This window comes from Agrobacterium sp. SOY23 (assembly GCF_027212525.1).
Lineage (GTDB): Bacteria > Pseudomonadota > Alphaproteobacteria > Rhizobiales > Rhizobiaceae > Agrobacterium > Agrobacterium tumefaciens_I.
On the sequence record NZ_JAPWDT010000001.1, the window covers coordinates 227,234 to 453,968 of the forward strand.

The following is a 226,735-nucleotide window of genomic DNA, read 5'->3' on the forward strand; positions in this document are numbered from 1 at the left end:
GCGATGGTGATGTTGCCGGCGCGGTAGACATCCATGATGCCGGGAACGCCGAGCGCCGAATCCGGCCGGAAGGTCAGCGGATCGAGGAAATCGTCATCGACGCGGCGGTAAAGCACGTCGATCGCCTCATAACCGCGCGTGGTACGCATCTTGACCTTGCCGTCCATGACGCGCAGGTCGGAACCTTCAACCAGTTCCACGCCCATCATGTCGGCAAGGAACGAATGCTCGTAATAGGCGGAATTATAGATGCCGGGCGTCAAAACCGCCACACGCGGTTTGCCGGAACAGCCGGGCGGGGCGAGCGAGGCGAGCGACTGGCGCAGCAGATAAGGATAATCCTCCACCCGCCGCACGCGGTTTTCGTGGAAGAGTTCCGGGAACATCTGCATCATCGTCTCGCGGTTTTCCAGCATGTAGCTGACACCGGAGGGCGTGCGGGCATTGTCTTCCAGAACATAGAACTGGTCTTCGCCGGTGCGGACGATATCCGTGCCGACGATGTGGGTATAAACGCCGCCGGGTGGGGTAAAGCCGATCATTTCCGGCAGGAAGGCTTCGTTCCTCTCGATGATCTCGCGGGGGATGCGCCCGGCGCGGATGATTTCCTGCTTGTGGTAGATATCGTCGAGGAAGGCATTGAGGGCGAGGACGCGCTGTTCGATGCCCTGGGCCAGTTTGCGCCACTCACGGCCGGAGATGATGCGCGGGATAATATCGAAAGGGATCAGTTTTTCTGAACTGTCGGCGTGACCATAAACTGCGAAAGTAATACCGGTTTTTCGAAAGATGTTTTCCGCGTCTTTTGATTTCTGGATCAGGTGCGCCCTGTCCTGTCGGCTGTACCACTCGTTATAGTTTTCATATGGGCTTCGCGGCGTGTTGTCCGCATTTATCATTTCGTCAAATGCCAACTTCGATGTCCCCTTTTTTGCCATTTGAATACAACGCCAAATGCAATGCAAGAACTATGCGGAGCTGCTCATGAAGATTTTTCAGGGGTTTATAGTTTTAAAAAAGAAGCGTTTTTCTGGTTTCAGCCTATAAATGCGGCATTGGCGAATGGGTTGCGCGCCGTGGCGGGGTGGAAGAGTGCGGCGGACCTGTGTGTAGTGTGGGCGAATGCACAAATTTTATTCGTTCGCTTTCGGCTGATGAATTATGGGGGTCGCATCAGAAAATCTGAAAGATGCGATCACGAAAACGCCTTTGACCTTTTGCGGCGATGGCGATACCGGCTTGCTGACCGGTTCCGGTCATTCGCCGGTTTGCGCCCGGCAGCACAATATCAATTCGCCACATGCCCATGTCCCGGCCACTTCCGGCGACACCGTCATGTGGCACAGGGGATGTTCCCATGTCGCTCGACCGTCTGGCTCCGGCCATCTTCGTCTTTCTCTGGTCGACCGGCTGGGTCACCGCCAAATATGCCGTCTATTATACGGGGCCGCTGACCTTCCTCTGCCTGCGGTATCTGCTGGCTGGCCTGCTGTTGTGGGCGATCTGCCGGTTTTCCGGCATTTCGTGGCCGAAGCAGCGTGCCGATGTCCTGCGGGCGATCCTGTCCGGCGTGTTTTTGCATGGCATTTATCTCGGCATGATCTGGTGGGCGATCGGGCAGGGCGTGCCGGCCGCGATTGGCGGCATCATCGCCGGCCTGCAGCCGCTGATGACGGCAGTGGCCGCCCGTTTCATGATTGGGGAGAGAATTTCGCCGCTGCAGCGCGCAGGTCTCCTGCTCGGTTTTGCGGGCATCGCCATTGCCGTGCTGCCGAAGGTCATGGCCACAGGCACGCTTGGCATGTCAGTGCCGCTTTATGCCGTGGCGGTGAATGTGCTGGGCATGGTTTCGGTGACCTATGGCACGCTCTACCAGAAGAAATATGTCCATGGCGGAAACATCATGGCCGTGGCGACGCTGCAATATGTAGGCGCGTTGCTGGTCACCGTTCCCTTCGCGCTTTTGCTGGAGGATGGGCATGTGGACTGGAGCCTCGGGCTTGCCGCCACGCTTGGCTGGTCCGTGGGCGCGATTTCCATCGGTGCGGTGGCGCTGCTTCTTTATCTCATTCGCCGCGGGCAGGTCTCACGCGCCGCCTCGCTGATCTATCTCGTGCCGCCGCTGGCCGCCGTGGAAGCCGCGCTGCTGTTCGGCGAAACGCTGACGCCCGCCATGATTGCCGGCACGGTTCTGGCGGTGACGGGGGTTTATCTCGCCAATCGCAAACCGGCCGCTCCGGTTGTTGTACATTAATTACTACAACCTCATATTAGGGGTTTGTTAACCATAAAATTATACCTCTCGTTAATCCAAAGATTTGGCGGGGGTTATATGTCTATTTCACGTCGTGGTGTTCTCATCGGATTGCCGCTGCTTCTGGCCGGCTGTGCCAATACCGGCATTGGCCAGCAGAGGCTCAATTATGCGGCAAAGCCGGAGGAGAAGTTCCCGCTTCCCGCCATGCATCTCGACAAGGTCAAGCCGGAGCTGCGCCGGCAGGAAGTCACCTATGACAGCAGCCACCCCGCCGGAACGGTGGTGGTGGATACGCCGGCGCGGCGGCTCTATTACGTTATGGGCGATGGACGCGCCATGCGTTACGGCGTCGGTGTCGGACGGCAGGGTCTTGCTCTGAAGGGTGACGCCTATATCGGCCGCAAGGCGGAATGGCCGTCCTGGACGCCGACCGCAAACATGATGCGCCGCGATCCGCGCAACCTGAAATTCGCAGCCGGCATGCCGGGCGGCCCGAACAACCCGCTCGGCGCGCGTGCGCTTTATCTCTATCGCGGTGGCAATGACACCATGTTCCGCCTGCATGGCACCAACCAGCCGCAATCCATCGGCCATGCCATGTCGAGCGGCTGCATCCGCATGCTGAACCACGACATCATCGATCTTTATAGCCGCGTGCCGGTGGGTTCAAAGGTCGTCGTCTTGCAGGCGTGAGGGAGAGGCGGATTTTTCCGCCTTTGCCCGCCAAGAAAATGCCTGTATCCTTGGGTTGATTTTTTCGGCATGAGCCCAGTTTTGTGGTGAAAAATCAACCATGTGTAGAATGGCTCCCTTTAAGTATTTAAGGGAGTTCTGCTATATCGGAAACGTGATTTCCGGTGTTCGAGACGTGTATCCATAAACGCATAATTGCGCTGTATCGAGCGTCGCACCACTTCAACGGGGACACATGAACATGGCAACTTTCGACTCTCTCTCCCGCTATCGCCCGCAGGCACTCGGGGCGCTGCGCATCATGACGGCGCTGCTTTTCATTTCGCATGGAACGCAGAAGCTGTTCGGTTTCCCGACATCGCAGATGGACGGCTCCTTGCCGACGATGCTCTTGGTGGCGGCGATTCTGGAACTCGTCGGCGGCATTCTCGTGCTGATCGGGCTGTTCACGCGTCCCGTCGCCTTCATCCTGTCCGGCCAGATGGCGGTCGCCTATTTCATGGCGCATGCGCCGAGCAATTTCTTCCCGGCCCTGAACGGTGGCGATGCCGCCATCCTCTTCTGCTTCATCTTCCTTTATCTGTTCGTTGCCGGTCCGGGCGCTTTTTCGGTGGATGAACGCCGGGCCTGATCTGCCCGCTCATTGTCATCGATCTCTTTTGTCGAAGCTCCGCATGGTTATACCGTGCGGGGCTTTTTTTGGAAAAGGATTGAAACTTCGGCCGCTGCCGAAGCATAGATGCTTGTTTTCGGGTTAAGAACGGGTCATCCTCGACACAGTTGGAAAATCGATCCGTGACCCCTCAGAACACCATCGCCCGCGAATTGCTGCTTCTCGCCTTGCTGTCCACGCTGTGGGCCGCGTCTTACACCTTTATCAAGATCGGGGTGGAGACCATCCCGCCCATCACCTTCATCGCATCGAGAACCCTGATCGCCGGCCTGCTGCTCTTCGTGGTGATCCGGCTGCGCGGACTGCGCCTGCCTACGGATTTTGCGACCTGGCGGCTGTTTTTCATTCAGGCCTGCATCAACAGCGTCCTGCCCTTCACGCTGATTGCCTGGGCCGAACAGAGCATCGATGCCGGTCTCGCCGTCATTCTCAATGCCACGACGCCGATCTTCACCTTTCTTCTGACCGCACTCCTCATCCGGCATGAGCCGGTCAGCGGGCGTAAGCTGTTCGGTACCATTGCCGGCATGACGGGCGTTTGCCTCATCATCGGCATGGAAGCGCTGAGCGGTGCGGGGGAAGCGATCTGGAGCCAGCTCGCGGTGCTGACGGCGGCGTTTTCTTACGCCTGCGCGGCGATTTTCGGCAAGAACTTCAAGGGGCTGGATCCGATCATGCCGGCTGCGGGATCGCTGATCTGCGGCGCTGTGCTGCTGTTGCCCGTCAGCCTGATCGCCGACCGGCCCTGGACCTTGTCGCCTTCGGCGGCGTCATTAACGGCACTCCTGTGCCTCAGCGTCTTTTCCACCGCGCTTGCCTTCATGATCTATTTCCGGCTCATGCAGACGCTGGGCTCGGTCGGCACCACGTCGCAGGCCTATCTCAGGGTGCCGGTCGGTGTCGCCATCGGCATGGTGTTTCTGGGGGAAATGCCGACGCCCGCCATGTGGGTCGGCCTCGTCTGCGTGATTGCCGGCGTGCTGGCCATGACCTTGCCGTCAAGGCGCCGGCCGGTTGCGCAGGGCGGTTGAAAACAAAGAAAAGCCCCACTGGCCGTATGGCTGCGGGGCTTGATTGGCGAGTGGGTGCCGCTTGTTTCTTCTCCCCGGCGGGGAGAAGAAACGGGCCGCGACGCCCTCAATCCACTCAGAGCAACTTAGCGGTTACGGCCGCGATGGCCGTTGCCGGAAGCGCGCTTTTCCTGGCCGTTGCCGCCGGCCGGTGCGTGGCGGTTGGCGCCGCTGCCGCCGGGCTTGCGGGCGGGGCGGCGGTGCTTGCGCGGGCCGGCCGGGCGGCCTGCTTCGCCTTCCGCCTGCTTCACGCGCTTGAAGTCGGAGGTGACTTCCAGATCGTTATCCGCTTCGCGCGGTGCATGGTGGCGGGACGGGCGGGATTCGCCATTGTGGCGGCCGCCTTCACGCGGGCCGCGCTGCTGGCCGCCATTATTGTTGCGACCGCGATTGTTGTTGCCGCGCGAGGGGCTCGCCAGACCGGCCGGACGTTCGCCGGAAGCGACCGGGATTTCGATCTTCATCAGCTTTTCGATGTCGTGCAGCAGGCGGGTTTCATCCGGTGCGCAAAACGCGATGGCGATGCCGTCACGGCCGGCGCGGGCGGTACGGCCGATGCGGTGAACATAGGCATCCGGTACTTCCGGCAGGTCGTAGTTGAAGACGTGCGTTACGGCCGGAATGTCGATGCCGCGGGCTGCGACGTCGGTTGCGACCAGAACCTTGATCTCACCATCCTTGAAGCCCTTCAGAGCGCGCTCGCGCTGGCCCTGGCTCTTGTTGCCGTGGATGGAGGCGACCTTGAAGCCGATATGTTCGAGATGCTTGTAGAGCTTCTCGGCGCCGTGCTTGGTGCGCAGGAAAACGATGGCGCGGCCATCCGGGTTCTCGTTCAGCGACTTCTTCAGGAGATCGGTCTTGTCGTTCTTGCCGGCGACGAAATGGACATATTGCTCCACCTTGTCGGCTGCCTTGCCGGGCGGGGTCACTTCCACCTTGAGAGGATCGGTCAGGTAGCTGTGGGCCAGATCGGCAATCGCCTTCGGCATGGTGGCCGAAAAGAGCAGCGTCTGGCGCTTGGCCGGCACCATCTTCGAAATCTTGCGCAGATCGTGGATGAAGCCGAGATCGAGCATCTGATCCGCTTCATCAAGCACCAGATAGGTGACCTTGGAGAGCGAGATGGCGTTGCGGGCGATGAGGTCCAGCAGGCGGCCGGGGGTGGCCACGAGGATATCCGTGCCCTTTTCCAGCTGCAGCTGCTGCTTGTTGATCGACGCGCCGCCGACAACCTGATTGATGCGCAGCGGCGTCTTCTTCACGAAGGAGCGCAGGTTTTCGCCGATCTGGTTCACCAGCTCGCGCGTGGGGGCGAGGATGAGGGTGCGGCAGGTGCGGTTTGCCGGACGGTCCGCCTGCTTCATCAGCATTTCGATGATCGGCAGGCCGAAAGCGGCGGTCTTGCCCGTGCCGGTCTGTGCGAGGCCGATCAGGTCGCGGCCTTCCAGCAGCAGCGGAATGGCCTTTGCCTGAATGGGAGTTGGGGTGGTGTAGCCAAGCTGGGTAACGCTGGCCACAATCTTTTCGGAGAGGCCGAGTTCGCTAAAACTGGTCAATATACATTGCCTTTCGGGGCGCCAAAACAAACTCACCCGGAGCAGGGCTGCTGTCCGGTGGTTTCGGCGTCAAGAACCCCGCGTGAATTGGGAACTTGTGGGTTGGAATAACTTTCTGCGCATCAGTGCGGCAAATGCCGTCTTCTGTATTCTTTGCGCTTTTCCTTCATGCGGGCCAGATTCCTTTTTTAAGGATGTTTTCCGGTCATACGCTGCAGCTCACGCGGCTGCCAAAGGTGAAAGCTTGACGGGGATGTGGGCGTTTTGTGCGTTAAAGTCAAGCGATAGTTTTGTAACGCCACCGCCAGCCGGCGCATGGCAGCCATGCGTACCAGTGACCGGCGGCTGCCGGAGCGGTGCGCGCGCAAGCGAAGAATTGTGGTTAAAAAAGGGTAACGAGACCGTTGGATACATAGCAAAAATAGATTTTCTCACATAACGTTTTTGCGACGGCGTCCGAAAATATTTGATTCGACCGAGGTGGGCTGCAGGGTGTGGAGTATCGATTGACCGAAGGCTGCGGGTTGCTGGAAAAGGCGTGCAGGGCCGTGGCCGCCCTGGACCTGCCCGCGTGCATCAAGGACAGCGAGCTGCATTATATCGTGGTCAATGCCGCTTATGGCCGGGCCATGGGGCGTGCGCCTGCCGCCTTTGAAGGCCACACCAGCCTTTCCCTTTCCGGCGATATTCGCGATGCCGAGCGTGAGGACAGGGAGCGCCGCGCGCTGGTCTTCGCCACCGATGAGATGATTGCCTGCCATGTCACGGGTTCCCAGGTGCCGCACACGCTCCGTTGCGAGCGTTTTACCGGCGATGACGGCAATCTTTTCCTGTTCGAAGTGTTTGAAGAGATGCCATCCGCCGTTCTGGAGCGGGCGCCTCCCGCCGGCGATACGGCGGACCTGCTGTTCAACAGCGGCGTGATCGATTTCATCGACGCCGGCATCGTTATTTACGACCGGGAAAACCGGCTGGTCTACTGCAATGCCCGTTTTGCGGAATTTTACAGCGCTTTCGGCGTCGAGCTGAAGCCCGGCATCCGGCTCGAGGCGCTGATGGAGGCGCTCTATTTTTCGAGCGGTTACCGTGACGCGCAAGAAGACGATCCGGCCTTCGAGGGCTGGATGCAGGAACAGTTACGGGATTTTTCCCTGCCCTATCTGGAAAGGGTGGAGCAATTCGCCGATGGCCGCTGGGTGCGAATGGTCAACAAGCGGCTGGAAAACGGCATGCTCGTGGGGCTGCGTATCGATGTGACCGAGTTCAAGGCGCATGAGACGCTTTTGAGCTCGCAGATCCGCGAAACCTGGTCGCTGCGCGCCGCACTGGAGCAATTGCCGGTTGCGGTGTTCCTGCGTGATCAGGACCGGCGCCTGACCTTTGCCAACGCGGCCTACGAGAAATTTCTGGATGGCAACCTTGCCGATCTTATCGGCAAGACCGAATGCGAGATGTTTCCGGAGGAGGGGCCGCAGTTCCAGCGGGAAAACGAGCATATTCTGCAAACCGGGGAGTCTATTGAAAGGACGGCAAACGTTCAGCTTTCGGATGGCAGTACCGTTCCCATCATCACCCGGCTCGGCCGGGTCGCGACGCCCGACGATGAATATTATCTGGTGGGTTCGGTGACTGATGTCAGCCTGCTGCAGGACCGGGAAAAGGCGCTGATCGCAGCGCAGGCCGAAGCCGAGGCGTTGCACCGGCAGCTCCAGGCGGTTCTCCGCGCCTTGCCGGTGGGCGTGCTTCTGCTCAACGCCGATCTCGTCATCGAATATGTCAATCCGTTCTTCTACCAGGTCTGGGGTGAGATCGGTGGCGAGAAGTCGCTTGTCGGCAAGAGCTATCGCGAATTCATGGAGATGAATTTCGACAGCGGCCTTTACGATTATGGCGGCAGGTCCTTCGAGGAGGTCTATGACGAGCGGGTGCAGCGGCTGGCCGAAGATGCGATCCTCGCCCCCCGCGAGGTGCGCAGCAAAAGCGGCAAGGTCACCGTCATTTCGAAAACCCGCCTCGAAGGCGGGAAGATCCTCAGCACCTATGCCGACGTGACCGACGTGCGCATGCGCGACGATGAGATCAGCAAGGCGAAGGCGGAACTGGAGCGCGTCGGCGAATATATGCAGGGCGCCACGCGCGCCATGGCGCAGGGGCTGGTGCTGGTCGAAGAGGGCACGATCATCATGTCCAACGAGGCGATGGCGCGGATGTTCGAGGTGCCGCCGCATCTGCTGGAACAGGGCCGCAACTGGGCCGGCTTTTTTGCCCATTGCGCCGGGCGTGGTGATTTCGGCTCGGCCGCGGAGGCTGGCGAGACGCTGCGGGTCTGGAGAGAGAATATCGCGGCCAACAGGCCGTTTTCCTGGCTTGTCCATGCTGCCGGAAAAACCTGGCTCAACCTGGAAGCCACCAACAGTTCCGGCAACTACTGGCTCATCATCGTTACGGATGTAACCGAGATGAAGATGCGCGAGGAGGAGTTGCAGCGGCTGCTTTCCCGTGCGGAAGCGGCGGATCGGGCCAAATCGGAATTTCTGGCCAATATGAGCCATGAGATCCGCACGCCGATGAATGGCGTGCTCGGCATGGCGGAGCTTCTGGCCAAGTCCAAGCTCGACACGCGCCAGAAGACCTTTACCGACATCATCGTCAAATCCGGCAATGCGCTTTTGACGATCATCAACGACATTCTCGATTTCTCCAAGATCGAGGCCGGGCAGATGAAGCTGCGCAGCGTGCCTTTTGATCCCGCGGAAGCGGTGGAGGATGTGGTCTCGCTCCTCTCTTCGGCGGCGCTGGAGAAGGACATCGAGCTGATCGTCCGCATCGATGCCTCGGTCTCCGGCAAGGTCATCGGCGATGCCGGCCGTTTCCGCCAGGTCGTCACGAATATCGTCGGAAATGCCGTCAAGTTCACGGAAACGGGGCATGTGCTGGTCGAGCTTTCGGCGCAGTCGGCGGAAGCCTCAGAGACGATTCTGTCGCTGCGCGTGGAAGACAGCGGCATCGGCATCCCGGCCGACAAGCTGGAAACGATTTTCGACAAATTCAGCCAGGTCGATGGCTCGGCAACACGGCGCCATGAGGGAACGGGGCTGGGGCTGGCGATCACGGTCGGCCTCGTTGGCCTGTTTGACGGCAAGATCAATGTCGTCAGCGAAGTCGGCAAGGGCTCCGCCTTCGAGGTCAATATTCCGTTTCAGGTGACGGAACGACGGCGGGACGCGCCGCCGCTTTCCGTGCCGATCGAAGATATCCGGGTGCTCGTCATCGACGATAACGACGTCAACCGCCGTATCCTGACGGAACAGCTGCGAAGCTGGGGCATAGACGGCCATGCGGTGGAGGATGGGCGCTCCGGCATCGCCGTGCTGCAGGAAGCAGTGTCCCTCGGTTTTGCCATCGACGCCATCATCCTCGATTATCATATGCCGGTCATGAACGGGCTGGACGTGGTGGAGCGGATCCGGGCGGATGCGCGCTTTGACGATATCGCCATTGTTTTCCTGACCTCGATGGATGTCGTCGGCGACGAGACGCTGTTCACCGATCTCAACGTGCAGGCGCATCTGATGAAGCCGGCGCGGGCGCGGCTGCTGCGTTCCACCCTGTTCGACGTGGTGCGTGATGTGCGGTTGAAGCGTACGCGGCCGCATTCGTTTGCGGGGGAAGCCAACGGTCGAGGAAACCGGCCTGATAGCCGAACCGCCGAAAGGAAACAACGGGCCGAAGTTCCGGTCACGGCTCCCGACCGCAGCCGGCCGTGCCTTCTCGATGTGCTGGTGGCCGAGGATAACGACGTCAACCAGATTGTCTTCACCCAGATCCTGCAGCAGGCGGGTTTGCGCTTTTTGATCGTCGGCAATGGCAAGAAGGCCGTTCAGGCGTGGGAGGAGTATAATCCCGCCCTCATCCTGATGGATGTCTCCATGCCGGTGATGAACGGCCATCAGGCGACGCTCGCCATTCGCGCCGCCGAACAGGCCGCGGCCGATGGCCGGCATGTGCCGATCGTCGGCGTCACCGCCCATACGCAGGAGGCGGACCGCGAACTCTGCCTGCAGGCGGGCATGGATGATTATCTGTCGAAGCCCATCAGCCCCGAAATTCTCGAGGACAAGATCGCGCAATGGCTGGGGGGCGACATGCCGCGCCGGGACGCGCCGGGCGTGTGACGATGTATGCGGGTCGCGTCGGCGGCTTGTGAAAATGCTTCAGGCGGAGGGCCTGGTGCCGCAGAGCATCTCTCTTTTTCCGGCAAACCCCTTACGTCGTTCGAGGTCAAAACCGGCGGCGATGAGGTTGCGGCGGACGAAACCGGCGGCGGCATAGGTGGCGAATGTGCCCTGCGGTGCCGTTTTCGCGAAAAGCGCCTGCATGATCTCCAGTGACCACATGTCCGGGTTACGCGCCGGTGCGAAGCCGTCGAGAAACCAGGCGTCGAAGCTTTCCCCGCTATTGGAAATACCGGTGAGCGCCTCACCGCAGACCACGGTCAGGCGCGTCGCATCATCCAGTTCGATCTCGACCCGGCCTTGCGGTTCGGCCGGCCAGCGGGCGACGAGCGCCTTGCGTTCGGCGTCCACTTCCGGCCAGCGGGAAAGTGCGCGGTCGATCTCGTCCGCCTTCATCGGGTAGAGTTCGAAGGAGATGAAATGCAGCGTGGAGCGGCCGTTGCGGACCTCTTTCCATTGCCGCCAGGTCTCGCAGAGATTGAGGCCGGTGCCGAAGCCCAGCTCGCCGATGCGGAAGACACCTTCCCGTTCCAGCCAGCGTTGCGGCAGCCCGTTTCCGGACAGGAAGACATGGCCGCATTCCAGCCTGCCATCCGTCTGGCAATAAAAATGATCGTCAAAGGCCAGTGAATAGGGCATATCCCCGTCACGCCAGTCGAGCGACGTCTGGTGTTCCCCGGTCGCTGGACCGGGCTCTGCGCCGGTCTCTCTGATAGTGTCGTTGGAATTTTTCATGGCTAAAGCCGATAATCCCGCTTTCGAACAGGGTCAATCACGAAGAACATCTTTGCCGCCTTCCGTGCCGCTCCTCATCGTCGGTGGCGGCATCATGGGCCTGTGGGCTGCGGTGAAGGCGGAACGGCTCGGCATCGATACGCTCCTGGTGGAGGCTGACCGTCTGGGTGGCGGCGCGAGCGGCGGGCTTCTGGGCGCCTTGATGCCGCATATGCCGGATCGCTGGTCGGACAAGAAGCAGTTCCAGTTCGATGCTCTCATCGCGCTTGAGGAGGAGATTGAGCGGCTGGAGGCGGAAACAGGGCTTTCCGCCGGTTATCGCCGATGCGGCCGGATCATTCCACTGCCCAGGCCACATCTGCGCACCATCGCCGAGCGGCATGAGCGGGATGCGGAGGAAAACTGGCGATCGGGCGAGCGCCGATTCCATTGGCATGTCGGCGACAGGCCGTCGGTTGCAGGCTGGGTGGAGGATGCGGCGGGCGAGGCGGGTTTCGTTTTCGATACGCTGGCGGCGCGTGTGTCACCACGCGCCATGATCGCGCTGCTCTCGGCCTTTCTCCACAAGGCGCGGCATGTGCAGGTGGCGGAAGGTTGCCGCGTCGTTTCCCTTGATGCGGATGCCGGGCGGGCGGTGTTGTCTTCGGGAGACGAGATAAGCTTCGGCCATGTCGTGGTCGCCAACGGCCACACTTCTTTTCCCCTGATCCGTGATGCTCTCGGGCTGGAAGCGGGTGTCGTGCTCGGGCAGGCGGTGAAGGGGCAGGCGGCGCTTCTTGATGCCGCTGTTGACCCGGCCATGCCGGTCGTCTTTCTCAACGGTCTTTATATCGTGCCGCATGAGGATGGCACCGTTGCGATTGGCAGTACCAGCGAAGATTGTTTTTCCGATCCCTTCGATACCGACGAGAAACTCGAAAAACTGCTCGCCGATGCCTGTACCATCGTGCCATCGCTTGGCAACGCGCCGGTGCTCGAACGCTGGGCCGGCCTGCGCCCGAAGGCGGTGGGCAGGGACCCGATGGTGGGGGCGATCACCGGCCATCCGAAGCTCGTTGCGCTGTCGGGTGGTTTCAAGGTGAGCTTCGGTCTTGCCCATTTTCTTGCCGATGCGGCGCTGCAGGCCGTGTGCGGGAAGGAGCCCGCGGTGCCCTCCAGCTTTCGCGTTCAAGAACACGTGAGTATTGCCGTTGCGGACTTTAGAAAGTTCTGATTAGGCCGCTTACGTCGTTAATCTGTCACGCAAATCACTTATTTGCTGGCCTGCAAAGAGGCCGGTTTGTCCGCATTTGCGGCGAGGTGACAGCGCATGCGATACGCCATTCATTTCACGCCTTCCCCCAATGACCCCCTGACGCAGGCTGCCGCCGCGTGGTTGGGGCGCGATGCCTATTCCGGTCATGCGGTGGAGCCGCCGGGCATGATCGATCTCGGCATGCAGGAGATTTCCTACCATACGGCTCTGCCGCGCCGTTACGGTTTCCATGGCACCATCAAGGCCCCCTTCCGCCTTGCCGAGGGCCACTCCGAGGCGGCGTTGCTGCGCGACCTGATGTATTTTTCGGGCAGGCAGGATCCTTTCACGTTGCCGCAACTGGTGGTGGCAAGACACGACAATGTCTTCAGCCTCGTTCCCGAGCGTCCGTGTGAAGTACTGCATTTCTTTGCCGCCCGCGTGGTGCAGGAATTCGACCGTTACCGTGCGCCGCTCTCCGAGGCGGAAATCGAGCGTGCGGATCCGGACCGGCTTTCGGCCTCGCAGCTCACCAATCTGCATCGCTGGGGCAGCCCGCACGTGATGGATGAGTTCCGTTTCCAGATGTCGCTGACGGGCGGTGTGGAACCCTCCAGCAGCCAGCGGATCGAGCGGGCCGTGCGCAAGGTTTTCGAGCCCTTGCTCACCCGGTCACTGCAATTTTCCAGCCTGGCGCTTTTTATCGAGGATGAGCCCGGTGCGCCTTTCCGCGTGCATTCGCTGCATCCCATGGGCCGCGTTTCCGCCCGAAAGATTGCCTGAAGAGCACACCACCGCAATCGTATACAAAAAAGCATCGGAATGTCGGCAAGATTGATCTCGACATTCCGGATGCGGATGCTACCGTTCGGATATCGCATATCTGAAGCGCGTGTCGGCCGTTCCGGGTTGTCGCGCTTCGGAGGTCTGTTTTATGCCTCCCGAAACTGGCTTCTGCCTCGGGAGAGATGGTCTGGGTGGCTGAATGATTTCCGAAAATTACTCCCGCAATCTGGTGGGCTATGGCCGCAACGTTCCCGATCCGAAATGGCCGGGCGGCGCGCGCATCGCCGTGCAATTTGTCATCAACTACGAGGAGGGTGGCGAAAGCTGCATCCTCGACAATGACAAGGCGTCGGAATCGCTGCTGTCGGAAATCGTCGGTGCCCAGCCGTGGCCCGGCCAGCGCAACCTGAACATGGAATCGATCTACGAATATGGCTCGCGCGCCGGTTTCTGGCGGCTGTGGCGCATGTTTACGGGTCTTGGAGTCACCACCACTGTTTATGGCGTGACCGCCGCCATGGCCCGTAACCCCGAGGCTGTCGCCGCCATGAAGGAAGCGGGCTGGGAAATCGCCAGCCACGGTTATCGCTGGCTGGAGTACAAGGATTTCTCCGAAGAGGAAGAGCGAAAGCACATCATCGAGGCGGTGCGCCTGCATGCCGAGCTGACGGGCGAACGTCCCTACGGCATGTATCAGGGCAAGCCATCCGACAATACGCTGCGCCTCGTCATGGAGGAGGGCGGTTTCCTTTATTCCTCGGATTCCTATGCCGACGATCTGCCCTATTGGGTGAAGGGCGTGGGTGATGAGCCGTTCTTGATCATTCCCTATACGCTCGAAACTAACGACATGCGTTTCGCCACGCCGCAGGGTTTCAATTCCGGCGATCAGTTCTTCACCTATCTGAAGGATGCATTCGACGTGCTTTACCAGGAGGGTGTCGAGGGCGCGCCGAAGATGATGAGCGTCGGCCTGCATTGCCGCCTTGTCGGCCGACCGGGCCGGGCCGCGGCGCTGCGCCGTTTCATCGAATATGTGCTTGGTCACGAGAAGGTGTGGATCCCGCAGCGTATCGAAATCGCCCGCCATTGGCATGAACATCACAAGCCGGAGACGCTTTGATGGTGACGCGCGAGGAATTTGTTACCCGTTTCGGTGGTGTGTTTGAACATTCGCCTTTCATTGCCGAACGAGCTTACGATGCTGGCGGAGCAGGCCTGGAACTGACGGCGAAGGCGGTTCACGCGGCTCTTTGCGCGCAGTTCCGTGCGGCTTCCGAGGCGGAAAGGCTCGGCGTCCTGCGGGCGCATCCTGATCTCGCCGGCAAGCTGGCGATTGCGGGCGAACTGACAGCCGACAGCCGTAACGAACAGGCTGGCGCCGGGCTCGATCGGCTTTCGCCGGAGGAACATGCACGGTTCACCCAGCTGAACAGCGCCTATACCGAGAAATTCGGTTTTCCCTTCATCATCGCGGTCAAGGGCCTGAACAGGCACGATATTCTCTCCGCTTTCGAGACCCGCATCGGCAATGACGCGGCAGAAGAATTCGCAACCGCAACGGCGCAGGTGGAAAAGATCGCCTGGCTGCGCCTTTCCTCGATGCTGCCGGAAGGCTGAATTGGCGTGTACGGGCCGTTCTGCTAGAATCGCGCCGTCTGGAGACAAAGATCATGCGACCGTCCGAGGTGCTGGAAAAGAACAGGGAAGCGATCCGCGAAGCGACGAAACGCTTCAACGTGGCAAACCCGCGCGTGTTCGGCTCCGTGGCGCGCGGCGAGGACCGGCCGGACAGCGATCTTGATATTCTGGTGGATGCGCTGCCGGGCACGACATTGTTCGACCTTGGCGGTTTGGTGGAGGAACTTAAGGGGTTGCTCGGGATCGAGGTCGATATCGTTACCGCAGGCGGTTTGCATTCGGATATCCGCGCCCGTGTTTTAAAGGAAGCGAAGGCAGTATGAGTGTGGAACGGCTCCTGCTCTACCTGAAGGAAATGGATGTTGCCGCCACGCGAATCGCTGATTTCATTCGCGGTATGGATGAAGCAACTTTCGCCACCGATATACGTACCCAGATGGCGGTGATGATGGGCCTCGCCCTGATTGGCGAAGCGGTTGCCAAACTCGACAAACATGACCCAGCTTTCTCGCAGCAGCATCCGGAAATCCCGTGGCTGAAAATGAAGGGTATGCGTAATCTGATCGTGCACGACTATTTTCGTGCGGAACTCTCGGTCGTGTGGAAAACCATCACAGAGAGCATTCCCGATTTGCAGATGCGTCTTGCCCTTCTTCGAAACCGGCATGCCCAAGGTGAATGACATTTGACTGATTTTCTCGAGATACGGCCTCTCACCAAAGAGGCATTCGCATCCTTCGGTGATGTGATTGAAACAACCCCCTCTTCCATGCGGCATATCAACGGCGGCCAGACCGAGCGGCATCATGCGCTTGCCACGCCGGAGGCGGCGGGCGAGGGCGCGCGCATCATTCTCAACATCTTTCGGGGGCAGCCACGCGTCTTCCCGCACAAGATCGATATGATGGAGCGGCATCCGCTCGGCAGCCAGAGTTTTTCGCCGCTCTCTGGCCGGCCTTTTCTCGTCGTCGTCGCGGAAGATGAGGGCGGCAGGCCCGCCCGGCCGCAGGTGTTTCTGGCGCGGGGTGACCAGGGCGTGAATTACCGCCGCAATATCTGGCATTATCCGCTGATGCCGTTGCAGGCAGTTTCGGATTTTCTGGTTGCCGACCGCGATGGGCCGGGTAACAATCTCGAAGAGTATTTTTTCGATGAGCCCTTCATGATCGCGGAGCCCAGCCTATGACCGGTTTGACAACCCATGTCCTCGACACCGCCCATGGCACGCCCGCCGAGGGACTGACGATCGAGCTTTACCGGCTCTCCGGCGATCGGCGCGAGAAGCTGAAAACGGTGAAGACAAATAGCGATGGCCGGGTCGATGGCGGGCCGCTGCTTGTCGGCGAGAGTTTCAAGGCCGGTGACTATGAGCTGGTTTTCCATGCCGGCGACTATCTGCGCGGCAGGGGCGTTCAATTGGCGGAACCGGCCTTTCTCGATATCATCCCCATTCGCTTCGGCATTGCCGATGAAGGTGGTCACTATCATGTGCCGCTTCTGCTTTCGCCTTATAGCTATTCCACCTATCGAGGAAGCTGACCGTCATGATCTTTGCCGCCATCGCCGATATTCACGGAAACTGCGCAGCACTGGAAGCCGTGCTGGAGGATATTGCGAAGCAAGGCATCACGGACATCGTCAATCTCGGTGATTGTTTCAGCGGTCCGCTGGAGGCGGGTTTTACCGGCGACGTGCTGGTCGGCAACTGGATACCGAGCATTCGCGGTAATCATGACCGGGAACTGATCGAGCGTGCGCCGGAGGATATGGGCAGCTGGGAACGGCCGGCGCATGCGCAGCTCACCGCCGCGCATCTGGACTGGCTGCAGACGCTGTCCTTCAGCATGGTGTTCAAGGATGTCGCCTATTGCTGCCATGGTTCGCCGCGCGGCGATCTTGACTACTGGCTGGAAACGCTATCGCCGGAAGGCGTGCTGAAACTGCGGCCTCTCGCCGAAATCGAGGAGAGGGCGGAAGGTATCACCCAGCCGCTGATGCTGTGTGGCCATACCCATATTCCCCGCGCGGTGCAGCTTTCCGATGGCCGGCTGATCGTCAATCCCGGCAGTGTCGGTTGCCCCGGCTGGAAGGATGACACACCTTTCGACCATCATGTCGAGGCCGGGCATCCGCTCGCCACCTATGCCGTGCTGGAAGAGACCGGGCGTGGCTGGCAGGTCTATTTCCGGAATATCCGCTACGACAATCTGGCCATGTCCGAAATGGCGCGGGTCAACGGTATTCCCTATCTCGCCGATGCGCTGACGAACGGGTGGCTCAAGCGCTGAATCACCCCTCGCTGGTCATCACCACGCAGGCATAGGATTGCGCCTTCAGCTCCTTGCAGGCCGAAACCGCCGAAGACTGGTCTTCGAAGCCGGTGAAACGGGCGCGGTAAAGCGTTGCCGATCCGCTTTGCACGGCCTCGGTATAGGGGGCGATCCCGGCATAGTTTCCGATGTTGGAGCGGGCGTTGGCAAGCAGCGAGCGGGCGGCGGCTTCGCTGTCGGTGGCGGCAATCTGCACTTCCCAACGGCTTCTCTGGCCGGTCGCAGCGGCGGTGGGAGCAGGTTTCGGAATGGCGGAGACCTGCATCATGTCGGCCATCTGGTTGTTGGCGGTGGCAATCTGCATGGCAACCGGGTCGGCGCGGCGTTCGGCGAACATCGGCAATGGCACGGATGTAGGGGGCACGGATGTAGGGGGCGCGGAAGCGGGCGGCACTGCGGCGGCCACATCGAAGGTGCGGCTGACATTGGCGCTGGCGACGAGCTGTTCGGTATTGCGGCTCCTCGATGCCTGCGGCACGGCCTTGTCGAGCAGGGCCGCCATCTGGGCATCGCGGCTGCGGGCGGTCTTGCCACCCAGCACGACGCCGACGACGCGGCGGCCATTATGGTTGATAGCGCTGACGACGTTGAAGCCGGAGGCATTGGTGTAGCCGGTCTTGATGCCGTCCATGCCCTGATAACGATACATCAGATTGTTATGACCGCGGATGCGTTTTCCCCGGAAACTGAAGGATTCCATGGCGAAGAGGCCGTATTCCTTGGGAAAGTCCCGCTGCAGCGCCAGGCCGAGCTTGGCCATGTCGCGCGCCGTTGTCACCTGCGATTTGCTGGGCAGGCCGGAAGCGTTGCGGAACACCGTCTTCGACATGCCGAGCTGGCGGGCCTTCCGCGTCATCATTTCGGCAAAGCGCGCCTCGGAGCCGCCGAGGTGATCGCCCATGCCTTCGGCCATGTCATTGGCGGATTTGACGATCATGCCATAGACGGCCTCGCGCACGGTGAAGGTCTGGCCCTGCCGCACGTAAAGCTTCGAGGGGATGGTGGAGGCGCCATTCTTCGACATCTTTATCTTCTGGTCCCAGCGAAGCCGGCCGGCGTGCAGCGCCTCGAAGGTCATGTAAAGCGTCATCATCTTGGTGAGTGATGCGGGGTGGTTCAGTACGTCGGCATTGCGGGCGGCCAGAACCTTGCCCGTATTGGCATCCATGATGAAATGGGCGTAACCGGCCTGCGCGGGCGACGCATGCAGCGAAAGGATCGCGCAAAGGAAGGCGAGTGCGAAGACCCATGCGCCCGCCATTCCCCGTTTGAGCGTTCCCGCCATTGTCCACCCCTTTTCGTTCGATTGCCGCAACGGGACAATTGTTACTGACACTTTCCGGCAACAAAACCGCTAAAACTTTAGAGATTGTTTTCATGCTTAATTAAGTATGAATTTCAACCCGCCGGTCGCCTCCACAATTTCCTTGAAAAGAAACCATCCGTCCGGTATGTTTGTAATCATGACAAATGCACATGAACGCAAGAAGCAGCCCGAGGTCGTGCGCCGCAATCTTCTCGATTGCGCGGCGAAACTTGCTGCCGATCAGGGAGTTGCCGCACTTTCGGTGCAGGCGGTGGCGGATGCGGCAGGGGTGACCAAGGGCGGTTTGTTCCATCATTTCGCGTCCAAGCAGGTGCTGCTGGAAGCGGTGATGGCGGACCTTCTTTCGGCGCTGGATGCGGAAATCGACGCGCTTGTCTCACAGGATTGTGAAGCTTACGGGAGCTTCACGCGGGCCTATGTGAACGCGGTCTTTGCCGATCGTGACCGGGAATCGGGCCGGCAATGGGCTGCGCTCTCCGTCTCGATGGTCGGCGAACCATCACTTCGGCGCATGTGGACTGGCTGGTTCGAGGCGCGTCTTGCCCGTCATAAAGAAACGGATGACGGGGTGATACTGGAATTGGTGCGGCTTGCGGCGGATGGCATATGGTTTGCCGATCTTCTGGCCGAAGACGGCAGGGCAGGTGGCGACAGGGCGGCTCTCAAGGCCCGGATGATCGCCCAGACGAAAAGGGAAACGGAACGATGAACGCGGCATTTTTTACCTATGGGGCGCTTGTCGCGGCCATCATCTGCGAGGTCATCGCGACCTCCTTCCTGCAGCAGTCGCAGCAATTCACCCGGCTCTTGCCGACGGTGCTGATGGCGTTGTTTTACGGCGCGGCCTTTTATCTGCTGTCATTCACGCTGCGCGCCATTCCCGTCGGTGTCGCCTATGCGATCTGGAGCGGGCTCGGCATCGTGCTGATTTCCGGGATTGGCTATTTCGTGTTCCGCCAGACGCTGGACCTCGCCGCCGTTGTCGGTCTCGGGTTCATCGTGACGGGGGTGGTGATCGTGAACGTGTTTTCGAAGACGGTGGGGCATTGATAAGGCGGGGTGTATGCGGGATCAGCATCCGCACGCCGTCACCCCGGACCTGATCCGGGGTCCAGTGCGATCAAGTCCTTGATCGCGAAAGACTCTTCCTCACGGCGCAGATACGCCGTGGCTGGATACCGGATCTAGTCCGGCATGACGGCAGAGATGTTTGCAGTCTATGGCGCCTATATCTGAGATTCCGTCTTTCTGACATCAAGCCAGAATGCTGCGATCCACATCCTTAATCAGCCGCTTGCCGCAAAGCGCCATGCTGATATCCATCTCCTTGCGGATGATCTCCAGCGCCGTCGTCACCCCCTGTTTGCCATCCGCACCGAGGCCATAAAGGAAGGGGCGGCCGATATAGGTGCCCTTGGCGCCCAGTGCGACCGCTTTCAGCACATCCTGACCGGAGCGGATGCCGCCATCCAGGTGGACTTCAACCCTGTCGCCCACGGCGTCGACGATTTTCGGCAGCATGGCGATGGAGGAATGGGCGCCATCGAGCTGCCGGCCGCCATGGTTGGAGACGATGATCGCATCGGCGCCGGTATCGAGCGAGGCGCGTGCATCCTCCTCGTCAAGGATGCCCTTGAGGATCAGCTTGCCGCCCCAGCGCTGCTTGATCCATTCGACATCCTTCCACGACAGGCGCGGATCGAACTGCTCCGCCGTCCAGGAGGAAAGTGACGACAGGTCGGAGACATTTTTGGCGTGGCCGACGATGTTGCCGAAGCTGCGGCGCTTGGTGCGCGCCATGTCGAGGCACCATTTGGGCCGTGTCGCCATCTGCCAGATATGTTTCGGGGTGAATTTCGGCGGCGCGGACAGGCCGTTGCGCAGATCCTTGTGGCGCTGGCCGAGGACTTGCAGGTCGAGCGTCAGCACCAGTGCCGAGCACCCGGCGGCCTTGGCGCGGTCGATCAGATTGTTGACGAAATCCCGGTCCTTCATCACGTAAAGCTGGAACCAGAAGGGTCTGGAGGTGACGGAGGCGACATCCTCTATGGAGCAGATGCTCATGGTGGAAAGCGTGAAGGGCACGCCGAATTCCTCAGCCGCTTGTGCCGCCAGCATCTCGCCATCGGCGTGCTGCATGCCGGTCAGCCCGGTGGGGGAGAGCGCCACCGGCATCGAGACTTTCTCGCCGACCATTTCGGTGGCAAGCGACCGGTCGGTCATGTCGACCAGCACGCGCTGGCGCAGCTTTATGTTGGAAAAATCCTCCTCATTGGCGCGGTAAGTGCCTTCCGTCCAAGCGCCGCTATCGGCGTAGTCGAAAAACATTTTTGGCACGCGGCGCTGGGCCTGATTTTTCAGGTCCGCTATGGTCAGGATTTTGCCCATGGATAAAGCCTTCACATTTGAATGATGGCTTCACATAACATGGATGTGGCAATTGCGACACCAAAATCGACGCGATTTCAGCTCCAGAAAGCCCGCAGGAACAGCTCGGTTCCGAGCAGAAGCAGGCAGATGAGGAACCAGCGCCGGAATGTCGCCGGGCTGACGATATGGCGTATCTGCTGCCCGAGCCACATGCCGAGAAGTGCCGGCAGGATGGCGAGCCCGGAAAGCGACAGATGCTCGACGTGAAAAGCATTCTGCAAGGCAAGGCCGGCGGCGAGCGCGATGGTCGAAACGGTGAAGGAAAGGCCGAGCGCCTGCACCAGATCATCACGGCTGAAACCGAGCGACTGGATATAGGGAACGGCGGGCACGACGAAAATTCCGGTGCCGCCGGTCAGAAGGCCGGTCGCCAGCCCTATGGCCGGGGAGAGTTTCGGTTCCAGCTTTGTCGGAACCGAGATCGGTCTCGCAAAAAGGCTATAGGCCGCGTAAGCCGCAAGGCACAGGCCGAGCGCCGAGGTGGTCCAGACGCCGCTGCCTGATGTCATCAGCCGGATGCCGATGAAGGTGCCGGCAGCAATGGCGATCATCATCGGCCACAGCCGCGAGACGATGGCCCTGAAATCCGGCCCGGCCAGCAATTGCCAGATATTGGTGATGAAGGAAGGCAGGATAAGCAGCCCTGCGGCGACGACTGGCGGCATGAAAAGGCCGAGCACACCCATGGCGACCGTGGGCAGACCCATGCCGGTCACGCCCTTGACGATGCCCGCGACGGTGAAGGTGGCAAAAACCATGAGTATGGTGGTTATGTCCAAATCCGGCACGGGGTACTCCAGAGATCATTGGCATTTTGGCCGGGACGGCGTCGGGCATTCATTGAGAATCGAGCGAGCGCAGCTTGTTTCTTCTCCCCACCGGGGAGAAGGTCGCGGTAGCGGAATGAGGGGGCGAGGGTAGAGATATTCGGCAACGTTGCCCCCTCATCCGACCCTTCGGGCCACCTTCTCCCCGGCGGGGAGAAGAAGAAGGCGACATCCGCTCGATCCAATATGTGACGGATGTAAACGAGTTGGCAGCTTTATGTTTCGGCCCGAGCCGAACTATGCCAGCACGCTCTTCATCGCCCGTCCGGCCACATAGGTCTCCACCACAGTGCGGTCGTCGCCCATGGTCAGCATCAGGAACAGCTCTTCCGTCAGGCTTTTCACCACTTCCATCTTCAGCGCCATGGCGGGCGTGGAGGAGGCGTTCAGCACGGTGATGTCGGCATCCGTGCCGGCATCGAGCGTGCCGATGCGGTCGACCATCGAAAGCGCTTCGGCATTGCCGCGCGTCATCAGATACCAGCTTTCCAAGGGGTTGAGGCGTTCGCCCAGCAATTGCTGGATCTTGTAGGCCTCATCCATGGTGCGCAGCATGGAATAGCTCGATCCGCCGCCGATATCGGTCGCAACCGCGATACGAACAGGTTTTTCACGCCGCTGCAGCTTTTTCATCGGGAACAGGCCGGAGCCGATGAAGAGGTTCGAAGTGGGGCAATGCACCGCCACAGCGCCGGTTTCCGACAGCACGTCCGCCTCGCGCTCCGAAAGATGGATGGCGTGGCCGAGCAGGGTCTTGTTGCCCATCAGGCCGTAGCGCACATAGATATCGGTATAGTCGGTCGCTTCGGGGTAAAGCTCGCAGGTATATTTGATCTCGTCCAGATTTTCGGAAAGATGCGTCTGGATGAAGAGATCGGGAAATTCCTGTGCCAGCGCCTGTGCGGCTTCCATCTGCTTCGGCGTGGAGGTGATGGCGAAGCGGGGGGTGATGGCGACGTGGTTGCGGCCCTTGCCGTGCCAGTCGGCGATCACCTGGCGCGTCTCGTCATAGGAGGTTTCCGGTGTGTCCAGCAGGCCCTGCGGGGCGTTGCGGTCCATCATCACCTTGCCGCCCACCATCAGCATGTTGCGCTTCATGGCCTCAGTGAAAAAGGCGTCGGCGGAGGTCTTGTGCACGGTGCAATAGGCGGCGGCCGTGGTGGTGCCGTGGCGCAGCAGCTCGTCGTAAAAATGCGTGGCGATGCGCTGGGCATGCGCGCTTTCAACGAAGCGGCACTCTTCCGGGAAGGTATAGGTGTTCAGCCATTCCAGCAGATTGGCGGCATAGGAGCCTATGACCTGCATCTGCGGGAAATGCAGGTGCAGGTCGATGAGGCCCGGCACGATGAGGTGCGGCCGGTGGTCCTTTTCCTCAATGTTTTCGGGGGCTTGCTTGCGAATATCGGCGTATTCGCCGATGGCGGCAATCCTGCCGTTTTCGAGAAGCAGGCCGCCATCCTCGATATAGAGATAGCTTTGTGTATCGTCGATCGAGAGCGGCGCGCGGCGGAAGCTCAGCAGGCGGCCACGCAGCAGAACCATGCTCATTCAGTCTTTCCTTCGGCTTTTCCTGCCCCGGAAACCGCGCTTTCATACCAGGCGGTCAGCACCTTGCGCTCATCCGGGGTGATGGCGGTGATGTTGCCGGGAGGCATGGCATGGCTGCGGCCGGCTTGCAAATAGATTTCGCGGGCGTGGGCGGCGATCTGTTCGTCGGTTTCGAGCTTCACCGATTTGGGCGTGAAGGGCACGCCCTCCCACACCGGCTCGGCCGCATGGCACATGGAACAGCGGCCCTGAACCACATCGCGCGCCTTGGTAAAATGGGCGTCGCTGACGAATTGCTGCTGCATTGGCGAAAGCGTCGCCGCTTTCTGCTCCTCCTCGCCGGTCAGCATCTTCGGCACGGTGGAAAGCCACATGATGACGATGAAGATCAGCGCGGTGAGAAGCCAGGTCCATGTCGGCTTGCCCTTGCGGGCATGGGTGGTGTTGAACCAGTGGCGAATGGTGACGCCCATCAGGAAGACCAATGCTGCGATGATCCAGTTGAACTGTGTGGCGAAAGCCAGCGGATAATGGTTCGACAGCATGAAGAAGATGACGGGCAGCGTCAGGTAGTTGTTGTGCAGCGAACGCTGCTTGGCGATGCGGCCATATTTCGGGTCCGGCGTGCGCCCGGCAATGAGATCGGCGACAACGATCTTCTGGTTCGGGATGATGATGAAGAATACATTCGCCGACATGATGGTGGCGGTAAACGCACCGAGATGCAGGAAGGCGGCGCGGCCGGTGAAGACCTGCGTATAACCCCACGCCATCGCCACCAGCGCGACATAGAGCACGATCATCAGGCCCCATGTATTGTTGCCGAGCGGCGATTTGCAGAGAAAATCATAAAACAGCCAGCCGATGGCAAGCGATGCCAGCGACAGACAGATGGCCTGGAACTGGGTGAGCGCCAGCACCGAATGGTCGATGAGGAAGAGATCCGCGCCGCCATAATAAACGATGCAGAGCATGGCGAAGCCGGACAGCCAGGTGACGTAGCTTTCCCATTTGAACCATGTCAGGTGCTCGGGCATCTGGGCGGGGGCGACCAGATATTTCTGGATGTGGTAAAAGCCTCCACCATGCACCTGCCATTCCTCGCCATAGGCCCCCGGTGGCATATCCGGGCGTTTGACCAGCCCGAGATCAAGCGCGATGAAATAAAAGGATGAGCCGATCCAGGCAATGGCGGTGATGACGTGGAGCCAGCGGACGGCAAAGGCCATCCATTCCCACGCAATGGCATATTCGTACATGCGGTTCCCCTGATCCTTGTGCAGCGCACCTTGCGAGAAATTTGACCGATAGGAAAGGGAAAAGCAGAGGGGAGGGGATGATTGTTCACAATCCGCTGCGTTTGTGTCCGCAATCTCGTTTCGAGTGGAGGATATGCGGGTGTTGGCGCGGTAAAGTTGCAGTGAACGTTTCCTGTCGCATAGTTTGTGCTTAGCTGGGTAAGGCGACTCAGCTATTATCCTTTGTGCAGCCTGCCGATGTGCTAAAATATAAGGCTGTGGAGCCTTGGAGCGCTCCTTCCATCCGAAAGGACGGCAAAGGACGCTCCAGCCTTTAATGGGCGCATCATTCCTGTTGAAAATCGCTTCTGATTTTCGGGCCGGTGCGCAGGGCTTCCATGACATGTTTCGCTGGCGGTTATTCCGAAAGCGGGCGCTGCGAACCCTGGGGCGGGGGCAGATCAGGGGGCAGGTGTCGCAGTTACCGGTGCCGTTGTGTCCGGGTGCGTGTTGATGTGTGAAGTTTGAATAAAGGGACGCAATGATCTTCCGGCAGCCGCCGTTGTTTTCAACGGAGACCATGCCGATGCGCCTTGTTCTGACGGTCCTCTTCCTGCTCCTGGCGGTCACCGCCACAGCACTTGCCCATGAATCCCACAAGGGGTTCAAATATGAAAGCTATTGCTGCAATGGCGATGCCGAAACCGGTGATTGCCAGATGATCCCCACACGCAGCGTTCGTGTCACGCCCGACGGTTACGAGGTCTCCCTTGCACCCGGCGATCACCGCATGGTCACGCGGCGTCACGTTTTCAGCTGGTCGCAGAGCGAGGCAAGACGGTCCGAGGACGGCGAATATCATCTCTGTCTGTTTCCGGATGAGGATACGCCACGCTGTTTTTATGCGCCGGACATGGGGTTTTGAGGCGGTTGCTGCGGATGGCTTTCTTCGATCCGCTTCAATATCCAGTCGCGAAACAGCTTTATCTTGCGGATGTTCCTGCGGTTTTCGGGATAGACCAGCCAGTAGTTCTTGCCTTCGCTGCTGAGGTGTTCGAAGGGCTGGTAAAGGCGGCCAAGCGCGATCTCGTCGGCATAAAGTTCCGGGGTGAGCATGGCCACCCCCTGATTGGCGATTGCCGCGGCGGCTTCGAAGGCCTGCACATTGAGGCGGCTGCGCGGATACCGGTCAAGCCCCGGATTTTCGACGCCCACCTCACGAAACCACTGGCTCCACCAGACATCGCCGGGATCGATGATGCGCAGGCGCAGCAGATCTTCCGGCTTGTGTAATCCGCCGATGGTCTCGGCGAGGCTTGGATGCAGCATCGGCGTATAAACGCCGCGCAGCAATTGATGATAGGCCAACCCCTTGCCGTCGTCACGGCTCCAGCGAATGGCGACATCGCAGTCGGACTGCGAAAAATCGATCAATGTGCTCGATGTGTCGAGCCGCACCGCGATCGAGGGATGCTCAAGCTGGAAGGCGCCCAGATGCCGCGACAGCCAGCGCGAGGCGAAAGTGGCGGTGGAATGGATGGTCAGTGTGGTGTCTGACGTATCGCGAATAGTATCGACGGCCTCCCGCAGGCTGTTGAAGGCTTCCGCCACTCTCGGCGCCAGTTTGTGTCCGGCCTCGGTCAGCAAGACCTGCCGCGCTTTGCGGATGAAGAGTGGCTCACCGATATTTTCCTCCAGCAGCTTCACCTGATAGCTGACAGCCGTCTGCGTCATGCCCAGCTCTTCACCGGCCTTGGTGAAACTCAGATGCCGGGCTGCGGCATCGAACACACGCAGCGCATTCAGCGGGAACTGGCGAGACATCTTCATGGATAAGTTCTCTTTATGATAACCACCAAAGGTTTCATTGGTTTTTATCCAAAAATCAAGTCATTTTCAGTTTCATAGATCAACTGAGCTTCTGAAAATTCTGAATGGAGACGAACATGCGCACAGCATTATTGCGCGCGTGGTCCCGCCTGCGCGCGGGTCTGCGGACAGCGGAGCAATTTGCCTTTGAAAGCTTTCGGCCGGACAATCTGGCCGATGAAAGCCTGCCTGATACGTTGAAGCGTGATCTCGGCCTCAAGGATGGGCGGGCTGGTGCTTGCGGGGATTCCCAGTTTCGGTGGCAGAAAATGCTTGAAGCAACTCGGCTGCCACAAGGGCCGCTATGACAGCGGGGCGCTTGTCCCTGACGCCGGTGCCGCCGATGGGCAAGATGAGCTTCGCAAGGCGGGAAGGAGGCTCTGCCTGATCCGCCAGCCAATGGGCGAAGGTGGCGCGTTTGGTCTTCGAGCCGATCATGCCGACATAGGCGAGATCGTTGCGGGCAAGCGCCTCCTTTGCAATCAGGAAATCGAGCGCGTGATCATGGGTGACGATGATGGCCGCACCATTGGCCGGGATTTTCGCGACGAGCGCCTCCGGCATGGGGGTGAGCACGGATGCGATGCCCGCGGTAAGATCGCGCAGCTCGCTTTCACGCGTTTCCACCACCGTCAGCGTCAGGGGCAGCAGCGACAGGCTCTGCGCCAGCGCCTTGCCGACATGGCCCGCGCCGAAAATGAAGACGGCGGGTTGCTGTTCGGCTTCGCCCTTCAGTCTTGCTTCGAGAGTGGCCGCGATCTCCACCGTTATCAGCCGGAAGCGGATGAGGGTGCGCCCGCCGCAGCACTGGCCGATTTCAGGCCCAAGCGGAATATCCATGCGGTCTTCGGCAGCACCTGCCCGCAGCATGGCGCGGGCGTGGTCTATCGCCATATATTCGAACTGGCCGCCGCCGATGGTTTCCCACAAGTCATCCTGTGAGACCAGCATGAAGGTGCCCGCCTCGCGTGGTGAGGAGCCTTTGACGGCTTCGATTTCCACGAGGATCGCGGGGGTGGAGCGGGCGAGGAAAGTGGAGAGAGAGGTATCAGGCATTGGCGCTGGCCCCCTCACACCTTCTTCAGTCGTTCCACTGCCATCAGCACCCGCTCCGGCGTTGCCGGTGCATCGAGCCGCGGGCAGACCTTGTAATCGGCGACGGAGGCGACGGCCATGGAAAGCGCTTCGAGAACCGAGATCGCCAGCATGAAGGGCGGTTCGCCCACGGCCTTGGAGCGGCCGATGGTGGGTTCGGCATTTTCCGCCCATTCCGCCAGCCTGACGTTGAAGCTCTTCGGCCGGTCGGAGGCGAGCGGGATCTTGTAGGTGGAAGGCGCGTGGGTGCGCAGCCGCCCCTTGCCGTCCCACCACAATTCCTCCGTGGTCAGCCAGCCCATGCCCTGTACGAAGGCGCCTTCGATCTGGCCGATATCGATGGCCGGGTTCAGCGACTTGCCGACATCGTGGAGGATATCGGTGCGCTCCATCAGGTATTCGCCGGTCAGCGTGTCGATCGACACTTCCGAGCAGGCTGCGCCATAAGCGAAATAATAAAACGGCGTGCCACGGCCGGCGGCGCGGTCCCAGTGGATTTTCGGCGTCTTGTAGAAGCCGGCGGCGGAGAGCTGCACGCGGGCGAAATAGGCCTTCTTGATGAAATCGTTGAAGGCGATTTCCTCAAGCCCAATGCGCACCCGGTTCGGCAGGAAAACGACCTCTTCTTCCGGCACGTTCCAGTTCTCGGCGGCGAATTTGACCAGCCTTTCCCGGATTTGACGGGCGGCGTCATAGGCCGCCATGCCGTTGAGGTCCGAACCGGAAGAGGCGGCGGTGGCCGAGGTGTTCGGCACCTTGCCGGTCGTGGTGGCGGTTATCTTCACCCGGCCGATATCCACCTGGAAGGCATCGGCCACCACCTGCGCCACCTTGGTGTAAAGGCCCTGACCCATTTCGGTGCCGCCATGGTTCAGGTGGATGGAGCCGTCATTGTAGATATGCACCAGCGCGCCCGCCTGGTTGAAGGCGGTCATGGTGAAGGAGATGCCGAATTTGACAGGGGTGAGCGCGATGCCCTTGCGGATGATCGGGCTGGTTTTGTTGAACTCGATGATTGCATCACGTCGTGCGCGGTAGTCGCTGGAGGTTTCCAGCTCCTCGACGATGCGAGCGATGATGTTGTCTTCGACCTCCTGATGATAGGGCGTCGCGGTGCGGCCGGAGCCGGTCTCGCCGTAGAAATTCAGCTTGCGGATATCGAGCGGGTCCTTGCCGACGGCATAGGCGATTTCCTCGATGAAACGTTCTGCCCCCAGCATGCCCTGCGGGCCGCCGAAACCGCGAAAGGCGGTGTTTGAGACGGTGTGGGTTTTCAGCGGCCGCGAGGTGAGATGCACATGCGGGTAGAAATAGCTGGAATCCGCATGGAACAGGGCACGGTCCGTGACCGGGCCCGAGAGATCGGAGGAAAAGCCGCAGCGCGCCGCATAGGTGGCGTCGACGGCGTGGATGCGGCCTTCGTCATCGAAGCCCAGTTCGTAATCGACGCGGAAATCATGGCGCTTGCCGGTGGCCGTCATGTCCTCGTCGCGGTCCGGGCGGATTTTCACGGCCCGGTTCAGCCTCTTGGCGGCGATGGCGCAAAGCGCGGCAAACTGGTTGCCCTGCGTTTCCTTGCCGCCGAAACCGCCGCCCATACGGCGCACCTGTACCGTGACGGCGTTGGACGGCACCTGCAATATATGGCTGACGATATGCTGGATTTCGCTTGGATGCTGGGTAGAACTCCACAACGTCACCTCGTCATCCTCACCCGGCACGGCCATGGCGATGTGGCTTTCAAGATAAAAATGCTCCTGCCCACCGATCCGCATCGTGCCGGTAAGGCGGCGGGGCGAGACATCCATTTCAAGCTTGGCATCGCCGCGTTTCAGCGTCATCGGATCGATGACGAGCGCACCGCCATTTTCGATTGCCGTATCGATATCGGTGAAATGCGGCAGGTCCTTATAGGTGATCTTCGCCTTGCGCGCGGCCTTGCGGGCGATATCGCGGGTTTCGGCAAAAACCGCGAAGATCGGCTGGCCGTGGAACTCGACCTTTGTCTCGGCCAGCAGCGGCTCGTCGTGACGGCCACCGGACGAGACATCGTTTTCGCCGGGCACATCCTTGCCAACCATCACCCACAGCACGCCTGGTGTCGCTTCCACCTCGGAAAGGTCCATCGAGACGATTTCGGCGTGTGCGCGGTCGGCAAGGCCGAGCGCGCCGTGGACGAGGCCGGCAGGTTCGGGAATATCATCGATATATTCGGCGCTGCCGGTCACATGCTTGTGGGCGGAATCGTGCCGCAGCGAAGCGTGCATCGGGCCGTCGATTTCGGTCTTGGTCTTGTCGAAGCTTGTGGTGTCCATGGTTCAAGCCTCCTCCAGCGTGAAGCGCGCAAGTTCCTGCTTTTCGCCCGAAGTCTCGAGGAAGAACCGCGTCAGCAGGTTCTTGGCCGTCAGTTGCCGATATTCGGCAGTCGCGCGCCAGTCCGTCAGCGGCGTGAAATCCTCATCCAGCGCTTCGCGCGCCGCGTCGATCGTTTCCTGCGACCAGGGCTTGCCAAGAAGCGCCGCCTCCAGATGTGCGGCCCGTTTCGGTGTGCCGGCCATGCCGCCAAAGGCGATGCGGATGTCCTCGGCGGTGCCATCGGCATCGAGCGTCAGGCTGAAAGCACCGCAGAGCGCAGAAATATCCTCGTCGCGCCGCTTGGAAATCTTGTAGACGGCGTAGTGGCTTTCCGGCTTCTGGAACGGAATGAACAGCTTTTCGACAAATTCGCCGCTCAGCCGGTCCTGTTTGCCATAATCGATGAAATAGCTTTCCAGCGGCAGGCTGCGATTGCCGGAGGAGGAACGCAGGGTCAGTGTCGCACCGAGCGCGATCAGCGCCGGCGGCGTGTCGCCGATGGGCGAACCGTTGGCGATATTGCCGCCGATGGTGCCCATGTTGCGCACCTGCTCGCCGCCCAGGCGGTCAAACAGCCGGGCAAGCGGCGGGGAATGTTCTGCGATGGTGTTGAAGGCCTGGCTGTAGGTGACGCCGGCACCGAGCGTAACGCCCTCCTCATCCACGGTGATGGTTTGCAGATCGCCGAGATTGTTGATGAAGATCACCGGGTTCAGCGCCCGCATCTGTTTCGTCACCCATAGGCCGACATCGGTGGAACCGGCGACGATGGTCGCCTTCGGTTCGGCGGCGTAAATCTCGGTCAAGTCGGAAAGCGTCGCCGGAATGATGGTGCGATCCTCACCACGGGTGACGGTGATTGTCTCGTTTTCGCGGACCGCCCAAAGCCTTGCCATGATATCGGTACGGTCCCGTTGCAGCGGGTCAAACAGTGCGCTTGGGCGGGCGGCGGCGATTTTTTCGGCGGCCTTCACGATCGGCTCATAACCCGTGCATCGACAGAGATTGCCTTGCAGCGTCTTTTCGATATCGGCGCGGCCGGGGTTTTCGCTGGTGAGCCACAGGCCATAAAGCGACATGATGAAGCCCGGCGTGCAGAAACCGCATTGCGAGCCGTGGAAATCCACCATTGCCTGCTGCACGGGGTGCAGCGTGCCGTCACGGGCGGCCAGATGCTCCACCGTGACGATATGCGTGCCGTGCAGCGAGCCCAGAAAACGGATGCAGGCATTGACGCTTTCATATCGCAGCGAGCCGTCCAGCAGCCGTCCGACCAGCACCGTGCAGGCGCCACAGTCGCCTTCGGCGCAGCCTTCCTTGGTCCCGGTTAACCGCTTGCTGATGCGGAGGTAATCGAGAAGCGTATCTGTCGGTCCGAAATCCTTCAGCGAAACGGTTTCGCTGTTGAGGATGAAGCTGATCGCGTCGTTCATGCAATGCCTTGCTGTGTTGACCGGCTATCGAGCCGGTTTCTTGTCATTGTCCCTGCACATCTATGCACGCCCGAGCCTGCATATCGATTTCCGTTTTGGCAATTCATTGTTTCCATAACGGAAAGAAAGCCCGGCAATTATTGCGCCGTCCAGCCGCCATCCACGGAAATATGGGTGCCGGTGATGTTGCTCGCCGCATCGCTTGCCAGAAACAGGGCGGCGGTGGCGACGTCATCGACGGTGACGAATTGTTTGGTCGCCTGCAACTCCAGCATCACGTCGTTTTTCACCGCCTCTTCGCTGATGCCGCGCACCTTGGCCATTTCCGGTATCTGCTTTTCGACCAGCGGGGTCAGCACGTAACCGGGACAGATGGCGTTGACGGTGACGCCGGTCTGGGCAAGCTCAAGCGCTGCCGTCTTCGTCAGGCCCATGATGCCGTGTTTGGCCGCCACATAGGCCGATTTGAACGGCGAGGCGACAAGGCCGTGGGCCGAGGAAATGTTGATGATGCGGCCTTTGCCAGCCTTTTTCATCAGCGGTATCGCGGCGCGCATGGTATGGAAGGAACTGGTCAGATTGATGGCGATGATCCAGTCCCATTTTTCCGTCGGGAACTCCTCGATGGGCGCGATGTGCTGGATACCGGCATTGTTGATGAGCACATCCACAGAGCCGAGCTTTTCGTGCGAGGATTGAATGAGATCGGCGATCTCGTCCGGTTTCGTCATATCTGCGGGGTGGTAAAGCACGCGTCCGCCGCTTTCGGCTTCCAGCAGAAGGCGCAGTTTTTCGATCTCGTCTTCGTCGCCAAAGCCGTTCAGCACGATATTGGCACCGTCGCGCGCAAATCGCTGCGCAATCGCAAGGCCAATACCGCTTGTGGAGCCTGTCACGATAACTGTCCGATGCATGCTTTCCCCTTTTTGCATTACTTCGCACATATTTAAGCAGGTTATGCCCAAAGGGGGCGGGCTGGCAATCGCCATTTCGGGGGAGGGGGCAGGCGTGGTAAATCCGGCTGCGCCCATCCATTTTTTCGAAGCTAAGCTTCCAGATTTTGCGTTTGTCTGAAAGACCGTCCGTCCCTATCTCTCAGACAAGCAAACAGAGGTATCGTTTATGGAACTCGGTCTTTACACATTCGCGGATGTCAATCCCAATCCCGCCGATGGCCGCGGGCCGGAAGGCGCGCGCCGGCTCAAACATCTTCTTGAGGAAATCGAGCTTGCGGATCAGGTCGGGCTTGATGTGTTCGGGCTAGGTGAGCATCACCGCCCGGATTATGTCGTCTCCTCGCCCTCCACCGTGCTTGCGGCGGCGGCGGTGAAGACGAAGAACATCCGCCTGACGAGCGCCGTCTCGGTGCTCAGCTCGGATGACCCGGTGCGGGTGTTCCAGCAATTCTCGACTGTCGACCTCCTGTCGAACGGCCGTGCCGAGATCATGGCCGGGCGTGGTTCCTTCATCGAATCCTACCCGCTGTTCGGTTATGATCTCGAAGATTACGACGTGCTCTTCGCCGAGAAGCTCGATCTGCTTCTGGCGCTGCGCGAACAGGAAATCGTCACCTGGTCCGGCACCAAACATCCGGCCATCAACGAGCGCGGGGTTTATCCGCGTCCGCTTCAGGAACGTCTGCCGGTGTGGATCGCGGTCGGCGGCACACCGCAATCGGTGGCGCGGGCCGGCGCCATGGGCCTGCCGGTGGCGCTTGCCATCATCGGTGGCGAATATCGACGTTTTGCGCCGCTGTTCGATCTCTACCATGAGGCGGCCCGCCGGGCGGGTCAGGAAAAGACGAAGCTGCGCACCAGCATCAACGTCCATGGTTTCATTGCCGATACGACCGACAAGGCGGCGGACCAGTTTTACGGCCCGCAGGCGGAGGTGATGAACCGCATCGGCCGCGAGCGCGGCTGGGGACCGACGAACCGCGCGCATTTCGATGCGGCGCGTGGGCCGGAGGGCAATCTCTTCCTCGGCGAACCGGAACTGGTGGCGGAAAAGATCATCAAGGCACATGGCGTCTTCAAGAATGATCGTTTCCTGCTGCAGATGGCCATTGGCCTGATGCCGCATGATCAGATCATGCGCGGCATCGAGCTTTATGGTACGAAAGTCGCCCCGATCGTCAGAAAAGAATTGACGGGGAGCGCCGATCCGGTGAAAGCCACGGCCTGATGATTACCAAGGCGGGCGTTTTCAGACCCGCCGGTTAGAACGACGGACAGAGACATGGTCATTTCCACCGAAGAAGAACTGGTTCTGCTGAAGGATATCGGCCGCCTGTGTGCGGTCGCCATGCAGACCATGGCGGACGCGCTGGAACCCGGCATCACCACGGCCGAGCTGGATGCGATCGGCCGCAAGGTGCTGGAAGATAACGATGCGCAATCGGCGCCGGAATTCTGCTACAAATTTCCCGGCGCGACCTGCATCAGCGTTAACGAGGAAGTGGCCCACGGTATTCCGGGGCCACGCATCATCAAGGCGGGCGATCTCGTCAATATCGATGTCTCGGCGGTGAAGAACGGCTTTTTCGGTGATACGGGCTCGTCTTTCGCCGTGCCGCCGGTGAAAAAGGAAATCGAGCGACTGTGCCGCGATGGCAAGCGCGCCATGTGGACCGGTCTGCAACAGGTGAAAACCGGACGGCCCTTCGCCGATATCGGCAACGCCATCGGCGCTTTTGCCAAAAAGAACCGCTATACGCTGATCACCAATCTGGCGAGCCACGGCATTGGCCGGTCGCTGCATGAGGAGCCAAAGGAACTGGCGACCTGGCCGGACAAGGACGAGCGGCGCGTCATGCAGGAAGGCATGGTCTTCACCGTCGAGCCGTTTCTTTCGACGGGCGCCTATTGGGCCGAGGATGGCGACGACGATCCGTGGACGCTCTATAGCGATCCGAGCGCGCCGACGGTGCAATATGAGCATACCGTGGTGGCGACGAAGAACGGGCCGCTGGTGCTGACGCTTGCTGAGTGACAGCTAAACCTCCTCTCCGCCACCCTCGCTCCTAACGTAGGAGCGAGCGGGTGCGGCATATTTCTTCTCCCCGCCTGGGAGAAGTCCGCGGCAGCGGGATGAGGGGGCGAGGGTAGAGATATTCGGCAACGTTTCCCGCTCATCCGACCCTTCGGGCCACCTTCTCCCCGGCGGGGAGAAGAAACAAGCGGCGACACCGGAGCGTATCGACGCTCGCTCCGTGACATAAAGACCGCTTATAACGCCGATCAAAATAACTCGTTTGTCCCTTATCCGCCCGGTTGCGATAAGCCACGCATGAGCATCGACAAGCCACTTTCCGCCACACATCTGACCGCGCTTGGTTTCGCAGGCGCCCTCATGATGGCCTCCGCCATGGGTTTCGGCCGTTTTTCCTTTACCCCCATCCTGCCCGGCATGATGGCCGATGTACCGCTCTCGGCGGGGGATGCCGGAATTGTCGCGGCCGGAAATTTCGCCGGCTATCTGGCAGGTGCGGTTCTCGCCGCCTATTCATGGGGCTCTGGGCGGGAGCGGCTGGTTGCCCTTTGCTGCCTGTTTTCCACGGCTGCGCTGCTGTTGGCCATGGCTGCCGTCAATTCGGTTGCGGCCTTCGTCGTCATCCGGTTTCTGGCCGGCGTTGCCAGTGCAATGACCATGATCTTCACCTCGCAGATCGTCATCGGCCATGCCGCAAAAGCCGGCCGGGATAGTGTGCAGGCGCTGCATTATGGCGGTGTCGGTGCCGGCGTCGCGATTTCATCGCTGGTGGTCTATCTGATCGGTGTGGTTTTTGATGGCGGCGGATCCTCCTGGAGAGAGGAGTGGATCGCCGGTGCCGTCTTTTCCTTCGTCACATTCCTTCTCGTCTTCCGGGTGCTGCCCGCAGGCCCGCCGCGGCATGCATCTTCCGCAGCGGAGCCGCCGCTTAGCTGGACGCGGCCGCTGTTCCTGACGACGCTGGCCTATGGGCTGTTTGGTTTCGGTTATGTCATTACCGCAACCTTCATCGTGGCGATCGCCCGCATGGCGGCAGCTGGCGCTTTCGTGGAGTTTCTCGCCTGGTTCATCACCGGCTGCGCCGCCGCCGTTTCGCTTTTCCTCTGGAAGCCGGTCCTGAAGTCGCAGGGGTTGAAGCGGGCTTTCGTGATCGTTCTCGCCGTCGAGGCCGTGGGTGTCTTCGCTTCCGTGATGCTGCCGCCGGTGGCCGGCGTGCTGGCCGGCGGCCTGCTTCTCGGGCTGACCTTCATGGTCATCACCGCCTATGGCCTGCAGCTCGGGCGGGAATTCGCCGGGCCGAGCCCGCGTCGCGCCTTTGCTCTGATGACGGCCGCCTTCGGCACGGGCCAGATTGTCGGGCCGCTCGCCGCCGGCTGGATTGCCGAGGTGACGGGAAGTTTCACCGCCCCAAGCATTCTCGCTTCCGCCGTACTCGTCGTCAGCATTCTGCTGATGTTGCCGGTGCTTGCCACGGATGGGCGGCGTTAGCGCCAACGGCCGTCTTATCGCACCTTTCCCACTGTTTCATCGCGGTTCGTTTCGTCAACTTCGCCTTACATCTTGTTAAGGTCAGCGCTTCTCCGTTGCTGTGCACAAATTTCTGCCCTAGGTTCGGGCCAATAAGTGCTTCGCCAATAATGGCTGATTTCAAACGCGCGTGAGTTCGAAACGTGTTTCATTCCTTCTTCCCCAAACCGAAAATCTTCTTCACGTCGGCCGCGCTGTGGACAATCGTGTGCATCGTTGTCTGGTACAGTGTCGGCCCGCAGATCGGCGCGGCCATTGGCCTGCCGCCGCTTGCAGCAGGACAGACAGCACCCATCGGGCTTGCCTATTTCTTCTCGCCCGACAATCTGTGGTTCTATCTCTACTTCACCATCTTCGTCGCCATATTCGGCATAACATGGCAGGTGGTCGCCAAGGATCATCCTTGGACCGCATGGTCCATCTGGGGCTCGGCCTTCATCATTTTCATCGCCTATTTCGCGGTGCAGGTCTCCGTGGCGCTGAACAACTGGCGCGGCCCGTTCTTTGATCTCCTGCAGAATGCGCTTTCTAAGCAGGGCGATGTGACGGCCGGTCAGTTCTATGACTATCAGCTCAAGTTCCTCGAGATCGGTGCTGTCGGCGTGGTGATGAATGTGGTGACGGCCTTCTTCACCAACCATTATGTGTTCCGCTGGCGCACGGCCATGAACGACTATTACATGTCGAAATGGGACAAGCTGCGCCATATCGAGGGTGCATCCCAGCGTATCCAGGAGGATACGATGCGGTTTGCCAATATTCTCGAAGGGCTGGGCGTCACGCTCATCAATTCCGTCATGACGCTGGTGGTCTTCCTGCCGCTTCTGTTCCGCATGTCCGAACATGTGGGCGACCTGCCGGTCATTGGCGCCATTCCGCATGCGCTGTTCTGGCTGGCGATCATCTGGTCGATCTTCGGCACCGCGCTTTTGGCGCTCGCCGGCATCAAGCTGCCGGGCCTCAACTTCCGCAACCAGCGTGTCGAGGCCGCCTATCGCAAGGAATTGGTTTATGGCGAAGACCATGCCGATCGGGCCGATCCCGTAACAGTGCGGGAGCTGTTCTCCAATGTACGGAAAAACTATTTCCGCATGTACTGGCACTACCTCTATTTCAACGTTGCGCGTTATTCCTACGGCCAGCTCGACGCGATCTTCCTGAACTTCATCCTCATCCCGACATTTGTTGCCGGGCGCATCACCATGGGTATCTGGCAGCAGATCGCGACGGCATTCGGTGAGGTTAGCAACTCCTTCCAGTATCTGGTGAACTACTGGTCGACGATTATCGAGCTGCTTTCCATCCACAAGCGCCTTGTGGCCTTTGAAGCTGCGATCGATGACAAGCCGCTGCCGGATATTGACATGCGTTATCTGCGCCGCGAAGCGGAAGAAGGTGAGCTGGCGGCCAACCGCCCCTGAACAAACAAAAAGGCGGCCAATTGGCCGCCTTTTTCATAAGCTGAGAAGATTCAGCCCTCGGTCTTCTGCTTCTTGCGCGCCTCGATCATCGGCATCGCCTCGGCATAACTCACACAGGCCACATCCTGCTTCTGGCAGACTTCGCGCAGCAGCCGCTCATAGGCGTTCCAATAGGCGCCGCCATTCATCTTCACAAAGTGAAAGCCCATCTGCAGCGGAATGCGCTCGCCATTATATTGCCTGTCGAAAGCGTTGCGGAAGGCCGTATAGGCACGCTCCTCGAATTCCCCGGCACGATCCGGCGTTTCGACGCCGATGGAGTGGCGGATGAAGAGATTGTAGTCCATGGCGATGATCGGCCGGTTGCCCGGGCCTTCGGGAATGAGCGGCAGGCCGAAATGCTGGATGCCTTCGCGCTCCACCGGCCATTCGGGCCCCTTGGTGATGCTGGTGGCGTCGTAAACGAAATGGTGCTTTTTCTGCGCGGTGGTCAGCGCCGATCCCTGCGAGAGATAGGGTGCACGGAAGCCGTTGATGTTCTTCACCATCTCGCGCCAGCCTTCCGGCTCTTCGCCCTTCTTGCCGATCATCTGCCAGGCGTTTTCCAGCGTGCTGGTGAAGGTGGTGAATTCGCCGTCCCATTGTTCGGCGGTCCATTGCCCGCCATCGAAATGGCCGCAGGTGTGGTTGCCAATCTCGTGACCTTCGCGATAGGCCGCCCAGATGTTTCTAAGCCTCGTCTCCACCTCTTCCGGCGACTGGCCGAAACCGACATTGGAGCGGCCGGCCTTCTGGCCGGGGCCCTGATAGGTCTTGGCGCTGGTCTTCCTGTCCATCACCAGCGTACAGGCGAGAAAATAGGTGAAATGCGCGCCGACCTGCTTTGCCGTCGCCCGGCTTCTTTCCCACAGCGTATTGTCGCCCGCACCGTCGAAGGAGACGATGACGAGCTGCTTCGGCTTCTGCGCCTCTTCGGCAAAAACGGGAAGGGCGGCGAGAAGCGACAGGGAAAAGGCTGTAAAGGGGCGAAACATCAGTTATCCGTCATATGAAACACCGTGGCCTTTTGCGGGTGGAATAAGGCGAAGCTTTGAATAGTCTGGCGTTTTCATGACTTTCAGCCTAATTCCTGTTCATAGCCGCGGTGATAGGACCGCATTCGTTCCATCGGGGGACCGTGTTCCATGATTTTTCTCGCACTCTGTCTTGCCTTGTTCCTGCTGACCCATCTTTTGAAGGTGGTCGCACCGCAATTTCGCACCCGCATGATCGCAACGATGGGGGAGGGGCCCTTCAAGGGCGTTTATTCCCTCGTCAGCCTCATCACGCTCGGCCTCGTCATCTATGCCTTCGGCGAAGCGCGGCAGGAGACGGGCATGCTCTGGTATCCGCCGGTCTGGATGAGCCACATCGCCGTGACCCTGATGCTGCTGGCAATGATCTGTCTGGTCGCCAGCCTCATCCCGGCTGGCCATATCGCAACCAAGACCAAGCATCCGATGGTTCTTTCGGTCAAGATCTGGGCGCTCGCGCATCTTCTGGCCAATGGCGAGACGTCCTCGATCCTGCTCTTCGCATCGTTCCTCGCCTGGGGTGTGGTGATGCGGATTTCGCTGAAGCGGCGGGAAAGGGCAGGCGAAAAGGTGGTCCGCGACTTCGTTTCAGGCCGCTATGATCTTATCGCCATTGTCGGCGGCATCGTTCTCTGGGGCGCTTTCATCCTGAAACTGCACGAATGGTTGATCGGTGTTCAGCCCATCGCGATGTAGGAAATCAACGTTTCCCCCTTACATATCAGGCAAAATAGGCTAGAAGGCCGACCAAGATCCGGTCGGCCGCTTTTTGCTGATCCGGGTAAGCGGCTTGGTATGTCCGCGAACGGATGGATCGGAAACGATCTCCGCGCGGGTAACGGAGAATTTGATGGCAAACGAAAATGATACCTTTATCCGCGAAGTGAACGAGCAGATCCGCTCCGAGCAGCTGTCGCGCTTCTGGGGCCGGTACGGTATCGTGGTCGTGGGTGCGGCCATTCTCGTGGTTGTTGGTGCCGCCGGCGCCGGTATCTACGAATATTGGAACACCAGCCGCGCGTCCAACTCCGGCGACCAGTTCCTGGCGGCGCTGAAGCTTGCTTCGGAAAACAAGACGGATGAGGCACTGAAGGCCTTCGCCGATCTCGAAACCTCCGGTCACGGCAATTATCCGGTTCTGGCGAAATTCCGTTCCGCCACGCTGCTTTCGCAGAAGGGCGATGCGGCTGGCGCGATTGCCGCCTTCACCGCCATCGGCAACGACACTTCCGCGCCGCAGGTCTTCCGCGATACGGCCAAGGTGCGCGCCGCCTGGCTGCTGGTTGACAACGGCACCTATGATCAGGTCGTTGCGCTGGCCGAGCCGCTCAGCGCCGAAGGCCAGACCATGCGCGCTTCCGCGCGTGAGGCTCTCGGTCTTGCCGCCTACAAGGCTGGCGATTTCGCCAAGGCCAAACAATGGTTCGAGCAGATTATCAGCGACACGCAGGCCCCGCGCAACGTGACGAACCGCGCGCAGATCATGCTCGACAATATCACCGCTTCGGGCAAGGCTGCCTAAACGTCGCCTCGCCACGCGAGATCGCCCCGGCATTTCTTCGCATTGCCAAAGCGATCCAACTCTTTATTTTACGCATGTCCTTTGCCCAAAACAGATAACGTTTTGGGCAGACTTGCTTCAAGGAACCGAGATCAATGAGCTTCACCGTCGCCATAGTCGGGCGCCCCAATGTCGGCAAGTCCACGCTTTTCAACCGTCTGGTCGGAAAGAAACTGGCCTTGGTGGATGACACGCCGGGCGTGACCCGCGACCGCCGCCCCGGCGAGGCGAAGCTCGTCGACCTGCGTTTCACCATCATCGATACCGCCGGTCTGGAGCAATCCGGGCCGGAAACGCTTCAGGGCCGCATGTGGGCGCAGACCGAAGCAGCAATCGACGATGCCGATGTGACGCTGTTCGTCGTGGACGCCAAGGCGGGCCTGACGCCGGCCGACGAGACGCTGGCGGAAATGCTGCGCCGTCGCGGCAAGCCGGTGGTGCTGGTGGCCAACAAGTCCGAAGCGCGCGGTTCCGATGCCGGTTTCTACGATGCCTTCACGCTCGGTCTCGGTGATCCCTGCCCGATTTCGGCCGAACACGGCCAGGGCATGATCGACCTGCGCGACGCTATCGTCGAGGCAATCGGCGAAGACGTGGCCTTCCCGCCCGAGGTGGATGAGGCGGAGACGGATATTGTGCTTCCGCGCACTGAGCCTGGCAGCGAGGAAGAGGAAGACGAAGAGCCGGTTTATGACGAGACCAAGCCGCTGCGCGTTGCCATCATCGGCCGGCCGAATGCGGGCAAGTCGACGCTCATCAACCGCTTCCTCGGTGAAGACCGGCTTTTGACCGGCCCGGAAGCCGGCATTACCCGCGACAGTATCTCGGTCGAATGGGACTGGCGTGGCCGCACCATCAAGATGTTCGACACTGCCGGCATGCGCCGCAAGGCCAAGGTGACGGAGAAGCTGGAAAAGCTCTCGGTCGCGGATTCGCTGCGCTCCATCCGTTTTGCGGAAACCGTCGTCATCGTGTTCGACAGCACCATCCCGTTCGAAAAGCAGGACCTGCAACTGGTCGATCTCGTCATCCGCGAAGGCCGCGCCGCCGTGCTCGCCTTCAACAAGTGGGATCTGGTCGAAGACCCGCAGGCCTATCTGGCCGACCTGCGCGAGAAGACCGAGCGTCTCTTGCCGCAGGCACGTGGCATCCGCGCCGTGCCGATCTCCGGCCAGACGGGTTATGGCCTCGACCGGCTGATGCAGAACATCATTGATACGGACAAGGTCTGGAACCGCCGCATCTCCACGGCAAGGCTCAACCGCTGGCTGGATGCGCAGACCACGCAGCATCCGCCGCCGGCCGTTTCCGGCCGCCGCCTGAAGCTGAAATACATGACGCAGGTGAAGGCCCGTCCGCCGGCCTTCATGATCTCCTGCACCCGGCCGGAGGCTATCCCGGAGAGCTATACGCGTTATCTGGTCAATGGCCTGCGCAAGGATTTCGACATGCCGGGCGTGCCGATCCGCGTGCATTATCGTGGCTCGGACAATCCGTTCGAGAGCAAGGCCAAGAAGCGGCGGTGACCGGCCTTCGGTTTTGAGGCACGGCGTTGCGGCGTATTTCTTCTCCCCGGGGGGGGGGAGAAGGTGGCCCGAAGGGCCGGATGAGGGGCAACCCCTCCGTATATCTCAACCGTCGCCCCCCTCATCCCGCTGCCGCGGACTTCTCCCCGGCGGGGATAAGAAACAAGCGGCGGACGCTCGCCCAACGACACGTGTTTGAAGAGTAAAAGACCATGCTGATCAAGCAGACCGACTATCACCGGATTTACCGGGTCATCAACAGCCTGCTCATCAGCCAGAATGCCGATCCCGCCTCGGCCTCCATGTATTTCAGCACCTTCGGTGCCTTCATCCTGCAGCAGCATTACAAGGTGAAGGCGGTGCCGAAGGGTGGGCTTGCCGCCTATAATCTCGGCGGAAAGGTCCTGTTGTTCGCAGATCATCGCGAAGACGGTTATGTGACGGGTGCGGGTGAGAATTTCCATTGCTGGGTCGAGGCCGACGGCTGGGCTATCGATTTCATGGCGCCCGCTTTTTCTGAGGGTGCGGATGCGCTTGCGGTGCCGGCAAAGATGTTCCAGCGGCCGCTCTCGGCCATGGCGGCCTCGATCAACGATCTCGGGCAATCGGGTGATTTCTTCTATCGCTCCGAGCCCGAAGCGACAGCCAGGCGCTTTGCCGACTGGCACAAGCACGCAATGATCGGCGATATGGCGAGCGTTGCCGCCAACTGGTTCCGCAAATCCCCCAAGCAGATGGCCGCATCGCTTTCGGTGACCGACCGGGACGGCAAGGCGCGGACCGTGCCGCTTTCCGGTGAAATGCTGACTGGAGCCTGGTGACGGCAGATTCCGCCGCAGGATGGTGATCGCGACGGTTTTGGCAGCAAAACGCCTTTTGATTAAAAGGGCCAATAGCTGTTACAAAGACCGGGCTGCAACAGGGACGGGATCGACGTGTGCTATGGCCGATGACACCATTTCAATAAGCTTCACACCAGACCCGAAACATGTTCCCGCCTATGTCTACGGCTATCAAAATCAGGCCTATGAAAATTACAGCATGATTTTCGACAGGTCCTGGGCTCGCCATTTTGCCACGGAAAGAGTCAGGCTGTCGATATTTGCGGGACTGGCTGCCGGTTTCATCTATTCCCTGAGTTTACCGTGGTTTCCGGGCGTCTGGCCGGTGGTCGGTTATTGGGTTTTTGCGCCCGCACCGTTTGTGGCTCTCGCCGTCTGGTTCATTATCTGGCGGGGCTCGAGATGGGAGATGAAATCCTATTACGAGACCCTGGCACACTGGAATATCGCCCATGAGCTGATGTATTCACCTCAAATACAGGTCGAGATCGGGCCCCAGGGCTATAAGCAGGTCACACGACTGGACACCGTGCAGCTGAGCTGGGCACGTTATCATCTCGCCATCACGCCGCCGGACAGTCTGGTGCTGGTTTTCCACGGCACGGTGGTCGTCATACCCAGCAGTGCCTTGCCGATGGCGTCAAAGGATGTTGTCGAGAAGATCAACCAATGGTGCACGGCCCAGCAAAAAGAGCTTCTTCCTTTGTCCTGAAGCGGCATCTCTGTGGCTGGCGGTGTATCGTTGAAAAACAGGACGGCCAGCGTGTTCTCGCGGCAGCCGCCTGACGTCAATCAGCAGCCCGACCCCGTTCTAAAGATAACGGCAGTCGCGTCCTGATCGCCTTGTGACACTCCCGCACCGTTTCGTCCACCGTTTCCCGACAAAATATCGGGGATCACCTCACGCAAGCTGCGAGCGCGACAGCAGCGGCAGGGTTTTTCCGGCGGCGTGGATGACATTGTCGAGGAATTGTTTTGAGGCCTTTTCCCAGCTGTAGCTTTTGGAAAGCGCCAGGGCCTCCTGCGGCGAGCAATGCAGCGCCGCCAGACAGGCATCGCGAAGATTGTGATCCAGTGCCCCCGCACCCGGATTGCCGCCGAGAATATCGATCGGCCCGGTGACGGGGAAGGCGGCCACGGGCACGCCGCTTGCCAGCGCTTCGAGAATGGTGTTGCCGAATGTGTCGGTCTTCGAGGGGAAAACGAAGACATCGGCCTGCGCATAGGCGTCGGCCAGGTCCTCGCCGGTCTTGATACCGGTGAACAACACATCCGGATATTTTTCCTGCAATTCCTGACGTGCAGGGCCGTCGCCGATGACGACCTTCGAGCCCGGCAGGTCGAGTTCCAGGAATTCCGGCAGGTTCTTCTCCACCGCCACACGGCCCACCGTCATGAAGATCGGCCGTGGCAGGTCGAAAGGAAGCTTCGCCTTCGGGCGCGGATGGAAAAGCTCGGCGTCAATACCGCGGCTCCAGCGCTTCAGGTTGCGCACGCCGCGGGCTTCCAGTTCGGTCTCAAGGCTCGGGGTCGCCACCATGCAGGTGTTGCCGCCATTGTGGAACCAGCGCACGAAAGCGTAAAGCCAGCTTTCCGGGACAGGGAAACGTGCCGCGACATATTCCGGGAAGCGGGTGTGATAGCTGGTGGAAAACCGCATGTGGTTCTTCACACACCAGCGCCGCGCCATGAAGCCCAGCGGCCCTTCCGTCGCGATATGCACGAAGGAGGGCTGGCTTTTTTCAATCTCCGCCGCGACGCGGCGATATCCGGCGACCGACAGGCGAATTTCCGGATAGGTGGGGCAGGGGATGCTGTAGAAACTCTGCGGCGTGACCATGCGCACATCGACACCGAGCCGCGCCAGTTCGGTATTGGTGTTTTCGATCGAGCGAACCACGCCGTTGACCTGCGGGTGCCAGGCATCTGTGACAATCGTGATTCTCGTCATGAAACACTGATCCTGCTCATCTGCGCACAGGCGAATCCCCATTGCCCGGCTTCTGCCCGTATATGCGGGGTGCGTGTTACAGGATCATGTCAGGGCGTGTGACGGTGGGGAAGTGGGTTTTTTGTACAGTCGAAAGGGTGCCAGATAACGTAATTATCGGCATCAGTGCGGCATATCTGAAACGTGCGGGTGTCCGTGATGCTCTCTTCTGCCCTCATCCTTGTGCTTGTCACAGGAATGAGGGGTAGAGGGGGCTATCCCACCAGCGGGAGCAGCTCGGGGCTGATCAGCGCGCCGTGGTGGCCGATGACGGTTGCGGCGGCCCTTGCGGCGAAGGTGGCGGCCTCTTCGGGAGAACTGCCGGTCACATAACGCGCGAGGAAGGCGCCGTTGAAGCTGTCGCCGGCGCTTGTTGTATCGACCACTTCCACGGCTTTCATCGCCGGGGCATGGCTGCGGTTGCCGCCGAAATCGAGCGTCGCGCCCTTGGCACCGTCCTTCACGACGATATTTTTGACATCGAGCGAACGGTAGCGGTCGATGGTCGCTTCCACGGAAACGTCGCCGAAATGGCTGGCCTCGTCATCGAAACTCGGCATGACCAGCGTTGCGGCGCGGGCACCATTGGAGATCGTTTCCAGCATCACATCCCTGTCGGCCCAGAGGCGCGGGCGGATGTTGGGATCGAAGACCACCAGCTTGCCGGCCGCCTTGGCGCGGCGCAGCTCTGCGAGGAATGTATCGACATCATGCGCGGAGGCGAGAATGGCGAGCGTGATGCCGGAGAAATAGACCACATCGGCGCTTTCCACCGTCCGGCGCAGGTGATCCGCATCCGCGGCCAGCTGTCTTGCGGCGGCGGCATTGCGCCAGTAGCTGAAGGTGCGTTCGCCATCCTTCAGGTTGATGAGGTAAAGGCCGGGCGTGCCGCCCTTGATGCGGCGGATTTTTTCCGTGCCGATGCCGGCTTCCGTGATGAAGGCCAGCATGTCTTCCGACAGCGGATCGTCGCCGAGCGCGGTGAAATAATCGACGGACCAGTCTTCCGGCAGGCAGGCGCGGGCATACCAGGCGGTATTGAACGTATCCCCGGCGAAACCCTTGCGCAGCAGCCCGTTGCCGGCCTGCGACAGTTCCACCATGCATTCGCCAATCGACAGAAACCGTCCGCCCACGCCGTCATCCTCCCGTTTTTTCCAGCCATGCGGCTTACGACGAGTGCGCGCCGCTGACAAGGGCGGTTCTGGCCGTTTGTGCATGTGCGAAGTTCCGGTTTACGCGGACGCAGCGGCTTTATATTCTCCGGCGAGACACCCTCAGGAGATCGCCGATGACGCTGCCCCATGCCCCGGTCCATAAATCTCACGCACAATCGGACTGGTGGAAAGGAGCGGTGATCTATCAGGTCTATCCGCGCTCGTTTCAGGACACGACCGGCGACGGTTACGGCGATCTTGCCGGGGTGACGAAACGGCTGCCCTATATCGCCTCGCTTGGTGTGGATGGCATCTGGCTCTCGCCCTTCTTCACCTCGCCCATGGCCGATATGGGTTATGATGTTTCCGATTATTGCAATGTCGATCCGATGTTCGGCACGCTTGCCGATTTCGACGCCCTGATGGCCGAGGCGCACCGGCTGGGGCTGAAGGTCATCATCGATCAGGTCATTTCGCACACGTCAGACCAGCATCCATGGTTCGTGGACAGCCGTGCCAGCCGCACCAACAGCAAGGCGGACTGGTATGTCTGGGCCAATCCCAAGCCGGATGGCACTGCCCCCACCAACTGGCTTTCCGTGTTCGGCGGCCCGGCATGGGAATGGGACGGCGTGCGCAAGCAATATTACATGCACAGCTTCCTCGCCTCGCAGCCGGACCTCAATTTCCACAATCCCGAGGTTCAGGATGCGCTGCTGGAGACCGTGCGTTTCTGGCTTGATCGCGGTGTGGATGGTTTCCGGCTCGATACCGTCAACCATTATTTCCATGACAAGCTTTTGCGCGACAACCCGCCGCTTTACGATGAGGAAAGCTTTGGTCTCGATGCATCCGACGTCAATCCCTATGGCATGCAGGACCATCTCTACGACAAGACGCGGCCGGAAAACGTGGCTTTCCTGAAGCGCTTCCGCGCGTTGCTCGATGAATATGAGGGCCGGGCCACGGTGGGCGAAGTGGGCGACGGGGCGCGGTCGCTGAAGACGGTGGCGGCCTATACGTCCGGCAATGACAAGCTCAACATGTGTTATACGTTCGATCTGTTGGGGCCGGATTTCAGCGCGAAGCACCTGCGTGCATCGGTCGAGACTTTCGGCAAGATCGTCAAGGACGGCTGGGTGTGCTGGGCCTTTTCCAACCATGATGTGGTGCGCCATCTCAGCCGTTTTTCCGAAAGCGTGGAGGAGCAGACACGGGTGGCGAAACTCGCCATCTGCGTTCTTTCCAGCCTGCGCGGCTCCATATGTCTCTATCAGGGCGAGGAACTGGGGCTGACCGAGGCCGAACTTGCCTTCGAGGATCTGCGCGACCCCTATGGCATCCGCTTCTGGCCCGCCTTCAAGGGCCGCGACGGATGCCGCACACCGATGGTGTGGGAGACCGGCAAACCCAATGCCGGATTCTCAAGCGCCGAAAAGCCGTGGCTGCCGGTGCCCTATGTGCATGCCATGCAGGCCGTGGATGCGCAGGAGCGCAAGCCGGACTCGGCTCTCAACCATTATCGCGCCGTCCTGTCGTTCCGCAAAAGCCATGGCGCGCTGCGCGACGGCGATATGCACTTCATCAAGACCAATCTCGATGTGCTGGCCTTCACGCGCCAGAAGGGCGATGAAAAACTGCTGTTCGTTTTCAACCTGACCCGCGAAGCGGTGGAATTTCCCGTGCCAAAGGCCATGCGTGTTACGGATATCCTGCCTATGCCGGGGTTTTCACCGCTCTATGATGCGGGGATCGTCAAGCTCGACGGGCTGGATGTGTTTTGCGGGATCGTTGCGTGAGCGGGCAATTTCTTGTCAGAAACGCTGCGGATTATCAGGACGACTGGTGCCTTTTGCGGCGCCGGTTGTGGCCGGATACCGTGCCCACCGAACATAGGGTGGAGTTGCAGGCCGTCTCCGAAACCGGGGCTGGATTTATCGTCCATGATCCGGCTGGAGTGGCTATTGGTTTTGCCGAAGTCAGCCTGCGGCGGGATTACGTCAATGGTTGCGATACCTCGCCCGTGGCATTTCTCGAGGGAATCTATGTCGAGGAGGCGTTTCGCAGACAGGGCGTTGCCGCAGCGCTGGTGGAGGAGGTGACCCGCTGGGCCACCGGCCAGGGCGCCAGCGAGCTTGCGTCCGACGCCGATATTGCAAATCTCGATTCCCATCGCATGCATGCGGCGCTGGGGTTTGAGGAGACGGAGCGGGTGGTTTATTTCCGCAAGCGGCTGTCCCTGGATTGAAGGTGGAATATAACGTTTTTTGCCAAACCCTCATTCTTGTGACAAGCATAGGAATGAGGGTTTGGCGTTTCATCCCGCCGAGATATTTCTCGTCGATCAGATCAGCGCAAACCGATCCACATCCACCATGCCCTTATCCGAAATCTTCAGGTGCGGAATGACGGGCAGCGGCAGGAAGGCCACCTGCAGGAAGGGCTCCTCCAGCGTCGTGCCGAGCGCGTAGGCGGCCTTGCGCAGGGTGTGCAGCGTATCGCGCACCGTCTCGTAAGGTTCGAGGCTCATGAGCCCGGCGACGGGGAGCGCGATTTCGCCTGTCACCTTGCCGTCCTCCACCACGACGAAACCGCCCTTGATTTCACCGAGCCGGTTGGCGGCCCGCGCCATGTCGTCTTCGTTGACGCCGACGACGCAGATATTATGGCTGTCATGGCCGACGGTGGAGGCGATGGCGCCCTTTTTCAGGCCGAAGCCCTGCACGAAACCATTGGCGTGGTTGCCGTTCTTGCCATGCCGTTCGATGACGGCGACCTTGATGATGTCATTCTCGAGATCGACGGTCGTCTGGTTGCCGTCCGTCGGCAGCTTGTAGCGGCGGTGCTCGGTGATGATCTTGCCGGGAAGTACGCCCATGACAGGGGTTTCGCCTTCCGTGACCGGCACACCGAAATGGGAGGCGAGCACCGGCCTTGCCTTGACGCTGTCGAGACCGACGGGCGCCACCGGCTTGCGCGTGGCAAACAGTGCGTCATCGACGATGCGGCCGCCGGAAAAGACCATGCTGGCCTTGCAGTTCTGCAGGCTGTCGACGACCACGAGATCGGCGCGCCAGCCCGGCGCGACAAGGCCGCGATCACGCAGGCCAAAGGCTTTCGCGGCGGAAATCGAGGCCGCACGATAGATGGCGAGCGGTTCCACGCCGCTGGCGATCGCAGTGCGGATCATATAGTCGAGATGGCCCTGTTCGGCGATATCGAGCGGGTTGCGATCATCCGTGCAGAGCGCCAGATAGGGTGACAGGCGCTCGGTGATGATCGGCATCAGGGCATGCAGGTCCTTCGAGACGGAGCCTTCACGCACCAGAATATGCATGCCCTTGCGGATTTTTTCGAGCGCTTCGGCAGCGCTCGTGCATTCATGTTCGGTGCGGATGCCGGCCGAGAGATAACCGTTCAGCGCCGTTCCCGAGAGAAGCGGCGCGTGCCCGTCGATATGCTGGCCCTGAAAGGCCTCGAGCTTCGCCATGCAGACCGGGTCCTTGTGGATGACGCCCGGGAAATTCATGAATTCGGCAAGGCCGATGACCTTCGGATGATTGCGAAACGGCAGCAGCTTTTCGATCGGCAGATCGGCGCCTGCGGTCTCCAGATGCGTGGCGGGCACGCAGGAGGACAGCTGCACGCGAATGTCCATGATGGTTTCGAGCGCGCTGTCGAGGAAGAACTGAAGCCCTTCCGTGCCCAGCACATTGGCAATCTCATGCGGGTCGCAGATGGCGGTGGTAACCCCGTAGGGCAGAACGCAGCGGTCGAATTCATGCGGCGTGACGAGCGAGGATTCGATATGGAGATGTGTATCGATGAAACCCGGAACGACGATTTTTCCGGAAATGTCGATTTCCCGGCGGCCTTTGTAATTCGCCGAGGTTCCGACGATGGTGTCGCCGCAAATGGCAATATCCGATGCAACGAGTTCTCCGGTGACGAGGTCGAAGAAACGTCCGCCCTTGAGAACCATATCCGCCGGTTCGCGGCCCGTACCCTGGTCGATGCGCGTTTCGAGTTTTGAGTTCATGCGGGTTTCTTCGGCTCCTGATCTACGTGGTATGCGAGAACTTTTATTATTTACATTCTCAGGTTGTTTCTTGGTCTATTCGGACTGATTCTTCGGGTTTTAAATATATCCGGAGTAAAAAATTTTCATATTTATGCTATCTAATCTTCGAAGGTCCAAGTTTAGGCGCTGCCGGGAAGGCTCAACTTCACCTTTATAGTTCAGCCGGTCCAGCGCCGACGTTTTTTCGAATTGCGGCTTCAGGTTATCATTCCCGGGAAGAAAAATGAAAGCGTCCGATGCTTAAACGAATTTCCACCCAGCAGCTGACGCTCGGCATGTTTATCGAAGCGGTCGAAGGGGCCGTTTCGGACCAGAGATTTTCAAGGCGGCACCGCTTTCTTTTGCGGCATGAGGAATTGATGCGTCAACTGAAAACGAGCGGCGCCGAAAACATCATCATCAATACGGCCAAGGGAAATGATGCCGAAGGCAGCGCGCAATCCGCCGGGGCGGCCCTGACGCGATCCGACGATTGCCCGGAAACCATCGCCGCCATCACCCATGCCGTGCGCTCGGCAGCCGATGCGATTGCCGGGACCTTTGCCGCTGCCGAAGCCGGCGGTTCTGTTTCGCTGAAGGGCATGGCTGCGGCTGCGGGCAGGATTTCCGATGCCGTGCAGACCAACCCGGCAATTTTCATCGGCGTTACCCGCCTGAAATCGAAGGATGAAACGACCTTCGTGCATTCGGTGTCCGTCAGCGGCCTGATGATCCATTTCGGCAATTATCTCGGGCTCGACAGGGGAACGGTCGATCTGCTCGGCATCAGCGGGCTGCTGCACGATATCGGCAAGGTGGAAATTCCCTCGGCGATCCTCAACAAGGCGGAACGGCTGAGCGCCAATGAGCGGGAGATCATCAATCTTCATCCCGTATTCGGCCGGGAGATCCTGTCGCGCAATGCGAACATGCCGGAAATGGTGCTCGATATCTGCTTCAACCATCATGAGCGGATGGATGGCGGCGGTTATCCGAGCGGCCGTGCGGGTGACGAGATCAGCCTCTACACGCGGATCGCGGCGATCTGCGACGTCTATGATGCCGTCACCTCGGTCCGGCCTTACAAGACGCCATGGACGGCGAATGACGCGCTGACCTGGATGCTGCGGCGGGAAGGGCATTTCGACTTGCCGCTTCTGAAGAAATTCGCGCTGTGCATTTCCGCCTCGCTGCCGAGGGGTTAGTTGCCGAAGACGATCGCCATGTTCAGGCTGTCTATGTAACGCCCATCGATCGAAACGGCATCACGGGCCCGGCCCTCATGCACGAAGCCGATCTTTTCATAAAGCGCAATTGCTCTCGCATTGTCCGCATGCACGCTCAGTTCCACACGATGCAGCCCGAATTCGCGCGCGGCATCGAGCGTCTGCCGCATCAGCCGTCCACCCAGCCCCTTGTCGCGATAGGCGGGCAGGATGCCCATGCCGAGCGTGCCGCAATGGGCGCGGGTTGCCCTGTCCTGGCGGCGAATATCGCACCAGCCGGCTACCTCGCCATCCGCAATCGCCACGAATTGCGGATGGTCGTTTTCGATCATGTCGAGAACGAAGGCGCGGACCGAATCGAGCGGCGGCGCCTCCAGAAAGCTCAGATATTTCCGCTCGCGCGACACCGCATCGAGAGCACGGTGAAAACTTTCAACGTGCTCCGCCCGGATCGGCTCGATGCTGATGGTGTCGGCAGAAACCATTACGCCGCTTTCGTCTTCGCCTTGCGGGTCAGATGCACCACGACATTTTCAATCATCCGCATGCCGGCGTCCTGGCCGAGCGTCATGATCGATTCGGGGTGGAACTGAACGGCGGCCACCGGTTCCTTGGCGTGTTCGATGCCCATGATCGTGCCGTCCTCGCTTTCCGCAGTGATGATGAAATCACGCGGCAGGGTGGCTGGGTCGGCGAAGATCGAGTGATAACGGCCAACGGTCACTTCCTTGCCGAGGCCGGAGAAGACGAGGCCGGGTTCCAGCACGCGGATACGCGAGGGCTTGCCGTGCATCGGCACCGCAAGCTGGCGCAACTCGCCGCCATAGGCCTCGGCCAAAGCCTGAAGGCCGAGGCAGACGCCGAAGATCGGCAGTTCGCGGGCGCGGGCGGCCTTGATCGTCGCCTTGCAGTCGAAATCCGTCGGGCTGCCCGGTCCGGGAGACAAGACGACGAGGTCCGGCTGGAAGCGGTCGAACACATCTGCCGCCACCGGCGTTCTGACGGTGGAGACGGTTGCGCCCGTCTGGCGGAAATAATTCGCCAGCGTGTGCACGAAACTGTCTTCGTGGTCGACCAGCAGGATCTTGACGCCGGTGCCCACCTTGGCGGCATCGCGCTTGGTGGCCGCGGCGTTGGTGCCCCTTGCGTCACGAATGGCGGCGATCATGGCGGATGCCTTCAGTTCGGTTTCGGCTTCTTCTTCCTGCGGATTGGAATCGTTGAGCAGCGTCGCGCCGGCGCGCACTTCGGCGATGCCGTCCTTGATGCGGATGGTGCGCAGCGTCAGGCCGGTATTCATGTCGCCATTAAAGCCGACCATGCCGATCGCACCGCCATACCAGGCGCGCGGGCTCTTTTCATGACCTTCGATGAAACGCATGGCCCACAGCTTCGGCGCACCGGTGACGGTGACGGCCCAGGCGTGGCTGAGGAAGCCGTCAAAGGCATCCATGTCGTCGCGCAGGCGGCCTTCGATGTGGTCAACCGTGTGGATGAGGCGCGAATACATCTCGATCTGGCGGCGGCCGATGACCTTCACCGAACCCGGCTCGCAGACGCGGCTCTTGTCGTTGCGGTCTACGTCCGAACACATGGTCAGTTCGGACTCGTCCTTCTTCGAATTGAGCAGCTTCAGGATCTGCTCGCTGTCGGCAATCGGATCGTCGCCGCGCTTGATGGTGCCTGAAATCGGGCAGGTCTCGATGCGGCGGCCGGAGACGCGCACGAACATTTCCGGCGATGCGCCGACCAGATATTCCTGATGGCCGAGATTGATGAAGAAGGAATAGGGCGAGGGGTTGATCGCCTTCAGGCGGCGGGAGATCGCCGACGGATTGCTTTCGCAGCGTTCCATGAACTTCTGGCCGGGAACGACCTCGAACAGATCGCCGCGGCGGAAGCTTTCCTTGGCCTTCACCACCAGCTCGGAATATTCGCCGGGGCGGTGGTCGCCCTTGGGCGGGATGGTATCGGTGGTCTTGAACGGATCGGGGGCGATGTCGGAGGACTTGCCATCCGTCGTCACGCCGCCCTTTTCGAAATCATAGCGGTCGATCCAGGCCTTGGCGGAATAGTGGTCGACGACGAGGATTTCGTCGGGCAGGAACAGCACCATGTCGCGCTGGTCTTCCGGGCGCGCAAGCGACAGCTTGATCGCGTCGAACTGGAAGGCGAGATCGTAACCGAAGGCGCCGAACAGGCCGATGGCTGAATCCGCGCTCGAATAGAAGAGATCGACGATGGCGCGCAGTGCCGTGAAGACGGTCGGGATTTTCGAGCGTTCTTCTTCGGTGAAGACGCGGTCCGGTTCGTTGACGGTGAGATCGAGGCGGCGGACGGAGGAGGCGCCGAGAGTGAGATCGGGTGTCGCCTTCAGCTTTTCGGTGATGAAACCGAGCAGCACTTCGCCGCGACCATTATAGGCCTCGATCCACATCTTGCGACCGAAACAGGAGATGCCGAGCGGCGGGTCAACGATGGCCGTATCCCAGCGGGTGTAACGGCCGGGATATTCATAGTTGGACGAGAAAACCGCGCCGCGATGGGAATCGAGCTTTTCGATGTAATTATCGATGGCGCTGGCGTAATCGGCGGGCCGGCGCTTTCGGCTGACCTTGATGCCGCCTTTCGTCTCGTAGGTTTCCGCTCCGTCATCCTGAATGATCGTTACCATTTCTTTCGCACTTCCCGTTGTTCAGGCCCGATGACAGGCGGCAAAATAACAAAAAAGCCGCCTGAAAATTCGGGCGGCTTGGACTTTGTCTGAAGACATGACTGGTCAAGGCCGCGAAAAGCTGCCCCACCACCAGTTAGCAATGTTCTTAGACACGATGTTCATGGGAAAATTGTTAGCGCGCACGGTCCGCCTTGGCAAGCGGATTTCGGTGAGGGAATGAACCTTACGGGCCGCCGCGGCGTTGCACTCCTGCCGAAACGGTCAGGAGTGCCCCGAAAAATGCTTCATCGCCTGTGTCTTCTGGTAACGAGCCTTGCATTGATTTCCGCTTCCGAACCGCCGGCGCAGGTGCCGGTGCCGCAGCCGAAACCGGGTGAGGGGCAATCCGCCACCCCTTCGGAAAAGCCATCGGATGAGAAGCCGCCAGGCCCGGCGGAAGCACCGAAACCGGCCCCGAAGCCGCAGCTTCCGGAAGGACCGCGCGCGGATGGTGAAAAGACACCCGCTGACAAAGGTTCCGGCGACGCCAAGAAGGAAGGCGAGGGTAAAGACGATGGGGAACAACACAAGCCGGATGGCGAGGCGGCCAAACCCGACGAAAAGCCGCCGGAGCCGGTGAAGCCGGAAGACCCGGCCGCACTTCAGGCCTGCCTTGGTGCATTGAAGGAGATCGGTGCGGAGTTCAAAGAGCTTGAGCCGATCCGCGACGAGGAACAGGGCTGCGGCATCGAAGCGCCCGTCGAGCTTTCCGTGGTTTTACCCGGCATCAAGCTGGAGCCTTCCGGCACCATGCGCTGTGAAACGGCGCTGGCCCTTTCCCGCTGGACGAAGGAGATGATGCTTCCGGCCGCGGCCCTTGCCATGCCAGAGAAGAAGGTGACAGCCATCGCCAATGCCTCGACCTATATCTGCCGTAACCGCAACGGAGCGGCAAACGGCAAGATTTCCGAACATGCCAGGGGCAATGCGGTCGATATTTCCACGATCTCCTTCGATAAGGGCGAGCCGCTGGTGATGAAACCGCGCGGCGAGGACGGTGCGCCGGAGGGCGCTTTCCAGCGCACCATCACCGCCGCGGCCTGCCTGTTCTTCCGCACCGTTCTCTCCCCCGGCAGTGATGCCACCCATCAGGATCACCTGCATCTCGACGTGCTGGAGCGAAAAGGCGGCTATCTCTATTGCCGCTGACAAAAAAAGGGCGACCCGAAGGCCGCCCCGACTGGAGATGATTGTCCTGTCCCGGTTTAGAATTTCTGGGTCAGGGAGATTTTGAAGGTGCGTCCCGCTTCCGAATAGAAGTCGACCGGCTGGTTGACGGTGCTGGCGGCATTGGGGTTGATGTCGCGGACGCCGACGGCATTCCAGTACTTTCTGTCGAACAGGTTATAGATGCCGGCCTGGATGCGCAGGCCCTTGGCCTGTTCCGGCTCCCACCAGCCGGTCAGGTTGAAGATGCCGTAACCGGGCGCATCGTAGGTGTTGGCCACCCTGTCGTCGCGCATGCCGGACGAGAAGACGCCGGTCAGTTCCGTGCCCCAGACGTCCTGCTCATAGCCGATGCCGACGATCGACTTGAAGGGTGCCACCGTGCGAATGAATTCGTTGGTGTCGGTATCCTTGCCATAGGCATAAGCAAGCGAAGCATGGGCGAAGAAGCCGTTTGCGAGCTCCTTGCGGACCTTGGCCTCGACACCGGAGATTTCGACATTGTTACGGTTGCGATAGGTGAACAGGCTGCCCGGTGAACCTCTGAAGGAGAAGAGGCTGGTCGTCGTCGTATATTGCTCGATGAAGTTCTTGTATTTGTTGTGGAACAGCATCAGGCTTCCGGAAAGATCGCCGGAGGCGTAATTCGCGCCGATCTCGAAGCCATTGCTCGTTTCCGGGTTCAGTTCGGAATTGCCGATGACCGCATATCCGCCCGAGCTGATATTCGAGAAGTTCAGATAAAGCTCGTTGATGGTGGGTGCGCGGTACGCCATGGACCATTGCGCGAAAAGCTGCAGTTCCGGCGTGAGGTCATAGGTCGCGAGCAGTTTCGGCGAGAAGCGGGAACCGCTGTTGCCGCTCGGCAGGCCGAAGGTTCTGTAGCCGCTGTTGCTGGATACCGAGCCATCCGGATCGTAATCGTAGGAGTCAAAGCGCAGGCCGGGGGTCAGGCGGAAACCGTTGCCAAAGGCGATTTCATCATCGAGATAAAGCCCGAGGCTCTTGCCGCTTACATCCGGCATGTCCGACTGGGATGAAGACGTCACTCCGGCCGTGTTTGCATAAAGCGCCTGGCTGAAATCGGTTGTCATGGCATTGCCGCCGAAGCGGACCGTGTGCTGCACGCCGCCGAGTTCGAAACCGGATTCAAGGCCGCCGACGATGCCGAACGCGCTGTTGCGCATGCTGTCTTCACGAATATAGATCGAATTGTTGGTCAGGCGGTCGCCCGCACCGGACTCCTTGGAAAGACGTGTCCAGTAGAGCGAGAGATCAGCGGCGTCGATCAGGCCGTCGGTCGAAGGCGCTTCGTATTCGTAATCGAGCGAGACGCGATCGCGCTCCGTATTCTCGTGGCCCCGATAGTCGCCGATCCGATAGGTCGATCCCGTGCCGGTTACGCTGACGCTCTGCAGGGTCTTCATGTCGCTGCGATTTCTCAGCGAATAGCGCTCGGCCGTCAGGCCGATGCGGTGGCCGCCTTCCAGATCCTGGCGGATCTTGAACAGCAGGTTGCTTTCGTAGGTGTCGGCGGGATTGGGCTTGGTACGGCGCATTCCGTAGACATCGTCCGTGCCCTTGTTATCCGTCTCGTTGCCGCGCTTGTACGAACCCTGGAACAGGACCGAGGTGTTCTCGATCTTCTTGGCGACGGCGAGCGACCCGCCAACGCTTCTGTCTTCGCTGTCATAGGTGGTCTTGGCGACGCCACCCCAATCCTTGCCTTCGCCGATCAGGTCTTCCGGCTCAAGCGTGCGCAGCACCAGCGCGCCGCCGAGAGCGCCGGAGCCGATGCGGCTGGAATCAGCGCCGCGTACCACGTCGACAGTTGAAAGCGAGGAAAAATCAAAGCTTGAATTCGTATTGCTCAGGGTGGTGGTGGCCTGACCCTGGCGGGCGAAGTTTTCGAAGAAGGGAACGGGGATATTGTCGATCAGGGTCACGACACGGGCGCCGCCGAGGCCGCGAATGAACAATCCACCCGGCTTGCCGGGTTTGGCATCCACATAATCCACGCCCGGCTCAGTGGTGTTTCCGAGGTCCTTGATGCTGCCGATGTCTTTCTTGCGGATGTCTTCCGCGCTCGTCTGGCTTGCGAGCGGGGTTTCGGCGGCGGCATTGGCGCTTTTGACACGCTTGCCCTTGACCACGATCTTTTCGAGTGTGGTGGCGCCGTTTTCCTGCGAAGCGGCATCCTGCGCCCGTGCTTGGCCGGCAAGGGAAAGAAGAGACATGGCGGTGCACAGAAGCAGCGCGGATTGCGTGCGTGAAATGGACATTAAATACCCCCGGATATGCGCGCAGATAAGCCACGGCGCGCAAAAACGCGCCGCGCTCAGCGCGGCTGGACATGTTCTGATTTGTTACGGGCGAGCCGATACGCGACGACTAAAAAACATGAGGCTAACTGTCAACATATTATATATGACTCTTTGCATCATGTTTTAAAGCAAAAGGATATGTTGCAAAAATATTACGTTTGCCGGGGCCCGGCTAAAATGATCGGCCGAGGTGAAAACACCGTGATGTTGCCAAAGTCCCGACATTGCCGCTTGCTAGGATATTCGCAGCCAGTTTACATGGCGAAAGAAAAACATGCCCCATACAATAAACAGATTATTAATCGGATACGGAAATGAAGTCTCTTGAACTGCTCGTCGAGCGGATCATTCTCTCCAGCCGCTGGCTGCTCGTCGTCTTTTATCTCGGGCTCGTCGCCGCACTCGGTGTTTATGCCTTTTCTTTCGCGCTTAAATTTCTGAAAGTTGCGAAGAATGTTTTCACCTACGACGAAGCGGACATGATCCTCGCCATGCTCGGTCTGATCGACGCGGCGCTGGTCGCCAGCCTGATCGTCATGGTGATGATCTCCGGCTACGAAAACTTCGTCAGCCGCTTCGATGATGCGGATGCCGAGGTTTCATTTCTGGGCAAGCTGGATTCCGGCAGCCTGAAGATCAAGGTCGCGTCGTCGATCGTGGCGATCTCGTCGATCCATCTGCTGCAGATATTCCTCAACGCCAATCAATATTCGGACAGCAAGCTGATGTGGTTCACCATCATTCACCTTGCTTTCGTCGTCTCGGCGGTCATGCTCGGTTTCCTCGAAAAACTGATGGCCAAGCCGAAGGACAAATCCGAAAAACTGGTGCTTTGATCAGGATGGCCCGCCCGATATGAAGGTCGCAAGCCCGTTTAGCCATGCCGCATGTTTCTCGTTCCGGGCATCGCGCCCGGGCGTGACGAGGGTGCGTGAATGGTGAAGACGGAGCGCCAGGCCAGACTTTGCGAGGCACTCTCGGCCGCGACCGACAAGTCCCAATGGCTGGAGGCGCTGCAGGAGGTGATGCGCGCCTTCGGTTATGCCTATGTGACCCTGCTGCGGTTGCCCGGCGGCCAGAACCCCTACGCCTTGCCGACCGTGGCTGAAAGCAGCCTGCCCATCTGGGTCGTGAATGCGATGACCAAGGATGGCGCGCTGGGGGATTGCCCGGTCATCAAGCGCGGCGCGTCATCGATGATGCCGCAATATTGGTCGCTGCAGGATCCGGACATCGCCTGCGGGCCGTTGGTGGAAGCGGCGGCTTCGCTCGGCAGCATGGGCATAACCTCCGGTCTCATGGTGCCGGTCCACGGCATGTACGGCAACCGGCATCTGCTGAATTTCGCGGGTGATCGCGATCTCCTGCCGCAGGCCTCGCTGAACGAACTCGGCATGATCGCGCTGCACGCGCTGGAGGTCTATGACCGCCTTTGTCGCAACGGCGCCAAAGGCCCTTCGCCATTGACCAAACGGGAACTGGACGTGGTGCGCTGGACGGCGCAGGGCAAGACATCGGTGGAAATCGCCGGACTTCTGTCCATCTCGGAACACACCGTCAATACCTATATGAACAACGCCATTCGCAAGCTCGATTGTGTCAATCGAACACAGCTCGTGGCCAAGACCATACGCCTTGGCCTGATAAACTGATTGATCCCGCCGCTCGCAAAGCGCCGCCGGCTTACCGGTCGAGAACCGAGCGAAGCTCAACGAGGTTCGAGCGAACCCGCAGAACGTAAAATCCCATGGTGGCAAGGTGCGAAGGCATGATCCAGCCGCTTTCCTCGCCGTTGGAAATGATTGCCGGCTGGATGCGCAGCGCGGCGCGCGTCTGCATCAGCGTGTCGTTCCAGAGGTTGGTCAGGTTGCGCTCGCGAATGACCTGCGCGAAGTCCGATCCGGCGGCGGAAAGCACGCCGTAATAGCCATAAAGTTGGCCATAGGCGAACCAGAAACGGTCGTCGGCGCGGGTGTCGAACCAGCCGCCATTATAGTTTTCCGAACGCTCGCGCAGGATCGCCGATGTCGAGCCGATATCGCCGGCGATACGGTCGATGAACTGGATCAGGTTGTCGGCGCGGGTATCGAACACGGCCTTGCAGGCGGTCAGTTCGCCGTTGAAGGCCTGGAAGCTGCGGATGGCGGCGCGGTAATAGGCCGGGGTCGGCGTCTTGGGACCAAAGGGATCGAGGCCGAAATACCAGGAATATTCGCTGAACTGCATGTTTCCGCGGGCTTCCTGGAGATTGTTGTTGATGCCGGAGGTTCCGCGCACGCGGCCGAGCGTATCCACCAGTTCCACCGAGGTGCGGCGCACCGCCTGGTTCACGCCACGCTGGAACGAGGCCTTGTTATCGAGAAACGGCGTGCTGTCCCAGTCCATGCCGAAGAGGCCGAGGCGGTAAAGCAGCATGGAGGAAATCCATGCGTTCTGGTTGACGTTGAAATCGGTGAGATCGGCGGCCGCATCGACGATGGCCGAGCGCTGGCAGACGGGCGCGGAGGTATTGGCCGCTGCGCCGGTCGCACCGCCCGTCGGGGCGGCGGCGGGCAATTCCTGTCCGGCGGGCACGGTGCGTTCTTCGAGCTTGTAGCGCGCTACGTAATCCGGATCGAAATTCGTCCAGATCTGCGTTTGCCAGACGAAATATCCGTAAAAACCCGCAAGAAGAATGACGATGACGGCAATCGGACCCTTGATGAGCCAGTTGCGGCCGCTGTACCAGCCATGGGCGGCCATGAAAGGCCACAGGAGCCATGCGACGAGAAGACCGGCGGCCCTGCCGATGGCGCTGAAGGCTGCCTGAATCAAAGCGGTGATCCGGTCTATCATGTCGTCATAGTCTCCTCTGCCCGTGGGGCTGGACGCCGGAAGAAAAATCCGCGGTCCGGCCGGGCGCCCTTCGGCGCTTCGTCAAACCGCGGTCATTTACTGTCTTCCAGATATGTCCCGGTCAACCGGGATACAACATGATTGCGAAACTTTTCTCAACCTGCGGTCCGCGCCGGCGGTGACGGCATTCTTATAATGCCGAGGGAATGTGGGCCGTCGCGGAACCGGAGGGATATGCGCTTAGAGGCCGAGTTTGGTGATTTCGGCGTTCAGCCGGTCGCGTGCCTTTTTCGGTAATTTGCCGTTCTTGACGACGTCCAGATTGGCGGGTGCGGCATCGCCGACGACGACGAGCGCGACCATGCCCATGCCGAGATGCGGCGTGCATTTGATGACATAGGCGCCTTCCTTCTCCACCGTCACCTTCACGGCTTCGTTCATCTTGCCCTTGAAATCGGCGGCACCCTCGGGGATCATTTCCTTGACGGCTGCCGCATCATGGCCCTTGTCGACGGGAACGAAGGTGATGACATCGCCGACGGCTGCCTTGACGGTTGCGGGTTCGAAGACCATCGCCTGACCGTCGCTGCCCTTGTTGAGCATCTTCACTTCGATTTCAGCCGACAGGGCGGGGAAGGCAAAGAGGCCCGCGGCGATGGCGAGGCTGGCGAATTTGGCAGTTTTGTTCTGCATAATTTTGCTCCTGAGAGAAAGCACATCCACGCGAATGTGTCGCTGTCGTCTTAGCGCAGGAGCCGGGGAGCCATCTTTGCGAAAAATCAAATGCGGCAACCGGACGCAGAGGGTCAGCCGCCGTTAAATGTTTCCACCCAGTGGCGGCGGCAGTAGGAAACGTATTTTTCGTTGCCGCCGACATCGATCTGCGCACCTTCCGTCACGACCTTTCCGTCACTGCCGAAGCGCGCCACCATCGTCGCCTTGCGGCCGCAATGGCAGATGGTGCGGATTTCGCGAAGCTCGTCGGCAATGGCGAGCAGTTCCTTCGAGGCCGGGAAAAGCTTGCCCTGGAAATCCGTGCGCAGGCCGTAGGTCATGACCGGAATGTTCAGCTTGTCGGCAATATTGGCAAGCTGCCAGACATGGTGCTCGGAAAGGAAATTGGCCTCGTCGATGAAGACGCAGGCGACGGGTGCTTCGGCATGGAGCGTCGATACCTCGGCGAACAGGTCGGTCTTTTCATCGAAGGTCCGGGCTTCGGAGGACAGGCCGATGCGCGAGGCGACGCGGCCGACGCCAGCCCGGTTGTCGAAGGCGGCCGTGAAGATCAGCGTGCGCATGCCGCGTTCCTGATAATTATAGGACGCCTGCAGCAGCATGGTCGATTTGCCGGCATTCATCGTCGAATAATTGAAATAGAGTTTTGCCATTATCCACTCCCGGAGCGACTTCGTGTCCTGGGACGCCCTGTTCCAGCCTGTTCAATCGGCACACCGCGCCTCACGGAACCGATTCCGTTTTCCGCGCCGGTGCTGCAATTAGCGCCTTTTGGCCGCGAATATGCGGCTTGAAAAGTGCCGGAGTGGGAAAAACACAGATTTTCCGCATGTGGACAGGGCACGCATGCGGCCGCGGAACGGCGTAATTTTTCATTGTTTTGTCGCAAACGGTGCGCGGAAGCACGCAAATGCGCGCGAGTTGATTGTGTTCGGCAGATATTGATAATGGCAAGGGAACAAAAAAGGGAGCAAGCGATGTTTGCAAATAGAAGTCGCTGTCTGGCCTTGGCCACAGCAATCTCCGCTATGACGTTCAGCGCGGCCGGCGCCGCAGAACCTGCCAGTTGCGGCACGGTGCGGTTTTCCGATGTGGGCTGGACCGACATTACCGCGACGACGGCGACGGCCACGGTGCTCCTGAAAAGCATGGGTTATGAAACCGACGTGAAGCTTCTTTCCGTGCCGGTCACCTATACATCGCTGAAAAACAAGGACATCGACGTCTTCCTCGGCAACTGGATGCCGACCATGGAAGGCGATATTGCGCCTTACCGCGCGGACAAGTCGGTCGAGACGCTGCGCGAAAATCTGGCGGGCGCCAAATACACGCTGGCGACCAACGCCAAGGGTGCAGAACTCGGCATCAAGGATTTCAAGGATATTGCCGCCCATAGCGCTGATCTCGGCGGCAAGATCTACGGCATCGAACCGGGCAATGACGGCAACCGTCTGATTCTCGACATGGTGGCCAAGGATACGTTCGGGCTGAAGGCTTTCGAGGTGGTCGAATCCTCCGAGCAGGGCATGCTCTCCCAGGTGGCCCGCGCCGAAAAATCCGGTGAGCCGATCGTCTTCCTCGGCTGGGAACCGCATCCGATGAATGCGAATTTCAAGCTGACCTACCTGACCGGTGGCGACGAGGTCTTCGGCCCCAATCTCGGCGGCGCGACGATCTACACCAATGTCCGCAAGGGCTATGTCGAGGAATGCCCGAATGTCGGCGTCCTTCTCAAGAACCTGCAATTTTCCCTGCCCATGGAAAACGAGATCATGGGCAAGATCCTGAATGACGGCCTTGAAGGCGAAGCGGCCGCAACGGCCTGGCTGAAGGCCAATCCGGCGGCGATCGAGCCCTGGCTCGCCAACGTCAAGACCAAGGATGGCAGCGCCGACGCCCTGCTGACCGTAAAGAAGGCACTGGGCCTTTAAGCCGCAAGACTATGCATGACTGCATCCGGCCTGCGCGGCAGGTCGGACGCAGCGGGAAATAACGATGCCCATGCCTGGCCTTGCCCGCGAATTTTCTCGCATCGAAGGCCATGCACCTGCACCGCGTTCGGCAGTTTCGCTGCCGGCCGTCGTTTCTGCATTGGCGCATTTCCGGTCAAACGGCGGCGGCGCCAATGCTCTATTTCTCTGTTGTCTGCGCAATTCCGGACGCAAACCGCTCTGCATTTTTGCTGGAATTGCTCTCGTTCACGAAAGGTCTCTTCTTACCGTGGAATGGCTCAGCGCTCCTGAAAACCGCCTGCCCGTCGGCCGATATGCCAAGGAGGCCATCGATTGGCTGACCGGCAATCTCGCTTTTTTCTTCGATTGGCTTTCCTTCATTTTCCAAAGCGTCATTAACGCCCTGCTTTACGTGCTGCAGGCGCCGCATCCGCTGATCATCGTTGCGATCGTGACGGCGCTTTCGGCCTGGACGCGCCGCTCGGTCGGCATGCCGGTCTTCACCGCGCTCGGGCTGCTGCTCATCATCAATCTGGGCTACTGGAAAGCGACGACGGAAACGCTGGCGCTGGTCATGGCCGCCAGCGCCGTGTGCATGCTCATCGGCATACCGCTCGGCATATTGGCGGCGCGGCGCAAGTGGATCTATGCCGGCATGCGCCCGGTGCTCGATCTGATGCAGACCATCCCCACTTTCGTCTATCTCATTCCGGCACTGGTGCTGTTCGGCCTCGGCATGGTTCCGGGGTTGATCGCCACCGTCATCTTCGCCATACCGGCGCCGGTGCGGCTCACCCGCCTCGGCATCGTCTCGACGCCGCCGGCGCTGGTGGAGGCGGCCATCGCCTTTGGCGCGACACCGTCGCAGGTGCTGCGCAAGGTGGAGCTTCCCTTCGCCGCGCCGCAGATCATGGCGGGTCTCACCCAGACGATCATGCTGTCGCTGTCGATGGTGGTCATTTCCGCCCTGGTGGGCGCTAATGGTCTCGGCGTGCCGGTGGTACGCGCGTTGAACACCGTCAACATCGCCATGGGCTTCGAGGCGGGTCTGTGCATCGTCATCCTGGCGATCGTTCTCGACCGGCTTTTCCGCCTTCCCGGTACGGAGGATGACCTATGAGTGACGCCATCATTTTCGGAAATGTCGATATCGTCTTCGGCGACCGGCCGGATGCGGCGCTGCCCATGATCGACAAGGGCAGCACGCGTGACGAGATCAATGTCGAGACCGGGCTGGTGCTCGGCGTCGCCAATGCCTCGCTCTCGGTCAGTGAAGGCGAGATCCTCGTACTGATGGGGCTTTCCGGTTCCGGAAAATCGACCCTGCTCAGGGCCGTCAACGGGCTTGCGCCCGTGGTGCGCGGCAATGTGGGCGTGAAGACCAAGTCCGGTTATGTCGACCCCTATCGCTGCCCGGCGAAAGCGCTGCGTGACCTGCGCACGCATACGGTTTCGATGGTGTTTCAGCAATTCGGCCTGCTGCCCTGGCGCAATGTTGCCGATAATGTCGGTTTCGGGCTTGAGCTCTCCGGCGTGCCGGAAGCCGAGCGCAAGCGCATGGTGGCCGAGCAGCTTGAGCTGGTGAATCTTTCCGCTTGGGCCGACCGCAAGGTGGGAGAGCTTTCCGGCGGCATGCAGCAGCGTGTGGGGCTGGCCCGTGCCTTCGCCACCGGAGCGCCTATCCTCCTGATGGACGAGCCGTTCTCGGCGCTTGACCCTCTCATCCGAAGCCGCCTTCAGGACGAGCTTCTGGAATTCCAGAGCCGGCTCAAGAAAACGATTCTTTTCGTCAGCCACGATCTCGACGAGGCCTTCCGCATCGGCAACCGTATCGCCATGATGGAAGGCGGGCGCATCATCCAGTGCGGTACGCCGCAGCAGATCGTCAAGGAGCCAGCCACGCAATATGTCGCGGATTTCGTGCAGAACATGAACCCGATCTCCATGCTGACCGCCGCTGACGTGATGAAGCGGGGCGTGGATGAACGCAATGGCCGGCTGGCCGTTGCCGCCACCGCCCGTCCGTCATCGCCGCTGATCGATATTCTCGATGCGCTGGCGAAACATTCCGGTGCGATCGGTGTCGTCGACAATGGCGCGATTATAGGCACGATTTCGGCGGATGAGGTTGTGGCGGGACTGACCCGTCACCGCAAAAAATAATAATTTTCCTGGCGGGACAAGGGAAAGGCCTTCCGTCACGGAAGGCCTTTTCTCTTTGCAGCAAGGTCTTTGCACTGCAAGTTATACCTTCCCACGGTAGCAAAGAATATTTTTGATATCACAAGTTATGCATGAAAATAATTGCTAATAAAAATCATATTGCAAACTTAGAGAAAATTGCGCAAAGTTAAACTAGATTCTGTAGCCCGCTGCAAAATTTAAGGTGGTAATAGATTGTCGCCAAAAATTCCGGCACTGGGCATCAAGGTTTCGTCGCTTAACTTTTAATCGCTTATTGCTTATAAATACTGCTGCTAATACATGAGTTTAACGTTGAATTAATAAAAAATAGGCAAAAAGCCGATAATTTTGTCACAATGTCTTAAGTAAATAACCGATGAAGAATAGTCTTTGAAAGGGACACGATATAAGCAAGATTTAGGTATATACAACGTATCAACCGAATTATAAAAACGCCTTTTGGAACACCTAATAATAGCCACCATGACCGTCTTTCCGACTGTCATCAGGAGACTTGAGCGTATGGATAACCAATCTCTGTCGGAACATAGCATCGCCGCTGCAGACTTGCTCTCAGCGATGGCGAATCCCAAGCGCCTGATGATCTTGTGCACGCTGGTGGATACGGAAGTGCCGGTCGGTGTTCTCGCCTCTCAGGTTGGTCTCAGCCAATCCGCTCTCTCGCAGCATCTTTCGAAATTGCGTGCCCAGCGGCTGGTGAAGACACGACGGGATGCGCAGACCATCTATTATTCCAGCAACTCCGAATCCGTGAAGAAAATCCTCGCCTCCCTCGAGGAAATATATTGTCAGGCGCAGAAGAGCAGCAAGACTGCAGCCTGATCCCACGGCCCAGTTAAGGCCCGGCAGCACTACTTGATTGAAACCGGCGTACGACGCCGGTTTTTCTTTTTTTCCCGTTTTTCTTCTTCAATTGTCGTCCCGGCCTCGATGTCGGCCGGAGCCTTTCCGTGGAAATTGAGCCGGGGTTTTCAGTGCGGGGCAGCAACCTGCATCTGCGCTTTGAGCCGGCTCGCCGCGGCCGCATATCCGCCGTCCGCGCCATCCACGAAATGCATGTGGTCCCGCGAAAGCGGGGAGGGCACGATGCAGGTCATCAATGCGGCATCCTGCTCGTGCAGGCCGTAATAACAGCTTCCCGAGAGGCGGCCGGCTTCCAGCCGGGCGCGGATTTTTTCGAGCCGTGCGACGTCGATGTCCACCGTCATTTTCAGACCATCGTCGAATTTCCTGAAATCGGTGTTGCTGGCGACTGAACGCCGGTAGCGCACGGCGTTGAAACGTCCAAGCGACAGCCCGGTGACGCCGAGAACAGTGATGAGCAGGCTTTCGCCGAGAATGCGCAGCGAGCGGCGCGCCTTGCCCCAGACATCGTGATAGGCGGCGCCGGCCCGGGCTTCGAAACCGAGACCCTCACCCACGAAACCGAGTTTCGGCCCGTCTGCCGGCACGGGGTGGCCGTGTCTTTCGTCCTGCTCGGCCAGATCGACAAGGTCGATGACGAGCTGGCGGAATGCCGGCATGTCCCGCGAGGGCCCCGGCACGGCGATGATCGACACCACCTTGCCGTGGGTTGCGGGAATGGGGTTCCAGCGGCATGAAAGGCCGGTGAGGTCCGGGCGCTCGCCGGCTTCGGCTGCGGGCAGGGCATAATGCCCCTCCTTCATCCGCGCTTCCGCCCAGCTATTGCCGCCGCCCGAAAACATGGCATAGGAGACATCCTCGCTCGCCTGAAAGCGCGCGACACGAATATCGAAACCATTCTCGCGAATATCCTCGACGGGAACCAGCGCCACGCGCATGGCAAGATCGAGATCGTCCTTCACCCAGCGCTGCACGTTCGAAAGTGCGGTGCGTGCAGCAGGCAGCCCGTGGGGCGGCACGGCGACGGCGGCGCCATCGCCCCCGAAGACGAAGGGCAGGTCGTGGCGCCCGAGGCTGTTCGATACGCCGGAAATAACCGCGGCGCCCGCCATATTGACGGCCTTGTATCGGCCGGAGCCGATCGCCGAGGTCGAATCAACGATATCGGCAATGGCAAGCCCCCATCCCGGCGGCAAAGCGCGATAAAGCGCCGGGTCGGCGACGTCTTCAAAATGCCGGAAGACGGGCAGGCCCGTCAGAAATTCATCATCTGCTGCAATCATGTCGGCATTATCCTCCAGCGACCGTCAAACGCCAAGCCTTTACAGCGGGGCGCAGCCGGCGCAATCATGGCGGGCATGACGATTGATTTACCGCTAATAGACCTTATCCAGCAAAGGTGACTTGCATAAATCATCAAACCTTCCGTATGAGTTGAGAGGAAGGCTCGGAATTCAAATATGGAACGAGTTTTCGCCGGGAGGCGTCCGATAGTTTCATTCGGTCGACGCCCATGGCGCTCACCGGGTCCGCGACCCCTTTTTAAGGAGACACCAGGATGAAACTGAAGACATTGACCAGCGTGACGCTCGCAGCGTCCTTCGCATTCGCACCCCTTGCCCATGCCGAAATCGTCATCGGCCTGATTGCGCCGCTCACCGGCCCCGTTGCCGCCTATGGCGACCAGGTCAAGAACGGCGCCCAGACGGCAGTCAATGAAATCAACAAAAAGGGCGGCATCCTCGGCGAACAGGTCGTGCTGAAGCTGGCCGACGATGGCGGCGAGCCCAAGCAGGGCGTTTCCGCGGCCAACCAGCTCGTTGCCGAAGGCATTCACTTCGTCGTCGGTCCGGTCACCTCGGGCGTTGCCATTCCGGCATCGGATGTTTTTGCCGAAAACGGCGTCCTGATGGTCACGCCGACGGCGACCGCGCCGGGCCTGACCAATCGCGGCCTTTCCAATGTCTTCCGCACCTGCGGTCGTGACGACCAGCAGGCCGAGGTTGCGGCGAAATATGTTCTCGCCAACCTCAAGGACAAGAAGATCGCCATCATTCACGACAAGGGCGCTTACGGTAAGGGCCTTGCGGATTCCTTCAAGGCAACGCTGAATGCCGGCGGTGTCACCGAAGTTCTCTATGATGCGCTGACCCCCGGCGAAAAGGATCTCGGCGCGCTGACAGCCCGCCTGAAGTCCGACAATGCCGACGTCGTCTATTTCGGCGGTTACCATCCGGAAGCCGGTCTTCTGGTTCGCCAGCTGAAGGATATCGGTTCCAAGGCTGCCGTTATCGGCGGTGACGGCCTGTCGAACAGCGAATTCTGGAACATCGGCGCGCAGGCCGGCGAAGGCACGATCTTCACCAACGCTTCCGACGCCCTGAAGAACGATGATTCCAAGGCCGCTGCCGAAGCGCTGAAGGCTGCCAACATTCCGGCTGAAGCCTTCACGCTCAACGCCTATGCCGCCGTCGAAGTCTTGAAGGGCGGTATCGAGAAGGCCGGAAGCGCCAAGGATCCCGAAGCGGTCGCCAAGGTTCTGAAGAGCGGCGAAGCTTTCCCGACTGCGATCGGCAAGGTGACCTACGGCGAGAGCGGCGACCTGAGCTCGCAGGCCTTCTCGCTGTTCAAGTGGCAGGACGGCAAGATCGTCGCAGCCGAATAAGCTGATCTTACCGGCCGCACCTGTTGCGGCCGGTTTCATTTTACGGCCTGAAAAAGGGTAGGGCAGCATGGGCGATGCCGCGACGCAAACCATCGGGGAGATCGGCTTCGAGCGGATATTCCCGATCGTCAGAATCTTCGACGAGGCCAAGGCACGGGAGTTTTATGTCGATTTTCTCGGTTTCGAGATCGACTGGGAACATCGTTTTGGCGAAAACTCCCCGCTTTACATGCAGGTCTCACGGGCCGGATTGGGGCTTCACCTCAGCGGTCATCACGGCGACGCGACGCCGGGTTCGAATATCTTCGTCACGATGCATGGCGTTCACGCCTATCAGAAGGAACTGGTGGGCAAAAAATATCGCTTCCTCAATCCCGGTGTTGAAGAATTGCCCTGGGGTGATGTCATGGAAGTCATCGATCCGTTCGGCAATCGCATCCGTTTCTGCGAGCAAAAAGACGAGGATTGAGGTCCGGGCCGTCACCGGGTGGCTCTTGACCTCGGCGGCGGTTTGAACGATAGAAACGCCAATAGCGAACCGCGCGCACGGAGACCCCGTGCGCGCGGTTCGTGCGTTTTGGCAATCGATCATGCAATTCGTTCGCATCCGCACGGGGGCAAAAATGAACAATGAAGGCAACGCGCTGGTCCGGAAGCTCGCATTCTGGAGCATTCCGCTTTCTTTCGGTGTGCTTGGCCTCAAGCTGGTGGCCTGGTGGGTCACGGGCTCGGTCGCACTTCTGTCCGACGGCCTGGAGTCGACCGTCAACGTGGTCGCGGCCTTCATCGCCTATTTCGTCATTCGTTACGCGCAGAAGCCGGCCGATGACGACCACCAGTTCGGCCACCACAAGGCGGAGTATATTTCCGCGGTCGTGGAAGGTGTGCTGATCGTCGTCGCTGCGCTTTTGATCGTGCAGGAGGCCTGGGGTGCTCTTTTCAATCCGAGGCTGCCGGAAGCACCGGTCCTCGGTCTGATCATTAATGCGTCGGCGGGTGTGATCAATGCCGTCTGGGCGACGATTCTGATCCGTGTTGGCAAAAAATATGCGTCACCCGCGCTCGCGGCCGATGGCCATCACATCATGTCGGATGTCGTCACCTCGGCCGGCGTTCTTGTCGGCCTCGTTCTGGCGCTGATGACGGGTTATGCCATTCTCGATCCGCTGCTTGCCATACTGGTCGCGATCAACATCCTGTTTCAGGGTTCCAAGGTCATCATGCATTCGCTTGGCGGGTTGATGGACCGGGCGGTCGAGCCGGAAGAGGACGAGGCGATCAAGAAGGCGATTGCCGAAAATTCAGGCGGCGTCATCGGTGTGCATGATCTGAGGACACGCCGCGCCGGTTCGGCCGCCTTCATCGATTTCCATGTGGTCGTTCCGGCCAGAATGACGGTGCGTGAGGCGCATGATATTTGCGACCGCCTTGAAGATGCCATAAGGGACGTCATACCGGGCGCCAGCCTTGCCATTCACGTCGAGCCTGAGGGCGAAAAGGCGCATGGCGTCAAAGTCATCGTTTGAACACTCCGGGTCTCAATGATCCGGTTTTGAATAATCAGGAGTTTTCCATGTCCGTGACGGATGTTTCCGGCCTGTCGCAGCTGGGCACGAAGGTCGATACGCCAGAGAGCCCGGAAAAGGCCGTCCTTGAAAAGGTGCCGAACGGCAATGCCGGCACCGACTACGTCGTGCGCTTCACCGCGCCCGAATTCACCTCGCTTTGTCCGATGACCGGCCAGCCGGATTTCGCCCATATCGTCATCGACTATATTCCGGGCGATTTCCTAGTGGAATCGAAGTCGCTGAAGCTGTTCCTGCAATCCTTCCGCAACCACGGCGCATTCCACGAGGATTGCTCGGTCTATATCGCCAAGCGTCTGGTGGAGCTGCTTCAGCCGAAATGGCTCAGGATCGGCGCCTACTGGTATCCGCGCGGCGGTATTCCGATCGACGTCTTCTGGCAGACGGGAGCGGCGCCCGAGGGCGTATGGCTGCCGGATCAGGGCGTTGCACCTTATCGGGGTCGCGGCTGATCCGGCTTTTTACGCGCTTGAAGGTTCAGGCGAACGAACCGTCGTCGCCTGAATCGGAATCCATATCGTCGGCGCTGTCGTCGTAATCGGCCTGCTGGATATCGTCATCGTCATTGTTCTGCGGGCTGGCGCTGTCACCGTAATAGTTGTTGATGACGGTTTCCTCGACGGGCGCATTACCCGCGGCATTGCCGCCGCCGAAGGGCGAACCAAGGCCGAGCGACGACATGTGGCTGCCGAAAATGCCGCTCAGCGAATTGGCAAGCAGCATGCCGCCGGCAACACCTGCGGCGGTGCCGAGCGCACCCTGCAGAAAACCACCACCTGAACGCCCGATGGCGGCCGGCTGCTGGCTCCACGGCCCGCCGGCTTGCTGAGCGGCGGGTGCCCCCCAGGGCCCGGCTGTCGGGCCGGCGGTATCGTTGCGCCATGAGCCTGGCGCGGCCGCTGGGGCTGGCGCCGGTGCGGGCGGCTGCGGCTGGCCGGTACCGAAGATGGAGCTGAGGAAACCGCCCTGCGCCGCCCCCTGCGGGGCGCTGCCAGCGCTTTCCAGCGCATGGATGCGGTCTTCGAGCTGTTTGATATGGGCTGCTGCCGCTTCCAGACCCTTTTCCTGAACGATCACCGCCTGGGCGAGATAATAGGGAGCTGCGGGCTGATCGCGCACGGCGTCTGCGATCAATGTTTCCGCCTCGCGGTCACGCGGGGTGGCGGATGCGGTTTTGGTCCTGTCGAACAGCCCCTTGAGAAGCTGGCTTTCTTCCGGTGACATATGCTGCCTCCTTACCGTGAAGCGTAAATCCACGATAAGGAGGTAGGCCACAATTCTGGCTTTTCAAAGCGGTCCGAATTTTAAATTTCGGTAATGATCTTCAGCCACCAAAGGCAAGCGACAGGCCCGCAATCGCCGTCAGCGCACCGACGGTGCGGCTTGCGGCCGAGCCGAAACGGGCAATGCCGAGGCCGAGCGCGATGCCGGCAAGATGCAGGACCGCGGTGGCAATCATGAAACCGATGCCGAATTGCAGGGCACCGGCGCTGCCGAGCTCACCGCCATGGGCGTGGCCGTGGAAAAGGGCGAAAGCACCAACGACGGCCGCCGCCGCTGCCGTGGGGAGCTTTGCCGCCATGGCGACCAGCAGGCCAAGGCCGATGACGGAGGCGAGAATGGCGGGTTCGACGAAGGGAAGATCGATGCCGTAAACCGCCATCAGGAAGCCTGCAGCCATGGTGCCGACGAAGGCGGCGGGCACGATCCACAACGCCTTCCGGTCGTTGCGGGCAAAGGCGATCTGCGAGGCCCAGATGCCGACGGCGACCATCGCCAGAATATGGTCCGCACCGAAGAAGGGGTGGGAAACGCCGGCCATGAAGGAGCCGTGTTCTTCCGGGTTTAGATGGGCGAAGGCGGGCAGGGCGGTGAGGCCGAGCGCGGTGGCGACGAGGCTTAGTCTTTTCAGCATGGTTCCCTCTTGAAATTATGGCCGTCCGCAACGGAATCTTGGGCTTCCCGCGGCAGGCGGCGCTGCAATGAGGCGCTGACGATATCGCGAAGGCCAAGAGGCTGTCCATGCGTCATCTGCCGGGGGTGGTGTTTATTGTTGGCGGGCAAACCTTGCCTTTTTCTCTCATTGCCTTACGTAACAAGTCGCACTATGTCCGAAGGGCATGCATGAATTACGCTGGAGAGCCGTTGATGAACGAAGACGAAGACGACAAGAGCAAGGAACTGCCGATCGGCAAGGAAACGGAAGCGAATCTTTTCAAGTCGCGTTCGATCTTCATCTATGGCGGCATCACGCAGGAACTGGCGCAGAAGGTCTGCACGCAGCTCGTGGCTCTTGCCGCCGCCAGCGACGACGACATTCGCGTTTACGTCAATTCGCCGGGTGGCCATGTCGAATCGGGTGATTCCATCCATGACATGATCAAGTTCATCAAGCCGAAGGTCACGATCATCGGCACGGGCTGGGTCGCCTCCGCCGGCGCGCTGATCTACGTTTCGGTGCCGAAAGAACGCCGCCTCTGCCTGCCGAACACCCGCTTCCTGCTGCACCAACCCTCCGGCGGTACGCGCGGCATGGCATCCGACATCGAAATCCAGGCTCGCGAAATCATCAAGATGAACCAGCGCCTGATCAAGATCTTCTCCAAGGCCACCGGCCAGAGTGAAGAAAAGATCGCCAAGGATATCGATCGCGATTACTGGCTCGGCGCGGATGAGGCCAAGGATTACGGCCTCGTTGGCAAGATCGTCGAAAGCCAGTCGGAACTCTGAGTTTCCACTTTTCAGTTGAAAAAGCCCGCATCGGTGAAAACCGGCGCGGGCTTTTTTCGTTCAGGCCGGCGGCAATGTTTCGCTTCCGGCCAGCTGAGCCGCCGCCGGGCCAAGCCTCATTTCATCATGTCGCAGGCCTTCATCATGTCGGCTTTTTTCATCTTGTCCATTTCCATGCCGGCCTTGTGCATGCAGTCCTTCTTGCTGGCCATGGACATGCCGTCCTTTTTTATCGTCTCCGTCTTCATGGTGTCGCTGTGCATGCTGTCTTTCTTCATGGTATCGGTCTTCATGCTGTCGGCATGGGCGATGCTGGCGAAGGAAAGGGCGGACAGCAGGGAAGCGGCGGCGATGGCGATAAACATGCGGGTCATGAAGGTCTCCTCTGGAGGTCGTTGATGTCCGCCGGCATTGCGCCGGGGCTCACGATTGTCCATTCGGCACAGAAGCGCTGGCCGTTACATCTTCACGCGCTTGTGACGACAAGTTAAGGCGAGATTTTTTTAAAGCCACTATGTAACAATATCCTGCCGAATGCGAATAACCCGATAGTGACGATGACTGGCAGCCCTTCGGAAGAGACATTGAAAACGCTGATGCTGCGTTCCCTTGATGGGGACGAAAGCGCCTACAGGCATTTGCTCCATGCCTTGAGGCGGTTGCTGATCGCCTATTACGGCCGGCGCATGGCTGCCGCCTCCAGAGGCGATGTGGAAGATCTCGTGCAGGAAACCCTGTTGTCGCTTCACGCCAAGCGGGAGACCTATGATCGTGCGCGACCGTTTACGGCGTGGTTCTTTTCGATAGCGCGCTACAAGCTCATCGATCACTATCGGGGCAGGGGCGCGCGCATGCGTTCGGAAGTCGAGCTCGATGAAACGCTGGAGGCGGAGCCGACCGTTGATGCGGTCATGGCCCGCATGGATGTGGAGCGGCTGCTCGACGATTTGCCCGAGCGGCAGCGTGATCTCATTCGCAGGGTGAAGCTCGAAGGCCAGTCGATCGCCGAAGCGGCGGAAAAATCCGGCCAGACCGAGCTTGCCGCGAGGGTCGGCATTCACAGAACGCTGAAAGTCCTGGCGGCAAAGTTGCGGGGGGATAGGTGAGAAAGACGGAAGACATCATCGAACAACTGGCGGGCGATCTCAAACCCGTACCCGTTTTTTCGCTGGAGCGCAGGCTGGCGCTCGCCGCGCTGCCCGCGCTTGCCGTTTCGCTGTTGCTGATGCTCGTTATTCTGGGGCTGCGCAGCGATATGAACGCTGCCGTGGCCGAACCGGGTTTCTGGGTCAAATCCGCCTATAATGCGCTGCTAGCCCTGGCCGCATTTCTTGCGGTCAGGCGTCTTGCGCGGCCGGAGGGAGACGGAGGTGGCCTGCTTGCCTGGCTTGTGGTGATCTTTATCGCCATGGCGGCGATAGCGCTCATCCAGCTTGGATTTGCCGTGCCGGGCACCTATCGCACTCTCATTCTCGGATCGTCGGCGCTGCACTGCCCGTTTCTGATCGTCGCTTTCGCGCTGCCGCTGTTCCTGGCGAATTTTGCGGTTCTCAGGCGTTCGGCGCCCGCTGATCCCACGCTTGCGGGTTTTGCTGCGGGCCTTGCGGCCGGCGCGGCAGGCGCCTGGGTCTATTCGTGGTTCTGCACCGAAAACGGCATGGCTTTCGTGCTGATCTGGTATTCGCTCGGCATTCTCCTCACCGGCGTGATCGGTGCCTTTGCCGGTTCACGTCTGCTCCGCTGGTGAACATGCGTCTCGTCTTGCCTGCCGATGCCGGCCCGGACATTGTCCAGAGCCGGCATTCTGCCCTGGCGGATGTTACTGACCCAGATTGGCGGGAATGGCGAATGCCACGAACTGGGTGAACTGCTTGCCCGGATTGAAATTATCGTCCGAGGCGATGACGAAAAGCTGCTTGCCATCCACCACCGGGCCGAAGGCCAGGCTTTCGATATTGTCGATATCGAGGCCGAAATCGCCTTCGTTGATTTCGAACCACGGCGTTTTCGATACGGCACGCACATTTGCGGCATCGATCTTGTCCTTGCCGAGGATGTTTTCCGCGCCGGAAAGGTCGACGATGAAAAAGCGGATATGATTGCCGACGCCGGATGCGAAATTGCGCTCCACGGCCACGAAGCGGCCATCCGGCATGGCTGTGAGGGCGGAAAGGCCGTTATCGTTATATTTCGGCTCGGCGGCTGCCGTCGGGGTCTTGGAGATTGCTTCCGTGACGTAGACATGTTCGGCGACCGGCTTCAGCGTCGCCGTGTCGATGATGAGGATGCGGGCCGGGCTGCCGGCCTGCGGCGTGGCCTTCGGGCCATCCTGGGTCAGCGCGTTTTCGGTGGCGGCGATCAGCCGGCCGGGTGTCATCGTCAGGCCTTCGAAGCCGAGATTGTTCTGCACGCCCTTGGTCTTTGCGTCATCGACGAGATAGGCGTCGGGCAGTTCCAGCCGTTTGACATTGTTGCCGTCGAGGTCGGAGACATAAAGTGCCGGCTGGTTCTTCAGGTCGCGTTCGGAAGACCAGTAAAGCTTGCCGCCCTTGCGGTCGAGCGTGATGCCTTCCGCATCGATACCCTTGGGCGCAAAGGCTGCGCCGGTCTCGTCCTTCAATTCGTGCGTGGCGGCGATGTTCAGCGTCGCAACCCCTTCCGTCACGGCCAGTTCCAGCTCGTAATAACGCGCTGGACCCTTTTCCACCCGGTCATCGGAAATGGCGAAATATCGGTTGGTTTCGCTATCAAAGGCGAGATCGGAAATGCCGCCGAAGGTGACGCCATTGATGGAGAGACCCGAAGGCACGACGATCTGGCCGAGAAAGGCCGGTGGCGGCAGGGTCTGGGCGGCGGCTGGAAGGGTCGCAAAACACAAAGTGGCGATGGTGGCGATACGAAGCATGGCGAGGATCCCTCTTGTGGCGGACGCCCTGTTGTGGTGGATGCCGGAGGATTAGCGCCCTGCCGCTAAACTTTGATGACGTTTTCCGTGTCGCCGTACCTGAAATCTGGCGGCTCATCTTGCCAAGCCGTATCTTTTTTGATCCTGACTATAGTCATGCTTCATCTAGGGCGTGTCGCCATCTTCGGATTCGCGCTTCACGCTTCGAGTTTTGTTTCTGCCTGTCGCCAATTCAGACCGTTGTGGTTCTTGCGACAGGCAGCAGGCCGCAGAGTGCTTCATGCTGAAAGATTTTTCCGTCCAGAGCCTGTTCATGGGCTGCCTCACCGCCTTTGTCGGCTTCGCCAGCTCCTTCGCCGTTGTGCTGCAAGGGCTGAAGGCCGTCGGCGCGACGGATTTCGAGGCGGCGTCGGGGCTGATGGCGCTTTCGGTGGCGATGGGGCTTTGCGCCATCGTTCTCTCCGCCACCACCCGGCTTCCCATCAGCATCGCATGGTCGACGCCGGGCGCAGCGCTGCTTGCGACCACCGGCGTCATTGAGGGTGGCTTTCCGGCAGCCGTCGGCGGTTTCATCATCTGCGCCATCCTGATCATCATTGCAGGCCTGTTCAGGCCGCTCGGAAAGGCGGTCGCCTCCATTCCCGCGCCGCTTGCCAATGCCATGCTGTCAGGCGTCATTATTGGCCTGTGTTTCGCCCCCATCAAGGCGATCGGTTTCAATCCGGCACTCGGCCTGCCGATCATCCTTGCCTGGATCGTGGTGGGGGCCTTCAAGCGGCTGTTTGCCGTGCCTGCAGCGCTTGCGGCTTTCGTGCTGGTGATGATCTTCGGTGTGGATATTCCGGCCGGCGCGCTGGACAGCGTGGCGCAATCGCTGACACCGCCGATGGAATGGGTGACCCCCGTTTTCAGCCTGCACGCCGTGGTTTCCATCGCGCTGCCGCTCTTCATCGTCACCATGGCATCGCAGAATATTCCCGGCATCGCGGTCCTGAAGGTCAATCATTACGATCCGCAGCCCGGACCGCTTTTTGCCACGACCGGCTTCTTTTCGCTGTTGTCTGCGCCCTTCGGCGGCCATGCCGTCAATCTCGCAGCGATTACGGCGGCGATGTGCGCCGGCGAAGACGCCCACGCGGACCCCAAACGACGCTACTGGGCGGCGATCATTGGCGGTGTGGGTTACATCATCTTCGGCCTGCTGGCCGGCGTGGTCACGGCCTTCGTGGCGCTGGCGCCACCCATCCTCATCCAGGCGGTGGCGGGGCTTGCGCTGGTCGGCGCTTTCTCCGGCTCCGCCATGGCGGCTTTCAAGGAGCCGGACACCCGCGAGGCGGCGGCCATCACCTTCCTCATCACGGCCTCCGGCCTTTCCTTCGGTGGTGTTTCCGGCGCCTTCTGGGGGTTGATCGGTGGCGGGCTGATGATGGCGTTGCAGCGGATGGTGAAGCGTGGTTAGATAGGATGCTTATTGTTTTAAAGAAATATTATTTATGGATTTCGAATTCGATACTGCCAAAAGTGAAAGTAACAAAGACAAACATGGAATAGATTTCGTCGAGGCAAGAGCGCTTTGGCTGGACGAGAAAAGGCTTGTCGTTCCTCTCGAAACCACTTCGGAAGAGCGGTATATTATGATCGCGCAATTGCGAGGAAAGTGCTGGAGTGCGGTTTACACCTACAGAAATGACCGGTTGCGAATCATTTCTGTCAGGCGTTCCAGAGACAAGGAGAAGCAGCGTTATGAAGACGATCAGCGCTGAAGATTTCGACAAGAAATTCGACGATGGTGAAGATTTGGACGATTATGTCGACTGGTCGAAGGCCGACCGTCCCGGGCTGGAAATGGTGCATGTCGATATCGATCTTCCCGAAAAGGTTTTGCGCGGAGTGGATGCGGAGGCAGCACGGCTTGGCATGACGCGTCAGTCCCTTATGGTTAAATGGATTGCCGAAAGGCTGAAGACCGGCAGAGTCGGAAAATAAAGCCACGCCTCACAAGATCACTTGTCAGACCGCCAGCCGCTGTTTATACACGTCGCCATGAGCAACCGCATCGAAACCATTTCCGGCATGAGCGCGCAGATTTCTGCGAAGGCCTCGCCGTGCGGTGCACTCTCGCTTCTTAGCCTCGACCTTACACGCGGTTGCCGGGTCCAGTGAGGAGCGCCCGGCGGCCGAAAGCCCGCTGGCGCAAACGCTCCTCATCTCGAAATCTCATTTTATACTGGATTTAGGCCCCGAGAGGCCGCGCATTCGCCGATGGCTTGAAGAAGCCCGCGGACTGCGCAAGGAGGAAGCGAAATGGACGGCAAGATCACCAATATTTCCAAGGGTATGACCGACGCGAGCGTGAAGTATCGCCCTTACCCCACCATCAATATCCCTGACCGCACCTGGCCGGGCAAGACCATCGACAAGGCGCCGATCTGGTGTTCGGTGGACCTGCGCGACGGCAACCAGTCGCTGGTCAACCCCATGGGCCACGACCGCAAGGCGCGCATGTTCAAGCTGCTGCTCGAAATGGGTTTCAAGGAAATCGAGATCGGTTTCCCTTCCGCCTCGCAGACGGATTTCGATTTTGCCCGCTGGTGCGTGGAAGAAGGCAATGTGCCGGACGATGTGTCCCTGCAGGTGCTGGTGCAGTGCCGTCCCGAGCTGATCACCCGCACGTTTGAAGCGCTGGAAGGCGCCAACAAACCGATCATCCACTTCTACAACTCCACCTCGGAACTGCAGCGCCGCGTGGTGTTCGGCAAGGATGTGCACGGCATCAAGCAGATCGCCGTTGATGCCGCCAAGATGATCACTGACATGGCGGCCAAGGCTGGCGGCGGTTACCGCTTCGAATATTCGCCCGAGAGCTTTACCGGTACCGAGCTGGAAGTGGCGCTGGAAATCTGCAACGCCGTGGTCGAGGTGGTGAAGCCGACGGCCGACAACAAGCTGATCCTGAACCTGCCTTCCACGGTGGAAATGGCGACGCCGAACATCTATGCCGACCAGATCGAATGGATGTGCCGTAATATCGACAATCGCGAAAACGTCATCATCTCGCTGCATCCTCATAATGACCGCGGCACGGGCATCGCGGCAACCGAACTGGGCCTGATGGCCGGTGCCGACCGCGTCGAAGGCACGCTGTTCGGCAATGGCGAGCGCACCGGCAATGTCGACGTCGTGACGCTGGCGCTGAACATGTATACGCAGGGCGTCGATCCCGAGCTGGATTGCCGCGATATCGAGCGTATCAAGGCGGTCTATGAATATTCCAACGAGATGACGATCCCTGAGCGCCACCCCTATGTCGGCGAACTGGTCTATACGGCGTTTTCCGGTTCGCATCAGGATGCGATCAACAAGGGCATGAAGGCGATCAAGGTCGCCAACCATCCCGTCTGGGAAGTGCCCTATCTGCCGATCGACCCGAAGGATGTCGGCCGTTCCTACGAGGCGATCATCCGTATCAACTCGCAGTCCGGCAAGGGCGGCATCGCCTATATTCTCCAGCAGGATTACGGCATCAACCTGCCGCGCAACCTGCAGGTGGAGTTCCGTGAGGAGATCCAGCGCATCACCGATGAAGAGGGTGTGGAACTGCCGGCCAAGCGCATCTATGAGCGCTTTATCGAGCGTTACGTGACGCAGCCGAATGCGCGCATCAAGTTCGTGGATCACCACACCTATCCGGCCGGTGATTTCAAGGGCGTGCGCATCGTTGCCGCGGAAATCACCGATAATGGCGAGGTGAAGCGCATCGAGGGCAAGGGTACGGGTCCGATCGACGGATTCATCAATGCGCTGTCGGTCTATCTCGGGGTTGATCTGTCGGTGAATGATTATTCCGAGCATTCGCTGCAGCATGGCTCGAATGCGTCTGCCATCGCCTATGTCGAGATGGAGCATCCGGGCGGCAAGCTGTTCGGGGCGGGGATCAACACGAATATCGTGGCGGCGTCGCTGGAGGCGATCGTTTCGGCGGCCAATCGGGTGCTGGAAGAGCGGGCTAGGTAAGCTTGCTTGGAGGGTGTGGTTTACCCCCCTCTGCCCTGCCGGGCATCTCCCCCTCAAGGGGGGAGATCGACTCGTAGTTGGGTCCAGCCCGTCTCAACGTTGCGAATGAAGTGGTGGTAGTGCTTCCTGCCGATCTCCCCCCTTGAGGGGGAGATGCCCGGCAGGGCAGAGGGGGGTAAACCACACCCTCCAACCTTCAATCCTCCGGCTTCTATTCCCCCAATCGCGAAAACCCCAGCGGCCGCCCGTTTTCATAAAACACCCGCACATCCTCCAGCGCGACGCCCGTTCCTGTCTCATCAAGGCTATGGCGCTCACAGGCGACATTCCATGTGCCGGGGCCACCGGAAATATGGAAAAGATTATAGGCTGCGCGCGGTTTTTCACCGCCCGGTCCCTGACTGGCGGAGGAAATGCCAACGACCGGGATGTGATCCTCCCCATGATGCGTATTCAGCCAATAGACCGTGTTCAAATGTGTATGACCATGCAGCACAAGTTCCGCACCGCCGACGCCGAGTGCTGCGGCGAAACGGCGGATGCCGATCATGCGCTTGTGGGTGGCGGCCGCACCCCGGATCGGCGGATGATGGATCATCACCACGCGAAACAGTCCCTGTTCCCCGGCTTTTTTCAGGAGTTCCGCCGTGGCGCGGGCCTGCCGGTTGCCGAAGTAGCCGGTGGCTGAAAAGGGCGGTGTAGCAATCGAGGTGGAGCAGCCGATCAAAGCCACGGGGCCACGCACCCGCATATAGGGAAAAATCTTGCGGTCATCGTCCCATTCCGGCGGGTCGCCGTCACCGCGCACATAGGGGTACCAGGCCTGCATGGCCTTGTCGTGTGCGCCGGAAACATAGGCGTCGTGATTGCCGGGAACCACGGAGGTTTTTTCAGGATCGCCCACTTCCTCCAGCCAGTCGGCGGCGGCGCGGATTTCGATGCCGGTCGCAAGATTGACGAGATCGCCGGTAATAGCCAGATGATCCGGCGATTTTGCTTCCAGATCGTCCAGCAGCTTTTCCAGAGTATCGGTGAAGAGGTGCTTGCGGCGGTTGCGGTGCCAGTTGACGAAACCGGTAATCCGTTTCGATGCAAGTTCCCGGAAAGTGAGTTTTGGCAGTGGCCCTAAATGGACGTCTGAAATATGGGCAAGTTTGAACATGGCGGCAGAGATAACCTATGATATGCCGCGCGTCCAATAAAAGCCGGCAGGCGGGGAGAAACCAGGGTGAATGACGAGACAACCGGGCGGCAGGCCCGTCCGTTCCATATGCGTGTCTTCATCCGCTTTCTGCATTTCGTTTTTCTGTTCACGCGGGGTGCAACGCTTGGCGTGCGTGCGGCCTGTTTCGATGAAAAGGGCAGGATTTTTCTGGTGCGGCACACCTATCTGCCCGGCTGGTATCTGCCGGGCGGCGGGGTGGAACGTGGCGAAACCCTGCTGGCGGCGCTGCACAAGGAAATCCGTGAGGAGGGCAATCTTGAAGCAGCCTCAAAGCCGGAGCTTTTCCACGTCTATCTCAATCTGGAAGGCAGCAATCGCGATCACGTCGCGCTCTACCGGCTGGCCGTCACCCAGACGCAACCGAAAAAGCCGGACCATGAAATTGCCGAGAGCGGCTTTTTCGACCTCACCGCGCTACCGGAAGGGGTGACGGCCGCCACCCGCCGCCGCCTTGCCGAACTTGCCGGCGAAGCGGCGGCTGCCGACCACTGGTAGCGGCGGGAGGTTTTTCGTCAGGCGAGCGCCTCGCGGCCATGGGCCATGGTCAGGTCCAGCTCGGGGCCGACGGGCACGACGCCGGTCGGGTTGATGGTGCGGTGGCTGCGGTAATAATGTTCCTTGATGTGGCGCATATCGACCGTTTCCGGCACGCCCGGCGTCTGGTAAAGATCGCGCAGGTAACCCGTCAGGTGCGGATAGTCGTAGATGCGGCGAATGTTGCATTTGAAATGGCCGACATAAACGGGGTCGAACCGCACCAGCGTGGTGAACAGGCGCCAGTCGGCCTCCGTCTGCTCCGCGCCGAACAGGAAACGCCGGTCCTTCAGGCGGTCCTCCAACATATCCAGCGTTTCGAACACCTTCACCGCATTCTGCTGATAGGCATCCTGCGTGGTGGCGAAACCGGCCTTGTAGACGCCGTTATTGACGGTGTCATAGATGACGTCGTTCAGCGCATCGATCTCGGCGCGCAGCGCTTCGGGGTAATAATCCGCGTCCGATCCGGTGAGGTCGTTGAAGGCCACGTTGAACATGCGGATGATTTCCGCCGATTCATTGGAGACGATGGTGCTGCGTTTTTTATCCCACAGCACCGGCACGGTGACGCGCCCGGAATAATTGGGGTCCGCCTTTGTGTAGACCTGCCAGAGCGTGGAGGAGCCAAAAAGGGGATCTTCGGTTGCACCTGGCGTGCGCTCACCCTCAGGCTTGAACTCCCAGCCGTTTTCCAGCATCAGCGGATCGACGACGGAGACAGAGATCAGGTCTTCCAGCTTTTTCAGCTTGCGGAAAATGAGGGTTCGGTGTGCCCACGGGCAGGCGAAGGAGACATAGAGGTGGTAACGATCCTTCTCCGCCTCGAAACCGCCTTCACCGGAAGGGCCGGGCGCGCCATCCACTGTTACCCAGTTGCGGAACTTCGAGGCGCTGCGCTTGAAATGCCCCTTGGTTTCCTTGGTGTCATACCAGACGTCTTTCCATACGCCTTCCACCAGCATGCCCATGACGATCTCCTTGATTGTTTCCTGGCCGCGATACTACCCGTTTCTCACCATGCCGCGAACCCGCAAGGCATTGAACAATGCGTTTCCGGTCGCGCAGGGGCTGAATGGTACGGCCCCGAGATTTGTTCTGGACGGGGGGTGATTTTCCTGATAATTGCGATTTTCACAAATCTGAGGAAATTGCTGACTATGATCGAACCACGGATGCTCCGACGACGCTGACGCTCCTGAACGCCTTCACCGGCGCAGCCGTCATCTATTGTCGCATCCGCATTCTGGAAGTTTCGGTCTCTTCATGTCCAAGCACGATCTTGTCTACCTCACCGAGGACGCGTCGCACGACGCCATCATCGAAGTCATCAACGAAGAAGCATTTGGCCCCGGCCGGCACACCCGTGCTGCGGCGCGCATCCGCGAGCAGGGCCCGCATGACCGGTCGCTCTCCTTCGTTTGTGCCGATGACGGCGAGACGATCGCTTCGGTGCGCATGACGCCGGTTCTGGCCGGTGGGGTGAAGGGTCATATGCTTGGCCCGCTCGCGGTGCGGCCTTCCCACAAGAATATGGGCATTGGCCGGGAACTCGTCCGGATCGCCATTGCGGCGGCAAGGCGCAAGGGCTCCGAAGCCGTGATCCTGATTGGCGATCCACCCTATTACATGCCGCTCGGTTTCGAAAAGGTCGCTTATGCGGCGCTCGATTTTCCCGGTCCGGTGGACCCCAACCGGGTGCTGGTCGTGCCGCTTGGTGACGACGTGCATCAGCGGCTGAAGGGCAAGATCGGCTGGCGCAAATGCGAGGCCATCATGTCGGCCGCCACGGCGGAAGATGAGGGCTTTGAGGAGCCTCTCAGGGTTTACGGCTGAAGGTTTTTCTTCTCAGCATGATATTGTCCCCATCCGTCATTCCGGCCTTGAGCCGGAATCCAGCCGACGCGCGTCGGCGCGACGGGGAGAATCTCCTTTCAGCCCAAAGACTTGGGCTGGCTTGACCCCGGATCTAGTCCGGGGTGACGGAAGGGATGTTGCGAGCTACGGTAACATCGGGACTGCCGTGGCCAGTCCTCGCGGGGTGAAAACCTTGAACGCCGGGGGCTGCCTCGAAACAACGCGTCGCGCTTCACAGAATTCAATTCCGTTTCCTCCCCCTATGCGATAGCTAGGGGAAGTCGATTTCTGCGAAGGGGCGGGGCATGACGGCAATCACCATGAATGATGCATTGGAGCGCGCCGGCGCCGGCGCCTATCAGCGACGGCTGATGGGCATTTTTGGCCTCGTCTGGGCGGCGGATGCCATGCAGGTTCTGGCCGTCGGCTTCACCGCCGCCTCGATCGCCGCAACCTTCGGCCTGACGGTGCCGCAGGCGTTGCAGACCGGAACGGCGTTCTTTTTCGGCATGCTGCTCGGCGCTGCCGGTTTCGGGCGGCTGGCGGATCGGTATGGCCGCCGCCGCGTGCTGATCGTCACCGTGGCCTGTGATGCCCTGTTCGGCGTGCTTTCGGTCTTCGCACCGGATTTCACCATTCTGCTCGTCCTGCGTTTCCTCACCGGGGCTGCGGTGGGCGGCACGCTGCCGGTGGATTATGCGATGATGGCCGAATTCCTGCCGGCGAAAAATCGCGGGCGCTGGCTGGTCTTTCTCGAGGGCTTCTGGGCTATCGGGACATTGATCGTGGCGCTGGCGGCCTGGGGTGCGAGCCTTGCGGGTGTGGCCGATGCCTGGCGTTATATTTTCGCCGTGACGGCCTTCCCGGCCGTTCTTGGCCTCGGGCTTCGTTTTCTGGTGCCGGAATCGCCACTTTATTTGCTGCGCAGCGGGCGATCGGAAGAGGCCAAGGCCGTCGTCAACCGTATGCTGGTGACGAATGGCCGCGCGCCGCTCGATGCCGGAACCGGGCTTTTCCAGCCTGACGTGGCCAAGGGGCAGGGGATATTTTCACCGGCGCTCCGGCAGCGCAGCATCATGATCCTCGCCATCTGGTTCCTCGTTTCCGTCTCCTATTATGGCGTCTTCACCTGGATGCCGGCAAAACTGGCGGGAGACGGTTTCGGTTTCGTGCGCGGTTATGGTTTTCTGGTGCTGGTGGCGCTGGCGCAAATCCCCGGTTATGCGCTTGCCGCCTATGGCGTCGAAAAATGGGGCCGCAAGCCGACGCTGATCGGTTTCTGTCTGCTCTCGGCGCTCGGTTGCCTGCTCTTCACGCTCGCCTCTGCCGGCGCGATGATTGCCGCCTCGCTGCTTGTCATGAGCTTTGCCCTGCTTGGCACCTGGGGCGCGCTTTATGCCTATACGCCGGAGCTTTACCCGACGGAATCACGGGCGACCGGCATGGGAGCCGCAGGCGCCATGGCAAGGCTCGGCGGGCTGTTGGCGCCGTCTTTGCTGGGTTATGCCATCGCGCAGGGCTTTGGGGTCGCAATCGGCATTTTCGCCGGGCTGCTGGTGCTGGCCGCCATGGCGGCGACCATGATCAATGCGGAAACGCGGCAGGTAGCGCTCACCTGAAATCTCTTGAAGGCCAATGGCCTGACCACGCAGGATCAGGCCATCCGGTTCTTGCCTTATAGTGCCGTATAGTTGACCGGCAGCCAATCGTAATTGGTGCTGTCGGTACGCACATGGCCGATACCGGGGAAGGCGATATGCGCGCCGGCCACCAGATATTTGCCTTCAACCGCCTGCCGGAATGCCAGGTCACGCGCGACGACGGCGGCCTTCTGGTCGACGTCGAATTCGATGGCGACATTCGGCTCGTCGAACTGGAGGATATCGCCATGGGTGATATCGCCCCAGAAGACGATCTTCTGGCCTTCGCTTTCCAGAACGACAGCGCTGTGGCCGGGCGTGTGACCGGCATAAAGGATGGAGCCGAGGCCGGGAACCGGCGCGGCATTGTCGCCGAAGGTCTCGAATTTGCCGGCATCGACATAGGGCTGGATGCTTTCCTTCGCTTCGGCATAACCCTTCTTCAAGGCTTCCGGCGCGGTCTTGGCTTTCGCGTCATCAAGCCAGAAGGCGGCCTCGCGCGCATTGACCCTGAGCGTCGCATTGGTGAAGACGCGCTTGCCATGCGCCGATAGCCCGCCGGAATGGTCCGTATGGATGTGGGTGAGGATGATGTCGTCTATCTCGCTGGCCTTGTAGCCGGAGGCCTCGATATTGGCGACAAGCCGGCCAAGGCTCGGACCGAGATAGGTGCCGGTGCCGGCATCGATCAGCACCAGCCTGTCTTCGGTGTTGACGAGAAAGGCATTGACCGAAGTGGGCGTCTCTTCCGGCAGGAAGGCATCCTGCAGCACCTTCGCCGCGTGGTCCGGCGTGGTGTTGGTGTAGATTTTGGCGAGCGGCAGCGCGATGACGCCGTCCGTAAGGGCGGTGACTTCGACCTTGCCGACCATCAGCCGGTAAAAGCCGGGTGCCTGTGTGGCGGCAAGGGGCGCCCTGGCGAATGCGACGCTGGGCGCAACGAACGGTGCGGCGATGATGGCGCTGGCGGCACCCTTGAGAAGTGAACGGCGTGATGGCATGGGGAGCTCCTGAGTTCGAGGAAAGTCTTGAAAGTTTCCGCACTCCAGCTAAGTGTAGGCGAGCCAGCAATCAAATCGATGTGACTTATGCAAACTATCGATCATTTCAATCTCCGCTCTTTCGACCTTAATCTTCTCATAGCCTTCGACGCGATGATGGAGGAGATGAGCGTCACGCGGGCAGCACGACGGCTGAAAATCCAGCAGCCGGCCATGAGCCACAATATCTCCACCCTGCGCACCCTGTTTCAGGATGAGCTTTTCATTCGCGTAGGGCAGGAGATGAAACCGACGGCGCGGGCGCTCAATCTCGCCGGGCCGGTAAGGCAGGCACTCAGGCAGGCGCAGGCGGCGGTGCTGACGGCGGATGTGTTTGATCCGGCGACGGAGCGCCGCACCTTCCGGCTGGGCATGTCGAGTGAGGTGGAATTGCTGCTATTGCCGGATCTGACGGCGCGGCTGCGCGAGATCGCACCCGGCATCCGTATTCTCGCCCGCAGCGGGCAGGAACAGGAAATCACCGCGATGCTGGATACGGGCGTGATCGACATGGCTGTCGGATGCACCTATTCCAAAGAGCAGCGCCACCATTGCGAGCCGCTCTACTCCTCCAGCGTGCTTTGCTGTTTCAATCCGGCCTTGCTCGATCTGCCCAATCCGGTGGGGCTTGAAACCTACATGGAGGCTAAACATGCCGTCATATCGCAGACGGACAGCCTGCATGGCTGCATCAAGGATGCGCTGGAACTGAGCGGTATCGAGATCGACGTTGTCGCGGCGGCGCCGGATTTCCTCTCGGTTCTGGCAACGGCGCGATCCTCGGCGGTGCTGGCCACCGTGTCCTCCCGCATCGCGCTGCGTTATGCGCCGATGCTGGGCCTGGAAATAAGTCCCGTGCCCGTAACGCTGAAATTCCCGCCCGTCGCCATGGTCTGGTCATTGCAGACCGATGCGGATGCCGGCGCCGTGTGGCTTCGCCAGCAAATCCGCGAGGCCATGGGCCGGACGGTCGATTGCGGGGTGTCAGGTATTGCCGCCTGAGGCGCTTCCGTATTTCCGGCCGGAAAACCGGTCTCCGCCTTTGCCGGAAGTGCACCGGATCTGAATTCTAGAAGCGTTTCTCAAGCCAGGTGATCGACTGGCCGGTGGAAAGCGGCGCGAGCGAGCCGATCTTCGTGAAACCGAAGCGTTCGTAGGTTCTCAGGGCATCCGGGTTCATCGTGTCGATATAGGCGCCCATGCAGCCGCGTTTTCTCGCTTCCTCTTCCGCCATGGCCAGCAGCTTTGGGCCGATGCCCTGGCCGCGCATGGTTTCCGGTATGAAAAGAAGCTGCACGTAAAGCCAGCCGCGGGCGGTATATCCCACCAGACCGCCGGTGACGGTGTTGTCGTCGTCACGGATGGTGATGTTGAGTTCGCGTTTGTCGCTTTCGCCGAAACGGGCGAGATTATAGGCCACCAGCGGATCGCGGATCGCCTTTTCAACTTCCGCATCCGCGACGTCGCTCAAAACGAAATTCATGCTTTTTTCCCCGGCACGCCGAGCGGCGGCCATTTCTCGTTTCCAATCCGAGACGCGGAAAACCCCGTGCCTTCGCCAAGGAAGGCTCCTTACCGTCCCTCACGCCACCAGAGCGCGGAGAAGGCGAGCAGCAGGGCAGCAAGCCCGGCAAAACCGGCAAACAGCGGCAGGGTGTTGACGCCTTTCAGCACCGTCTCGTCGGTCATGCGTATCAGCATGCGATCCTCGTCGGCAACCCTGATGTCACCCCGTACGGGCAATATATCGGGAAGGGCGATCCGGCCGGAATTATCCGCAACCCGGTGCACGCTGCCCTTGGTGGCATCGGCCAGCGGTTTCAGCGTTTCGGTCGTTGAAATCATTGCCTTGAATTCCGGCGCGTCCACCGCGCCGACATGGACGAGGGTGGTGAAATCGCCATTCTTGATTTCGAACAGGCCGGTTTCATCCATGCGGCGTTCGATCCTGTAAAGACCCGGCTCCGTATTGGTGAAAGCCATGTTCTCTGTCTTGCCGGAAGGGAAACGCACGCTCGCCTGACCGGGATCATCGCCGATGGTCTGGCGGGTGATTTGCAATGTGCGGCCGTTGGCCCGCGCCGTCAGCGCCTCTTCCTCAAGCTCGGGCTCCTTCATCAGCCAGTGGGCGATGCGGCGATAAAGCGCCACATGCGGGCCACCGCCTTCAAAACCGCGCGCCCAGAGCCAGCCCTGATCAGACAGCAGCATAGCGACACGGCCTTCGCCCTGGCGGTTCAGCACCAGCAGAGGATCCTGCCCGTCGCCCAGCATCACGGTCTGGCCCTGCGGCGGGTCGACGCTGATGGTGCGGAACCAGCGGCCCCATTGCGGCGGCTCGTTGCCGGAGCCATCGAGACCACGGGTGACGGGGTGTTTCTTGCCCGCTTCCGAAAGGCGCGGATAAAAGGCGGCCTGATGCACCTGGCCGGTCGGCTGCGCCGGCAGCACGGAGGCGAGCGGCGTCATGGCGATCGAATCCTGTCCGGCATGTTCCGGCCCGGCGGCGATCAGGAGCGCGCCGCCCTTTTCGACATATTGGGCGATGTAATCGTAATAAAGGATCGGCAGCACGCCGCGATGCTGGTAGCGGTCGAAGATGATGAGGTCAAAATCGTTGATCTTTTCCACGAACAATTCGCGAGTGGGGAAGGCGATCAGCGAGAGTTCGTTGATCGGCGTGCCATCCTGTTTTTCCGGCGGGCGCAGAATGGTGAAATGCACCAGATCGACCGAGGCGTCGGATTTCAGGAGGTTGCGCCAGGCGCGTTCGCCGGCATGCGGCTCGCCGGAGACGAGCAGCACGCGCAGGTTCTGGCGGATGCCTTCGATCAGGTGAACGGCACGGTTGTTGGCGGCCGTCACTTCGCCCGGAAGCTCTGCGACGGAAAATTCCATGACATTGTTGCCGCCGCGCGGAACCTTGAAGTTGAACGGCGTCGGCTGGCCGGGTGTAGCCTGCAAGGTGGCGATTTCCTCGCCATTCATCTTCACCGTCACTTCCGCCGAACCGCCGCCCGCGGAGCGGCCATCATCGAAGACGCGCAGCGTCAGCTGCTGTTCTTCATTGACGATGCCGAAGCGCGGGGCGCGGACGATCTCGATACGGCGGTCGAATTCATCGGCCTTGCCGGTGATCAGCCCGTGTACGGGGGCGCGGAAACCGAGCGCCTGTTCGGCATTGGGCAGCGCATTCGGGATATCGTGAATCTGGCCATCGCTGAGGAAGATCGCGCCGCCGACGCGCGACGGCGAGACATCCGAAACGGCGGAGGAAAGCGCCGAGAAAAGTTGCGTCGAGGGCGAATCGCTTTCACCATTGTCGCGCACTTCGACGATGCGCGGCTCGATGCGCGGGAAGCGGGACAGCCGGTCCTTCAGGGTTTCCAGCGCCGTATCGGTCATTTGCGGCCGGTCCTGCACGTCCTGGCTCTGCGAGCGGTCGACGATGACGGGCACGATGGTGGAGAGCGGCTCGCGTTCCTCCTGCGTCAGAAGCGGATTGGCGATGGCTGCAAGCAAGGCGGCAAGCGCCAGCCCGCGCAGCCATGCGCCACGCACGCCACGCCACAGGCCGATGAAGGAAAGCGCAAGCGCTGCAACGGCCAGAATGGCGATCACGATCCACGGCAGAAAGGGGGCGAAGGTCAATGTCATGTCACTGCCCCAACCGTTCGAGAAGTGCGGGAACGTGGACCTGATCGGCCTTGTAGTTGCCGGTCAGCATATACATCATGATGTTGACGCCGGAGCGGAAGGCGTGTTCGCGCTGCATTTCGTCCGGCGGCACGGTGGGCAGAACCGGCGCGCCCTGCGCGTCTACCGCCCAGGCGCCGGCAAAGTCATTGCCGGTTATCATGATCGGCGTCACGCCATCGCCGGAGGAGGAGAGGCCCGAGGTGGTTTTGGCCGCGCCCTGGCGCGATTCCACCCAGAGCGGCGAACCGTTGTAACGGCCGGGGAAATTGGTGAGCAGGTAGAAGGATCGCGTCAGAACGTGGTCCTCCGGCACGGGCTCCAAGGGTGGAATGTCGATATTGGCGAGGATCGCCTGCAGGCGTTCGCCATTGGCGCTGGTCGCGCCATTGTCAAGCGAGGAGAACTGGTCGCGCGTATCGAAGAGCACGGTGCCGCCAGCGCGCATATAGGCGTCGATACGCGAGATGGCGGCGCTCGACGGCATGGGGGCAGTCGCCGATACCGGCCAGTAGATGATCGGATAAAACGACAGCTCATCCTTGGAGATGTCGAGGCCGACCGGCTGACCGGGCTCCAGCGTCGTGCGCCAGGTGAGGAACTCGCTCAAACCCTGCAAACCCTGCTCGGAAATGCGGTCGACATCGTCTTCGCCGGTGCGCACATAAGCAAGGTGCGTCGTATCCAGCCGCTCGAAAATCTGCTCGTCGCCGGGCTTCGGATCGTCGGCGCGGGCGTCCGTCGGGGACATGGCGGCGAAAGCGCCGAGCGCCAGCAGCAGGGTGGCGGCTGTCGCGCTGCGGGCTTTCGGCAGGCGCGCGAAGGCGCCGCTCATGAAGAGCACGATCAGGCTGTCGGCGATCAGCATCAGGAAGGCGGCGATGAAGAGGGCCGGGCGCAGCGATTTCGCCGTTTCGCCGATCAGCGCTTCGCTGGTGGTGTTCACGCCTGCAAGCGAGGTATCGAGCGGGCGCAGCGTCGCGCCGGCCGGCAGAAGATTGAGAGCCACGAAACCATCCTCTGTGCCATAAAGGCCGGGGGGATTGTCGAAACCGGTGCGCGGCGGTTGGCCGGCACGCATTTCGAGCGGCCGGGCAGTGCCGACTTCAGCAGACAGCGCGCCCTCGGCCGTCAGCAGCCGGAAGGGTGGCAACGCGGCAGCGGGCGCATTGGCGGAGGCCGACGCGCCGCCGGCCTTCGACAGTTGCACGATACGGCGCAGCATATCGACGAAATGGCCGGAAATCGGCAGGTCGGACCAGCTCGCCTCGGCGCTGACATGGAAGAGCACGATGCGGCCCGCCTCGATCGTACGGGTGGTGACGAGCGGCGTGCCGTCAGCAAGGCTTGCCCAGGTGCGTTCGGCGAGATCCGGTGTCGGCTCGGCCAGAACCTGGCGTTTGACGAGAATGCCATCGGCCTTCGGCATACCGGCAAAGGCGCCGAAGCTTGGGAAATCCGCAAGTGGTTGCGGCTCGGCCCAGGAGAGCGCGCCGCCAAGCGCACGTTCGCCCTGCCTGAGCGTCACCGGCACCAGCGGATCGTCGGCAGGGGCCGCGGCAAGGCGGGGACCAGCAAAGCGGATCAGCGTGCCGCCACCGGCGAGCCAGCGTTGCAGCGGCTGATAGGTTTCTTGCGGCAGACGGCCGATATCGGCCATGACGATGACGGACGGGTTGGATTGCAGGATTTCCGGGATAGCCTGCGCCAGATCGGCCTGCCGCTGCGGGATGAGATCGGCAAAAGGCTGAAGTGCGCGGCTGATGTAATAAAGCGGCTGCAGCAGCGGCTGGAAGTCATTGCCGGTTTCGCCGGCCAGCAGGGCAACCCGGCGGCGGCGGAAACCATCATCGAGAAGGTGTACCGCACCCGCTGTCGAGACGCCTTCGAGGGAGAGGCGGGCGAAATCGTTACGCAGTTCGAAGGGCGCTTCCACGGTGGCCGTGGTTTCTGCCACGCCAGGCGCGAAGCTGGCGGTGCCATTGGCGAGGATGCGGCCCTGGCTATCCTGCGCATTGACGGTCAGCCGCTCGGCTTCCGCCGTATCGAGCCGCGACAGCGTGACGCTCATGGCATCGGCATTGTTGGTGGCGCCGGTAATGGCGGCAATCGCCTTGCCATCGCCCCTGACGATACGGAATTCGGCCGGGGACAGGCTGGCGAAGGTTCTCATCGCGCTTTCATCCTGCGCGGTCGCGATGCCATCGGCGATGTAGGCAAGCGTGCCGGGGGGCGCACCGTTCAGCGCTTCGGTGATGGCTTCCGCCGTGCGCACGCGGTCAGGAACCAGCGGTTTCGGCTTGGCGGCGGCAAGCTTGTCCAGCGCCACCGCCGTTGTTGCCGGCACGGCGTCATGTTCTGCATCGGCGGTGAAGCTGATGGAAACGGGGCGGTCGGCCCGTTCCGCATCGCCGATCAGGGCCTGCGCGGTTGCCACGCGTCTTTCCCAGTCGGGCGCGGAAGCCCAGCCATTGTCCACCACCAGCACCAGCGGGCCGCTACCGGCAATGCTGTTGTTGCGCGGGTTCACCACCGGGTCTGCCAGCGCGAAAATCACCGCGGCGGCGAGCGCGATGCGCAGCAGGGTCAGCCACCACGGGCTTTTCGACGGCGTTTCCTCGCGCTTCAGCACCGTTGCCAATATCTTCAGCGGCGGAAAGACCTCCGCCTTGGGGCGCGGCGGAGTGAGCCGCAGCAGCCACCAGATGACGGGCAGCGCCAAAAGGCCGAAGAGGATGTAGGGGCTGGTGAAGACGAAAGGCAATGCACTCATCGACGGCCACCGCCTTGCGCGGGCGCGCCGGAAAGATACATGTGCATGGCGACGAGCGCCTCGGAAGCGAGATGATCGGTGCGGTGGAACACAAAATTCCAGCCGAGACGGCGCAGCGACGAGGACAGCGCCTCGCGCCTTGCGAGATAGGCGCGGGTATAATCCTCGCGAATGGTTTCGGCGCGGCCGGAAACGAGTTTTTCGCCGGTTTCGGGATCGGTGAATTCGGTACGGCCGGAATAGGGGAAGGTTTCTTCGGCCGGATCGGCGATTTCCACCACATGGCCGCGCAGGCCACGCCGGGCGAGCGGCGAAATCCGCTCCATCACGTTTTTCGCATCATCGAGAAAATCGCCAATCAGGACGATATCGCTCGCGCCGCGGATCATGCCCGTTTCCGGCATGCCTGTCGTCAGCGGCGCATGCATGATGGCGGCGGCCAGCCGTTCGGCGGCGTTTCTGGCCGAGACCGGTTCCATGATGCCGGGGCAGCCGATGCGTTCACCCGAGCGTGCGAGGATTTCCGCCAGCGCCAGCATCAGCACCAGCGCCCGGCTTTCCTTGGAGACGGAGCCGAGGGTGGATTTGAACATCATCGACGGCGACATGTCGGCCCAGAGCCAGATGGTGTGGGCGGCTTCCCATTCCCGGTCGCGCACATAGGTATGGTCGTCGCGGGCCGAGCGCCGCCAGTCGATGCGCGACAGGCTTTCGCCTTCCGCATAGGGGCGGAACTGCCAGAAATTCTCGCCGATGCCGCGCTTGCGGCGGCCGTGCCAGCCCGCGGTGACGGTGTTGGCGATGCGCTTTGCCTCGACCATGCAGTCCGGCACCAGGGCGGCGCGCTGGCGCGCGCGCGCCAGAACTTCGCTACCCGGCGTCTTGTCTACGATCTGGCCGATGGATGCCACAGGCACTCCTTTCGCGAAAGGTTAGGCTCGCGTCTTTTTAATTCTTCGCCTGCTCCACGAGGGCTGCGATGACATCGCGCACCGACATGCCTTCGGCGCGGGCCGCAAAGGTCAGCGCCATGCGGTGTTCCAGCACCGGTTCGGCCAGTGCATGGACATCGTCCAGCGACGGTGCGAGGCGGCCTTCGTAAAGCGCGCGGGCGCGGGCCGTCAGCATCAGCGACTGGCCGGCGCGCGGACCCGGGCCCCAGGCAACGTGCTTGTCGGTCAATTTGTTGCCATGGCCGGGGCGGGCGGAACGGACGAGCGACAGGATCGCATCCACCACCTTGTCGCTGACCGGCATCTGGCGGATGAGCGCCTGGATTTCCATCAGTCGCTCCGCATCGATCACGCCGCGTGCTTCGCCGGAGGCGGTGCCCGTCGTGTCGAGCAGGATCTGGCGTTCGGCGGCAAGCTCGGGATAGCCGACATCGACCTGCAGCAGAAAGCGGTCCAGCTGGGCTTCGGGCAGCGGATAGGTGCCTTCCTGTTCCAGCGGGTTCTGGGTGGCGAGTACGTGGAAGGGTTTCGGCAGCTCATAGGTCTGGCCGGCCACGGTGATGTGGTATTCCTGCATGGCCTGCAGCAGCGCGGACTGCGTACGCGGGCTGGCGCGGTTGATTTCGTCGGCCATCAGCAGCTGGCCGAAAATCGGGCCCTTGATGAAGCGGAAGGAACGGCGGCCGTTTTCATCCTGGTCCATGACTTCGGAACCGAGGATGTCCGAGGGCATCAGGTCCGGCGTGAACTGGATGCGGTTGGCATCAAGGCCGAGCACGGTGCCGAGCGTGGTGACGAGCTTGGTCTTGGCAAGACCGGGAACGCCGACGAGCAAAGCATGGCCGCCGGAGAGGATGGCGAGAAGCGTGTTCTGCACCACTTTTTCCTGGCCGAAAATGACCTTGGAGACTTCCGTGCGGATGGCCGCAATGTCGGAAAGCGCCTTTTCGGCCGAGGCGACGATGGCCTTTTCATCGAGGGTTTCGCCGGTATTCATCACGCCCATGTCGCTCTCCTCATACCTTCGCCGCTGTCACAGTCGCATCCCGGTTTCGCTGGCAGTTGGCCGGGACGGATTTTGCGCTGTATATAGCTTATTGCTCTCTTGGCCGCTGACAAGCGCCATTCGAATGACTATGTCGTGACTTAGTATTTCCTTATCGGCAAAGCGAGACTCGAATATGGCAGCGGAGACGATAAATTCGGCGGGTGACGCGGCCGGGCTGGCGGCGATGATTTCCCGCGCCGCCGAACAGACCGGCGATGCCAAGCGCGGGCCGGCCCCGGTGGAGCGCTGGAATCCGCCCTTTTGCGGCGATCTCGACATGGAAATCCGTGCTGACGGCACCTGGTTCTACCTCGGCACGCCCATCGGCAGGGCACCTCTGGTGAGGCTGTTTTCCACGGTTCTGCGCAAGGATGAGGATGGGAAGACCTACCTCGTAACTCCTGTGGAAAAAGTCGGCATCCGCGTGGTGGATGCGCCTTTCGTGGCGGTGGAGATGAAGGCGACTGCGGGGGAGGAGGACGGCGAGCCTTTGCTCACCTTCCGCACCAATGTCGGCGATGTGGTGGAGGCGGGGCCGGAGCACCCTCTGCGCTTTGAAATTTTCGGTGAGAACCGTGAATTGAAACCCTATATTCTGGTGCGTGGCCGGCTGGAAGCGCTCGTTTCGCGGGCGGTGATGTATGATCTTGTCGCGCTCGGCGAGGTGATCGACGTGGATGGCGTCGATATGTTCGCCCTGCGCTCGGGCGGGGTGATCTTTCCGGTCATGCCCGCCAATGAACTGGAACGGCTTTCGCAATGACGATGACGACAATGGGCCTCAAGGCTTTTACCGCTAGCGATTTCCGCCGCCGGGTGCTGCAGGAAGGCGAGGGCGTGGCCGAGCGGGAGCATGGCGACCATGTGCTCAATCCGGGCGTGGTGCTGTCTGGAAACGGCATCAAGCTGAAGGATGCCGCCGTGCTGGTGCCGGTGATCGACGATGGCGACGATGCGCGGGTGATCTTCACCCAGCGCACCTCCACCCTGCGCAAGCATTCCGGCCAGATTTCCTTTCCGGGCGGCGGCATCGATGCCGAGGATCGCACACCGGAGGAAGCGGCGCTGCGCGAGACGGAAGAGGAAATCGGGCTTTCGCGTTCTTTCGTTGAAACGGTCGGCCGCCTGCCGGATTATATTTCCGGGACGGGTTTTCGCATCAAACCGGTGCTGTCGGTCGTCCGCCCGGGCTTTGACCTGACGCTCAATCCGACGGAAGTGGATGAGGTTTTCGAAGTGCCGCTGTCCTTCCTGATGGACCCGGCCAATCACGGGCGCGGCAGCCGCATCTTTCAGGGGAAGGAGCGGTTTTTCTACGAAATGCCCTATGGCGAACGCTATATATGGGGCATTACGGCGGGCATCGTGCGGACGATTTACGAGAGGTTTTATTCATGAGCAGCCTTGCCGGGCGGGACTGGTTCGAAAAACCGGCGCTGAAGCGCATCTTCGCGCTTTTGAATGCCGATGGCGGCGAGGTGCGGATCGTCGGTGGCGCGGTGCGCAACGCACTGATGGACCTGCCGGTGGTGGATGTCGACATGGCAACGACGCTTACCCCTGATGTGGTGGTGGAGCGGGCGAAGGCGGCGGGTATCAAGGTTGTGCCGACCGGTATCGACCATGGCACGGTGACGCTGGTGATCGACGGCGAGGGTTACGAGGTGACGACGCTGCGGCGCGATGTCGAGACCAATGGCCGCCACGCACAGGTGGCCTTCGGCACCGACTGGCAGACCGATGCGGAACGGCGCGACCTCACCATCAACGCCCTTTATGCCGATGAGACGGGTGAGATCATCGATCTCATCAATGGGTTGCCCGATATCGAAACCGGAACCGTGCGCTTTATCGGTGATGCCGCGACGCGGATTTCGGAAGATTACCTGCGGATTCTCCGCTTTTTCCGCTTCTTCGCCCATTATGGTTCAGGCCGCCCGGATGCCGATGGCCTGAGGGCAAGCGCCCGCGCCAAGGACAAGCTGGCGACGCTTTCCGCCGAGCGGGTGTGGAGTGAATTGAAGAAGCTGCTTTCCGCGCGTGATCCCTCGCGCGCTCTTCTGTGGATGCGGCAATCGGGTGTTCTTGCGGAAATTCTGCCCGAAACGGAGAAATGGGGTATCGACGCCATTCACGGGCTGGTGGCGGCTGAACAGGCGCTCGGCTGGGCGGTAGACCCGATGCTGCGGCTTGCCGCCATCCTGCCGCCGGACCGGGACAGGCTCACGACCCTTGCCGCACGGCTGAGGCTTTCGAAGGCCGAGGCGGGTTATCTGAGCCATTGGGCCTCCGCGCCCGCCGCCGACCCCGACATCAAGGAAACGGCGCTTGACCGGTTGCTTTACCGTCAGGGTGTTGAAGGTGTGAAGGCGCGGCTGAAACTCGCGCTTGCCGCCGCCCGTGCCGACCTTTCGGCTGGTGATATGGCCATGCAGAAGGTTGCGCGTTTTTCGACGCTGCTGGCGAGGGCGGAGAAATTCCAGAAGCCCGGATTCCCGCTGAACGGCGCCGATGTGATGGCCGCAGGTGTCCAGGCCGGCCCGAGAGTCGGCGAGGTGCTGAAAAGCCTCGAGGAAAAGTGGATCGACGTCAATTTCTCGCTCGACCGGGCAGCGCTGACCGCCCGGCTGAAAGATTTGCTCGAGAATTGAGGCCGCACTGTCAGCGGCATTTCGGCCTAAGCCGCATTTGCCTCGTCGCGAATGCGGGCCTTGATGTTTTCGATCATGTTTTCGCGGATGACGGTTTCGCCATGGGCCGAGCGCATATGTTCGACGGTTCGGCGCACGACTTCCGCATCGTCGTCTGCGCGGGTGTGCCAGGCGCAGCCGGGCACAAGCGTTCCACATTCAAACAGTCTCATGGTCTTGCCTCCCTGTTCAAGCGGGGGACAGCATTGATGTGAATGCTGTCCCTCCGACAAGAAACGAAAGTTTGCCGCTTATGTTCCAGAGCGGCGTCCTTCAACCCTATTCGGGCATCGCCCAGCACTGGAAAACAGAGGATGTGCCGGCTGCCGGGATTTTTGTACGAGGCATTTCGTCATTGTCGGCGCGCTTCACCGTCTTGCCGGCCAGCGTGCGTTTTACCTGTTCGACATAAAAGGAATGCGGCAGTTCGCGATCGCCCGTAGCACGCATTTCCGTGGCCAGGCGGTCAATCAATTCCGGTGTATCGATGGATTGCTGCGCTCCCTCGGCGGAAGCAGAAATAGGCATGCTGTTCGAAGTAATCATGACGATAGCTCCTCCAGTACGTCTGCGGGAGGAGACTACCACTGCCTTGATTTTTCCATAAGTCCTAATTTGCGCTATTTGCGACAAATTGGCTGATGAGCGTCAAATTTGCGTGAGGTTTTTAAGGCCAGCGCACCACCGGCGGCAGCGACGACAGGATCGATTCGACATTGCCGCCCGTCTTCAGGCCGAAGATGGTGCCGCGATCGTATAGCAGGTTGAATTCCACATAGCGGCCGCGGCGGATAAGCTGCTCGTCGCGGTCCTCTTCCGTCCAGTTCTGGTTGAAATTGGCGCGGACGATTTTCGGATAGACGAGATTGAAGGCGCGGCCGACATCCTGCACGAAGGTGAAATTGGCGTCCCAGCCGCCTTTCTCCTCGTCAGGGTGCAGCCAGTCGAAAAAGATACCGCCGGTGCCGCGCGGCTCATCGCGGTGCTTCAGGAAAAAGTATTCGTCGCACCACGCCTTGTATCGCGGATAGTCAGCGACGGGGTGGCGGTTGCAGGTGATTTCGAAGGCGCGGTGGAACAGCTGGGTATCCGGGTCCTGCTGCGTCCGCCTGCGGCCCAGCACCGGCGTCAGATCCGCGCCGCCGCCGAACCAGTGGCTGGTGGTGACGACCATGCGGGTGTTCATGTGCACCGCCGGCACATTGGGATTGACGGGATGGGCGATGAGCGAAAGGCCCGACGCCCAGAAGCGTGGGTCTTCTTCCGCGCCCGGTATCTGCTTGCGAAATTCCGGCGAGAACTCTCCATAGACGGTGGAGGTGTGCACACCGACCTTCTCGAAGACGCGGCCTTCCATCATCGACATCTTGCCGCCGCCGCCCTCGCCATTGTCGCGCAGCCAGTCCTTCTGGGTGAAGCGGCCGGGCCCCTGATCTGACAGCGGGCCGGTGAGCTCGTTTTCGAGGGTTTCGAAAGAGGCGACGATGGTGTCGCGCAGATGCTGGAACCAGGCTTGGGCAGTGGCCTTCTTGTCTTCGATGTCCTCGGGCAAGCCCTTCGGCAAGATTGGCCGTTCCATATCTTCTCTCTCCTGCGGTGAAGTCTGTTCCCTGCCGCGTCTAGCAGGTGTTTGCGCCGCACACAAATTCGACTCGCCAAGGCGGCGCGCCGACACTATCTTTATAGGCATAGGTGCCAGAGGTGAATGTCATGACGAAATTTGCCGGACCGCCGCCGCTTGACGGGCTGAAGCGCAGGATCGCCAATCACCGCAGGGAACGCGAAAGCGCCGGCGGCGAACAAAAGCGTGACGGCATGTTCGTGCGCCAGACCTTCTGTCTTGGACGTGAAGAAGCCCGCGCCAAGGCGCGCGAATGGTTCGACAGCTTTCCCAAGGCCGCCTATTGGACGGAAGTGGAAAGCTGGCGGCAGCTGGAAGGCGACCGTATCGAATTCACCATGCGGCGGCTGCCTTCGGCCGATTGAAATAGAATCAGGCGCGCGGTTCGGCGTAACGCAGGCGGCTTTCGATCAGCACGCCGCTTTCATCCAGAATGGGATGTGCCACCGTCACGATATGGGCGTTGATGCGCTTCAGGTCGCGCAGCATGTCGAGATGCAGCGAACTGGTCTGCATGCTTTCCGCCAGCCCGTCACGCAGCCGTTCCAGATGGCGGTTGGAGGACTGTTTTTCGAGGCGGCGTATGTCCACCTTGCTTTCCATCAGTCGGCGGGCAAGCTCGAAATCGCCGGTCACCAGAATGCTCTGGGCGGCGCGCAGGTTCTCGATGGTCATGTCGAACAGGGTCTTCAGCTCCTCATAACCGTCATCGGAAAATTTGAAGCTGTTCAGCACCTTCTTGCGGATCTGCTCGCAGATACCCTTTTCGATGATATCGCCGATATGTTCGAGATTGATCGCATAATCGATGAGGGCGATCGAACGGCGCGCTTCTTCGTCGCTTAGCCCCTTGCGGCCGAGCTGGGAAAGATAGACCTTCACCTCCTGCTGATTGCGGTCGACCTTCTTTTCCAGCAGGGAAACTTCCTGAAGCGGCGCCAGATCATTGTGTTTGAAGGCGTTTTCGGCGCGGATCAGCATCCGTTCGATGCTGTCGCCGACGCTCAGGACCTCGCGGGTCGCGTTGGCAAGCGCCACGACCGGCATGTCCAGCGCCTGCTGGTCGAGGAAATTCGGGCCGTCTTCGGCTTTGGCATCGCCCGGCACCAGCTTCGCCATCAAATCGGATATCAGGCCGGAGAAGGGCCAGGCGAGTGTCGCCAGAATGACATTGAAGATGAGATGCGCATCGACCGGCAGTTTGGCGGGCGAAAGCGGCAATTGCTGCAGATACACGGCACCATAGGAGGCGAGCGGCATGGCAATCAGGCAGCCGATGGTGCGCACGACAAGATTGCCGATGGTGATGCGCCGTGCCGAGGCGGGGCCGGAAAGCGTGGCGATGACGGGCGGAATGGCGCCGCCGAGATTGGCACCGAGAATGAGAACGATGATAAGGCCGGTGGACAAGGTGCCGGTGGCGGCGAGTGACAGGATGAGCACGACGACGGCGAGGCTGGACGATGAAACGAAAGCGAGCACGGCGGAAAAGATCAGCGCGACGGGCCATGCGCCGTCCAGCAGGCCGATGAAGACGCCCAGCGCCGGTGAGGCGCGCATCGGTTCGGTCGCGCCGCTCAAGAGGTGCAGCGACAGAAGCATGAGGCCGATGCCGATCAGCGCCGTTCCGCTCCCCTGCCGGGCGTTGGAACTGCCTTTTTTAAGTATGATGCCCGCAAGGATCAGCAACGGCGACAGCCATTCCACACCTGCGGCCACGATCCATGCGGTGACAGCCGTGCCGACATTGGCGCCGAGCAGCACCACCTGCGCCATGCGCGGCTTGATGAGGTCCCGTTCGGCGAAGGAGGCGACAGTAAGAGCCGTCGCCGTCGAACTTTGCAGGGCGACGGTGGCGAAGAAGCCAGAAAAGAAGGAGCGCGGTCCGTTCTGGGTGCCGGTGGCGAGCACGCTTCGGAGTTTCATGCCGAAGGCGCGGGTAACACCATCCTTCACCTGGGCAAGGCCAAAGAGCAGCAGCGCGACGGCGCCGAGAAGGTTGACGATGACAATTGTGGATTGCATGCAACGTCTCCTCACGCCCGCCGGCGCATGGTCCCGGCGAGAGCGATTTTTATTGTCCGGCTAATCAGTATAGGAGCGTGAACGCCTTCGGTACAGGCCGGGTTGCGACAGTTTCGCGGTAAAAACGGTCAATTTTCATGTTTGCCTGAAAAATTGGCTGCAAAGATGGCATGGTTAAGACCATGCCGTCTGGCGCAAGGCCTCGCCGGTGACCATCGCTGCCGACATTGCGACGTTGATCGAGCGTTGTCCGGCCACCATCGGGATGATGATTCGCTCATCCGTCTTGTCATGCACATGGTCTGGAACGCCGGCACTTTCCCTGCCAAAGAGCAGGATATCATCGGCGCGATAGGCGATGTTCGTATAGGGCAGGGCGGCCTTGGTGGAGGCGAGAACGAGGCGGCGGTCGGTGGTTGCCCGCCATTCCTCGAAACGGTCCCAGCTGACATGGCGCGTCAGCGCCGCCGCCGCGATATAATCCATGCCCGCCCGTTTGAGATTGCGGTCGGAAATATCGAAGCCGGCCGGCTCGATGATGTCGACACCAAGGCCGAGACAGGCGGCCAGCCGCAGGATAGTGCCGGTATTGCCGGGAATATCGGGCTGGTAGAGGGCGATCCGGATGTTGGACCCTGTTTCAGGCAAAATATCGGGCATAGTCTTCTCTTCGCATTCGGCAATGCCGGACCGATTATCACGGGTGAATGACCTGTGACAGATGCGGCTGGGAAAAGTCCCTTTTTAAGACAGTCCTCCGCCGGATATTCATTCGCATGACACATAGGCAGGGTACCCAATAACCAACCTATCGTCAGATAAATCCAAAGGTCCGGAAGGCGCCGACGGGGCGGTTTCGGGCGGGATTTCTGTGTGCAGCAAAACAGGAAGCAAGTCATGTCCGAACGGGTGAATTTCGTCCATCTGACCGATCTGCATATCGGCAATCCGCAGGTGCAGGATGATGATCTTTATTCCGAGACCTCGGCCACGCTGTCCGAAACGCTGGCGCAGATCAAAGCGCTGGTGCCGTCGCCCGAATTCATCGTCGTCAGCGGTGATCTGACCAACCGTGGCGATGCCGGCAGCTATGAAGAACTCAAGCGGCTGATGGCCGAGGCCGAACTGGATGTGCCGGTGCTCTTCGCGCTCGGCAATCATGACCGCCGCGACGGGTTTTACCCTGTGATGCTCGGCCGCCATGAGGATCTGGACGAGCCCTATGACCATGCGGAAGTCGTTGCCGGCGTCCATGTCATCGTCATGGATACCAGCGTTCCGGGCAAGGTCGGCGGCGCTTTCGAACCCGGCCAGATCGAATGGCTCGAGGATGAACTCGAAAACCATGCTGATCTGCCGAAGCTTCTGGTGATGCACCATGCGCCGGCGCTCGATTTCGACCGTCCCGAGGCGGAGTGGGAATCCCTGTCCTTTGACGATACCGAAGCGCTGGACGAGGTGCTGTTCGAACATGATGTCATCGGCATTCTGGCGGGTCATATTCATTATGACCGCATATCGCACTGGCAGGGCATTCCCGTGGTGGTCGGCATCGGCCAGCATTTTGCCACCGATCCGCTGTGGCTGCATGAGGGTGTGCGCATGTTGTCCGGTGCGTCTTTTGCTATCGGTACGATAAGGGATACGGGGCTAACCGTTACCTTCGCGCCGCAGCCCAGCGACCGCCGGGAATTGAAGCGCCACACGCAGGCCGGAATGGCCGAGTTGATCGCGGACTATGAAAGCGGGCAGGCGCAGGACGCAGCCGAATAAGGCTGTGCATCACGACCAGCTGCGGGCGGAAACCTTTGCGGGTAAATCCGCCCATTCTGTGCTACTCACCACAATCTTGAGTTTTCTCGCGCATCCCGTGTCTTTCCGACTGGTCAAGGTTTGATTTTTGCGCTACAAGGCCACATCTTCAACACCAGCTCAGGGAGGTTCTCATGGATAATGACATTCGCTTTCGCCTCCCGGCCCCAGTAGTGCCGCTGCTGGCCTAGGTGTTACTCCGCGGTTCGACCGCGTTTCCCATAGTTCGATTCGTCATGTGGCTGTTGCGGCCATGTTCAAAGACTTTTCCGTTCCGTCGTGAGCCATATTTGTGTCCGCTCACCATGTCACGATGGAGCGATTGATTGCCGGAGCTTGGCCTATGTTTGGCTGGTTTGAAAAACGCCTCGATCCTTTTCCCTCTTCGACGCCTTCCGTGCCACCGAAGACGCTTTTGCCGTTCCTTTGGCATTATGTGAAGCCCGCCTGGCCGTGGCTGCTGCTGCTTGGCCTGATGTCCATGGGCATCGCCATTGCGGAAGCCATGCTCTACAAATTCCTCGGCAATATCGTCGACTGGCTTTCCACGGCCAATCGCGAGACGTTTTTTGCCGATGAGGGCTGGCATCTGATCGTCATGGCGGGGCTGGTGCTGTTCCTGCTGCCGTTGATGGGTGCGATCCACACCATGACGATGCACCAGACGCTTGCCGGCAATTTCGGCATGATCGCGCGCTGGAAAATGCACCGCTTCCTGCTGCGCCATTCCATGAACTTCTTCGCCAACGAGTTTGCCGGCCGGGTTTCCACCAAGGTGATGCAGACGGCGCTGGCGATCCGCGAAGTGGCGCTGAAGGTGATCGACGTATTCGTCTATGCGATCAGCTTTGTCGTTTCGATGCTATTCATGGTCGCGGCGGCGGACTGGCGGCTGGTCATTCCGCTGCTCATCTGGCTCGGTATCTATATGGCGATCCTTGCCTATTTCGTGCCGAAACTCGGCCGGCTGGCGCAGGAGCAGGCCGATGCGCGCTCGATGATGACGGGCCGGATCGTTGACAGCTACACCAACATCTCGACGATCAAGCTGTTTTCCCATGCGGGTCGTGAGGAAAGATATGCGCGTGAGGGCATGAACGTGTTTCTCGGCACGGTTCACCGCCAGATGCGCAAGATTTCGGGCTTCAACATCCTGATCGACCTCAACAATGCCGTGGTGCTGTTTTCCACGGCGGCACTCGGTCTTTATTTCTGGATGCAGGGTTCGGTCACGGCCGGTTCGGTCGCCATCGCCATCAGCCTTGCCATGCGCGTCAACGGCATGTCGCAGTGGATCATGTGGGAAGTCACGTCGCTGTTCGAAAATATCGGCACGGTCTATGACGGTATGTCGATGATGACGAAGCCGCACGATATTGTCGACGTTCCGAAGGCGCCTGAGCTTGCCGCCCCGCAGGGCGCTATCCGTTACGACAACGTCCGCTTCCACTATGGCAAGAACAAGGGCGTAATCGACGGGCTGACGCTCGACATCAAACCGGGCGAGAAGGTCGGCCTTGTTGGCCGTTCCGGCGCGGGCAAGACGACGCTGATGAACCTGCTTCTGCGCTTCTACGATCTGGAAGGCGGCAGGATCACCATCGACGGGCAGGACATTTCCAAGGTGTCGCAGGACAGCCTGCGCGAGCTGATCGGCGTCGTGACGCAGGATACCTCGCTTCTGCACCGTTCGATCCGCGACAACATCGCCTATGGCCACCCCGAGGCCACGGACGAGCAGGTGATCGCGGCGGCGAAGCGGGCAAACGCCTGGGACTTCATCGAAACGCTTGTCGACATGCATGGTCGCCAGGGCCTCGATGCCCAGGTGGGCGAACGTGGCGTGAAACTCTCCGGCGGCCAGCGCCAGCGCATCGCGATTGCCCGTGTCTTCCTCAAGAACGCGCCGATCCTGGTGCTGGACGAGGCGACCTCGGCGCTCGATAGCGAAGTCGAGGCGGCGATCCAGGAGAACCTGTTCTCGCTGATGGAAGGCAAGACGGTGATCGCGATCGCCCACCGCCTTTCGACACTAACCGAAATGGACCGGCTCATCATTCTCGACAAGGGCCGGATCGTGGAAGCGGGCAGCCACGCGGAACTGGTGGCAATGGGCGGCATTTATGCCGACCTGTGGCGGCGCCAGTCCGGTGGCTTCATCGCCGACCACGAGGCGGAAGTGGCTGCGGAATAAGGAAAGCGAGAGGGCGGGAGTGATCCCGCCCTTTTGTCAAAGGTCTCGGGCCTCTCCGCCGTGAGAAACCAGTCCTTGCGATCAAGGACTGATTGGTTGGATTTCGAAACCGGGGTGACGGAGTGCGAATGAGACAAACATCACCGCAAGGATCCATACCTCCCGATTACACGACCGAGTGGCGTGGAGCGTTCGGGAATGCCGAGGTCAATGCCCTTCATGCCGAGTGCTTCGAGCATCGAATCCTGGTTGATGACTGGTGGTCCCAAGTTAATCACTTCAGTCTCGGCTGGGTGTGTAGTCGTCGTCTGGAGAAGCTGGTCGGGTTCGTTAACATCGCGTGGGATGGCGGTGTCCACGCATTTGTTCTGGACACGATGGTGTCGCCTGATTTCCAACGCCAGGGCATTGCAAAGGCCCTGATAGGGGAGGCGGTTAAACGGGCGAAAGACACCGGCTGCGAGTGGCTCCACGTCGATTTTGACCCGCACCTGCGGCGATTTTATTTCGATGCTTGCGGATTCCGCCTCACCGACGCCGGGCTCATCGCTTTGACGTAGCAACATCCCGAACGTTACCGAAATATAATCTCTCCCCGAAGCCGCTGCGGCTGTTCCCGAGGCGGGAATCCGCCTATATCCGGATCATGGTCATTACCCGCATCTTCGAGTATTTCGAGAACTGGATAAAGCCCTTCGCCCGCAAGGACGATTTGCGGCCGCCTGAAAGCACATTCGCTTTCATCTGGTTTTATATCTCGCAGGCCAAGGCGCCGTTTTTCGCCATGCTGGTGCTCGGCGGGCTGACGGCGGCCATCGAGGCGGCGCTGTTCTGGTTCGTCGGACGGCTGGTGGACATTCTCTCGACGGTGAAACCGGAAGAGGGCTGGGCGGGGCTGCTTGCGGCCCATGGCGGCGAACTCGTGGGTATGCTGGTGCTGATCGGCATCGTGCGGTTTATCGTCACCATGGTGACAGCGCTGGTGGATCAGCAGATCATTACGCCGGGTTTCTATAATCTGGTGCGCTGGCAATCCTATATGCATGTGGCGCGGCAATCACTGACCTTCTTCCAGAATGATTTTTCCGGCCGCATCGTCACCAAGGTCTGGTCCGGCGGGCAGGCGGCGGGCGATCTTGTCACCTCGCTGATGGAAAGTGTCTGGTTCGTCGGTATCTACTCGGTTTCCATGCTGTTCCTGATCGGCGGGCTGGACTGGCGGCTTGCGGTTCTCGTCGTCGTCTGGGTGGCGATCTTCTCGCTGCTGGCGCGGTATTTCGTGCCGCGCATCCGTTACCATTCAAAGGAGACGGCGGAGGCCGCCTCGATGCTCTCCGGCCGCATGGTGGATGCCTATAGCAATATCCAGACGCTGCGGCTGTTTGGGCGAGACGATGCCAATGATCGTTACATGCGTCAGGGCTTCGATATTTTTCAGACCGCGACGATGACGTTTACGCGGTTCATCACCGGCGTGCGCGCCTCCATGGCGCTGCTGTCCGGCGTCATGATCACGTCGATGGCGGCGCTCTGCATCGATCTGTGGCTCTCCGGCAAGATCAGTTCCGGCGCGGTCGCTTTCACACTTGCGCTGGTTTTGCGCCTCAACTTCCTGCTCGGGCGGTTGATGACGCAGTTCAACGGCATCATGCGCAATTTCGGCACGGTGCAGAACGCCGCCGAATTGATCTCGCAGCCGATCGGTCTCGTTGATACGCCCGACGCGGCGGTGCTGGAGGTCAAGAGGCCGGGCATCCGTTTCGAGAATGTCAGCTTCCATTACGGGCGGGCGAACGGCGTTATCGACAATCTCAACCTCGAAATCAGGGCGGGCGAGAAGGTCGGCATCGTCGGGCGTTCCGGCGCCGGCAAATCCACGCTCGTCAACCTGCTTTTGCGGTTTTACGATGTCGAGAAGGGCCGCATCCTGATCGATGGGCAGGATATCGCCAAAGTCACGCAGGAATCGCTGCGCGCCCATATCGGCATGGTCACGCAGGATACCTCGCTGCTGCACCGTTCCATTCGAGACAACATCATGTTCGGCCGCACGGATGCCACCGAAGCGCAATTGCAGGAGGCGACGCGCCGCGCCAAGGCGGATGATTTCATCACAAGGCTGGAGGACCAGCGCGGCCGCACGGGTTTTGACGCGCATGTGGGCGAACGCGGTGTTAAACTTTCCGGCGGCCAGCGCCAGCGCATCGCAATCGCCCGCGTGATGCTGAAGGACGCGCCGATCCTCGTGCTCGATGAGGCGACCTCGGCGCTCGATTCGGAGGTGGAGGCGGCGATCCAGAGCAATCTGGATGAACTGATGCAGGGCAAGACGGTGCTGGCCATCGCCCACCGCCTGTCGACCATCGCCGCTCTCGACCGGCTGATCGTGATGGATCAGGGCCGTATCGTCGAACAGGGCAGCCATTCCGAGCTGGTCTTGCGGGGCGGGCTTTATTCGGAGTTGTGGGCGCGGCAATCGGGCGGCTTCCTCGCCGCGGACGAGGCGGCGCAATAAGGCCTTCGATTATTTCCCGATCATGAAATCCGCCATCAGCCCATAATGATTGGAGCCGAGGCTGTCCGGCAGGCGCGTGGTTTTCATCAACGTCGCCGGTTCACGGGCGAAGATGTGGTCGATGGCGATGCCGAAGCGGCCGGCCTCCGTGGGCCATGTGGCGGGTTCCCAGCGTGGTTTCTTCAGGTCGTTGGCGGCGAGAAAGGCGCGCATGTCGGGGGCGATGCTGGCGGAATTGAAGTCTCCGGCCAGAATGAGCGGCCCGGTGACGCGAAAGAGGATTTCGCTGACCTCATCCAGCTCGTCCCGGTGATAATCGTCGAAATAGGGCTTGGTGATGTGGCCGGCGGCCAGTGTCAGCGTCGTTCCGTCGAGATCGATCCTGGCGAGAGCAAACCGGTCCCGGCGCAGATCGCTGAGGCTGTAGAACTGGCCTTCCAGCAATGGCCGTTTCGAAAGCATCAGCAGGTCACATCCCGGCGTTCCGGTAAAACAGCCGAGCCTGTAGGGATAGGTCTCCTGCAGACGCGGCAGAACCGATTGCAGCGCCGCCGCCTCGAAGAGATAGACCGCATCCGCCCCCGATTCGAGAATCTTATCGGCGATCGCATCCGCATTGGCGGCATTGTCCGTCAGCACGTTGAAGGACAATAGCCGGAAGGCTCTGGCGTCCGGCGCGGCGGTTGCGGATGTGGAAAATTCCAGAAGCATAATGACGGCATGGATGGCGAGCGCAAGCGACCAGACCAGGAGGAGGGCCGAAACCGCATCACGTGTCAGCCAGAATATGAGGCATGACAGCAGGATGCAGACAAGGGCGATATGCAGCTGGAAACTGGTGACGAAGGCGAGAAGCCAGAAATCGGCGACATAACGCAGGCTGGCGACGAAAAGAACGGCAGCCACCGCCGTGGAGACCATGCAAGAGAGCTTCGCCGTCATCCGAATCCCTGCTTTCCGAGCTCTCCCTTGATGTCTCCTAACATGGCGCATGAGGGCGCACAATGTTGCCCGCCTGCCAAGGGTGGCGAAAAAATGAGAAGCAAATCGGGCCCTTCCGTCAGAATTACGGCAGCTTTGTGTGCTTTGCTCTTGCCAAGTCAGTCAATATTTTGCGATCAAACAGATGACGCGGTTTCTGAAATGCCGCGAGAATGACCAAGGCGATGGGACGGAGTTTGTCTTGGATCAAATCATAGCGGGAGGACTCATGCGATTTACGGCAAAAACAGCGCAGAGGATGGTGTAGCGGTGAGCGAGCACGTAACCAATCACGACGCTTCGGGTGAACCGACCCGTCGCGATTTTCTTTATCTAGTGACGGGAATGGCGGGCGCCGTCGGTGCCGCCGCAGTTGCATGGCCTTTTATTGACCAGATGCGTCCCGATGCATCGACGCTGGCGCTCGCCTCCATCGAGGTGGATGTCGCGGCCGTCGAGCCGGGCATGTCGCTCACCGTCAAGTGGCGCGGCAAGCCGATTTTCATCCGCAACCGCACGGAAAAGGAAATCGAGGAAGCCAAGGCAGTTGCTCTCGGCGATCTGAAGGATCCGGTGGCGCGCAACGCCAACATCGCCGCCGACGCGCAGGCGACGGATATTGACCGCTCCGCCGGTCAGGGCAAGGAAAACTGGATCGTCATGGTCGGTTCCTGCACCCATCTCGGTTGCATTCCGCTCGGCCAGGCCGGCGATTTCGGCGGCTGGTTCTGTCCCTGCCATGGCTCGCACTACGATACGGCGGGCCGCATACGTAAGGGTCCGGCGCCGCAGAACCTCGCCATCCCGACATTTGCATTCACATCCGATACCGTGATCAAGATCGGATAAGGGGACAGATATTCATGAGTGGCCATTCCAGTTATCAGCCGTCCACCGGCATCGAGAGGTGGATCGATTCGCGGCTTCCCTTGCCGCGCATGATCTATGACAGCTTCGTTGCCTATCCTGTCCCGCGTAACCTGAACTACGCCTACACCTTCGGTGCGATGCTTGCCGTCATGCTGATCGTGCAAATCCTCACCGGTGTTGTGCTGGCCATGCATTATGCGGCCGAAACGACGGTGGCTTTCAATTCCGTCGAAAAGATCATGCGCGACGTCAACCACGGCTGGCTGCTGCGCTACATGCATGCCAACGGTGCGTCGTTCTTCTTCATCGCGGTTTATCTGCACATCGCCCGTGGCCTTTATTACGGCTCCTATAAGGCACCGCGAGAAATCCTCTGGATTCTCGGCTGCGTGATCTTCCTGCTGATGATGGCAACGGGCTTCATGGGTTACGTTCTGCCCTGGGGCCAGATGTCCTTCTGGGGCGCAACCGTCATCACCGGCTTCTTCACGGCGTTCCCCGCCGTTGGTGAATGGATCCAGCAGTTCCTGCTCGGCGGCTTCGCCGTGGATCAGCCGACGCTGAACCGCTTCTTTGCGCTTCACTATCTTCTGCCCTTCATGATCGCGGGTGTCGTCATCCTGCACATCTGGGCGCTGCATGTGACCGGCCAGACCAACCCGACCGGCGTTGAAGTGAAGAGCAAGACTGACACCGTGCCCTTCACGCCCTATGCGACGCTGAAGGATGCGCTTGGCGTTTCGATCTTCCTGATCGGTTATGCCTGGTTCGTCTTCTATATGCCGAACTTCCTCGGCCACCCCGACAACTACATCATGGCCGATCCGCTGAAGACCCCGGCGCATATCGTTCCGGAATGGTACTTCCTGCCGTTCTACGCCATGCTGCGTGCCATCACCTTCAACATCTGGATCATCGATTCCAAGCTCGGTGGCGTTCTCGTGATGTTCGGCGCGATCGTCGTGTTGTTCTTCCTGCCCTGGCTCGATACGTCGAAGGTTCGTTCCGCCGTCTATCGTCCCTGGTACAAGATGTTCTTCTGGCTGTTCGTGGTGAATGCCATCATGCTCGGCTGGCTGGGTTCGCGCCCGGCGGAAGGAACCGGCCTTCTCGGCCTGCTTACCGGCGATCTGAAAGGCAATTATGTCGGCTATTCTCAGCTCGGCACGCTTTATTACTTCGGTTTCTTCCTCGTCATCATGCCGATCCTCGGTCTGGTCGAAACGCCCCGGCGTATTCCGAATTCGATTACCGAGGCCGTTCTCGAAAAGAACGCCGCCAAGACGGGTGCCGCATCTGCTGCGGCCCAAGTGTAAGCGCGAAGGAAGGATGACGACAATGAAGAAGCTTGTAACGAGCATCGCGCTTTTCGCCGCCATCGGCTGCTCCTTCACCGTCGCCTCGGCGGCGGAGGAAAGCCACGATCTCTCCACCAAGACGGAACATGCGATTGCCGGCGGTCACTTCCCGGTCATCAAGCCTGAAGAGCAGAGCTGGTCTTTCGCAGGACCCTTCGGCAAATATGACAAGGGCCAGCTGCAGCGCGGCCTGAAGGTCTACAAGGAAGTCTGCTCCGCCTGCCATTCGATGAGCCTTGTCTCCTTCCGCACGCTGGAGGATCTCGGTTATTCGGAAGAGCAGGTGAAGGCTTTCGCCGCCGAATATGAAGTGCAGGACGGCCCGAATGCCGAAGGCGAAATGTACAATCGCAAGGCCGTGCCTTCCGATCATTTCCCTTCGCCGTTCCCCAACCATGAGGCGGCTGCCGCTGCCAATGGTGGCGCAGCACCGCCCGACATGTCGCTGCTCGCCAAGGCACGCGGTGTGGAGCGCGGTTTCCCGCAATTCATCGTTGACATGATCCCGATCGTTGGCGGTTACCAGGAAGGCGGCCCGGACTATATCCATGCGCTGCTGACCGGATATCAGGACGCGCCGGCTGGTGTTGAAGTGGCGGAAGGCACGCATTTCAACCCGTATTTCGTCAGCGCCGTGGCGCTGAAGATGGCGCCGCCGATCAGCGCCGACCAGGTGACCTACGACGACGGCGCGCCGCAGACCGTGGACCAATATTCCAAGGACGTGGCTGCCTTCCTGATGTGGGCTGCGGAACCGCATCTGGAACAGCGCAAGCGTACCGGCTTCATGGTCATGGTGTTCCTGTTCATCTTCACGGCTCTGATCTATCTCACCAAGAAATCGGTCTACGCCAACAAGGAACATTGATCGGCATCCTGTTGCCGGCAGTCATTGGCCCCCACGGTCTCCGTGGGGGCTTTTTCATGTATTGAGGGGGAAATTGGGCGGCAGCAGCAATCTGCGACGCTGTCGTTCTGCGGCTGCTGCGAACGGTTTGCCGCAGGATAGGAGAGGCACGGGCAGGGTGGCGGTCCTTTTTTGTTGGTCAGCCGCCGTCAAATTGATAGGGTGGCCCGAACCATCTCATCCATTTCCCTTGTCTTAACTGGAAATACCATGACCGTTATCGCTTCGGAGCTTTCCGCTGCCATCCGTTCCATTCCCGACTATCCGAAGCCGGGCATCATCTTCCGGGACATCACGACGCTGCTCGGCAATCCGCGCGCTTTCCGCCGTGCTGTCGATGAACTCGTGCAGCCCTATGCGGGAACGAAGATCGACAAGATCGCCGGCATGGAAGCGCGCGGCTTCATCCTCGGCGGCGCAGTGGCGCATCAGCTATCGGCCGGTTTCGTGCCGATCCGCAAGAAGGGCAAGCTGCCGCACACCACCGTGCGTGTGGCCTACAGCCTGGAATATGGCGTCGATGAAATGGAAATGCATGTGGATGCCGTGCAGCCGGGCGAAAAGGTCATTCTGGTCGACGACCTGATCGCCACCGGCGGCACCGCCGAAGGCGCGGTCAAGCTGTTGCGGCAGATGGGTGCGGAGATCGTTTCCGCCTGCTTCGTTATCGACCTGCCCGATCTCGGCGGTCGCAAGAAGCTCGAAGACCTCGGTGTCGAGGTGCGGACGCTGGTGGAATTCTCCGGCCATTGAGGCGGTAGCCGGGGCAAATCGTGATGGTATGCCCCGGGCTCGCTTTATTCGAATTCCAGAACCCCGCTCTGGAAGGTCAGCACCGTTTCCCCTGACTGGTTGACGCCTTCGTTGAACGTGGTGTTCAGCCAGACGCCGGGTCTCGATTCCAGCGGCCGGGTATCGAGCAGGGTCACGAAATAGGTTACGTCATCCCCGGCAAAAACCGGCTTTTTCCATTTGAGCTCGCGGAAGCCCGGGGATGGGCCGAGTTTCGGCGGTTCGAGGCCCTGTAGCTTCAACCTCTTCACTTCCTTTGCCCAATGGGACAGGAAGGATTTCATCCAGCCCGCGCCCGTATGCCAGCCGGAAGCGCAAAGCGCGCCGAAAACACTGTTCTTGGCTGCCTCGGCGTCGAGATGAAAGGGTTGCGGATCGAAATCGCGGGCAAAGCGAATAATGTCCTCGGCGGAAAAATGCAGCGTATCGAGAGTGACGCGTTCGCCGATCGGAGAAAGTTCTGCCAGTCTCATGCCGCAACGCCTCCATTCGCGCTTATCAGGAACATCACGGTGTTTTCGCCGTGCGACACCAGAACGCCACGCTGGTTATAAAGCTCGTGGCGGAATTTCACGAGGCCGATTCCCGGCCGGGAACCGGATTGCCGTTGTTCCAGCACGATGGATTTTCCCGAAAGCGTATCACCCGCCAGAACCGGCTTTTTCCAGTCGACATAATCGATGCCGGGGCTGCCCTGCGAGGTGGAGTTGGCGATATAGCTATCCGCCATCATCCGCATCAGCAGGCTGCAGGTGTGCCAGCCGGACGCTGCCAGCCCGCCGAGAATGCTCCGGCGGCCGGCCTCTTCGGAAAGATGCATGGGCTGGGGGTCGAACTCGCTGGCGAAGGCGATAATCTGCTCCGCCGAAACCGATTGTGGGCCAAGGGGAAATTCCCGTCCAACGGAAAAATCCTCATAGGTATATATCGCGACCGGCGCCATGGTTTCCTCCCTTCGCACAGTCAGTGTCGGCGTATCTAAGAGGATTTTTCCTTTTACGTAAAGGTCAAATTGAGGGTGCGGCTATATTGCATTGGCAGGGAGTTTTGAGCGCGGGTGCTTTTCGCCTTCTCCCCGAGGGGAGAAGATCGCGGCAGCGGGGCGAGGGTGGAGATGTTCGGAGAGCTTGCCCCCGATCCGACCCTTCAGGCCACCTTCTCCCCGGCGGGGAGAAGAAACAAGCGGCTATGTCTGCGCCCTCAGCGTTTCGAAAGAAACTACCCGGCTGCCCGCGGCCTTCAAACGAGATCAGGTGTTAAAGCGGAAGTGGATGACGTCGCCGTCCTGAACCACATATTCCTTGCCTTCGTCACGGGCCTTGCCGGCTTCCTTGGCGCCCACTTCGCCCTTGAAGGCAACGTAGTCGTTATAGGCGATGGTGTTGGCGCGGATGAAGCCGCGTTCGAAATCCGAATGGATGACGCCGGCGGCCTGCGGGGCCTTGGTGCCGCGCTCGATGGTCCAGGCACGGCATTCCTTCGGGCCGACGGTGAAATAGGTGATGAGATCGAGCAGCTTGTAGCCGGCGCGGATCAGGCGGTCGAGGCCCGCTTCTTCGAGGCCGAGGGCGGAGAGGAATTCCTTCGCCTCTTCATCGGGAAGCTGCGCCACTTCGGATTCGATCGCCGCTGAGATGACGACGGATTCTGCGCCCTGGGCCTTGGCCATTTCGGCAACCGCTTTGGTGTGCTCGTTGCCGTCGACGGCGTCGCCTTCGGCGACATTGCAGACGTAGAGAACCGGATGCGCGGTCAGCAGGTTGAGACCCTGAAGGATGCGCAGCTCCTCGGCATCGAGCGTGGAGAGCAGGGTGCGAACCGGCTTGCCTTCATTAAGAAGCTTCAGCGAGGCTTCCATCAGCGGCAACTGTGCCAGCGATTCCTTGTCCTTGCCGGTGGCGCGCTTACGGGTCTGTTCCGTGCGGCGCTCAAGGCTTTCGAGGTCGGAGAGCATCAACTCGGTCTCGATGGTTTCGGCGTCGGCCACCGGGTTGATGCGGCCTTCGACGTGGGTGATGTCGTCATCCTCGAAGCAGCGCAGAACGTGCACCACGGCGTCGACTTCGCGGATATTGGCGAGAAACTGGTTGCCGAGGCCTTCGCCCTTCGATGCGCCGCGCACCAGGCCGGCGATGTCGACGAAGGAGATGCGGGTGGGGATGATTTCCTTCGAGCCGGCAATGTCGGCGAGGGTTTTCATGCGTGCATCCGGAACCGCCACTTCACCGGTATTCGGCTCGATGGTGCAGAAGGGATAGTTGGCGGCCTGTGCGGCGGCCGTTTTCGTCAGCGCGTTAAAGAGGGTGGACTTGCCGACATTTGGCAATCCAACGATACCGCATTTGAAGCCCATGGCTTGAAACCTGTCCGTTTGAAAGAATTCGTTGAGGAGCCTTTTGCGGAAAGGGCAGGGCAAGGTCAAGCCCGCGAGCCGATTTGGGCAGGCAAAGCCCGGCGAAAGCTGCGGAATTTAGGGCAGGGTTGCCGATAGCGCGGTTGCGGTGCAATATATGCGGGTCAAACGAGTGATCTTTCGTCATCCAGGGGCATTTCCCCATGAGCGAGCATGATGAGCGGCGATGATGAGTGACGGTCCTGTCGATCTCAAGCCGAAACCGAAAGTCAAACCGAAGCTGGAGCGCCCGAAGCTCTACAAGGTCATTCTGCTGAATGACGACTATACGCCGCGTGAGTTCGTGACCGTGGTGCTGAAAGCCGTCTTCCGCATGAGCGAGGAAACCGGCCACCGGGTAATGATGACGGCGCATCGCTTCGGCAGCGCCGTGGTCGTCGTCTGCGCGCGTGATATCGCCGAGACCAAGGCCAAGGAGGCGACCGATCTCGGCAAGGAGGCGGGGTTTCCGCTGATGTTCACGACCGAGCCGGAGGAGTGAGGGCTTTTATGGGAGCAGGGGTTTCCGAGCCCGATACGTTGTCCGTTCACAATACGGAGTTCGATCCTCATTGCTGTGACAAGTACAGGAATGAGGGGCGCGTTACGCCCTAGTCCTGCCGGATCTGAAAGCCGGTCTTGTTCTGCACGAAGCCGCAGCTTTCGTAGAAGGCGTGGACTTCCGGGCGTTCACGGCCGGTAAGCAGCATCACCTTGTAACAGTCCGCGGCAAAGGCGGTCTTGATGGCGTGGCGCACGACCGCGCGACCATATCCTCGACCGCGACGGGCCTCCAGTGTCACCACGTTTTCAACGAGTGCATAGGGGCGGGCGGTGCGGGTCAGGTTCGGAACAATCAGAAGTGTGGCGGTTGCGACGGCTTCCCCGTTGTCCGTGGCGAGAAGCACGGTCAGGCCGGGCTGGGCGAGCATGGCGGCGAAAGCCGTGCTTGCCTCTTGCATCGTCAAATGCGGGTCCGATGGATTGAGCGCCCGGTAAAGTGCGAGCAGACCGGGCAGGTCGCCGGGGCCGGCCTCGCGCAGGGCAATGGTATCGGAAGACATATGTGGTCTAGTCCTTCTTGCTGAACATCCGCTTCAGCATCTCAGCCATGGGCCCGGTTTCCGGCAGTTTTTTCGGCTGGGCGCTGTTGCGCGCCTGATGGATGTGAGACTGCGCTGCCGGCTTGGCGGCCTTTACCGGTTTTTCCGTCTCCGGCTTGCTGCCTGTCGCGAGCGCCAGCTTGTTCATCAGCTGCGAATCCTCGGCCTTCACCAGCATGGCGGCATTGTCGGCAATGGCATCCAGCAGCGGATCGAGCCAGACGTGGTCGGCCTTGGCGAAATCGCCGAGCACATGGCCGTGCACCCGCTCCTTGTCGCCGGGATGGCCGATGCCGAGGCGCAGGCGGCGGTATTCCTTGCCGCAATGGGCGTCCAGCGATTTCAGGCCATTATGGCCGCCATGACCGCCGCCCGTCTTGATGCGCGCGCGGCCGGCCGGCAAATCCAGTTCATCATGAATGGCGATGATATCCGCCGGCGCAAGCTTGAAGAAGCGCATCGCCTCACCGACGGATTCGCCGGACAGGTTCATATAGGTGAGCGGCTTCATCAGCAGAACCTTTTCGCCGCCGATCTCGCCTTCGGAAATCTCCGACTTGAACTTCTTCGACCAGGGCGCAAAGGAGGGAAGGCGCTGCAGCGCATCGACAGCCATGAAGCCGATATTGTGGCGGTTTCCCGCATATTGCGCGCCGGGATTACCAAGTCCTGCGATGATCTTCATGGGGCATGTCCGCATTTTGCCGGTTGATGCTGTTGTCACCACCCCGAAAAGCGCCTGCTGTCAATCTTTTTATGGATCTGCGGGACGTGGGCAGCCTCTCAGGGGCTGACGAGATTGTAGTGGTCGAATATCTTCTGCTGCGTTCCGTCAGCGATCAGCCTGTCCAGCCGGGCCTGCAATTTAGCTATGACTTCGTCGGGAACGCTTTTGTTGCAGGCAAGGCCAAGCTGTTGCCGGGTGAGCGTTATAACCTCCCTGAAGGTATTCTCCGGCAGGCCCTTGAAGGTGCTTTCGGACATGGGCATGAGGTCTATGCGGCCAAGTTGCAGCTTGTTGAGCGTGATCTCGAAGTCGGCGCCCACATCCACCTGCGGGAAACCGAGTTTTTGGAGCAGCGTTTCGGTATAGTCGCCCCGCTGGGTTCCCACCCGGTACTTTCTGGCCTCCTCAAGGCTGGAAGCCTCGATATTCGCCTCGCGGCGTGCCACGAGAATATTGCGGTCGATGTGGATCGGTGCAACCCATTTGAAGAGCTTTTCCCGCTCGGGCGTTCTCGCCGTGGCGAAGACGCAGTGCATGGCCTGTGTCGTGGCCAATGCGATGGCCCGCGCCCAGGGCATGACGGCAACTTCATAACTGGTGCCGGTGTCCTCGAGCACGATCTTGAGCTGGTCGAAATAGACACCGCGCACGCTGCCGTCGCTGGTCTGCAGATTGTAAGGCGGATAGACCTCCGTCGTCAGGAAGAGCTTGGCCGCGCCGGCCGGCGTGGCGAGGGTAAGAAAGATCAGGCAGAGGCGGATCAATCCCATGATGTCATCACCGGTTCATGCTTGTCGTGCCATGGTACGGTTCTGTTCGGGTGCGGCATCGAATGCGGCGATCAGCCTTTGGATCGGTTGCGGGCGTGCGAAGAAATAACCCTGTCCGAAATCCGCGCCTATTTCGCTCAGAAGCTCCTTCTGCTCTTCCGTCTCGACGCCTTCGGCGATGACGACGCAGTTCATCTTGTGCGAGATGGCCGCGATACCTTCGACCAGCATGCGGTTGCGCTGCCTGATTTCCATCCTGTCGTCGCAGATCGAGCGGGTGAAGGATTGATCGATCTTGACGATATCGACCGGAAAGCGGCTGAGATAGCTGAGCGAGGAATAACCCGTGCCGAAATCATCGAGCGCGATGCGGCAACCGAGCTGGTGAATGGCGTTGAGGATCGCCCGGATTTGCGGATCGTCCTTCATGATGACGGCTTCGGTGATCTCGATGACCAGCCGTCCGGGGATAATGCCGTGGCGGTGCAGCACGCCGGCGATACGCGTCGGCAATCCCGGTTCGAATTGCAGTGGCGAAAAATTCACCGCCACATAGGTCTGTTCCATGCCCGGCAGGCGCGACAGCTTCGCGAGATTGGCGATCGACTGATCGAGAATGAGGTTGCCGATGCGTTGAATGGTACCGTTTTCTTCGGCAAGGCTGACGATCGCGGCCGGGGAGAGCAATCCCTTGTCCGGATGGTTGAGACGCAGCAGCGCCTCGAAACCTGCCGTCTGGCCGGTTGAGAGGTCTTGAATGGGTTGGAAATAGGCTTCGAACCAGTCCTCGGAAAGCGCCTGCGCGATATCCCGCTCAAGCTCCGCATGTTCGCGTGCCCGGTCCATGATCGAGCTGTCGAAGACCTGCGAACCGTTCTTGCCCGTTCTTTTGCGGGTATACATGGCCATGTCGGCATTCTGCAAAAGCTCGGAAGCGCTGGAGGCATGCAAAGGATAGACCGCCATGCCGATGCTGGCGCTGAGACGGATGCTGTTGTTCTCGATCTCGAAAGGCGTGTCCAGCATGGCGCAGATGCGCTCGCAGAATTGCAGGGCGCGCTCCTCCACCTTGTCGCCGGCCAGCAGAATGGCAAATTCGTCGCCACCGAGCCGCGACGCGCTGTCGAGCGGCGTCAGCAGAGGTTCGAGTTTCAGCGTGAACTGCTTGAGAACAGCGTCGCCCGCCGCATGGCCGAGATTGTCGTTGATGGCCTTGAAACGGTCGAGGTCGATGAACAGGCAGGCCAGTTCGCTGCCATTGCGGTCCGCATCGCGGATCTGCAGGTCGAGGATCGCCTCGAAACCCTGACGGTTGAAGAGGCCGGTCAGATGGTCGGAAATGGCCTGCTGGCGGTTGCGCTTTTCCGATTGGCGCAGTTCGGTCACATCCGTCATGACGCAAAGGCATGTGCTTTGCTGGGCGGCATCGCCGGAATCGAGAGGTTTTTCGAGGATGAGCGCGTCCATGACGCTGCCTTCCCTGCAATGGAAGCGTACGGTGATGCCGTTATGCGAAACCTCGGGTGAGGCAGGTGTTGCCTTGCGCTGCTGGAACAGCGGGCGGTCATCGGGATGGATGAGATCGGCGAAGTTCAGGCCAAGTATCCTGGTGCGGTCGTAACCGGTCGCCTGTACCCAATAATCGCTGACGGCGGCGATCCGGTCGTGCCTGTCGAGCGAGAACAGCATGGCGGGTGTGCGGTTGTAGATTTCCGTCTTGCGCTCATGGGCATTCTTGATCTCCAGCTCTTCCTTTTCGAGCTGGGTCTGCATTTCGTTGAAGCTTTTCGCCAGCCGGCCGATTTCGTCCTTCGAGCGCCAGTCGACATGGTGACGGGAACCGAGGCGGCGTGTTGCCTCTATTGCCGCGGCCAGCCGCATCAGCGGGCGGATGACCATGAAGCGATTGCCGGCGATGGCGGCAAGAACGATGGTGAGTACCGCGAGAATGAAAATGGTGATGAAGGCCAGTTCTGTGCGGCTGAGAGAGGTCAGAAGGCTGACATTGTCATAATAGACCGTCAGCTGCCCGACGGTGACGGCACCCTTCGTGGTCTTGTAGGTCACCTCGCGCGTCGTTGAGGCTGCATCCTGGATGATGTCGCTGCCGGCGGTCTGGACGATGTCGAGCTGGCCGGACGTATCCTTGACCTCGACCATGCGGATCACGGGGTCGGAGATGAGGGTTCCGGTAATCTGGTTGATGGTGTCGTCATCGAGATCCCACAGGGGCCGGGCAAGCGCCTGTGCATTGGTCGACAGCAGAATCTCAAGATGGTTGCGCTGGCTGCGAATGGCTTCGTGATAGGAAAGCGTCAACAATAGCGTAAAGAGCGGGGCGACCACTGTAAGAAGTGCGCCGGAAACAATCGCGATAAAGCGACTTTCGACGGAATGAGCCATTCGATTGCAGCTACCCTTTGCCCCTGAATTGCTGCGCTCCGCTTCTTCCGCCCGGAGTGGATTTGCGGAATTTTCGGCAAAAGCCATGTTCTCCCGCGCTATTTCTCAATCCGGCCGGTGTTTCCACGACAGCGCAAGGGTATCGTTTCATGGAAGTGTTAATCGAGGCTGAAACAGGTTCCGCATCGTAAGCGGCGGGTGGGCTTTCTGGTTTTAAAGTTCATAAAAACTAAAAGGCCCGTTCCGAAAACGGAACGGGCCCCATTCTTCAAAGCTTTTCAGCCTTGCGGCTGCCGATTATTCCCCGGAAGCTTCTTCAGTCGTTTCTTCTGCAACGCCACCAGCCGGAGCAACGATCGTTGCGATCGTGAAGTCACGGTCGGCGATAACCGGCGTGATGTTCTTCGGCAGCTTCACATTCGAAATGTGCACGTTGTCGCCGATCTTCAGACCAGCGAGATCAACCGTGATGAATTCCGGAATGTCGTTGGCCGGGCAGTGGAACTCGACCGTGTGACGAACGATGTTCAGAACGCCGCCGATCTTGATGTCCGACTTTTCTTCGTTGACGAAGTGAACCGGAACTTCAACGTTGACGAGCGTGTTGCCCGAAACGCGCAGGAAGTCGACGTGCATGGTGAAGTCGCGGACCGGATCAAGCTGGTAGTCCTTCGGCAGAACCTTGATCTTCTGGCCGTCGACGTCGATGATCGCAACCGTCGTCATGAAGCCGCCGCCGTGGATACGCTTGGTGACTTCGTTGGTCGACAGGGCGATGGAAATGGGGGCCTGCTTGTCACCATAGATGACAGCGGGAATCAAACCGTTGCGGCGAAGTTCACGAGAGGACCCCTTACCAACTCGTTCGCGCGCCTCGGCCTTGAGCTCATACGATTCTTTGCTCATGGCAATTCCTTTCGAGGTTATATGGAGAGTTCATGCCCGCGGGCTCTGAACTGGGGAGGCCTTTAAGCCATCCCACCCGCGTTGCCTCCAAGGGTGTCTACACGGGTGCGGGCGCTATAATACAAACGGGACATAAAGACAAGGCCCGGATCTTTTTGCGGCATACCACGCAAAGATTTAATTAGTATTTTCTAATTCGCGCAAATGGTGAAAAATTTAATTTATGCTTATCCATGCATATAAACCGGGTGAAAACTTGGCGAATGATAGGTCTTCGCAAAATTCCAATTGCGTAGATAACAATGCTCAAAGTTCTCCAGTGCCTCACCATCGATCACGATTATCGCTACACCGCCGCAGCGGTCTTCGTCTGCATGCTGGGAAGCTTCGTTTCGATGCGGCTTTTTTCGAAAGCGCGGCTGGCGACGGGGGTGCAGAAGGTCAACTGGCTGTTTCTGGCGGGTGTCAATGGCGGCGCGGCGATATGGACCACCCATTTCGTGGCGATGCTGGGTTACAATGCCGCGGGTGACGTGGGTTACGATCCCTATCTGACCGGGCTGTCGCTTCTCATCGCCATTACCACGACGACTGCCGGTTTTGGCATTTCGGCCTATGGCGGGCGCAGCGTGCTGGTGGAAGCCGGCGGGATGATCCTCGGCCTCGGCATTGCGGCCATGCATTATACCGGCATGGCGGCCTACAATGTCCAGGGCATGATCTTCTGGGATCAGGCCTATGTCATCGCTTCACTGGTGTTCGGGGCGGTACTGGGCGCAATCGCAGTCAATCGCATTGCCCGGCCCCTCAACCGTTTCTGCCAATATAGCGCCGTGGCGTTTCTCATCCTGGCCATTGCCTCGATGCATTACACCGGCATGTCCTCCATGTCCTTCGCCTTCGATCCGCGCATCGTCATTCCGGAAAATCTGCTGCCGCCGGCCATCATGGGCGGAGGCGCTATCGCCGTGACGCTGCTGCTTCTGGCGCTTGGGCTTTCCACCTATGTCATCGACGCCCAGTCCACCCAGCAGGCGGTTGCCCGCTATCGCCATCTTTCGTTGCACGATCCGCTGACGGGCATTCCCAACCGCGCGGCCTTCATCGAACATCTGAACCGCCGCACGCGCCATATCTCCACCGGCGCGCATACCGCGCTTCTGTCGATCGATCTCGACCGTTTCAAGGAAATCAATGACGTGCATGGTCACGCAGCCGGTGACGCCGTACTGCGCGCCATTGCCGACCGGGCGAGTTCCGTGCTGAAGGCCGGGGAATTCCTGGCGCGCATGGGCGGCGATGAATTCGTCGCGATGACCCATTCCTATTACACCCGGGCCGACGGTGCGGAATTCGCGCAGCGGCTGATCGAGCAGATCAGCAGGCCGGTCGAATGGAACGGCCAGACATTTTCGGTTGGCGCAAGCGTCGGCATATCGGTCCGCAACACCGGCTCCATCGATGCCGATACGCTGATGGCGCAGGCCGATGTTGCCATGTACCGGGCAAAAAGCGGCACTTCGGACACGATCTGCTTTTATGACAAATCCATGGACGAGGCCGCACGCGAGCGCAACGCGCTTGCCATCGCCATGCGCAGCGGCCTCGCCAATAACGAGTTCGAGCTTTATTACCAGCAGCAGAACGACACCAAGAGCGGCAGCATTGTCGGTTTCGAGGCGCTTTTGCGCTGGAAACATCCCGAACGCGGCATGGTCTCTCCCGTCGAATTCATTCCGATCGCCGAACAGACCGGCTTCATCGTCGAACTGGGCGAATGGGTTCTGAGAGATGCATGCGCGCAGGCCGCGCGGTGGAAAAAGTCACTCGCCATTGCCGTCAACGTCGCGCCGCAGCAGCTTGCGGATAATGATTTCCCCGACAAGGTCGAGAGAATTCTTGCCGAAACGGGACTTGCGCCGGAAAGGCTCGAGCTGGAAATCACCGAAGGCAGCATCATCGCCGACCATCGCCACGCGCTCGTCACCATCCGCAAACTCAAGGCGCTCGGCGTCAAGATCGCCATGGACGACTACGGCACGGGCTATTCTTCGCTCTCGACCCTGCAGAGCTTCCCTTTCGACAAGATCAAGATCGACCGTGCCTTCATCGATGGCCTGTCGACCAATGTGCAGTCGGAGGCGATCGTTCGCTCGACGCTCATTCTGGCTCACAGCCTCAATATTCCGGTGCTTGCGGAAGGTGTGGAGACGAAGGCCCATATTGAATTCCTGCGGCGTGAAGGTTGCCTGCAGGTGCAGGGCTTCTTTTTCGGCAAGCCCGGTCCGTTGACCTCCATCGCCAATCTCGTGGACGACACGTTTCTCTCGGCGGAGGATGAAACGGAAGAGAGCTCCGGCCGGCGTTATATCAAGGCGGTTCGCTAGTCCGGTGCAGTCGGCGGTTGCTCAGGGCAGGGCGGTCGCGAAATTTTTTGTTGAAACATGAACGCTTCCAGCGCACCATCGCATAAAAGCTTTGGGAGGAGCGTATGCCGACAGACATCGCCCATGCGGAACGCGTGTATGAAACAGCACGTCACCGTTCCGCGGCCGCAAGTTCCCCGATTATCGCCTCGTGGCGGCGCTGCATGGTCAAGCACCGTCTTGCGCCGGAGGAAAACCGCAAGCCGATCTTTCTCAGCGAGATTGAATTTCGCCGCGCCCGCGAAAGTGCCGCCGGTCTGATCGCTGAAAGCACGGATGAGCTGGACCGCATTTTTCACAGTGTCGGCAAATCCGGCTGCTGCCTGCTTCTGACCGACGCGCAGGGTGTTGCGCTGGAGCGGCGTGGTGCTTCCGGTGATGACCGCGACTTCCGGGCGCTTGGCCTCTGGAACGGGGCCGTCTGGAGCGAAGAGAGCGTGGGCACCAACGGTATCGGCACCGCACTGGTGGATGAGCGCTCGGTGGTGGTCTATCGCGACCAGCATTTCTTCACCTCGAACACCGAACTCTGCTGCACCACCGCCCCCATCCGCGACCATACCGGCCGGGTGACGGGCGCGCTCGATATTTCCACTTGCCGTGACGATATCAACGAGATGACTTTCTCCTTCGTCACCCAGGCGGTGAAGGATGCGGCGCAGCGTATCGAAGGCAATCTTTTCCGCCGCGCCTTTCCCGGTGCGCGCATCGTCGTTGTGCCGAGCGGTTTCGGTGCGGCGCTCTCGCTATTGGCTGTGGATCAGGACGATCTTGTGCTGGGTGCCACGCGGGCCGCCCGTCTTGCGCTGAAGCTCGATGATGCCCGGATCGCGCAGGGTCTGCCGGCCGCGGATATTCTGCAGGAACAGCGCCATGACAGCGGCTCCGACCTTGCGGAAGCGGAACGTTCCGCGCTCCGTCGCGTCCTGTCACGCACCAACGGCAATGTCACGCAGGCCGCCTCGTTGCTCGGCATCAGTCGCGCCACGCTTCATCGCAAGATGAAGAAATTCGACGTGCATTAAGGCCCGCAGACGCGCGATCCGGCCGATCACGCCGGATCGAGGCGGCTTTGTCGCAGATGTGAGACAATGTGCGCTGCGGAACCGCGCCGCCCCTCTACCGAACCGCGCTATCTAGGCTCACCTTCCTCCCATGCGGTCCGCTCAGGATCGTTTTCATCAGGGAGGATGAAATCATGAACATTCAGGTTCAGCAGAAAGCGGGCGAAGCGCCCTTCAAGCTGAAATACGGCAATTACATTGGCGGCAAATGGGTGGAGCCGAAATCCGGCCGCTACATGGACAATCTCTCACCGGTGACCGGCCACAAGATCTGCGAAGTGCCGCGTTCGGATGCAGCCGACATCGAGTTCGCGCTGGATGCTGCCCACAAGGCCCGCGAAAAATGGGGCAAAACGAGCGTGACGGAACGCTCCAACATCCTGCTCAGGATCGCCCAGCGTATCGAAGACAATCGCGACCTCATCGCCCGGGCTGAAACCTGGGACAATGGCAAGCCACTGCGCGAAACCACCAATGCGGATATTCCGCTGACGATCGACCATTTCCGTTATTTCGCAGGCTGCATCCGCGCCCAGGAAGGCACGATCGGTGAAATCGACAACGACACGGTTGCCTATCACTTCCATGAACCGCTCGGTGTCGTCGGCCAGATCATTCCGTGGAACTTCCCGATCCTGATGGCTGCGTGGAAGCTGGCGCCTGCGCTTGCCGCCGGCAATTGTGTGGTGCTGAAGCCGGCGGAACAGACCCCGGCCTCCATTCTCATCGTAATGGAGCTGATCGAAGATCTTCTGCCGCCCGGTGTCCTCAACATCGTCAACGGCACGGGCCTTGAAGCCGGCAAGCCGCTGGCACAGAGCAACCGCATCGCCAAGATCGCCTTTACCGGTTCCACATCGGTCGGCAAGGAAATCATGCGTTATGCGGCTGACAACGTCACTAACATCACGCTGGAGCTGGGCGGCAAGTCGCCGAACATCTTCTTTGCCGACGTGATGAACGAGGACGATGCCTTCCTCGACAAGGCGCTCGAAGGTTTTGCCTTCTTTGCGCTGAACCAGGGCGAGGTCTGCACCTGCCCCTCACGTGCTCTGGTGCATGAATCGATCTATGACCGCTTCATGGAGAAAGCCATCAAGCGTGTTCAGGCGATCAGCCAGGACGATCCGCTCAATCCGTCGACCATGCTGGGCGCGCAGGCCTCACAGGAACAGTTCGACAAGATCATGAGCTATCTGGAGATCGGCAAGAAGGAAGGCGCCAGGGTTCTGACCGGCGGCGACCGCAAGACGCTGACGGGCGACCTGAAGGATGGTTATTACATCCAGCCGACCGTCTTTGAAGGCAACAACAAGATGCGGATTTTCCAGGAGGAAATCTTCGGTCCTGTCGTTTCCGTCACCACCTTCAAGACGGTGGAAGAGGCGCTCGAAATCGCCAATGACACGGTTTACGGTCTGGGTGCCGGCGTCTGGAGCCGCGACACCAATATCGCCTACCGGGCCGGCCGTGGCATCGAGGCGGGCCGCGTGTGGACCAATTGCTATCACGTCTATCCGGCGGGTGCGGCCTTTGGTGGTTACAAGCAGTCGGGCATCGGCCGCGAGACCCACAAGATGATGCTCGATCATTACCAGCAGACCAAGAACCTGCTGGTTTCCTACAGCCCGAACAAGGTCGGTTTCTTCTGAGGTCCTCCCCGGAAGCCGGCGAGGGCAACGGTGCCGGGTCGCCGGCGTGTTCCCAGGGGCTTCGGCCCCTGGGAGCCCGGATCGGAGTTTTAAGCAAAATAAAAGGCCGGAGGTTTTGCCTCCGGCCTTTTTTCCTTGCGGCTTATGCCGCGTAACGCTGGTCCCCATGCCGGGTGTCACCCACTGAGAACTGCCCCACCTGTTCGGTCAGGCCATCCGCCTCGCTTGCCAGCGAGAAGGCTGCGGCCGTCGTTTCCTCCACCATCGCCGCGTTCTGCTGCGTGACATGGTCGAGTTCGTTGACCGAGGCGTTGATTTCGCTGAGGCGGCCGGACTGTTCGCGCGAGGCGGTGGCGATTTCGCCGATCTGGTCGTTGACCGACTGGATGCGTTTCTGGATCTGCTCCAGGCTTTCGCCGGTCTTCAGCACCAGTGCCACGCCGCTTTCCACATCGCCCGCGGAGGTGGCGATCAGCGTCGTGATGTCACGGGCGGCGGCTGCCGATTTCTGGGCCAGTTCGCGGACTTCCTGCGCCACAACGGCAAAGCCCTTTCCGGCTTCGCCGGCGCGCGCGGCTTCCACGCCGGCATTCAGCGCCAGAAGGTTGGTCTGGAAGGCGATCTGGTCGATGACGTCGATGATCTGGCGGATCTTGGCCGAAGAGGTTTCGATACGTTCCATGGCGACGATCGCTTCTTTCACGACCGCCGTGGACTTGTGGGCGTCCTGCATCGTGCCCGCCGTCGCCTCGACGGCGACATTACAACGCGACAGTGAGAGATTGACGGCCTGCGTCATGTCTCCGAGCGCCGCCGCCGCTTCCTCAAGCGCAGCCGCCTGGCGTTCGGTGCGACGCGACAGGTCTTCCGATGCGCTCTTCAGTTCGCCGGAGCCGGAGCGGATGGCGTTGGCGCTTTCGCCGATATTGGAAATAGTCGCTTCCAGCCCCGCCATGGAGTTGTTGAAGTCGATACGCAGATGATCGAGCGACGGCACGAAGGATTTTTCGATGCGAAGATCGAGCCTGCCGGCGGCCAGATTGGCAAGACCGGTCGCAAGTGCGTCGACAGCCTCTTCCAGTTCTTTCGCGCTTCTTGCCTTTTCCATTTCGCGCTGGGCGCGTTCCTCGTCCAGCTCCTCGCCCTTGCGATGGGCTTCGGTTTCCATGTGCTGCTTGTCCAGAATGCCTTGACGGAAGGATTCCAGCGCGCGCGCCATGGTGCCGATCTCATCGCCGCGGGAAACCGCCTTGATCTCGATATTGTTCTCACCGCCGTTGAGGCGCTCCATCAATCCGGCAAGGCCGGTCAATGGCTTGGTGAGGCTGGCGGACACGAAAATGCCGATCAGCGTCATGATCGCAAGCACGGCAAGTGTTGCAACGGTTGCCCAGAAGGCGAGATCGTTGGCAGCGGCCAGCACCTTGCTCTCCTGCTGGCCGATGGCAAGCAGATGCTTCTGGCCAAACACGGTGACCGGGCGATAGGCATAAAAGATATTGCCGGCAGGCGTCTGCGCCATCACTGTTCCGGCGTCACTTGTGCCCGAAAGGGCCGCAAGATTTTCGGAAACGGCGGCATCCGGACCGCCCGAAAGCACGCCCGCGCGGCGTTTGCCCTCCGCGCTCAGAAGAACGGCGTCATCGATGGTCTTGCCGGTTTCTTCAGGGGTGACGACCGCGCCGATGCGGTCGGCGGCAATGCGCATGATGACGGCGCCCTTACGCTGCAGCTGGCCCCAGTTGGAGACGGCGAGCGGCATGCCGACCATGGCCGAATCATCGGCGCCGCCGCTGAAGCCGGTGGTGCTGACGACGCCGTCCTTGCCGGCTTCGATGCGCTCGAACAGGTCCTTGATCGCCGCGTTCTGCGGTTCCGTCACATTGGTCAGGAAGTTCTTTCCCTTGGTCACGGAATAGATAATGAGGCCGTTCTTGTCGATGACATAGATGTCGCTGACGCGGGTATTGCGCCAGACGCTGGCGATGGCGGCATTGATGGTCGCGTGGCGGATGGCGTAGAGCAGTCGCAATCCTTCACCGTTGAAGGAGGCGCGCTCCTCCTCGGAAACGCCTTCGCGGCGGAAAGCCTGGATGATCGCATCCTTTTCCGTCGGCACGACGGTGGTCATGGTTTCCAGTGCCTGGGCGATCGCGGCGTTTTGCGACAGCTCGGAAATGCTCTGTTCGACACGCAAAGTATAGGCGTCAAGCTGCTTGGACTGGTTTCCCGCAACCGTTTCGAGCCTTATTTCGCTGGCGTCGATCAGGCCCGATTTGCCCATCTCGTAGGACAGAAGCCCCACGGACAGGCAGGAAATCAGCGTTGCGCCCGTCACGAGCGCTGCAAATTTGGCCTTGATTGACAATGATTTAGCTTTGACAGCAGTCGGATTTCCACCCGGCATCCTGTTTCCCTCCCCCCAAAAAACGTGGCCACACCGTGGCAAAAATTGTTTACGGCCGCGTTAAAGGAGTTGCGAATTGTACGATTATTTCCCGCATGCCGTGAAAAAATGAGCGGCCGCCACTGGCCCATTTTCCGTAATAAAACTGCAATGGAACGGGCGCATATCGGGTGAAGCTCAACGGTTGTTCATGTTCATGCAAGCTTTTCGCCCTTCTTCTCTCGTCAATATCACGGATACCTGCGGAGCCCCTGCGGACGGATATGACGGAGCCAGCGTGAGACCGAACCCGGATTTTGCCGTTGTCGTACCCATGCACAATGAGGAAGCGAGCGTCGAGACGCTTGTGGCGGAAATCGTGGCTGCCTGTCAGCCTGTCGGTCGCTTCGAGATCGTGGTGGTGGACGATGCATCTTCCGACCGCACGGTCGACATGGTGCTTTCGCTCGGCGACCGTTATCCGATGCTGCGGCTCGTCCGGCATGACCGTCAGGGCGGGCAATCGGCGGCGATCCACAGCGGCGTGCAGGCGGCGCGTGCTCCGATCATCTGCATGCTGGATGGAGACGGGCAGAATCCACCGGACAATCTGCCGGTTCTTCTCGCGCCCCTTCTTTCCGCCACTGCACCAAACCGGCTTGGCCTTGTGGCCGGCCAGCGCGTCGGCCGGCGCGATACGCTTGGAAAACGCCTTTCCTCGCGCTTCGCCAATGGGCTGCGGGCGCGGATATTGAAGGACGGCACGCGTGACACCGGCTGCGGCCTCAAGGCCTTCCGCCGCGACGCCTATCTTGCCTTGCCCTATTTCGACCACCACCACCGCTATTTCCCGGCGCTTTTCAATCGCGACGGCTGGCAGGTCGCCCATGTCGACGTCACGCATCGCGCGCGGCTGCACGGCAATTCCCATTACACCAATATCGGCCGCGCGCTTGTCGGCATCCACGATCTGATCGGCGTTGCCTGGCTGCTGCGCCGGCGCAAGCGGGCAAGCTGGGCTGAAACCTTCAAAACGGAGACATTGCCGTGAATGCACCGGCTTTATGGTCCATGCTGCATGTGAACAGCTGGAGAGAATTCGCATGGGTTTGCACTGGCTTCATGGGCCAGATGTTGTTCACCATGCGTTTTCTGGTTCAATGGATTTCCTCGGAACGGGCCAACCGCTCCGTCATTCCGGTGGCCTTCTGGTATTTTTCCATTCTCGGCGGTCTGGTGCTTTTGTCCTATGCCGTCTGGCGGCGCGATCCGGTCTTCATTCTGGGGCAAGCCTCCGGCCTCTTCATCTATGCCCGAAATCTCTGGTTGATCCATGCAGAACGCCGCCAGCATGCATGACCGGGCGGTGCTCGCCCAGGGGCAGACAGGCGAACAGCGCCAATGGATGACGCTGGCGCTTGCGGCGATCGTGCTTGTGACGGTGCTGCGCGTCCTCGGCCTTGCCTTCAACCGTACCGATCTTTTCGTCGACGAGGCGCAATATTGGCTATGGGGCCGGGAGATGGCTCTCGGTGCCTATTCCAAGCCGCCGCTGATCGGCTGGCTCATTCGAGCGGCCACTATTCTGGGCGGCGGCGAGGGCACTTTTCAGGTTCGGCTTGCAGCACCCGTGGTGCATGGCGTCGCGGCAGCGGGCATCCTTGTGCTCGGGCGGATGATTTATGATGCGAAGCTCGCTTCGCTGGCCGCGCTCGTCTATCTGACCCTGCCGGCCGTGACACTCGGCAGCCTGCTGATTTCCACCGACACGCCGATGATGCTGTTCATCGTGTTGTCGATGATCTCGGTGCGTAAACTGGCGCAGGCCCGTGGCGAGGGCAGGGCGGCGACGCTCTGGAGTCTTTTGCTCGGCCTGTGTTTCGGCCTCGGGCTGATGTCGAAATATGCGATGATCTATTTTCTGCCCTGCTTCATCGCGGCAGGCTGGTTTTGCGTGGGCTGGCGCATCCGGCTGCGCGACGCGGCGGTCGCCGCGCTGGTCTGCCTTGTCATCATCGCGCCCAATCTCTGGTGGAACGCTGCGCATGATTTCATGACCGCACGCCACACGGCCGACAATGCGAACTGGCACGGCGTCCAGCTGAAAATCGGTTCTGCGCTGGAGTTCTTCTTCTCGCAGGCGGGTGTCGTCGGCCCGTTCGTTTTTGTAGGCATGATCATCGCGACCTTCCGTGCGAAGACCGCTGAAGCCCGTGCGCTGGTCGCTCTTTCGGTGCCGATCGTGCTGCTGATCACGGCACAGGGGCTGATGTCGCGGGCGCTTGCCAACTGGGCCGTAGGGGCCTATGCGGCAGGCGTGCTTCTGGCGGTGCCGGTGCTGGCCTCCCGACGCTGGCTCACCGTTTCCACCCTCGTGCTCGGCGGTATCGTCGCGATCGCCCTGCCGCTGATGACGATTGCCGGAACGGAATTGCGTCTCCCGAGCGGCGAACTGGCGATGAAGCGATATCTCGGACGTTCCGAACTGGTGTCGACCGGCCTTTCGCGGGCGCGTGAGGCGGGAGCGGATGCCATTGTCGCTTCCGACCGCTCCATTCTGGCCGAGCTTTTTTATCAGCTGTGGGATGAGAAACAGGTGATGACGCGCGCGCTGCCGGAAACCGGTGTGCCCTCCAGCCACTATGCGCTTCTCTATCCGCTGAAAACCGGAGAGGCCAAAAATCCCCTGTTCCTGGCAAGCGCGGATGGCCTGCCGGCCTGCCTTGCCGGCGAAGCGCCGGTTGCGCATTGGACCGCCGGGCCGGGCTTTGTCGAGGGCAGGGAAATCGGGCTCTGGCGTCTGCCGCCGCAGTGCATTCCGGAGGGCGCCAATGGACAATGATCTCTCCCATATGCGGATCACCATCTGGGTGACGCTCGCCGCGCTCGCGCTCGTCATCCTTTTTGCGACCTTCCCTTCCATCGATCTCGGGTTTTCCGCCCTGTTCTTTTCGCCGGTGGGGCAGCCATGGCCCGGTCGGGAGCCCTTTCCCGAATGGCTACGCGACACGCTGCGCGAAGGTACGGAACTCGCCACACTTCTGGCTTTCCTCGTCCTCGTCGGCAATCTGCGGCTCGGTTCGCTGCAGCGAACCGGCTGGCGGGTCTGGGCGTTTCTGTGTGGCCCGGTGATCCTGTGTGCCGGGCTCCTCGTTAATGGCCTGCTGAAGGCGATGATCGGCCGCGCGCGTCCGTTCAGCGTTACCGAATTTGGCGGGCACCAGCTGTTCACGCCGCCTTTCCAGTTCAGCACGCAATGTTATTCGAACTGTTCGTTTTCCTCAGGGGAAACCGCGCTGATCGCGAGCTTCTTCCTGCCGCTCTGCGTGCTGGTCTGGCCTCGCCTGCGCCCCTATGGGCGGTGGGTGGTCGGCGCCATTGCCGCCGGGGCAGTCATTCTCATGTCCGGTCTTCGCATCGCGGCGGGCGGACATTTCCTCAGCGATGTGGTGATGTCCATCCTGTTTTCCGCCCTGACGACGTTGTTTCTGTATCGGGCGCTGGCGATAAGCCGTCACCGTCACCTTTTTACCGGTGATGCCGTGGCAGTCGATACGGTAAGTCTTTGGCGCAACGGGCGCCATGCCGTCCTGACGCGGGTTCGGCGCTGGTGGCCAAAAATCAAGGCCGCCGCCTCCCGCCTGCAACGACCGCCGGATGCGGGCGCGGCGTCTTCCTGAACGGCGCAGAACGAAGTTTTGCAATCTCTGCGCATGCAGGGAGCATTGGTGAGTTGAGGAGCTTTTTTCTCGTCATGCCGGACTGGATCCGGCATCCAGCCACGGCGCGTCTGCGCCGTGAGAAGTCCCTTTCGCGATCAAAGACTTGATCACGCTGGACCCCGGATCAAGTCCGGGGTGACAGGGATGCAACGATCCTGCGCGAAAAACCGTGGGTCAGTCGAACAGGCCGGAAACCGACTGTTCCTGCGCGGTGCGGTTGATCGCCTCGCCGAGCAGGCCTGCGGTGCTGACCACGCGGATATTATGCGCGGACTGGACACCGGTGGTCGGCTGGATGCTGTCGGTGATGACGAGTTCGCGCAGCTTTGACGAAGCCACGCGGGCAACTGCGCCGCCGGAAAGCACACCGTGGGTGATATAGGCGGTAACGCTGGTCGCGCCCTTTTTCAGCAGCGCTTCCGCGGCGTTGCAGAGCGTGCCGCCGGAATCGACGATATCGTCGATCAGGATGCAATCCTTGCCGGAGACATCGCCGATGACGTTCATGACTTCGGATTCGCCCGGACGGTCACGGCGCTTGTCGACGATGGCCAGCAGACAGTCGAGGCGCTTGGCGAGCGCACGGGCGCGGACCACGCCGCCGACGTCGGGCGAGACGACCATGACATTGTTGGTGTCGTAATGGTCCTTCACGTCGCGGGCGAGAATGGGGGCTGCGAAGAGATTGTCGGTGGGGATATCGAAGAAGCCCTGGATCTGGCCGGCGTGAAGATCGAGCGTCAGAACGCGATCAGCACCGGCTTCGGTGATCAGATTGGCGACGAGCTTGGCGGAAATCGGGGTGCGGGGGCCGGCCTTGCGGTCCTGGCGGGCGTAACCGAAATAGGGAAGCACCGCGGTGATACGTTTTGCCGAGGAGCGGCGCATGGCATCGATCATGATGAGCAGTTCCATCAGATGATCATTTGCCGGGAAGGAGGTGGACTGGACGATAAAAACGTCCTCGCCGCGCACGTTCTCGCTGATTTCTACGAATATTTCCTGGTCAGCAAACCGCTTTACAGTGGCATTTCCGAGAGGAACGTTAAGATACTTGCAGATCGCTTCGGCGAGGTGCCGGTTCGAATTGCCTGCGAAAACCTTCATTGCGGCCGCCTGTTTCCATGCCATCGCCTTGCGCCACGGGGCTCAATCCGCCGTAACCAAGCGTCGTTCAAGGGGAGGAACATCCGGCTGAAAAGCCTTTGCCGGATACGCCTTGTTGCCATGCGCGCCTTAATAGCGCTGTTGCTTCCGATTGCAAGAGGACTCCGCGCTTTCGCAATGATTTTCGTGAAATCTCTGTGACTTCTCCCGCCGTTTCACCTCATCCGCGTTGAGTTTGCTTCCATGACGTATAGTCGTTCAGCGTTTTTGCCGCGATATCCTGCATGACCCTGTCGGTCACGGCGGCCCATGGGTCGCTACCTCTTGCCGCCACCGTTTCCTGTCCCTGCAGGCGGTGAAGCCGCACGCCATTGGCGTCGAGAATGTCCCAGACGTAGATGACATTGACCTTGCTGCCATCGGCGAAGGCGGAGAAATAGCCCTTCAGGATGTTTTCGGCCGAATTGTCGTTTGAAGCGCGGATGGTCAGCCCCTTGGCTCGCGCTTCGGCTCCGAGCTGGCGTGAAAGCGGGGTCACCGCCTGAACCGGCGCGCCGATGATCGGCAGGAAGCGGATGGAATTGCCAGCGCCTGCGGGTGCGAGTGAGGCCGTCTGCTGTGAGGGTGCGGGTTGAGCGGCAGCGGGGGGCTGGGCTGCGGTCTGGTTCTCGCGAAGCGGTTCGCCATACTGGTTACCGCTGGAAAGCGCCTGTGCCTGCGCCTGCAACGAATTCTGCGGTGCATAGGCGGGCACGGAGGTCGCGGTTGCCGGGGCGCCTGCGGGCGCGCGGTCGGCGGCGGCGGCCATCTGGTCAAGATCGCCCTGCGTCACCGGTGTCGATTGCGAGGTGTTGTGGCCGACATCCACCTGTGGTGTCAGCGCCTCCGTCGTGTTGCAGCCCGAAAGGGCCAGCACCAGCGCCGGAACAGCGATGGCTGGGAAAAGGGGGGCAAACCCCATTCGGCTCATGCGATTTTCCCTCTCATGTTCCGCTCCTTCTTGCCCAAGGTGGCGGCACTGTAAGGGCGGTTTTCCCGCTCTGTCAAACCCGGCGGCGATTTAAGCTGTGAGAAGATCGAGGCTATGGCGCGAGAGCGGTTCCGGGGCGTTGTCCGTGGTCAGATAGGTCTGGCCGAGTGTCATGGCCGTTCCGGAATCGGAATCCATTACGATCATATGCACAAAGAGCGTCATGTCGGCGGTGATTTCCTGCGGATTGCCGGCGTGGAACATCTGGTGCTCCATCCAGGAGGGAGAGAAACGCGCACCCAGCGAATAACCGCAGGAGTTCAGCCGATGGCGGGTCAATCCGCGTTCGTCCATCACGCGGGCATGCACGTCGAAGACATCGCCAAAGGTCTTGCCCGGCCGCAGCACCTCTTCGATGGCGTTAAGGTTTTGCAGGCAGGCGCTGTAAAGCTCCTTCTGCCGGAAATCCTGTTCGCCGATCACCACCGTGCGCATCATGGCGGCATGGTAATGGGCGCTGACACCTGCCCATTCCAGCGTGAGCTGATCCCTGGTATCGAGCCGGCGGCGGCCGGCCTTGTAACGGCAGAGCAGCGCATCCGCGCCGGAACCGATGATGAATTCATTGGCGGGATAATCGCCGCCGCCCGCCAGCACCGCGCCCTGCATCGCCGCGAGAATTGCGGCTTCGTCGGCGCCGGGCTTGATGAGCGGCAATGCCGCATCCAGAGCCTCATCGGCGAGTTTGCCCGCCTTGCGGGCGTGGGCGATTTCGGCCGGGCTTTTGACGAGCCTGAGTGTACTGACGAGATAGGAGGCGTCGCTCATCTGGCAGAAGCTGGCAAGCTGGTTGTCCAGCAGGCGGGCGACACGGCCGGTCATGCCGTGGGTGTCGTATTCCACCCCGATCCTGGCGCCGAGCAGATCGAGGTCGCTCAGCAGGTTTTTGAGATCAAGTGTCGGGTCGGCATTGGGCCGGTCGACCCAGATGAGGATATTTTCGATAATGGAGGTATTGCGGGCCTGCCGCAGATCGGCCGAGCGGGTGAGAAGCGTCATGGAACCGTCGGATTTGACCACCAGCGTCTGGAAGAAGCAGTAGCCGAATGTGTCATAGCCGGTCAGCCAATACATGCTTTCCTGCGCAAAAAGCAGCAGGGCGTCCAGCTTCTCCTCGGCCATTTTCGCGAGCAGCCGCTCGCGGCGGGCATCGAATTCCGAAAGCTCGAAGTGCAGGGCCATATCAGTCCTCCAGAATTGCGATTGCGGAAATCTGCCGGCCGTAATCGGGTTCGGCGCGGTGGGTGGTGCGGCGGTAGGAATAGAAGCGCTCTTCGTCGGGATAGGTGCAGAGGCCGAGATTTTCCGCCTTCACGCCGGCCTTGGTCAGGCGGTCTATGGTGAATTGCTTGAGGTCGAACAGCGCGTGTCCCTGCTTGTCCGCTTCGGCGAAATAATCCGCATAGGCCGGATCGATATCGGTAAAGCGCGCCACATATTCCGGCCCGACCTCATAATTATCCTGGCTGATCGAAGGACCGAGCGAGGCGGCGATACGTTCACGGCTGGCGCCGAGCCTCGTCATGGCCTCGATGGTGTTTTCGAGCACACCGAACAAAGCGCCCTTCCAGCCGGCATGGGCCGCACCCACGACGCCCGCCTGCGCATCGGCAAACAGGATGGGCCCGCAATCGGCGCTCAGCACGCCAAGCACGAAACCCGGCGTCGCCGTCACCATGGCGTCCGCCTGCGGGCGGTTGCCGTCATAGGTCTCATCGACCACGAGGACATCCGGAGAATGGATCTGGTGCACGGTGGCGAGGCGCTCTGGGGAAAGGCCGAACCATTGCGTCACGCGCCGGCGGTTTTCCTGCACCTTTTCGGGTTCGTCGTGGGAGCCGAGGCCGACATTGAGGCCCTGATAAAGCCCTTCCGAGACGCCGCCCTGCCGGGTGAAGAAACCGTGGCGAACGCGGTTCTCACCGAAGGCGACGAGCAGGGGGGACTGGAGGGGGAGCGGCAGCGTTGCGTTCTGCATGGTGTGGGAATTCCTTGGAGAATATCGCTGTTGGCCAGTTGAGCAGGGTTAAGCGAGATGTTTCCTGTTGCCGCGGCATTGCACGGCGGTGTGATGCAGTGTGCCTGCTTCGTGTGTCGTGGCGATGTTGGCCCAGAGGTGATTGCGCTGTCAATCCACCGCGCGAAACGGCAGAAGATGAAGCGCGGGACTTGAAACGGCGATGACCTTGAAAAGTTCCCCCATCCTGCCGGCGCCTTCGCCGGCGAGGCGGTTCACCGCTTCGGCAATTTCAAGCGTCTGGTCGGGTGTTGCCTTGGCGGCAAGCGCGCCCGCCCTTTCCTTGAGGCCAAGGCCGTAGAGAAAATCGCCCTGTCTCAGGGTGCCGTTGACATGCACGCCGGTCGCTTCGGCCGTCTTCACGAGGCTTTCGAAATCGACATGGCTGGTCAGATCGGCTTCGCCGGGATGGGCGAGCGGCGGGTCGAAGGCGTGGTTGCGCATGGCCTGCAGCGTATCGCCATAACCGGCGACCAGATGGCCGTAATCGATGGCGAGCGCCGTGCCGCCATGGGCCGAGAGGCGCTGGCAGATCGCGGTCATCACGGCTTCGCGGGCAGGGGAAATCTCGAATGTGGTGCCAGGCGCTTGCCGTTCGGGCTGCGGCGGCAAGAGGGCCGGGTCTATGCTGGCAAGGCCCGTCGAGAAGACGAGTTCATCATTGGCATCGAGGCTGACGACCCGCTCGCGGAAACCCTGCGGCGTCCTGACGAATTGCCGGATTGGAATGGCATCGAAAAGCTCATTGGCGACAAGCAGCAGGAAACCTTCCGGCACGTCGTCGAAACTGTCGTGCCAGGTCAGCCGATCCGCATGCGCGGCCAGCGTTTCCTTCTGAATGGCGGAAAGGCGGGGGCTGGTCTCCACCAGATGCACTTGCATCGTCTCGTACAGCGGCGGTGCGATGCGGCGGATGACACGCAGCATGTCCGACATCATGGTGCCGCGGCCGGGGCCGATTTCCACCAGCTGCGTTTGCGCCGGCGCGCCGTGCCGCTGCCAGGCGTGGACGACAAAAACACCGAGCATTTCGCCGAAAAGCTGGCTGACCTCAGGCGCGGTGATGAAATCACCCGAACGGCCGAAGGGCTCGCGGCTCTTGTAATAACCGTGCTCAGGGTCAGCGAGGCACAGCGAGAAAAAGTCGGTGACGCTGAGCGGACCGTTGAGCCGGATAAGGGATTTGATGCGTTGCGCGAGCGGTGTGGTCATGGGCGATCATACCGCTCAAGCGCTTTTTGTCGCGCTGCGTGCCCGCAGGATGGCCCAGAGGCCCAAAAGGAACATCGGCGTTGAAAGCACCATGCCCATGGTCAGCCAGTTGCCGGCGAGATAACCGATCTGGGCGTCCGGCTCGCGGAAGAATTCCACGAAGATACGCGACAGCGCATAACCGCACACGAAGATGCCGGTGACGGTGCCGGGCGTCTTCAATGCCCTGAAGGCATAAATGACGATGGCCAGAAGGATGACGAGCACGAGGCCTTCGAGGCCGGCTTCATAAAGTTGGCTCGGGTGCCGCGCAAAGGGACCACCGGTCGGGAAGACGACGGCCCATGGCACATCGGCGATGCGGCCCCACAATTCGCCGTTGATGAAATTGGCGATACGGCCGAACAGCAGGCCGATGGGCGCGACGGCGGCAACGATGTCGAACATGCTCCAGACGGGAATGCCGTTCCTGCGGGCGAAGAGGATCATGGCGATCGTCGTGCCGATCAGGCCGCCATGGAACGACATGCCGCCATTCCAGATTTCGATCGCCCTGATGGGATTGGCGGCGACGGCTGCCATATCGTAAAACAGGATGTAACCGATGCGCCCGCCAAGCACGATGCCACCGGCTGCCCAGAGGATGAAATCGTCCAGATGCTGCGCCGAGATCGGCGAGGTGTCGTTCGGCCAGAGGCGATCCGTGCGGGCGAGGCGGCGGGCATAAAACCAGCCGAGCATGATGCCCGCGACATAGGCAATGCCGTACCAGTGGATCGCCAGAGGACCGATGGACAGCGCCACCGGATCAATATTGGGGAAAGGCATGATGGCGAGTTGGGTGGGAGCGGCTAACAATCCGTATATTCCGTCATCGTTGCTGGGCGGACAACGGAAGCATCCATTGCCTGAAGGGGGCCGGGCGATGATGCTCACCGGCCTCCTGACGCCAAGGAAAATGGCGATTGCGATGGCGGCGGTCAAGGTGATTCTTCAAGCTGCGACTTTAGATACCGAAGGCCTGCCAAGCTGTTGCGATTTTTCGATTTCGCTTGCAAGGCGGCAGTGGAGTGCCTACCTGAAGGCTAGCAACAGCGGGCCAGACGATGCCCCTGAACCGACGAAGGATGAGCGCCATGAGCACGACAGGCACCAATCGTTTTCTGGATGAATTCGCCAAGCTGATGACCGATGCGGCCGGCGCGGCGCAGGGCGTGCGCAAGGAGGCCGAGGCTGCTTTTCATGCGCAGGCGGATCGCTGGCTGAACAGTCTGGATGTCGTCCGGCGCGAGGAATTCGACGCCGTGCGCGAAATGGCCATTCAGGCGCGGGATGAAAACGACGCGCTGCGCGCCCGCATCGAGGCTCTGGAAGCGAAGCTCTCCGCCGCCAAGGACTGATTCTTTAGCTCTTTTTCTGAGAGGTCCCGGATCGCTTGCGATTCCGGGACCTTTTGTTTTCGGCGCGTTCCGCCCGAAATCACTCCCGGTTGTGAAAAACGGGCCTTCGGCACGAATTTTTCGGGCCTGTGGACACTTCCAAAAAACGCAATCGGCAGAGTCGCTTATGTATCTCGCCTGAGGTGATGGGGGAGAAGATATCCACTGCTCAAAAAGCAAAAATGGCGGGCGAGGGGTGGCAGCAGGACTCGGCCATTATACACTGATTTTAAATGATGATTCGAAAAGACCTGGTAAGCTCCAGACAGGGTGAATGCGTAATTCTGGTGGTGTCGGGCAATCGTCTCAAATGTTTATCCCGGTTTGTATGTGCGTTTTGTGCCCGGCGTTCAAAACAGGACATCCCTACCGGCTGAGAAGGTGCCGCATGAGTCTGATAGAATTTGAAATTGAGCGTCAGTCCAATCCCGTGGACATGATCGAGATTGTCGCCGCCTCCAACGACTGGTCCTTCGAGCGTTCGGGCGAAGACGAGATTGCCATGACGGTGGCTGGTCACTGGGCCGACTATCACGTTTCCTTCTCCTGGATGGAGGAATTCGAGGCACTGCATCTGGCCTGCGCTTTCGATATCAAGGTGCCGGATCAGCGCGTCAATGAAGTCATTCGCCTGCTGTCGCAGGTCAACGGCCAGGTGCTGATGGGTCATTTCGACCTGTGGCGGCAGGAAGACGTGGTGATCTTCCGCCAGTCCCTGCTTCTGGCCGGCGGTGCAGAGCCGAACAACCAGCAGGTGGAAGTGCTGCTTTCCAGCGCGCTGGAGGCCTGCGAACAATATTATCAGGCATTCCAGTTCGTCGTCTGGTCGGGGCTGGATGCGAAAAGTGCAATCGAAGCGGTCATGTTCGAGACCGTCGGGGAAGCGTAACATGGTGTACAAGGCTTCGGGTCCGCTCGTCCTCGTGGGGGCCGGCAATATGGGCGGCGCCCTGCTTTCGGGCTGGCTGAAAAAGGGCGTTGCCGGATCGCAGGTCATCGTCCTCGATCCACGCCCTTCCGATGCCATGCGCACGACGATTGCGGAAGCCGGCGCTACCCATAGCGAAAGCGTGCCGGCTGGCATCAAGGCCGGCATTCTTTTTGTCGCGGTGAAGCCGCAGATGATGGATGCCGTGCTGCCTTCGCTGAAACCGCTGCTGGGCCCGGAAACGGTCGTCGTTTCCATTGCGGCAGGCACCACCATTGCCACCTTCGTTTCGCATTTCGGTGCGGTTGCTGCCGTCCGCGCCATGCCCAATACACCGGCGATGGTCGGGCGGGGCGTGACGGGCGCCTATGCCAACGATCTGGTGACGCCGGAGCTGAAAGCTGTCGTGGACGGGTTGCTGAAGGTCAGCGGACCGGTGGAATGGGTGGAATCCGAAGGCGATATCGACGCCGTGACCGCGGTTTCGGGAAGCGGCCCGGCCTATGTCTTCTATCTGGTGGAATGCATGGCCGAAGCCGGCCGCAAGGCCGGTCTGCCGGCCGATGTCGCCATGCGTCTGGCGCGTGAAACCGTGGCCGGCGCCGGCGAATTGCTGCACCAGTCCTCCGACGAGGCGGCACGCCTGCGCCAGAATGTGACTTCGCCGGGTGGTACCACGGCTGCGGCGCTGTCCGTGCTGATGGCGGAAGACGGCATGCAGCCCCTGTTCGACAGGGCGGTTGCCGCCGCGAAAACACGCGCCGAAGAGCTGGCGGGCTGAAGCCATGAGCGGTGAAATTTCCTATGCCGATTTCGAAAAGGTCGATATCCGCGTCGGCACCATCATTGAGGTCGAGCCCTTTCCCGAAGCGCGCAAGCCGGCCTTCAAGGTGAAGATCGATTTTGGACCCGAGATCGGCGTCAAGAAGTCGTCGGCGCAGATCACGGTGCATTATACGCTGGAAAGCCTTGTCGGCCGGCAGGTTCTGGGCGTGGTGAATTTTCCGTCGCGCCAGATTGGCCCTTTCCGTTCCGAGGTGCTGACGCTCGGTTTTGCCGATGCCAATGGCGATATCGTGCTTGCCGCGGTTGAGCGGCCGGTGCCGAACGGCGAGAAAATGTGCTGATAGAGCACGACAGCACGCAGCATAAAGACTAGCGCAGACGGAACATTTTTATTCCGTCATCCCGGCCTTGAGCCGGTATCCAGCCAGCCCAAGTCCTTGGGCTGAAAAGAGTCCTGTCGCTTCGCAGACGCGAGTCGGCTGAATTCCGGCTCAGGGCCGGAATGGCGGAAACGGCAAGTCCGCGTCACACTTTTCGCTCCGCTGTTCTAAGCCGGAATTTTGACGATTACCCGCAATCCACCCATCGGGCTTTCATCCAGCGATACGTCACCGCCATGGCTGCGGGCGATATCGCGGACGATGGAGAGGCCAAGGCCCGTGCCAGACGCATTGAGGTTACGCGCCTCGTCGAGCCGGAAGAAGGGCTTGAACACATCCTCGCGTGAGATTTCCGGAATGCCCGGGCCGTCATCGTCGAAGGTCATGATGATGGAGCGCGGCGCCTTGCGGATATCGACATGGAGATTGCTGGCGTAGCGCCGCGCATTTTCGGCAAGGTTGGCGACGAGCCGGGAAAGCGCATTCGGCCGCGCGATGATTCTCTCGATATTATAAAGCTCGTAACTGAATTTCTTGCCGTGCAGCTCGAAATCATGGCCGATCTTTTCGAGAAGTGCCGGAAGTTCCAGCGTGCCGACATCCTCCTCGACATCGGTGCGGGCAAAGGTCAGATAGGCCTCCAGCATCGATTGCATGTCCTCGACGTCCTTATCGAGCCCTTCGAGGTCGGGATTGTCGCCAGCGAGCGCCAGTTGCAGCTTGAAGCGGGTGAGAATGGTGCGCAGATCATGGCTGACGCCATTCAGCATGGCGGTGCGCTGCTCCATCTGCCTCTCGATACGCTCGCGCATCAGGATGAAGGCGAGACCGGCACGCCGCACCTCATCCGCACCGCGCGGGGAATAACCGCTGATCTTCTGGCCCTTGCCGAAATTTTCCGCCGCCTTGGCAAGCGCCTCGATGGGTTTGATCTGCCCGCGCAGGAACAGGATGGAAATGGCGATCAGCACCAGCGACGCGCCGACCATCCAGACGAGGAAAATATGAGTATTGGAAGCATAGGCCGAACTGCGGCGGGTGAAGACCCGCAGCGTCTTGTCTTCCAGCTGGATGCGGACTTCCAACAGCGAGCCGTTGCCATAGGTATCGATCCAGAACGGCCTGCCGATCTGCTGCGTCAACTGATCGGCTAGAATCCTGTCGAGGATTGAAAACAGTGGTTCCGGTTTGGGGGCGGGCAGGTTCGTCTTCGGTTCGATATAGATGCTGAGATCGAGCTTGTCGCGGGCGATGCGGATGACGCGCTGATAATCGTCTTCTTCCGGATCCGTCTGCAGAAGCTCGATGATCGCGGCGATATCGCGCGTGACGGCGGCGGAAAGGCGATCCGTCACCAATTGCCAGTGGCGCTCCATGAAGACAGCCGCAACCACGGCCTGAAGCAAAATCATCGGCAGGATGATGATGAGCAGCGAACGGGTGTAAAGCCCGGTTGGCAGCCAGTGGCGTAGCCACCTGCCGGACATGCGCCAGACCTTGGCCACACTGCTTTTTTTGACCGTGCTGAGAAAATCGAGGCTCGCCATGGCCGTGCGTTGCCCTTCCTTGGTGTTCGTCAGTCCACGCTCAGGCGGTAGCCGATGCCGCGCACCGTTTGCAGATAGACAGGATTGGCAGGATCGTCCTCGATTTTGCGGCGAAGACGGTTGATCTGCACGTCTATGGTTCTTTCACCCACTTCCGATTCAGCCTCCACCAGCTCGTGGCGGGGAATGGTGTCGCCGGCGCGCAGTGCGAAAAGCAGCATGATTTCCTGCTCACGATCTGTCAGCCGGATTGTTTCTGGACCGCGCCGCAATTCCTTTTTCGGAATGGAGAAGCTGTAGGGGCCGAACATGATCTGCTCGATCTTGGGTGTATCGGGCGAGGTGTTGCGCCGCAGGATGTTGTTGATGCGCAGGACAAGTTCGCGCGGATCGAAGGGCTTGGCGAGATAGTCGTCAGCGCCGGCTTCCAGCCCCGCAATACGTGAGTCCGCTTCCGACCGGGCGGTCAGGAGGATGACTGGCACGGATTTGTTCTCGTTCAGCGAGCGGGTAAGCGAAAGCCCGTTTTCGCCCGGCATCATCACGTCGAGGATAAGCAGATCAAAACGGATGCCCACCATTTTGCGCCGGGCTTCGGCCGCATCGGCGGCGACGGAGATGCGGTAGCCCTTGTCCCCAAGGAAGCGCTGCAGAAGGTTGCGAATGCGGGCGTCGTCGTCGACGATCAGGAGATGGGCCGCATCGTCATCCGCCGGCGGGCGTTTTGTCGGAGCTGTTGACATCGTTATTCGCCCTCCACGGTCGTCGGGCTGCGCATCTGCGCCAGGAACTTGCGCACGCAGGCGCGTGCATCCGGCCCAAGCCCTTCCAGCGCGCGGTCGATGCGGCGCGATTGCGGTTCGCTTAGCGCCAGCGCCAGTTCGCGACCCGTCAGCGTCGGATAGAGCCGGCGCTGACGGCGGTCTTCGGGACCGGCCATCTGGCGGATGTAGCCGTCGTCGATCAATTGCTTCAACACGCGGGCAAGGCTCTGTTTGGTGATCTGCAGGGTGTCGAGCAGATCCGCCACCGTCATGCCGGGCTGCCGGCTGACGAAATAGACCACCCGGTGGTGCGCCCGCCCGTAATCCAGCTTCGACAGGATGACATCGGGATCGGAGACGAAGTCGCGATAGGCGAAAAACAGCGCCTCGATCGTGTCGAAGTCGATCTTGCCGTCGTCAACCTTCGGGAGTGCCGGTGTCTGCCTGGCGGCGGCGGTTTTGAGCGATTGCGGTGGCACTGCGGTTCCTTCATATCCTGCGGCTGACATGCGTCGATGCGCCAATATTCTGTAAACATAGCCGAAAATGCGTCCGCTCGGGAGGATGCCGCCGATCATTTTCTGTTGCGGTGGATAATATGCTGCGGGTGCGGGTGCAACTGGAATCCTGAGTGGCCTTTACCGGAAACGGAAAGGGCGCGGAAAACCCGCGCCCTTCATTCGTTTCAGGCCACCCCGATCAATGGGCGAACTGCCTGACGTGCCTACTGATAGACATAGACGATCCGTCGTGTCGAAGGCTCGACAAGAACCGGTACGTCGTTGATCCGAACATAACGATACTGATAGTCCGGGATTTCGACGAGACGTGTATCCGCCGGCAATACGCTGCCGATGACGACGTCGCCATCATAGGTGACGGTGTCTGCGGGATGCCCGTCAATATAGGTTATCACCGATTGCGGCGGGTTCACCTCGCCGACCTTGCCCAGGTTTGGATCGCCAGGATTGGGCTCTGCCTGCACGCTTGAGGTCTTTTCATAGGTCACGACCGGCACGCTCATGTCCGAGCGGCGCTGTTCGAGAACGACCGGAGACCCTTCATACATGACATTCAGATAGTCCGCCCGTGCCCAGCCACGCATGCCGTTGACTTCGATACGGCACCAGCTGCTGCCTTCCATGCAGCCATCCAGAACCGCGCTGCTGCCGCGGGTGGCCAATCCCAGTTCGGGATAGTCTTCACCGGGGCCCGAGCGAACGGAAACATCCGATGCGGTGGTGGCGACCATGGCGGCGTTCGCGTAACCGGCCATCAAGGCGAAGGCGCCGCCGGCGATCAGCATTTTAAGCGTCTTGTCCATGTGTCTCACTCCTTTCAAGACTGGAGCTACAACGTCGCAGCCACCCGGGCGTTCCACATTTTTCGCCGGAAATTGCCGCTACAGAGCAGCGGCGCTTTGTTACGTCCTTGTTTTTCATTGAGATTTTCAACGCTCTCGGGCGGCGGAAAGCGGGACCTTTTCCGCCGCCATTGTGCCGCCACCGGTCGCGGGCTATAGGAGGCGGAACCTTTCAGACAGGAGATACGGGATATGGGAAAGTTGCAGGCGGGTATTATTCCGGTCACGCCATTCGAGCAGAATTGCACCATCCTGTTCGATCAGGACACCAAGGAGGGAGTCGTCGTCGATCCCGGCGGGGATGTGGACGTCATTCTCCAGGTCGTCGCTGAAAACGGCATCACGCTGAAGGAAATCTGGCTGACGCACGGGCATCTCGACCATGCCGGCGGCGCTGACGAATTGCGCGAAAAGCTTTCCCTGCAGGTGATCGGGCCGCATGAGGATGACCGGCCCCTGCTGGAGCGGATCGAGGTGCAGGCGGAGAAATACGGTATCAGCGGCTTGAAGAACGTCGTGCCGGATAAATGGCTGGAGGATGGCGACAAAGTCTCATTCGGGGATCACGTCTTCGAGGTCTATCATTGCCCCGGCCACGCGCCCGGCCATGTCATCTATTACAACCGCGACCAGAACTTCGCCCATGTCGGCGACGTGCTGTTTTCAGGCTCGGTGGGGCGCACGGATCTGCCGGGCGGAAACCATGAGCAACTGATGGCCTCCATTCGCGACAAGCTGCTACCGCTCGGCGATGATGTCGGTTTCATCTGCGGCCATGGCCCCGGTGGGCGGCTGGGTGAGGAACGGCTCACCAACCCCTATCTCAAGGGGCTCTGAGTGCCGGCCCTTTGAGGCCTGCGGGAGGCACAAAAAAACCCGGCATTCCTGCCGGGCTTCAACTAGAAAAGAAAGCCGTTATAGGGTCAGCCAGCAATCTGCAGATTGACTGCCTTCGGCCCCTTGCCGCGACGATCCGGTTCCGTGTCGAAGCTCACTTTCTGATTTTCTGAAAGTCCGGACAGGCCAGAAGCCTGTACGGCAGAGATGTGAACAAAGATATCAGCGCCACCATTGTCTGGCTTGATGAAGCCGAAGCCTTTGTCTGTATTGAAGAATTTTACGGTGCCAGTTTCGGCCATGCATCAGGTCCTTTTCGCTCTGCCCGCGTTCAGCTACAGGCAGCATTACAGTTTTGCCCCGCGTGGGCGTTGGCAGGCAGTTTTTGACTATTGAGAAAATGGACCTTCGCAGCGGGAAGTAATGGCGTTCTCATCCAACGTTTTTCGTCCCACCGCCCGAGGTTTATAGCGTCCCCAGTGCGCAAAATTATAGGCCTTCCCATGCTCGCAAATTGCCCGAACCGCAGTAGATTGATGCGTTTATCGAAAATTGGCAAGCAAAAGTTTTTACGGGCTTTTTGTCAGATAAAAAACCTGCGGTAGAATTACCGCCTGCAATCGCATATTTTTTCCGCACAAGCGATTATTGATGAAATAATTACCGGCCCTATCGGGCTTTCCCGGCAAAAATTTGAATGCAGGGCCGGAATTTCCTGCGAAAACAGAAAAATCAGTTCTTTTTGCGTCAGGTCGCTTCAGCCATGGATTTTTGCCGCTTGCGCGTCAATTCCGGCACCAGTTCAACGATCAGTATGGCGACGAAGATGATCAGGCAACCGATGTAGCCCGCGCCGGAAATGGTTTCCTTGAGGAAAATCGAGGCCAGCAAAGCGCCGAAAAGCGCCTCCGAGGACAGGAAAATCGCGGCCTGTGGCGCCGTGGTGTAACGCTGGCCAATCACCTGCAACACGAAGGCAAGGCCGGAGGAGACGAGGCCAACATAGAGAATTTCCGTCAGCGACCCTTCAATGGCAGCCATGCTGATGGGTTCGAATGCGACACCGATCATGCAACTAAGAAGGGAGCAAACCGCGAACTGGGTGCAGGAAAGCGCCAGCGGCCGTCCGCTTTCGGAAACGAAGCGGCCTGCGAGGGTGATCTGGATCGCCCAGAAGAAGGCGCAGACGATGCTGAGGATATCTCCCTTCGTCAGCGTCTCGAAGGCGCCGCCGGAGAGGAGAAATATGCCGCCCAGCATCATCAGCGCGCAGGGCCAGACGACCCAATGGGGATGACGGCGGTAAAGCACGACGGCGATGACGGGCACGAAGATGACGTAAAGCCCGGTCAGGAAGCTGGAATTGGTGACGGTGGTGGTCAGGAGACCGACCTGCTGGGTGGTGGCGCCGCCGAATAGCGCCAAGCCGACGAGGATGAAGCTGCCGATTTCACTGCGGCGCGGCGGCGATTTCAGCGATCGTGTTTCCATGAGCGCGAAGGGCAGCACGGCGATTGCGGCAATGGCGAAACGCAGTCCGACGAACCAGAAGGGGCCGATCGAGGCCATGGCGGAGGATTGCGCGACGAAGCCGCCTCCCCAGATTGCTGCGGCGAGCAGAAGCAGCATATTGGCCTGAACACGCGTCATGATTGGCACCAGCACAACAGGGGCCGGAAATTCATTCAGTCGCGGCCATGGCAATTCGGGGATTTTTTGAAATGTCGGTCTGACGGTTTCCCGGGTGCTTTAGCAGTAACCTGCCGATGTCGCAAGTCAGGGTAGGGGCTGGCGCTGGTGGTGCCGAGGGCGTCTTTATCGCTGCGGCTTATTTGTAGCGGCGAGCCTCGTCCTTCAGGCTGCGCCGGGTCAGCGTCAGGCCGCCTATGCCGAGGCCGATGAAGGCTGCTGCCGACAGGACGATGAGCAGGATGTGAGGACCCGCCTCCGTCGTTGCCGCCACCTGCGGAATGGCGGATGTATGCAGGGTATCGACCGCCTGAGTGGCGGCATTGGCCGACGTTGCGATGCCGGCTGCCATGGTGACAATGACAAGAAAAGCCGCAATGGCCATCCAGAGGGAAAACAGCGTTCTCTGCGCCCTTAACCTTTCAACGGAAGTCCGGTCGTTGGTAAACATGGCTGTCGCCTCTTGTCCCTGTTCTTAAAGGATAAAAGAGGCTTCGAAATGGACGGCTTGGAGACCGAATTCTGGCGTTCCGCGGTATTTATTGCGGCAATATTGTGGCAAGGGCGATTATAGGGCCGGTTTCATCGCAAGCGGCGTCAGAGGCCGCGTTTTCCAAAGGTCCGGGTCTGGCGCAGAGGATGTGTGTCGGCGGGCCGTTCTTCGCGGGGAAATGCCGGTGCAGCGCTTTTTTCAGGCCTTGCGGAAGGGGAGAAATAGGCGTTGCCGAGTTCGGGAAAGCGTGTGTCGAAACTGGTCGGCGCAAGTTCGGGTTTTGCCAGAACATAGCCCTGCATCAGAAAGACGCCGAGTTCCTCGCATTGATCCACCTGCCAGCCGGTTTCCAGCCCTTCGAAGACCGGCTCTATTCCTTCTTCGCGAAACTGACTGACGATGACGCGCAGAAGCGCGGCGCCCGCCGAATTCTGCATGAAATCGCGCACCCAGCCCGCTTCGAATTTCACATAGTCGGGCTTGATGAGCTTGACCCGGTCGATGGCGGAATCGCCGGCGCCATAGTCGTCCAGCGCCACGCGAAAACCGATATCGTGCATATGGTAAGCGAAGTCGGCGACCATCTGGGTGTCGGAGGCTTTTTTCTCCGAGATTTCGCAGACGATGCGGTCCGCCGTCATGCCAGCCTCGTGGGCGGCAAGCCGCATGCGCTCCACCTCCTGCCGCATCTTGGCGGGCGTCTGGAACAGGCCCGGATGGAAGTTGACGAAGATGCGGGCGCGGGAACGGTTGAGCCTGCCGGTGTTGAGAATGTGGATCGTGCGCAGGATGCTGTCGATATTCTCGATGTCTTCAGCCGCGACCAGCGAGAAAAACTCGCCCGGCGTCACCGGCTCGCCATTGCGATGGGGCCGCACCAGACCCTCAAAGGAATCGATGTCGAGCATGCCGCTCGTCGTTCGGCGGAAAATGGGCTGCAGGGCCGATTTCAGGTTGAAGGTTTGATAGGCCGTGGACCATGTGCCATCGACCTCGCGGACAAGACTGGAAAAGATGCTTCTGGGCGCCATTTTTCAACCAGCTTTAGAGACACGACCCCTAGGCTCGCCAATGTAGCGCATCAAGCGTTACTTCCGGGTTAAGGAAGGTTTAAATTCTCCATTGCGGCAGATAAGCCGGCTTTTGACCTTGAAACTATGCCGGTCTTTCGACATAGAAAGTGCCGCAGCAGGCAAGTTTTCCAGCCTCTGCTGATGTCAACCCCAATAGGACCGATTAAAAATGGCCTTCCTTGCCGACATTCTCTCCCGCGTAAAGCCATCCGCCACCATCGCCGTTACCCAGAAGGCCCGCGAGCTGAAAGCGCAGGGCCGCGATGTGATTAGCCTTGGCGCCGGCGAGCCGGATTTCGATACGCCCGAAAATATCAAGGAAGCGGCCATTGACGCGATCAAACGCGGCGAGACCAAATACACGCCCATTTCCGGCATTCCGGAACTGCGCAAGGCGGTTGCCGACAAGTTCAAGCGTGAAAACGGCCTGGAATACAAGCCGGAACAGACCATCGTCGGCACCGGCGGCAAGCAGATCCTCTTCAACGCCTTCATGGCCACCCTCAATCCGGGTGATGAGGTCGTCATTCCCGCACCTTACTGGGTCAGCTACCCGGAAATGGTGGCGATCTGCGGTGGTACGCCGGTTTTTGTCGACACCACGCTCGAAGACAATTTCAAGCTGAAGCCGGAAGCGCTGGAAAAGGCGATCACGCCGAAAACCAAGTGGTTCGTCTTCAACTCGCCCTCCAACCCGTCTGGTGCGGCCTATTCGCATGACGAGCTGAAGGCGCTGACGGATGTGCTGGTCAAGCACCCGCATGTCTGGGTGCTGACGGACGACATGTATGAGCACCTGACCTATGGCGATTTCAAATTCGTCACCCCGGTTGAGGTCGAGCCTTCGCTCTACGACCGCACGCTGACGATGAACGGCGTCTCCAAGGCCTATGCCATGACCGGCTGGCGTATTGGCTATGCCGCCGGCCCGCTGCCGCTGATCAAGGCCATGGACATGATCCAGGGCCAGCAGACCTCGGGCGCAAGCTCGATTGCACAGTGGGCAGCTGTCGAAGCTCTGAACGGCACGCAGGATTTCATTCCGGCCAACAAGAAGATCTTCGAAGGCCGCCGCGATCTCGTCGTTTCCATGCTCAACCAGGCCAAGGGCATCAGCTGCCCGTCGCCGGAAGGCGCGTTCTACGTTTATCCGTCCTGCGCCGGCCTGATCGGCAAGACCGCGCCTTCGGGCAAGGTCATGGAGACGGATGCGGATTTCGTCTCCGAGCTTTTGGAAGCCGAAGGCGTTGCCGTCGTGCAGGGATCGGCTTTCGGCCTCGGCCCGAACTTCCGCATTTCCTACGCCACGTCGGAAGCGCTTCTGGAAGAGGCCTGCAAGCGCATCCAGCGCTTCTGCGCCGCTTGCCGCTGATCGGTTTGCGATCTTAAAAGAAAAAGCCCGGCAGCGATGCCGGGCTTTTTTGTTTCAACTAGAGCATCGCGCGTTCAGTCGGGATGTAAATAATAATAAAGTATTTTTGGAAAATTACGGCAGTTCATTCCTGTATATGATGAGTTGTTTAGGTTTTTGTTTAAGTTGAAATAATATAGTCTATGGGTATGGCGTAAGCCAAAAGGAGTTTCATCGGATGGTTGATGAATTAATTATAGACGGACTGTCGGATAGAGATTTTTGTAAAGAAATTGAGGAGTTACTTAGAAGAGACGAGGCTGATGCGGCTGCCGATCGCCTGAAGTCACTGCTTGGCGCAGTGTGCGGCCCAGATCGTCCGCTTCCGTCACGCTTTCTAACCGTCGACCCAAAAAGCATCGAGTTGATTGGGTGGTTAAATTTGCCAGCGAGCATTACGAACTACGATCGTGGTGACAGTAAGATTAGTGCGATCGGAATCGATCTAAGCTGGCCAGGGCATATAGGGCGGGAGCCAAACGATGACGGATTGCTTGATCCCGTCGTCGAGACGAACTTCTATACGGACGACATGTGGCCTTTCTCTACTTCAGATCGCGCCGGTCTCCTTTCAGGATACGATCAATACTCATGCGCTTGGCAAGGGGGATTTGAGGAGATTGACGGCACAGTTCAGATTAACGGCATTTCCGACCTCTATGGCGCCGTTTATTTATTGAAGGGGATCACCGAACCGGGATCACAAACCGCAAGAGTGTTGGGGGCGTGCTATATCGTCGTTTTGATATACTTGGCATTGCGGGACTCTGCGCCTCGCGATGTACTGCCGCGGCCAATGGCCGTCATTTTGGGGAGCAATGAGGACTATCCGTATTTCAACGCGCCAGTCTTCGCCGCAAGATAAGCGAACACCCATCTTCGCTGGCATAACAGTCCTGTTTGTCGCAGGATATGAGAGAGTATAGACCGAAGATCGGTCGCTAAAGCCCCAGAAACAGCAGCATGATGAAGGTGGCGAAGAGGATGAAATGCGTCATTCCCTCGATCGCATTGGTCTCGCCGTCGTTGAGATTGATGGCGGCGGCGATGAGGGTGATGAAGACCATGACGGTCTGCACCGGGGTCATGGCCATGATGAAGGGCTGGCCGGTATAAAGCGCGATGCCCTCCATCACCGGCACGGTCAGGATCACCGTCGACAGTGATGCGCCCATGGCGATATTGACCACGGCCTGCATGCGGTTGCGCAGGGCGGATCGGAGCGCGGTAAGGATTTCCGGCGATGCCGAGATGGTCGCCACCACCACCGCCATCAGCGCCGGCGGCGCGCTGGTGCCCTCAAGGCTTTCGCCCAGGAAGGCCGCCATGAATTCCGCCAGCACGCCGATCATCACCACCCCGGCAATGATGAGGCCGATGGAGAGCGGCACGCTGCCTTCGTCTTCCTCCTCCGCATGGCCATCCGGTGGCTGACCGGCCGTATGCGGCTTGCGGGGATAGGTATAGCTGAAGAAATAGCTGTGTGGCCCGACCTGCATCTTGAGGAAAAGCGCATAGAGCGCGATCATCGCGACAATGGTGAAGGCGGAATAGACATGCCAGCTCTGTTGCGGAATGAATTCCGGGACGATCATCGAAATGCCCATGGCGGTGAGGATCATCACGCCGTAGGTCTTGCCGGAATCGTCATTATAGGGCTGTTCACCGTGGCGCAGACCGCCGAGCAGGGCGGCCAGGCCCAGAATGCCGTTGATGTCGATCATCACGGCGGAATAGATCGTATCGCGCACCAGCGTGGGCGAACTGGATTCGCTCATGATGATGGCAAGGATCAGCACTTCGACCGCGACTGCCGAGAGCGTCAGGATCATCGTGCCATAGGGATCGCCGACCTTGGTGGCGAGGATTTCGGCGTGATGGGCAACCCGCATCGAGACGAGAACGATAAGCCCGATGAGCATGATCGCGGCAATCAGCGCCGCCGTCTTTCCGGCTTCGAATATCGCATGTTCCGCCATATAGGCGGCAATTGCCGCCGGTATCGCCAGAAGCAACATGCGCTCCTGCTTCAGAATGGTAGCCGCCATCGATTTCCCTTCCCCGTGACAGGCCTAGGCTGTGACGTATCGTCCCTCAGATCAAGCAGGATTTGCGCTTGAGTGCTTTTGGTAGGATAGTGGTGTCGCAGGACATGCTGCTCATGCCGCGGTGTCCCATCGGGTGCAATGCTTGAAACGCGGTTGTGGTTGCCATGTCGCCTACTGAGACAGGAGGACCATGCATGACCAAAGTGGTATATGAAATTGTCGAACATGACGGAGGTTTCGCCTACCGCATGAACGGCGCCTATTCCGAAACATTTCCTACCTATGCCGATGCCGTCGAGGCTGCGCGCATCGTTGCCGCCGAACAGCAGATCGGGGGCGATGACGAGGAAATCAGCTATCAGGACGAGCGCGGCCAGTGGCATGAGGAATATAGCCAGGGTGGCGACCGGCCGGAAGCCGAGGTGGTGGACAAGACGACGCAGCAGGCCAGACCCTTTTGATGAGCGGGGTCGGAATGTCAGGTGAAACCGGCATTGCCCTCCCATTTCCGCCGGCCTGTTCCGCGCAATCGCGTGTGCGGCCGGGTGCCGATGCTTGAGCAGCCCTAGCGCCGTTGTGGCGGGGCGTTCGGATCGGTCTCCTTGAGATGGGCTTTCAGGCCTTCGACCAGGGCGCTGAACACGGCCCGACATCGCGGCGAGGTCTTGAGGTTTTCGTGCATCGCGACCCAGGTGTGCAGCGGAATGTCGATTTTCGGAAGCACATGGACAAGCCGGGGGTCCTTGCGCGCCAGGCCGATCTGGCAGACGCCGATTCCCGCGCTGGCGCGGATCATGGCAAGCTGGGCAAGGTTGCTGTCGGCGCGGATTTCAAAGGAAATGTCTTCAATATCGGGTATTTCCGGATCGAGCGAACGCATCCGCTGGATGGCCGCCCGGATGAAGGGCGTCTTGCGGTCGAAACCGACCATGCGGTGGTTGTCCAGTTCATCCATGCTCTCCGGGATGCCGGCTTTTGCCAGATAATCGCGTGTCGCATGAAATCCCAGACGGAAATTGCCAATATAGCGCATGACGATCGCATCCTGCTGCGGCTCGGTCATGCGGATGGCGATGTCGGCCTCACGCCGCAGCAGGTCTTCCAGCGTATCGGACAGCGAAAGCTCGATTTCCAGCCGGGGGTGAACCTCCTGCATGGCGGTGATGATCGGCGGCAGCATCTCCACGCCGATAATATCCGATGCGCTGATGCGCACGGTGCCTTCGATCTTGCCAACCTCGCCGGAGGCCGCCCGCATGAGGGCCGCGGCCGTCGCCGACAGATTTTCCGCATAGGGCTTGAGCGCAAGCGCGGCCTCCGTCGGCATCAGCCCGTGCGGTGAGCGGATGAACAGCGGAAAGCCGATGGCCTCCTCCAGCGCGCCGATATGGCGCCCCGCCGTCGGCTGGGTGATGCCAAGTTCGCGCGCGGCGGCGGAAAGCGAGCCATCACGCAGCACGCTGAGGAAGGTACGGTAAAAATCCCAGCTGACATTCCGGCTTTTGATCATAAAATTTTGTATGGCCGCTACACCTATTTCGACAATTTCGTATATCGCGCATTGCGCCGATACTCCAGCTCACAAAAAGGAGCGACGGCCATGATATATGAAAACCATGCAAATACAGCAGAGAATAACCGGCCGCTGGCCCTGATCATTGGCGCGAATGGCGGTGTCGGCAGCCACGTCTCGAAGATGCTGCTGCAACGCGGCTGGCGGGTGAGGGCACTGACGCGCCAACCCGTATCGACAGGCGCGTCGGACGGCGTGGAGCGCGTGACGGGCGATGCGATGAACCGGCAGGATGTGGTGGAGACCGCCAGGGGCGCCACGCTCGTCGTCCATGCGGTCAATCCTCCCGGATATCGCGATTGGGAGAGGCAGGTGCTGCCGATGCTCGACAACACCATCGCCGCTGCCGAAGCCTACGGGGCGAGGATCGTGTTTCCGGGCAGCGTCTATAATTTCGGGCCGGATGCCTTTCCGCTGCTGACAGAGGACAGTCCGCAGAAACCCTTCACCCGCAAGGGCGCGCTGCGCGTGGAGATGGAGCGGCGGCTGAAAATGGCGTCGATGCGCGGTGTGCCGGTGCTGATTGTCCGTGCCGGGGATTTTTTCGGGCCGGATGCGAAAAATAACTGGTTTTCGCAAATGCTGGTGCGGCCGGGCAAACCGGTGCGCAGCGTCCAGAACCCCGCCGCACCCCATGCCGGGCATCAATGGGCCTATCTGCCTGACGTGGCGGAGACGATCGGACGGTTGCTGGATCGTTCGGGCGAACTTCCTGCTTTTGCCGTCTATCACATGGAGGGTTTCTGGGATTTCGACGGGCTGCAACTGGTCGCGGCAATCGAGCGTGCTGTAGGCCAACCGGTCAAGATGCGACGACTGTCCTGGCTGGCGATAAGGCTCGCCGCCCCCTTCGTTCCCCTGTTCCGCGAAGTGCTGGAAATGCAATATCTCTGGCAGATGCCGATCCGCATGAGCAACGCCAAGCTTACGGATTTCCTCGGTGTGGAACCGAGGACACCGATCGATGTTGCGGTATCGGCGACATTGGCGAACCTCGGCTGTATCGAACAGGTGCGGGAACCGGCCAGCCTTCACCATCCGGCCGATGCCGGAGGGAGGGTGTGATGGCCACGGCAACAAGTGAACTATCTCGCCAACGCCGCATCTTCGCCGTGGTGTCGGCCGTGGTGCCGGTGCTGATTTTCGCGCAGGTGCTGCTGGCCGGGCTGTCGATCTATTATGACGGGTCGCTGCTTTCGGTGCATAAGGGGCTTGGCATCTTCATCGCCCTTCCCATCCTGTCGCTGGTGGTCCTTGCGCTGCGTTATGACGATCTGCGGCCGAACCTTGGCCGTTCGCTGGTGCTGCTCGCCCTCTACTGTCTGCAGGTGGCACTGATGAGTATCGGCCGGGAAACGGGCAATGGCTTGCTGCAGGCGCTGCATGTGCCCAATGCCTTCATCATGGGCGCATTTTCAGATTTTGCCGCGCGGCAGGCACGAAGCCTGCGCTGAAAGAAAACGCCGCATTGCCATGGTGCAATGCGGCGTTTCGGTTTGTCAGGCGAGCGCCGGATAGTCGGTGTAACCTTCGGCTCCGCCGCCATAGAAGGTCGGCTGGTTCGGCTCGTTCAAGGGCGCGTTGTCCTTGAAGCGGCGCACCAGATCCGGATTGGCGATGAAGGCCTTGCCGAAGGCGACGGCATCGACCTTGCCGCTTTCCACGGCTTCGATGGCGCTTTGACGATCGTAACCATTATTGGCGATCCACAGACCATTGCCGCCGGCATTGCGATAGGCGGCCTTGAAGGCTGCGTAATCGAACGGCTTGTCGCCCTGTTTGAAATCACGCGGGCCACCCGTGGCACCCTCAACGACGTGGATGAAGGCGAGATTGCGCTTGCCGAGTTCTTCCACCACGTAATTGTAAAGCGGCTGGGGATCGGCCTCGAAAATATCGTTGGCCGGGGTGACGGGGGAGAGGCGGATGCCGGTGCGGCCGGCACCGATCTCTTCCGCAACCGCATCGACAACTTCCAGCAGGAAGCGGACGCGATTTTCGATCGAGCCGCCATATTCGTCCGTGCGCTGGTTGGTGCTGGATTTCAGGAACTGCTCGATCAGGTAGCCGTTGGCGGCATGGATTTCGACGCCGTCGAAACCGGCTTCCAGGGCGGCGCGGGCACCGCTGCGGTAATCTTCAAGGATGAGGCCGATATCGTCGATGGTGAGCGCGCGCGGCTCGGAAGTCTCGGCAAAGGCGCCAGTGCCGTCATCATTGATGATATAGGTCTTCGACTTGGCCGGAATGGCGGAAGGAGCGACCGGCTGGCCGCCATGCGGCTGCAGCGAGGTGTGGGAAATGCGGCCCACATGCCAGATCTGCGCAACGATCTTGCCGCCGGCCGAATGTACGCCGTCGGTCACCTGTTTCCAGCCCGCGATCGCTTCCCGCTTGTAGAGGCCCGGAACGTCAGCGTAACCCTGACCCTGCTGGGAGATCGGCGTGCCCTCGGTGACGATCAGCCCGGCCGTGGCGCGCTGCTCGTAATAGGTGGCGTTAAGATTGTTGGGAATTGCCCCCGGCGAACGGTTGCGGGTGAGGGGAGCCATGACGATACGGTTGGCGAGTGCGATATCGCCGGCCTGTGCCGGTTCGAAAAGACTGGTCATGCGACTTCACTTTCTGGTCGGTTGGCAGAGTTGCGCGCCAGGCGCGCTGTCCTTGTTCGGGTGCCGGAGTGAAACCGCGTTGCGGTTTCCTGTCCGGCACCCCGGGGCTCAAAGCTTGGGAGGCTCAGAGATTGGCTTGTAGATAATTGCGGAAGGCGTCGATGGTTTCTTCGTCGCGTTCGAAAAACACCCATTGCCCGACCTTTTTCGACCTGATGAGGCCGGCTGCCTGCAACACCGCCAGATGTGACGAGACGGTGGATTGCGACAGGCCGCTGATCTGAAACTGGTTGGCGCATACGCCCATGCTGAGCGGATGCTCCTGGCAGAAGTGTTTTTCCGGGCACTTCAGCCATTCAAGAAATTTCAGCCTTGCGGGATGCGAAAGGGCCTTGAGGATTTCCTCCGGGTTCATCGATGTTTCTTCAATATCTGACATGTCCGATATTTATATCGGTCATTCTCGATATACAAGTCACGTCTCTGTGAGGATCACGGGGAGCGGGCAGGCAGCTCCAAAAAAGAAGGCCGCTGGATATTTCCGCGGCCTGATAAGTTTGAAGGTTAAAACCTCCAGAGGGGAACAGCTGCCGCGGGCCTTGGGCGAACGTGACAGCTGACTAAAATATGGGAGCGGCAATAATGCAAAACAAGGTTGCATCGTGCGATATTTCGCCAATTCGGAGAAAATTCTTGCGGGTAAAAAAAGAGGGCCGCCGGAAGGATCCAGGGCCCTTTAAGTGTGAAGGTCAAAAACCTCCAGAGGGGAACAGCTGATGCGGTGGAACTGGGAGGAAAAGCCACCGTGTGCATCAGCTGAGAGCGATATGGTGCTTTTTTGTGCACGAAACAACTCTTTTTTGTGCAGGTCAGGCATGCGTGCCGTGCAGCCCTCGATATTTCCGGTATATTTTATGTGCAAAGCTGGAGAAGGGCGCCTGCGCGCCCCTCTCGTTTCTGCCTTTGCAAGGCTTTGAATTTAAAAGATTATCTTTCGACGTCGATTATTTTAACGTCAGAAGTTCCAGTTCCGCGCTTTTGCAACGATGAAGTCGCGGAAGGCTTTCAGCTTTGCAGCGTTTTTCATCTCGTCCGGATAGCAGAAATAGGTATCGAAGGACGGAATGTCTGCGGCGAGCGATAGCTGGATAAGGCCCGGATCGCGGCCGACGATATAATCCGGCAAGCAGGCAATGCCTATCCCCAGCAGGCAGGCGCGCTTGATCGAGGTCTGGCTGTTGATCTGCAGATGCGGCGTGCGCGTATTGTCTGAGGAACGCCCGGCATTTTCCAGCCAGTTGACGTCCAAGAGGTAGTTGGGTGCCGGCTCACCGAAGGAGATGATGCGGTGATTGTCGAGATCCTCGACAGACTGCGGCTCACCATGGCGATTGATGTAGGACGGCGCGGCATAGACGTGCATGTGCACCGTGAACAGCTTGCGCTGGATAAGGTCCGACTGTTGCGGCTGGCGCAAGCGGATGGCGCAATCGGCATGGCGCATGTTCACGTCCAGCTCCTCATTGTCGAGGATGAGCTGGATCGACATTTCCGGATAAAGCTGCAGGAATTCCTGCACCTTGTCCGTCAGCCAGCCCTGGCCGAGACCGACGGTCGTCGTCACGCGCAGCTTGCCGCTCGGCTTTTCCGTTGTTTCGGTGAGCTGCATCTTCACCGTTTCGAGCTTCAGCAGCACGTCATGGGCGGTGCGATACAGCAACTCGCCCTGTTCGGTGAGAATCAGGCCGCGCGCATGGCGATGGAACAGCTTGACGCCGACATCCTGCTCCAGCGCGCTGACCTGACGGCTGATGGCCGACTGGGACAAATGCAGCTTGTCGGCAGCATGGGTGAAAGACCCTGCTTCGGCTGCGGCATGAAAAATGCGCAGTTTATCCCAGTCCAATGGCATTGCCATGCCTATCCTGCCTTTCGGTTATTCCGCTGCGACAGCAAGCGGTTGATGCGCGGTGAGATAACGTTCCGCTTCAAGGGCGGCCATGCAGCCCATGCCGGCGGCGGTGATTGCCTGGCGATAGATATCGTCGGTGACGTCGCCGGCCGCGAAGATGCCTTCCACGTCGGTGGCTGTGGAATCGGGAGCGGTCCACATGTAGCCGTTGTCCTTCAGCTTCACCTTGCCCTTGAACAGTTCGACTGCCGGGGCGTGGCCGATGGCGACAAAGACGCCATCGATCGGCATTTCGCTGACCGCGCCCGTCTTGGTGTCGCGCAGCTTCACGCCGGAGACGGAAGGCGGCATTGGCGGCTTTGCCGGTGCGCCGGTGATCTCGGCGACTTCGGTGTTCCAGAGGATCTTGACGTTTTCCTTCGCGAACAGCCGTTCCTGCAGGATTTTCTCCGAGCGGAAGTTGTCGCGGCGGTGCACGATGGTGACCGACTTGGCGATATGGGCGAGGTACAGCGCTTCTTCCACGGCGGAGTTGCCGCCGCCGACCACGATCACATCCTTGTTGCGATAGAAGAAACCATCGCAGGTGGCGCAGGCGGAGACGCCGAAGCCCTGGAAATGCTGCTCGCTTTCGATGCCGAGCCACTTGGCCTTGGCGCCGGTGGCGATGATCAGCGTGTCGGCAGTCCATACCTGACCGGAATCGGTCCTGACCACGAAAGGCCGGACGTTGGTTTCAACTTCGGTGACGAGGTCGCTGACGATTTCCGCGCCGACATGGGTTGCCTGCTTCAGCATCTGGTCCATCAACCAGGGGCCCTGGATCGGATCGGCGAAGCCCGGATAGTTCTCGACGTCGGTGGTGATCATCAGCTGGCCACCCTGCTCCATGCCGGCAATCAGCACGGGTTTCAGCATTGCGCGGGCCGCGTAGATCGCCGCGGTATAACCGGCGGGACCGGAGCCAATGATCAATACCTTCGTGTGGCGGGCAGACATGGAAACATTCCTTTCAGTAACGGGGTCTTTCGGTCGCAGTGCCTTTCGGCACCCGGGCCCTCCAGCCGCAAGACGGCGAACAGGCCGCAACCCCTTCGTTGCCCGGTATTTAAGGTTGTCTAGTGTCTTTATTCAAGGGCAGCCTTGCGTTACCAACAAGGCAGTTGTGGATGCGCGCGCAATTTTGTGACCGGGCGGTGGCATAATGTTGCGAATCCCGTGCCGAATAGTACAAGGAAGTTCTCCAGCTTAACGAGGTACTTCTCCGTGACCAGCGTCGAACTCGATGCCATCGATCTGAAAATCCTGCGCGAATTGCAGCGCGACGGGCGTATGACCAATGTGGAGCTGGCCGAAAGGGTCGGAATTTCCGCGCCGCCCTGCCTTCGGCGTGTCCGCAAGCTGGAAGAGGCGGGTGTGATCGAGGGTTATCACGCCATGTTGAACGCGCCGAAGCTCGGTTTCGACCTCGTTGCCTTCTGCATGATCGGCCTCAAGCGCCAGTCGGACAGCAATCTCAAGGCCTTTGCGGCGGCAACAGCAGGATGGTCGCTGGTGCGGCAGGCCTGGATGGTGTCGGGTGAAAGCGATTTCCTGCTGCACTGTGTGGCGAAGAACCTGACGGAGTTTCAGGATTTCGTCATCGAAGTTCTGACGGCGGATGAGAATGTCGATACGGTGCGCACCATGCTGACCATCCGTCAGGTCAAACGCGTCGGTCTGGTGGAAATCTAAGCAGCGGACGTCTTGCCGGTTTAGGGGGTATCACCCTCGCCGCAACGCATCATAGACGTCACCGAGACTTGTCGCTTCTTTTTCCAGCGGAAAAGTGCTGCGCACATGCGCCAGCCCGGCACTTGCATGGGCTTTGGCCAGAGCCGGATCGGCCAGATAGATTCCTATCGCATCTCTCAGCGATGTGTAGTCACCCGCATCCACGACGGCCCCGGTCTCGCCCCTGACGATCATTTCCTCATAGGCGCCGGCATTGCTGGCGACGACGGCCGTTTCCGAGGCCATGGCTTCGAGCGGCGTCAGGCCGAAACCTTCGTTGCGGGATGGAGCGACATAAAGCGTCAGCCGCCGGTACCACGGCTTGATGTCATCAACTTCGCCCTGAAACACGATGCGGTCGGCAAGGCCGGCCGCGGCGACGTCAGCCTTGAGCGCATCGCCAAAAGCCTTGTGTTCCGCTGTAACCCGGCCGGAAACCACGGCGGTCCATTGCGGATAGTGGGGCAAAAGCTCGATCATGGCGCGCACGAAGAGGTCGGTGCCCTTCTGGTGGCGCACCCGTCCGAAACAGCCGATCAGATACTGTCCGGGCAGGCCGGTTGCCTCGATCATGTCTTCGGGACCAGTCGCCGGGTGGAACAGCTCGGTATCGACGCCATGCATCACGACGCGATGGGGCACTTCGAGAAACGAACCGGAGCGGGTGCTGGTAGCGACCACCGCATCCATCTTCGAAATCAGAAAGCGTGTATAGCCGGAATGCCGTCTCTGTGCGGCCGAGGTGAAGAGCAGTTTCACCTTCATGCGCAGTACGTCACGCATGAGAATGCCCGGCAGCATTTCCAGATTGCGGCGGGCATGCCAGATACGCGGGCCGCCGAGCGGGCCGTTCTGCCAGAGACGCCACAGATCGCGGAAGCGCACATGCGGCAGATGCGGCGGCAGGCCGGGGCCGATGGTGGCCACCTTCTGCCCAAGCCGGTTCTGCACCGGAATGAGCTGAACGATGGTGGAGGTGACGCCGGAGAGCCTGCGCTTGAAGTTCGGCGCAAGCACCTGCACATCTTTCAGACTGACGTGGGACAAGATGGGCTTCCGTCTTTGCGGCTAAAGAATTGATCAGTCAGAAGACGATGCGCCCGCATGGGGCGCATCGCATCGGGGCAATTAGCCCCACTGCACCGCGAGAATTTCGTAACCCTTGGCACCGCCCGGGGCGTTGACTTCGATGCTGTCGCCGACTTCCTTGCCGATCAGGGCGCGGGCAATGGGCGAGGAGATGGAAATGCGGCCAGCCTTCACATCGGCTTCCTGGTCGCCGACGATCTGATAGGTCTTTTCCTCGTCGCTATCTTCATCCACCAGCTTGACGGTGGCGCCGAACTTGATCTTGGAACCGGACATCTTGGAAAGATCGATGACTTCGGCGCGCGCGGTCAGGTCTTCAAGTTCGGTGATGCGGCCTTCATTGTGGCTCTGGGCTTCCTTGGCAGCATGGTACTCGGCGTTTTCCGAAAGGTCGCCATGGGCGCGCGCTTCCGCAATCGCCTCGATGATACGGGGGCGTTCCTCCTGCTGGCGCCAGCGCAGCTCCTCCTGAAGCTTGACGAATCCACCCTGAGTCATCGGTACTTTTTCTACCATTTTTTTATCCTTCGCATTCCGGTCGCTTTACTTGCAGACACAAAAAGAAACAGGTTCCGGAGGGGAACTCCGGAACCATGCCAAAATCATAACTGAGCCGACTATATCAGAAGACGACAGCGAAATGCCAGTAAATTTGAGGCTCTGATATTTCTCTTTATATTCAATGCCCTGGTCTTATTTCCTGACGATTGTCAATGGAACATAGGGTAAACATAAGTCACGAAGATGTCGACGTCAGGCAGGCTGGCCATTCTCTTCGTCGCGGCAAGGCGCGATGCTTCGCACGCATCTCGACGGGATGGTGGTGGACATCACAAGATCCAGAAAGGATATGTTGTCTACGAAATGCTCGAATAGATTGTTGTATATATTAGAGTTTTATTGTGTATTTAGTGTTTATTTCCAATAATATTTATTTACTGAATATTAATTTGTTATTTTCATTAAAATTTTATACGGAATATTGTAATCCTTCCCGCCGAATTCTATTCAAAAAACGGACATATTATGCTGGGCGAACTCGACCTTGCGACAGTCATACTGATGCAAAAATGTTCTTACATTGTTGGGTTGATGAGTTTTATCTACCTGAGGATGAGTAATCGCTATTTGCCTGGTCCGGTTGCGCTTGCGGCGGGTTTCGCGTCGATGACGATCGGTTCCACGCTTGCAGGTTACGGAGAATGGAACATCGTGTCGCCGGCCCTGTGGCAGCTCGGCAGCGTTGTGTTCGGTATTGCGGGTTATGCGCTCATCTGGCTCGGTCTGAAGGCGTTGAGCGACGGACGCTTCGTCAACCGCAAAACCACAATCCTTGCCTGTCTCGTTGCCGCCCTGGCGGTTGTCGTCGCGGTACAGGTGGCGGACAATAATGCCTTTCGCGCGGCGCTCTTTAATGGTTGTGCAACTCTGGCCTATCTCGGCGGGGCGGTCGTGCTTTTTGCCGGGTGGCGGAAGGAGCCACTTCTCTCCCGTCTGGCGCTGGGCGCGATTACCGGCATCTCCGGCCTGATTTCGCTGTCGGTGATGAAAAGCGTGCTTTTCCCCGACTATGCCACCATCAATCTGGTCAATGCATTTTTCTTCATCATCATGCTGAATTTCGCCATTGCCCTCTTCGTGATGGTGCTGGTGGCCGAGCGGTCCGAACGGAAATTGCTGCTTCTCGCAAATACCGATCCGCTGACGGGCGTCAAGAATCGACGCTTCTTCTTCCAGACCATGCCGGCGACGCCTGATCCCACCGATGCGGCCATGTTGCTGGATATCGATCACTTCAAGTCGATCAATGACCGTTTTGGCCACGCCGTCGGCGATAGTGTCCTGCAGGAGGTGGCAAAGCGCATCGGCGGCAGCATCCGCGGCGGTGATGTGCTGGCGCGTTACGGCGGCGAGGAATTCATCATCTTCCTGCCGGGCGCCGGGGTTCAGAAGGCCCGCATGATCGGCGAACGCATTCGCAGTGCCATCGCGGTGACCGAGGTGGATTGCGGCGGTTTGCGTGTCGGCGTGACGATCAGCATCGGCGTCGCCGCAAGCGGCGATATGAGCTGCGATCTCCTGACGCTTGCCGAAATGGCGGATCGTGCGCTCTACCGGGCAAAGACCGAAGGCCGCAATTGCGTGCGCGAGGCGCTCGCGGCTTAAATATCTGGCAAACCTGAGATCTTCCCGTTTTCCGACGCTAGAGCCCTGGGCTTAGCCCGTTGGCTCTTTCGTCGTATCCGCAGCGGCGCGATGCCGTAAGGCCTCTTTCAGCAGGATTTCGATCTGCGCATTGATGCTGCGCAATTCGCCACTCGCGGTGTGCCGGATTGCGTTCAATATTGCGGGTTCGATTCTAAGCGGAAAAGCCACCCTTTCCGGGCCTGGCGGACGTCCGACCATGACTTAACCCCGCCCGCTCGAGTTCAGGGGAGTGGCGTAGCTGACAGCGGAGGAGGGTTCTTCAGGAATGCAAAAAGACATTATCGGCCTCGGGTGCAAATGACGCCTTTTTGATACGGGGAATGGATTGCAGCGGGATTACGCAAAACAAAACGCCGCGGGCATGGCGACCCGCGGCGTTTTGCTGTCAATCTTGCGGGGGTTTCCCGCAGAAGGCTTAGTTGAAGTAGCTTTGCAGCGGCTTCACTTCCAGATTGCCGGCCTTCAGTGCCTTGATGGCGAGGGCGGCGGCTTCGGCGCCGGCCATCGTCGTGTAGTAGGGCACCTTCTGCATCAGCGTTGCGCGACGCAGCGATTTCGAGTCGGAAATCGCCTTGTTGCTGTCGGTGGTGTTGATGACCAGCTGGACCTGACGGTTGCGAATGGCGTCCTCGATATGCGGGCGGCCTTCCTGCACCTTGTTGATCTTCTCGGCATTGATGCCCTGTTCGGCGAGGAAACGCTGGGTGCCGCCGGTCGCCAGTACCTTGAAGCCGCTTTCCACCAGAATGCGGATGGCGGAAAGAACGCCTTCCTTGTCCTCGTCACGCACCGAAACGAAGACCGTGCCGGAGCGCGGCAGATCGACGCCGGCGCCGAGCTGGCTCTTGGCGAAGGCAAGCGCGAAATCGGTGTCGAGGCCGATGACTTCGCCGGTCGAGCGCATTTCCGGTCCGAGCAGGATGTCGACGCCGGGGAAGCGCGCGAAGGGGAAGACGGCTTCCTTGACAGCAATGTGCTTCAGGTTGCGCGGATCGGGCTTTTCGCCATAGGCGGCGATTGCCGAACCAAGCTTTTCACCGGCCATGACGCGGGCGGCGATCTTTGCGATCGGCGCACCGATGGTCTTGGCGACGAAAGGCACGGTACGCGAGGCGCGCGGATTGACTTCGAGAACGTAGATCGTGCCGTCCTTGATGGCATATTGAACGTTCATCAGGCCACCGACATTCAGCGCCTTGGCAAGAGCCGTCGTCTGACGTTCCAGTTCGTCGAGGGTTTCCTTGCTCAGCGAACGCGACGGCAGCGAGCAGGCCGAGTCACCCGAGTGGATGCCGGCTTCTTCGATATGTTCCATGATGCCGGAAACGAAGACGTTTTCGCCGTCGCACAGCGCATCGACGTCCACTTCGACGGCGTTGGTCAGGTAGCTGTCGAACAGCAGCGGGTTCTTGCCGAGCAGGGTGTTGATCTGACCGGTCTTGTCGTTCGGGTAACGCTGCTTGATGTCCTCAGGCACGAGACCGGGAACGGTGTCGAGCAGATAGGTCTGGAGCTGGCCTTCCGAATGGATGATCTGCATGGCGCGGCCACCCAGAACATAGGACGGGCGCACGACCAGCGGGAAGCCGATTTCCGAGGCGACGAGGCGGGCCTGCTCGACCGAATAGGCGATGCCGTTGTTCGGCTGGGCAAGATCGAGCTTCATCAGCAGCTTCTGGAAGCGATCACGGTCTTCGGCAAGGTCGATCATGTCAGGCGCGGTGCCGAGGATCGGGATACCGTTCTTTTCAAGTGCTTCGGCCAGCTTCAGCGGGGTCTGGCCACCGAACTGCACGATGACGCCGACCAGCTCGCCCTTTTCCTGTTCCGCACGCATGATTTCGATCACGTCTTCGGCCGTCAGCGGCTCGAAATAAAGGCGGTCGGAGGTGTCGTAGTCGGTGGACACGGTTTCCGGGTTGCAGTTGATCATGATGGCTTCGAAGCCGGCATCCTTCAGTGCGAAGGCGGCATGGCAGCAGCAATAATCGAACTCGATGCCCTGGCCGATACGGTTCGGACCGCCGCCGAGGATGACGACCTTCTTGCGGTCGGAAACCTGCGCTTCCGAGCGGGCGGCGCCGACGAAGGGAATTTCATAGGTCGAATACATGTAAGCGGTCGGCGAGGCGAATTCGGCCGCGCAGGTGTCGATACGCTTGAAGACCGGGCGGACATTCAGGCTGTTGCGCAGCTCGGCCACTTCCTTCGGACGCTTGGACGTCAGGCTGGCGAGGCGGGCGTCGGAGAAGCCCATGGCCTTCAGCGTGCGCAGGTTTTCGGCATCCTGCGGCAGGCCGTGCTCGCGGATGCGGGCTTCCATGTCGACGATGGCCTTGAACTGGGCGATGAACCACGGATCGATCTTCGAGTTTTCGTGGACTTCCTCTTCGCTCATGCCCATGCGCAGCGCCTGGGCGACCATGCGCAGGCGATCCGGCGTCGGCGTGCCGATGGCGGCGCGGATGGCGTTCTTGGAGCCTTCGCCTTCCTCGTAACCGGGAATTTCGATTTCATCGAGACCGGTGAGGCCGGTTTCCATGCCGCGTAGCGCCTTCTGCAGCGATTCCGCAAAGGTGCGGCCAATCGCCATGACTTCACCGACCGACTTCATGGCCGTGGTGAGGATCGGAGACGCACCCGGGAATTTTTCGAAGGCGAAACGCGGGATCTTGGTGACGACGTAGTCGATCGACGGTTCGAACGAAGCAGGTGTTGCGCCGCCGGTGATGTCGTTTTCCAGTTCGTCCAGCGTATAACCGATGGCGAGCTTGGCGGCGATCTTGGCGATCGGGAAGCCGGTTGCCTTGGAGGCCAGAGCGGACGAGCGCGATACGCGCGGGTTCATTTCGATGACGACGAGGCGGCCATCCTTCGGGTTGACGGCGAACTGCACGTTCGAGCCGCCGGTTTCCACGCCGATTTCACGCAGCACCGCAATCGAGGCGTTGCGCATGATCTGGTATTCCTTGTCGGTCAAGGTCAGCGCCGGCGCGACAGTGATCGAGTCACCCGTATGGACACCCATCGGATCGATGTTTTCGATGGAGCAGATGATGATGCAGTTATCCGCCTTGTCGCGGACGACTTCCATCTCATATTCCTTCCAGCCGAGGACCGATTCTTCGACCAGAACTTCGGTGGTCGGCGAGGCGTCGAGACCGCCCGAGACGATGTCGAAGAATTCCGAACGGTTATAGGCAATGCCGCCGCCGGTGCCGCCGAGCGTGAAGGACGGACGGATGATGGCGGGCAGGCCGACATGGTCGATGGCCTGGGCGGCAATCGCCATGGCATGGGCCATGTAACGCTGCTTGCGGTCGGTTTCGCCGAGGTTCCACTGGTTTTCGAGGTCGTCCAGCGCCTTGTCGAGTTCCGGGCCGGAAAGCTTGCCCTTCAGTTCGGTGCGGGCGACTTCGTGCTTCTTGCGGTCGGCATCCTTGATTTCGGTGGCGTTGGCCAGCATGGATTTCGGCGTTTCGAGGCCGATGCGTGCCATGGCTTCGCGGAAGAGGGCGCGATCTTCGGCCATGTCGATGGCTTCCGGCTTGGCGCCGATCATTTCCACATTGTAGCGGTCGAGAACGCCCATGCGCTTGAGAGAAAGCGCGGTGTTGAGCGCGGTCTGGCCGCCCATGGTCGGCAGAAGCGCGTCCGGACGCTCCTTGGCGATGATCTTGGCGACGACTTCAGGGGTGATCGGCTCGACATAGGTGGCGTCGGCAAGGCCCGGATCGGTCATGATCGTTGCCGGGTTGGAGTTGACCAGAATGACCCGGTAACCCTCTTCTTTCAGCGCCTTGCAGGCCTGCGTGCCGGAATAGTCGAATTCACATGCCTGACCGATGACGATCGGTCCCGCGCCGATGATGAGGATGGACTTGATATCTTGGCGCTTCGGCATGGGCTCTCTCGTTCCGCTTTTTGGTTGCGCAAAACACCGGCCAGGGTGGAAGATCACCGGCCGGGGAGCGCAATTCAAATGTTTTCAGGCTAGAAGCGGCTTATAGGCAAATGTTTTTGAGAACGGAACCCCATAAATTCCGGAATCGACAGAAACTCTTAACGGGCAGGGACAAGGGCGGCAAAACGAGCCTGTACCACTGCACTATAGGAGCGGCTGACGGGGATTTCCGATCCGTCTCTGGTGATGACATGCAGACGGCCGGCCTGTTTGCGCAGGGAGACGACGTCGGCATCGGCGATCCAGTGCGACCGGTGCACCTGCAAACCCGCCGTCTGGCCGATTTCTTTCAGCGCATCGGAAAAGCGCAGCAGAACGAGTTGCTGCCCGCGCGTGGTGACGATGTGCGTATAATGATCCTGCACCGATAGCCGCAGCAATTCTCCGCGCTTTTGCGGCGGCAGCCGCTCCAGCAAGGGGATGCTGCCTTTCACGTCCCAATCGGCATTTGCATTCGTGCCCGTTTCAGCGTCGGCCACTTTTTCGAAGGACTGGCGGGTCGTGAGGTAACTCAACAGGCAAAAGATCGCGCAGAGGGGCAGGGATGAGAGGCTGCTCTTCAGAAACGGCGTGAAACCCATCTCCCTGCCGTAGAAGATTAGATTGGTGATGGTGAGCAGCAGCCCGATCGGCAGCGCCGCCGTCAGCGAGCCGATCATCATGCGCGTCAGCAGGTGGCTGATGTGGCCTGCAAGGAGTGTATTGGCGATGATTGAAAAGGAAATGGCGAGCATCCAGGCGCCTACCTGCACGATCGTCCAGTAGAGCAGCCGATCGGCGAAGCTCATGGTCTCGCTGGTGCCGAAAGGTCCGGTCAGGATGAAGATCGCCAATATGGCGAGAAATGTCAGCCATAGCCGCCGCGATTGCAGGATGGCGTGCATTTCACGAAGCGTGGATTGCAGATACGGGTGATCCACGAAGTTTTCCTGCGGTTGGCGCCAATCCGTTTTTCTTGTCCGCATGTTTTGCCGAAATTGCCGGTGATTTCAACCGAGCCGAAACAGCGCCCATGTCATTTCAGCCTTTGTTAGATGCACCGCTTGCCGTGCAGTTCCATGTCGCCACCGTCGTGCCCGCCGCCATTCTCGGTGCCTTCATTTTTCTGCGCCCCAAGGGCACCGCCATCCACCGTCTGCTGGGCAAGATCTGGGTGGTGCTGATGGTTGCGACGTCCGTTTCAACCTTCTTCATCCATGAGCTGCGGATGTTTTACGTCTTCAGCCCGATCCATCTTTTGTCGATTTTCAGCATATATGGCTGTCTGCAATCGGTCTATTTCGCGCGCCGCGGCGATATCAGACGTCATATGCGCATCATGCAGAGCGTTTATCTCGGCGGCATCGTGATTGCCGGCGGCTTCACCTTCGTTCCGGGGCGAATCATGCATGCGGTTGCTTTCGGCGACGGCGAAGCCGGTTTTGCGGTCTTTTCCGCCGGTATTCTCCTTTTTGCCTTCCTGTTTCTGACCGTATTGAGACAGAGACGCAGGACCGCGTGAAAGCTTCGGCTCTTCCCCTCTGCTTTCTTCCGGAACAAGATGTATTATAGTGCCGTTATAAGGCAGCTTGTTAAGGCGGTATCGCCGGGAGAAGAGCATGGAATGGAGAGGGCGCCGCCAGTCGGACAATATCGAGGACCGGCGCGGCATGTCGGCGGGATCGGGGCCAGGCGGTAGCGATCCTTTTTCCCGTGGGGGCATGCGGGTGCCGATCGGGCGTCGCGGTGGCGGCATCGGCATTGGCGGCATTGTGGTCATCCTGCTGATAAGCTGGGTGCTTGGCATCAACCCGCTGACGCTGCTTTCGGGCGGCGATATTTCTCTGGATGGCGGCGGCACGACGCAGCAATCCGGTGGCCAGCAGGCGGGCACGCGTCCGCAAGGCCAATCATCGGACGAGACGACGGCTTTCGTACGCACCGTGCTGGCCGAGACGGAAGATACATGGAGCGGCATCTTCCAGTCTGCCGGTGAGACCTATCAGAAACCGACACTGGTTCTGTTCTCCGGTCAGGTGTCTTCGGCTTGCGGTTATGCTTCCGCCGCCAGTGGCCCGTTTTATTGCCCGGGTGACCGCAAGGTCTATCTCGACACCAGTTTCTTCAACGAACTGGACAAGCGTTTCGGCGCCGCCGGCGATTTTGCGCAGGCTTACGTGATTGCGCATGAGGTGGGCCACCATATCCAGAACCTCACCGGCGTCCTGCCGGAGTTCAACCGCCGCCGCCAGTCCATGAGCCAGACGGATGCGAACAAGATGTCGGTGCGCGTCGAGCTTCAGGCCGATTGTTATGCCGGTATCTGGGGCAAGTTCACCGAGCAGAAGGGCATTCTCGAAACCGGCGACCTTGAGGAGGCGCTGAACGCCGCCCATCAGATTGGCGACGACACGCTGCAGAAGCAGACGCAGGGCTATGTGGTGCCGGACAGTTTCAACCACGGCACCTCCGCACAGCGCATGGAATGGTTCAAGCGCGGTTTCCAGAGCGGCCGTGTCGAAGATTGCGACACTTTCTCGGCGAATATCTGAGGATTGGACAGGAGAGGGGGCTTTTCAGCCCCCTTTTCATTTAGCGCATCAAAAGCGCCACGGCATACATGCCGAGGGCGAAAACCGTATGGGCCACAAGGTTGAGAAAGCGGACCTTTGTGGGGTTTGGCGTTTTCGACGCCGCCCAGCCGATGCCCAGCCCCGGCTGTAGCAGGAACCAGCCTGCACCGACCGTGACGATGCCGACGATCCACGGCGCGATGAAGGACGGATTGGCAAACCACGTGGCCGGAACGACCAATGCAAGAATGACGCCGTAAAGAATGCCGACGGCGTAGTGCGAAATCCAGCCGAGCGCCAGTTCGTATTCATAAGGTTCAGCTGTGGCGATGCTGTCGTGGAATATCCGGCCCTTCGGTACATGCCAGAACCAGCGGCCGACCGGCGCCCAGTTCGGTGCGGACTGGCCGAAAAACCGGTGCAGTATGATTGCCCAAATATCCATAAAGACGGTGCCGCCAATGCCCATGGCAATGCCGCGCCAAATCAGTTCCAGCATGAATCCCTCCGCATGATCATGATCGATCAAGCTCTAGCGGATTGGCACGATGGCGGGAACAGGCTTTTTCGATCGCAGGGATTGGACAAGAAAAATGGCCGGATTGCTCCGGCCATGAGGGAGGTTGCAACCTCCCCTCCGTCATGCTCTAGCTTGTCCCGAGCATCTGCAACGTATCCGTTGAATGAGAGGTGGTTGGATCCCCGGGACAAGCCCGAGGATGACGTCGAGAGTAGATGGCGGTTGGCCGTGATCTGGTTGCCATAGCGATCCGGCCAATGTCGTTCTTTCCCTTTAAGCAGCCCGCCCATATTCCGCCTGCCGCCGTGTGGCTGATGCAAGCTGGAACTGTGCGAGCAGCTCATTGAGCGCCGCCGCTTCCGAGGCGAGCCCGTGGCTTGCCGCCGTCTGTTCTTCGACCATGGCGGCATTCTGCTGCGTGCCCTGATCGATGGTGTTGATGGCGGTGTTGATTTCCTGAAGCCCGGTCGACTGTTCGCGCGACGAGGTCACGATGGCGTCGATATGGCGGTTGATCTCCTGCACTTCGCGGACGATGGTTTCCAGCGCCTTGCCGGCATTGCCGACGAGATCGACGCCGGACTGCACCTGCGATGTCGAGGCATTAATCAGTGTCTTGATTTCCTTCGCCGCATTGGCCGAGCGCTGGGCAAGTTCGCGCACTTCCTGGGCGACGACGGCAAAGCCCTTGCCGGCCTCACCGGCGCGGGCGGCTTCCACACCGGCATTCAGCGCCAGCAGGTTGGTCTGGAAGGCGATCTCGTCGATGACGCCGATGATGTTGCTGATCTCCGACGACGATTTTTCGATGCCTTCCATGGCGCGCACGGCGTCCTCGACGATGACGCCGGACTGTTCGGCATTGCTACGGGCGCGATCGACCAGACGACCGACCTCTTCGGCACGGCGGGCGGAATCTTTCACCGTCGTGGTGATTTCCTCGAGCGCCGCCGCGGTCTCTTCCACGGAGGCCGCCTGTTGCTCGGTGCGCCGCGCCAGATCGTCGGCGGACTGGCGGATTTCTCCGGCGCCGGCATCGATGGCGCGTGCATTCTGGCCGACGGTGCTGAGGGCGGCATTCAGCTTGGCGACGGAATTGTTGAAATCGTCGCGCAGGCGGTCGATGCGGGCCACGAAAGGCGTGTCGATGCGATAGTTGAGATCGCCATCCGAGAGATGCGCCAGCCCCCTGGCCAGCGAATCGACAGCGAACTGGATGTCCGCAGCGTCCTTTGCCGCCAGCCTTTCGCGCTGGTTGCGTTCCTGTTCGGAAAGCGTGCGGTTTTCTTCGGCATCGCCTTCAAGCCGCAGGCGCTCCATGGCGTTCGATCGGAACACGGCAACCGCCGCGGCCATCGAGCCGATCTGGTCGGTGCGTTCCTGGCCGGGAATGGCGACATCGAGATTGCCGGACGCAAGCCCTTCCATGGCCGAGGTCATCTGCGTGACCGGGCGGACGATGAAACGGGAGAGCACGGTCGCAAGCAGGCCGATCATGATCGCGGCGGCTAGAACGGTGGCGATGGTTGCCGCCAGCCGGAACTGGCCGATCGCGCTGTAGGCGACGTCGGAATCGACGACGAAACCGAGATACCAGTCGACCGAAGGCAGGCCGGCGACCGGAATGAAGCTGGTGATCTTGCCCTTGCCATCGATTTCGGTCTGCGAAATCGCCGAGGAAATCGCAGGTGTGTTGACCTGGAAGAGATCGGCCAGCGGCTTGTCGACGAATTTCGGATCGGGATGAATGAGGATCTTGCCGTCCTTGCTGACGAGAAAGGCATATCCGTCCGTGCCGGCATCCACCGACTTGATCATCTTCACCAGCGAATCCAGCGAAAAATCGCTGCCCGTCACGCCGGCGAGCTTGCCATCGATGGAGACGGGAATGGCGGCGGTGATGATGAGGCCGCCGGTCGATGCATCATTGTAGGGTTCCGTCAGAACCGTCTTGCCGGCTTTTACCGCATCCAGATACCACGGGCGCTTGCGCGGATCATAGCCTTCCGGCAGCGGCGTTTTCGGGAAGGTGGTGAAAGTGCCGGTTTCGGCATTGCCGAAATAGGTCGACATGAACTGCGCCGTCAGGACATCGTTTTCCAGAAAGTGCAGTTTCGCTTCGTCATCCGGAAGTTTGGCCAGCGTCTTTGCCACCGTTTCGGTCAGCATGATGCGGCCATTCAGCCAGTTGGCGATGCTTTGCGCGGCCTGCTTGCCGGAAGAATCGATGTTTTCCGCCACCGCTTCCGTCGTGACCCGGTGCTGGAGACTGTCAATGTAGAAAGAAAAGCCCGCAAAGGCGGCGACGACAAGTGATGACGCCGCAAACAGGATGCGGGTCATGAGATTGGTTTTCTTGGACAAGCTATAGATCCTTTGAGCCGGATGTACCCTTCAGGTCATCTTTGACAATGGTGGGGAAAACATGCCTCAAAGGCGGGAATATTCTGCATCATGCAGCTTATGATTTAAAAGAACTATTCAATGCTCTAATTAATAAAGAGAAATGGTAAAGTTCGACTAAATCTGTCCTAACGCGATGGGAGATAAGTCGGAATCGGTGTCGTCGCTTGACCGTCATGTTGGGGTCACCATCCAGGCCGTATTGTGTCTTCCGCACGACGCGGGAGATGCTGCATGCTTGAAATACTGGAACCGATCCCCGACTATGTAGCTCAGTGGATTTCACTGGGTATTGCGCGCAGCAATGAGGCCTGCGCCGTTCATCGAGAAAACTTTGCCATTGTCCTCGGCATGGACGATGAAGTCTTTGGTGGCGGTGTCACCGCGTCGGTTTCGTTTGCAGTCCTCTTTATCAACAATCTATGGGTTGCAGAAGCGCACCGCCGGTCCGGCGAGGGGCGAAGGCTAATGTTTGCGGCGGAGGATGAAGGCCGTAGGAGAGGTGCTAAAATTGCCTGTGTCGATACCCTCTCAAGTCAGGCTCCGGACTTCTACGCCAAGCTGGGTTATGAGGAGTTTGCACGGGTGCGTGGCGAAAACGGCGGCCAACCGCTTCATCGCATCTGGCTACAAAAGATTTTATAATGACATGCCGTTTGCATTGAACCGGAGCCCACTATCATCCTGCGTAAATTTTGATCATTTCTCTGCAAAGGTTGCGTGCGGGAGGGGAATATTTTATTCATCACCGTGCTGCCGTTGCGCAATTCGCGGGCAACGGCCAAGGTTCAGGTGAATTACAATGTCTTCGTCGGTTGTTGCAGGAACCGTTCCTTCCGGATCGGGGTCGTGGTTTTCGCATTTCAAGGCTACGCTTGTGCTGGGAATTCCACTTATCGGCGCACAGCTCGCACAGCTTGGCATCCACACCACGGATATGGTCATTGTCGGCCAGTTGGGTGCTGAAAAGCTTGCGGCCATGGTGCTGGCCGGGCAGTTCTTCTTCGTCGTCTTCATTTTCGGCTCGGGATTTTCGGTCGCCGTCGTGCCGATGGTGGCACAGGCCTATGGGCAGGGCGATGCAACATCTGCGCGCCGCTCGCTGCGCATGGGCATGTGGGTGGCGATTGCCTATTGGCTGCTGGCGCTGCCGATCTTCATGAATGCCGAGCGCATTCTGATTGCCCTTGGACAGAATCCCAATGTGGCGGCACTCACCGGCCACTATCTCGCCATCGCCAAGTTCGGCCTTTTGCCGGCGCTGCTGTTTTATGTGCTGCGCGGGCTTGTCAGCGCCATCGGGCGGGCGGGCATCATTCTTTATGTCACCATCATCATGCTGGTGATGAACGGGATACTGGCTTATGCGCTGGTGTTCGGCCATTTCGGCCTGCCGGTTATGGGCATGAACGGTGCTGCCGTCGTTGCCGTCATCGTCAATGCTTTCAGCTTCATCTTCATCGTCGCTTATGTGCAGACGCGCGAGGAAACCAGGAAATACGAGCTGTTCGTGCGTTTCTGGCGACCTGACTGGCATGCGCTCTTCGAGGTGCTGCGTCTCGGCCTGCCGATCAGCATCACCATTCTTGCCGAAGTGACGCTGTTTGCCGCCGCTTCGATCCTGATGGGGCAGATCGGCACGGTGCAGCTTGCCGCCCACGGTATTGCCCTGCAGCTTGCCTCCATCGCCTTCATGATTCCTCTTGGTCTCTCCCAGGCGGCGACGGTTCGCGTGGGCGTGGCACGCGGGCAGGGGGATTTTAAAAATCTCGTCCGCGCCTCGATCATGATTTACGCTATCGCCTGCGGCATCGCCATTTGCGGCGGTATCCTGTTTGCGGCGGTACCGGAATTTCTGGCGAAATGGTTCCTCGATCCGAAGTTGCCTGAAGCTGCGGAAGTGCTTGCCTATGCCAGCAGTCTCGTGGTGATCGCCGGCATTTTCCAGCTGGTGGACGGTATTCAGGCCGTGACGGCGGGCCTGCTGCGCGGATTGAAGGATGCACGCATCCCGGCGATGCTGGCGCTGATCTCCTATTGGCCGATCGGGCTGGCGCTCGCCTGGACCATGGCTTTCCCGCTGGGCTTTGGCGGGCGCGGCGTCTGGTTCGGCTTTGTTATCGGCCTTTCGACGGCCGCCGTTCTTCTCACCATCCGCTTCGTGCTCTTGGTGAAGCGTGAAATGCAAACGGCCCGCTGAGAAGCGGGCCGCATGTAACTTCCGGATTTAAAAGGTATCAGCGCTCGGCGAGCGCTGCCTCACCCTTCTTTTCACGCAGCAGGTTGACGAAGCGGCGGAAGAGATAGTGGCTGTCCTGCGGGCCGGGCGATGCTTCCGGGTGGTGCTGGACGGAGAAGACCGGCTTACCGACGATGCGCAGGCCGCAATTGGTGCCATCGAACAGCGAGATGTGGGTCTCTTCGACGCCTTCGGGCAGCGACTTGGTGTCGACCGCAAAGCCGTGGTTCATCGAGACGATTTCCACCTTGCCGGTCGTGAAGTCCTTGACCGGGTGGTTGGCGCCGTGATGGCCCTGATGCATCTTCTCGGTCTTTGCGCCAACGGCAAGACCGAGCATCTGGTGACCGAGGCAGATGCCGAAGATCGGCAGCTCGCTCTTGATGAGGTTCTGGATGACCGGTACGGCATATTCGCCCGTTGCGGCCGGGTCTCCCGGACCGTTGGAGAGGAAGACGCCATCCGGCTTCAGCGCCAGAATGTCTTCAGCAGAAGTCTGGGCCGGAACCACCGTCACCTTGCAGTCGAGACCGGCAAAGAGGCGCAGAATGTTGCGCTTGACGCCGAAATCGACGCAGACGACGTGGTACTTCGCATCGGCTTCGCCGAGCGTGCCGTAACCCTTGTTCCACACCCACGGTGTTTCCGTCCAGGTGGAGGACTGGCCGGAAGTCGCTTCGATGGCGAGATCGAGGCCGACGAGGCCGCTCCAGGCTTTCGCTTCCGCCTTCAGCGCTTCGATGTCGAAGACGCCGTTCGGATCATGGGCGATGACCGCATTCGGCGCACCGTTTTCGCGGATCCAGGCCGTCAGCGCGCGGGTGTCGATGCCGCAAAGGCCGATGACGCCGCGCGCCTTCAGCCAGGCATCGAGATGCTTGGCGGCGCGGAAGTTCGACGGATCGGTGATGTCAGCCTTGAAGATGACGCCGACGGCGCCGCGGCGGGCGGCGGGTGTCAGGTCTTCAATGTCTTCCTCGTTGGTGCCGACATTGCCGATATGCGGGAAGGTGAAGGTGACGATCTGGCCGAGATAGGAAGGGTCCGTCAGGATTTCCTCGTAACCCGTCAGCGCCGTGTTGAAGCAGACTTCGGCCTGAACCTTGCCGGTTGCGCCGATGCCTGTGCCTTCAATGACGGTGCCATCGGCAAGAACAAGCATTGCGGTCGGTTTGCGGGTAGTCCAGGGCGCTGTCTCGGTCATCTCGTTCCGTTTCTGCCGCTTCGCACCCCGCCTCTTGAAAGGCAGGGGGTAAGGGGCCATTTTTGTCGCAGGCTTCGTGACATAAAGGGGCGCGCGATAAAGCTCGCGTTCCGACCCTTCGTTAAAATCTCGTGCAGGTGCCGGAAAATAACGAAAGCAGCCCAAGCGGTCAACCGCAGGCCCAAGATTTACGCGGATTTAAGCTGTCGTAGATTCAAGGGCTTATGCAATTGATTTGCTTGAGCGTGTTTGCTCGTTTATGTCGTTGCGAAAAATAAGGCGGAAAGTTTGCCGATCAGGAAGCTGCGGAATGGGCTTTCCCAAGGAGAAGAAAAATGCTGCGCGACGTGTTCGCTAATACTTTGAAAGATGCGCTGAAGGCTCGTGATGCACGCCGCACCTCGACCGTGCGTCTCATCCAGACCGCTATCAAGGATCGCGATATCGCCAATCGCGGCGTGGGCAAGGACCCCGTCAGCGATGAGGATATCATGCAGATTCTGACCAAGATGGTGAAGCAGCGGGAAGAGTCCGCCACCATTTATGAAGGTGCCGGCCGTCCCGAGCTTGCCGCTCAGGAGCGCGAGGAAATCGTCATCATCAAGGAATTCATGCCGGAAGAAATCCCGGCCGAAAAAGTGCGCGAACTCTGCCAGGCCGTCATCACCGAGACCGGTGCCTCCGGCCTGCGCGACATGGGCAAGTGCATGAATGCGCTGAAAGAGCGTTATCCCGGCCAGATCGACTTTGCGAAGGCCTCGGGTGTCGTCAAGGATTTGCTGAAGTAAGTTCAAGCATCCGGCAAAAAGTAAAGGCAGGGCAGATGTGGGCTGCCCTGCCTTTTTTCTGCCGACGAAAGCGCATTCCAGCGGATCAGAATGCGGTCCGTCACAGGCTTTTCGGGGGGGACGTGCCTGCGGGTGTCGGCAGATTTAGCGAATATTCATCGCGCTTTCTGTGGTTACATTTTTATATCGCTGACGCGTGCGGCTCAAATTACAAAAACATAATTTTTGGTGATGTTGCACTGCCATAAATTCGCCGGAAGCCGGCGCAATGGCGGCATCGGTTTTCATCTCTGTGACCTGTGAATATCGGGTATTGTCTTTCTTTGGGTTGGTGCTCACGCCTTTCTGCGCTTATATGAAAGACTGGCCTCGAACGGGTAACCCATGCGCTTTTCCAATTCTTTCCTCGATGAGATACGCGACCGCGTGCACATCTCTGATGTGATCGGCCGACGTGTGTCCTGGGACAAGAAGAAGACCAACACGTCGCGGGGAGACTATTGGGCCTGCTGCCCGTTCCACGGTGAAAAAAGCCCGAGCTTCCACTGCGAGGATCGCAAGGGCCGGTATCATTGCTTCGGTTGTGGTGTTTCCGGCGATCATTTCCGGTTTCTGACGGAGCTTGAGGGCCTGAGTTTTCCTGAAGCCGTGCAACAGGTCGCTGATATGGCCGGCATTTCCATGCCGCAGCCCGATCCGCAGGCGGAGAAGCGCGAACGTGAACGCACTTCGCTTCAGGACGTCATGGAAATGGCGACGCTGTTCTTTCAGGATCAGTTGCAGACGGCGCTTGGTGCGCGGGCGCGGGCTTACCTGCGCGATCGCGGGCTGACCGGGCGCACCATCGAGACTTTCCGGCTGGGTTATGCGCCGGATAGCCGCAATGCGCTGAAGGAGCATCTGGCGAGCAAGGGCGTGTCCAAGGAACAGATGGAAGCCTGCGGGCTGGTGGTGCACGAAAACGTGCCGGTCTCCTATGACCGGTTTCGCGATCGCATCATGTTCCCGATCCTGTCCTCGCGGGAAAAGGTGATCGCCTTCGGCGGCCGCGCCATGGCGGCGGATGCCGTGGCGAAATATCTGAATTCCAATGAGACCGAACTCTTCCACAAGGGCAATGTTCTTTATAATTTCGCCCGGGCCCGCCGCGCTTCGCAGGCGGCTGGCGGTTCGGTCATCGCGGTTGAAGGTTATATGGATGTCATCGCGCTTTATCAGGCGGGTGTCGAAAATGCGGTCGCGCCGCTCGGCACGGCACTGACCGAAAGCCAGCTCGATCTCCTCTGGAAAATGTCGCCGCAGCCGATCCTCTGCTTCGATGGTGATGGCGCCGGCATTCGCGCCGCCAACCGTGCGGCTGATCTTGCCCTGCCGCATATCAAACCGGACCGTTCCGTCAGCTTCGCGCTTCTGCCCGATGGCAAGGACCCGGACGATCTCGTGCGGCTGGAAGGGCGTGCGCCTTTCGACCGGGTGCTTTCGGAAGCCAAGCCGCTGGCGGCGATGATCTGGAGCCGCGAGACGGCCGGCGTCACATTCGACACACCGGAAAAGCGCGCGCAGCTTGAAAGCCGGCTGCGGCAGATTGTGGCCGTGATCGGCGACGAGACCGTGCGCCGTTTTTACCAGCAGGATATGCGCGACAGGCTGAACGGATTTTTCCAGCCGCGTTTCCAGTCGGGCGGCTCGCAGGGCGGGAATTTTCGCCGCGAGGGCGGTCAGGGCGCGGGACGCGGTTTCCAGCGTAATGCGCCGGGGCGGGGTGGGGCCATGGCCGCGCCCGCCAGCAGCATTTCCGACCGCCTGGCGCAGTCCGGCCTTGTCCGGGGCTATCAGACCAAGCCTTCGCTGCGTGAAAGCGTTCTTGCCATTACCATCGTCAACCATCCCGAATTGCTGCTCGAGGAATATGACGAGATCGCCGCCATCGATTACGAGAACCGTGATCTGCAACGCTTGTGGTCGACGGTGCTGACCTTTGCCGCGGAAAGTGCGGCGGAGGTATCGCGGGCCGGGCTGATCGAGCGTCTGTCGCAGCAGGGTTTCGAGGCGCTTTTGAAGGTCATGGACCAGCAGGTGCGCAATGCCCGCCTGTGGACCGCGACCGAACAGGCGGCGATGGAGGATGCGCGTGAGGGGTATGTGCAGGCGCTTTCGCTGCATAAGAGGACGAAATCGCTGCTCTGGCAGAAACGTGAACTGGAACGGGAAATAGCCGAGGCGACGGATGATGAGCGCGGCACGCTTCTGGTGCGGGCGCTGGCCGAAGTGCAGCTTGAAATCGGCCGCATGGAAAATCAGGAAGCGATCATCGACGGTTTCGGTGTCATGTCCGGCCGGGTGAAGGGGCCTGCCTTCGGCCATGGCTGAGAGGGCTGGCCAAGAATTGAAAGACGTGTGGGGTTGCCTTTTGCGGCAAGCGTCCTAAATAGGGGATAGTCTGGTGATAACCGCAAAATGCGGCCTTTTTTGAGAATTTCCGTGGCTGTCTCGCTCTCAAAGGCTTGACGGGGCGGGAAATAGCGGGAATCACCATTTCAGGAAAAGTAAGGTGGAATGAGCCTTGGCGGATAGAAATTGCATGAGCAAGCATTTCCGGGTGCACTGTCTTTGCATTCTGCCTGAGGCTGCCGTGGTTAATCGGCAATTAAAGATCACTCCGTTAGGTGTCTGACAGTGATTCGCGGCAAACCGCTGGATGCTCAAGGGGCGGACGGCGATGCGGCGGAACAGGTGTTAGCGTCAGGGAAAGCGACGAGATAGATGGCAACCAAAGTCAAAGAAAACGAAGAAGCAGAAAACGAACGCGACGGTGCGACGGACGGCCCGCTTCTCGACCTTTCGGATGACGCGGTCAAGAAAATGATCAAGGCCGCCAAGAAGCGCGGCTATGTGACAATGGACGAGCTGAATTCCGTCCTGCCGTCCGAAGAGGTGACTTCCGAGCAGATCGAAGACACGATGGCGATGCTGTCCGACATGGGCATCAATGTGATCGAGGACGAGGACGCAGAAGAAGCCGCCAGCAGCGACGACGACAGCGATTCCGACGGTGACGATTCCGAGGGTGGCGAACTCGCCCCTTCCAGCGGCACCGCGCTTGCGACCGCCAAGAAGAAAGAACCGACCGACCGTACCGATGACCCGGTGCGCATGTATCTGCGCGAAATGGGTTCCGTCGAGCTCCTGTCGCGCGAAGGCGAAATCGCCATCGCCAAGCGCATCGAGGCCGGCCGCGAAACGATGATTTCGGGCCTGTGCGAAAGCCCGCTGACGTTCCAGGCGCTGATCATCTGGCGCGACGAACTCAACGAAGGCACGACGCTGCTGCGCGAGATCATCGATCTCGAGACGACCTATTCCGGTCCGGAAGCCAAGGCGGCCCCCCAGTTCCAGAGCCCGGAAAAGATCGAGGCTGACCGCAAGGCCGCCGAAGAGAAGGAAAAGACCCGCAAGCTGCGTGCGCCGACCGGCGACGAAGACGTGACTGACGTTGGTGGTGATGGCCTGCCGCCGGAAGAGGAAGAAGAGGACGACGACGAGTCCAATCTTTCGCTTGCCGCGATGGAAGCCGAACTGCGCCCGCAGGTCATGGAAACGCTCGACACTATTGCTGACACCTACAAGAAGCTGCGCAAGCTTCAGGATCAGCAGGTGGAAGCGCGCCTCGCCTGCACGGGCACACTCTCTTCCGGCCAGGAACGCCGTTACAAGGAACTGAAGGATCAGCTGATCACGGCCGTCAAGTCGCTGTCGCTGAACCAGAACCGTATCGACAGCCTCGTCGAGCAGCTCTACGACATTTCCAAGCGCCTGATGCAGAATGAAGGCCGGCTGCTGCGCCTTGCCGAATCCTATGGCGTCAAGCGCGACAGCTTCCTCGAACAGTATCACGGTGCGGAACTCGATCCGAACTGGATGAAGTCGATCGCCAATCTGGCCGCCCGCGGCTGGAAGGAATTCGCTCGCGAAGAAAGCAACACGATCCGGGAAATCCGTCAGGAAATCCAGAACCTCTCCACGGAAACCGGCATTTCCATCGCCGAATTCCGCCGCATCGTTTCGATGGTGCAGAAGGGCGAGCGCGAAGCGCGTATCGCCAAGAAGGAGATGGTCGAGGCCAACCTGCGTCTCGTGATCTCGATTGCGAAGAAGTATACCAACCGTGGTCTGCAGTTCCTCGATCTCATTCAGGAAGGCAATATCGGCCTGATGAAGGCGGTCGACAAGTTCGAATATCGCCGTGGTTACAAGTTCTCGACCTATGCCACCTGGTGGATCAGGCAGGCGATCACCCGTTCGATCGCCGACCAGGCCCGCACGATCCGTATTCCGGTTCACATGATCGAAACGATCAACAAGATCGTCCGTACATCGCGCCAGATGCTGCACGAGATCGGCCGCGAGCCGACCCCGGAAGAGCTGGCCGAGAAGCTGGCCATGCCGCTTGAAAAGGTGCGCAAGGTTCTGAAGATCGCCAAGGAGCCGATCTCGCTCGAAACCCCCGTGGGTGACGAAGAGGATTCGCATCTCGGTGACTTCATCGAGGACAAGAACGCGCTGCTGCCCATCGACGCCGCCATCCAGGCGAACCTGCGCGAGACGACCACCCGCGTTCTGGCTTCGCTGACGCCGCGTGAAGAACGTGTTCTGCGCATGCGTTTCGGCATCGGCATGAACACGGACCATACGCTGGAAGAAGTCGGCCAGCAGTTCTCGGTCACGCGCGAACGTATTCGTCAGATCGAAGCCAAGGCGTTGCGCAAGCTGAAGCACCCGAGCCGCTCCAGAAAGCTCAGAAGCTTCCTCGACAGCTAAGCTCTCCGCTTCCTTTAAAATTGAACCCGGTCAGTCTGCTCTGGCCGGGTTTTTTGTTTCCCGCACTGGCGAACTCTGCGACAAGCCTTATGTGTGAAAGCAGGCATTCCGTCTTGGTCGGAAATGCTCGGGTTCTATTTGGTTCGATAAGATGCAACAGGCTTCGGCAAGCAAGTGGCGGCGAGGAGGATGGGCTGTGCCCGTCTCCGTGTTGCTGCATCTTGTCGTCGTTGCGCTGTTCTTTTTCGAATTGCCGGAACGGATAGCCGAACCGCAGGAACCGGAAAGCATCAGCGTCGATCTGGTGCCGCCGCCCGAGGAGAAAAAGGCGGAAGAGGCCCCGCCGCCGGGCGAGGAGAAGGCGAAAGAGGAAAAACCGCAACCTCCGCCACCCCCGCCCGCGCCGCCACAGGAAGAGGCGAAACCTTTGCCGCCGCCGCAGGCGACGCTACCGGCCATCGCCATGCGGCCGGAGGAGACGCAGGCGGACCCCGCAGACAAGCCGGGTAAGACGGAAGAAGCGGAAAAGAGCGAGGCTTCCGAGGAACCGGCAAACCAGCCTGAAAAGGCGGCTGAGGAGAAGCCCGTGCCACCTGCCGCCAACAACGATCTTCAGGCTTCCGCGGAGCAGGGGGAGATTGCGGTTTCACCCGTGAAGGAAGAAAAACAGCCGGAACAGCCGCCGGTGCCACAGGCAAAGCCTTCCGAGGAAAAGCCTGCGGAGGTTGCGGAGAAGAAGCCCGCTAAGCTTCCTGCGGCCAAAAACCTGTTGTCTGCCTCCATGCTCTCGCCGGCCCAGAGACGGCAGATGTTCGGCGATCTACCGCCCCGTCGCCGCATCGTGCAGCTTTGCAGCACTGAAGCTCTGGCCCAAATTCAGGGCGCGGGTTTTTCGGCTAGAGGCATGATCCCCTATTCGGACACGGGCGGGAGGATTTCCGGCAATTCGATCGACGCTTCCGGCGGTGCGTTCAACACGGGCAATGGCTGGCACGATGTTTCTTTCCAGTGCGAAGTCGATCTGGAAAATTACACCGTGACGGAGTTCCGCTTTAAAATCGGCAATGAGGTCAGCCCGGAAGAAGCGAAAAAGCGGGGCTTTACGAGATTTCAATGAGGGTGGGTTTCCTCGATTTTGACGATTGGCGGCCGGTCTGACAACCACCGTTCGTCATCCTCGGGACAGGCCCGAGGATGATGTCGAGTATGAGGAGGTCTCCTTGCGGGTAACGCCTCCTATACCCGCTCCGTGTTCCCCACCAGAATCCCGATCCCTGCCATCAGCGCATCCTCGTCATAGGGCTTCCGGATCACCGGCACATTGCCGAATTCATCCGGCACCATGCTGCCATCCGCATAACCGGTGGCGAAGAGGAAGGGGACGCCGCGGCGGTGGAGTTCGCGGGCGACGGGGATTGAGGTATCGGAACCGAGATTGATGTCGAGAATGGCCACATCCGGCACATAGCTCTTCAGCTTTTCGATCGCCATGGCCGACGATGTCGCCGTTTCGATTGCCTTGATGCCGTTGTCCTCCAGCATGTTCTCGACATCCATGGCAATCAGCATCTGGTCTTCGACAAGCAATATTTTCAACGGCTCCTCCCGGTTATAACGTCTGGGCCGCGGTGCGGTCCTGTCCCCGTCTTTTGTGTCGGAGGCTGTTGTGGCGGATGAAACATGGCGGGAGGGTAGGAGTATCTCCGCTTCCAGCCCGTCCGGCAAATAGCGTATCGTGCTGCGCCCGCCGAGATCGTAGGGAATGCTGCGGCTGATGAGCGCCGTGCCGAAACCGGCGCGCGACGGTGTCGGTAGCTTGATGGGCAGGGTTTCACGCCACTGGATTTCGCAATCGCGGTTGTCGTTGATCTGCCAGCGCACATGCAATTGCCCGCCGGTTTGCGACAGCGCGCCATATTTGGCGGCATTCGTCGCCAGCTCGTGCAGAACCAGAGCCATGACGGAGAAAGCGCGCGAATCGAGCGTGATCTGTGGCCCGGTCAGTTCCACCACGGTTTCGGGCGAACGATGCGGCGACAGTTCGGCATCCAGCAGATCGCGCAGCGCGCCGCCGCCTTCGCCGCGAATAATCTGGTCATGGGCAAAGGACAGCGCCTGAATGCGGCCCTTCAGCGCGGTGACATAATCCTGCAGCGTCTTGCCCTCCTGCGAGGGATTGCCGACCAGCGATTTGATGATGGCCAGAACATTCTTGACGCGGTGGTTGAGTTCCTCGTTCAGCATGCGCTGGCGCACTTCGGCGCGCTCCCTTTCGCCCGCCATCAGCTCGCTGTGATGGAAGGCAACCTCGACCAGCGCAATTCTGGCGGCTTCGGCAATTTCCCGGTCGGCTTCAGACCAGGGTTGCGCCTGCAGGCGAACGGTCTCCTTCCAGATCGCAAAACTCTTGCGCGGAGTGAGGCGGTCGCCCATCGGGCCGGTCTCATAGGATTTTTCCGGATTGCCGGCCCAGTTCAGGCTCTGCACGATCTCCTTGCGGAAAAACAGCAGATAGTTGTTTTTCACCTGCGACAGCGGGATGGCGAGCATGCCGGCGGCGGTGCCGGCATAGATCTCCGCTTCCGATATGGCCTGTGAAAGGGCGTGCGTCGCCCAGACCTTGCCTTCCGATGCGGAGGCGACGAAACGCGCCAGTCTTGGAATGGCGTCATGCGGCGGCGTTGCCCCATGGCCATGCCAGTTGTTGCCGACCCAGAGCCCGACGCCATCACACGGCATCAGATCGGCAAAATCCTGAAAACTATCGACCAGCAATTCTTCAATGTTGGCGTGATGGGCGGCAAGCCGCAGAAAACGGTCGAGCGCGGCGTGGGCGTGGTTGACGGTATCGAGCCGCCGCTTCTGCTTCAGAACCTGCAGATGCATGGAGAAAAATTCTCCGAACATTTCAGCTGCGATCCGAACCGGCATGGTCAGCACACGCGGAGAATAATGGTGGCAGGCGATCAGCCCCCAAAGCGCGCCGTCGACAATCACCGAAATCGACATGGAGGCGGCAACCCCCATGTTGCGGAGATATTCGCAATGAATGGGCGAGACGCTGCGCAGATGCGCGTAAGAGAGGTCGAGCGGCTCGCCGGAGGCATCGAGGGCCGGCAGGACGGGAACGCGTGCGCCGCTGGCATCGGAGATGATGCGCAGCGTGTTCCTTAGATAAAGCGCGCGGGCCTGCTGCGGGATATCGCTGGCGGGGAAATATTGCCCGAGAAAGCTTTCCAGCTCTGGCTGCTTGGCTTCCGATACGACCTTGCCGGCGCCGTCTTCCTCAAAACGGTAGATCATCACCCGGTCGTAACCGAGCGTTGCCTTTATCAGCCGCGTCGTTCTGGAAATCAGGCTTTCGACGCTGTCCGCCTCGCGGATGCGGTCCACCATCTTCCGGGCGGTGCCGAGCGGCTGGGTTTCGCTTCGGGAGGGTTCAAATTCGATGATGGTGGTGGATTTGTAGCGATGGAGCGAAATATCGAAACTGCGGCCATCGCTTGTTTCCGTGTTGGGCAGCATGGCCGGACGCGCGGTTCTGCCGGTGACGGTCAGTGCGTTGCGAAGATCGTGGACGAGCTTTTTGCCGAGCACATCCTCTGCGGTCCTGCCGTTGATATCGCCGTCAACGCCGAGCAGTTCGCGGCAGTTTTCAGAGTGCCGCAGCACCATGCGCATGGCATTGTCGCAGGCGATGAGACAGCCATGGGTTTGAATATAGCCCGGAATATGGATGGGTTCGCGGTCGCAATTGGTCAGGTCGACATGATAGTCAGTAGGTGCCATGAATCAGTCTTTCGCACCCTGTCTGTCTGTGCCGAGGATAATCTGTTGGTCGAGGGATGGGAAAGCCTGAATAATTCATTCTGATCGTGCCAACCCTTCCCCGTTTTCTGCAACTGTGACGCCGGTTTCCCGTTGTGTTCATAGAACACCGACGTCACGCGATTGTCGTATCCCTGACGTCATCGGATACAATTTGACATGTTGCAACGTTGTCAAAGTCGATTTTGTTCCAGCTTGTTTGAAGGAAAAATTGTGCCGCAGAAGAAAATAATCATCGCCACCCGGGGACAGGGTCTTTACGAGTTCACATCGGAGGCTCAGGGCTTGGTCAAACAGGCGGGGCTGGAGGAGGGCCTGCTGACGATCTTCGTTCGCCACACATCCTGCTCGCTGCTCATTCAGGAAAATGCCGACCCCGATGTCCGGCGCGATCTCAAGACATTTTTCTCGCGCCTCGTGCCGCCGTCCAGCGATCCTTCCATGCGCTGGGTCGTTCACACACTCGAAGGTCCGGACGATATGCCCGCCCATATCAAATCGGCGCTGACGACGGTTTCCATCGGCGTACCGATCAGCGACGGGCGGCTCGTGCTCGGTACATGGCAGGGACTTTATCTTTTCGAACACCGCGACCAGCCGCACCACCGCGAAATCGTGCTGCATATCTCGCCCTGATAGACGGATCCGATCGCCGTCAACCGTGTTAATATCTCTGAACGCCTGCTGAACATTCGGTTCTGTTCATATTCAGGCAGGCGGCTCTAAGGTCTCGTCAATCGCCGGGGGATGTTCCTCTGTCGGCACAGAAACAAACGGAGTGAGTTCATGTTCAGCACCTTCGCAAAAGCCGGCCTGGCTGCCCTCATCGCCCTCGGTGGAATTTCCTTCACTGCGCCGGCGGCTTCCGCAGGCTCGGATGTTCAGTTCAGGGTTCAGGTTCAGGATGGTTATGGCCATCGTCCCGGCTGGGGTCGCCCGGATCGTCCGCGTCGCGGCTGCTCGCCCTGGCTTGCGGAAGAAAAGGCAAGCCGCATGGGTCTTCGCCGCGCCCGCGTGGTGGATGTCTCGCCGCGCCGTGTCGTGGTGGCAGGCTTCAACCGCTATGGCCGTGACCGCGTCGTTTTCGCCAATGAGCGCGGCTGCCCGGTAATCCGCCGCTAATAGCAGCGCCCTTTATTGATCTGCCAATATCCCCGTATGGCAGGTTGATCAAAAATGCCCCTCGCTTCCGCAATGGCAGCGAGGGGCATTTCTTTTTGCAATATGCCTGTGGTGGAACCGAAGATGGGGCAGGAGCGGCACCAGGGTGCCGCCCGCCGCCAATCTTACTGGTCGAGCGCGAAGGTGACGTTGACCACCACGCTGTAGCTGTTCTCGCCCGAAGCGATCGGCACGCTGTCGGCTTCCTTCATCATCGAAGCACGCATCATGCCCGCCGGTACCGGCATCGGGCGCTGCGAGTTTTCGCTGATCTGAATGACACGGCCAAGCTTCACGCCTGCCGCTTCCGTCAGCGTTTTCGCCTTGGCCAGAGCATCGGCAACGGCTAGCTTGCGGGCTTCGGTCACCGTCGCTTCGGGCTTGTCATTGGTGAAGGTGATATCGCCACCCTGGTTGATGCCGAGCTTGACGGAGGTATCGAGGATTGTGCCGAGCTTTTTCAGATCGCGCACCCGCACTGTCAGGCCGTTGGACACCTGATAGCCGGTGATCTCAGGCGCGACATAAACGCCGTTCTTGGACTCGTTCTGCTTATAAATCGGTTGCAACGAGAAATTACTCGTCTGCAGGTCGCGGTCTTCGATGGCGGCCTCTTTCAGCGCCTTCAGAACATCGGCGAGTGCCTTGGAATTTTCAGTCAGCGCAGCCGCGGCGGTTTCCGCCTGCTTGACGACGCTGAAGGAAAGAATAGCCATATCGGGCGCGATGGCCGCCTGGCCTTCGCCGGAAACACTGATGGTGGCTTCGCGCAGGCTGGTATCCTGCGCAGATACCTGGGCGGCAAGCGGCATCATGGCCGCCGCGGTCAATGCGGTGAGTGCGAAAAGGCGGGCCGTTTTTGTCTTCATGGTGTTTCCTCTTTGATTGAGTCCCTTTGAAGGGTATTGCCTTAGATTGTGTAGCTAATACGGCGGCACTGCTTTGCGAAAGCATCATTGGCTTGTCGGGCTGTAAAAATTACGTTAGAGCGTGACCCCACCGGATTCGAGCCATTGCGAACCGGTATTTCGGATCATCTTTTCCGAAAAGGGCCTGTAGCTCAATGGTTAGAGCCGGCGGCTCATAACCGCTTGGTTGGGGGTTCGAGTCCCTCCGGGCCCACCATTTTCATCTAAGAGTCACAGCGTAGATTATTGAAAATCTCAAGTCAGCATCTGGGACGCTGCTGACGCGTTGCGAGCGGTTCATCCAGCAAAAATCCGACCAGCCGGTTAGACTGATCGGATCATCCTGCGCGAATCTTCGGCGATGCGGTCAGTTGCAGACCCGCATGCTCTCCGTATGCCAGCCGCCGTCATAGGAATTCGGCACGCGGCGGTCTTCGAACCAGCAGCGCGGCGGGGGCGGTGGTGGCGGTTCGTAGTAGCGGGGGCCGTTATTATTGGCGATGGCGCCGCCGATCAGGCCGCCGATCACGCCTGCGGCGAGGCCGCCGGCAATCGCTGCGCCGTCATTGTGGCGGCGGTGTTCGCGGTAAGGTGGCGGGGGTGGGCCGCCGCGGTCGTAACCCCGGTCATAGCGCGGGCGGTAGGGATAGTCCTGCGCGGCAGCGGTGCCGTAGGATGCGAAGACGCTGCCGGTGGAAACCAGCGCGGCAATTGTGGAAAGAATTATCTTTTTCATCGGGGCTACTCCATAAGCCTGCTTCGGGAGATAGAGGCTCATTATGCCCGGATGATGGCACGGCACGGGTGAATGTCCTGTGAATATTCCGTTTTTCCGGGGTTCACATTTTCTCATACTTTTCAGGCGGACGCCCGGTGCCCGGTGCGGTCTTTCTGCCACGAAAAAGCCCGGCGGATGGCCGGGCTTTTGCCGAGATCATCCGGTCAGGATCAGAACTTCACACCGAGACCGACCTTGACGGTGTGCTGGTCGACATCGGTATTGATGCCGAAGATATCCTTGTCGCCATAGTCGTTATAGCGATATTCCAGCCTGCCGAACACATTGTCGGTGAAGGCATAATCCAGACCCGCGCCAACGGTGTAACCGTTGAATGTGGTGCTGTCCTTGCCGGCGCCGGGTGTTTCGATGAAGCCGCGGGTGGCGGTCCAGCCGGCGGTGGCATAGATCAGGGCGTGGTCGAAGGCATAACCGACGCGGCCGCGGACGGAGCCCTGCCAGTCGGTGCCGATTTTGACCCCCGCATAATCATTATCATTCCAGTTGTAGTCGACATCGCCCTCGATGCCGAGGACCATATTATTGTCGAACTGGTAATTGTAACCCGCGAAGGCGCCCAGAATACCGCCATCGAAATTATCGGAGGCCACGGGCCCGCCCGCCGAAAAATCGCCGTTCGCCCAGCCCGCGCCGCCTTGAATACCAAGATAGGGGCCAGACCAGGTGAAGACCGGCAGGGTTTCCTGCGCAACCGGTGGTGCGGGCGTTTCGTAGACGGCATCCGCGGCCATTGCGGTGCTGGCCGACAGGGCCAGGAGTGACGTTACGATCAGCGTTTTCATCGTTTTTCTCCCTGAGCTGACTGACATCCATAGCATAGATTAGCTGCTTTTAATATGGGGCGGGGTTCGGCGGTTCCAAGAGGCGCTGTGTCCCTTGGGCGTTGCAGGCCGTCTTGCCCCGGATCGTGGCGCTTTTTACCGCCCCGCCATGCGGTTCTGATGCTGCGAACGCCTTCGGCGGCATTTGGTTCCCTCTGTCGTTTCATCGCGGGTCGGGCGGGGTGGTGGTGGGTGTCACGCTTGGTTGTCTTGACAGCGGGGGGAGCGACCATAGAGTTGTGGTTGACGGCGGCAATGCCGGTGCTTCGTGCCGCACGCCAAACGGTGCAAACCGCCGTTGAGACGATACCCTCGCGACCCTGCCGCAAGTGTGGTCGTTGCGGGCAGCAAGTGCATGGGAGGATGAGATCGCATGGGGTTTTGTTTTAGCGTGGGAGGAACGACGTGATTGTCGGAGCCGTTCTCAGCGCCATTCTTCTTCTCACCCTCATTGCGTTTCCGCGGCATCTGAAATCCGTTGTCATCTGCCTGCTCCTGATCTGGACGACGACCGCCGCCTTTGTCATCTATGACTGGTGGCGCGGCAGCAAGCGGCTTGAACATATCATCGCGACCGCGGATTTTGATGCCTCGTGCCCGGATGCGGCGCTGCCCATTCGTGTCAGCTTCCGCAACGATAATAATGTCGCCGTGCAGCGGCTGACCTATACGCTGGAAGGCTTCGAGCCCGCCTTCCGCGCCTCTGTCACCTTCGATCCCTATCAGGTGAGCGAAAGGCGGATCGAGGCCGGGGAGACATTCTCGGCCTGCCGCTCCTTCCGCCTGCGCGGCAATGAAAGGGCGGAGCCGCAGCGGCTGGAATGGCGCGTCACCGTCGTTTCCGCGGAATTCGACTGAGGGCTTCGCGCGGCTTCCGGCTATCACGGCATTTTGAAAAATTTCCGCGTCGGCGAGTGGCGGCCGAAAAATCCTTGCATCACAGCGGCTTCACGGCGGCAGGTCAGTTCCCGTTGCCCGCACCGAAAGGTGTTCGGGCGGCGCCTGACTTGTTTTCGTCGGTTTGCGATGCCATCTCCCAGCCATTCGATGAATGTCGCGGGTTGATGTTTTGCGTATTGTTTTGAAGTTTCTGAAAATCACCGCCATCGGCCTTGTCGCCCTGCCGGTTCTGGCGGGCGCGCATATGGGCATCGGTCAGCTGACCGGAAATTTTCACGAAGTCATTCCCGGCGAGCTTTATCGTTCGGCCCAGCCGAGCGGCAAGGACATCACCACTTACGCCAAGACCTACGGCATCAAGACGATCATCAATCTGCGCGATGAAAAGCGCGAAGCCTGGTATGACGCCGAAAATCAGGCAGCAAAAAGCAATGGCATCCGGCTTGTCGATTATCCGCTGAGCTCAAGCGAAAGGGTTTCGGTGGAGGATTCAGAAACGCTGGCGGCTGTGCTGCGCAATGCCGAAAAACCGATCCTCATCCATTGTGAGCATGGCGCAAACCGCACCGGGCTTGCCTCCGCCATTTACGTGGCGGCCGTGGCCGGCAAGAGCGAGGCGGCCGCCGAGTTCCAGCTTTCGCCCTATTACGGGCATGTGCCGATCCCCGGCATCGGGCGGTATGAAATGTACCAGTCCTGGGATGATTTCGAGGAAACCATCGGGTTTTGAGGATTTCGGGACGCCTTTGATTTACCCCGACGGTGTCCTTTCCGCGCGGCGTCATCCTCGGGCTTGTCCCGAGAATCCAGCCACGTTGCATCCAGCAGATAGGTAGCAGATGCTCGGGACAAGCCCGAGCATGACGGCAGAGAAGTCTTCGGCGCCGTCGTCAGCTGGCATTCGTTTCCCGCAATGCTGCTCAATAATCCCCGCCGCTCTCCTTGATCACCTTCGTCAAGCTTCCGCTCGCCGGGAAAAGCGGGATGAGGCAGGCCTGAAGCGCGTGGTAGATATCGCCCTTGCCGGGGAACAGCGTGCGGGCGGGAACCAGATCTTCCGTCAGCTCCTCGTGCCAGCCGCCATTGGCGTGGTCGATGAAGCTGTTGGCTATGGTGCTCCAGATGCGGCGGTAGCTGTCTTCGTAGAACGGGTCCGCCGGCAGGTTTTCATTGAGGAAGTGGGCCGCACCCGCTGCCTCGCACATGGGCCACCAGAGCTTTGCCCGCTTGTCGGGATTGTCGTTCCAGTCAAGCGTATAAAAGAAGCCGCCCTTTTCCCGGTCCCAGCCGAGCGCCATGGATTGCACGAAAAGCGATTTGGCGGCGACCGGCATCCAGTCGTGGCGGCGCTCGCCCAGCACCCATAATTGCAGGATAAGGCGCGCCCATTCCAGCCAGTGGCCTGGGGTGGAGCCAGAGGGGCGGAACATTTCGTTGCCGCGATAATCCTTGTCGAGCGTCCAGTTCTCGTCGAAATGTTCCGGCACGCGGAAATCCAGCTCGCCGGCGCGGCGGCGGATGACGAGATCGGCGATGCGTTCGGCCTTGGTCAGGTAATTGCTGTCGCCCGTCGCCTCATAAGCGGCCATCAGTGCTTCGGTCAGATGCATATTGGAGTTCTGGCCGCGATAGTTCTCGATAGGCGACCAGTCGCGATGGAATTCCTCGGCGATGGCGCCATGCTTTTCTTCCCAGAACCGGGTTTCCAGAACCTCGGTAATGTCGGCCAGCATCTTGTCTGCGAGAGGGTGGCCGACGGTCTTGGCGGATGAGGCGGCCAGAAGCACGAAGGCATGGCCGTAGCCCTGCTTGGTGGCATCCACTGGGCCGGCATCGTTCACCTGCCAGAAATAGCCGCCATGCTCGCCGTCGCGGTGCCTGTTCCAGAGATAGGTCATGCCGTGATCGACGATATCGCCGCAACCCGGGCGGCCGAGCAGGTGGCCGATGGAGAAGCAATGCACCATGCGGGCGGAGGCGTGGATGCCGCGCACGGGATCGTTTTTCTGCAGCGGTGCGCCCTTGGCGTCGAGATCGAAGAAACCGCCGGCGGGGTTGAGGGCGCGGTGCTGGAAGAAATCGAAAAGTCCCTCGGCCTGTTTCACCAGCCACTGGCGGTGCCAGGGCAGGGTGTTCCAGTTGCGGCTGTTGTGATCGTCTTCGGGCATCTCGTCCTCCATGCGGTTTGCTGCTTCGGCTTATATCCTTGCCGTATAAACCTGTCATCTGTCAGCGATATTTCGTAACGTCGTGCAATGGCGCAAAGCCATGTCTGTCCCTTGAAGATATATTGACATAAACATATCTTTATGTGACTTGACTGCTTGCGATCTTGCAAATCGAAATGAGGAGTATGCCCGTGTTTGACGATCTGTTTGGCCCCGAAGGGGCAAAGCGCGACGGCGCGGAAATTTTCAAGGCGTTGCGCGAAGCCGCCAGCGAACGCATCCTCATTCTCGACGGTGCCATGGGCACGCAGATTCAGGGTCTCGGTTTTGACGAGGATCATTTCCGCGGCGACCGTTTCATCGGCTGTGCCTGTCACCAGAAGGGCAACAACGACCTTCTGATCCTCACCCAGCCGGATGCCATCGAAGAGATCCACTATCGCTATGCCATGGCGGGCGCGGATATTCTCGAAACCAACACGTTTTCGTCCACACGCATCGCGCAGGCCGATTACGAGATGGAAAATGCCGTCTACGATCTCAACCGCGAAGGCGCGGCAATCGTCCGCCGCGCTGCCCAGCGTGCCGAGCGGGAAGATGGCCGCCGCCGTTTCGTGGCCGGCGCCATCGGCCCGACCAACCGCACAGCCTCGATTTCACCTGACGTCAACAATCCCGGTTACCGCGCCGTCAGTTTCGACGATCTGCGCATTGCCTATGGCGAGCAGATCGACGGGTTGATCGACGGCGGTGCCGATATCATCCTCATCGAGACGATCTTCGATACGCTGAACGCCAAGGCGGCGATCTTCGCCTGCGAGGAACGTTTCGAGGCCAAGGGCATTCGCCTGCCGGTCATGATTTCAGGCACGATCACCGACCTTTCCGGTCGCACGCTCTCCGGCCAGACGCCGTCTGCGTTCTGGAATTCGGTGCGCCACGCCAACCCCTTCACCATCGGCCTCAACTGCGCGCTGGGTGCGGATGCCATGCGTCCGCATCTGCAGGAACTGTCGGATGTGGCCGATACATTCGTCTGCGCCTATCCGAATGCCGGCCTGCCGAACGAATTCGGCCAATATGACGAAACGCCCGAGATGATGGCACGTCAGGTGGAAGGTTTCGTGCGTGACGGTCTCGTCAACATCGTCGGCGGCTGCTGCGGTTCGACGCCGGAGCACATCCGGGCGATTGCCGAAGCGGTCAAGGACTACAAGCCGCGCCCGATCCCTGAACACAAGCCCTTCATGTCGCTTTCGGGTCTTGAGCCCTTTGTGCTGACCAAGGATATTCCCTTCGTTAATGTCGGCGAGCGCACCAACGTCACCGGCTCTGCCCGCTTCCGCAAGCTCATCACCGCCGGCGATTATACGGCGGCGCTGGCGGTTGCCCGCGATCAGGTGGAAAACGGCGCGCAGATCATCGACATCAACATGGATGAAGGCCTGATCGATTCCGAAAAGGCGATGGTGGAGTTCCTGAACCTCATCGCCGCCGAGCCGGATATCGCCCGCGTACCTGTGATGATCGACTCGTCGAAATTCGAGATCATCGAGGCCGGCCTGAAATGCGTTCAGGGCAAGTCGATCGTCAATTCCATTTCGCTGAAGGAAGGCGAGGAGAAGTTTCTCCAGCAGGCGCGGCTCGTCCACAATTACGGTGCGGCGGTTGTCGTCATGGCCTTTGACGAAGTCGGGCAGGCGGATACCTATCAGCGCAAGGTGGAAATCTGCGCGCGTGCCTACAGGCTGCTGACTGAAAAGGCCGGCCTGTCGCCGGAAGACATCATCTTCGACCCCAACGTGTTTGCGGTGGCCACGGGCATCGAGGAGCACAATAATTACGGCGTGGACTTCATCGAGGCCACCAAAACCATCCGCGAAACCATGCCGCTCACGCATATTTCCGGCGGTGTTTCCAACCTGTCCTTCTCCTTCCGCGGCAATGAGCCGGTGCGTGAGGCGATGCATGCCGTGTTCCTTTACCACGCCATTCAGGTGGGCATGGATATGGGCATCGTTAATGCCGGTCAGCTTGCGGTTTACGATAATATCGATGCGGAACTGCGCGAGGCCTGCGAAGATGTGGTGCTGAACCGCCGCGACGACGCGACCGAACGGCTGCTGGAGGTCGCGGAGCGCTTCCGTGGCACCGGCGCCAAGGATACCAAGGTGCAGGATCTCTCCTGGCGTGAACTTCCGGTCGAGAAGCGGCTGGAACATGCGCTGGTCAACGGCATCACCGAATATATCGAGGCCGATACGGAAGAGGCGCGCCAGAAGGCGGAGCGTCCGCTGCATGTCATTGAAGGGCCGCTGATGGCCGGCATGAACGTGGTGGGTGATCTGTTCGGTTCCGGCAAGATGTTCCTGCCGCAGGTGGTGAAATCCGCCCGCGTGATGAAGCAGGCCGTTGCCGTGCTGCTGCCTTACATGGAAGAAGAAAAGCGCCAGAATGGCGGGGCCGAGCGTAGTGCCGCCGGCAAGGTGCTGATGGCGACCGTGAAGGGCGATGTGCACGATATCGGCAAGAACATTGTCGGTGTCGTTCTCGCCTGCAACAATTACGAGATCATCGATCTCGGCGTCATGGTACCGACGACGAAAATCCTCGAAACGGCGATTGCGGAGAAGGTGGATGTGATCGGCCTCTCTGGCCTCATCACCCCGTCGCTGGACGAAATGGTGCATGTGGCGGCTGAGATGGAGCGGCAGGGTTTCGACATTCCGCTTCTGATCGGCGGCGCGACGACAAGCCGAGTGCATACGGCTGTAAAAATCCATCCGCGTTATGAGCAGGGGCAGGCGATCTATGTCACCGACGCCTCGCGCGCGGTCGGCGTCGTTTCCGCGCTTCTCTCCGAAGAGCAGAAACCTGCTTACATCGATGGCATCCGCGCCGAATATGCCAAGGTGGCCGAAGCCCATGCCCGCAACGAGCGTGAAAAGCAGCGCCTGCCGCTTTCCCGCGCCCGGGAGAATGCGCACAAGATTGACTGGACCGCTTACAGCGCCGTCAAGCCGCAATTCTTCGGCACCAGGGTGTTCGAGACCTACGATCTGGAAGAGCTTTCCCGTTACATCGACTGGACGCCATTCTTCCAGACCTGGGAATTGAAGGGTCGTTTCCCGGCCATCCTCGAGGACGAAAAGCAGGGTGAAGCGGCACGGCAGCTTTATGCCGATGCGCAGGCCATGCTGAAGAAGATTATAGAGGAAAAGTGGTTCCGGCCGCGGGCGGTGATCGGCTTCTGGCCGGCCAATGCCGTTGGTGACGATATCCGTCTGTTCACCGATGAAGGCCGCAGGGAAGAGCTGGCAACCTTCTTCACGCTGCGCCAGCAGCTTTCCAAGCGCGATGGCCGTCCGAACGTGGCGTTGTCCGACTTCGTTGCGCCCGTCGATAGCGGCGTTGCCGATTATGTCGGCGGCTTCGTGGTAACGGCGGGTATCGAGGAAGTGGCGATTGCCGAGCGTTTCGGGCGGGCCAATGACGATTATTCGTCCATCCTCGTCAAGGCGCTGGCCGACCGTTTTGCCGAAGCCTTTGCCGAGTGCATGCATGAGCGGGTTCGCAAGGAGTTCTGGGGTTATGCGCCGGATGAGGCTCTTGGCGGTGACGATCTGATAGGCGAAGCCTATGCCGGTATCCGCCCCGCGCCCGGCTATCCGGCCCAGCCGGATCATACCGAAAAGAAGACACTGTTTGCTCTGCTGGACGCCACCAATGCGGCGGGTGTGGAACTGACGGAAAGTTATGCCATGTGGCCCGGCTCTTCCGTCTCCGGCCTCTATATCGGCCATCCGGAGAGCTATTATTTCGGCGTGGCCAAGGTGGAGCGCGACCAGGTTCTCGATTATGCGCGCCGCAAGGATATGCCGGTGGAAGAGGTGGAGCGCTGGCTCGGGCCGGTGCTGAACTATGTGCCGACCAATGGCGAGGAGAAAATCGACAGCGCGGCGTGATGTTTCACGCGGCGCCGTTTAGACAAGATTGCGCCGAGAGCCGGCGCTCGGCATGCACCCGAAGCTCTCACGGCTCTCATCCGTCATGCTCGGGCTTGTCCCGAGCATCTGCAAAGTATCGATTTTGTTCGACGTGATTGGATCCTCGGCACAAGGCCGAGGATGACGCGGAGCGTAAGGTAGAGGTTGTCACTAAGCCAAAGCGCGGGCGGGTCCCGCGCTTTTTTGTGTTCAGGGTTTGACTTACGACCTTAGCGCCGCCAGTTCCTCGATGCCGACATGGCTCTCGACCTCGCTGCCGCGCAGATAGAGGTAAAGGCCAATGCAGAAGGCAAGCACGGCGATGAAGACCAGATACCAGGCATGGGCCATGGGATTGACGGCGAGCGCGGTCGTCACGCCGATCGGCGTCAGCCCGCCGAAGACGGCATAAGAGACGTTGTAGGCGAAGGAGAGGCCGGAGAAGCGTACCGATGCCGGGAAGGCCCGCACCATGACATAGGGCACCGCACCTGCCATGCCGACCGAAAGGCCCATCACGCCATAAAGCACGAACATGGTCTGAAGCGAGGTGCCGGCATAGCTGTAGAAGGCGAAGGTGGCGATGCCGAAGAAGATGCTGGCGCCCATGAAGAAGATGCCGGAGCCCACCCGGTCGATCAATGCGCCGGCGATGATGACGCCGAAGATCAGGAACAGCGTGCCGAAGCTGGTGCCAGCGAGTGCCTGCGTCGGGGTATAACCATAGAGCTTCTGCAGGAAGGTGGCCGTCATCAGCGTGGTGACGACGATGGCCGCTGACAGAACCCAGGTCAGCAGGGCGGAGATGATGACGCCGCGCATATGGTGCTTCAGCACGAGGCCGAGCGGCAGCTTGTCCGTGAGCGACTTCGACTTCTTCATTTCCATGAAGATCGGCGTCTCTTCCAGCCAGCGGCGCAGATAAACGGCGATCAGGCCGAAAATGCCGCCGAGCAGGAAGGGAATGCGCCAGGCGTAACCGGCAACATCTTCCGGCGAAAAGAGCGAGTTGATGGCAAAGGCGATGAGCGAGCCCAGCATGATGCCGAAGGAAAGGCCGGATGTGAGGAAACCGCAGGCGAGGCCAACGCGGCGGAAGGGCACATGTTCGGCAACGAAGGTCCAGGCGCCCGGCACTTCACCGCCGATGGCGGCACCCTGCAGCATGCGCAGGATGATGAGCAGGATGGGGGCCGCCACGCCGATGCTGGCATAGGTCGGCATCAGCGCCATGCCGAGGGTGGAGAGCGCCATCAGGAGAATGGAGAAGGCGAAGACGCGCTTGCGGCCATACCGGTCGCCATAATGGGCCAGCACGATGCCGCCGAGCGGTCGGACCAGATAACCGGCGGCGAAAATGCCGAAGGTCTGGATCATCACCAGCCAGTCCGGCATTTCCGGCGGAAAGAACAGATGGCCGATGACGCTGGCGAAAAATACGAAAATGATGAAGTCGTAAAATTCGAGCGCGCCGCCCAGGGCCGAAAGTCCGAGCGTTCTGAAATCCTGGCTGTTGAGGGGACGAGCTGCCGCCGGTGTGGTGGTGGGAGACATAAGCCTGCTTCTTTTCTAAATTACGTATTACTTATGGGCATGCGGCAAGCGCGGCGGGATTTCAAGCCATATCGGTGCTCAATCGTTGAGGTATTTCGACGGACGGTCGAGAAAGCGCCGCAGGAAGGTGATGTTTTCCAGCTCGTCATAGAGGCGTTCGGTGATGCCATCCTCATCGAAATAATAAATCGTCGCCTCAGGAATGGCCAAAAGCACGGGTGAGTGGGTGGCGATGATCAATTGCCCGCCGCTATCGGCCGCCTGTCGGATGATTGCCGCCAGTTCCAGCTGCTTTTGCGGCGAGAGCGGGCTTTCCGGTTCGTCGAGAAAATAGAGGCCGGCGCCGTGCAGCCGCCGGTGCATGATATCGAGAAAACCTTCGCCATGCGACCGCCGGTCGAGGCTGTTGTTCCTGACGATCCCGCGAAATGTATCGGGGGTTTCTTCCGGAAAATCCTCGCCTTTTTTCAGGGCCTTTTCCCGCTCCCAGCGAAAATCGTCCAGCGCATCCTCATTCTGCCGGCGGATATAACCAAGCACGTCTTCCGCACGCAGGAACATGCGGATCTTCGGATATTTCTTGCGGGCGAAATAGAAGGCCTTCGCCACGGTTTCGGCATGCTGGAGATAGAGGTCACCTTTAACCTCGCCATGATTGCCGATGGCATAGGCCGTCATTCCCGCCGCCAGCCCTTCCAGCAGCGTCGATTTGCCGGAACCGTTATTGCCGGCGAAAAAGGTGATCGGCGTCTTGAATTCGAGGCGTTCCAGATGGCGCATGGCCGGCACGGAAAAGGGATATTCCTCCTCTGTTCCTTCCGGTTTTTCCTTCATGGCTACGCTGTCGAGAAACAGCATGTCGCAGTCCTTGCCTATCCATCCTGTCCGGAGGTGTTGCGCCTCGGCCTGTCGTTGAGGCCGTGCGCTGAGGTGAGTGAGTGTGCCCCCGGAGATTAACGCGTCGTGTGGCCCGCGCCAATGGCATGAACCCTTGTCATTGCTGACTTTGCCGCAATGAACGCTTCAGTTTTTTATTGTATAATTATATTATAAATAATGTTATCTCTAGTTATATCTCATTACTTACTTATACAACTTTATATATTGTGTAGTTAAAAGAATATATCGAATGTAAACTTGAAATTAATTTTGCAATGTCAATTGTAATTCATTTCAAATTTCTATTTTTGGTGGATGGATGAATTACATTGCGCTGTTTTCGGCTGCGATTTTGTTTTTCGCAATATGCGCGAGCGAGGCGGAGGCGAGGAAGTTTCGGCTATTTTCCATTTCCGGACTGGACGGCGGCGAGACAATCGATCCCGTCTATAATCTGCCAAACACGGCAACTTTCCTTCGGGAAGGAAAAACGTTTGATCTTGGCTATCTGAACAGCGGCGATGGCGGCGGTTATGTTCTCTATCACGGCGACCGCTATGCCAGGCTCAGTGAGGCGGATATTGCGAGGCTGAAGGTAACGCTCGGTTTTGATCCAACGACCAAGCACCGCACGGAGCAGGCAGGCCGTGACAAGCAGAACAGCGGTTGGAGTTTGGCGATCCTGGTCGCCGTGCTGGCGCTCGGCTCTTTTGTCTTCATCCATAAGGGGCTGCAGATCCTCCGTTGGCTCGGGCGAACCTTGACGACGCCGGCTGCTGTCAAAGCCGGCTCGGGGGACGTGGTTTCCGATCCATTGGCCGTCCGCAAGAAGCAATTGGTGAAACGCGAGCGGAGCGAGACTCAGTCGGATCATGCTGCGCGCAGCCCGGCGCCGGCGGCCGTGCAGGTCTCTCCCCGCACAGCCGGCCCGGCCCGGTCTTTCGGGCGCAGGAGCGGCTGAGCCGAAGTGGAATGGCCGCGACCGGCGCTTATTCGAACCGGTCGATGATGCTGATGCCGCTTTCCTTGAAACTGTCCATGGCGGGCAGGGCGGCTGCGGCCTCGGTCAGGGAGATATGGCGGCCGATCAGCTTTTCGGGCGCAAGCCTGCCGCTTTCGATCATGGCCAGCATGTCCTCATAACGCCATGCCTGCATGCCGTGGCTGCCGTAAATCTCCAGTTCATGGGCGATCACCCGGGCCATGGGAATGGCCGGCATGGCGTGGTCTGCCAGCATCAGCCCCACCTGCACATGGCGTCCGCGACGGCGCAGGTTGCTGATGGAATTGCAGCAGGTCTGCGGATGGCCAAGCGCATCGACCGACACATGGGCGCCGCCGCCGGTGACGTCTCGCACCGCTTCGGCAACATCGGCAACCGAGCGACTGTTGATGGTGGCAGTTGCACCGAGCTGCCGGGCAAGTTCCAGCTTGTCTTCGGCGATATCGATGGCGACGACCTGTGCACCGAGGCCCGCGCCGATCATGATTGCGGAGAGGCCGACACCACCACAGCCGTGCACCGCCAGCCATTCGCCACCCTTCAGGCGCCCCTGATCCGTCACGGCCCGGAAGGAGGTGGCGAAACGGCAGCCGAGACCGGCGGCGGTGGCGTAACTCATCGATTCCGGCAGGTGCACGAGGTTCTGATCGGCATAGTCGATGGCGACATATTCGGCGAAGGAACCCCAATGGGTGAAGCCGGGCTGGAACTGCGCCTCGCAGACCTGCTGGTTGCCGGAGCGGCATTCATGGCAATGGCCGCAGCCGGAGACGAAAGGCACGGTAACGCGATCACCGGTCCTGAAGCGGGTGACATTCTTGCCAACTGCGGCGATGACGCCGGCGAATTCGTGGCCGGGAACGTGGGGCAGGCGAATATCCGGGTCATGTCCCATCCAGCCGTGCCAGTCGCTGCGGCAGAGGCCGGTCGCTTTCACCGCGATGACCACGCCGCCATCGGTCGGTTCCGGATCGGGCAGGGATGCGACAATCGGGGTCTCGCCGAATCGTTCGTAATAAAGCGCGCGCATCATGGCCTCACATCATTGGTCCGCAGGTTCAAATCTGAACCTGCTCTAGAGCATTCCAGCAAAAGTGCGAAGCCGTTTTACCTCAGGAGAAGCGCTTCAGTCCTTGATGAGCATCAGGTCGCCGGCTGCGAATTTCAGTGTCACCTGCTCACCGACGGCGGGCGGCGCGGTGCCGGGGTCGTTGAACATGTCGAAGGACAGCGTCGAACCACCGAGATTGAGGCGCGTGCGGATGACCGAACCGAGGAACTGGCTGGAGGTGACGAGGCCGGAAATGGCAACATCGCCTTTTGCGTCGCTGCCGAGGGAACCTGCTTCCGGGCGAAGCGCCAGCGTGATTTTTTCGCCATTCGCCGCATCGACCGGCTTTGGCAGGGTGATCTGCTGGTCGCCGACACGGATGGTGCTGGATGAGGAATCCACGACGGTAGCGTCGATGAGGTTCAGCGTGCCGACGAAGGAGGCGACGAAGCGGGTGGCGGGCTTGTTGTAGATATCGAAGGGCGAACCGATCTGGTCGGCACGGCCGCCATTCATCACGACGATACGGTCGGAAATCGACAGGGCCTCTTCCTGGTCGTGGGTCACGAAAATCGTGGTGATGCCGAGTTTCTGCTGAATCTGGCGAATTTCCTCACGCAGCGAGACGCGGATCTTGGCGTCGAGCGCGGAGAGCGGTTCGTCCAGCAGGAGCACTTCCGGCTTCGGGGCCAATGCGCGGGCGAGCGCCACGCGCTGCTGCTGGCCGCCCGACATCTGATAGGGATAACGGTCGGCCAGATGTTCCAGATGGATGAGCTGGAGCATTTCCTTCACGCGGGCGTCGATCTCGGCTTTTGGCTTGCCGGCGACCTTCAGACCGAAGGCGACGTTCTCATAGACATTCATGTTCGGGAACAGCGCATAGGCCTGGAACACCATGCCGATATTGCGCTGGTTGGGCCGCAGCGCCGTCTGGTCCTTGCCGTTGATGACGATCGACCCGCCGGTCGGGATTTCGAAGCCGGCGATCATGCGCAGCACGGTGGTTTTGCCGCAGCCCGATGGCCCGAGAAAGGAGACGAATTCGCCCTTTTCAATGGCCATGTTGAAATCATGCACGACCTGCACGGAGCCGAAGGATTTCTTGATGTTGCTAAGTGTCAAAAAGCTCATGAAAATCTTGTCCTCAGGCCTTGGGAGGCGCGCCCTTCTGATAGCGGGAAACGAGTTGGATCAGACCGAGGCAACCCCAGGTGATGCCGAAGGAGATCACGGCAAGCGCTGCCGGTTCATAGGCGCGGTTGGCGCCAAGCAGCTGCATATAGGGGCCAAAGGCCGGGCGGTTCAAAAGGGCCGCCATGGTGAATTCACCGATGACGATGGCGAAGGTCAAAAATGCGCCCGAGAGCACGGCGACCAGTACATTGGGCAGGATGATGCGCGACAGGATGGTCGTCCATCCCGCGCCAAGGCTCTGCGCCGCTTCCGTCAGCGTCGAGACGTCGATGGTTCTAAGACCGGTGTCGACGGCGCGGTACATGTAGGGCAGGGCAAGCGTGGCATAACCGAACATCAGAAGCAGATTGGTGCCGAAGGTCGTGCCGGTCAGCGGCAGCCAGCTCGAGGTGTTGTAAAGCCTGATATAACCGAACACGATGACGATGGCGGGAATGACCAGCGGCAGGAGCGTGATGAATTCGATATAGGGGCGCAGGCCCGGCAGTTTCAGACGCACCCAATAGGCGGTGGGCACGACAAGCAGAACACCGAAGACGATGGTGAAGAGCGCCATCACCACCGAATAGCTGAAGGTTTCCTGAAAGCGCGGATCGGTCAGCACCCTTGCATAGGCGTCGAAGGAATATTCGCCGCGCCGCATCTTCAGTGAGAAGTTGGTCATGCCGATCAGCGGCAGGGCGAAATAAAGCAGGCCGAAAATCAGCGCGCCCCAGGCGAAGAAACGCTTCATTTCAGCCACCTTTCGCTGCGGGCGCGCAGCCAGATGTAAAGTGCATTGGCGATGCCGGTGACGACGATCATGCCGAAGGCGAGCGCGTAACCGAGATGCGGATTGCCGAGAACGTCGCCGCGAATCTGTGCGAAGAGCAGGATCGGGACGATGTTGAGCGAGGAGCCGGTGAGCGCGATTGCGGTGGCCACTGCACCGAAGGCATTGGCAAACAGGAGTGACATGGTGCCGAGCAGCGATGGCAGCAGGATGGGGAAGGCCACCATGCGCCAATATTGAAACCCGGTCGCGCCTAGAATTTCCGCCGCTTCGCGCCATTCGCGCTTCAGCCCGTCCAGCGCAGGCGTGATGATGAGGATCATCAGCGGTATCTGGAAGAACAGATAGGTGACGGTGAGGCCCCAGAAGGAGAGGATGTTGAAGCCGAGAAGCCGAAGATCGATGCCGACCTGCGTTTTCAAGAACACGGTGAGCAGGCCGACCGGGCCGAGCGTGGCGATGAAGGCGAAGGCGAGCGGCACGCCGGCAAATTGCGAGGCGACACCGGAAAAGGTGAGAAGCGGGCCGCGGATACGCTGCGGCAGGCCACCCAGCACGACGGCTGCGGCCACGGCAAACCCGATCAGGCAACCCAGCGCCGCGGAGGCGAGGCTGATCTTGATCGATATCCAGTAGGCGGCAAGGATCGACGAGGTGAAAAGCCCGGCAATGTTGTCCAGCGTGAAGCTGCCATCCGTCTGCTGAAACGCGCCGATGACGATCTTCATCGTCGGCAGGATCAGGAACAGCATAACAAAGACGGCAAAAGGTACGACGCCTATCCAGTGCAGCGGCAATCTTCTGCCCGCGTCGGATGGTCCGCCGGTGTTGGTTGATGACATGCCTTGTCCCCAAACGCCGTTTTCAAAACGGTCTGTCTATAAAGGTCTTTCTCGAGCACATCCGGTTAAAACGGAAATGTTGGACGCGCTCTCGATTTTGGTCTTGCGCATTTTCCGGACGTAAAACCGCTGCGCACTTTTACTGGAAATGCTTTTAAAGAAGCACCCCGGCTTTTGATCGGCCGGGGTGCGTTTTCAACAGTTTACTTCACGTTTGCGCCGACGACGCTGTCCCAGCCGCCGGTGACGGCAGCCTTGTTGGCATCAACTTCCTCGAGTGTCGGGAAGATCGCCTTTTCATAGGCTGCTGCCGGCGGCAGGCTGTCGATCAGCGCCTGCGGAACCTTGCCGGCCTTGACCATGGCGTTGAAGCGGATCGGGTGGCAATAGCCCTTCAGCCAGCCGAGCTGACCGTCGTCGGAGTAGAGGTGTTCCATCCACAGCTTCGCGGCGTTCGGATGCGGCGCGTAGGCGGAAATGCCCTGAACGTAAACGCCGGCGAGAACGCCCTTCTCAGGAACGACGACTTCGGTCGGCGGGTTGTCGTTCAGCGTCTTCTTCCAGGAAAGGGCGTTATAGTCCCAGGCGACGATGATCGGGGTTGCGCCCTGTGCCAGCGTGCCGGCCTTGCCGATGACCGGCAGGAAGTTGCCCGCCTTGTTGAGGTCGGCAAAGTACTTCAGGCCAGCTTCGCCGGCTTCCTTGCCGGACTTTGCGCCGGTGGAAAGACCGGCGGCGAGAACGCCGAGGATCGCCTGATTGGAGGCGCGCGGATCGCCGGCGAGCGCTACCTGACCGGAATATTCCGGCTTCAGCAGGTCGGCCCAGTCCTTCGGCGTGTTCTTGACGAGGTCCTTGTTCACGAACATCGACATGACGCCGTAATAGTCGCCATACCAGTAGCCGTCGGCATCCTTGACGTTGTCAGGGATTTCGGCCCAGGTGGAGACCTTGTAGGGCTGCAGCAGGCCTTCGGCCTTCATCTGCGGGCCGAAGGCGAGACCGACGTCAACGACGTCAGGAGCCTGCGGGCCCTTGTTGTCCTTGTTCGCCTTGATGGCTTCGACTTCATCGGCAGAGCCGGCGTCCGGGTTCAGTTCGTTGACGGTGATTTCCGGGTACTTCGCCTTGAAAGCGGCGATGACGTCGCCGTAACCACACCAGTCGTGCGGCAGCGCGACGGTGGTCAGCATGCCTTCCTTCTTGGCGGCAGCGATCAGTTCGGCGCTCGGTTCAGCGGCGGCAATCGCGGTGGAGGCGATGACCAGTGCGGTGGTCGTAGCAAGCAGTCGGCGGCAGTGAGAGATCACTTTTTTCTCCTCTTCGTGTTCTCATATTGCGGACGCTGATACGGAGTCTCGATGAAGCTAATGTGACGGTTGGATTGCAATTTATTTATCCGGATTCCGCCACTTTACACTCGTTTTCCGCCATCATCAGGCTTTTGGGCCTGCAATTGCGGGAGATTCCCCTCGTTATCCGATTGTCCAGATATGTTCCCCAGCTTGGTCTATTATCCTGTTTTATCGTGCTGGTAGCGACTACAGGTATCCAATCAGCGTGTTGCATCCGCGTCAAGTAAGTTGCCGGCTAGATAGTTTCATGTTCTCTCCGGCCGGCGGAACAGCCGTGTCTGTTCGAACAGGCCTTCGAGCGCGTTCATGCGCTCCTTGGTTTCATCCCAGGTGCCGTTCTGCACCGCTTCGATCAGGGCTTCGACCACGAACAGGGTGACGACGGAGGAATCCCACGCCGAGGGAGCCTCGATCCGGACACGGAAGGTGTGCAGCGCATGGCGCGCCACCGGCGATGTCCATTGATCGGTGAAGAGGATGATCTGCACGCCGTTGGCCTTCGCCACTTCGGCCAGCGTCGTCATATCGTGCTCGTAACGGCGGATGTCGAAAATGACCAGCACGTCACCGGCGCTCATGTTCAGCATATATTGCGGCCAGGCGCTGGAATTGGATGACATCAGCGTCGTTTTCGGCCGGATTACCTGCATGTGGGTGAAGAAATATTCGGCAATCGCGCCGGTGATGCGCCCACCGACGAAATAGATGCTGCGCTTGCGGTCCGAAAGCAGCGCTGCGGCATTATCGAAGACGGCGGTGTCGAGATCGCTCAGCGTATCGCGCAGATTGCCGGTGATGGCGTCGGCGAAGCGGTTGAGAATGTGCAGGCCGGGGGCATTGGTCGCCCAGCGGTCATGTTTGGCAACCGGGCCTGATATTGTTGCTTCCAGTTCCTGATGCAGATGGGCCTGGAATTCCGGATAACCCTTGTAGCCGAGCTTCTGCACCATGCGCGCCACCGTCGGCGTCGAAACGCCGGCGTTTTCGGCAATGGTGGTGATGCTGCCGAGACCGGAGACGGGGTAGTTGCCGAGCAGGCTCTCCGCCAGCCGTTTTTCCGAACGGGTCAGCGCATCGTAATGGGCATGAATGACATCCGACACGGTCGCGGTCGTGCTGCGCAAATCTTTCCCCTTCCGGTCTTTCTGCCGGTGCATGGCTAAAATAAACATCTGTGCCAGCTATCGAGTCAATGGGGAAAATGAAGAGAAAATTTCAAAATTCCATTTGACACTCGCCATAATGTGAAGAATTCTTTTCGCTATTACAGGGGATGGCGGGTTTTCCGGGCGGGGTGCGTGCATGACGGTGCGTTCGCGGTTTTTCACAGAAGCGGAAGGGCAGGCCGTTGGCGTCGAAAACGCCATGGCGAAGGGCGACGTCCTTCTCGTCTGTGAACACGCTTCCGCGACCATCCCGCAAAAATATGGCACACTCGGCCTTTCACCGGACGTGCTTTCGAGCCATGCCGCCTGGGATCCCGGTGCTCTCGCCGTCGCCCGGCTGCTTTCGCAGAGCCTTGATGCCACGCTCGTTCACCAGCGGTTTTCGCGGCTCGTCTATGATTGCAACCGCCCGCCGGAATCGCCTTCCGCCATGCCGGTGAAGAGCGAGATTTACGATATTCCCGGCAATTTCGATCTCGGCGAAGCGGAACGTTTCGCCCGCACCTCAGCGCTTTACGTGCCGTTCCATGATCGGGTGAGCGAGATTATAGCGGAACGGCAGGCCGCCGGCCGCAATGTGGTGGTGGTGACCATCCACAGTTTCACGCCGGTCTATCACGGCCGGTTTCGCGAGGTTGAGGTCGGCATCCTGCATGATAGCGACAGCCGCCTGGCCGATGCGATGCTTTCGGGCGCCGAAGGGTCCTCGCTGAAGGTCAGGCGCAACGAGCCCTATGGCCCGGAAGACGGCGTGACGCATACGCTCCGGCTGCATGCGCTGCCGGACGGTCTTTTGAACGTCATGATCGAAATCCGCAACGATCTCATCGCCAATGAAGGAGAACAGGCGGCCATTGCCGGTTTTCTCCACGAGCTTATGGGGAAGGCGCTCTCATCGATTGAAGAGTGAGGGAGCAAGGGCTGGCCGATGGTGAAAGCACCGGGGCTGGCCGTCAAAAGGAGACTGCCGTCATTCAACAAAGCCGGAAAGGCGCGAAGCGGCAAGGGAACAGCAAAGTGCGTGCGGCAGAGCGCGGGAAGCACCCGCGTAACGCTGAAAACTGGGGCACAATCGGCCAATAATGGCTGACTGGCTTGTTTTTTTCTTATCAGGAGAGAAGGGCATGGACAGTTCATCGTCAGGCGTCAGCTATAAGAAGGCTGATGCATCCTATTTCGAAAAACGCGGACTATCCCGTTATGCGGGCGTGTGGTCCTTGTGGTCGCTCGGCGTCGGCGCGGTCATTTCCGGGCATTTTTCCGGCTGGAATTTCGGCTTTTCCACCGGCGGCTGGGGCGGCATGCTGGTGGCGGGCATCATCATCGCCATCATGTATCTCGGGCTGACATTCTCGATCGCGGAAATGAGCCCGGCCTTGCCGCATACCGGTGCGGCCTATTCCTTCGCCCGCACGGCCATGGGGCCATGGGGCGGCTTCATCACCGGGCTTTGCGAGAATGTGGAATATGTGCTGACGCCGGCGGTCGTCGTCACCTTCATCACGGCCTATGTGAACTCCATTCTCGGCCTCGATCCGGCCTATTCACCCTTCGTGTGGATAGCCTTCTATGCGATCTTTCTGGCGCTCAACGTCTTCGGGCTTGAGCTTTCTTTCAAAGTCACGCTGGTTATCACGCTGATTTCGCTTACCGTTCTGGTATTCTTCTGGATCAGCGCCATTCCGAATATCGATTTTTCGCGTTTCGCGCTCAATATCGGTGTCGGGCCGGACGGCAAGGCGGTGGAGTTGCCGGAGGGCGGCGGTTCCTTCTTCCCCTTCGGTTTTTCAGGCGTTCTTGCCACGCTGCCTTTCGCGGTCTGGCTGTTCCTCGCCATCGAGCAGCTGCCGCTGGCGGCGGAGGAATCGGTTGACCCGAAACGCGACATGCCGAAGGGCATCATCCTCGGCATGGTCACGCTGATGGTTTCGGCCTTCATGATCGTGCTGCTCAACCCGTCGCTTCCGGGCGTTGGCGCCTTCCATCTCAGCTCCTCGCTGGAGCCGCTGCTGGATGGCTTCAAGGCGATCTACGGCGATGGCGGCGTGGTGGTGCTCGGCCTCGTGGCGCTCACCGGCCTGATCGCCAGCTTCCATACGATCCTTTATGCCCAGGGTCGGCAGATCTATTCGCTGTCGCGTGCGGGTTATTTCCCGACCGTGCTGTCGATCACCCACTCGAAATATCGCACACCCTATGTGGCCAATATCACCGGCGCGATCGTCGGTCTTGCGGTCATGCTCGTCATCTGGTTCGCGCTGGGTGCGGAACAGGGCGGCAGCATCATCGGTAGCGTGCTTTTGAACATGGCCGTGTTCGGTGCGATGTTCTCCTACATCATGCAGGCGATTTCCTTCATCCTGCTTCGAAAGAACCTGCCGCATATCGAGCGGCCGTTCCGCTCGCCCTTCGGCATTCCGGGCGCGGTGCTGACGATCATCATCGCCATCGTCACGCTGCTTTACCAGATCCAGGATCCGAACTTCACCAAGGGCGTGCTCTGGGTCGCCGTTTGGTTCGCCGTGGCGATCGCCTATTTCGCCTTTGTTGGACGCCATCGCCTCATCCTGTCGCCAGAAGAGGAATTCGCGATGGAGCACAAACAGGCCGCCATGGCCGCGGCGGCCGCAAAGGCCTGATGCACAAACAAACGGGCGGCCGTCTGCCGGCCGCCCGCTCGCCACAATAAAAGGGAACGGACAAAAATGACGAGCTACACATTCGACGCGCTTAAAATGGATGTCGCCGAGGGGCGCATCGACACGGTTCTGGCCTGCCTTGTCGACATGCAGGGGCGTCTGATGGGCAAACGGTTCCAGGCCGAGTTCTTCGTTGAAAGCGCCTTTGAGGAAACCCATAGCTGCAATTACGTGCTTGCCACCGACATGGAGATGGAAACCGTTCCCGGTTACAAATCCTCGAGCTGGGAAAAGGGTTATGGCGACTATGTGCTGAAACCCGACCTCTCGACGCTGCGGCGCGTGCCCTGGCTGGAAGGCACGGCGCTGGTGCTGTGCGACGTGCTCGATCACCACACCCATGAAGAAGTGCCGCATTCGCCACGGGCGCTTTTGAAAAAGCAGGTTGCGCGGCTGGAGGCCATGGGGCTCAAGGCCTATATGGCGACGGAGCTGGAGTTCTTCCTGTTCGACCAGACCTTCGATGCGGCGCGCGCCAGCGGCTACAAGGGGCTGAACCTCGCCAGCGGTTATAATGAGGATTACCACATCTTCCAGACCACGAAGGAAGAGGATGTCATGCGGGCGCTGCGCAAGGGCCTGCAGGGTGCCGGCATTCCGGTCGAGAATTCCAAGGGCGAGGCGTCTCCCGGCCAGGCGGAAATCAACGTGCGTTATGCCGATGCGCTGACCATGGCCGATCGGCACGCCATCATCAAGAACGCCACCAAGGAGATCGCCTGGTCGAAGGGCAAGGCGGTGACGTTCCTTGCCAAGTGGAACTATAATGCCGCCGGCAGTTCCTCGCATATTCACCAGTCGCTGTGGACCGCCGATGGCAAGACGCCGGCCTTCCTCGACAAGGACGCCAAGCACGGCATGTCGGAGCTGATGCGGCATTATGTTGCCGGGCTTCTCGCCCATGCCAGCGGGATCACCTATTTCCTTGCGCCCTACATCAATTCCTACAAACGCTTCATGGCCGGCACGTTTGCGCCCACCAAGGCGATCTGGAGCCTCGACAACCGCACAGCGGGATATCGCCTCTGCGGTGAGGGCACGAAAGGTATTCGCATCGAGTGCCGTGTCGGCGGATCCGATCTCAATCCCTATCTCGCCATGGCGGCTCTTCTTGCGGCGGGCATTGACGGCATCGAAAATAAACTTGAACTTGAGCCCGCTTTTGTCGGCGATGCCTATGGCGGCAAGGACGTGCGCGAGATACCCAAGACCTTGCGTGATGCCACTGCGTTTCTGGATGGATCGACAATGCTGCGCAACGCCTTTGGCGATGATGTGATCGATCATTACGTCCACGCCGGACGGTGGGAACAGGAAGAATACGACCGCCGCGTGACCGACTGGGAAGTGGCGCGCGGTTTCGAACGAGCCTAATCATTACGGGAAAACATCATGACCATGATCCAGAATATCTCGCCCATCGACGGCTCGGTTTACGCCGAGCGGGAGGCGATGTCGCTGGAGGCGGCACGGGCCGCCGTTTCAAAGGCGCGCAAGGCGCAAAAGGACTGGGCGCGGCGTCCGCTTGAGGACCGTGTTCAGCTGGTTCTGAAGGGTGTGGCCCGCCTCAACGAAATGGTAGCGGACGTTGTGCCGGAACTGGCGCATATGATGGGCCGTCCGGTGCGTTACGGCGGCGAGTTCAAGGGCTTCAACGAGCGCTCCAACTATGTTGCCTCCATCGCCGCCGATGCGCTGGCGCCGCTCGTCATCGAGGAAAGCGGCAATTTCGAACGCCGCATCGAGCGTGAAGCGCATGGTGTGGTCTTCGTCATCGCGCCGTGGAACTATCCTTACATGACGGCGATCAACACCGTCGCGCCCGCCTTGATGGCCGGCAATACGGTCGTCATCAAACATGCGGCGCAGACGCTGCTGGTGGGCGAGCGCATGGTGCGGGCTTTCGTCGAGGCCGGCGTGCCTGACGATGTCTTCATCAATGTCTTCCTCGACCATGGCACGACCTCGGCGCTGATTTCCGAAGGCCTGTTCAATTTCGTCAATTTCACCGGTTCGGTGGAAGGTGGCCGGGCCATCGAGCGCGCCGCTGCCGGCACCTTCACCGGTCTCGGGCTCGAGCTTGGCGGCAAGGATCCCGGTTATGTGATGGAAGATGCCGATCTCGACGCCGCTGTCGATACGCTGATGGATGGCGCGACCTATAATTCCGGGCAATGCTGCTGCGGTATCGAGCGTATCTACGTCAACGAAAACCTCTATGACGCCTTTGTCGAGAAGTCCGTGGCATGGGTATCCAATTACAAGCTCGGCAATCCGCTGGAACAGGAAACGACGCTCGGGCCAATGGCCAACAAGCGCTTCGCCAAGGTGGTTCGCGCGCAGATTGCCGATGCCGTCGCCAAGGGCGCCAGGGCGCTGGTCGATCCGAAGCTGTTTCCCGCCGATGACGGCGAGAGCGCTTATGTTGCGCCGCAGGTCCTCGTCAATGTCGATCATTCCATGGAGTTCATGACCGAAGAAACCTTCGGCCCGGCCCTTGGCATCATGAAAGTGAAGAATGACGATGAAGCCATCGCGCTGATGAATGACAGCAAATACGGCCTTACCGCTTCGCTCTGGACGCAGGATGCGGCGCGCGCTGGGCGCATTGGCCGTGAGATCGAAACCGGCACCGTGTTCATGAACCGCGCGGATTATCTCGATCCTGCGCTTTGCTGGACCGGCGTCAAGGAAACCGGCCGTGGCGGCTCGCTCTCCGTCCTCGGTTTCCAGAACCTGACCCGTCCGAAATCCTACCATCTGAAGAAAGTCACGAAATGAATATCGTCGCCAACTGGAGCTATCCCACCGCCGTCAAGCTTGGCCGTGGCCGGATCAAGGAACTGGCGGAAGCCTGCAAGACGCTCGGCATAAAAAAGCCGCTTCTCGTCACGGATCGCGGCCTTGCCAATATGGCGATCACCGCGCATGCGCTCGATGTGCTGGAAGAGGCGGGTCTTGGCCGGGCGATCTTCGCCGAGGTTGATCCGAACCCGAACGAAATCAACATGGAAGCCGGCGTGAAGGTCTATCGCGATGGCGGTCACGACGGTGTCGTGGCCTTCGGCGGCGGCTCGGGCCTCGATCTCGGCAAGACCATCGCCTTCATGGCCGGGCAGACGCGCCCGGTCTGGGATTTCGAGGATATCGGTGACTGGTGGACCCGTGCGGACGCTTCCAAAATCGCGCCCATCGTCGCCGTTCCGACGACGGCAGGTACCGGTTCGGAAGTCGGCCGCGCCAGCGTCATCACCAATTCCAAGACGCATGTGAAGAAGATCATCTTCCATCCGAAATTGCTGCCCGGCGTCGTCATCTGCGATCCGGAACTGACGGTCGGCATGCCGAAGGTCATCACGGCCGGCACCGGCATGGATGCCTTTGCCCATTGCCTCGAAGCCTATTCGTCGCCGTTCTTCCATCCGATGAGCGCCGGCGTGGCGCTGGAGGGGCTGCGGCTCGTCAAGGAATTCCTGCCGCGCGCCTATAAGGACGGCACGGATATCGAAGCCCGCACCAACATGATGGCGGCGGCGGCCATGGGGGCAGTTGCTTTCCAGAAGGGTCTCGGCGCGATTCACTCGCTCTCGCACCCGATCGGCGCGGTTTACAACACCCATCACGGCATGACCAATGCCGTCGTGATGCCGGCGGTGCTGCGCTTCAACCGTCCCGCCATCGAAGACAAGATCGCCCGCGCGGCCGCCTATCTCGGCATTTCCGGCGGGTTCGATGGCTTTTATGACTATGTGCTGGAGCTTCGCAAGGAACTCGGTGTGCCGGAAAACCTGACCGCCATGGGCATCAAGCCGGACCGGATCGACGAGCTGGCAGCGGAAGCGATCAAGGATCCGAGCTGCGGTGGCAATCCGGTGCCGATGACGCTGGAGAATACCAGGAAGTTGTTTGAGGACTGCTTTTAAAGGGCAATTAGAGTGACCATGAGATTTTCAGTTTTTTCGCCATTGCTCGCCGTGGCTCTGCTGAGTTTGCCTGTCGCGGCGCAGGCTGCTTCCTTTAAGGAGCTTTCTGGCCAAGGTTACAAAGTCGGCGCTTTGTCGAGCAATAAGGCAGGAATCCGGGGCTGGAACCTGTCTAAAGGCTCCGACCGCTATTTCTGCGATATGCGCGCGACCATGGCGTATTCCGGAAAGAATGGCATGGTGTCCTTCACCAGCGCCGGGCGCATGATCACGCTCGATCGCGCTACCGTTGAGAAAAGGCTGGGCGGTTCTCTGGATTTGCCGAGATACGAGGATCTCAAGGCTGGTCGCCCGCGTGCGGATGACGTGGGCTCCTGCCGAAAGCTCACATAGTCCAAAAGATGGCAGAAGCCCGCGATACCGATCGCGGGCTTTTTGTTGCGCCGCATAACCGTTCTTAGTCTTTTCTTAACCATGTTCGTTAAGGTTATGGAAAGCACCATGTTTGGTTCGGTGCGCGAATGAGCATGAAACGGCTCTGGTCAATCGGGGATATCATGCCTGTCATTACTTTTGCCAACACCAAGGGCGGCGCCGGAAAAACGACTGCCGTGCTGCTTCTGGCAACCGAACTGGCCCGCAGCGGCCATCGCGTGACGGTTCTGGATGCCGATCCGCAATTGTGGATTTCCCGCTGGCACGAATTGTCCGGCGAGATCGAAAATCTCTCGGTGATTTCGCATGTGACCATGGCTTCGCTCGAAGGCCATATTCGAGAGAACAGAACCAATACCGACTGTTTCATCATCGACCTGCCGGGTGCGAAAACCCCGCTTCTGACCATGGCGCTCGGTATTTCCGATCATGTGCTGATCCCGGTTCAGGGTTCGGCCATGGATGCGCGGGGTGCTGCCGAAGTTCTTGATCACATCGAATTCCTGAACCGCAAGATGGGCAAGGGGATTGCCCATTCCATCGTGCTGACGCGGGTCAACGCCATGGTGGCGACGCGTTCGCTGCTGCTCGTCAAGATGCTGCTGGCAGAGAAGAACGTTTCGGTCTTGAACACGGCGATTGTTGAGCGGGCGGCCTATCGCGACATTTTCGATTATGGCGGCACGCTTCTCTGTCTCGATAAGGACAAGGTCAGCAATATCGACAAGGCGGTGGAGAATGCGAAAGCCTTCGCTGCGGAAGTTGCCGGCCTTCTGCCGAAACGCCTGTTGCGGCTCGGCACGCAGCCCGCACGCCTTTTCACCCGCAAGGCTGCCTGAAAACCGGTCCGGCTGTCACGCAAGGACCGGCTCCGGCCATCTCTTCAGGCTGGAATGTGTTTTCCAGCCCGTTAAGGCGTATATCCGCGCAGCTTGTTGTAACGTGTGATCTGTTCCCTGGTCAGCAGCTTCACCGTTTCGAGGTGGGCGGCAAGGTGGATATATCTCAGCCGGGTGCGGCTTGCTTCGACGCGGGCGAGTTGCGTGCGCAGCTTATCCGCATCGATTGAGCCGTTGCGGAAACCGGCATCCAGTGCTGCTTCGCCCGCAATCATCTGGCTGCCTTCTGTCGCGGCGTCGTTTCGCATCGTCCGGAACAGGGATTGCACGGAGGCAAGCTGTTCCTTTGTCAGCTCCAGTTCCTTCGCCATCTTCTGGACATGTGAGGGGCCCGGCATACCGTTGAGATCGGCGGCTTTCGCAAAGCCCCATCCGCCTCCCTGTTCCAGTTCCGCAATATCCTCCGTCGAGAGGCTTTTGACGGTTCGGCTCTGCTGGCCCGCATAGGGCGACTGATGGAGATGCTGTTCCTCCGCGGCGGCGGAAAGGGGCAGAAAAGCGGTGAGAAATATAAGAACTGTGAATTTCATGGAAGCTGTCCGGCTTGTTGCGTTCGTTTGAGCTTGCCAGCCGGCCGATTTGCCGAACATGATAGAAATCATGTCCATTTCGATTTTTGACCATTTACGCCCGAAGGCCTCCGTTTCCAGATCCTTTGAAAAGGGCGAATATCTTTTCCATCAGAGCGATCCCGTTCACATGCTGGCGCTGGTCGTTGAAGGCTGTGTCCATCTGATGCGGTTTCAGGCGGATGGACATGGTGCGGTGTTGCAGCGGGCGGGACCGATGACGGTTCTCGCCGAAGCCTCGGTGTTTTCGGAGCAATATCACTGCGATGCCATTGCCGTGACGGCCGGGCGTGCCCTGTTTGTGCCAATTGGCACGCTGCGGCAATTGCTGGAGCGTGAACCCGCATTCGCGCTCGAATGGATAAATCATATCTCGGTCGAATTGAAAAAGGTCAGGACAAGGGCGGAAATACTTGCGCTGCGCTCGGTCAGCGCGCGGCTCGACGCATGGATCACCGTCAACGAAAGCGGGCTTCCGCCCAAGGGCTTATGGAAGAACCTCGCCGCCGAAATTGGCGTTTCCCCCGAGGCGCTGTATCGGGAAATAGCGAGACGTCCGGCGTCATCACGGTAGCTGAATGCGGGCGGCAAATTATTCGCTTGATTTGGAAATGATCGTTTCCTATATTGCGGCCATGACCAATACGACCCAAACCCATCCCCAGGAACAGCGCCATCGCGGCCGGCCACGCGAGTTCGATCTCGATCGCGCGCTGGATGGCGCGATCCGTGTGTTTTCCCGGCGCGGTTATCACGCCACCTCGGTCGGTGATCTCACCGATGCGATGGAGCTGGCACAGGGCAGCCTCTACAAGGCCTTCAAGGACAAGAAGGCGATCTTCATCGCCACGATGGAGCGCTACAGGATCGTGCAGACCGAGCGTTTCGAGGCGGCGGTGGCCGGTTGCGAGACCGGTTATGAGCGTCTGAGGGCGGGTCTGATGTTTTACGCGGAACGGTCCCATGGCGGTGTGGGCTCGGACGGATGTCTGGTGGTCGGTGCCGCTGCCGATCTGGCTGCCCTGGATGACGACATTGCCGTCGTGGTCGAGCGGGCGGTTAAGACGCGCGAACGGATCGTCGCCCGCATCATCACCGAAGGACAGAAGGATGGTTCGGTGCATTCGAAGGCCGACCCGGATGATCTCGCCAGGGCGATGCTGTGCATGATGTACGGCATGCGCGTGGTGGGAAAGACGGGGCGCAGCCTCAAGGACATGGTGGCTGTGGTGGATATCGCCATGAAGCTTGCTGCGTAATTTTGTGACTATTTAGGAAACATTCGTTTCCATATTGGAGAAAATGATGACGACGCGTGTAATTGATGGGGATGATGTTGAGGCAACATCCATTTCCCCGGCTCTGACATTTTTGCTGGCGACAGCCTGCGGGCTGATTGCAGCCAATCTTTATTATGGCCAGCCGCTTGCCGGCATCATCGGGGCCGAACTTGGTCTTTCCGCCGGTGCAACCGGCCTGATCGTGACGCTGACGCAGATCGGTTATGGTATCGGCCTGCTGTTCGTCGTGCCGCTCGGTGATCTCATCGAAAACCGCAAGCTGGTGGTCAGTTCGGTCTCGATGGCCGTGTTGTCGCTGGCCGCCGCGGCGTTTGCACCACATGCGGCGCCGTTCCTGATCGCCGCCTTCCTGGTTGGTGTCAGCTCGGTGGCGGTACAGGTCATTGTGCCTTATGCAGCCCATATGGCGCCGCACGCCATTCGCGGGCGTGTGGTCGGCAATGTCATGAGCGGGCTGATGGCCGGTATCATGCTGGCGCGGCCGGTTTCCAGCCTGCTGTCGGAAGTGGTGTCCTGGCGCGGCGTCTTCCTGACGTCGGCAGCCGTCATGGCGCTTCTTGCCGTGGTGCTTTTCCGGCTTCTGCCCGTCCGTATGCCCGAGGCGCGGCTGAGCTATGGCGCATTGATGCACTCCATGGGCAGGCTTGCCCTGCACACGCCGATCCTGCGACGTCGGGCGATCTACCATGCTTTCCTCTTCGCCGCCTTCAGCCTGTTCTGGACCACGACGCCGCTTTATCTGAGCGGGCCGCATTTCAATCTCAGCCAGGGTGAGATCGCGCTCTTCGCACTGGCGGGCGCAGCCGGCACCGTCGCCGCACCGATTGCCGGTCGGATGGCCGATCGTGGCTGGACCCGTGCGGCGACCTTTTTTGCGCTGGTGGCGGTGGCGCTCTCCTTCGCCGTCACACATCTTGCACCCGAAGGTTCACATCTGGCGCTCGCCATTCTGGTCGTCGCGGCAATCGTTCTGGATTTCGGCGTCACCACCAATCTGGTGCTTGGCCAGCGGGCGATCTTCACGCTCGGAGCGGAATTCCGTAGCCGCCTGAACGGCATCTACATGGCGACGTTTTTTATGGGCGGCGCGATCGGCTCTGCGGTCGGCGGCTGGGCCTATGCAGCCGGTGAATGGCAGGCCGCCTCGTGGATCGGTTTTGCCCTGCCAGTAGCGGCGCTGCTCTATTTCCTGACGGAAAAGCGCGGATAAAGCCATCAACGAAAAAGCCCGGCGGGTGACCATCCGCCGGGCTTTTCCTTTTTCTTGCCGTCGATTTATTCGGCGAATTCGACCACGACGCCGGGGCGGACCATCTTTGCCAGTTCCGTCGCGTCCCAGTTGGTCAGGCGGATACAGCCGTGGCTGTTGGTCTTGCCGATCTTGGACGGTTCCGGCGTGCCGTGAATGCCGTAGGTCGGCTTCGACAGGGCGATCCAGACCGTACCGACCGGGCCGTTCGGACCCGGCGGGATCTGCAGGATCTTGTCGTTCTGACCCTGCTTGAAGTTGATCTTCGGATTATAGGTGTAGCCGGGATTAAGCGCGATACGCTCGACCGTATGCGTGCCGCTCGGCGAGGGTGTATCCGTGGAACCGATGGTGGCGGGATAGGCGGCGATCAGATTGCCGTCCTGGCCGTAAGCAAAGACCTGCTTAATGCTCTTATGGGCAACGATGCGGGCGACCTGTCCCTTTTTCGGCTCACCGGGATTAACGACCTTGATGATGGTACCGGGTACGGTGAAGTCGATGCCGGGGTTCAGTTCCTTCAGGTAGTTCTCATCCATATGGAACCGTTCGGCGAGCGCTTCCGAGGTGGACGTGAAGGAGAGGGCCGGCAGCTGCGATTTCGCAGCATAGTCGTCGGGAATGGAGGCGACATAGGGGCCGGCGGCATCGGCGGCGGTGATCGTATAATCCACGATCGGCATGCCGCCGGAAGCGCGCAGCCGCTCCAGAATATCGTCGGAATTGTTCGGATCGAGCTTTTCGCCCGTCATGTCCTGCCAGGCGGCAATCGCCTTGTTGACGTTGTCGCCCATCTTGCCGTCGATGACGCCGGGTGAAATGCCCTCGCGATCGAGGAAGGTCTGCAGCGCGACGATCTCCTGACGCGAACGGTTGACCGGCGTGGTCACCGGCGTGTGGCGCTCGATCAGGTGCTCCGGTTGCGGAACGGCCGCCGTGGTGCTTTCGCCCGGCATCGGCTGTCCGAGCGGCCCGCTTTCGACCGCGCCGGGGGCGGGAACGGAGCCAGTGTAGAAATTGTCGTCGGAACCGTCGCCGCGATATTCGCGGTAATCGCGCACGCTGCCATTGTCCTGATAGCCGTAGTCGCGCTGTGGCTCACGGTACTGGCCGCCGGGGGCGGGCGGATAATAGGTGGTGTCGCGCTGCTGGCGCGCCTGCTGCCGTTGCTGCTGGTAACCGGAGGGCATTTCGGTGGCCAGCAGATTGCCGTACTGGTCGTAAAACACCGTGCGTCCCATGGAATCGCGGCTGATGACGATATCGCCGCGCTCCGGCATGAAGTCGAGCACGCGGCCATCCGGGGTCACCAGCATCGTCTGCTGATCGCCATAACGCTGCTGTGCGCCAGCCTGTAGCGGGGCGAAAACCGACGCCAGCGCGACCGTCAAACCCAGAGCTGCGTTAAGAAACTGTTTCACGATTCTGCTATCCCTTACTTGTTCACCGATAAACACACCGCAATCTTGACCCTATTGTGAAAAAGGTGAATTCGCGGTTAATGCAATCTTAATTTCCGTCACTGTTAGTAGCGTTTCCGTGAACCGTGCGTTTTTACTGTCACAGGGAGGTTGTCTTGCGTTCATTTCAGGCTGGCAGATCGCCACGTATTTTCCTCGACGAAACCTCTGTTTTCGATATCGGCGCCTGCGTCGTTGACGGCGTCGACATCGCACCTGGCCGCGCCATTCCCGACGATGGTGATGCGCGCATCGATCATTCGCTGGAAGGTTTTCTCTTCACCTGCGGTCCCGATCATATTCGCCACCCCGAGCCGATCGAGGGTGACGTTGAGGGGCGCCGATACCCGTTGCATGGCTCCTTCTCCTCACATCCCGCAACCATCATCACCTTCGACGTTCAGGAGACCAATGCGCTGGCGCGCGTCGAGGTTCCCGTGAAGCTTGCCGATGGTGGCGAAGCACTTCTGGAGCGGACATGGCGCATCGATGGTGAAAGCGGCGAAGTCAGCCTCGATGACAGGATCGTCAACATGTCGGGGCGGCCGATCCCGGTGTTCCTGATGTATCACATGAATATCGGTGCCCGCCTGTTTGACGATGCCGTGCGGCTGGAAGGCGCGATGCTGGATGGCGGCGGCCATGGCTGGCGTTTCGGTGAGGAGCCGGGCAATGTTTTCTGCGTTTCCGCAGGCAATGATGAATGGGCGGAACTGAAGCTCGGTCCGATTGCGGCCATCGGCGGAAAGACGCTGACCGTCGGTTTTCGCACCGGGACCTTGCCCTATCTGCAGATGTGGCGGAACCAGCAGGACCCGGCCAATGTGCTCGGCATCGAGCCGGTTTCGCATCGCTGGGTGGGGCGGAGCGAGCTTGAGGCGGCCGGCGAGTTCAATATTCTCCAGCCGGGCGAAAGCCGTTCCTTCGGCCTGCGCTTTTCCATCCTATGAGCCGTACCGAATGAAGATGTCCCGTCATTGACGCAGGGGTTTTGACCGCTTACATCGAATGCGGATTTCAAGGGTGACGGCCAGCGGCGCGGACGCCGGTTTCAGCGGAGGCATGACATGGATATCAGGCGCATAGACGACGAATATTCGGTAACGGGACAGATCAGCGTCGCCGATCTGGATGAGGTGAAGGCACTCGGCTTCAAGTCGATCGTCTGCCACCGCCCTGACGGCGAAGAAGACGGCCAGCCACTTTTCGCAGATATTGCCGAGCGTGCCGAGCAGCTCGGCCTCACCATCATGCATGTGCCGGTCGGCCGTTATGGCGTCGACGCCGATGCCGTTGCCGGCATGGTGGACGCGCTTGATGAATTGCAGCGCCCGATGCTCGGCTATTGCCGTTCCGGCGCGCGCTCCACGGCGATCTACGAAAAGACCCATCACCTGCGCGGCTGATATTCCGCGCATCTTCGATTTTTAATGCCAATCAACAGGAGTTTTCCATGACCATCAAGCGTATCGAGCCCGGCAAGCGCATGAGCGGCGCCGTCGTTCACGGCAACACCGTTTATCTGGCCGGCCAGGTTGGCGAAGGCAAGAGTGTTACGGAACAGAGCAAGTCGGCTCTCGCTGAAGTCGACCGCCTGCTGGCCGCTGCCGGTTCCGACAAGTCGAAAATCCTGCAGACCATCATCTACCTCTCCGACATGTCCACCTTCGGCGAAATGAACGCGGTCTGGGAAGGCTGGATCGACCCGGCAAACCCGCCGGCCCGCGCCACCAGCGAAGCAGCGCTTGCTACGCCGGACTACAAGGTTGAGTTCATCGTGACCGCTGCTCTCTGAGCAATGGACTGATTTATGAAAAAGGCCGGGTCGCGGAGTGCGCCCCGGCCTTTTTTTGATGGGAAATTCTGCTGGTAAACTCGAGCTTTCGTCTCACCCGACGTCGTCCTCGGACTTGACCCGAGGATCCACGACACGGCCAGGCGATGGATCCTCGCCTCAAGGGCGAGGATGACGGAGGAGAGCTAGGGTAAAGATGGACAATAAGGGCGATGCAAGAGAGTTCAGTATGCCGGATTGCCTTGCCCAAATTGCTTGCCAACTTCATTTCGAAATTTGAGCAAGCGCCTTCTCAAACTGTTTCAACGTCTCCACCCGTTCTGCAAACCATAGCCGCGCCAGATCATTTGCCGAAGCGAGATCGATGCCATCAGGGTCGATGGAAGTGATCGTCCAGCGGCCGGCCTTTGCGCCGGCGAGAACTGCTAACCGCGATGCTTCGCCCTTGATGGCGTTGAGGCGGGTTGCTTCGCTTTCCGTCGCAGTCATCAGTTCCTCCGCGCCGGAAAGATCGGTGCGCAGATCGGTGGGGGTGATGTTGCTGGCATTGCGGGCCGGGCCGCCATTGATCTGCACGCCTTCCGTCCGCAGCCGGTAAAGCCGGGTGTCGGGAAGGGAGAGGTAAAGTTTCGCCTTGGGGTAACGGGCAATGTAGCGCCCGATGGCGCGTGGCGTCTCATCCGCGCCGATCTGTTCCGCCCTGCCCACCAGTGTCAGCCGCGGCAATGTCAGCGCATCGCCCTTGCCGAAGGGGGCGAGCGTCAGCGAGATGCGCGGGTCGGCTTCCATGTTGCGGGCATGCAGCGTCAGCCCGGCCGCGAAAAAGAATGGCGTGCCATCCGGCTCGATGCCGATATTGGTTGCTGTCGTATAGGGATAACCGCTGACCGGATCGAGCGTGGCGAGCGCTGCCGTGCGGGATGTGTGCAGCACATCGCGGGCCACGCGCACCGCCTCGAAAGGCGCGCCGGCTGAGGGCTCGATCTTTGCGCCGCGTGGGGTGATGACGGGAGGGGCAACGTCCGGCATGTCTTATCCTAAGCTGTAAGTTTCAGTCAGGATTTACACCATGCCGGAGCCATGTCCATCACCAATATCGGCGGGCAATATCAGGCCCGGGTTCTGATCTGCGTCAGCGTGCGCGTCGGTGTGATCGCTTCCGCATCCAGCTTCACCTCGATGATGGCCGGCTTGCCGCTTGCCCGCGCCCGCTCGAAGGCAGCGGCGAAGTCTTCGGTTTTCTCCACCGTTTCGCCGTGGCCGCCATAGGCCTTGGCAAAGGCGTTGAAATCCGGATTGACGAGATCGGTACCGCTGACACGGCCGGGATATTCCCGCTCCTGATGCATGCGGATCGTGCCATAGGTGCCATTGTTGACCAGCACGGTGATGATCGGCAGGCCGTAACGCACGGCGGTAATGAATTCCTGCCCGTGCATCATGAAGCAGCCGTCACCGGCAAAGCAGATCACCTCGCGCTCCGGGAAAAGGTGCTTGGCGGCAACTGCCGCCGGCAGGCCATAGCCCATAGAACCGGAAGTCGGAGCCGATTGGGTGTTGTAACGGCGGAAGCGGTGGAAGCGGTGCAGCCAGGTGGCATAATTGCCGGCGCCATTGGTGAAGATCGCGTCCTCCGGCACATTGGCCTCGATCCAGTCCATGATCGGGCCCATCTGCACCGCGCCGGGGCCGGTCTGCGGCGGCGTCGACCAGCTGAGATAAGCCGCGTGCATGGCGGCGGTGCGCTCGGCCCATGCGGCGTTGCCGGAAAGCGTGAGCGAGGAGAGGGCGGCGACGAAATCATCCGGCGCAGCACAGATCGCCAGATCGGGGCGATAGACGCGGCCGAGTTCTTCGGCTTCCGGATAAATATGGACGAGTTTCTGCGACGGGTAGGGGATGTCGAGCAGCGTATAACCGGAAGACGGCATTTCGGAAAGGCGGCCGCCGAGCAGAACCACGAGATCGGATCCCTTGATCTCTTTCGCCAGCGCCGGGTTGATGCCGATGCCGACATCGCCCGCATAGGAGGGGCTCAGATGATCGAACAGCATCTGGCGGCGGAAGGAGCAGCCGACCGGCAGCTTGTTCTTTTCCGCGAAAGCCTGGAAGTCCGCGACGCTCTCCTCGGACCAGCGCGTGCCGCCGAGAATGAAGACCGGCCGTTTCGCGTCGCCCAGCATTTTCGCGAAGGCGGCCATCTGAGACGGACCGGGATGCGCTTGAACCGGCATATAGGGCTTTGCCTCGGGCGCTTCGACCTCTTCCACCAGCATGTCCTCGGGCAGCGTCAGAACCACCGGGCCGGGGCGGCCGGAGGTGGCTACGGCAAAGGCGCGGGTGACGAATTCGGGGATGCGGCGCGCATCGTCGATCTCGCCCACCCATTTGGCGAATTCGGTGAAGGCGCGGCGATATTCCACTTCCTGAAAGGCCTCGCGCTCGCGGGCATCGCGCTGCACCTGGCCGATGAACAGGATCATCGGAATGGAATCCTGCCGTGCGATGTGCAGGCCGGCCGAGGCATTTGTCGCGCCCGGACCACGGGTGACCATGCAGATGCCGGGTTCGCCCGTCAGCCGGCCCCATGTGTCGGCCATCATCGCCGCGCCGCCTTCCTGGCGGCAGACGACCGTTTCGATACCGCTTTCATATAGCGCATCCAAAACGGCCAGATAGCTTTCGCCGGGAACGCAGGAAACGCGGGAGACGCCATTGGCCTTCAGCGCTTCGACGATCAATTGCCCGCCTGTTCTTTTCTTTCCGGCTGCTTTCATGGCGTCGTGGTCCTTTCGATGTTTTCCAGTTCGGCCAGCACCTGCGCCTGGTGTTCGCCGAGCTTCGGGCTCGGGCGTTCATAACGCAGCGGCGTCTGTGACATGATAATGGGTGTGCGAACACCGGGGATGACGGTGCCATCTTCCGCCTCGAGATTGACGCGCAGGCCGCGTGCCTGAACCTGCGGATCGGCGAACATTTCCTCGATGGAGTTGATCGGCCCGGCCGGCACGGCGTTCTGTTCACAGACGGTCAGGAGATCGCGCTTGCTCCATTTCAGCGTCTCGGTGGAAACAATCTGCCGGACTTCCATCTTATGCGCCACACGCGCCTTGTTCGTCGCGTAACGTTCGTCATCGGCGATAGTGCCAATGCCAAGAATGTTGCAGAGGCGGCGGAACTGGCCGTCATTGCCGACCGCGAGGATGAGGAAACCATCGGCCGTTGGCACCACCTCATAGGGCGAAATATTGGGGTGCGCGTTGCCCAGCCGGACGGGCGGCTTGCCGGAGATCAGGTAATTCATGTTCTGGTTGGCGAGCACGGCCGATTGCACATCGAGAAGCGCCATGTCGATATGCTGGCCCTCTCCGGTGCGGATGGCATGGATCAGCGCGGCCTGAATGGCGCTGACGGAATAGATGCCGGTGAAGATATCGGCGACAGCCACGCCGGCCTTCATCGGCTGGCCATCCGGCTCGCCCGTGATTGACATGAAACCGGACATGCCCTGCACGATGTAATCATAACCGGCGAAATCGGCATAAGGCCCGGTCTGGCCGAAACCGGTGATGGAACAATAGATCAGCTTCGGATTAAGCGCCCTCAGGCTCTCATAATCGAGGCCATATTTGGCAAGCCCGCCGCGCTTGAAATTTTCGATGACGACATCGGCGGTACGCACCAGTCGGCGCACCAGCTCGCAGCCCTCGCGTGTCTTCAGATCGGCAATGATGGAGCGTTTGCCACGATTGGTGGCGTGGTAATAGGCGGCGGAAAGGTTTTCTCCATCCGCGCCTTCGACGAAGGGCGGCCCCCAGGTGCGGGTGTCGTCACCGCCTTCAGGGTTTTCCACCTTGATGACGTCCGCGCCCATATCAGCCAGCATCTGCCCCGCCCAGGGACCGGCCAGAACACGCGCAAGCTCGATGACGCGAATGCCGGAGAGCGGCGGTTTCCTGTTCGGCATGTCGGTCATCTGTCCCCCGGGATTTTGTGCTTGCCGGTTTATAGACCGCCGCTTGCCGCACCGCATGTGATTTTATCTCATGGACTTATTCCGTTTTGGAACGGTATAGCCTGGACAGATGCCGCGTTCGTAACGTTCCCTATTCCGTCATTCCGGCTCAAGGCCGGAATGACGGGGAGGGCGTTTGGCTGCCACCCACCACCCGGCCGCACCAGGCGGCGAAATCCGCCGCCGCGGCCTGCCAGCCGATTTCGTTCAGCGTTTCGTGCCGCATGCCGCGGTAGATCGTGTGCTCGACATGGCTGAAGCCTGCCTCTCGGAAACGTTCGGCGAGCCAGACGATCTCTCTGCCATCATTGGTGGCGGCATCCTGATCGCCGCTGACGAGGAGAAGCGGCAGGGTCTTCGGTAGGCGTTCGATGAGTTTTGGCGCGCGATAGGAGAGTTCGAAGACATCCTGCCAGAGCGAAACGCTGGCCTCGAACTGGCAGAGCGGGTCTTCCACATAGGCGTCCACCGCCGCCTTGTCGTGGCTCAGCCAGTCGGCATGGGTGCGCTTTTCCGGCATTTTTGCGTTCCAGGAACGGAAGGTCGCTTTTGGCAGGATGGCGCTCGGCACGTCCGAGCCCTTCAGCATCTTTTCAAGCCGCAGCACGACCTGCGCGATGCGGCCCATGAAGCCGGGATTGAGATTGGAATTCCAGATGGACAGGCCATCGAAGGCTTCCGGATGGCTGACGGCAGCGTTGAGCGCCACGAGGCCACCCATGGAATGGCCGAACAGGATGACCGGAAGGCCGGGATGTCTTTCTCCGACCATCACGCGCATCGCCATGACATCGGCGACGACCTTTTCCGCGCCATCCTTCCAGCCGAAGCGGCCGAGGGGCGCGTCCGCCGCCTTCGTGCGGCCATGGCCACGGTGGTCATGGGCATAGACCTCGAAACCCTGTTTCGCCATGACATCGGCAAAACGGCGGTAACGGCCGGCATGCTCCACAAGGCCGTGGCAGATCATCAGCACGCCGCGCGCCGGCGAAAGGGCGGAGGGTAGATGGCGATAGGCCAGCGATGCGCCGGAAGGGGCCTCGAGCCTCTCGATCCGGCTGAAGGCCAAGTCGTCCGTCGTGTCATTCATCGTCGCACCCACCGTGTCACCATGCGCCTTGTCATAATCATGGGGTCATAATCGTGCCAGAGGTTGCCCCAAGGTCCTATTTACCCTACATAGCGGCAAATTTCCCGATACGTACTCTTAAAAATCCGATGTGGAGCATTCGCTACAATGGCACGTCAATTCATCTATCACATGGCCGGGCTGAACAAGGCCTATGGCGCGAAGAAGGTTCTGGAGAATGTGCATCTCTCCTTCTACCCCGACGCCAAGATCGGTATCCTCGGCCCGAACGGCGCCGGTAAGTCGACCGTTTTGAAAATCATGGCCGGCCTCGACAAGGAATATACCGGTGAGGCCTGGCTTGCTGAGGGTGCGACGCTCGGTTACCTCGAGCAGGAGCCGAAGCTCGACGAAAACAAGACCGTGATGGAAAACGTCATGGAAGGCGTGGCGAGCAAGACGGCGATCGTTGACCGTTACAACGAGTTGATGATGAACTATTCCGACGAAACGGCGGAAGAGGGCGCAAAACTCCAGGACATGATCGACAGCCAGAACCTGTGGGATCTGGAAAATCAGGTTGAAATGGCCATGGATGCGCTGCGTTGCCCGCCCGGCGACTCGGCCGTGACAGGCCTTTCGGGTGGTGAGCGCCGCCGCGTTGCGCTGTGCCGCCTGCTGCTGTCGCAGCCGGACCTGCTGCTGCTCGACGAACCGACCAACCACCTTGACGCGGAAACGATCGCCTGGCTCGAAAAGCACCTGCGCGACTATCCCGGCGCCGTGATGATGATCACCCACGACCGCTACTTCCTCGACAACGTCACGGGCTGGATTCTTGAGCTCGACCGTGGTCGCGGCATTCCTTACGAAGGCAACTACTCCGCTTACCTGCAGGCGAAAGCCAAGCGCATGCAGCAGGAAGCCCGCGAAGATGCTTCCCGCCAGAAGGCCATCAGCCGCGAAAGCGAGTGGATCGCTTCCAGCCCCAAGGCACGCCAGACCAAGTCCAAGGCCCGTATCAAGGCCTATGACGAGCTGGTGGAAGCGGCGGAAAACCGCCGTCCCGGCGACGCGCAGATCGTCATTCCGGTTGCCGAGCGTCTTGGCCGCGTCGTCATCGAGGCCGAGAACCTCACCAAGTCCTACGGCGACCGCGTGCTGATCGAAAACCTGTCCTTCAAGCTGCCGCCCGGCGGCATCGTCGGCGTCATCGGCCCGAACGGCGCCGGCAAGACCACGCTGTTCAAGATGATCACCGGTCAGGAGCAGCCGGACAGCGGTTCGGTAACTGTCGGTGAGACGGTTCAGCTCGGTTATGTCGACCAGAGCCGCGACGCGCTGGCGGGTGACAAGACCGTGTGGGAGGAAATCTCCGGCGGTAACGACATCATCAAGCTCGGCAAGTTCGAGGTGAACTCGCGTGCCTATTGCGGTGCCTTCAACTTCAAGGGTGGCGACCAGCAGCAGAAGGTCGGCAATCTTTCGGGGGGTCAGCGCAACCGCGTTCACCTCGCCAAGATGCTGAAGGCCGGCGGCAACGTCCTGCTGCTCGACGAACCGACCAACGACCTCGATACGGAAACGCTGGCAGCACTTGAAGAAGCGCTGGAAGCCTTCGCCGGCTGCGCCGTTATCATCAGCCACGACCGCATGTTCCTCGACC

The 226,735-nt window shown here is 60.0% G+C and carries 211 protein-coding genes and 1 tRNA gene (2 of these 212 cut by a window edge); 113 read left to right on the plus strand and 99 right to left on the minus strand.

Features of this window, described 5'->3' with window-relative positions; translation table 11 throughout:
• Together O3S81_RS01115 and O3S81_RS01120 are read right to left on the minus strand one after the other, a co-directional pair.
• Positions 1 to 914 carry the 5' portion of a circularly permuted type 2 ATP-grasp protein gene (locus O3S81_RS01115; RefSeq protein ID WP_269340384.1) on the minus strand. Its footprint begins 496 nt before the window's first position, so 914 of the gene's 1,410 nt are visible here — the first part of the coding sequence; its start codon is at positions 912 to 914; the stop codon falls past the left edge of the window.
• A gap of 259 nt (positions 915 to 1,173) precedes the next feature.
• A complete protein-coding gene (locus O3S81_RS01120) occupies positions 1,174 to 1,308 on the minus strand; it encodes a hypothetical protein (protein WP_269340386.1) in 135 nt (44 codons plus the stop codon).
• 49 nt (positions 1,309 to 1,357) lie between these two features.
• On the opposite strand from O3S81_RS01120, the gene O3S81_RS01125 reads away from it, so the two are divergent.
• From O3S81_RS01125 to O3S81_RS01140, 4 genes are all read left to right on the plus strand, one after another.
• Complete coding sequence (locus O3S81_RS01125; RefSeq protein WP_269340387.1) at positions 1,358 to 2,254, plus strand: DMT family transporter; 897 nt, start codon at positions 1,358 to 1,360, stop codon at positions 2,252 to 2,254.
• A 78-nt stretch (positions 2,255 to 2,332) separates the two neighbouring features.
• Positions 2,333 to 2,950 (plus strand): L,D-transpeptidase, encoded by a 618-nt coding sequence (locus O3S81_RS01130; protein WP_269340388.1) that lies wholly within the window; start codon positions 2,333 to 2,335, stop codon positions 2,948 to 2,950.
• Positions 2,951 to 3,191: 241 nt separating this feature from the next.
• A complete protein-coding gene (locus tag O3S81_RS01135) occupies positions 3,192 to 3,581 on the plus strand; it encodes a DoxX family protein (protein ID WP_269340389.1) in 390 nt (129 codons plus the stop codon).
• A 164-nt stretch (positions 3,582 to 3,745) separates the two neighbouring features.
• The gene (locus O3S81_RS01140; protein WP_269340390.1) at positions 3,746 to 4,654 is read left to right on the plus strand and encodes a DMT family transporter; all 909 of its coding nucleotides are present in this window, start codon (positions 3,746 to 3,748) and stop codon (positions 4,652 to 4,654) included.
• Positions 4,655 to 4,779: 125 nt separating this feature from the next.
• Here O3S81_RS01140 and O3S81_RS01145 read toward each other — a convergent pair whose 3' ends face one another.
• Positions 4,780 to 6,249 carry a DEAD/DEAH box helicase gene (locus tag O3S81_RS01145; RefSeq protein WP_269340392.1) on the minus strand — a complete coding sequence of 490 codons (1,470 nt, stop codon included), beginning with the start codon at positions 6,247 to 6,249 and terminating at the stop codon, positions 4,780 to 4,782.
• 506 nt (positions 6,250 to 6,755) lie between these two features.
• Here O3S81_RS01145 and O3S81_RS01150 point away from each other — a divergent pair.
• Complete coding sequence (locus tag O3S81_RS01150) at positions 6,756 to 10,424, plus strand: PAS domain-containing hybrid sensor histidine kinase/response regulator (protein ID WP_269340393.1); 3,669 nt, start codon at positions 6,756 to 6,758, stop codon at positions 10,422 to 10,424.
• A gap of 39 nt (positions 10,425 to 10,463) precedes the next feature.
• On the opposite strand, the gene mnmD is transcribed toward O3S81_RS01150, so the two are convergent.
• Positions 10,464 to 11,219 (minus strand): tRNA (5-methylaminomethyl-2-thiouridine)(34)-methyltransferase MnmD, encoded by a 756-nt coding sequence (gene mnmD / locus O3S81_RS01155; RefSeq protein ID WP_269340394.1) that lies wholly within the window; start codon positions 11,217 to 11,219, stop codon positions 10,464 to 10,466.
• Here mnmD and O3S81_RS01160 point away from each other — a divergent pair.
• The 9 genes from O3S81_RS01160 to O3S81_RS01200 all read left to right on the plus strand — a co-directional run bounded on the left by O3S81_RS01160 (position 11,218) and on the right by O3S81_RS01200 (position 17,168).
• The gene (locus tag O3S81_RS01160; RefSeq protein ID WP_269340396.1) at positions 11,218 to 12,432 is read left to right on the plus strand and encodes an NAD(P)/FAD-dependent oxidoreductase; all 1,215 of its coding nucleotides are present in this window, start codon (positions 11,218 to 11,220) and stop codon (positions 12,430 to 12,432) included. The two genes, mnmD and O3S81_RS01160, sit on opposite strands and share 2 nt — an antisense overlap.
• A gap of 96 nt (positions 12,433 to 12,528) precedes the next feature.
• The gene (locus tag O3S81_RS01165; RefSeq protein WP_269340398.1) at positions 12,529 to 13,236 is read left to right on the plus strand and encodes a DUF1045 domain-containing protein; all 708 of its coding nucleotides are present in this window, start codon (positions 12,529 to 12,531) and stop codon (positions 13,234 to 13,236) included.
• 202 nt (positions 13,237 to 13,438) lie between these two features.
• Entirely contained in the window at positions 13,439 to 14,362 is a 924-nt protein-coding gene (gene puuE / locus O3S81_RS01170) for an allantoinase PuuE (RefSeq protein WP_269340400.1), read from the plus strand.
• Complete coding sequence (uraD, locus tag O3S81_RS01175; RefSeq protein ID WP_269340401.1) at positions 14,362 to 14,859, plus strand: 2-oxo-4-hydroxy-4-carboxy-5-ureidoimidazoline decarboxylase; 498 nt, start codon at positions 14,362 to 14,364, stop codon at positions 14,857 to 14,859. The genes puuE and uraD overlap by 1 nt, the downstream gene beginning before the upstream one ends.
• A gap of 53 nt (positions 14,860 to 14,912) precedes the next feature.
• Positions 14,913 to 15,203, plus strand: coding sequence for a nucleotidyltransferase family protein (locus tag O3S81_RS01180; protein ID WP_269340403.1), 291 nt, complete (start codon positions 14,913 to 14,915; stop codon positions 15,201 to 15,203).
• Entirely contained in the window at positions 15,200 to 15,562 is a 363-nt protein-coding gene (locus O3S81_RS01185) for a HepT-like ribonuclease domain-containing protein (protein ID WP_269340404.1), read from the plus strand. Before O3S81_RS01180 ends, O3S81_RS01185 begins: the two co-directional genes overlap by 4 nt.
• A 3-nt stretch (positions 15,563 to 15,565) precedes the next feature.
• Positions 15,566 to 16,066, plus strand: a complete 501-nt coding sequence (locus O3S81_RS01190; RefSeq protein WP_269340406.1) for an ureidoglycolate lyase — start codon at positions 15,566 to 15,568, stop codon at positions 16,064 to 16,066.
• Entirely contained in the window at positions 16,063 to 16,419 is a 357-nt protein-coding gene (gene uraH, locus O3S81_RS01195; protein ID WP_269340408.1) for a hydroxyisourate hydrolase, read from the plus strand. The genes O3S81_RS01190 and uraH overlap by 4 nt, the downstream gene beginning before the upstream one ends.
• 5 nt (positions 16,420 to 16,424) lie before the next feature.
• Positions 16,425 to 17,168 (plus strand): metallophosphoesterase family protein, encoded by a 744-nt coding sequence (locus tag O3S81_RS01200; protein ID WP_269340409.1) that lies wholly within the window; start codon positions 16,425 to 16,427, stop codon positions 17,166 to 17,168.
• A 1-nt stretch (position 17,169) separates the two neighbouring features.
• On the opposite strand, the gene O3S81_RS01205 is transcribed toward O3S81_RS01200, so the two are convergent.
• On the minus strand, positions 17,170 to 18,471 hold the full coding sequence (locus tag O3S81_RS01205) for a D-alanyl-D-alanine carboxypeptidase (protein WP_269341376.1): 1,302 nt from the start codon (positions 18,469 to 18,471) through the stop codon (positions 17,170 to 17,172).
• A gap of 190 nt (positions 18,472 to 18,661) precedes the next feature.
• Between O3S81_RS01205 and O3S81_RS01210 the strand changes: the two genes are divergently transcribed.
• Positions 18,662 to 19,246, plus strand: coding sequence for a TetR/AcrR family transcriptional regulator (locus tag O3S81_RS01210; RefSeq protein WP_269340411.1), 585 nt, complete (start codon positions 18,662 to 18,664; stop codon positions 19,244 to 19,246).
• Positions 19,243 to 19,587, plus strand: a complete 345-nt coding sequence (locus O3S81_RS01215; protein WP_269340413.1) for a DMT family transporter — start codon at positions 19,243 to 19,245, stop codon at positions 19,585 to 19,587. The genes O3S81_RS01210 and O3S81_RS01215 overlap by 4 nt, the downstream gene beginning before the upstream one ends.
• Before the next feature lie 204 nt (positions 19,588 to 19,791).
• On the opposite strand, the gene O3S81_RS01220 is transcribed toward O3S81_RS01215, so the two are convergent.
• From O3S81_RS01220 to puuD, 4 genes are all read right to left on the minus strand, one after another.
• On the minus strand, positions 19,792 to 20,925 hold the full coding sequence (locus tag O3S81_RS01220; protein ID WP_269340414.1) for an alpha-hydroxy acid oxidase: 1,134 nt from the start codon (positions 20,923 to 20,925) through the stop codon (positions 19,792 to 19,794).
• Positions 20,926 to 21,002: 77 nt separating this feature from the next.
• Positions 21,003 to 21,725 (minus strand): sulfite exporter TauE/SafE family protein, encoded by a 723-nt coding sequence (locus O3S81_RS01225; RefSeq protein WP_269341377.1) that lies wholly within the window; start codon positions 21,723 to 21,725, stop codon positions 21,003 to 21,005.
• Between the two features lie 306 nt (positions 21,726 to 22,031).
• Positions 22,032 to 23,342 carry a guanine deaminase gene (gene guaD / locus O3S81_RS01230; protein WP_269340416.1) on the minus strand — a complete coding sequence of 437 codons (1,311 nt, stop codon included), beginning with the start codon at positions 23,340 to 23,342 and terminating at the stop codon, positions 22,032 to 22,034.
• Entirely contained in the window at positions 23,339 to 24,601 is a 1,263-nt protein-coding gene (gene puuD / locus O3S81_RS01235; protein WP_269340418.1) for a urate hydroxylase PuuD, read from the minus strand. Before puuD ends, guaD begins: the two co-directional genes overlap by 4 nt.
• A 565-nt stretch (positions 24,602 to 25,166) precedes the next feature.
• Here puuD and O3S81_RS01240 point away from each other — a divergent pair.
• On the plus strand, positions 25,167 to 25,505 hold the full coding sequence (locus O3S81_RS01240) for a hypothetical protein (protein WP_269340419.1): 339 nt from the start codon (positions 25,167 to 25,169) through the stop codon (positions 25,503 to 25,505).
• Here the strand turns inward: O3S81_RS01240 and O3S81_RS01245 are convergent.
• The 5 genes from O3S81_RS01245 to O3S81_RS01265 all read right to left on the minus strand — a co-directional run bounded on the left by O3S81_RS01245 (position 25,481) and on the right by O3S81_RS01265 (position 32,246).
• Positions 25,481 to 26,410: a LysR substrate-binding domain-containing protein gene (locus O3S81_RS01245; RefSeq protein WP_269340421.1), complete on the minus strand. Its 930-nt coding sequence runs from the start codon at positions 26,408 to 26,410 to the stop codon at positions 25,481 to 25,483. The two genes, O3S81_RS01240 and O3S81_RS01245, sit on opposite strands and share 25 nt — an antisense overlap.
• 255 nt (positions 26,411 to 26,665) lie before the next feature.
• Positions 26,666 to 27,505, minus strand: a complete 840-nt coding sequence (xdhC, locus tag O3S81_RS01250) for a xanthine dehydrogenase accessory protein XdhC (protein WP_269340423.1) — start codon at positions 27,503 to 27,505, stop codon at positions 26,666 to 26,668.
• 14 nt (positions 27,506 to 27,519) lie between these two features.
• The gene (gene xdhB / locus O3S81_RS01255; protein WP_269340424.1) at positions 27,520 to 29,859 is read right to left on the minus strand and encodes a xanthine dehydrogenase molybdopterin binding subunit; all 2,340 of its coding nucleotides are present in this window, start codon (positions 29,857 to 29,859) and stop codon (positions 27,520 to 27,522) included.
• Between the two features lie 3 nt (positions 29,860 to 29,862).
• On the minus strand, positions 29,863 to 31,332 hold the full coding sequence (gene xdhA, locus O3S81_RS01260) for a xanthine dehydrogenase small subunit (RefSeq protein ID WP_269340425.1): 1,470 nt from the start codon (positions 31,330 to 31,332) through the stop codon (positions 29,863 to 29,865).
• A 137-nt stretch (positions 31,333 to 31,469) separates the two neighbouring features.
• Positions 31,470 to 32,246, minus strand: a complete 777-nt coding sequence (locus O3S81_RS01265; protein WP_269340427.1) for a 3-hydroxybutyrate dehydrogenase — start codon at positions 32,244 to 32,246, stop codon at positions 31,470 to 31,472.
• A 208-nt stretch (positions 32,247 to 32,454) separates the two neighbouring features.
• Here O3S81_RS01265 and O3S81_RS01270 point away from each other — a divergent pair, with 208 nt between their 5' ends.
• The 4 genes from O3S81_RS01270 to sbmA all read left to right on the plus strand — a co-directional run bounded on the left by O3S81_RS01270 (position 32,455) and on the right by sbmA (position 37,271).
• Positions 32,455 to 33,516 carry an LLM class flavin-dependent oxidoreductase gene (locus O3S81_RS01270; RefSeq protein WP_269340429.1) on the plus strand — a complete coding sequence of 354 codons (1,062 nt, stop codon included), beginning with the start codon at positions 32,455 to 32,457 and terminating at the stop codon, positions 33,514 to 33,516.
• A 54-nt stretch (positions 33,517 to 33,570) separates the two neighbouring features.
• Positions 33,571 to 34,323, plus strand: coding sequence for a type I methionyl aminopeptidase (gene map, locus O3S81_RS01275; RefSeq protein ID WP_269340430.1), 753 nt, complete (start codon positions 33,571 to 33,573; stop codon positions 34,321 to 34,323).
• Between the two features lie 297 nt (positions 34,324 to 34,620).
• Positions 34,621 to 35,811 carry an MFS transporter gene (locus O3S81_RS01280; RefSeq protein ID WP_269340432.1) on the plus strand — a complete coding sequence of 397 codons (1,191 nt, stop codon included), beginning with the start codon at positions 34,621 to 34,623 and terminating at the stop codon, positions 35,809 to 35,811.
• A gap of 182 nt (positions 35,812 to 35,993) precedes the next feature.
• Positions 35,994 to 37,271, plus strand: coding sequence for a peptide antibiotic transporter SbmA (gene sbmA, locus O3S81_RS01285; protein ID WP_269340434.1), 1,278 nt, complete (start codon positions 35,994 to 35,996; stop codon positions 37,269 to 37,271).
• Between the two features lie 50 nt (positions 37,272 to 37,321).
• On the opposite strand, the gene O3S81_RS01290 is transcribed toward sbmA, so the two are convergent.
• Positions 37,322 to 38,305 (minus strand): polysaccharide deacetylase family protein, encoded by a 984-nt coding sequence (locus O3S81_RS01290; protein ID WP_269340435.1) that lies wholly within the window; start codon positions 38,303 to 38,305, stop codon positions 37,322 to 37,324.
• A gap of 150 nt (positions 38,306 to 38,455) precedes the next feature.
• On the opposite strand from O3S81_RS01290, the gene O3S81_RS01295 reads away from it, so the two are divergent.
• The 5 genes from O3S81_RS01295 (at position 38,456) to O3S81_RS01315 (ending at position 42,985) form a co-directional block, all read left to right on the plus strand.
• The gene (locus O3S81_RS01295; protein ID WP_269340437.1) at positions 38,456 to 39,040 is read left to right on the plus strand and encodes an NnrU family protein; all 585 of its coding nucleotides are present in this window, start codon (positions 38,456 to 38,458) and stop codon (positions 39,038 to 39,040) included.
• 154 nt (positions 39,041 to 39,194) lie between these two features.
• Entirely contained in the window at positions 39,195 to 39,866 is a 672-nt protein-coding gene (locus O3S81_RS01300; protein WP_269340438.1) for a tetratricopeptide repeat protein, read from the plus strand.
• Positions 39,867 to 40,000: 134 nt separating this feature from the next.
• Complete coding sequence (der, locus tag O3S81_RS01305; protein WP_269340439.1) at positions 40,001 to 41,431, plus strand: ribosome biogenesis GTPase Der; 1,431 nt, start codon at positions 40,001 to 40,003, stop codon at positions 41,429 to 41,431.
• Between the two features lie 212 nt (positions 41,432 to 41,643).
• Positions 41,644 to 42,252 carry a DUF2026 domain-containing protein gene (locus tag O3S81_RS01310; protein ID WP_269340440.1) on the plus strand — a complete coding sequence of 203 codons (609 nt, stop codon included), beginning with the start codon at positions 41,644 to 41,646 and terminating at the stop codon, positions 42,250 to 42,252.
• 121 nt (positions 42,253 to 42,373) lie between these two features.
• On the plus strand, positions 42,374 to 42,985 hold the full coding sequence (locus O3S81_RS01315) for a hypothetical protein (protein ID WP_269340442.1): 612 nt from the start codon (positions 42,374 to 42,376) through the stop codon (positions 42,983 to 42,985).
• A gap of 189 nt (positions 42,986 to 43,174) precedes the next feature.
• On the opposite strand, the gene O3S81_RS01320 is transcribed toward O3S81_RS01315, so the two are convergent.
• On the minus strand, positions 43,175 to 44,224 hold the full coding sequence (locus O3S81_RS01320; protein WP_269340444.1) for a bifunctional monoglucosyl/glucuronosyl diacylglycerol synthase: 1,050 nt from the start codon (positions 44,222 to 44,224) through the stop codon (positions 43,175 to 43,177).
• 254 nt (positions 44,225 to 44,478) lie between these two features.
• Complete coding sequence (locus O3S81_RS01325) at positions 44,479 to 45,399, minus strand: sugar kinase (RefSeq protein WP_269341378.1); 921 nt, start codon at positions 45,397 to 45,399, stop codon at positions 44,479 to 44,481.
• Positions 45,400 to 45,554: 155 nt separating this feature from the next.
• Between O3S81_RS01325 and bglA the strand changes: the two genes are divergently transcribed.
• Positions 45,555 to 47,219: a beta-galactosidase BglA gene (bglA, locus tag O3S81_RS01330; RefSeq protein WP_269340446.1), complete on the plus strand. Its 1,665-nt coding sequence runs from the start codon at positions 45,555 to 45,557 to the stop codon at positions 47,217 to 47,219.
• Positions 47,216 to 47,668, plus strand: coding sequence for an aminoglycoside 6'-N-acetyltransferase (gene aac(6'), locus O3S81_RS01335; protein ID WP_269340448.1), 453 nt, complete (start codon positions 47,216 to 47,218; stop codon positions 47,666 to 47,668). Before bglA ends, aac(6') begins: the two co-directional genes overlap by 4 nt.
• A 96-nt stretch (positions 47,669 to 47,764) precedes the next feature.
• Here the strand turns inward: aac(6') and ade are convergent, their stop codons facing one another.
• Positions 47,765 to 49,459 carry an adenine deaminase gene (gene ade, locus O3S81_RS01340; protein ID WP_269340450.1) on the minus strand — a complete coding sequence of 565 codons (1,695 nt, stop codon included), beginning with the start codon at positions 49,457 to 49,459 and terminating at the stop codon, positions 47,765 to 47,767.
• 278 nt (positions 49,460 to 49,737) lie between these two features.
• Between ade and O3S81_RS01345 the strand changes: the two genes are divergently transcribed.
• Positions 49,738 to 50,685, plus strand: coding sequence for an HD-GYP domain-containing protein (locus tag O3S81_RS01345; protein ID WP_269340451.1), 948 nt, complete (start codon positions 49,738 to 49,740; stop codon positions 50,683 to 50,685).
• Here O3S81_RS01345 and O3S81_RS01350 read toward each other — a convergent pair.
• Together O3S81_RS01350 and O3S81_RS01355 are read right to left on the minus strand one after the other, a co-directional pair.
• Complete coding sequence (locus O3S81_RS01350; RefSeq protein WP_269340452.1) at positions 50,682 to 51,191, minus strand: GNAT family N-acetyltransferase; 510 nt, start codon at positions 51,189 to 51,191, stop codon at positions 50,682 to 50,684. The genes O3S81_RS01345 and O3S81_RS01350 overlap by 4 nt on opposite strands.
• Positions 51,191 to 53,380: an anthranilate synthase gene (locus tag O3S81_RS01355; RefSeq protein ID WP_269340453.1), complete on the minus strand. Its 2,190-nt coding sequence runs from the start codon at positions 53,378 to 53,380 to the stop codon at positions 51,191 to 51,193. Before O3S81_RS01355 ends, O3S81_RS01350 begins: the two co-directional genes overlap by 1 nt.
• Positions 53,381 to 53,662: 282 nt before the next feature.
• On the opposite strand from O3S81_RS01355, the gene O3S81_RS01360 reads away from it, so the two are divergent.
• Positions 53,663 to 54,571: an extensin family protein gene (locus O3S81_RS01360; protein ID WP_269340454.1), complete on the plus strand. Its 909-nt coding sequence runs from the start codon at positions 53,663 to 53,665 to the stop codon at positions 54,569 to 54,571.
• 56 nt (positions 54,572 to 54,627) lie between these two features.
• On the opposite strand, the gene O3S81_RS01365 is transcribed toward O3S81_RS01360, so the two are convergent.
• Positions 54,628 to 56,871 carry a TonB-dependent hemoglobin/transferrin/lactoferrin family receptor gene (locus O3S81_RS01365; protein ID WP_269340455.1) on the minus strand — a complete coding sequence of 748 codons (2,244 nt, stop codon included), beginning with the start codon at positions 56,869 to 56,871 and terminating at the stop codon, positions 54,628 to 54,630.
• A gap of 356 nt (positions 56,872 to 57,227) precedes the next feature.
• On the opposite strand from O3S81_RS01365, the gene O3S81_RS01370 reads away from it, so the two are divergent.
• Both O3S81_RS01370 and O3S81_RS01375 read left to right on the plus strand, forming a co-directional pair.
• Positions 57,228 to 57,749 carry a TIGR00645 family protein gene (locus tag O3S81_RS01370; RefSeq protein ID WP_269340456.1) on the plus strand — a complete coding sequence of 174 codons (522 nt, stop codon included), beginning with the start codon at positions 57,228 to 57,230 and terminating at the stop codon, positions 57,747 to 57,749.
• A 99-nt stretch (positions 57,750 to 57,848) separates the two neighbouring features.
• Positions 57,849 to 58,565, plus strand: a complete 717-nt coding sequence (locus O3S81_RS01375; protein ID WP_269340458.1) for a helix-turn-helix transcriptional regulator — start codon at positions 57,849 to 57,851, stop codon at positions 58,563 to 58,565.
• 31 nt (positions 58,566 to 58,596) lie between these two features.
• Here the strand turns inward: O3S81_RS01375 and O3S81_RS01380 are convergent, their stop codons facing one another.
• The 3 genes from O3S81_RS01380 to O3S81_RS01390 all read right to left on the minus strand — a co-directional run bounded on the left by O3S81_RS01380 (position 58,597) and on the right by O3S81_RS01390 (position 61,136).
• Positions 58,597 to 59,748: a DUF2333 family protein gene (locus O3S81_RS01380; RefSeq protein ID WP_269340459.1), complete on the minus strand. Its 1,152-nt coding sequence runs from the start codon at positions 59,746 to 59,748 to the stop codon at positions 58,597 to 58,599.
• Positions 59,749 to 59,988: 240 nt separating this feature from the next.
• Entirely contained in the window at positions 59,989 to 60,441 is a 453-nt protein-coding gene (locus O3S81_RS01385; RefSeq protein ID WP_269340460.1) for a pseudoazurin, read from the minus strand.
• Between the two features lie 113 nt (positions 60,442 to 60,554).
• Positions 60,555 to 61,136, minus strand: a complete 582-nt coding sequence (locus O3S81_RS01390; RefSeq protein ID WP_269340461.1) for a thymidine kinase — start codon at positions 61,134 to 61,136, stop codon at positions 60,555 to 60,557.
• Between the two features lie 375 nt (positions 61,137 to 61,511).
• On the opposite strand from O3S81_RS01390, the gene O3S81_RS01395 reads away from it, so the two are divergent.
• From O3S81_RS01395 to O3S81_RS01410, 4 genes are all read left to right on the plus strand, one after another.
• Positions 61,512 to 62,414, plus strand: coding sequence for a choline ABC transporter substrate-binding protein (locus tag O3S81_RS01395; RefSeq protein ID WP_269340462.1), 903 nt, complete (start codon positions 61,512 to 61,514; stop codon positions 62,412 to 62,414).
• A gap of 289 nt (positions 62,415 to 62,703) precedes the next feature.
• Positions 62,704 to 63,555, plus strand: a complete 852-nt coding sequence (gene choW, locus O3S81_RS01400; protein WP_331284178.1) for a choline ABC transporter permease subunit — start codon at positions 62,704 to 62,706, stop codon at positions 63,553 to 63,555.
• Positions 63,552 to 64,598 carry a choline ABC transporter ATP-binding protein gene (gene choV, locus O3S81_RS01405; RefSeq protein WP_269340464.1) on the plus strand — a complete coding sequence of 349 codons (1,047 nt, stop codon included), beginning with the start codon at positions 63,552 to 63,554 and terminating at the stop codon, positions 64,596 to 64,598. The genes choW and choV overlap by 4 nt, the downstream gene beginning before the upstream one ends.
• A gap of 543 nt (positions 64,599 to 65,141) precedes the next feature.
• Positions 65,142 to 65,462 (plus strand): ArsR/SmtB family transcription factor, encoded by a 321-nt coding sequence (locus tag O3S81_RS01410; protein ID WP_003524068.1) that lies wholly within the window; start codon positions 65,142 to 65,144, stop codon positions 65,460 to 65,462.
• 149 nt (positions 65,463 to 65,611) lie between these two features.
• Here O3S81_RS01410 and O3S81_RS01415 read toward each other — a convergent pair whose 3' ends face one another.
• Complete coding sequence (locus O3S81_RS01415; RefSeq protein ID WP_269340468.1) at positions 65,612 to 66,787, minus strand: DUF3095 domain-containing protein; 1,176 nt, start codon at positions 66,785 to 66,787, stop codon at positions 65,612 to 65,614.
• Positions 66,788 to 67,062: 275 nt separating this feature from the next.
• Between O3S81_RS01415 and O3S81_RS01420 the strand changes: the two genes are divergently transcribed.
• The 4 genes from O3S81_RS01420 to queF all read left to right on the plus strand — a co-directional run bounded on the left by O3S81_RS01420 (position 67,063) and on the right by queF (position 70,207).
• Positions 67,063 to 68,169: a branched-chain amino acid ABC transporter substrate-binding protein gene (locus O3S81_RS01420; protein ID WP_269340469.1), complete on the plus strand. Its 1,107-nt coding sequence runs from the start codon at positions 67,063 to 67,065 to the stop codon at positions 68,167 to 68,169.
• Positions 68,170 to 68,236: 67 nt separating this feature from the next.
• Positions 68,237 to 68,638: a glyoxalase superfamily protein gene (locus O3S81_RS01425; protein ID WP_269340470.1), complete on the plus strand. Its 402-nt coding sequence runs from the start codon at positions 68,237 to 68,239 to the stop codon at positions 68,636 to 68,638.
• Between the two features lie 154 nt (positions 68,639 to 68,792).
• The gene (locus tag O3S81_RS01430) at positions 68,793 to 69,695 is read left to right on the plus strand and encodes a cation diffusion facilitator family transporter (RefSeq protein WP_269341379.1); all 903 of its coding nucleotides are present in this window, start codon (positions 68,793 to 68,795) and stop codon (positions 69,693 to 69,695) included.
• A gap of 47 nt (positions 69,696 to 69,742) precedes the next feature.
• On the plus strand, positions 69,743 to 70,207 hold the full coding sequence (queF, locus tag O3S81_RS01435) for a preQ(1) synthase (RefSeq protein ID WP_010972191.1): 465 nt from the start codon (positions 69,743 to 69,745) through the stop codon (positions 70,205 to 70,207).
• Between the two features lie 25 nt (positions 70,208 to 70,232).
• On the opposite strand, the gene O3S81_RS01440 is transcribed toward queF, so the two are convergent.
• Together O3S81_RS01440 and O3S81_RS01445 are read right to left on the minus strand one after the other, a co-directional pair.
• Positions 70,233 to 70,979, minus strand: a complete 747-nt coding sequence (locus O3S81_RS01440; protein WP_269340472.1) for a DUF2076 domain-containing protein — start codon at positions 70,977 to 70,979, stop codon at positions 70,233 to 70,235.
• A 100-nt stretch (positions 70,980 to 71,079) separates the two neighbouring features.
• Positions 71,080 to 71,670: a HupE/UreJ family protein gene (locus tag O3S81_RS01445; protein ID WP_269340474.1), complete on the minus strand. Its 591-nt coding sequence runs from the start codon at positions 71,668 to 71,670 to the stop codon at positions 71,080 to 71,082.
• Positions 71,671 to 71,903: 233 nt separating this feature from the next.
• Between O3S81_RS01445 and O3S81_RS01450 the strand changes: the two genes are divergently transcribed.
• Entirely contained in the window at positions 71,904 to 72,485 is a 582-nt protein-coding gene (locus O3S81_RS01450; protein ID WP_269340476.1) for an ATP-dependent Clp protease proteolytic subunit, read from the plus strand.
• A gap of 116 nt (positions 72,486 to 72,601) precedes the next feature.
• Here O3S81_RS01450 and O3S81_RS01455 read toward each other — a convergent pair whose 3' ends face one another.
• Complete coding sequence (locus O3S81_RS01455) at positions 72,602 to 72,859, minus strand: pentapeptide MXKDX repeat protein (protein WP_269340477.1); 258 nt, start codon at positions 72,857 to 72,859, stop codon at positions 72,602 to 72,604.
• Positions 72,860 to 73,042: 183 nt separating this feature from the next.
• Here O3S81_RS01455 and O3S81_RS01460 point away from each other — a divergent pair, with 183 nt between their 5' ends.
• Both O3S81_RS01460 and O3S81_RS01465 read left to right on the plus strand, forming a co-directional pair.
• Positions 73,043 to 73,591: a sigma-70 family RNA polymerase sigma factor gene (locus O3S81_RS01460; protein ID WP_269340479.1), complete on the plus strand. Its 549-nt coding sequence runs from the start codon at positions 73,043 to 73,045 to the stop codon at positions 73,589 to 73,591.
• Positions 73,588 to 74,232, plus strand: a complete 645-nt coding sequence (locus tag O3S81_RS01465) for an NrsF family protein (RefSeq protein WP_269340480.1) — start codon at positions 73,588 to 73,590, stop codon at positions 74,230 to 74,232. Before O3S81_RS01460 ends, O3S81_RS01465 begins: the two co-directional genes overlap by 4 nt.
• A gap of 72 nt (positions 74,233 to 74,304) precedes the next feature.
• Here O3S81_RS01465 and O3S81_RS01470 read toward each other — a convergent pair whose 3' ends face one another.
• Positions 74,305 to 75,390 (minus strand): esterase-like activity of phytase family protein, encoded by a 1,086-nt coding sequence (locus O3S81_RS01470; protein WP_269340481.1) that lies wholly within the window; start codon positions 75,388 to 75,390, stop codon positions 74,305 to 74,307.
• A 280-nt stretch (positions 75,391 to 75,670) separates the two neighbouring features.
• Here O3S81_RS01470 and O3S81_RS01475 point away from each other — a divergent pair, with 280 nt between their 5' ends.
• From O3S81_RS01475 to leuA, 4 genes are all read left to right on the plus strand, one after another.
• Positions 75,671 to 76,849: a benzoate/H(+) symporter BenE family transporter gene (locus O3S81_RS01475; RefSeq protein ID WP_269340482.1), complete on the plus strand. Its 1,179-nt coding sequence runs from the start codon at positions 75,671 to 75,673 to the stop codon at positions 76,847 to 76,849.
• Positions 76,850 to 76,883: 34 nt separating this feature from the next.
• Entirely contained in the window at positions 76,884 to 77,153 is a 270-nt protein-coding gene (locus O3S81_RS01480) for a BrnT family toxin (protein ID WP_269340483.1), read from the plus strand.
• Positions 77,134 to 77,376 carry a type II toxin-antitoxin system BrnA family antitoxin gene (gene brnA, locus O3S81_RS01485; protein ID WP_269340484.1) on the plus strand — a complete coding sequence of 81 codons (243 nt, stop codon included), beginning with the start codon at positions 77,134 to 77,136 and terminating at the stop codon, positions 77,374 to 77,376. The genes O3S81_RS01480 and brnA overlap by 20 nt, the downstream gene beginning before the upstream one ends.
• Positions 77,377 to 77,694: 318 nt before the next feature.
• Positions 77,695 to 79,404: a 2-isopropylmalate synthase gene (gene leuA / locus O3S81_RS01490; RefSeq protein WP_269340485.1), complete on the plus strand. Its 1,710-nt coding sequence runs from the start codon at positions 77,695 to 77,697 to the stop codon at positions 79,402 to 79,404.
• A 211-nt stretch (positions 79,405 to 79,615) separates the two neighbouring features.
• Here the strand turns inward: leuA and O3S81_RS01495 are convergent, their stop codons facing one another.
• Positions 79,616 to 80,566: a metallophosphoesterase family protein gene (locus tag O3S81_RS01495; protein WP_269340486.1), complete on the minus strand. Its 951-nt coding sequence runs from the start codon at positions 80,564 to 80,566 to the stop codon at positions 79,616 to 79,618.
• A gap of 66 nt (positions 80,567 to 80,632) precedes the next feature.
• Here O3S81_RS01495 and O3S81_RS01500 point away from each other — a divergent pair, with 66 nt between their 5' ends.
• Positions 80,633 to 81,124: an NUDIX domain-containing protein gene (locus O3S81_RS01500; protein ID WP_269340487.1), complete on the plus strand. Its 492-nt coding sequence runs from the start codon at positions 80,633 to 80,635 to the stop codon at positions 81,122 to 81,124.
• Between the two features lie 17 nt (positions 81,125 to 81,141).
• Here the strand turns inward: O3S81_RS01500 and O3S81_RS01505 are convergent, their stop codons facing one another.
• Positions 81,142 to 82,134: a glutathione S-transferase family protein gene (locus O3S81_RS01505; protein ID WP_269340489.1), complete on the minus strand. Its 993-nt coding sequence runs from the start codon at positions 82,132 to 82,134 to the stop codon at positions 81,142 to 81,144.
• A 295-nt stretch (positions 82,135 to 82,429) separates the two neighbouring features.
• Here O3S81_RS01505 and O3S81_RS01510 point away from each other — a divergent pair, with 295 nt between their 5' ends.
• Positions 82,430 to 82,999: a GNAT family N-acetyltransferase gene (locus tag O3S81_RS01510; RefSeq protein WP_269340491.1), complete on the plus strand. Its 570-nt coding sequence runs from the start codon at positions 82,430 to 82,432 to the stop codon at positions 82,997 to 82,999.
• 326 nt (positions 83,000 to 83,325) lie between these two features.
• Complete coding sequence (locus O3S81_RS01515; protein WP_269340494.1) at positions 83,326 to 84,639, plus strand: MFS transporter; 1,314 nt, start codon at positions 83,326 to 83,328, stop codon at positions 84,637 to 84,639.
• Between the two features lie 56 nt (positions 84,640 to 84,695).
• Here O3S81_RS01515 and O3S81_RS01520 read toward each other — a convergent pair whose 3' ends face one another.
• Complete coding sequence (locus tag O3S81_RS01520; protein ID WP_269340495.1) at positions 84,696 to 85,661, minus strand: MBL fold metallo-hydrolase; 966 nt, start codon at positions 85,659 to 85,661, stop codon at positions 84,696 to 84,698.
• Positions 85,662 to 85,748: 87 nt separating this feature from the next.
• Between O3S81_RS01520 and O3S81_RS01525 the strand changes: the two genes are divergently transcribed.
• Positions 85,749 to 86,702 carry a LysR family transcriptional regulator gene (locus O3S81_RS01525; RefSeq protein ID WP_269340496.1) on the plus strand — a complete coding sequence of 318 codons (954 nt, stop codon included), beginning with the start codon at positions 85,749 to 85,751 and terminating at the stop codon, positions 86,700 to 86,702.
• 67 nt (positions 86,703 to 86,769) lie between these two features.
• Here the strand turns inward: O3S81_RS01525 and O3S81_RS01530 are convergent, their stop codons facing one another.
• The 5 genes from O3S81_RS01530 to O3S81_RS01550 form a co-directional block, all read right to left on the minus strand.
• Complete coding sequence (locus O3S81_RS01530; protein ID WP_269340497.1) at positions 86,770 to 87,183, minus strand: GNAT family N-acetyltransferase; 414 nt, start codon at positions 87,181 to 87,183, stop codon at positions 86,770 to 86,772.
• 89 nt (positions 87,184 to 87,272) lie between these two features.
• Positions 87,273 to 89,357, minus strand: coding sequence for a hypothetical protein (locus O3S81_RS01535; protein WP_269340498.1), 2,085 nt, complete (start codon positions 89,355 to 89,357; stop codon positions 87,273 to 87,275).
• Between the two features lies 1 nt (position 89,358).
• A complete protein-coding gene (locus tag O3S81_RS01540; protein WP_269340499.1) occupies positions 89,359 to 92,169 on the minus strand; it encodes a DUF4159 domain-containing protein in 2,811 nt (936 codons plus the stop codon).
• On the minus strand, positions 92,166 to 93,080 hold the full coding sequence (locus O3S81_RS01545) for a DUF58 domain-containing protein (protein WP_269340500.1): 915 nt from the start codon (positions 93,078 to 93,080) through the stop codon (positions 92,166 to 92,168). The genes O3S81_RS01540 and O3S81_RS01545 overlap by 4 nt, the downstream gene beginning before the upstream one ends.
• A 37-nt stretch (positions 93,081 to 93,117) precedes the next feature.
• Entirely contained in the window at positions 93,118 to 94,128 is a 1,011-nt protein-coding gene (locus O3S81_RS01550) for an AAA family ATPase (RefSeq protein WP_269340501.1), read from the minus strand.
• 175 nt (positions 94,129 to 94,303) lie between these two features.
• Here O3S81_RS01550 and O3S81_RS01555 point away from each other — a divergent pair, with 175 nt between their 5' ends.
• The 3 genes from O3S81_RS01555 to O3S81_RS01565 are packed head-to-tail and all read left to right on the plus strand — an operon-like array spanning position 94,304 to position 96,821.
• On the plus strand, positions 94,304 to 94,933 hold the full coding sequence (locus O3S81_RS01555; RefSeq protein ID WP_269340502.1) for a DUF1285 domain-containing protein: 630 nt from the start codon (positions 94,304 to 94,306) through the stop codon (positions 94,931 to 94,933).
• On the plus strand, positions 94,930 to 95,568 hold the full coding sequence (locus tag O3S81_RS01560; protein WP_269340503.1) for an NUDIX hydrolase: 639 nt from the start codon (positions 94,930 to 94,932) through the stop codon (positions 95,566 to 95,568). The genes O3S81_RS01555 and O3S81_RS01560 overlap by 4 nt, the downstream gene beginning before the upstream one ends.
• Complete coding sequence (locus O3S81_RS01565) at positions 95,565 to 96,821, plus strand: CCA tRNA nucleotidyltransferase (protein ID WP_269340504.1); 1,257 nt, start codon at positions 95,565 to 95,567, stop codon at positions 96,819 to 96,821. The genes O3S81_RS01560 and O3S81_RS01565 overlap by 4 nt, the downstream gene beginning before the upstream one ends.
• Positions 96,822 to 96,847: 26 nt before the next feature.
• Here O3S81_RS01565 and O3S81_RS01570 read toward each other — a convergent pair whose 3' ends face one another.
• From O3S81_RS01570 to hemF, 3 genes are all read right to left on the minus strand, one after another.
• Positions 96,848 to 97,033, minus strand: coding sequence for a DUF1059 domain-containing protein (locus tag O3S81_RS01570; RefSeq protein ID WP_004442982.1), 186 nt, complete (start codon positions 97,031 to 97,033; stop codon positions 96,848 to 96,850).
• A gap of 106 nt (positions 97,034 to 97,139) precedes the next feature.
• Positions 97,140 to 97,406, minus strand: coding sequence for a hypothetical protein (locus O3S81_RS01575; protein WP_269340505.1), 267 nt, complete (start codon positions 97,404 to 97,406; stop codon positions 97,140 to 97,142).
• Positions 97,407 to 97,527: 121 nt separating this feature from the next.
• Positions 97,528 to 98,439 (minus strand): oxygen-dependent coproporphyrinogen oxidase, encoded by a 912-nt coding sequence (hemF, locus tag O3S81_RS01580; RefSeq protein WP_269340506.1) that lies wholly within the window; start codon positions 98,437 to 98,439, stop codon positions 97,528 to 97,530.
• A gap of 131 nt (positions 98,440 to 98,570) precedes the next feature.
• On the opposite strand from hemF, the gene O3S81_RS01585 reads away from it, so the two are divergent.
• A complete protein-coding gene (locus O3S81_RS01585) occupies positions 98,571 to 98,846 on the plus strand; it encodes a hypothetical protein (RefSeq protein WP_080790104.1) in 276 nt (91 codons plus the stop codon).
• Between the two features lie 7 nt (positions 98,847 to 98,853).
• Here the strand turns inward: O3S81_RS01585 and O3S81_RS01590 are convergent, their stop codons facing one another.
• Both O3S81_RS01590 and O3S81_RS01595 read right to left on the minus strand, forming a co-directional pair.
• Positions 98,854 to 100,506, minus strand: a complete 1,653-nt coding sequence (locus O3S81_RS01590; protein WP_269340508.1) for a Na/Pi cotransporter family protein — start codon at positions 100,504 to 100,506, stop codon at positions 98,854 to 98,856.
• A 174-nt stretch (positions 100,507 to 100,680) separates the two neighbouring features.
• Positions 100,681 to 101,166 carry a tRNA (cytidine(34)-2'-O)-methyltransferase gene (locus tag O3S81_RS01595; protein WP_269340509.1) on the minus strand — a complete coding sequence of 162 codons (486 nt, stop codon included), beginning with the start codon at positions 101,164 to 101,166 and terminating at the stop codon, positions 100,681 to 100,683.
• A gap of 237 nt (positions 101,167 to 101,403) precedes the next feature.
• On the opposite strand from O3S81_RS01595, the gene O3S81_RS01600 reads away from it, so the two are divergent.
• The 4 genes from O3S81_RS01600 to O3S81_RS01615 all read left to right on the plus strand — a co-directional run bounded on the left by O3S81_RS01600 (position 101,404) and on the right by O3S81_RS01615 (position 107,027).
• On the plus strand, positions 101,404 to 102,279 hold the full coding sequence (locus O3S81_RS01600) for a phosphodiesterase (protein WP_269340511.1): 876 nt from the start codon (positions 101,404 to 101,406) through the stop codon (positions 102,277 to 102,279).
• A 382-nt stretch (positions 102,280 to 102,661) separates the two neighbouring features.
• Entirely contained in the window at positions 102,662 to 104,512 is a 1,851-nt protein-coding gene (locus O3S81_RS01605; protein WP_269340512.1) for an ABC transporter ATP-binding protein, read from the plus strand.
• 128 nt (positions 104,513 to 104,640) lie between these two features.
• Positions 104,641 to 105,072, plus strand: coding sequence for a GNAT family N-acetyltransferase (locus O3S81_RS01610; RefSeq protein WP_269340513.1), 432 nt, complete (start codon positions 104,641 to 104,643; stop codon positions 105,070 to 105,072).
• 86 nt (positions 105,073 to 105,158) lie between these two features.
• Positions 105,159 to 107,027 carry an ABC transporter ATP-binding protein gene (locus O3S81_RS01615; RefSeq protein ID WP_269340514.1) on the plus strand — a complete coding sequence of 623 codons (1,869 nt, stop codon included), beginning with the start codon at positions 105,159 to 105,161 and terminating at the stop codon, positions 107,025 to 107,027.
• Positions 107,028 to 107,036: 9 nt separating this feature from the next.
• Here the strand turns inward: O3S81_RS01615 and O3S81_RS01620 are convergent, their stop codons facing one another.
• The gene (locus O3S81_RS01620) at positions 107,037 to 107,969 is read right to left on the minus strand and encodes an endonuclease/exonuclease/phosphatase family protein (protein ID WP_269340515.1); all 933 of its coding nucleotides are present in this window, start codon (positions 107,967 to 107,969) and stop codon (positions 107,037 to 107,039) included.
• A 309-nt stretch (positions 107,970 to 108,278) separates the two neighbouring features.
• On the opposite strand from O3S81_RS01620, the gene petA reads away from it, so the two are divergent.
• The 4 genes from petA (at position 108,279) to O3S81_RS01640 (ending at position 111,896) form a co-directional block, all read left to right on the plus strand.
• A complete protein-coding gene (gene petA, locus O3S81_RS01625) occupies positions 108,279 to 108,857 on the plus strand; it encodes a ubiquinol-cytochrome c reductase iron-sulfur subunit (RefSeq protein ID WP_269340517.1) in 579 nt (192 codons plus the stop codon).
• A gap of 14 nt (positions 108,858 to 108,871) precedes the next feature.
• A complete protein-coding gene (locus O3S81_RS01630; protein WP_269340518.1) occupies positions 108,872 to 110,194 on the plus strand; it encodes a cytochrome b in 1,323 nt (440 codons plus the stop codon).
• A 22-nt stretch (positions 110,195 to 110,216) separates the two neighbouring features.
• On the plus strand, positions 110,217 to 111,104 hold the full coding sequence (locus tag O3S81_RS01635) for a cytochrome c1 (protein WP_269340519.1): 888 nt from the start codon (positions 110,217 to 110,219) through the stop codon (positions 111,102 to 111,104).
• Positions 111,105 to 111,353: 249 nt separating this feature from the next.
• The gene (locus O3S81_RS01640; protein WP_003494623.1) at positions 111,354 to 111,896 is read left to right on the plus strand and encodes an adenine phosphoribosyltransferase; all 543 of its coding nucleotides are present in this window, start codon (positions 111,354 to 111,356) and stop codon (positions 111,894 to 111,896) included.
• Between the two features lie 44 nt (positions 111,897 to 111,940).
• On the opposite strand, the gene O3S81_RS01645 is transcribed toward O3S81_RS01640, so the two are convergent.
• From O3S81_RS01645 to ychF, 3 genes are all read right to left on the minus strand, one after another.
• Complete coding sequence (locus tag O3S81_RS01645) at positions 111,941 to 112,408, minus strand: MaoC family dehydratase (protein ID WP_269340521.1); 468 nt, start codon at positions 112,406 to 112,408, stop codon at positions 111,941 to 111,943.
• The gene (locus O3S81_RS01650; RefSeq protein WP_269340522.1) at positions 112,405 to 112,878 is read right to left on the minus strand and encodes a MaoC family dehydratase; all 474 of its coding nucleotides are present in this window, start codon (positions 112,876 to 112,878) and stop codon (positions 112,405 to 112,407) included. The genes O3S81_RS01645 and O3S81_RS01650 overlap by 4 nt, the downstream gene beginning before the upstream one ends.
• A gap of 306 nt (positions 112,879 to 113,184) precedes the next feature.
• A complete protein-coding gene (ychF, locus tag O3S81_RS01655; RefSeq protein ID WP_269340523.1) occupies positions 113,185 to 114,288 on the minus strand; it encodes a redox-regulated ATPase YchF in 1,104 nt (367 codons plus the stop codon).
• A gap of 229 nt (positions 114,289 to 114,517) precedes the next feature.
• Here ychF and clpS point away from each other — a divergent pair, with 229 nt between their 5' ends.
• Positions 114,518 to 114,829 carry an ATP-dependent Clp protease adapter ClpS gene (clpS, locus tag O3S81_RS01660; RefSeq protein WP_269340524.1) on the plus strand — a complete coding sequence of 104 codons (312 nt, stop codon included), beginning with the start codon at positions 114,518 to 114,520 and terminating at the stop codon, positions 114,827 to 114,829.
• A gap of 109 nt (positions 114,830 to 114,938) precedes the next feature.
• Here the strand turns inward: clpS and O3S81_RS01665 are convergent, their stop codons facing one another.
• The 5 genes from O3S81_RS01665 to O3S81_RS01685 form a co-directional block, all read right to left on the minus strand.
• Positions 114,939 to 115,391, minus strand: coding sequence for a GNAT family N-acetyltransferase (locus tag O3S81_RS01665; RefSeq protein WP_269340525.1), 453 nt, complete (start codon positions 115,389 to 115,391; stop codon positions 114,939 to 114,941).
• A gap of 7 nt (positions 115,392 to 115,398) precedes the next feature.
• A complete protein-coding gene (gene pth, locus O3S81_RS01670; RefSeq protein ID WP_269340526.1) occupies positions 115,399 to 116,115 on the minus strand; it encodes an aminoacyl-tRNA hydrolase in 717 nt (238 codons plus the stop codon).
• A 98-nt stretch (positions 116,116 to 116,213) separates the two neighbouring features.
• Positions 116,214 to 116,927, minus strand: coding sequence for a substrate-binding periplasmic protein (locus O3S81_RS01675; protein ID WP_269340527.1), 714 nt, complete (start codon positions 116,925 to 116,927; stop codon positions 116,214 to 116,216).
• Between the two features lie 15 nt (positions 116,928 to 116,942).
• Positions 116,943 to 119,330 carry an EAL domain-containing protein gene (locus O3S81_RS01680; protein ID WP_269340528.1) on the minus strand — a complete coding sequence of 796 codons (2,388 nt, stop codon included), beginning with the start codon at positions 119,328 to 119,330 and terminating at the stop codon, positions 116,943 to 116,945.
• Between the two features lie 297 nt (positions 119,331 to 119,627).
• A complete protein-coding gene (locus O3S81_RS01685) occupies positions 119,628 to 120,236 on the minus strand; it encodes a 50S ribosomal protein L25/general stress protein Ctc (RefSeq protein ID WP_269340529.1) in 609 nt (202 codons plus the stop codon).
• Positions 120,237 to 120,538: 302 nt separating this feature from the next.
• Here O3S81_RS01685 and O3S81_RS01690 point away from each other — a divergent pair, with 302 nt between their 5' ends.
• The 3 genes from O3S81_RS01690 (at position 120,539) to adh (ending at position 125,378) form a co-directional block, all read left to right on the plus strand.
• Positions 120,539 to 122,623, plus strand: a complete 2,085-nt coding sequence (locus O3S81_RS01690) for a putative bifunctional diguanylate cyclase/phosphodiesterase (protein WP_269340530.1) — start codon at positions 120,539 to 120,541, stop codon at positions 122,621 to 122,623.
• Positions 122,624 to 122,727: 104 nt separating this feature from the next.
• Positions 122,728 to 123,687 carry a helix-turn-helix domain-containing protein gene (locus tag O3S81_RS01695; RefSeq protein WP_269340531.1) on the plus strand — a complete coding sequence of 320 codons (960 nt, stop codon included), beginning with the start codon at positions 122,728 to 122,730 and terminating at the stop codon, positions 123,685 to 123,687.
• Positions 123,688 to 123,860: 173 nt separating this feature from the next.
• Positions 123,861 to 125,378: an aldehyde dehydrogenase gene (gene adh, locus O3S81_RS01700; protein ID WP_269340532.1), complete on the plus strand. Its 1,518-nt coding sequence runs from the start codon at positions 123,861 to 123,863 to the stop codon at positions 125,376 to 125,378.
• 142 nt (positions 125,379 to 125,520) lie between these two features.
• On the opposite strand, the gene O3S81_RS01705 is transcribed toward adh, so the two are convergent.
• Complete coding sequence (locus O3S81_RS01705) at positions 125,521 to 127,785, minus strand: methyl-accepting chemotaxis protein (RefSeq protein ID WP_331284162.1); 2,265 nt, start codon at positions 127,783 to 127,785, stop codon at positions 125,521 to 125,523.
• 190 nt (positions 127,786 to 127,975) lie between these two features.
• On the opposite strand from O3S81_RS01705, the gene O3S81_RS01710 reads away from it, so the two are divergent.
• From O3S81_RS01710 to O3S81_RS01725, 4 genes are read left to right on the plus strand one after another with little or no spacing between them, the layout of a single operon-like run.
• Complete coding sequence (locus O3S81_RS01710; RefSeq protein WP_269340534.1) at positions 127,976 to 128,815, plus strand: glycosyltransferase family 2 protein; 840 nt, start codon at positions 127,976 to 127,978, stop codon at positions 128,813 to 128,815.
• 20 nt (positions 128,816 to 128,835) lie between these two features.
• Positions 128,836 to 129,123, plus strand: a complete 288-nt coding sequence (locus O3S81_RS01715; protein WP_269341380.1) for a lipid-A-disaccharide synthase N-terminal domain-containing protein — start codon at positions 128,836 to 128,838, stop codon at positions 129,121 to 129,123.
• A complete protein-coding gene (locus O3S81_RS01720; protein WP_269340535.1) occupies positions 129,098 to 130,606 on the plus strand; it encodes an ArnT family glycosyltransferase in 1,509 nt (502 codons plus the stop codon). Before O3S81_RS01715 ends, O3S81_RS01720 begins: the two co-directional genes overlap by 26 nt.
• Positions 130,596 to 131,444 (plus strand): phosphatase PAP2 family protein, encoded by an 849-nt coding sequence (locus tag O3S81_RS01725; RefSeq protein WP_269340536.1) that lies wholly within the window; start codon positions 130,596 to 130,598, stop codon positions 131,442 to 131,444. Before O3S81_RS01720 ends, O3S81_RS01725 begins: the two co-directional genes overlap by 11 nt.
• 216 nt (positions 131,445 to 131,660) lie before the next feature.
• Here the strand turns inward: O3S81_RS01725 and O3S81_RS01730 are convergent, their stop codons facing one another.
• From O3S81_RS01730 to lgt, 6 genes are all read right to left on the minus strand, one after another.
• Entirely contained in the window at positions 131,661 to 132,593 is a 933-nt protein-coding gene (locus tag O3S81_RS01730) for a ribose-phosphate pyrophosphokinase (RefSeq protein WP_003522877.1), read from the minus strand.
• Between the two features lie 220 nt (positions 132,594 to 132,813).
• Positions 132,814 to 133,563 carry a hypothetical protein gene (locus O3S81_RS01735; protein WP_269340537.1) on the minus strand — a complete coding sequence of 250 codons (750 nt, stop codon included), beginning with the start codon at positions 133,561 to 133,563 and terminating at the stop codon, positions 132,814 to 132,816.
• 90 nt (positions 133,564 to 133,653) lie between these two features.
• Positions 133,654 to 134,805, minus strand: coding sequence for a M24 family metallopeptidase (locus tag O3S81_RS01740; protein ID WP_269340538.1), 1,152 nt, complete (start codon positions 134,803 to 134,805; stop codon positions 133,654 to 133,656).
• 1 nt (position 134,806) lies between these two features.
• Positions 134,807 to 135,601 (minus strand): peptidoglycan editing factor PgeF, encoded by a 795-nt coding sequence (gene pgeF, locus O3S81_RS01745; RefSeq protein WP_269340539.1) that lies wholly within the window; start codon positions 135,599 to 135,601, stop codon positions 134,807 to 134,809.
• Between the two features lie 150 nt (positions 135,602 to 135,751).
• Positions 135,752 to 136,852: a class I SAM-dependent methyltransferase gene (locus O3S81_RS01750; RefSeq protein WP_269340540.1), complete on the minus strand. Its 1,101-nt coding sequence runs from the start codon at positions 136,850 to 136,852 to the stop codon at positions 135,752 to 135,754.
• Between the two features lie 15 nt (positions 136,853 to 136,867).
• Complete coding sequence (gene lgt / locus O3S81_RS01755; protein ID WP_269341381.1) at positions 136,868 to 137,680, minus strand: prolipoprotein diacylglyceryl transferase; 813 nt, start codon at positions 137,678 to 137,680, stop codon at positions 136,868 to 136,870.
• 97 nt (positions 137,681 to 137,777) lie between these two features.
• On the opposite strand from lgt, the gene O3S81_RS01760 reads away from it, so the two are divergent.
• The 5 genes from O3S81_RS01760 (at position 137,778) to O3S81_RS01780 (ending at position 140,346) form a co-directional block, all read left to right on the plus strand.
• Positions 137,778 to 138,023 carry a hypothetical protein gene (locus O3S81_RS01760; RefSeq protein WP_269340541.1) on the plus strand — a complete coding sequence of 82 codons (246 nt, stop codon included), beginning with the start codon at positions 137,778 to 137,780 and terminating at the stop codon, positions 138,021 to 138,023.
• A complete protein-coding gene (locus O3S81_RS01765; protein WP_003522871.1) occupies positions 137,989 to 138,252 on the plus strand; it encodes an accessory factor UbiK family protein in 264 nt (87 codons plus the stop codon). Before O3S81_RS01760 ends, O3S81_RS01765 begins: the two co-directional genes overlap by 35 nt.
• Before the next feature lie 427 nt (positions 138,253 to 138,679).
• Positions 138,680 to 139,180: a YbjN domain-containing protein gene (locus tag O3S81_RS01770; RefSeq protein ID WP_003522870.1), complete on the plus strand. Its 501-nt coding sequence runs from the start codon at positions 138,680 to 138,682 to the stop codon at positions 139,178 to 139,180.
• A gap of 1 nt (position 139,181) precedes the next feature.
• The gene (gene proC, locus O3S81_RS01775; protein ID WP_269340542.1) at positions 139,182 to 140,000 is read left to right on the plus strand and encodes a pyrroline-5-carboxylate reductase; all 819 of its coding nucleotides are present in this window, start codon (positions 139,182 to 139,184) and stop codon (positions 139,998 to 140,000) included.
• A 4-nt stretch (positions 140,001 to 140,004) separates the two neighbouring features.
• Positions 140,005 to 140,346 carry a tRNA-binding protein gene (locus O3S81_RS01780; protein ID WP_269340543.1) on the plus strand — a complete coding sequence of 114 codons (342 nt, stop codon included), beginning with the start codon at positions 140,005 to 140,007 and terminating at the stop codon, positions 140,344 to 140,346.
• 206 nt (positions 140,347 to 140,552) lie between these two features.
• Here O3S81_RS01780 and O3S81_RS01785 read toward each other — a convergent pair whose 3' ends face one another.
• From O3S81_RS01785 to O3S81_RS01800, 4 genes are all read right to left on the minus strand, one after another.
• Positions 140,553 to 141,932 carry an ATP-binding protein gene (locus O3S81_RS01785; protein WP_269340544.1) on the minus strand — a complete coding sequence of 460 codons (1,380 nt, stop codon included), beginning with the start codon at positions 141,930 to 141,932 and terminating at the stop codon, positions 140,553 to 140,555.
• 29 nt (positions 141,933 to 141,961) lie between these two features.
• On the minus strand, positions 141,962 to 142,675 hold the full coding sequence (locus tag O3S81_RS01790) for a response regulator (protein ID WP_269340546.1): 714 nt from the start codon (positions 142,673 to 142,675) through the stop codon (positions 141,962 to 141,964).
• A 2-nt stretch (positions 142,676 to 142,677) separates the two neighbouring features.
• Positions 142,678 to 143,205, minus strand: a complete 528-nt coding sequence (locus O3S81_RS01795; protein WP_269340548.1) for a MarR family winged helix-turn-helix transcriptional regulator — start codon at positions 143,203 to 143,205, stop codon at positions 142,678 to 142,680.
• Positions 143,206 to 143,420: 215 nt separating this feature from the next.
• On the minus strand, positions 143,421 to 144,020 hold the full coding sequence (locus tag O3S81_RS01800; protein ID WP_269340549.1) for a DUF1236 domain-containing protein: 600 nt from the start codon (positions 144,018 to 144,020) through the stop codon (positions 143,421 to 143,423).
• Between the two features lie 231 nt (positions 144,021 to 144,251).
• Here O3S81_RS01800 and O3S81_RS01805 point away from each other — a divergent pair, with 231 nt between their 5' ends.
• Positions 144,252 to 144,896, plus strand: a complete 645-nt coding sequence (locus O3S81_RS01805; RefSeq protein WP_269340550.1) for an MBL fold metallo-hydrolase — start codon at positions 144,252 to 144,254, stop codon at positions 144,894 to 144,896.
• Between the two features lie 86 nt (positions 144,897 to 144,982).
• On the opposite strand, the gene O3S81_RS01810 is transcribed toward O3S81_RS01805, so the two are convergent.
• The 4 genes from O3S81_RS01810 to O3S81_RS01825 form a co-directional block, all read right to left on the minus strand.
• Complete coding sequence (locus tag O3S81_RS01810; RefSeq protein ID WP_003494703.1) at positions 144,983 to 145,198, minus strand: cold-shock protein; 216 nt, start codon at positions 145,196 to 145,198, stop codon at positions 144,983 to 144,985.
• A 445-nt stretch (positions 145,199 to 145,643) separates the two neighbouring features.
• A complete protein-coding gene (locus O3S81_RS01815; protein WP_269340553.1) occupies positions 145,644 to 146,546 on the minus strand; it encodes a DMT family transporter in 903 nt (300 codons plus the stop codon).
• A gap of 178 nt (positions 146,547 to 146,724) precedes the next feature.
• Positions 146,725 to 147,036 (minus strand): hypothetical protein, encoded by a 312-nt coding sequence (locus tag O3S81_RS01820; RefSeq protein ID WP_269340554.1) that lies wholly within the window; start codon positions 147,034 to 147,036, stop codon positions 146,725 to 146,727.
• A gap of 146 nt (positions 147,037 to 147,182) precedes the next feature.
• Entirely contained in the window at positions 147,183 to 148,109 is a 927-nt protein-coding gene (locus O3S81_RS01825; protein ID WP_269340555.1) for an EAL domain-containing protein, read from the minus strand.
• A 211-nt stretch (positions 148,110 to 148,320) separates the two neighbouring features.
• On the opposite strand from O3S81_RS01825, the gene O3S81_RS01830 reads away from it, so the two are divergent.
• Positions 148,321 to 149,523, plus strand: a complete 1,203-nt coding sequence (locus tag O3S81_RS01830) for a pyridoxal phosphate-dependent aminotransferase (protein WP_269340557.1) — start codon at positions 148,321 to 148,323, stop codon at positions 149,521 to 149,523.
• Between the two features lie 217 nt (positions 149,524 to 149,740).
• The gene (locus O3S81_RS01835; RefSeq protein WP_269340559.1) at positions 149,741 to 150,427 is read left to right on the plus strand and encodes a hypothetical protein; all 687 of its coding nucleotides are present in this window, start codon (positions 149,741 to 149,743) and stop codon (positions 150,425 to 150,427) included.
• A gap of 76 nt (positions 150,428 to 150,503) precedes the next feature.
• On the opposite strand, the gene O3S81_RS01840 is transcribed toward O3S81_RS01835, so the two are convergent.
• Positions 150,504 to 151,610, minus strand: coding sequence for a calcium:proton antiporter (locus tag O3S81_RS01840; protein WP_269340560.1), 1,107 nt, complete (start codon positions 151,608 to 151,610; stop codon positions 150,504 to 150,506).
• A gap of 194 nt (positions 151,611 to 151,804) precedes the next feature.
• On the opposite strand from O3S81_RS01840, the gene O3S81_RS01845 reads away from it, so the two are divergent.
• Positions 151,805 to 152,071 (plus strand): DUF2188 domain-containing protein, encoded by a 267-nt coding sequence (locus O3S81_RS01845; protein WP_269340561.1) that lies wholly within the window; start codon positions 151,805 to 151,807, stop codon positions 152,069 to 152,071.
• A 104-nt stretch (positions 152,072 to 152,175) separates the two neighbouring features.
• Here the strand turns inward: O3S81_RS01845 and O3S81_RS01850 are convergent, their stop codons facing one another.
• A complete protein-coding gene (locus tag O3S81_RS01850; RefSeq protein WP_269340562.1) occupies positions 152,176 to 153,120 on the minus strand; it encodes a LysR family transcriptional regulator in 945 nt (314 codons plus the stop codon).
• Positions 153,121 to 153,210: 90 nt separating this feature from the next.
• Between O3S81_RS01850 and O3S81_RS01855 the strand changes: the two genes are divergently transcribed.
• Entirely contained in the window at positions 153,211 to 154,248 is a 1,038-nt protein-coding gene (locus tag O3S81_RS01855) for an NAD-dependent epimerase/dehydratase family protein (protein WP_269340563.1), read from the plus strand.
• Complete coding sequence (locus O3S81_RS01860; RefSeq protein WP_269340564.1) at positions 154,248 to 154,637, plus strand: DUF6220 domain-containing protein; 390 nt, start codon at positions 154,248 to 154,250, stop codon at positions 154,635 to 154,637. Before O3S81_RS01855 ends, O3S81_RS01860 begins: the two co-directional genes overlap by 1 nt.
• 45 nt (positions 154,638 to 154,682) lie before the next feature.
• On the opposite strand, the gene O3S81_RS01865 is transcribed toward O3S81_RS01860, so the two are convergent.
• The 4 genes from O3S81_RS01865 to trxB form a co-directional block, all read right to left on the minus strand.
• Positions 154,683 to 155,795 carry an alkene reductase gene (locus O3S81_RS01865; RefSeq protein ID WP_269340565.1) on the minus strand — a complete coding sequence of 371 codons (1,113 nt, stop codon included), beginning with the start codon at positions 155,793 to 155,795 and terminating at the stop codon, positions 154,683 to 154,685.
• 124 nt (positions 155,796 to 155,919) lie between these two features.
• The gene (locus O3S81_RS01870) at positions 155,920 to 156,210 is read right to left on the minus strand and encodes an ArsR/SmtB family transcription factor (RefSeq protein ID WP_269341382.1); all 291 of its coding nucleotides are present in this window, start codon (positions 156,208 to 156,210) and stop codon (positions 155,920 to 155,922) included.
• A 600-nt stretch (positions 156,211 to 156,810) separates the two neighbouring features.
• Entirely contained in the window at positions 156,811 to 157,707 is an 897-nt protein-coding gene (locus O3S81_RS01875; RefSeq protein ID WP_034498849.1) for a LysR family transcriptional regulator VtlR, read from the minus strand.
• A gap of 24 nt (positions 157,708 to 157,731) precedes the next feature.
• Positions 157,732 to 158,706, minus strand: a complete 975-nt coding sequence (gene trxB / locus O3S81_RS01880) for a thioredoxin-disulfide reductase (RefSeq protein ID WP_269340566.1) — start codon at positions 158,704 to 158,706, stop codon at positions 157,732 to 157,734.
• A 267-nt stretch (positions 158,707 to 158,973) separates the two neighbouring features.
• Here trxB and O3S81_RS01885 point away from each other — a divergent pair, with 267 nt between their 5' ends.
• Positions 158,974 to 159,441, plus strand: coding sequence for an Lrp/AsnC family transcriptional regulator (locus O3S81_RS01885; RefSeq protein WP_004430414.1), 468 nt, complete (start codon positions 158,974 to 158,976; stop codon positions 159,439 to 159,441).
• Between the two features lie 30 nt (positions 159,442 to 159,471).
• Here O3S81_RS01885 and O3S81_RS01890 read toward each other — a convergent pair whose 3' ends face one another.
• Both O3S81_RS01890 and greA read right to left on the minus strand, forming a co-directional pair.
• Positions 159,472 to 160,527 carry a glycosyltransferase family 4 protein gene (locus tag O3S81_RS01890; protein ID WP_269340567.1) on the minus strand — a complete coding sequence of 352 codons (1,056 nt, stop codon included), beginning with the start codon at positions 160,525 to 160,527 and terminating at the stop codon, positions 159,472 to 159,474.
• Between the two features lie 81 nt (positions 160,528 to 160,608).
• Entirely contained in the window at positions 160,609 to 161,085 is a 477-nt protein-coding gene (gene greA / locus O3S81_RS01895) for a transcription elongation factor GreA (protein WP_003522847.1), read from the minus strand.
• Between the two features lie 510 nt (positions 161,086 to 161,595).
• Here greA and O3S81_RS01900 point away from each other — a divergent pair.
• A complete protein-coding gene (locus O3S81_RS01900; RefSeq protein WP_269340568.1) occupies positions 161,596 to 162,735 on the plus strand; it encodes a GGDEF domain-containing protein in 1,140 nt (379 codons plus the stop codon).
• A gap of 457 nt (positions 162,736 to 163,192) precedes the next feature.
• Here O3S81_RS01900 and carB read toward each other — a convergent pair whose 3' ends face one another.
• Positions 163,193 to 166,681 carry a carbamoyl-phosphate synthase large subunit gene (carB, locus tag O3S81_RS01905; RefSeq protein ID WP_269340569.1) on the minus strand — a complete coding sequence of 1,163 codons (3,489 nt, stop codon included), beginning with the start codon at positions 166,679 to 166,681 and terminating at the stop codon, positions 163,193 to 163,195.
• A 158-nt stretch (positions 166,682 to 166,839) separates the two neighbouring features.
• Positions 166,840 to 167,706: a LytR/AlgR family response regulator transcription factor gene (locus O3S81_RS01910; RefSeq protein WP_269340570.1), complete on the minus strand. Its 867-nt coding sequence runs from the start codon at positions 167,704 to 167,706 to the stop codon at positions 166,840 to 166,842.
• A gap of 47 nt (positions 167,707 to 167,753) precedes the next feature.
• Between O3S81_RS01910 and O3S81_RS01915 the strand changes: the two genes are divergently transcribed.
• Complete coding sequence (locus O3S81_RS01915) at positions 167,754 to 168,242, plus strand: DUF2306 domain-containing protein (protein WP_269340571.1); 489 nt, start codon at positions 167,754 to 167,756, stop codon at positions 168,240 to 168,242.
• 97 nt (positions 168,243 to 168,339) lie between these two features.
• On the plus strand, positions 168,340 to 169,272 hold the full coding sequence (ypfJ, locus tag O3S81_RS01920) for a KPN_02809 family neutral zinc metallopeptidase (protein WP_269340572.1): 933 nt from the start codon (positions 168,340 to 168,342) through the stop codon (positions 169,270 to 169,272).
• Between the two features lie 40 nt (positions 169,273 to 169,312).
• Here the strand turns inward: ypfJ and O3S81_RS01925 are convergent, their stop codons facing one another.
• Positions 169,313 to 169,792: a DUF2938 domain-containing protein gene (locus O3S81_RS01925; RefSeq protein ID WP_269340573.1), complete on the minus strand. Its 480-nt coding sequence runs from the start codon at positions 169,790 to 169,792 to the stop codon at positions 169,313 to 169,315.
• 294 nt (positions 169,793 to 170,086) lie between these two features.
• Positions 170,087 to 172,177, minus strand: coding sequence for a methyl-accepting chemotaxis protein McpU (gene mcpU / locus O3S81_RS01930; protein WP_269340574.1), 2,091 nt, complete (start codon positions 172,175 to 172,177; stop codon positions 170,087 to 170,089).
• Positions 172,178 to 172,450: 273 nt separating this feature from the next.
• Between mcpU and O3S81_RS01935 the strand changes: the two genes are divergently transcribed.
• Both O3S81_RS01935 and O3S81_RS01940 read left to right on the plus strand, forming a co-directional pair.
• Positions 172,451 to 172,861, plus strand: coding sequence for a GNAT family N-acetyltransferase (locus O3S81_RS01935; RefSeq protein ID WP_269340575.1), 411 nt, complete (start codon positions 172,451 to 172,453; stop codon positions 172,859 to 172,861).
• Between the two features lie 157 nt (positions 172,862 to 173,018).
• Positions 173,019 to 174,416, plus strand: a complete 1,398-nt coding sequence (locus tag O3S81_RS01940) for an MATE family efflux transporter (RefSeq protein WP_269340576.1) — start codon at positions 173,019 to 173,021, stop codon at positions 174,414 to 174,416.
• A 37-nt stretch (positions 174,417 to 174,453) separates the two neighbouring features.
• Here O3S81_RS01940 and carA read toward each other — a convergent pair whose 3' ends face one another.
• Positions 174,454 to 175,659, minus strand: coding sequence for a glutamine-hydrolyzing carbamoyl-phosphate synthase small subunit (carA, locus tag O3S81_RS01945; RefSeq protein ID WP_269340577.1), 1,206 nt, complete (start codon positions 175,657 to 175,659; stop codon positions 174,454 to 174,456).
• A 335-nt stretch (positions 175,660 to 175,994) separates the two neighbouring features.
• On the opposite strand from carA, the gene O3S81_RS01950 reads away from it, so the two are divergent.
• Positions 175,995 to 176,447: a GatB/YqeY domain-containing protein gene (locus O3S81_RS01950; RefSeq protein ID WP_004430448.1), complete on the plus strand. Its 453-nt coding sequence runs from the start codon at positions 175,995 to 175,997 to the stop codon at positions 176,445 to 176,447.
• A gap of 144 nt (positions 176,448 to 176,591) precedes the next feature.
• Here the strand turns inward: O3S81_RS01950 and O3S81_RS01955 are convergent, their stop codons facing one another.
• Complete coding sequence (locus tag O3S81_RS01955) at positions 176,592 to 176,786, minus strand: hypothetical protein (RefSeq protein WP_269340578.1); 195 nt, start codon at positions 176,784 to 176,786, stop codon at positions 176,592 to 176,594.
• 45 nt (positions 176,787 to 176,831) lie between these two features.
• Between O3S81_RS01955 and dnaG the strand changes: the two genes are divergently transcribed.
• From dnaG to O3S81_RS01970, 3 genes are all read left to right on the plus strand, one after another.
• On the plus strand, positions 176,832 to 178,817 hold the full coding sequence (gene dnaG / locus O3S81_RS01960) for a DNA primase (protein ID WP_269340579.1): 1,986 nt from the start codon (positions 176,832 to 176,834) through the stop codon (positions 178,815 to 178,817).
• 393 nt (positions 178,818 to 179,210) lie between these two features.
• Positions 179,211 to 181,265 (plus strand): RNA polymerase sigma factor RpoD, encoded by a 2,055-nt coding sequence (gene rpoD / locus O3S81_RS01965; protein WP_269340580.1) that lies wholly within the window; start codon positions 179,211 to 179,213, stop codon positions 181,263 to 181,265.
• A gap of 196 nt (positions 181,266 to 181,461) precedes the next feature.
• Positions 181,462 to 182,382: a DUF930 domain-containing protein gene (locus tag O3S81_RS01970; protein ID WP_269340581.1), complete on the plus strand. Its 921-nt coding sequence runs from the start codon at positions 181,462 to 181,464 to the stop codon at positions 182,380 to 182,382.
• 119 nt (positions 182,383 to 182,501) lie between these two features.
• Here the strand turns inward: O3S81_RS01970 and O3S81_RS01975 are convergent, their stop codons facing one another.
• The gene (locus O3S81_RS01975) at positions 182,502 to 185,054 is read right to left on the minus strand and encodes an HWE histidine kinase domain-containing protein (RefSeq protein ID WP_269340582.1); all 2,553 of its coding nucleotides are present in this window, start codon (positions 185,052 to 185,054) and stop codon (positions 182,502 to 182,504) included.
• A 252-nt stretch (positions 185,055 to 185,306) separates the two neighbouring features.
• On the opposite strand from O3S81_RS01975, the gene O3S81_RS01980 reads away from it, so the two are divergent.
• Together O3S81_RS01980 and O3S81_RS01985 are read left to right on the plus strand one after the other, a co-directional pair.
• Positions 185,307 to 185,729, plus strand: coding sequence for a secondary thiamine-phosphate synthase enzyme YjbQ (locus O3S81_RS01980; protein WP_269340583.1), 423 nt, complete (start codon positions 185,307 to 185,309; stop codon positions 185,727 to 185,729).
• 150 nt (positions 185,730 to 185,879) lie between these two features.
• The gene (locus tag O3S81_RS01985; RefSeq protein WP_065655756.1) at positions 185,880 to 186,215 is read left to right on the plus strand and encodes a hypothetical protein; all 336 of its coding nucleotides are present in this window, start codon (positions 185,880 to 185,882) and stop codon (positions 186,213 to 186,215) included.
• A 164-nt stretch (positions 186,216 to 186,379) separates the two neighbouring features.
• Here O3S81_RS01985 and O3S81_RS01990 read toward each other — a convergent pair whose 3' ends face one another.
• Positions 186,380 to 187,123, minus strand: a complete 744-nt coding sequence (locus O3S81_RS01990; RefSeq protein ID WP_269340584.1) for an SIMPL domain-containing protein — start codon at positions 187,121 to 187,123, stop codon at positions 186,380 to 186,382.
• Between the two features lie 180 nt (positions 187,124 to 187,303).
• On the opposite strand from O3S81_RS01990, the gene O3S81_RS01995 reads away from it, so the two are divergent.
• A tRNA-Ile gene (locus tag O3S81_RS01995) sits at positions 187,304 to 187,379 on the plus strand.
• A 150-nt stretch (positions 187,380 to 187,529) separates the two neighbouring features.
• Here the strand turns inward: O3S81_RS01995 and O3S81_RS02000 are convergent.
• Entirely contained in the window at positions 187,530 to 187,898 is a 369-nt protein-coding gene (locus tag O3S81_RS02000) for a hypothetical protein (RefSeq protein WP_269340585.1), read from the minus strand.
• 212 nt (positions 187,899 to 188,110) lie between these two features.
• On the minus strand, positions 188,111 to 188,743 hold the full coding sequence (locus tag O3S81_RS02005; RefSeq protein WP_269340586.1) for an outer membrane protein: 633 nt from the start codon (positions 188,741 to 188,743) through the stop codon (positions 188,111 to 188,113).
• Positions 188,744 to 189,187: 444 nt separating this feature from the next.
• Between O3S81_RS02005 and O3S81_RS02010 the strand changes: the two genes are divergently transcribed.
• Both O3S81_RS02010 and O3S81_RS02015 read left to right on the plus strand, forming a co-directional pair.
• Positions 189,188 to 189,640, plus strand: coding sequence for a hypothetical protein (locus O3S81_RS02010; RefSeq protein WP_269340587.1), 453 nt, complete (start codon positions 189,188 to 189,190; stop codon positions 189,638 to 189,640).
• Between the two features lie 211 nt (positions 189,641 to 189,851).
• Positions 189,852 to 190,412, plus strand: coding sequence for a dual specificity protein phosphatase family protein (locus tag O3S81_RS02015; protein WP_269340589.1), 561 nt, complete (start codon positions 189,852 to 189,854; stop codon positions 190,410 to 190,412).
• A 190-nt stretch (positions 190,413 to 190,602) separates the two neighbouring features.
• Here O3S81_RS02015 and O3S81_RS02020 read toward each other — a convergent pair whose 3' ends face one another.
• The gene (locus tag O3S81_RS02020) at positions 190,603 to 191,862 is read right to left on the minus strand and encodes an AGE family epimerase/isomerase (RefSeq protein ID WP_269340590.1); all 1,260 of its coding nucleotides are present in this window, start codon (positions 191,860 to 191,862) and stop codon (positions 190,603 to 190,605) included.
• A 179-nt stretch (positions 191,863 to 192,041) separates the two neighbouring features.
• Here O3S81_RS02020 and metH point away from each other — a divergent pair, with 179 nt between their 5' ends.
• The gene (gene metH, locus O3S81_RS02025; protein ID WP_269340591.1) at positions 192,042 to 195,815 is read left to right on the plus strand and encodes a methionine synthase; all 3,774 of its coding nucleotides are present in this window, start codon (positions 192,042 to 192,044) and stop codon (positions 195,813 to 195,815) included.
• Positions 195,816 to 196,058: 243 nt separating this feature from the next.
• Here metH and O3S81_RS02030 read toward each other — a convergent pair whose 3' ends face one another.
• Entirely contained in the window at positions 196,059 to 197,390 is a 1,332-nt protein-coding gene (locus O3S81_RS02030) for an MFS transporter (RefSeq protein ID WP_269340592.1), read from the minus strand.
• A gap of 78 nt (positions 197,391 to 197,468) precedes the next feature.
• A complete protein-coding gene (locus O3S81_RS02035) occupies positions 197,469 to 198,248 on the minus strand; it encodes an AAA family ATPase (RefSeq protein WP_269340594.1) in 780 nt (259 codons plus the stop codon).
• 340 nt (positions 198,249 to 198,588) lie between these two features.
• On the opposite strand from O3S81_RS02035, the gene O3S81_RS02040 reads away from it, so the two are divergent.
• Positions 198,589 to 199,230 carry a hypothetical protein gene (locus O3S81_RS02040; protein WP_269340595.1) on the plus strand — a complete coding sequence of 214 codons (642 nt, stop codon included), beginning with the start codon at positions 198,589 to 198,591 and terminating at the stop codon, positions 199,228 to 199,230.
• A gap of 28 nt (positions 199,231 to 199,258) precedes the next feature.
• On the opposite strand, the gene O3S81_RS02045 is transcribed toward O3S81_RS02040, so the two are convergent.
• The 6 genes from O3S81_RS02045 to O3S81_RS02070 form a co-directional block, all read right to left on the minus strand.
• Positions 199,259 to 200,302, minus strand: coding sequence for a zinc-dependent alcohol dehydrogenase family protein (locus O3S81_RS02045; RefSeq protein WP_269341383.1), 1,044 nt, complete (start codon positions 200,300 to 200,302; stop codon positions 199,259 to 199,261).
• A gap of 96 nt (positions 200,303 to 200,398) precedes the next feature.
• Positions 200,399 to 201,457 (minus strand): ABC transporter ATP-binding protein, encoded by a 1,059-nt coding sequence (locus tag O3S81_RS02050; protein WP_269340597.1) that lies wholly within the window; start codon positions 201,455 to 201,457, stop codon positions 200,399 to 200,401.
• Between the two features lie 13 nt (positions 201,458 to 201,470).
• On the minus strand, positions 201,471 to 202,253 hold the full coding sequence (locus O3S81_RS02055; protein WP_269340599.1) for an ABC transporter permease: 783 nt from the start codon (positions 202,251 to 202,253) through the stop codon (positions 201,471 to 201,473).
• A complete protein-coding gene (locus O3S81_RS02060) occupies positions 202,250 to 203,134 on the minus strand; it encodes an ABC transporter permease (protein WP_269340601.1) in 885 nt (294 codons plus the stop codon). Before O3S81_RS02060 ends, O3S81_RS02055 begins: the two co-directional genes overlap by 4 nt.
• Positions 203,135 to 203,337: 203 nt before the next feature.
• On the minus strand, positions 203,338 to 204,444 hold the full coding sequence (locus O3S81_RS02065) for an ABC transporter substrate-binding protein (protein WP_269340603.1): 1,107 nt from the start codon (positions 204,442 to 204,444) through the stop codon (positions 203,338 to 203,340).
• A 290-nt stretch (positions 204,445 to 204,734) separates the two neighbouring features.
• A complete protein-coding gene (locus tag O3S81_RS02070) occupies positions 204,735 to 205,613 on the minus strand; it encodes a MurR/RpiR family transcriptional regulator (RefSeq protein WP_269340604.1) in 879 nt (292 codons plus the stop codon).
• A 178-nt stretch (positions 205,614 to 205,791) separates the two neighbouring features.
• Here O3S81_RS02070 and O3S81_RS02075 point away from each other — a divergent pair, with 178 nt between their 5' ends.
• The 7 genes from O3S81_RS02075 (at position 205,792) to O3S81_RS02105 (ending at position 213,551) form a co-directional block, all read left to right on the plus strand.
• Positions 205,792 to 206,565, plus strand: a complete 774-nt coding sequence (locus tag O3S81_RS02075; RefSeq protein ID WP_269340606.1) for an N-formylglutamate amidohydrolase — start codon at positions 205,792 to 205,794, stop codon at positions 206,563 to 206,565.
• Positions 206,566 to 206,779: 214 nt separating this feature from the next.
• Complete coding sequence (locus O3S81_RS02080) at positions 206,780 to 208,294, plus strand: amino acid permease (RefSeq protein WP_269340608.1); 1,515 nt, start codon at positions 206,780 to 206,782, stop codon at positions 208,292 to 208,294.
• A gap of 66 nt (positions 208,295 to 208,360) precedes the next feature.
• Positions 208,361 to 209,728 (plus strand): glutamine synthetase family protein, encoded by a 1,368-nt coding sequence (locus tag O3S81_RS02085; protein WP_269340610.1) that lies wholly within the window; start codon positions 208,361 to 208,363, stop codon positions 209,726 to 209,728.
• A gap of 18 nt (positions 209,729 to 209,746) precedes the next feature.
• Positions 209,747 to 211,135: an aldehyde dehydrogenase family protein gene (locus tag O3S81_RS02090; protein ID WP_269340612.1), complete on the plus strand. Its 1,389-nt coding sequence runs from the start codon at positions 209,747 to 209,749 to the stop codon at positions 211,133 to 211,135.
• A complete protein-coding gene (locus O3S81_RS02095; protein WP_269340613.1) occupies positions 211,132 to 212,277 on the plus strand; it encodes an iron-containing alcohol dehydrogenase in 1,146 nt (381 codons plus the stop codon). The genes O3S81_RS02090 and O3S81_RS02095 overlap by 4 nt, the downstream gene beginning before the upstream one ends.
• Before the next feature lie 18 nt (positions 212,278 to 212,295).
• Positions 212,296 to 212,670 carry a hypothetical protein gene (locus O3S81_RS02100; RefSeq protein WP_269340614.1) on the plus strand — a complete coding sequence of 125 codons (375 nt, stop codon included), beginning with the start codon at positions 212,296 to 212,298 and terminating at the stop codon, positions 212,668 to 212,670.
• 164 nt (positions 212,671 to 212,834) lie between these two features.
• Positions 212,835 to 213,551 (plus strand): ParA family protein, encoded by a 717-nt coding sequence (locus O3S81_RS02105; protein WP_269340616.1) that lies wholly within the window; start codon positions 212,835 to 212,837, stop codon positions 213,549 to 213,551.
• 71 nt (positions 213,552 to 213,622) lie between these two features.
• Here the strand turns inward: O3S81_RS02105 and O3S81_RS02110 are convergent, their stop codons facing one another.
• Complete coding sequence (locus tag O3S81_RS02110; RefSeq protein WP_269340617.1) at positions 213,623 to 214,141, minus strand: Spy/CpxP family protein refolding chaperone; 519 nt, start codon at positions 214,139 to 214,141, stop codon at positions 213,623 to 213,625.
• A 58-nt stretch (positions 214,142 to 214,199) separates the two neighbouring features.
• Here O3S81_RS02110 and O3S81_RS02115 point away from each other — a divergent pair, with 58 nt between their 5' ends.
• From O3S81_RS02115 to O3S81_RS02125, 3 genes are read left to right on the plus strand one after another with little or no spacing between them, the layout of a single operon-like run.
• Positions 214,200 to 214,754 (plus strand): Crp/Fnr family transcriptional regulator, encoded by a 555-nt coding sequence (locus O3S81_RS02115; RefSeq protein ID WP_269340619.1) that lies wholly within the window; start codon positions 214,200 to 214,202, stop codon positions 214,752 to 214,754.
• A gap of 37 nt (positions 214,755 to 214,791) precedes the next feature.
• Complete coding sequence (locus O3S81_RS02120) at positions 214,792 to 215,439, plus strand: TetR/AcrR family transcriptional regulator (protein WP_269340621.1); 648 nt, start codon at positions 214,792 to 214,794, stop codon at positions 215,437 to 215,439.
• A gap of 46 nt (positions 215,440 to 215,485) precedes the next feature.
• On the plus strand, positions 215,486 to 216,691 hold the full coding sequence (locus tag O3S81_RS02125) for an MFS transporter (protein WP_269340623.1): 1,206 nt from the start codon (positions 215,486 to 215,488) through the stop codon (positions 216,689 to 216,691).
• Positions 216,692 to 216,756: 65 nt separating this feature from the next.
• Here O3S81_RS02125 and O3S81_RS02130 read toward each other — a convergent pair whose 3' ends face one another.
• The gene (locus O3S81_RS02130; RefSeq protein WP_269340625.1) at positions 216,757 to 218,151 is read right to left on the minus strand and encodes a L,D-transpeptidase family protein; all 1,395 of its coding nucleotides are present in this window, start codon (positions 218,149 to 218,151) and stop codon (positions 216,757 to 216,759) included.
• Positions 218,152 to 218,306: 155 nt separating this feature from the next.
• Between O3S81_RS02130 and O3S81_RS02135 the strand changes: the two genes are divergently transcribed.
• The 3 genes from O3S81_RS02135 (at position 218,307) to O3S81_RS02145 (ending at position 219,985) form a co-directional block, all read left to right on the plus strand.
• Entirely contained in the window at positions 218,307 to 219,140 is an 834-nt protein-coding gene (locus O3S81_RS02135; protein WP_269340626.1) for an aldose 1-epimerase family protein, read from the plus strand.
• Between the two features lie 117 nt (positions 219,141 to 219,257).
• Positions 219,258 to 219,596 (plus strand): TIGR01244 family sulfur transferase, encoded by a 339-nt coding sequence (locus O3S81_RS02140; protein WP_046798035.1) that lies wholly within the window; start codon positions 219,258 to 219,260, stop codon positions 219,594 to 219,596.
• A 47-nt stretch (positions 219,597 to 219,643) separates the two neighbouring features.
• Positions 219,644 to 219,985, plus strand: coding sequence for a RidA family protein (locus O3S81_RS02145; protein WP_269340627.1), 342 nt, complete (start codon positions 219,644 to 219,646; stop codon positions 219,983 to 219,985).
• A 264-nt stretch (positions 219,986 to 220,249) separates the two neighbouring features.
• Here the strand turns inward: O3S81_RS02145 and O3S81_RS02150 are convergent, their stop codons facing one another.
• The 4 genes from O3S81_RS02150 to O3S81_RS02165 form a co-directional block, all read right to left on the minus strand.
• The gene (locus O3S81_RS02150) at positions 220,250 to 221,014 is read right to left on the minus strand and encodes a HugZ family pyridoxamine 5'-phosphate oxidase (protein WP_269340629.1); all 765 of its coding nucleotides are present in this window, start codon (positions 221,012 to 221,014) and stop codon (positions 220,250 to 220,252) included.
• Between the two features lie 80 nt (positions 221,015 to 221,094).
• Entirely contained in the window at positions 221,095 to 222,762 is a 1,668-nt protein-coding gene (locus tag O3S81_RS02155) for a thiamine pyrophosphate-binding protein (protein ID WP_269340630.1), read from the minus strand.
• A complete protein-coding gene (locus O3S81_RS02160; RefSeq protein WP_269340631.1) occupies positions 222,759 to 223,961 on the minus strand; it encodes a CaiB/BaiF CoA transferase family protein in 1,203 nt (400 codons plus the stop codon). Before O3S81_RS02160 ends, O3S81_RS02155 begins: the two co-directional genes overlap by 4 nt.
• A 148-nt stretch (positions 223,962 to 224,109) precedes the next feature.
• Positions 224,110 to 225,090, minus strand: a complete 981-nt coding sequence (locus O3S81_RS02165; protein ID WP_269340633.1) for an alpha/beta hydrolase — start codon at positions 225,088 to 225,090, stop codon at positions 224,110 to 224,112.
• A gap of 147 nt (positions 225,091 to 225,237) precedes the next feature.
• On the opposite strand from O3S81_RS02165, the gene ettA reads away from it, so the two are divergent.
• A protein-coding gene (gene ettA / locus O3S81_RS02170) for an energy-dependent translational throttle protein EttA (protein ID WP_269340634.1) crosses the window boundary here: on the plus strand, positions 225,238 to 226,735 show its 5' portion. 152 nt of this gene lie beyond the right edge of the window; the window shows 1,498 of its 1,650 coding nt (coding positions 1–1,498); its start codon is at positions 225,238 to 225,240; its stop codon lies beyond the right edge, outside the window.

Coding starts and splice junctions, on each gene's coding strand:
- O3S81_RS01120 (WP_269340386.1), bottom strand. CDS start 1,308: ATGGGCATGTGGCGAATTGATATTGTGCTGCCGGGCGCAAACCGGCGA.
- O3S81_RS01125 (WP_269340387.1), top strand. CDS start 1,358: ATGTCGCTCGACCGTCTGGCTCCGGCCATCTTCGTCTTTCTCTGGTCG.
- O3S81_RS01130 (WP_269340388.1), top strand. CDS start 2,333: ATGTCTATTTCACGTCGTGGTGTTCTCATCGGATTGCCGCTGCTTCTG.
- O3S81_RS01135 (WP_269340389.1), top strand. CDS start 3,192: ATGGCAACTTTCGACTCTCTCTCCCGCTATCGCCCGCAGGCACTCGGG.
- O3S81_RS01160 (WP_269340396.1), top strand. CDS start 11,218: ATGGCTAAAGCCGATAATCCCGCTTTCGAACAGGGTCAATCACGAAGA.
- mnmD (WP_269340394.1), bottom strand. CDS start 11,219: ATGAAAAATTCCAACGACACTATCAGAGAGACCGGCGCAGAGCCCGGT.
- O3S81_RS01165 (WP_269340398.1), top strand. CDS start 12,529: ATGCGATACGCCATTCATTTCACGCCTTCCCCCAATGACCCCCTGACG.
- puuE (WP_269340400.1), top strand. CDS start 13,439: ATGATTTCCGAAAATTACTCCCGCAATCTGGTGGGCTATGGCCGCAAC.
- uraD (WP_269340401.1), top strand. CDS start 14,362: ATGGTGACGCGCGAGGAATTTGTTACCCGTTTCGGTGGTGTGTTTGAA.
- O3S81_RS01180 (WP_269340403.1), top strand. CDS start 14,913: ATGCGACCGTCCGAGGTGCTGGAAAAGAACAGGGAAGCGATCCGCGAA.
- O3S81_RS01185 (WP_269340404.1), top strand. CDS start 15,200: ATGAGTGTGGAACGGCTCCTGCTCTACCTGAAGGAAATGGATGTTGCC.
- uraH (WP_269340408.1), top strand. CDS start 16,063: ATGACCGGTTTGACAACCCATGTCCTCGACACCGCCCATGGCACGCCC.
- O3S81_RS01200 (WP_269340409.1), top strand. CDS start 16,425: ATGATCTTTGCCGCCATCGCCGATATTCACGGAAACTGCGCAGCACTG.
- O3S81_RS01205 (WP_269341376.1), bottom strand. CDS start 18,471: ATGGCGGGCGCATGGGTCTTCGCACTCGCCTTCCTTTGCGCGATCCTT.
- O3S81_RS01210 (WP_269340411.1), top strand. CDS start 18,662: ATGTTTGTAATCATGACAAATGCACATGAACGCAAGAAGCAGCCCGAG.
- O3S81_RS01215 (WP_269340413.1), top strand. CDS start 19,243: ATGAACGCGGCATTTTTTACCTATGGGGCGCTTGTCGCGGCCATCATC.
- O3S81_RS01220 (WP_269340414.1), bottom strand. CDS start 20,925: ATGGGCAAAATCCTGACCATAGCGGACCTGAAAAATCAGGCCCAGCGC.
- O3S81_RS01225 (WP_269341377.1), bottom strand. CDS start 21,725: ATGGTTTTTGCCACCTTCACCGTCGCGGGCATCGTCAAGGGCGTGACC.
- guaD (WP_269340416.1), bottom strand. CDS start 23,342: ATGAGCATGGTTCTGCTGCGTGGCCGCCTGCTGAGCTTCCGCCGCGCG.
- puuD (WP_269340418.1), bottom strand. CDS start 24,601: ATGTACGAATATGCCATTGCGTGGGAATGGATGGCCTTTGCCGTCCGC.
- O3S81_RS01240 (WP_269340419.1), top strand. CDS start 25,167: ATGCGCCTTGTTCTGACGGTCCTCTTCCTGCTCCTGGCGGTCACCGCC.
- O3S81_RS01245 (WP_269340421.1), bottom strand. CDS start 26,410: ATGAAGATGTCTCGCCAGTTCCCGCTGAATGCGCTGCGTGTGTTCGAT.
- xdhC (WP_269340423.1), bottom strand. CDS start 27,505: ATGCCTGATACCTCTCTCTCCACTTTCCTCGCCCGCTCCACCCCCGCG.
- xdhB (WP_269340424.1), bottom strand. CDS start 29,859: ATGGACACCACAAGCTTCGACAAGACCAAGACCGAAATCGACGGCCCG.
- xdhA (WP_269340425.1), bottom strand. CDS start 31,332: ATGAACGACGCGATCAGCTTCATCCTCAACAGCGAAACCGTTTCGCTG.
- O3S81_RS01265 (WP_269340427.1), bottom strand. CDS start 32,246: ATGCATCGGACAGTTATCGTGACAGGCTCCACAAGCGGTATTGGCCTT.
- O3S81_RS01270 (WP_269340429.1), top strand. CDS start 32,455: ATGGAACTCGGTCTTTACACATTCGCGGATGTCAATCCCAATCCCGCC.
- map (WP_269340430.1), top strand. CDS start 33,571: ATGGTCATTTCCACCGAAGAAGAACTGGTTCTGCTGAAGGATATCGGC.
- O3S81_RS01280 (WP_269340432.1), top strand. CDS start 34,621: ATGAGCATCGACAAGCCACTTTCCGCCACACATCTGACCGCGCTTGGT.
- O3S81_RS01290 (WP_269340435.1), bottom strand. CDS start 38,305: ATGTTTCGCCCCTTTACAGCCTTTTCCCTGTCGCTTCTCGCCGCCCTT.
- O3S81_RS01295 (WP_269340437.1), top strand. CDS start 38,456: ATGATTTTTCTCGCACTCTGTCTTGCCTTGTTCCTGCTGACCCATCTT.
- O3S81_RS01300 (WP_269340438.1), top strand. CDS start 39,195: ATGGCAAACGAAAATGATACCTTTATCCGCGAAGTGAACGAGCAGATC.
- der (WP_269340439.1), top strand. CDS start 40,001: ATGAGCTTCACCGTCGCCATAGTCGGGCGCCCCAATGTCGGCAAGTCC.
- O3S81_RS01310 (WP_269340440.1), top strand. CDS start 41,644: ATGCTGATCAAGCAGACCGACTATCACCGGATTTACCGGGTCATCAAC.
- O3S81_RS01315 (WP_269340442.1), top strand. CDS start 42,374: ATGGCCGATGACACCATTTCAATAAGCTTCACACCAGACCCGAAACAT.
- O3S81_RS01320 (WP_269340444.1), bottom strand. CDS start 44,224: ATGACGAGAATCACGATTGTCACAGATGCCTGGCACCCGCAGGTCAAC.
- bglA (WP_269340446.1), top strand. CDS start 45,555: ATGACGCTGCCCCATGCCCCGGTCCATAAATCTCACGCACAATCGGAC.
- ade (WP_269340450.1), bottom strand. CDS start 49,459: ATGAACTCAAAACTCGAAACGCGCATCGACCAGGGTACGGGCCGCGAA.
- O3S81_RS01345 (WP_269340451.1), top strand. CDS start 49,738: ATGCTTAAACGAATTTCCACCCAGCAGCTGACGCTCGGCATGTTTATC.
- O3S81_RS01350 (WP_269340452.1), bottom strand. CDS start 51,191: ATGGTTTCTGCCGACACCATCAGCATCGAGCCGATCCGGGCGGAGCAC.
- O3S81_RS01355 (WP_269340453.1), bottom strand. CDS start 53,380: ATGGTAACGATCATTCAGGATGACGGAGCGGAAACCTACGAGACGAAA.
- O3S81_RS01360 (WP_269340454.1), top strand. CDS start 53,663: ATGCTTCATCGCCTGTGTCTTCTGGTAACGAGCCTTGCATTGATTTCC.
- O3S81_RS01365 (WP_269340455.1), bottom strand. CDS start 56,871: ATGTCCATTTCACGCACGCAATCCGCGCTGCTTCTGTGCACCGCCATG.
- O3S81_RS01370 (WP_269340456.1), top strand. CDS start 57,228: ATGAAGTCTCTTGAACTGCTCGTCGAGCGGATCATTCTCTCCAGCCGC.
- O3S81_RS01375 (WP_269340458.1), top strand. CDS start 57,849: ATGGTGAAGACGGAGCGCCAGGCCAGACTTTGCGAGGCACTCTCGGCC.
- O3S81_RS01380 (WP_269340459.1), bottom strand. CDS start 59,748: ATGATAGACCGGATCACCGCTTTGATTCAGGCAGCCTTCAGCGCCATC.
- O3S81_RS01385 (WP_269340460.1), bottom strand. CDS start 60,441: ATGCAGAACAAAACTGCCAAATTCGCCAGCCTCGCCATCGCCGCGGGC.
- O3S81_RS01390 (WP_269340461.1), bottom strand. CDS start 61,136: ATGGCAAAACTCTATTTCAATTATTCGACGATGAATGCCGGCAAATCG.
- O3S81_RS01395 (WP_269340462.1), top strand. CDS start 61,512: ATGACGTTCAGCGCGGCCGGCGCCGCAGAACCTGCCAGTTGCGGCACG.
- choV (WP_269340464.1), top strand. CDS start 63,552: ATGAGTGACGCCATCATTTTCGGAAATGTCGATATCGTCTTCGGCGAC.
- O3S81_RS01410 (WP_003524068.1), top strand. CDS start 65,142: ATGGATAACCAATCTCTGTCGGAACATAGCATCGCCGCTGCAGACTTG.
- O3S81_RS01415 (WP_269340468.1), bottom strand. CDS start 66,787: ATGATTGCAGCAGATGATGAATTTCTGACGGGCCTGCCCGTCTTCCGG.
- O3S81_RS01420 (WP_269340469.1), top strand. CDS start 67,063: ATGAAACTGAAGACATTGACCAGCGTGACGCTCGCAGCGTCCTTCGCA.
- O3S81_RS01425 (WP_269340470.1), top strand. CDS start 68,237: ATGGGCGATGCCGCGACGCAAACCATCGGGGAGATCGGCTTCGAGCGG.
- O3S81_RS01430 (WP_269341379.1), top strand. CDS start 68,793: ATGAACAATGAAGGCAACGCGCTGGTCCGGAAGCTCGCATTCTGGAGC.
- queF (WP_010972191.1), top strand. CDS start 69,743: ATGTCCGTGACGGATGTTTCCGGCCTGTCGCAGCTGGGCACGAAGGTC.
- O3S81_RS01440 (WP_269340472.1), bottom strand. CDS start 70,979: ATGTCACCGGAAGAAAGCCAGCTTCTCAAGGGGCTGTTCGACAGGACC.
- O3S81_RS01445 (WP_269340474.1), bottom strand. CDS start 71,670: ATGCTGAAAAGACTAAGCCTCGTCGCCACCGCGCTCGGCCTCACCGCC.
- O3S81_RS01450 (WP_269340476.1), top strand. CDS start 71,904: ATGAACGAAGACGAAGACGACAAGAGCAAGGAACTGCCGATCGGCAAG.
- O3S81_RS01455 (WP_269340477.1), bottom strand. CDS start 72,859: ATGACCCGCATGTTTATCGCCATCGCCGCCGCTTCCCTGCTGTCCGCC.
- O3S81_RS01460 (WP_269340479.1), top strand. CDS start 73,043: ATGACTGGCAGCCCTTCGGAAGAGACATTGAAAACGCTGATGCTGCGT.
- O3S81_RS01470 (WP_269340481.1), bottom strand. CDS start 75,390: ATGCTTCGTATCGCCACCATCGCCACTTTGTGTTTTGCGACCCTTCCA.
- O3S81_RS01475 (WP_269340482.1), top strand. CDS start 75,671: ATGCTGAAAGATTTTTCCGTCCAGAGCCTGTTCATGGGCTGCCTCACC.
- O3S81_RS01480 (WP_269340483.1), top strand. CDS start 76,884: ATGGATTTCGAATTCGATACTGCCAAAAGTGAAAGTAACAAAGACAAA.
- brnA (WP_269340484.1), top strand. CDS start 77,134: ATGAAGACGATCAGCGCTGAAGATTTCGACAAGAAATTCGACGATGGT.
- leuA (WP_269340485.1), top strand. CDS start 77,695: ATGGACGGCAAGATCACCAATATTTCCAAGGGTATGACCGACGCGAGC.
- O3S81_RS01495 (WP_269340486.1), bottom strand. CDS start 80,566: ATGTTCAAACTTGCCCATATTTCAGACGTCCATTTAGGGCCACTGCCA.
- O3S81_RS01505 (WP_269340489.1), bottom strand. CDS start 82,134: ATGGGCATGCTGGTGGAAGGCGTATGGAAAGACGTCTGGTATGACACC.
- O3S81_RS01510 (WP_269340491.1), top strand. CDS start 82,430: ATGTCCAAGCACGATCTTGTCTACCTCACCGAGGACGCGTCGCACGAC.
- O3S81_RS01515 (WP_269340494.1), top strand. CDS start 83,326: ATGACGGCAATCACCATGAATGATGCATTGGAGCGCGCCGGCGCCGGC.
- O3S81_RS01520 (WP_269340495.1), bottom strand. CDS start 85,661: ATGCCATCACGCCGTTCACTTCTCAAGGGTGCCGCCAGCGCCATCATC.
- O3S81_RS01525 (WP_269340496.1), top strand. CDS start 85,749: ATGCAAACTATCGATCATTTCAATCTCCGCTCTTTCGACCTTAATCTT.
- O3S81_RS01530 (WP_269340497.1), bottom strand. CDS start 87,183: ATGAATTTCGTTTTGAGCGACGTCGCGGATGCGGAAGTTGAAAAGGCG.
- O3S81_RS01535 (WP_269340498.1), bottom strand. CDS start 89,357: ATGACATTGACCTTCGCCCCCTTTCTGCCGTGGATCGTGATCGCCATT.
- O3S81_RS01540 (WP_269340499.1), bottom strand. CDS start 92,169: ATGAGTGCATTGCCTTTCGTCTTCACCAGCCCCTACATCCTCTTCGGC.
- O3S81_RS01550 (WP_269340501.1), bottom strand. CDS start 94,128: ATGGGCGTGATGAATACCGGCGAAACCCTCGATGAAAAGGCCATCGTC.
- O3S81_RS01555 (WP_269340502.1), top strand. CDS start 94,304: ATGGCAGCGGAGACGATAAATTCGGCGGGTGACGCGGCCGGGCTGGCG.
- O3S81_RS01560 (WP_269340503.1), top strand. CDS start 94,930: ATGACGATGACGACAATGGGCCTCAAGGCTTTTACCGCTAGCGATTTC.
- O3S81_RS01565 (WP_269340504.1), top strand. CDS start 95,565: ATGAGCAGCCTTGCCGGGCGGGACTGGTTCGAAAAACCGGCGCTGAAG.
- O3S81_RS01570 (WP_004442982.1), bottom strand. CDS start 97,033: ATGAGACTGTTTGAATGTGGAACGCTTGTGCCCGGCTGCGCCTGGCAC.
- O3S81_RS01575 (WP_269340505.1), bottom strand. CDS start 97,406: ATGATTACTTCGAACAGCATGCCTATTTCTGCTTCCGCCGAGGGAGCG.
- hemF (WP_269340506.1), bottom strand. CDS start 98,439: ATGGAACGGCCAATCTTGCCGAAGGGCTTGCCCGAGGACATCGAAGAC.
- O3S81_RS01585 (WP_080790104.1), top strand. CDS start 98,571: ATGACGAAATTTGCCGGACCGCCGCCGCTTGACGGGCTGAAGCGCAGG.
- O3S81_RS01590 (WP_269340508.1), bottom strand. CDS start 100,506: ATGCAATCCACAATTGTCATCGTCAACCTTCTCGGCGCCGTCGCGCTG.
- O3S81_RS01595 (WP_269340509.1), bottom strand. CDS start 101,166: ATGCCCGATATTTTGCCTGAAACAGGGTCCAACATCCGGATCGCCCTC.
- O3S81_RS01600 (WP_269340511.1), top strand. CDS start 101,404: ATGTCCGAACGGGTGAATTTCGTCCATCTGACCGATCTGCATATCGGC.
- O3S81_RS01605 (WP_269340512.1), top strand. CDS start 102,662: ATGTTTGGCTGGTTTGAAAAACGCCTCGATCCTTTTCCCTCTTCGACG.
- O3S81_RS01610 (WP_269340513.1), top strand. CDS start 104,641: ATGAGACAAACATCACCGCAAGGATCCATACCTCCCGATTACACGACC.
- O3S81_RS01615 (WP_269340514.1), top strand. CDS start 105,159: ATGGTCATTACCCGCATCTTCGAGTATTTCGAGAACTGGATAAAGCCC.
- O3S81_RS01620 (WP_269340515.1), bottom strand. CDS start 107,969: ATGACGGCGAAGCTCTCTTGCATGGTCTCCACGGCGGTGGCTGCCGTT.
- O3S81_RS01630 (WP_269340518.1), top strand. CDS start 108,872: ATGAGTGGCCATTCCAGTTATCAGCCGTCCACCGGCATCGAGAGGTGG.
- O3S81_RS01635 (WP_269340519.1), top strand. CDS start 110,217: ATGAAGAAGCTTGTAACGAGCATCGCGCTTTTCGCCGCCATCGGCTGC.
- O3S81_RS01640 (WP_003494623.1), top strand. CDS start 111,354: ATGACCGTTATCGCTTCGGAGCTTTCCGCTGCCATCCGTTCCATTCCC.
- O3S81_RS01645 (WP_269340521.1), bottom strand. CDS start 112,408: ATGAGACTGGCAGAACTTTCTCCGATCGGCGAACGCGTCACTCTCGAT.
- O3S81_RS01650 (WP_269340522.1), bottom strand. CDS start 112,878: ATGGCGCCGGTCGCGATATATACCTATGAGGATTTTTCCGTTGGACGG.
- ychF (WP_269340523.1), bottom strand. CDS start 114,288: ATGGGCTTCAAATGCGGTATCGTTGGATTGCCAAATGTCGGCAAGTCC.
- clpS (WP_269340524.1), top strand. CDS start 114,518: ATGAGTGACGGTCCTGTCGATCTCAAGCCGAAACCGAAAGTCAAACCG.
- O3S81_RS01665 (WP_269340525.1), bottom strand. CDS start 115,391: ATGTCTTCCGATACCATTGCCCTGCGCGAGGCCGGCCCCGGCGACCTG.
- pth (WP_269340526.1), bottom strand. CDS start 116,115: ATGAAGATCATCGCAGGACTTGGTAATCCCGGCGCGCAATATGCGGGA.
- O3S81_RS01675 (WP_269340527.1), bottom strand. CDS start 116,927: ATGGGATTGATCCGCCTCTGCCTGATCTTTCTTACCCTCGCCACGCCG.
- O3S81_RS01680 (WP_269340528.1), bottom strand. CDS start 119,330: ATGGCTCATTCCGTCGAAAGTCGCTTTATCGCGATTGTTTCCGGCGCA.
- O3S81_RS01685 (WP_269340529.1), bottom strand. CDS start 120,236: ATGAGCAAAGAATCGTATGAGCTCAAGGCCGAGGCGCGCGAACGAGTT.
- O3S81_RS01690 (WP_269340530.1), top strand. CDS start 120,539: ATGCTCAAAGTTCTCCAGTGCCTCACCATCGATCACGATTATCGCTAC.
- O3S81_RS01695 (WP_269340531.1), top strand. CDS start 122,728: ATGCCGACAGACATCGCCCATGCGGAACGCGTGTATGAAACAGCACGT.
- adh (WP_269340532.1), top strand. CDS start 123,861: ATGAACATTCAGGTTCAGCAGAAAGCGGGCGAAGCGCCCTTCAAGCTG.
- O3S81_RS01705 (WP_331284162.1), bottom strand. CDS start 127,785: ATGCCGGGTGGAAATCCGACTGCTGTCAAAGCTAAATCATTGTCAATC.
- O3S81_RS01710 (WP_269340534.1), top strand. CDS start 127,976: ATGTTCATGCAAGCTTTTCGCCCTTCTTCTCTCGTCAATATCACGGAT.
- O3S81_RS01715 (WP_269341380.1), top strand. CDS start 128,836: ATGCTGCATGTGAACAGCTGGAGAGAATTCGCATGGGTTTGCACTGGC.
- O3S81_RS01720 (WP_269340535.1), top strand. CDS start 129,098: ATGCAGAACGCCGCCAGCATGCATGACCGGGCGGTGCTCGCCCAGGGG.
- O3S81_RS01725 (WP_269340536.1), top strand. CDS start 130,596: ATGGACAATGATCTCTCCCATATGCGGATCACCATCTGGGTGACGCTC.
- O3S81_RS01730 (WP_003522877.1), bottom strand. CDS start 132,593: ATGAAGGTTTTCGCAGGCAATTCGAACCGGCACCTCGCCGAAGCGATC.
- O3S81_RS01735 (WP_269340537.1), bottom strand. CDS start 133,563: ATGAGCCGAATGGGGTTTGCCCCCCTTTTCCCAGCCATCGCTGTTCCG.
- O3S81_RS01740 (WP_269340538.1), bottom strand. CDS start 134,805: ATGGCCCTGCACTTCGAGCTTTCGGAATTCGATGCCCGCCGCGAGCGG.
- pgeF (WP_269340539.1), bottom strand. CDS start 135,601: ATGCAGAACGCAACGCTGCCGCTCCCCCTCCAGTCCCCCCTGCTCGTC.
- O3S81_RS01750 (WP_269340540.1), bottom strand. CDS start 136,852: ATGACCACACCGCTCGCGCAACGCATCAAATCCCTTATCCGGCTCAAC.
- lgt (WP_269341381.1), bottom strand. CDS start 137,680: ATGCCTTTCCCCAATATTGATCCGGTGGCGCTGTCCATCGGTCCTCTG.
- O3S81_RS01760 (WP_269340541.1), top strand. CDS start 137,778: ATGATGCTCACCGGCCTCCTGACGCCAAGGAAAATGGCGATTGCGATG.
- O3S81_RS01765 (WP_003522871.1), top strand. CDS start 137,989: ATGAGCACGACAGGCACCAATCGTTTTCTGGATGAATTCGCCAAGCTG.
- O3S81_RS01770 (WP_003522870.1), top strand. CDS start 138,680: ATGAGTCTGATAGAATTTGAAATTGAGCGTCAGTCCAATCCCGTGGAC.
- proC (WP_269340542.1), top strand. CDS start 139,182: ATGGTGTACAAGGCTTCGGGTCCGCTCGTCCTCGTGGGGGCCGGCAAT.
- O3S81_RS01780 (WP_269340543.1), top strand. CDS start 140,005: ATGAGCGGTGAAATTTCCTATGCCGATTTCGAAAAGGTCGATATCCGC.
- O3S81_RS01785 (WP_269340544.1), bottom strand. CDS start 141,932: ATGGCGAGCCTCGATTTTCTCAGCACGGTCAAAAAAAGCAGTGTGGCC.
- O3S81_RS01790 (WP_269340546.1), bottom strand. CDS start 142,675: ATGTCAACAGCTCCGACAAAACGCCCGCCGGCGGATGACGATGCGGCC.
- O3S81_RS01795 (WP_269340548.1), bottom strand. CDS start 143,205: ATGTCAGCCGCAGGATATGAAGGAACCGCAGTGCCACCGCAATCGCTC.
- O3S81_RS01800 (WP_269340549.1), bottom strand. CDS start 144,020: ATGGACAAGACGCTTAAAATGCTGATCGCCGGCGGCGCCTTCGCCTTG.
- O3S81_RS01805 (WP_269340550.1), top strand. CDS start 144,252: ATGGGAAAGTTGCAGGCGGGTATTATTCCGGTCACGCCATTCGAGCAG.
- O3S81_RS01810 (WP_003494703.1), bottom strand. CDS start 145,198: ATGGCCGAAACTGGCACCGTAAAATTCTTCAATACAGACAAAGGCTTC.
- O3S81_RS01815 (WP_269340553.1), bottom strand. CDS start 146,546: ATGACGCGTGTTCAGGCCAATATGCTGCTTCTGCTCGCCGCAGCAATC.
- O3S81_RS01820 (WP_269340554.1), bottom strand. CDS start 147,036: ATGTTTACCAACGACCGGACTTCCGTTGAAAGGTTAAGGGCGCAGAGA.
- O3S81_RS01825 (WP_269340555.1), bottom strand. CDS start 148,109: ATGGCGCCCAGAAGCATCTTTTCCAGTCTTGTCCGCGAGGTCGATGGC.
- O3S81_RS01830 (WP_269340557.1), top strand. CDS start 148,321: ATGGCCTTCCTTGCCGACATTCTCTCCCGCGTAAAGCCATCCGCCACC.
- O3S81_RS01835 (WP_269340559.1), top strand. CDS start 149,741: ATGGTTGATGAATTAATTATAGACGGACTGTCGGATAGAGATTTTTGT.
- O3S81_RS01840 (WP_269340560.1), bottom strand. CDS start 151,610: ATGGCGGCTACCATTCTGAAGCAGGAGCGCATGTTGCTTCTGGCGATA.
- O3S81_RS01845 (WP_269340561.1), top strand. CDS start 151,805: ATGACCAAAGTGGTATATGAAATTGTCGAACATGACGGAGGTTTCGCC.
- O3S81_RS01850 (WP_269340562.1), bottom strand. CDS start 153,120: ATGATCAAAAGCCGGAATGTCAGCTGGGATTTTTACCGTACCTTCCTC.
- O3S81_RS01855 (WP_269340563.1), top strand. CDS start 153,211: ATGATATATGAAAACCATGCAAATACAGCAGAGAATAACCGGCCGCTG.
- O3S81_RS01860 (WP_269340564.1), top strand. CDS start 154,248: ATGGCCACGGCAACAAGTGAACTATCTCGCCAACGCCGCATCTTCGCC.
- O3S81_RS01865 (WP_269340565.1), bottom strand. CDS start 155,795: ATGACCAGTCTTTTCGAACCGGCACAGGCCGGCGATATCGCACTCGCC.
- O3S81_RS01870 (WP_269341382.1), bottom strand. CDS start 156,210: ATGAACCCGGAGGAAATCCTCAAGGCCCTTTCGCATCCCGCAAGGCTG.
- O3S81_RS01875 (WP_034498849.1), bottom strand. CDS start 157,707: ATGCCATTGGACTGGGATAAACTGCGCATTTTTCATGCCGCAGCCGAA.
- trxB (WP_269340566.1), bottom strand. CDS start 158,706: ATGTCTGCCCGCCACACGAAGGTATTGATCATTGGCTCCGGTCCCGCC.
- greA (WP_003522847.1), bottom strand. CDS start 161,085: ATGGTAGAAAAAGTACCGATGACTCAGGGTGGATTCGTCAAGCTTCAG.
- O3S81_RS01900 (WP_269340568.1), top strand. CDS start 161,596: ATGCTGGGCGAACTCGACCTTGCGACAGTCATACTGATGCAAAAATGT.
- carB (WP_269340569.1), bottom strand. CDS start 166,681: ATGCCGAAGCGCCAAGATATCAAGTCCATCCTCATCATCGGCGCGGGA.
- O3S81_RS01910 (WP_269340570.1), bottom strand. CDS start 167,706: ATGCGGACAAGAAAAACGGATTGGCGCCAACCGCAGGAAAACTTCGTG.
- O3S81_RS01915 (WP_269340571.1), top strand. CDS start 167,754: ATGTCATTTCAGCCTTTGTTAGATGCACCGCTTGCCGTGCAGTTCCAT.
- ypfJ (WP_269340572.1), top strand. CDS start 168,340: ATGGAATGGAGAGGGCGCCGCCAGTCGGACAATATCGAGGACCGGCGC.
- O3S81_RS01925 (WP_269340573.1), bottom strand. CDS start 169,792: ATGCTGGAACTGATTTGGCGCGGCATTGCCATGGGCATTGGCGGCACC.
- O3S81_RS01935 (WP_269340575.1), top strand. CDS start 172,451: ATGCTTGAAATACTGGAACCGATCCCCGACTATGTAGCTCAGTGGATT.
- O3S81_RS01940 (WP_269340576.1), top strand. CDS start 173,019: ATGTCTTCGTCGGTTGTTGCAGGAACCGTTCCTTCCGGATCGGGGTCG.
- carA (WP_269340577.1), bottom strand. CDS start 175,659: ATGACCGAGACAGCGCCCTGGACTACCCGCAAACCGACCGCAATGCTT.
- O3S81_RS01950 (WP_004430448.1), top strand. CDS start 175,995: ATGCTGCGCGACGTGTTCGCTAATACTTTGAAAGATGCGCTGAAGGCT.
- dnaG (WP_269340579.1), top strand. CDS start 176,832: ATGCGCTTTTCCAATTCTTTCCTCGATGAGATACGCGACCGCGTGCAC.
- rpoD (WP_269340580.1), top strand. CDS start 179,211: ATGGCAACCAAAGTCAAAGAAAACGAAGAAGCAGAAAACGAACGCGAC.
- O3S81_RS01975 (WP_269340582.1), bottom strand. CDS start 185,054: ATGGCACCTACTGACTATCATGTCGACCTGACCAATTGCGACCGCGAA.
- O3S81_RS01985 (WP_065655756.1), top strand. CDS start 185,880: ATGTTCAGCACCTTCGCAAAAGCCGGCCTGGCTGCCCTCATCGCCCTC.
- O3S81_RS01990 (WP_269340584.1), bottom strand. CDS start 187,123: ATGAAGACAAAAACGGCCCGCCTTTTCGCACTCACCGCATTGACCGCG.
- O3S81_RS02000 (WP_269340585.1), bottom strand. CDS start 187,898: ATGAAAAAGATAATTCTTTCCACAATTGCCGCGCTGGTTTCCACCGGC.
- O3S81_RS02005 (WP_269340586.1), bottom strand. CDS start 188,743: ATGAAAACGCTGATCGTAACGTCACTCCTGGCCCTGTCGGCCAGCACC.
- O3S81_RS02020 (WP_269340590.1), bottom strand. CDS start 191,862: ATGGAGGACGAGATGCCCGAAGACGATCACAACAGCCGCAACTGGAAC.
- O3S81_RS02030 (WP_269340592.1), bottom strand. CDS start 197,390: ATGTCTCCCACCACCACACCGGCGGCAGCTCGTCCCCTCAACAGCCAG.
- O3S81_RS02035 (WP_269340594.1), bottom strand. CDS start 198,248: ATGCTGTTTCTCGACAGCGTAGCCATGAAGGAAAAACCGGAAGGAACA.
- O3S81_RS02040 (WP_269340595.1), top strand. CDS start 198,589: ATGAATTACATTGCGCTGTTTTCGGCTGCGATTTTGTTTTTCGCAATA.
- O3S81_RS02045 (WP_269341383.1), bottom strand. CDS start 200,302: ATGCGCGCGCTTTATTACGAACGATTCGGCGAGACCCCGATTGTCGCA.
- O3S81_RS02050 (WP_269340597.1), bottom strand. CDS start 201,457: ATGAGCTTTTTGACACTTAGCAACATCAAGAAATCCTTCGGCTCCGTG.
- O3S81_RS02055 (WP_269340599.1), bottom strand. CDS start 202,253: ATGAAGCGTTTCTTCGCCTGGGGCGCGCTGATTTTCGGCCTGCTTTAT.
- O3S81_RS02060 (WP_269340601.1), bottom strand. CDS start 203,134: ATGTCATCAACCAACACCGGCGGACCATCCGACGCGGGCAGAAGATTG.
- O3S81_RS02075 (WP_269340606.1), top strand. CDS start 205,792: ATGACGGTGCGTTCGCGGTTTTTCACAGAAGCGGAAGGGCAGGCCGTT.
- O3S81_RS02080 (WP_269340608.1), top strand. CDS start 206,780: ATGGACAGTTCATCGTCAGGCGTCAGCTATAAGAAGGCTGATGCATCC.
- O3S81_RS02085 (WP_269340610.1), top strand. CDS start 208,361: ATGACGAGCTACACATTCGACGCGCTTAAAATGGATGTCGCCGAGGGG.
- O3S81_RS02090 (WP_269340612.1), top strand. CDS start 209,747: ATGACCATGATCCAGAATATCTCGCCCATCGACGGCTCGGTTTACGCC.
- O3S81_RS02095 (WP_269340613.1), top strand. CDS start 211,132: ATGAATATCGTCGCCAACTGGAGCTATCCCACCGCCGTCAAGCTTGGC.
- O3S81_RS02100 (WP_269340614.1), top strand. CDS start 212,296: ATGAGATTTTCAGTTTTTTCGCCATTGCTCGCCGTGGCTCTGCTGAGT.
- O3S81_RS02105 (WP_269340616.1), top strand. CDS start 212,835: ATGCCTGTCATTACTTTTGCCAACACCAAGGGCGGCGCCGGAAAAACG.
- O3S81_RS02110 (WP_269340617.1), bottom strand. CDS start 214,141: ATGAAATTCACAGTTCTTATATTTCTCACCGCTTTTCTGCCCCTTTCC.
- O3S81_RS02115 (WP_269340619.1), top strand. CDS start 214,200: ATGATAGAAATCATGTCCATTTCGATTTTTGACCATTTACGCCCGAAG.
- O3S81_RS02120 (WP_269340621.1), top strand. CDS start 214,792: ATGATCGTTTCCTATATTGCGGCCATGACCAATACGACCCAAACCCAT.
- O3S81_RS02125 (WP_269340623.1), top strand. CDS start 215,486: ATGACGACGCGTGTAATTGATGGGGATGATGTTGAGGCAACATCCATT.
- O3S81_RS02140 (WP_046798035.1), top strand. CDS start 219,258: ATGGATATCAGGCGCATAGACGACGAATATTCGGTAACGGGACAGATC.
- O3S81_RS02145 (WP_269340627.1), top strand. CDS start 219,644: ATGACCATCAAGCGTATCGAGCCCGGCAAGCGCATGAGCGGCGCCGTC.
- O3S81_RS02150 (WP_269340629.1), bottom strand. CDS start 221,014: ATGCCGGACGTTGCCCCTCCCGTCATCACCCCACGCGGCGCAAAGATC.
- O3S81_RS02155 (WP_269340630.1), bottom strand. CDS start 222,762: ATGAAAGCAGCCGGAAAGAAAAGAACAGGCGGGCAATTGATCGTCGAA.
- O3S81_RS02160 (WP_269340631.1), bottom strand. CDS start 223,961: ATGACCGACATGCCGAACAGGAAACCGCCGCTCTCCGGCATTCGCGTC.
- O3S81_RS02165 (WP_269340633.1), bottom strand. CDS start 225,090: ATGAATGACACGACGGACGACTTGGCCTTCAGCCGGATCGAGAGGCTC.